Raw genomic sequence first — 221,982 nt, 5'->3', positions numbered from 1 at the left:
ATCCATCTCCAGGTTGGCCACGGCGCATCGCCGCGCCGCAAAGACTAGCGCAGCCGGGCTCAGCCGGTGATGGCGCCGTGCAGTTCGATCACCCCGTCCAGGCGGGCGACGAAGCGATCGCCCGGCACCAGCGCGGCCACGCCGGCGGGCGTGCCCATGAACACCAGGTCGCCGGCCTTCAGCGCGTACAGCAGCGACAGTTCCTGCAGGATGTCCGGCACGTCCCAGATCAGATCCCGCAACGGCCCGTGCTGGCGCACCTGGCCGTTGACCTCCAGCGTCAGCGACAGTCCCTCCAGCGCCGGTACCTGCGTGGCCGGCACCAGCTCGCTGATCGGGGCGGAATGATCGAAGCCCTTGCCGGTATCCCACGGCAGGCCCTTGGCCTTGGCCTGGCCCTGCAGGTCGCGGCGGGTCAGGTCCAGGCCGACGCCGTAGGCGATCACCAGCGCCTGCGCCTGTTCGCGCGCCAGCGGCCCCGGCGGCGCGTCGGCGCCGAGCGCGGCGACCAGTTCGACCTCGTGGTGCAGATCCTGCGTGCCGGGCGGATAGGGCACGTCGGCGTTGCCGGTGACGATGGCGTCGGCCGGCTTGTGGAAGAACACCGGCGTGCCGCGCTCGGCGCGCGAGGCCGGCGCGGCGGCGCCCATCTCGCGGGCATGGTCGGCGAAGTTGCGGCCGACGCAGAAGATGCGGCGCACCGGGAAGGTGCCGCCGCCGCGGACGGGCACGCGCGGCTGCGCGGGAGCAGCGATGATGTCGGTCATGTCATCGGCCGGCCGGGCCGGCGGCGAGGGAAAGAGCCGGCGAGTTTATCGCGACAGCGGCAGCACGGGCTTGCGCACCACGCGGTACTCGCCCTCGACCGCGCCGTCGCGCGCGACCGGCTTGCGGCGCTGGCTGACCAGCTTGTAGACCAGGCCGGCGGCGATCATCGCCGCGCCGACGAACAGGCTGAAGAACACCAGCACGCCCAGCAGCACCAGGCCCAGCAGGCCCAGGGCCAGGCGCAGCAGCGGATGGCGCGGCTTGCGCGGGGCGAAGGCGGCGCGGAAACCGCTGAAGTGGAAACTGCGGGCGGACATCATGGCGAGGGCGTCGTGTCAGAATGTGGCAGGAGCCGATGCGGGCAGTATCGGATGACACAAATGTGACTGTGTGAGGACTTCGTTAAGCCATGTCGCTGATTCGCCTCGATGCCTTGCAGGACGGCGGTTTCGCCGAAGTCGAGGCCAGTCTCGACGGTGACGCCGAATCGCTGATCCTCTACCGCGACGGCGACACGGTGCGCGCCTGGCTCAACGTCTGCCCGCACGCCGGCCGCCGGCTGGACTGGGCGCCGGGGCAGTTCCTCAAGAGCCGCGAGGGCCATCTGGTCTGCGCCGCGCACGGCGCCAGCTTCGAGGTGATCCACGGCCAGTGCGTGGCCGGGCCGTGCCGCGGCGACAACCTGCGCGCGGTGCCGGTGGCCGTGGTCGATGGCGAGGTGCTGCTGGCCTGAGCGCTTGCCGCCTCAACCGGCCCGCCCGCCCCACCAGAACATCAGGTTGACCATCACCACCACCACCAGCGTATAGATCAGCGACAGCGGGCCGCCGACGCGCCAGAGCTGGCGCGAGGTGTAGTTGGCCGGGCCGGTGATCATCGAGATGATCGGGTTGGAGGCGCTCATCAGGTTGTTGGAGGCCGACAGCGCGACGATCAGCGCGAACGCGGTCGGGTTGCCGCCGGCGGCCAGCGCCAGGTTGATCGCCATCGGCACCATCACGATGGTCGCGCCGACGTGGCTGATCACCAGCGAGAACGCGGTGGTCAGCAGCGCCACCGCGATCTCCAGCACCCACACCGGCATGCCTTCGGGCAGGCGGTCGACGGTGTGGCCGGCGACCCACGCCGCCGCGCCGCTGCTGTCCATCGCCCAGCCCAGCGGGATCAGCCCGGCCATCAGGAACACGGTCTTCCAGTTGATCGAGGCGTAGGCCTCGTCCATGCGCAGCACGCCGGTCAGCAGCATGCCGGCCACGCCGGTCATCAGCGTCAGCGACACCGGCAGCCTGGAAGTCAGCGCGATCAGGATGGTGATGGCGAAGATGGCCATCGCGATCTTGAGCTTGTGCGGCCGCTGCTCGCCCTTGGGGTAGTCGGTGACGACGACGAAGTCGCGGCTGCCGGCGGCCTGGTGCAGGTCCTGCCAGATGCTGTGGAACACCAGCATGTCGCCGGCGCGCAGCTGCACGGTGCGCACGTCCTCGCGGATGACCTTCTTGTCGCGGTTGATCGCCAGCAGGCTGATGCCGTTCTGCTTGCGCAGGCGCAGCTCGCGCGCGGTCTTGCCGATGAAGCGCGAGGTCGGCGGGATCACCGCCTCGGAGATGCCGGCGCGGCTGGGGTTGAACAGGTCGCCGAAGTGGCGCAGCCGCGAGGACATGCGCAGGAAGTGGTTCTGCGCGAAGTCGGCCACCGCCTGCCGCGCGCCCATCACGCCGAGCACGCTGCCGACCCAGATGCGCATGTCCGCCGGCGGCGCCAGCCGGGTGTCGTTGCCGGTCTGCAGCGCCAGCATCAGCGGCGCGTCGTGCATCGCCTCGGCCTCGCCCAGCGACATGCCGACCAGCGGGCTTTCGGCGGTGACGACCAGCTCGAACACGTCGCCCTCGATGCCGTAGGTGTGGGCGAAGTAGCTCTCGGTGCGCGCCGGGGTGACCACGCCGTCGTCCTGCTCGGTCTCCTGCCTGAGCTTGCGGTCGCCGTAGTAGCGGAAGTACAGCAGCGAGGCGGCCAGCAGCACCACGCCGATCGGCAGCGGCGCGAACATCCGCAGCGGCTCCAGCGTGGCCAGGCCCGAGGGCAGGTTGTTGTTGGCCGAGATCAGCAGGTCGTTGAGCAGGATCAGCGGCGAGTTGCCGACCATCGTCAGCGCGCCGCCCATCACGATGGCCGCCGCGATCGGCAGCAGCAGCCGCTGCAGCGACAGGCCGCTGCGCGCGGCCAGCCGCGAGGCCACCGGCAGGTACAGCGCCATCACCGACGGGTTCTGCATGATCGACGAGTTGAGGCCGGCGATGGCGGTGGTCATCAGCAGCAGGCGCTGCTCGATGCCGTGGCCGCGGCGCAGCAGCCACGAGGCCAGCCGGTTCAGCGCACCGGTGCGGTCCAGCCCGGCGCCGAGGATCATGGTGGCGATGATGCTCATCACCGCGTTGCCGGAGAAGCCGCCGAAGATCTCCTCCGGCGCGATCAGCCCGGTGATGCCCAGCACCACCAGCACCACCAGCGCGACCAGGTCGGCGCGGATGCGCTCGAACAGGAACATCGCCATCGTGAAGCCGACCAGCCCGAGGACGAGCTTCATGTCGGTGGTCAGCGTCAGCGCGTTGTCCATGGCCGCCGGGAATGGGGAATGGAGAATGGAGAATGGGCAAGGCGGCGATCCATCGCCTGCGCGGCGGATTCAGGGCGCGGCAAGACTCCCGTATGGATGGAAGGAGGCGGCAGGATCATGGCCTGTCCATTCCCTATTCCCGATTCCCCATTCCCGGCTTGTCGTAGAGCAGATCCCACACCCCATGCCCCAGCTTCCGGCCGCGCGTCTCGAAATGCGTCTGCGGCCGCCAGGGCGGGCGCGGCACGTGCCCGCGCGGGCCGGCGCGGTTGCGCAGGCCGGGGGTGGCGTCGAGCACGTCCCACATCTGCTCGGCATAGTCCTGCCAGTCGGTGGCCGCGTGCAAGCGCCCGCCGGGGCGCAGCTTCTCCGCCAGCAACGCGGCGAACGCGGGCTGGATCAGCCGGCGCTTGTTGTGGCGCTTCTTGTGCCAGGGGTCGGGGAAGTAGATGCGCACCTCGTCGAGCGCGCCGTCGGCGATCTCGTTGCGCAGCACCTCGACCGCGTCGTGGTGGTAGAGGCGCACGTGATCGGCGCCGTCCTCGGCCAGCGCGTTGAGCAGGCGGCCCACGCCGGGGGCGTGCACCTCGATGCCGATGTAGTCGCGCGCCGGATCCTGCGCGGCGGCGAAGCGCAGTGCCTCGCCGTTGCCGAAGCCGATTTCCAGCACGCGCGGCGCGCGGCGCCCGAACGCCGTATCGAAATCACGCAACCGGCCGGTGTAGTCGAGGCCGAAGCGCGGCCATAGCGTATCGAACGCGCGCTGCTGCGCCTCGGTGAAGCGGCCCTGGCGCAGCACGAAGCTGCGCACCTCGCGCCGGCCCCCGGTCGGGGCGAAGGGCTTGGGCGGCGCCTTGGCGCCGGGGCTGGTGAACGGGTCGGTCATCAGCCGATGAGGCCGTCGATCGGGCTGGACGCCGAGGCGTTGCGCCGGCGCGGGATGCGCCCGGCCAGGAACGCCTCGCGGCCGGCCTCGACCGCCTTGCGCATCGCGCTGGCCATCAGGACGGGATTCTTCGCGCCGGCGATGGCGGTGTTCATCAGCACGCCGTCGCAGCCCAGTTCCATCGCGATGGCCGCGTCCGAGGCGGTGCCGACGCCGGCGTCGACCAGCACCGGCACCTTGGCGTTCTCGACGATTTCCAGCAGGTTGTACTTGTTCTGCACGCCCAGGCCCGAGCCGATCGGCGCGGCCAGCGGCATCACCGCCACGCAGCCGATCTCCTCCAGCCGGCGCGCCAGGATCGGGTCGTCGCTGGTGTAGACCATCACCTGGAAGCCGTCGGCGACCAGTTGCTCGGCGGCGGCCAGGGTCTGCACCACGTCCGGGTACAGGGTCTTCGGATCGCCCAGCACCTCCAGCTTGACCAGGGTGTGGCCGTCGAGCAGTTCGCGCGCCAGCCGGCAGGTGCGCACCGCGTCGGCGGCGGTGTAGCAGCCGGCGGTGTTGGGCAGGAGGGTGTACCTGTCCGGCGGCAGCACGTCGAGCAGGTTGGGCTCGTTGGGCGACTGGCCCAGGTTGGTGCGGCGGATGGCGACGGTGACGATCTCGGCGCCGGCGGCCTCGGTGGCCAGCCGCGTCTCCTCGAAGTCCTTGAACTTACCGGTGCCGGTAAGCAGGCGGGAACGGTAGGTTTTTCCCGCTATCACCAGCGGGTCGGTGGGGGTGGCGTGCGACATGCGGCGATTATCGCCCAAACCCGCCGGCAAGCGGCATCCGCGGCGGGAAGGGTCGGTGCCGCGCTTCAGCCACCGCCCAGCGCGTGCACGATCTCGACGCGATCGCCATCGCGCAGCGCATGGGTCGGGTGCTGTCCGCGCGGGACGATCTCGCCGTTGACCTCGACCGCCACGCGGCGGCCGGCCAGGCCCTCGTGCATGAGCAGGGTGGCGAGGGTGCAGGGCGTCGGCAGCGAATGCGGCTGGCCGTTGAGCTGGATGTCCATGCCCGCCATTGTCGCCGCTGCCGGCGGCGCTGTCAGGCCCGGATGCCGCAATGCAGCGTGAAGCGCGGCGGGCTTGGTGGAACGATGCGGGCCATCCGCTGGCGTACGGCCCGCGCGACATCCCTGCAGTTCCCTTCAGCCGTGGAGTTTCCATGAAGCCGTTCCCGATGCCCGTCCGTTCGCTGCTGGCCGCCTCGCTGGCGCTGGCGGCGCTGCCCGCCTTCGCGCAGGGCCAGCCGTATTCCAAGACCGTGTTCTTCGGCGACAGCCTGACCGACTCGGGCCATTTCCGTCCGGCGCTGGTGCAGAGCGGCGGTCCTTCCGCGGCCATCCTGGGACGCTTCACCACCAACCCGGGCCTGGTCTGGTCCGAGTTCCTGGCCGACTACTACGGCACCTCGGCCAACAGCGCCAACCAGGGCGGCAGCAACTACGCGGTCGGCGGCGCGCGCACCGGCACCGGCGGCAGCGGCGCGCTCGGGCCGATCCCGTCGATGACCACGCAGCTGTCCAGCTACCTGGCGGCCAACGGCGGCCGCGCCGATCCCAACGCGCTGTACACCGTCTGGGGCGGCGCCAACGATCTGTTCGCGGTGGTCGCCGGCGCGCCGGCGCAGGCCACCATCGCATCGGCGGTCACCTCGCAGGTCGGCATCGTCGGCGCGCTGACCCAGGGCGGCGCGCGCTACATCCTGGTGCCCAACATCCCGGACCTGGGCCAGACCCCGCAGTCGCTGGCGATGGGCCCGGCCGCGGCCGCCGCCGGCACGCAGCTGGCGACCACCTACAACAACGCGCTGTACGGCGGGCTGGCCTCGGCCGGCCTGCGGGTGATTCCGCTGGACACCTTCAGCTTCCTGCGCGAGATCACCGCCTCGCCGGCCGCCTACGGCCTGACCAACGTCACCGGCATGGCCTGCGGAGCGACCAGCTCGGTGCTGTGCAGCCCGGCCAACTATCCCGCCGGCGCGGCGGAGAGCTACCTGTTTGCCGACGGCGTGCACCCGACCACCGGCGCGCACCGCATGCTTGCCCAGTACGCCACCTCGGTGCTGGAGGGGCCGCGCCAGATCGCGGTGCTGCCGCACGTGGCCAGCGCGATCGGCCGCGGCCGCGCCGAGCGCGTGGCCCACCACGTCGAGGGCCGCCCGCAGGCCGACGGCGTGCGCTGGTGGGGCGACCTGCGTGGTGATTTCCTGCGCTACGACCACGGCGACAACTTCGACGGCGCCGCGCCGGCCGGCACCTTCGGCGTGGACTGGTCGCGCGGTTCGATGGTCTATGGCGTGTTCGGCGGCTATGGCCGCAATGCGCAGGACTATGGTCGCCGCGGCGGCAGCTTCGACCAGAGCGACGCCACGCTCGGCGGCTTCGCCGGCTGGTATGGCGAGCATGCCTGGTTCAACGTGCAGGCCAGCTACAGCCAGTTGTCCTACGACATCGATCGCGAAGTGCAGATCGGCCCGGTCACGCGCCGCCACAGCGGTTCGCCGGACGGCAGCAACATCGGCGTCGGCGTGGCCGGCGGCTTCCAGTTCGGCGACGGCGCGCTGCGCCACGGCCCGGTGGCGAGCGTGCTGGCCCAGCGCATCGAGATCGACGGCTACACCGAGAGCAACCCGTCCGCGACCGCGCTGGTGCACGGCGACCAGGAATTCGATTCGCTGCTGGCCAGCGTCGGCTGGCAGTTCGACTACAGCATCCACGACCACCTGCGCCCGTACGCGCGGCTGACCCTGGATCGCGAACTGGAGAAGCTGCCGGAGCAGGCGTTCGCGCAGTTGCAGACGATGCCCGGCGTGGCGCCGTACGCGGTGCCCGGCGTGGAATTCGATCGCAGCTACGGCACCGCGGTGCTGGGCGCGCGCACCTCGCTGTTCGGCCTGCACGCCGACCTCGGCCTCAGCACCACGGTCGGCCAGAAGGGGGGCACCAACGCCGGCGCGTTCCTGACCCTCAGCGGCAGCTTCTGAAAACCCCGCGCGCACCGGCCGCCGCGGCCGGTGCGTTGCGCATCCGCCGCGGCCCGGCATAGACTTCACCATGCCGCGCGGGTGTAGCTCAATGGTAGAGCTGTAGCTTCCCAAGCTACTGACGAGGGTTCGATTCCCTTCACCCGCTCCAGTTTAGGTTCCATGGAAATCCAAGGAGTTCCATAAACCCCTGTCAGCCAAAGGACTTTTTGCTAGGCAGGCGTCCAGTGAGAGCCACCGAAAGCCACCCGAAGCCACGACTTTTAAGTCCAAGCTTAAGTCCAAGTAAGCGGGTTGGTTGAGGTCCGGTTTGTTGCTGGGGCGGAGCGGGCCATGCGAAGAGGATCTGACTCCTGACTCTGTTCAGGAGCAGACATGGCACTCACCGATGCAGTCGTCCGGCACGCCAAGGCGACCGGAAAGGACTACACCCTCCCTGACTTCGACGGCCTCACGCTGTCCGTCTCCGCGGTCGGCACCAAGGCTTGGTACTTCCGCTATTACTGGCTGGGTCGGCAGAAGCGAATGTCCTTGGGGCACTACCCCGAGATCGGCCTGCGCGAGGCGCGCATCGAACGGGACAAGGCGCGCGCCTTGGTCGCCAAGGGCATCAACCCGCAGCGTCAGCGCACGAAGGATCGGCGCTTGGCGACCGATGCCGAGCAGTACACGTTCCAGGCCGTCTACGACAAGTGGTTCGCGTTCCGCCAGCAGAGCCGTCTGAAGAAGACCGGGCGCAACGTCACGCTCGGGACGCTTCCACGCATCTTCAGCAACGACGTCCTCCCATCGCTGCGCAAGCGCTCGATCTACGAGATCAACCGCGCTGACCTACTCGAAATCGTCGGGCGGATCGAGAAGCGCGGTGCCCCGTCGATCGCCGAGAAGGTCCGGACCTGGCTCAACCAGCTCTTCCGGTACGCGCTGGTGATCGTACCCGGGCTGGAACGCAATCCGGCCTCCGACCTGGATGTGGTCGCCATGCCGGCGCCGCCCGTGCGCCACAACCCGTTCCTGCGCATGCCCGAGGCACCCGAGTTCCTGCAGCTGCTGCGCAAGTACCCCGGCCGGCTGCAGACCCAGGTCGGCGTCCGCATGCTGTTTCTGACGGGTGTGCGCACGGGCGAGCTGCGGCTGGCGACCCCGGATCAGTTCCACCTCGATGACGCTCTGTGGATCATCCCGCCGGACGTGGTCAAGCAGCTCGAACTGAAGATGCAGAAGGAGAACCTGCGCACGGAGGATATCCCGCCCTACATCGTGCCGCTGTCGGTGCAGGCGGTCGAGATCGTCCGGCACATGCTCGACCGGTTCAAGAAGTCGCAGAAGTACCTCTTCCCGGGCGCCAAGAGCCTGAAGCAGCGCATCAGCGAGAACACGCTCAACGGCGCGATCAAGCGCCTGGGATACGCAGGTCGGCTCACGGGCCATGGCATCCGCGCCACGATCTCGACGGCGCTCAACGAGCTGGGCTATCCGGACAAGTGGATCGACGCGCAGCTTTCCCACGTCGACCCGAACCCGGTCCGTCGAACCTACAACCATGCCGAGTACGTCGACCAGCGCCGGCACATGATGCAGGACTGGGCCGATCGACTGGACCTGCTCGAACAGGGCGAGGTCGAGGCGGCCTGCAGCCCTCTGAACATTCAACTGGAAGGCTTGCCCGTCCTGGAGGCTGGCATGAGCCTGCCGGCTCCGCCGGCGACCGCGGGAATGCAGAAGCTGGTGCTGTCCACACCCGCTGCCGTTGCCGCTGCGCCGCAGCCCGTCCAGGTGCAGCCCATCTCCGTACGGCGCCTGTCCGCGGTGCGGGTGCCCAAGACGGAGCCGGCCATCTCCAATGTCCAGCGCGAGCGCATGATCCTGCTCGACATCCTGGAATCGCCCCACAACCTCTCCGTTGCCGACTACGCCAAGCTCGCCGGCAAGTCGCGTCGCTGGATCACCTACGAGGTCACGGCCGGGAACCTGTTGTCGATCAGCCTGGGCAATCGCGGGCAGCGCGTGCCGGACTGGCAGCTCGACCCGCTCAAGCGTCGCCTGGTCCAGACCGTCCTGAAGCAGACGGCGCGCGGCGTGGACCCGTGGGAGATCTATCACGCGCTCATGCAACCGTGCGCCGAGTTCGGCGGCGAGTCCGCCGTCGAAGCGGTCACCGCCGAGAATCTCGGGGCAGCGGTCAAGGCGGTTTGCCGCACGCTCGCCATGCAGGTGTTCGATGGCCCTGTTCCGCACCGCGAGGGCTATCGGTCTACGCGACCGTCTGCCCTCGTTTGAAGAAGCGGTCGATCGCTGGAGAGTCGGCGCGCTCGGGCCGGATCAGATGGGTTCCGACCCGGTATGTGCTGTCCGCCAGCGAACGCATGACGACACCCCAGTTCCGCGACCGTTCGAGGAGCGGTCGCGGAGCGATGCCGACCCCATAACCAGCCGCCACCTGTACGGCCATCAGCGCAAACGAGGTCGACCGATAGGGAATAGCTGGCTGCGGGCCGAACAACGCTTCGCAGGCGCGTGGGCAGCACTCGAACAAGGTGTACGGTCGGAGCTTGTCCACTGGAACCGCCGGATAGCTGAGCAGGGGTGATCGCTCTGGTAGGGCGACGGCCAGTTCATCCTGCCAAAGCAGGTCGGCCCGCAGGTGCGGCGCCGGCGTGTCTGCCATGACTATCCCGATGTCGTAGCGGCCATCCGCCAATCCCTCGAAAAGACTGGCCTCGGATGCCTCGTGCACAACGACGGATGTTTCCGGCTCCTCAGCCCGCTGCAGGGCAAGCAATGATGCCAAGCGTGGCGACGACGGCACGCAGGATGTGACGCAGAGCTTAAGCGCAGAAGCTCGACAAAAGGCTTGCATGAAGGCCCGTTAGGTCATGGCTTGAAGCGATTGTCGCAACCGCCATCATAAAATGAGTTAAATTTACCGTGGTTTAACTTAGCGCGCTGAACGACGCTTTTGCCGATGCAGAAGCGCTCCGTCCAGCGAGGCCGCCCGGTCGGCACGACCACCTACGAGCCTGAGCCCGCGTTGGCGTTCGGACAGGCTGTTCGCGCTGCACGCCTGGAGCGAGGGATCGCCCAGGAAGAACTTGCAGCGGTGGCGGAAATCGATCGTTCGCACATCGGCAAGATTGAGAGGGGCGAACATATGCCAACCTTGGCGTTGATCCTCAAAATCTCAAACGCGCTGCGCATGAGTGCGGCTGATTTGATGTCGACGACAGTAGCTAACCTGCAATCGGGCAGAAAAACCTAAGCCCAAGTGTCAACCCGGTTTAACTGTCCGGATGGGCGTGCAGGTACGTGAGGAACTGCTGTAATGCGACGCACGGCTCGTTACCCGCCAGGTGCAGCAGATAGGTTGTGAGCACGGCTGATTCGCTGGCTAGCGGTCGGACCACGATGTCTGGATGTTTGCAGAGCGCCATGCGGGTGGTGCTTGTAAACCCGACGCCGTAACCTGCAGATACCAGCGTGAGCATCATGTCCGACGAGCGTACATGCTCGACGACTTTCAGATCCTGCTCCAGCGTGCGAAGCAGCAGCGTCAGTTCGCGAGAACATCCCTCGTAGGTCTGCGGATCACACATGACCAGCGGATATCGGGCCAGTTCCTCGAGGGGTATCTCCTTGTACGCCAGCAGTGGGTGGTGCGTCGGGATCGCCGCGAGCAGCGTGTCGCGCCAGACGGGCTCGGCGCAGATGCCGTCCCCGACGTTGGCGGTATGCGCAAAGCCTGCCCTGAAGTCCCCCGCGCGAAGCCCCCGCAACTGTTCCTGCAGAGGTACTTCGCAGATACGTATCTCGATCTCTGGCGCATCTTCCCGAAAGCGCGCCAAGATCTCGGACAGGCGGGGGTCGATGGCGCCATCTGAGATGGCGATGCGCAAGCTCCCGCGATATCCGGTCGCGATCGCCCTGACGTTCTCGCCAGCCTGTTCTAGGAGCGCCAACACCCGACGAACTTCGTCGAGGTAGACGGAACCTGCTGCGGTCAGACGGGTGCCCATTCGATTGCGATCAAAGAGCACCACGCCTAGATCTTCTTCCAGCTCCTTGATTGTCCTCGACAAAGGAGATTGCTCGATGTGCAAACGCTCGGCTGCGTGCGTGAAGTTCAGCTCCTCACCTAGAACGACAAAACAGCGAAGGTGTCGCAGTTCCATAGGCCATACTCCGAGTCAACCTCGAAACCTTCCTATGCATGGTTGAGCTTTCATTGCCTGAACCGCTGCATCATTCATGGGTAGTGCCCCGGTTGTGGATCAGTCGCGACGAGTTGGCCAGGATGCCGATATCCGGGATGGATTGAAGCGCCGCCGCGTAGAAGGCCACCGCAGCAGTACGATCAAAGTGCAGTCGATGTTTGGCTATGTCGTGCGTGGGTCGCGATATGCGAGCAACCTGAGCGCATTGAACACCACCAGTAGCGTGGACCCCTCATGGATGGCGACGGCCGGGCCGATGCCCAGGCCGAAGATCGTGGCAGGCACCAGGAATGCGACGATGCCGAGGCTGACGTAGACGTTCTGCCGGATCACGCCGCGGGTATGCCGGCTTAGGCCCACCGCGAATGGTAGGTGGCGCAGGTCGTCGGCCATCAGCGCGACGTCGGCGGTTTCCAGCGCAACGTCGGAACCGGCCGCGCCCATCGAGATGCCAACCGTGGCATTGGCCATCGCCGGCGCGTCGTTGACGCCATCGCCGACCATCGCGACCTTGTCCTGCTCGCGCAGCTTGCGGATGGCCTCGACCTTGTCCTCGGGCATCAGGTCGCCCCAGGCTTCGTCGAGGCCCACTTCCGAGGCGATCGCCTCGGCGACGCGCTGATGGTCGCCGGAGATCATGATCATGCGCGTGATGCCGAGCGCGCGCAGTTCCTTGAGCGCCTCCGGCGCACCTTCGCGCGCGGTGTCGAGCAGGCCGATGGCGCCTAGGTCGCGCGTGCCTTGTCTGACCACCATCGAGGTGCGGCCGGCCTCGCGCAGCTGCGCGATGGCGGCCGTCGCGGACTCGCCCAGCGGCGCCACGCCGTCGGTGCCGAACATCTCGGCCTTGCCGATCCATACCGTCTCGCCGCCGAGCGTGGCCGTGACACCGCGACCGATGAGATTTTCCAGGCCGCCGGCGGCCGGGATCTCGCGCCCGCCGAGCCGTTCCCGACCATCCCGGGCGATGGCGGCGGCCAGCGGATGATCGCTGAGCGACTCGACCGCGACCGCGACGGTAAGCAGTTCCTCCTCCGTGACACCCTCCACCGTGACAACGTCGGTGATGCGAGGCCGGCCTTCGGTCAGGGTGCCGGTCTTGTCGAAGGCCATCGCGTTGAGCGAGCCTAGTTCCTCCAGCGGTGCGCCTCCTTTGATCAGCACGCCACCGCGTGCCGCGCGGGCGATGCCCGAGAGCACGGCGCTGGGTGTGGCGATGGCCAGCGCGCACGGACTGGCCGCCACGAGCACGGCCATCGCGCGGTAGAAGCTGTCGCGGAAGGGCTCGTCGACGACGACCCAGGCGAACAGCAGCAGGAAGGCCAGGACCAGGACCGCGGGCACGAAGATCCGCTCGAACCGGTCGGTGAATCGCTGGGTCGGTGACTTGCGTGTCTCGGCCTCGCTGACCATTTTCACCACGCGCGCCAGCGCCGAATCGCTGGACTTGCGCGTGACCTCTATCTCGATCGCACCGCTGCCATTGATGGTGCCGGCGAACACGCGCGAAGCGGCATCGACGCCGTCGGGCCGCGCCCGCGCCGTCGCGGGGTCGTCCACGGGGCGCTTGTCGACCGGAATGCTTTCGCCGGTCACCGGCGCCTGGTTCACGCTGGAGGTGCCGAGCACGAGGAAGCCGTCGGCCGGCATGCGCTCGTTGGGCTTGACCAGCACGATGTCGCCGACGGCGAGTTCCTCGACCGCGATCTCCTGCACCTGCCCACCGCGACGCACGACGGCCGTGTCGGGCGCCAGTTCGGCCAGCGCCTCGATCGCGCGCTTGGCGCGACCCATCGCGTAGTGCTCGAGCGCGTGTCCGAGGCTGAACAGGAACAGCAGCAGCGCGCCCTCGGCCCATGAACCGAGCGCCGCGGCGCCGGCGGCAGCGACCAGCATCAGCGTATCGATCTCGAACCGCTTCATGCGCAGGTTGTCGATCGCCTCGCGCAGCGTGTAGACGCCGCCGAAGAAGTACGCCGCGACGTAGCAGGCGAGCGGGAGCCAGCCAGGCGCACCGGCGACCAGCTTCTCGATAGCGTACCCGGTGATCAGTAGACCGCCGCAGACCAGAGCGAAGATCAGCTCGGTGTTCGGGCCGAGCAGGCCGCCGTGCGCGTGCCCTTTGTGATCGCCGGCTTCATGATCGTGGTCGTGATCCCCTTCGGCATGGGCATGCTGTTCCTTGGCCGGTTGCCCACGCGGCACCACCTTGAGTTCCGCCAGCGCCTTCCGCAGGTCCTGCTCCGAGGTTCGCTCACGGTCGAACTCGATGGCGACCCGGCCCGCGGCACTGGCCTCGGCTTCCAGGACGCCCGGCAGCGCCCGCAGGCGCTCGCCGACCGTCCGCGCCCGGCGCTGGTGGACGATGCCGTCCACCTCCCAGGAGGCGTGGCCGTAGCGACCGCTGATCTCAGCGCCAGCCCCCTCGACGATCTCGCGGATGCGCGCCAGCGGAAGCATCTCGGCGTCGTAATGGATGCACACCTGCGCCGGCGTTCCATCCTCGCCGTCGCGGACGTGGACCTGCTCGATGCCGTCGCGGCCTTCGAGCTCGCGGATGAGGCGCCCGACGCAGGCATCCGCCTTGTCTGGAACATGAGGGAGCAGGATCTGAAGATCCAGGCGCAGTTTCTCGGTCATGGTGTTCTCCGTGAATCCGTGGGAGATGTAATTCGTTGACGATCAACCCGTTGGCGCAGACGGAGGTGCCGCGGTCCATGGGGGGTATTGGGTGCTTGGAGTCCTAGCCGTCGCAGCTTCATGTCCTGACCTCTTGACGCACGTTGCGCAGGATTTCGACGCCGCCAAGAGATGCGACTACGGCGATCAGCGCACCTGCCACCAAGTCCGGCCAGGGCGAGCCCAGCCACAGCACCAGCGCACCGGCGACGATCACGCCGCCGTTGGAGATGAAGTCGTTGAAGCTGAAAGTCTCCGCGGCCTTCATGTTGACGTCGTCGGACCGCATACGGCGCAACAGGACTAGGCACCACAGGTTGATTACGGCCGCAACCAGCGCCAATCCCATCATCACCGGGCCCAGTGGCTCGGCTCCGTACAGCCAGCGCCTGACCACGTCCGCCATCACCGCGACCGCGAACAGCAGCAGCATCACACCAGAAACAGCCGCCGCCCCGCGTTTCCACGCGGGACGGCGGTCGATGGCGAGGTAGCTCAACAGATAGACGGCCGCGTCCGATCCGTTGTCGACGGCATTGGCGAGCAGGGCGCTGGAGTCGGCCATCCAGCCGGCCACGCCCAGCCCGACGAACAACGCCAGATTCCACAGCAAAACCTGCCGCAGGACGCCTTTCTGCCGGGCTGGATCGAGCATCATGTCGCGTGCCGCCTGGGTCGATGCTTCGCGGTCGCGCGAGCAGCGAAGGTGGGCAGCACGAGCAGCGTCAATACCGTTGCTGTGATCAACCCACCGATGACCACGGTCGCCAGCGGTTTCTGCACCTCGGCGCCGGAGCCGGTGGCGATCGCCATTGGGACGAAGCCGACGATGGCCACCAACGCGGTGGTCAGCACCGCCCGCAGGCGGTTGGCGGCACCGGTCGCCGCCGCTTCCAGAGGCTCGTCCCCCGCGGCTAGGCGTTCACGGATGGCCTGCATCAGCACCAGGCCGTTGAGCGTCGCAACGCCGGAGACCGCGATGAAGCCCACCGCCGCGGACACCGAGAAGGGCATGCCGCGCACTAGCAGCGCCAGTATGCCTCCGACCAGCGCCAGCGGGACGCAGACGAAGACCAGCGCCGCCTCACGGATGGTGCCCAGTGCCATATACAACAGTGCGCCGATCATCAGGAACACGACCGGGATCACCAGCGCCAGCCGCGCCTCGGCACGCTGCAGGTTCTCGAACTGCCCGCCCCAGTCAAGGTAGACGCCGCTGGGCAGAGACACATCGGCCACGGCTGCTTGCGCCTCCCCGACGAAGCCGCCCAGGTCACGGCCACGGACGTTGGCCTGCACCACGATGCGACGGCTGCCGTTGTTGCGGCTGATCTGGTTGGGTCCTTCGCTGACCTCGATGCGCGCGACCGAGGACAGCGGCACCACGGTGCCGTCGGGAGCTACCACGGGCAGTGCAGCGAGCCGGGCTGGATCATTCCGAGCGTCTTCATCGAGCCGAACTACCACGTCGAACCGGCGGTCGCCCTCGAAGATCTTGCCGGCGGCAGTGCCACCAATGCCAGTTGCCAATGCCTCGCTGACGTCCGCTGCGGTCAAGCCATACTGTGCGGCAGCGGCATGGTCGACCCGCACGGTGAGCGTCGGCAGGCCCGACACCTGCTCCACGCGCACGTCCGCCGCGCCGTCGATGCTGCGGAGCTTGAGCGAAATCTGGTCGGCGATCGGCTGCAGGACGTCGAAGTCGTCGCCGAACACCATCACAGCCAGGTCCGTGCGCACGCCGGAGATCAGTTCGTTGAAACGCAGTTCGATCGGCTGGCTGAACTCGAACGCATTGCCGATCTGGTTGCCGACGATGCCCTCAAGTCGGCCGATCAAGTCTTCCTTGCTTAACGACTTGTCTGGCCACTCGGATTTCGGCTTGAGTACGATCACGCTGTCCGAGATGTTGGTCGGCATGGGATCGATGGCCGCCTCCGCCGTACCAGTACGGGAGAAGACCGTCTTCACTTCGGGTTCGCTGGCGAGGGTCTTCTCCAGGGCCAGTTGCATCGCCAGCGACTGCTCCAGCGAGGCGGAAGGGACTCGCAGGGCCTGCATCGCCAGGTTGCCCTCGTCGAGGGTCGGCATGAACTCCCGGCCCAGCGAAACGAATGCCGTGAAGCCGATCGCAAGCATGGCGACCGCGCCGAGCAGGACCGCGCGGGGCCGCGCGACCGCAGCGCGGATGACCGGCTCGGCCTTGCCGCGTACGAAGCGGATGATGCGGGTCTCGTGTTCGCCGTCTTGTCCGCCTTGGTGCCCGCGTTCCTTTTCGTGCGACGGCGCATGTCCGGGCCGGGGCTTGGGATCGCGCACGAACAGGGCGGCCATCGCCGGCACGAAAGTGAAGGAGAAGATGAACGCTCCGACCAGGGCGAGCATGAAGGTCGCGGCCATCGGCTGGAACGTCTTACCCTCGACGCCTTCCAGCGTGAGGATCGGCGCGAACACCAGCAGGATGATGAGCTGGCCGAACGCGGCCGGCCGCACCATCTTGCGCGCCGCCTGGATCGCGACGCCCAGACGCTCCCCGGCGGAGAGCGACCGTCCCAGTTCGGCCTGCTTCTGGCCGAGCATCAGCAGCGTGGCTTCGATCACGATCACCGCACCATCGACGAGGATGCCGAAGTCCAGCGCGCCCAGGCTCATCAGGTTGCCGCTGATCCCGAAGCGGTTCATGCCGATCACCGCGAACAGGAACGACAGCGGGATCACCAGCGCGGTGATCGCCGCGGCGCGGATGTTGCCGAGCAGCAGGAACAGCACCACGATGACGAGCAGCGCGCCCTCGGTGAGGTTCCTGGCGACGGTCTTGATCGTGGAGTTGACCAGCATGCTGCGGTCGAGCACGGGTTCGGCGACGATGCCCGGAGGCAGGGAGCGGTTGACCTCGGCCAGACGCTCCGCCGCTGCCTGCGCCACCGTGCGGCTGTTGCCGCCGGCAATCATCAGTGCCGTCCCGAGCACCGCTTCATGGCCGTCGCGCGTGGCGGCGCCCAGCCGCGGCGCCTGTCCCAGCTCGACACTGGCCACGTCCGAAACGCGGATCACCACGCCGCCGCGATTGGCGACCGGCGACTGTGCGAGGTCGTCGACCGTCTGCGCCAGGGCATCGGCCCGGACGATCAGGCCTTCGCCGGCACGCTGGACGAAGCCTGCGCCGGCCTGGACGTTGGCGCGTTCCAGCGCTTGCACCAGATCGCCCAGGCCAAGACCGTAGGCGGCCAGCCGCTCGGTGTTCGGGCGGACGGCGTATTCCTTGACGTAGCCGCCGATCATGTCAACGCCCGCCAGGCCCGGCGTCGTGCGCATCTGCGGCGCGATGATCCAGTCCTGCACCGTGCGCAGATAGGTGGCGCGTTCTTTCGCCGTCGCGAGCCGGTCGCCCTCCGGCGTGAGATAGACCTCGCCGGCCTGCCATCCGGGCGTGTTCGGCTTGCCGACGTTCTCCGGGTCGAACGGGACGAAGTCCACCGTCCACATCAGCACCTCGCCGAGGCCGGTGGTGACCGGCGACATCATCGGCACCACGTCCTCGGGCAAGTCTTCCTGCACCTCGCGCATGCGCTCGGCCACTTGCTGACGTGCGAAGTAGATGTCGGTCTGGTCGGTGAAGATGGCGGTGACCTGCGAGAACCCGTTGCGCGAGAGCGAACGCGTGCTGGTCAGGCCGGGGATGCCGGCCAGCGCCGTCTCAAGCGGGTACGTGACCTGTCGCTCGATCTGGCCTGGAGCAAGTGCGGGTGCGATGGTATTGATCTGCACCTGCCGATTGGTGATGTCCGGTACCGCGTCGATCGGTAGCTTGCCGAGCTGGAACAGGCCATACGCCGCGATGACCGCGGCGACGAAGACCACCGCCCAGCGGAAGCGCACCGCCGTTTCAATGATGAGTTTGAACATGGCGGGGTCCTCAGTGGCCGTGCTCGGCCTCGCCCTTGGCGAGTTCGGCCTTCAGCAGGAATGCGTTGGTGCCGGCGACGCGCTCGTCGCCCGACAGCCCGTTGAGGATCTCGATGCGCCCGCCCGCGCGGCGACCGGCGAGCACCGGGGTCGCACGGAAGCCCTTGCCGTTGTCGGCCACGAATACGACCGAGCGGCCCTCCACGGTTTGCACGGCGTCGGCAGGCACGGTCAACGTGTCGTCTTTGGCCGCCGCGACCACGACGCCGGACACCGGCGTACCTGCCGGCGGCAGCGGGCCGGATTCCGGGCGCGCACGGATGATCGCCATGCCACCCTGCTCGCGGACATCGGCGGCGGAGCCGATCACGATGGCACTGAAGCTGCCGTTCGTGCCGGTGACTTCGATGCGCGCGCCGGGTTCGACTTGCGCCGCGAGCGCGGGCGGGGCGGAAAACACGAGTTCTGTCTGCGCTGGATCGGCCACGTTGGCCACGATGTCACCCGCGGCGACGAAGCCGCCGGGCGTCACCTGGACCGCGCCGACCACGCCTGGTACCGAGCTGGTAATGGTCACGCGCCCACCTGCGTTCGGCGAGCCGGCCGCGACGACCTGGGCTGCGGCCGCACGGGCCGCCGCTTCGGCCGATAGCGAGCGTGCCCGCGAGGCTTCGAGTTCCTGTTTTGCGACCACGCCCTGAGTTACCAGCGCCTGGTCGCGCTGATACACCAGCCGTGCCGCTTCCGCTTCGGCGCGTGCCGCATCCGCATTCGCACGCATCGTTGCGGCTTCGCCGCTGACAATCACTGCCAGAGGCTGGCCGACGCGAACCCTGGTGCCGGGTGCGACGATGACGCGCTCCACGCGACCACCGATGGAAGCAGCAACGGCGGCACGTGCGCCAATAGCGGGCTCGACACGTCCACTCAGGCGTGTCTCGCTGCCACCACCGCGACCAACGGCAACCACCTGGATACCTGACGCTTCGATCTGCTGCTGGGTCAGGGCAACCAGGCCCTCCTCGCTCTCGGTCGCTTCATCGCCATGGTCGTCATGGCTGTCTTTCTCGTCATGGCCCCCTTCGGCGCCGTGATCTGCATGGCTTTCTTGTGTCTGATCGTCACCGTGCGATCCATGGCCGTCATCATCGGAGTGGGCAGCATGGGACGCTCCGGCATCTTGGCTGCTGGTGAGCCTCGCAAGGCCGAAGCCTGCGACGAGGGCGACCAGGAGTGCGGCGACGTAAATCAGCCGCCTAGTATTTGTTTTCATCGGGATTCTCCGAACGGGGCGCGGCCTTCCAGGAGCGCCAGGTCGATTTCGGCAAGAACGCGCGCGATCCGCGCGTCCACGGCGGCATTGCGCGAGGCGATCAACGCCGAGCGCGTGCTGCGAAGTTCAAGTTGCGAGATTCGGCCAGCCTCGAAACCGACGCGGGACAGGCGATAGGCCTCCTCGGCAGCTGCGACACCGCTATCGGCGGCGCGTGTCCGGCTGTTCGAGGCGGCTAGCGTGGCCTCTGCGGCCAGTCGCTCCGCCCGTACCTCCTGTTTCTGCGCGATCAGCCGGGCCTCGGCGGCCCGCTGCTCGGCATATGCGGCTCGAATGCCACCCCGATTGCGATCGAACAGTGGAATGGTCAATTCGAGGCCGACCGTAAATGCCTCATCGTTGGTTTCCCGGAACCGGGTCCTGCCAACGGCGGCGCTGACATCCGGAAGCGCGCGACGCCGTTCGACCGTCACCAGTCGGCTCGCGGCATCGAGTTCGGCCTGTGCAACCCGGACGGCGAGAGGATCGTCTGCACCGACTCCGGTCGGGTTGGAAGTACGGTCCAACAGGCTTGCACTGATGGCTTGGACGGGTCTTTCGAGCATGGCGATCGCCGACAACCGCGCGAACGCACTGTCGCGGAGGGCCTTGGTTTCATCGAGTGCAGCCCTGGCGGCCTCGACCTCGCTCTGTGCCTGGACACCGCGCAGGGTCGCCTCGCGGCCCTGTTCGACCATGGCCGCGACCCCGCGCGCGTCCTGCTCGGTCAGCGATAGGGCCTCAGCAGCGAGGTCGTAGCGTCGTGCTGCGGCTTCGGCCTCGGCATAGGTCAGTGCCAACTGGCCCGCGACCTGCCAGCGAGTCTGCACGCGCCGAAGGTCCGCTGCGTTGGCCTCGGAACGCGCCGCCTGGATTCGGGCGGAGCGTTGGCCAAACAGTTCAAGGGGCTGGTTGATCGACAGCGTCGTTTCGCCGTTGCCGGTACCGTTGTAGGGGCCGGTGCCGTAGACGTTCTCTCGGCTGTAGGCGATTGAGGGATTGGGAAGGGCGCGGGCCTGCTCCGCACGGGCGGCAGCTGCGTCATAGACGGCATTGGCTTCGAGCGTCGACGGCAGCGCGTCGAGCCGGGCAACTAAATCATCGTAGGACGGGGCGGTCTCGACGACAGTGTCGTTCGCCATTGAAGGCGACGCCAATGCCAAGACAGCCACGGCCAGTCCGACCGCGATGAGCGGCCGTCCAAGCGGCGTAAACATGGGAACTCCGGAAGCAAAAGTTGACGTGGGAACCCGTCAGAACGGGCACTGAACACGTCAGCCTCGCGGAGGCCTCAGGGGTCCTTCGGATATTCCGGATGCGGGAGGATCATCCTGCGATACAGCCTGAACGGCGCGCACGGCGTCGTAGCCCACAGTCGTACTGGATGGGACGTTTGCTGTCGAGTGATGGCAATGGCCGTGGGCGCAGACGCCGTGGGCGTTGCTGGAGTCATCCCCCTTGCCGGCATCGTCGCTTGGCGATGACGCATGGTCATCCAATGCAATCGCCGTATGCGTATCGAGCGATTCGAACGAGCAAGCGAACGCATCGGCGATAGGCAAGATCACCAGCACTGCGACCAGCAGTGCGGCAATGGTGCTTCTCAGCTTGACGAGTGTTCGATGCATCGGCGAAACATACCAGTCAAAGCTCCCCGGACACAATAACAAGCTGCCTTCCCCCTATAGAAATCCAACAGGGCCGCCAGCGCCTTGCTCAGGCCTCCCCAAAACTCTTGCAAAACCGAGGCTTGGCCGGCCTGCCGCACCGACTCGCCCAGCATGCTGGCGTGCTGATCTAAAGGGTAATCTTTGGGGTCTATTCAGCTAGAAACTATGAGCCCTTCTCCGGGGGGGCTGGGGATCGAAGGAATGGCCGGTCGAGAATGTGCTCCTTCCAAAGCCCTCATGGGGCGATCTTCGAGTCGATGCACTCGGAAAAGACGTCTAGGTCAGGGTCATAGACTGAAGACCGGACTTGCATGAGACCAAGTACGGAGTGAAACAGGTTGTCGTGGCTGAGCGAATTGCCCGCCTGACGCTTGACGCAGCGCACATCGATGCCAGCGTTGTCGCGCATTCCCGGAGAAATCCACACCACCATCGGCACCTTGATCTGGGTTTCCGGTGCGATCGCGTAGGGGAAGCCGTGCAGGTAAAGGTTTCCTTCACCTAGGGACTCGCCGTGGTCCGAGAGATAGATCATCGCGGTATCGTGCGATCGATCCTGCGCAAGCATCCGGATGGTCCTTGCCAGAAAGTCATCGGTCTCCAGGATGGCGTTGTCGTAGGCGTTGACGATCTCTTCCCGGCTGCATTTTCCGAGGTCCGGGCTCCTGCAGTCCGGGACGAAACGTCGCAGCGACGGCGGATATCGCTTGAAGTAGCTGGGGCCGTGGTTCCCGAGTTGATGGAGCACGACGACGACATCGCCCGGATTGTCGTCGATGGCATCGTGCAGTCCCTGCAGCATCACGGCGTCGCGGCACGCCTGATCGTCGCAAAGCGGGTCGGCGCGCGGTTCACGGTATGACTCGAACGCCAACCCGGCGCATACGCCCTTGCACCCGGTCTGGTTGTCGCGCCAGAGCGTCCTGATGCCTGCGCGCTCCAGTACATGCAGCAGGGATTCGGATCCACGGATGAGCTGCTGGTCGTAGTTCCGCCTTCCGGTGGCCGAGAACATGCACGGAACCGAGACCTCGGTGTTCGATCCGCAGGCCGTGACATCCGTGAAATTGATGACGTCCAGTGACGACAATTGCGGGGTCGTCTGCCGGCGGTAGCCGCTCAGTCCCCAGTTCTGGGCGCGGACGGTTTCGCCGACCACGATCACCAGCAGGTGGGGCTTGGTTGACGGTCCGTGGCCCACCAGTCGCGCATCGGCCCCGATGACGCGGCGGGGTGCATCCGCCACGCGCGCGTCTTCCCCGAGAACCCGGGGGATCGAGACGAGATAGTTGCCTGGCGCGATCAGGTAGCGCAGGGATTTGTGGTTCCGCATCAGTGACGACAGGTCGTCAAAACACGTCGCCAGCACCAGTCCGGTCAGCGCGATGACGGCGAGCAGGAACACCAGACGGCGAGCCAGACTGCGCTTCCACCCGTACGTCCTGATCTGCGTCCACCAGACGAGCGCCGAGGGCAGAACGCCCAGGGCGAGCACGGACAACGCCAGGCCCGGCGTCAGCAGCTCAAGGGCCTCCGCCGTATCGGTTCGCAGTACGTTCCGGATCATGCTGGGATCGAGATGGACCCCATAGCGATCCGCAAAGTAGGCGGCCGCCGCAGTCGCCATCAGAAGCAGCGTCAGCAGCGGTTTGACCGTCCAGCGGTTCAGTACGAGCCCGAGCAGGATCGCATGCAGGCCCGCGATCGCGAGACCGGCGCTGGCGAGCAGACGCCAGCTGCCGGGCTGATCCAGCACGCCCGTTTCCCTGACGCCCGACCAGAATGCCCCGTTTGCGGTGGCGACGAAGAACACGCTTGCGATGGCGATGAGGCCTTCCACGCTGATCGAGGGCCTGAGCCCCGCAAGCCGTCGATCAGCCGAGGAGTACAGGAGTCCCTGCGTCGCCGCTGAAAGCTCCGGCCTGCTCGGTCCGCGGCCTCCCTTTTGCGTTCTCCACAGTCGATGGCCGGTCACGGCAGAGCACCGTGATCCGGGCCGGAACCGTGTCCGCTGCGCGGGCGCAGATCCAGATAGAGACTGTATGCCGCAGTGAAGGCCGGCAGCAGGTTTTGCAGCACGCCGACCGCATCCTGCTTGTTTGAAAACAGGAAGTAGGCAAGGGCCATGAGGCTTCCAGCCAGGCTCATGTACCAGAACAGGCGGGGAATGACCGGCCTGCCGGCACGCCGGCTCGCCAGGAACTGGACGACCCAGCGGGCACCGAACATCAGCGCGCCGGTCACTCCGATGAGCTTCCAAGGTGTCAGGACGATCCCGATCCAGGCGAGCCAATCGATGGGGTCGTTCATGGCCGGGCCTCCTGGACGGGGCGGCTGCGCGCGCGCACATGGCGTGCGACGAGCCACGACACGCCAAGCAGGTCCCGGATGCCCACGAGCGCCCGTCCGAAGTTGGTGTACTTGGACCTTCCGGCTCCCCGGGGACGGTGGTTCACCGGCACGCTGACCGTGCGCCAGCCCGCCCGCTGCATGAGCGCGGGCAGGTAGCGGTGCATGTGGTTGAATGCGGGCAGCGAAAGGAAGGCTTCCCGCTCGAACAGCTTGATCCCGCAACCCGTATCCGGTGTGCCGTCGTGCAGGAAGCTGCGCCGGATGCGGTTGGCCAGCCGTGACGCAATCCGCTTGGCCGGCCCGTCGTTGCGCGTGACGCGCCAGCCGGCGATCAGCTTCACGTCCGACGGCGATTTCTCTAGGTGAGCGATCAGCTTCGGGATGTCGGCGGGATCATTCTGGCCGTCGCCGTCGAGTGTCGCGATCCATGAGCCGTATGCGTTCTGCACGCCGGTCAGCAGGGCGACGCTCTGTCCATAGCACGCTTCGTGCTGGATTAGTCGCAACTCGGGGATCTCGTTCTTCAGCGCCAGGACCACCTGCGCGGTGCCGTCGCTCGAACCGTCGTCGACGCAGACGATGTCGAATGCAACGCGGCCATGCAGGTGCTGCGACACTTCGCGCACCAGCGACGCGATGTTGTCGCGTTCGTTGAGCACGGGGATGACGACAGAAAACAGATTCATGGGAGGGGTCTCGGTGTTGTGGGTGTAGTGGATCCGCCGTTATGAAGTCCCCTCTTCTCCCTCATCGGCGGGAGAGACGGAGCCGAGCAGCTTCGTTGCGACATCGCCATTTCTAGCGATCCACGCCGAACAGATCGCGGCTGTAGACTTTTTCGGCCACATCAGCCAGGTCTGCGTTCAAGCGGTTGCTGACGATCACTTCGCTGCGGCGCTTGAACTCGGCCAGATCACCGATCACTTCGGAGTTGAAGAACGCAGGCACGTGCAGCAACGGCTCGTGCACGACCACCTCCACGCCTCTGGCCTTGAGCCGCTTCATCACACCCTGCACGCTGCTGGAGCGGAAGTTGTCGCTGCCGGCCTTCATCACCAGCCGGTGGATGCCGACCACGCGCGGCTTGCGGCGCAGGATGTCGTCGGCGATGAAATCCTTGCGCGTGGTGTTGGCATCGACGATGGCGCGGATCAGGTTCTGCGGCACATGGCGGTAGTTGGCCAGCAGTTGCCGGGTGTCCTTGGGAAGGCAGTAGCCGCCGTAGCCGAACGAGGGATTGTTGTAGTGATCGCCGATGCGCGGGTCCAGGCATACACCGTCGATGATCTGGCGCGTGTCCAGCGCATTGATCGCGGCGTAGGTGTCCAGCTCGTTGAAGAAGGCCACGCGCATCGCGAGGAAGGTGTTGGCGAACAGCTTGATCGCCTCGGCCTCGGTGTTGCCAGTCAGCAGTACGGGGGCACCCTGACGCGTGCTGGCGGCCAGCAGCAGGTCGGCCAGTTCGCGTCCGCGTGCCGAGTGTTCGCCCACGACGATGCGCGACGGTTCGAGGCTGTCATGCAGCGCCGAGCCTTCGCGCAGGAACTCGGGCGAGAACACGATGTTGTCCGTGCGCAGTTCCCGTTTGAGCGAATCGGTGAAGCCAACCGGCACGGTGGATTTGATGACGATCAGAGCTTTCGGACACAGCGCCGTGACATCGCGAGCCACGGTTTTCACCGAGTCGGTGTCGAAGCGGTCGGTTTCCGGGTCGTAGTTGGTCGGCGTGGCGACGATCACGTAGTCCACGCCCGCATACGCCTGGCGTGCATCGCTCGTGGCGTGCAGGCGCAGCGGATGGTTGCGCAGGTGCGCTTCGATGCCGGGATCGGCAATCGGTGAGGTGCGGTTGTTGATCGCCGCCACGCGTGCCGTGTCGATGTCCAGCACGGTCACCTCGTGATCGCGTGCCAGCATTACCGCGTTGGCCAGACCAACGTAGCCGCCGCCTGCTATGGCAATGCGCTTCATGCGGCGGCTCCCGCCGGGTGGCCGTAGTAATCGCGGTGCCAGGCGACGAAGCGTTCCAGCCCCTCGGCAAGACTGGTGCGCGGTGCATAGCCCAGATCGCGTGCGGCCAGCGAAATGTCGGCGCGCGTGCTCAACACATCGCCCGGTTGCATCGGCAGCAGGATGCGTTTGGCGGATCGGCCGAGCAGGCGTTCGAGATGGCTCACCATCGCGTCCAGCCGCTCGGGACGGTCATTGCCGAAGTTGTAGACGCGGTGCGGCGCGTCGCCGTCGGTGAGAACCGGCTCGCTTTCCAGCAGGCGCACGATGCCATCCACCACGTCATCGACGAAAGTGAAGTCGCGTTCCATGTCGCCGCCGTTGTAGAGGTCGATGGCCTCGCCGCGCAGGATGGCGTTGGTGAACTTGAAGTACGCCATGTCCGGGCGGCCCCACGGGCCGTAGACGGTGAACAGGCGCAGGCCGGTCATCGGAATCCGGTACAGGTGCGCGTAGGCGTGACCGATCAGCTCGTTGGCCTTCTTGGTGGCGGCGTACAGCGACACCGGAGTGTCGGTGCGGTCCTCCAAGCAGAACGGCTGCTTGACGTTGGCGCCATAGACCGAGGACGAGGAGGCATAGACCAGATGCCGCACGCCGTGGCGGCGTGCGCCTTCGAGCACGGTCAGGAACCCGGTGAGGTTGCTGTCGATGTAGGTGAACGGCGCGTCGAGCGAATAACGCACGCCGGCTTGTGCGCCCAGATGCAGGATCGCGTCGAAGCGGTGGGCATCGAACAGTGCGGCCATCGCTTCGCGGTCGGCCAAGTCGATACGTTGAAACGTGAAGCCGGGCTGGCCTTCAAGCTGCGCAAGACGGTCGTGCTTGAGCGCCACGTCGTAATAGGTGTTGAGATTGTCGATGCCGAGCACGCGATGCCCGTTCGCCAGCAGGCGGCGTGCGCTGTGGAACCCGATGAACCCGGCTGCGCCGGTCAGGAGGATGTTCATGCGATGCGGCCTTCGCTCGCATTCGATGTCCGATGCCTAGCCGGCAGGCACGTCGCAGCCGGAGAGCCAAGCGTTCTTGAGACCGGCAATAGGCAAACGATCTTGCGGGCCTCCTTGCGGGCCTCCTTGCGCGCAGGGGGTACTACCGAGATCGAGTCCGGAGCCACCGATGATGTCGAGCTGGCCTGACAGCTGTCCGTATAGGGGAATGCAGCGTGCTTCATGGCTGACTCTCCATCCTGTCGGCGTCGCTCGCACGTCCGGGTAACAGCCACCACGTCCGCCGGTTGGCGACACCCAGCGCAACCAGCTCGCCGTCGCGAAATCCTTGCGGAATTGCCGAGCCCACGATGAGCAGCCACCTATCCTCTGGTGCCTGTGCCTGCCACGTGAGCGCGCTTTCGAGTTGATCTACCTCCGGCCGGTTGAAACCGAACTCCGTGGTCGGCGATTGACTCATCAGCAGCTGCTGCTCGCGCCATCCCACTAGACCGAGTTGCGCATCCGGGCCGATTTGTCGCGCAACGGTTTCCATAAGTCCGCGAGACGAGCTTGAATCGTTGAGGACAACGGCGCCGCCGATGCCGAATGCGATCCATATTCCCGCCAGACCGACGAGGGTGCCGGCAACGACCCGCTCGCTCATGGCGACGATGGCCCCGAACGCCGCCGGCAGCGCCATGGAGAGCACTAGCCAAGCTGCACCTTCCGAGCCTAGGGACATGCCGCGCGCCAGCAGAAGGCGACTTTCAAAGCCCGGATCGGTGAACAGCATCGCAAGGCCCGCTACAAGGAGCACAAGGGCCAGAACCACAATGAATCCGAGGAGCAGCAGGCGTGGCCCGTCGCGTCTCAGCAGCCCGGGAAGAAGCGGTGCGAACGCCAAGCATGCCAATGGCAGCGCCGGCAGGATGTACATGTCCCGCTTGCCCGAAGGAATCGAGAAGAACAGGACGATCAGCAACCAACCGCCCAGCAGGAGCAGGTAGCGTGGATCGCCCCGGAAGATGCGTCGTTTCCAGGGCGCAAGCGCCCAAGGCATCGCCAGCATCAGCGGCAACCACGCACTCACCATCACGCCCGCGAAGTACAAGGGCGGTTTGATGTGCGTCCAGGACTCCGCATAGCGTTCGACGGTTTGCCTGAACAGGATGTCCCGGGCATAGGCCAGGTGCTCGGCGGAAGGCGCCAGCCGGACGGCTGCCAGCATGGGGCCCAGCCACAGTGAGATGGCTGTCAGTAGCGCGATCGGCCCCAGCCAGAACTTCCAGTCGCGCCACCAAGCACTCGATATGCTGCGTTGCCACCAAGTAGCGGCGATCGCTGGAATCAGCACCAGCAGCGCGATGATGCCGACGCCCTTGGTGATGACGCCTAGCCCCGCGGCGAACCACCCCAGCGTCCACATCTTCCAGTCGGGTCCCTGGAGGATGTGCCGCAGCAGGCCATAGTGCGCAAGCGTGACCCAGGTCACCAGCAGGGGATCGATCTGCGCGCGCTTCATCTGCAGGGTGAACTGCAGGGTGAACAGCAACGCCCAGCCTGCATACAGCCCGATCTGCCGGTTCCACAGGCGGCGGCCGAGATCGTAGGTCAGCGCGATGGTCAGCAGGCCGGCCAGCAGCGACGGCAACAGGAAAGAAACCCGCAGGTTCCCCGTGGCCCAGTACAACGCCGCCTGCATCCACATGAACAGCGGTGGCTTGTCTGAGTAGAGTTCAAGTCCCCGATGTGGGAACAACCAGTCGCCGCTTTCCACCATCTGCCTGGCCACGAGCGCAAAGCGCGGCTCGTCGGCAGGCCAGGGGTCTCGTAGTCCTAGCCCGGCACCGAGCACCGCGAGGGCGGCGAGCAGCAGGATGCCAATGCCTGGCGAACGGAACTGATTGAAGGTCAGGCGAAGAGATGCGGCTGCCGTCATCGCACGCTCCCGCTTCCACCGGCATCACGCCGGCAGGCAGGACGCGCGACAACGCAGCCACCGGTCGCCAGAGGCGACCAGCCGGTACGGTCGTACATGGGGATACCCGTGAGTCTGTCTAGATGGCAGTCAACGCGGCAGAACGCCGCGAAATACTTGCGTTCAGACTCTGGGTGGACGCATCAGCCCATCGGGTAGAAGAGACTTCGGAGAAGGCTTCTCGGGAGTGACGAGAAGGATCTTGTCAATCGTTGCCGAGGAGAGTGGGGCAAATGGCGTGTGTCCCACCGTGTGGTGACAGTGCCCATGCGCACAATCTTCCGCATGATCTCCAGGGGCGGAATCAGGATCAGTAACGTGCGACTGCACCGTGTCCGGTTCGACCATGCAAGCAGCTGCGTCAATCGCCGGCACGACCACGATGATTGCCAAAAGCAACATCATGACCAACCTTCGGCTCTGGACAAGGAACTCTGACATGCAAAGGATTCAAGACGATCTATGAGCCCGGCGATTCAAGACAAGCAACTGACTCTCCACCGCCAGATATTGCGCCCGGGAGAGGGCATCACTTTGCCAGGGGTCCCGGCCTAGCGTCAAGACTCATGTAGAAGAATTCGGTCGAGTTGGGCATCTCCGCCCGGCATCTGCAAAACAGTTGTTAAGTTCTGGTTTGGGCATCGTTAGGACGGTTGTCGTGGGCTGGCATGGTTCGCTTCAATCTTCGACCAGATGCAATAGCGGCCGCCCGACTCGTCAGCGCAGAACTGAGAGATATGGATTGTTCGGAGGTACGTCCTGGAACAACTGAGTCGGATCTTCCAACAGGTATCCATGCAATCGCCGGGACTTGCGAGGCCCGACCACGTCGCAGGTCCAGATGTTCAGGCCGCTGGGTTGCTTGCGATGCAATTGCAGTCGCTCGAATCGCTTCTGCACCCATTGCCAAGGCTGTTGCTGTTCCTGCTTGGCTAGCGGACCGATCAGCGGGTGCTCCTGGGCGTATCTTTGGAAGACGCCGGGGCTCACCAGGTAGGCGGTGTCGCTCACGGTGTGCACCAGTGCCTTGGCATCGTTGATGATGAGTCGACGCGACGCGATGCCGGCCTTCAGCCACGCCATGAAGTGCTCGCCCGAGGGCGTCGGCGGCTCACCGCTCGACTCGACGTGACTGGCCGCAGCCGGTGGCGCCGGGTCGTCGGATCTTCCTGGCGTGGAGAGCAGCTCGAGCAGCGCGTCCACCCCGTCCACGGCCGCCGCTTCGAGCGCGTGCATCGCCGCCGGTGACGCTTCGGCATGCGGCGCCGGCTGCGATGCGGTCGGGCGACCAGGGACGGCGGCAACGGGGGACGTTGGCTCGGCAGCGTCCGTCTCCGGCGTCGCATCCTGATCCACTAGGACCGTGCCGGCGAACGGCGCCGGCCGCTCGTTCGCCTCCCAGATCAATGCGGGAGAGAGCTTGAGCAACGTGAAGCTGTGCGACCAGCCGGCATTGCTCGTGATCGTAGCTTTCCAGATCGCCTTCCCGTCCGGAGTGGGCAGCGCGATGCCATGGTCCTGCAGCACGTTGAACACGGCCGTGTTGTTCGACGGAATGCCTTCGACCCCTTGCGACAGCAGGTGCGCCCGCAACTTGTCCGAGACCGTCTTGCTGACCAGCCACAGCGCCTCCTGCGTCAGCCAGCCGTCCGACGCCTGGGGCTGATTGATCTTGAACTCCTCCTTCAGCAGGTAGCGCAGGCCGTCGAGCAGCTTGCGTTGCAGCGCGTGCCGCGGAGCCGCCAACGCCTTGCTCGGATCGCCTCCCAGCTCCTGCGCAACCGAGGCTTGGTCGGCCTGGCGCACCAGCTCGCCCAGCATGCCGGCATGCTCGTACTGGCCGGCCAGCACGTACAGCAGCGCCGCCCACAGGTCGGGATACGCGCTGAGCCAGTCGAGGATTTCGGCGTCGAGCACCTGGGTGTAGAGCAGCCCGGTGGCGGCGCTGTGCAGCCGGTACTCGCGCTCCTTGCGATAGCGGAAGCGATACGGCCGCTTGATCGGCCCGTGCCACGGGTGCCAGGCCATGCCGTCGGCATGCTCGACGTGCAGGTCGACCGCGACCTTGCCGATGTCGTGCAGCAAGGCCGCATAGGCGGCGCCGGCGGTCCAGGCTTCCGCCTGCGCCGCCTGGACCTCGGGCGGTGCGCCAGCCGGCAGCAGATGGGACTGCCGCAGCTTCAGCGCATAGGCCACGATCTCCAGGCCGTGGTCGAGCATGCCGCCGGGGTATGCGTGGTGGTGGCTCTCCGAGGCGGGGAACTGCTGGACCAGATCGGCGTACCGTTCCAGCGGCGCCAGGTACAGCGAGGCGAACTGCCTGCGTGACAGCGAAGTGCGCTGCCAGATGTGTTCCAGCAGCCGCTGCCGGCGCGGGGTCGCCAGCAGCGACGCGGCCGACGCCGGTCGCGTCAGTCCTTTGGGAGGCTCGGTGGCGGGCGTCGGCGCCGGGCCGGCGGGCGGTGGAGTCCGTTTGCGCTGGAACAGGGAGAGCATGCTGATACCCGGGAGACGGACCGGCGGGAGCGCCTTTTGGCCTTTTCGGGTAGGGCCTTTCCCCTTGATGCCCCATTCCCTTGCCCCTTGCCGGCCCTTTGGCCTTTGACCCTTTGCGTATAGGGCTCGGGCGGGCCGGATGCCTGGATCAAAGCGATACCGGTCAACCCGGCATCCTGGGTCGGCCAAGCGCTCCCGAGCACCTAGATTGACGAGGTAAGGAAAAATCCTTACTATCGGACGCACTGAAGTCAGGAGCCCGACCATGCCGACCGTGCGCGAGCAGGCCACCATCACCTCCAAGGGACAGATCACCCTGCCCAAGCCCATCCGGCAGGCGCTGGGCGTCGATGCTGGCGGCAAGGTGGACTTCGAGCTGCGCGAGGACGGCCAAGTCGTGGTCACCCGCGTTGACGCGGAGCATGAGGATCCCGCCATCGGGGCCTTCCTGGATCTGCTGGCCCGGGACATCGAGGCCGGTCGCCATGTCCGCAACCTGCCCGAGGATCTTGCCCGCGCAATGCTGGAGCAGGCAGGTCGCGGCGCGAACCTGGACGAGGAGATCGACGGCGAAGTGGCGCTCTGATGCAGCGCCACGGCTGGACGCTGCTGTTCCACGCGTGCGTGATCGAGCAACTGCGGAAGCTCCACGCCGCCGTGCAGCGCGCCGAGCGGAGCGATCCGGAAGGCTTCGAGTCGAACGCCAACGTCAAGCTGTTCCGGGCCTTGAGCCAGCTGATGCTGGAGGCCGTGCCCGGCGACCCGGCACGGGACGAGTACCGCCAGGGCAACACCCTGGGACCGGCCCACCGCCACTGGCGGCGGGCCAAGATCGGAAGACGGTTCCGGCTGTTCTTCCGGTACGACTCCAAGGCGAAGGTGATCGTCTACGCCTGGGTCAACGATGAAACGACGCTGCGTTCGTCAGGCAGCAAGTCCGACCCGTATGCACTCTTCGAGAAGATGCTGGGCCGCGGAAATCCGCCCGACGACTGGAACGCATTGGTGGCCGCGAGCCGGCAGGAATGGAGCAAACTGGAATAGTCCTCCTACGCATGTAGCAGGTGACGACGATGGACACGAAGACCCGCATCAGCAATGCAGAGCGCCTCGGCCGCTGGGTCGGCGGGATGTGGCGTGCAGGCGTCCGTCGCGAGCGCCGGCTGGCCGGCTGGCTGGTGGTGCGCGGCCTGCCTGCGGGCGTGGCCGCGGCGCTGCTGTGGGTGGTCAAGCTGGCCGTGCTGGGCGTGCTGCTGTACGCCGCGTTCTGGCTGACGCTGCTCGTCGTCGCCGTCATGGCGGTGGCCTGGGCGACGCAGCGCGGCGACGACGCGCCGGCGGACGACTACTCGTTCACCACGCTCGACGAGCTGCGGAACACGCCCGGCTACGACCCGAACCTCTACAACGACCACTCGCACGAGCGGTACGAGGACAACTGACTGGCTGGCCTGCCTGGCCGGGCGCGCCAACGGCAGGCCATCATGGGCGCTGTCGTTCGAGAGGGCGTGATCGAAATGGCGAAGACATGCATCGTCTGCGGGAACCCCGCAGGCTCCAAGGAACACGTGTTCCCCGCGGCGCTCGGGGGCCGGAGGACGAACTCCGGCATCTACTGCACCACCCACGACAACAGCCACTCCGGCCTGGTCGGGGCGATCGCCGGCCAGATCGACTTCATCAACGCCTACCTGGGCGTCCGCCCGGACCATTCCGACGCGATCAAGACGGTGCACGCCAACGATCCGCTGACGGGCGAACCGATCACCATCTCCGCCGAGGAGATCAAGTTCCAGCAGTCGCGCGTGCTCTCGCAAACGCCGGTGGAAGGGGGAGGCATCGCGATGCAGGTGGCGAGCCCGGATCGGCGGGCCGCCAAGGAATGGACGGCCGAGATGGAGCGCCAGGGCTACACCGTCGCGTTCCAATCCCAACCCACCGAAGATCGCTACATGCTCGGTGCCGTCCACCATCGCCGCGCGTTCGGCGGTACGTGCGGGCTTGGCGCCGTGGCTTACATCGTCCAGACCTTCTTCGCCCAGGAGTTTCCCGACGTCGCCAGGTCGGGAGCACTGTCCGGCTTCATCGCCTACACCCAGGCCGTCGCCAAGGTGGCCATCCTCGGCGGCTGCACGCGCATCGACGGCGAGCGGCCGGAACTGGTCGAGGCCCGAGCGATCCTGGCCGCCGCGCTCGCGGGCACGGGCTGCAGTGCGCCGGCGAACTGGGACTTCACCCGCATGGCCGGCGCAGCCCCCAACGCGTTCGAGTTCGGGCATCGGGTCATCGTCGGCGTCGATGGGTCCGATGGAACTATGTACGGACGCCTGTCGCTGTTCTCCGCCTTCGACTTTGCCGTCTGCCTCGGGACCGCGCCACCCGGCAAGGAGACGCGCGAAGTCACCATCGACATCGACCCGCTGGCCGAGCACCCGCCCCAGGACATCAGGAAGGTCACGGCGCACACCGCATCCAGCCGCGTCGATGCCTCGCAGCTCGGCGGCGATGCCCTCGCGAAAGCGATCGCCGATGGCACACAACAGCAAGTCCTCCACAGTCTGCTGGAGCGTTTGACCGACTACCAGCTCGCCAGGCTCGTGCGCACCATGGTCGCCTCCCTGGCGCCGCTTCCGACCTTGCAGGCGCTGGATCGCCGTGCCTTGATCGCGCAGTCGCTCGATGAGCAGTCGCAGCAGGTCTGGCGCGCGGTAACGTACATGATCGGCGGATTCAAACAGCAGTTGATCGCGGGAGGAGCCGAGCGCGTCGCGCCCGTGCTCGACATGTTGGTCGCGCACGACGTGCGTTCCGCCAGCGGGTTGTCCCGGGAAGCACAGGCGATGCTGTCGCTGGCCAAGGCGGCGCTTGCCGACCAGATGGAACGGGACTTCGCCGCCGGCGCGCTCGACGAGCAGCGGATCGCCGACCTGATGGGGCGCGGGCCCGGGCTGCACATCGTCGGGTCCGCCGTGCTGGAACCGCTGCTGCAGGCGTTCGACCGCAATACCTGATTCGTCCCCGGCGGCTACCGCAGCTTCGGCGAGATCGCGCCCGCCCCCTTGCCGCCCGCCTGCGTCGCGCCCTTGGTGCCCTCCGACATGCCCTGCAGTGCGTAGCCGGCGCGGATGCCGACCCAGCTCAGGCCGGCCAGCCAGAAGCTGGGTAACACCACGAACATCGTCGCCATGACGAAGTTCAGCAGCATGTCCCCGAACGCGTTGTTCAACCCGATCAACGGATCGAAGTTGGTGTGCGGGCGATTCCACCCGAATCCCCAGCCATACAGCGCATCCAGGATCGTGCTGTCGATCCAGCGCGCCAACTGGAACCAGAAGTCGACGAAGAACATGGCGAACTGCACAACGCTCAGCGTGACCAGCGTCTTGAGATCGTAGGTGCCGATCAGTAGCACCAGTGGAATGCAGATCACCAACGCAAGCTTCAGCAGCGCCAGCACCATCGGCAGCGCCTGGCGCATCACGTCCATTGCGGGAAAGTATCCCAGCGACCCCACCGCCAGTCCCACGTCGCTGGCCGCGCGCGTGACGATGTTCGGCAGCGTCATCTCAATCTGCCCGCCGTAGTCGCTGTAGACCGCGCCCTGGTTCAGCTTCTGCTGCCGTGGCGAGGCGATCGCGCGGATCACCGAGTCGTCCACCTGGTCCCGGCTCAGGAACCCGGCCCACCCGGTGATGCGGGTCGTCAGGCTGGGGTCCACCTGCGCCAGCAGCCGCGCACGCAGCCCGTTGGTGTCGGACCACCATTGCCGGCAGGTTGGATAGCCTGCGCCGCTGGGGACCTCAGCCAGGCCCGCATCGCGGCCGCTGTTGTACGGCCAGCCCTCACGTGGCGACTTGGAGCGATAGGTGTCGTAGAAGCCGGGCGTGTCCACGAAGAACCGGGAGCCGATCCAGGTCACATCGTGCATCTGCTCCTCGGTCAGGTCGGGACGGTTCATGAACAGCCGCGCACGCGCCGGCCCGTAGCAATTGTGGGTGAAGTCGGCCACCTCTTGGGCCAGCACCGGGTCGTCGATGCGGGTGTTATCGATGTCCATGCGGATCTGTCGCAGGTCCGTGCCGCACGGGATGGCGGCGACGGAGGCGCCCGTCACCGCGCGCGAGATCGCGTGCATGAAGAACCACCACACCGGCACCTTGGCCGACTGGTTGTTGAGCGTGCTGAAGGACTGCGACCAGCCCGTCTCCGAAGGGGTCGGCACGTTGACCTGGCACTGGGTCGAGCGCGAGCGGTCGAACTGCAGCGTGTTGAAGTCGACGTCGATGAACGGGATGCCGGCGAACATGATGACCACGATCGCCACGAATACACGGTTCTCGATGCGGGCCGCGCTCAGGATGCCCTTGTTGCCTTCGTCTGCCCCCTCGCTGCGCGCCTTGAGCCATTCCTGGATCACGATTGCCAGGAACGGGATCGCGAACACACCGCTGGTGACCAGCACGTTCCAGATGCCGTTGTGGACGATCCACGAGACCAGCGTCAGGTAGTATTCCAGGTAGTCGGTGGTGTAGAGGGTCATGGGAGGCTCCGACTCATCTGGCCTACATGAAGCGGCTGACTTCCAGCGCAACGACCGCCAGCACCGCGGCGATCTCCACGCGCAGCAGGCGCTGGCGCGCACCGCCATCCGGCTCCCGCGCGTGCAGCCGGCGGCGCATCCACAGCCAGCCGTAGACCGTGACGGTGTAGAGCAGCAGCCGCCAAGCCAGGAACCAGCCCGCATGCGCGCGCATCCACTGGTGCCAGCCCTCGATGCTCCCGGCCATGCGGATGCCGACAAGGTTCACCACGGCGGCGGCGATCAGCACCATGACCAGCATCAGCAGCGCCAGCAGCGCGCGAGCACCGTAGCGGCGGACGGCGACCCAGCTCACGGGTTGTTTCCGTTCCGTGGCCGCTGCAGCTCGTCGAGCCGGTTGCGGGTCGGATCGCCTTCGTAGATGCCGCGGGAGCCGGTTGAGCGCGTGCTGTGGCGCTGGATGATGGCCGAGGGGGAGTTGCTCGCAAGCTCGCGGCGCAGTTCGAGTTCCGTCTTGAGGTTGTGGATCTCGCGGTCGAGGATGTCGCTCTCGTGGGTCACGGCCTGCTGTGCCAGCTCGTTCGCCGCCACGTTGGGCTCCTTGCGGCCGGTGAGCAGCGTGCGTTGTAGCAGTAGCGCCTTCTCCAGCACGCTGGACAGCGCCACTTCCGAGGCTAGCCGCCGCGCGAGGATGTCCTGGTCGGGTTCGTCGCGCAGCGCTTCGATCACGCCGCGGGTGATCGGCAGCGAGGCGCTGCTGGCCTCCCGCAGGTTCTCGAAGCTGGTGGGCCGCGTGCCAGCCACCAGTTCCTGCAGCACTTCCAGCTTGTCCTCGTATTCCTCTTGGATCAGCGGGGTCAGCCCCACGCCGGGCGTGGTGGTGGTCTTGGTGCAGGATTCACACGTGCGCTGTTCCTGTTCGCCGAGCACGCGCACGGCCCAGGCGACGGCATCGTCGGGCGAGCGCCAGGTCTCGCAGGCCAGGTTGCCGTTGCAGCTACCGGGATCGATGCTGCCGGTGTCGGTGACGTCGCGGCCGTTCAGGAGGTTGTAGCCCGCGCGGGTAACGTCGCCGACTACGCGAACGGGGCTCTGGCCTTGGCCGCCGGCGTTGTCGCCGCCTACCCAGGGCACGCCGTTGTTGCCGCGGTTGGCTTCGGCTTCGTCGATGGCGGAGACCGCATCGCCGCTCTGCGCGGACTGAGTCAGGGCCATGCCTTCGGCAATTTGGTCCCAGCTGCGTTGGCCGCCCGCCATGTCGGCCATGCGGTTCGCGATCGCGCGGCAGGTCATCTTGCTGCGGTCGAAATCCAGCCTCGCCTGCAGCACGCCGTTGGTGAGCAGGTTATAGAGGCCGGGGTCGGCGCGCTGGATGATCAGCGCGGGCAGCGAGGCGACCGCTGAGGTGGCGTTCTGGATCACCGAGGACATGATGGTCTGGAAGCCGTTGGTGATGCCGTTGAGTTGGTTCTGGATGGTGGCGCTCAGGCTCATGTCGCCGCAGATCAGGTTGCTGTTCCAGCCCACGCCCACGCCGATGGAACGCATGTTGGCCGCGCCGCTCATGGAGACCGCGCGGCCGCCGCCGATGCTGTAGAGCACGTCGTCGCCGATCACGCTGCCCTGGTGCTGCACGCCGTACTCGTTGACGCGGGTCTGCGCGCGGATCTCGGTGCAGGTCAGCAGCAGCGCGAGTATGAGCAATGCGGCGTCGACGCGGCGGGAGTTGCGGGATGGGGTGCTGGCGGTCATGGCGTGCCTCAGTCGAAGTCGATGCTGCCCAGGAAGACCTGGCCCCGCCGCTCGCAGCAGCTGTACGGGCGCCAGAGCGCCCAGGCGTAGTCGCCCTGCTGGGCTTGGACGCGCGTGTCGGTGTGGGGGAAGACGGCGCAGGAGTTGGAGAGCGTGGGCGTCAGCTCCTGCCACTTGCCGGTGCTGGCGTCGGTTTCCATCAGCGCGCCGGCCGGCCAGTAGCCGTCGCGCTCGTCGGCCAGCAGGGGCTGGTAGACGTGCGGCTGGCCGCGGCGGGTGACGATGTCGCCGGCGCGCTGGGCGACGACGGCGCCGGACTTGTAGTCGTCGGTCTGGTGGAGGAAGCCGCCGCGCGGGTAGACGTTCCCCCACATGTTCAGGCCGGTCCGGGTGCCGATCTCGCGCCGGCCCGGGATCAGCGACTCGGGGTAGACCATCTCGGGCACGTTGTAGCGCCAGGCGAGCGTGTCGAGGGTGCTCAGCAGATAGGGCATGAACGCGGTGCCCGCGCCCTCGCAGGCGTAGCCGGAGGCGCTGGCGAACTGGCTGAACACCTGGCCGCCAGGATGGCCGATCACGTCGGCGTTCTTGAACTTGGCGAGGTTGTTCTCGTGGTCCTCGTTCGTGGTGCCGTCGCCGCCGTCCTCGGCGGTCGGGTTGGGCGGGCTCATGAACCGCACTTCGGTCCAGGGGTTCTCGCCGGTATTGCTGTAGCTCGACACCACGGCGTCGGGCACGTAGTGGCGCACCTTCACCGAGGTGCGCACGGTGCAGCCGGTCCAGGTGCAGTAGAGCCAGTAGCAGATGCCGACCACCCGGTATTCAAGGCAGTCAGGCGAGAGCGTGGAGGCGACAATCGTTCCGGTGTTGACGGCGTGCGACGACGCGGCGGCCGCGAGCAGGACGGCGCCCATGCTGGTGCGCAGGCGGCGCGAGGGCTTCATGGCCGGCTCCTGCGGTGCGCGTCGATGCGGGCGACGGCCTTGGCAACGTCCGCTTCGCCGTAGACGACATAGCGCTGGTCCACCACCACCGCAGGGATGGTGGTGATGCCGAGGCTCCAAGCGTCCACGACACCCTGGTAGGCGGTCGCGACGCGGGTCTGAAGCGCGGCGCCGCCGGCCTTAAGGCGCTGTTGGACGAGCGCGGTGCTGCGGGTGGCGTCGGCCGGCAGGTCGGTGGCCAGCTCGGCCTCGATGCGGGCGGCCTGATCCAGCGTGATGACGCGCGCGCCGGCCGGCGCCTGGACGGGATGGCGGCTGTCGGTGACGACGATCAGGGCGTCGTTGGCCTGGGCGGCCGCATGGCCGGCGAACGCGGCGAGCAGCGCGACGGCCAGCAGGCCTCGCCGCAGCATCGGAGAATCGAGGGATGAGGTCGGCATGGTGAACTACCGTCGAGTGGACGATGGCGGTAGTCGACCGCAGTCGATGCGGGGGCACGACAAACAAACGGGCACCGGCGCCCCCCGATTTGCCGGGATGCGCGGAACGGCCTGGGGAAAATGGGAGCCGAAGCCCCTAGCTCAACGAGATCAGGTTCGGCAATGGACGCAATGACGCGACGCGCGCGGCCATTCTGTGTGCAGATCGTCAATGATCAGAGGATGCTGGTGTCTGCCTCGATCCGCGTGCTCGCGCATGTGAGGGTGATCCGGCGAGAGGTCGTGGTGATCGTGGGCGATGTTGGAAGGATCGCTGGCAGGCCAAAGCCTTAGCGCCAATACCACGCCGGCAAGGCCGATCAGCGACATGAGAGTGAAGGTCGGTTGCAGGCCAAAGGCGGCGCCGAAGCGCCCCGCCAACGGATAGCAAACCAGCCAACAGGCATGCGACAGCGCAAACTGCGCGGCGAACATTGCAGGCCGATCCTCGGCATGGGCGGAGCGACGCAACAGCCGGCCAGAAGGCGTTTGCGCCACGCTGTAGCCGAAACCGATCACCACCCAAAGCGGCAGCAACGCGATATAGGACGGAACCAGCGCCCCTATGGCTGTGCCGATGACCAGCACGGCAGCTCCGGTGACCATGACTAGGCGATCCGCCAACCTGTCGAGCAGGCCGGGCAAGACAAACGCAGCGATCATCGAGCCGCCCCCGAACGCCGCCAACGCCCAGGCCACTTCTGCTTCGCCCAAGCCGAAACGGGCTTTCACGAGGACGACCGTGTTCACGATCACCATGGCCCCCGCGGCCGACACGGCAAGGCTGATCGCCAGCAGCCCCCGCAGCCGGGGGGTGGCGAGGTAGAGGCGAATGCCCCGCGTGGTGCGCTCCGAGATGCCACGGCGCGGGCCAGGCATGGATGCGGGCAACGCCACGCTGACCACCAGCGCTGCCGAGACAAGAAAGCCAAGCACTGTCCCGGCAAACAGGTTGTGGAAACTGATGACGGTCAGCAGCGCCGCCGCCAGCACCGGAGAGATCAGGCTTTCCAGGTCGTAGGCCAGCCGGGAGAGCGACAGGGCCTTCGTGTAGTCGGCCTCGTTGGGCAGGATCTCAGGGATCGTCGCCTGAAAGGTTGGCGTGAATCCGGCGGACGCCGCCTGCAACACGAAGATCAGCACATAGATTTGCCAGACCTCGGTGACGAAAGGCAGGCAGAGGGCCACGGCTGCTCGAACCAGGTCCAGGGCGACCAGCAGCGATCTGCGCGGCAGGCGGTCGGAGAACGCCTGGGCGATCGGGGCGATGCCGACATAGGCCACCATCTTGATGGCCAGCGCCGTACCAAGCACCGCCCCGGCATCGGCGCCCGCCAGCTCGTAGGCGAGCAGGCCCAGCGCCACCGTCATCAAGCCGGTGCCCACCAGCGCGATCACTTGGGCGGCGAACAGGTGGCGATAAGCACGATTCTTCAGGACGGCGAGCATCGCATCACCTCAAAGCAGCTTGGCGAGCGCCTTCATTTCAGCCAGGACGGAGGCCGAGCCATGGTCGAGGCAATGGTCGATGTGGTCGTGGATCAGCGCACGCTTTGCCGCCGTCACCGCGCTTTCCACCGCCGCGAGCTGGCGGGCGATGTTGAGGCAGGGCTCCCCCGCGTCGATCATGCCGATGACGTGGCGGAGGTGGCCTTCGGCACGCTTGAGGCGCTTCACCAGATCGGGATGGCTTGAGTGTTTGCGCGATTCCTTCATGGAGGGACTGTATCCCCCCAGGGGGGATATACGCAAGAGCGCGAGGCTTCAACAGAACGCCTTGTCTTAGGCCAGTTTCGCGTCTCAGGGCGCAGCAAAAGGAAAAGCGGGAGCCGAAGCTCCCGCGGTGGATCACGATGGGACGTGCTGCTCGATGGCCTTGCGCGCGGGGACGCGCCAGAACCGGTCTACCAGCCGCCCTTGGAGCACGCGAGCCTGCAGGCGCAGGTTCTTGGCCGTGCAGTAGTTGTCCCAGCTGTGCTCGTAGGAGGCTTCGTCGTACAGGGCACGAGCCTCCTTGATTACCTGTTCCGCTTCCTGGTCGGAGGTGATGGGCAGGCACCAGCGGATGCCAGGCGTTCTCACTTCGCCGGTCAGCACCAGACGCTCGTTGCGATCGACAACGGTGAAGGATTCGGGGCGAAAGCTGAGGGCTTCATCGTCGTCGCTGAGATCAAAGCGATCCGCGGCATAGCATTGCTCGATCAGGGATATGGCCTGTTCGATGAGGCCGCACTGGCCGATCTCGAGCGTGCAGGGTCTCCAGAAGGTCCCGTAGATGGGATCGTCTTCGAGATACTCCACCTCGCCCTGGCAGGTGATGGTGAACTGGCGCCAGAACACGTCCTCGCGGACATAGGTGCCGGCGTGGTAGGGATCGGCGACAAAAGGGACGCCGTCGAAGTGATGGATGGCGGGTTGCATGGTGCGCTCCTTGGAATGGCACATGGGCATACCCGCCCCCATCGGACAGGTGCGCCCGTATGGGGTGGAAGAAGGCCGCCCGGCGAGCGGGCGGCGATGGAACTAGATGAGGCCGTTGAGGGCGAACGAGTACGGCTCGCCCTTGCCGATCACGAAGTGATCGAGCATGCGGACGTCGATCATGTCGAGCGCCTCGCGCAGCCGTTGGGTCAAGACCCGGTCGGCGGTCGATGGCTCGGTACCGCCGGACGGATGCTGGTGCGCCACGATCAGCGCCGCGGCGTTGTGGACGAGCGCTCGCTGCATGATGACGCGGGGGTGTACGTCCGCAGAGTCGATCGTTCCTCTGAACAGGACCTCGAAGGCGATGACCTGGTGCTTGGTGGTCAGGAAGACGACGGCGAACACTTCGCTGGGCTCCTGCATGAGCTGCAGGCGCAGGTAGTCGCGTGCGACATCGGGCCAGGTCAGCGTTGGACCGCTGGCATAGAGCCGGTGCTCCAGTAGCGCGATGGCTTGCGCGACGATCCAGTCGTCGTGTTCGCTGTTGGGGGTGGTGGACGCGGCTCCGATGGCATCTTGGACGGTCAGGGACGAAAGCATGGGTATGGCCTCCATGTTTGAAGTCGGAGGCGCGCCCATGGGAGGGACTGGCCCTCCGGGACGATGGGTGGATACAGCGGGAAGAAGTGGCATCCACCATCGCGGGTGCGATGGCTGTTCGCGTCGAGGGATGCGATGCGAACGGTTCGGTCAGCGCGGTATCACCGCGCCGTAGCCTCGAAGACCGTGGCTACCTGGGCATGTCGCCATCGTCGATGGCGGACAGGTCCGGGGGCTGGGCGGGCGCGGCCGGCAATTCGTTGGACGTGAGCAGGTCCAGCGCGGAGAGCAGCGCGTCGGCCTCGACCGGGCCGGGCAGCAGCAGGGATTGGCCGGTGGCCTCGTCGCGCACGCGCAGGGTTGGCGTGGCGTTGATACCGTCGCGGCTGCCCTCGCGTGCCTGGGCCTGGATGCGCGCCACGGTGCGGTCGCTGTCGAGGCAGGCTTGCAGCGCGGCGGACTGGCCGGGAAAGCGTGCCTCCTCCGGCACGCCCTGGCCGTTGCCGCGGGTGTGCTGGTAGAGCCAGGTCACGGCCTGCCAGAACGCGGCCGGTCCGCCGGTCTCGCCGGCGCACTCGGCCAGGCTGGCGAGCTGGGTGGCCGTCGGCTCGTGCGCCGGCAGCGGCAGGTGGTGCCAGCGCAGGCGCGTGTCCGGGTGCTGGTCGATCCACGCCATCACTTGGGGGACATACGCCTTGCAGTACGGGCACTCCAGGTCGGCGTAGAGGATCAGCGTGAAGCGGGCCTCGGCGGCGCCATGGTGCCACGGCGGGCCGGCCTGCTGGGCCGGCGTGGCGGCCGGGGCGTCATTGCCGGCCGGCAGCGGCGGCAGCGGCGCGTCGGGCGCCGGTGGGCCGGACAGGAACCAGGCCAGCAGCAACAGCAGCACCAGCGCTGCCGCGGAGGCAGGCCAGACAAGGCGGCGCCAGGCGCCGCGGGGGGACGGGGTCGTCGTTCGCATCGCTGTCCCTGTGGTCGAATCCGGGCCGATTGCCGGGGGTCGAGTCCATCACCTGCGCGCGGGCGCAGGGGGCAACAATCCGGCATGGCCGGGTTCCCCTTGTGAGGTGGCATGTGACAAAACCTCTGCTATATTCTCCATGCAGCAGAGGAATCGTCACAGTGGCAAACACCAGCACCCAGCGCGACCAGGCGCTCAAGCTCCTGGGCGCCCGTTCCACGATGCGGCGGAGGGACTTCGCCGCCCGAGGCATCGACCCGGAGACGCTTGCGCGCCTGGTCCGGGAAGGCGTCGTCGTGCGTCCGGCACGGGGGCTGTACCAGCTGGCCGACGGGCCGGCCGACGCTCGCCGGGCGCTGGCCGAAGCCGCGGCGCTTGTGCCCAAGGGCGTCGTCTGCCTGGTGTCGGCGCTGCAATTTCACGAACTCACCCTGCAGATGCCGTCGAGCGTGTGGATGGCGATCGAGCGGACCGCCTGGCGCCCGCGGATCGACTACCCGCCGATCCGGTTCGTGCGCTTCACCGGGTCGGCCATGAACGAGGGGGTCGAACGGCATCGCATCGAGGGCGTGGACGTGGCGATCACCGATCCGGCGCGGACCATCGTCGATTGCTTCCGCTATCGCGAGAAGATCGGGATCGACGTGGCGCTGGAAGGACTGCGCGAGGGCCTGCGGCAGCGCAAGGCGACGAGCGATCAGCTGTGGCGGTACGGGACCAAGGCCCGGGTCTGGTCGACCATGAAACCCTATGTCGAGGCGACGGTGGCCGATGGCGCGTGAACCCCTGAAGAACGTCGGCGCATCGGTGCGGGCTCGCCTGCTGCAGCGCTCCCGTGACGAGCGCACCGACTTCCAGATCCTGCTGACGCGCTATGCGCTGGAGCGGCTGCTGTACCGGCTGAGCGTGTCCGCCCATCGCAACCGCTTCATCCTCAAGGGCGCAATGCTGTTCGTGACCTGGGTGGAAGCGCCGTTCCGTCCGACGCGCGATCTGGACTTGCTCGGCTATGGCGAGAACAGTCCCGAAGCAATTGCCGAAGCGTTTCGCGCGATCCTGGCCCAGCCCGTCGATGACGACGGTGTGGCGTTCGATGTCGATGGGCTCGAAGCCGCGCCGATCCGCGAGGAACTGGAGTACGGCGGCGTGCGGGTTCGCACGCGGGCCACGATTGCCGGCGCTCGCGTTCCGATCCAGGTCGATGTGGGTTTCGGCGATGCGATCACGCCCGGGCCGATCGAGATCGACTACCCGGCGCTGCTCGATGCGCCGGCGCCGCACCTGCGGGCGTATCCCGTCGAGACAGTGGTGGCGGAGAAGTTTCATGCGCTCGCGTCGCGCGGCATCGCCAACAGCCGGCTGAAGGATTTCTACGATCTGTGGGTGATCGCCTCGACGTTCGAGCTGGAGCGGATGCCGCTGGCTGCGGCCGTCCGCCAGACCTTCGAGCGGCGCGACACGGCGCTACCGCAGGAGCGGCCGACCGGGTTCACCGCTGCCTACGCCGAGACCTGGGGCGGACAGTGGCAGGCGTTCCTGACCCGCGAGCGGATGGCGGCAGCGCCGGGGGACCTGGCAATGGTGATCGCGGACCTGGAGCGCTTCCTGATGCCGCTGCTGGAGGACGTGAAAGCATCCTGGCGCTGGAAGCCTGGTCATGGGTGGCACGAGGCAAGGTAAGCGCGTATTCCGCACAGGCACGTTCGCGATTCACCCAATCGCCTGACTGCGCCAGAGCGCGACGTCACCCTAGCGCGGTTAGCAGACCCTCGTCGCCGTGCATCGAAAACGGTTCGATGCCGCGGGCGCGGTCGATCTGCTCGGCGATCTTGTAGGCGGCGTCCAGTTCGCTGATGCCGAATGCCTGCATCATCCGGAAGCGTTCGGCCTTCTCTTCCGGTTCGGTCTGCGCCAGCGCCAGGTGCAGGCTCGGCGGTACCGCGCGGAACAGCAGCTCCATGCTGCGCGAGAGGATCACGCCTTCGCTGAACTTTCCCGCCTCCTTGCGTGCGGACAGCATCAAGGCTTTCTGTGCGGGCGTGAGTTCGCGGAACCTGGCGATCTTCTCGACCTCGTCGGGCGGCATGCTGAGGCAGATCCACCATTCGATCATGTTCAACATGGCCTCTGCCGCCTTGGGCAGGTCGTCCAGGTTCTGCGTGGCAAGCCAGAACCACGCGCCGAGCTTGCGCCACATCTTCGTGATCTTGACGATGTAGGGCGCCAGCAGCGGGTTCTTGGTGATGATGTGGCCCTCGTCGGTGACGTTGACGATCGGCCTGCCGAGGAACTGGTCGCGCTCGGCGATATTGTTGACCGCGTTGATCAGCGACGTGTACGCGACCGAAAGCTGTGCGTTGTATCCCTCCCGCGCGTAGGTCGCGAGGTCGACGATGGTGATGTCCGCCTCGGGCCATGGCGTGCCGGGGCGGTCGAACATCTCGCCGTCCGCGCCCTGGCAGAACATGTCCATGGCGTCGGCCATTTCCAGCAGCCGGGTGCGCCGGGTCTCCGGAAGCGTGGCGTCGCGGCCGCGCTCGCGCAGCGCGTCGCGCACGTCGCGGGTAAGCACGGTGCGCTGCTCGGCAACGCAGCGCTTGGCGGCGTCGAGAATGCACTGCCGGATTAGGCTGCGGTCGGCGCGCGTCATGCGCGCTTCTTCCTTCTCCTCGCCGCCGGTGATCATCAGCCGGGCGGTGATCTCCAGTTCGCCGAGCACGTCGCGCTGCTCGTCGCCGCTGTCCTCCTCGTCCTTCTCCTCGTCCAGCGCGTCGGCATCGAGCGTCTGTACCTGGCTGGGGGTCTCGACCAAGCGATGCGCGTCGGCGAACGGCGCCAGGCTCACGCCGGAGCCGGGCGCGAGCTTCACGCGATTGACGGTCATGCCCAGCCGGGCGGCATGGTCGCCGAGCAGGCCGAACGAGTTGCCGGCTTCCACGATGAACATGCGCGGCCGGTAGATCGCCGCGACCTGGTTGAGGATGTTGTTGAGGGTGGCGCTCTTGCCCGATCCGGTCGGCCCGAAGAAGAACATGTGCGCGTTCATCTGCCGGTCGAGGCGGTTCAGCGGATCGAAGGTGACCAGGCCGCCGCCGCGGTTGAATACGGTGATGCCGGGGTGCCCGGTGCCCTGGCTGCGCCCCCACAGCGGCGCCACGTTGACGGCGTGCTGCACGAACATCAGCTGCGTGTACCACTGACGCTTGTCCTTGGCCGGGTCGTAGACGCAGGGCAGCCAGCGCAGGTAGGTGTTGAGCGGCGCGACCTCGTCGTCTTCGCGCACGGGCTGCAGGCCGGCGTTGAGCAGGACATTGCCCAGCTGCAGGCCGCGCGCGTCGAGTTCGGCCAGGTCGCGTCCGCGCAGGTAGAACGTCAGCGCGCCGCGATAGAGCTTGTGCGCGCTGCCGATCAGCCCGCGCGCCTGCTCCACGTCGTGGCGGGCCTGTTCGGACGCTAAGGTCTCGCCGACGGCTTTGCGCGCCAGGTGGTTCAGGTGCGCTTCGAGCACGTCCTGCGGCGTCGCCACCAGGGTCAGGCAGAGGGTCGTGTCTTCCGGAAGCTGGTCGAACAGCGCATTGATCGCGTCGCCGCCCTTGCGGGTCTCGCCCGTGATGTGGCCGGTGGACGGCGGCATGCGCAGGCGGTCGACGCTAATCGCCCGATGCGGCAGCTCGTCGAAGTACCACAGGCCCTCGGCGACGTCCGAACGCGGCTGACCGAAGAACAGCCGCTGCGCGAAGTCCGTGCCGCTGGCCAGCTCGATCTCGCCAGGCTCGGCTTCGTCGGGATAGCGGGCCAGTGCGTAGAAGCGTTCGCGGTCGGCTTCGCTCGGCCCCAGCAGCGTCGGGTTCGGGTTGAACCAGCGCAGCAGCCAGGCGTGGATGTCTGCCGCGCCGAGGCGCCGCGCGCGCACGCCGGCGTTGGCAAGTCCGCCGACCAGGCGGTCGCAGACGATGTGCAGCGCCTGTTCTGGCGACTGTCCGCGGCGGCTCGGTCCCTGGCCGACGCGGCGATACACCACCATGCGCGTGCGCCGCGACTGGCCGCGCCAGGGCAGGCGCGTGACGGCGGTGTCCTCGAACAGTCCGCCGGCCTTGGCGATCGCGTGCAGGTGATGCCCGAACGATTGCAGGTAGAACTCGCTGAAGGCGGTGCCGCGCGCGCGTGACTGAAGGTAGTTGCGCAGGTCCTCCAGGTAGCGGTCCCAACTGGTCTCGTCCTGCGCGTAGAGCTGGACCACCCACGGGTTCTCGTCGAGTTCATCGAACGAGTCCTGCAGCGCGTTTTCCAGGGTGTCGCGGACCTGGCTCAGCCATTCGGGCTCGCGGCCCTCGGTCCCGATCGGCTGCAGCTCGAAAAAGGCCGCGACCGAAGCACCGTCCTCCAGCAACATGCAGTGGGATTCGGGCAGGTACTCCGCCCACGGCAACAGGTCCGCGAACGACGGCGCGACGTCGTACAGGGCCTGCTCGTCGGCGACCGTGGCCCGGCGGCGGGTCCGCGGGCCGCCTCCGGGTTCGGGGATGCCGTTCGCGCGCAGCTGGGCGGTATGGCGTTCCCAGGCATCAGGCGTTGCCGGAGTCGTGGCCGGCGCGGGCCGCGTCCGGCGCTTGAGCGAGGGCCACGCGATCATCAGTAGTCCTCGGTCCGTTCGCCGGGCAGCGCGTAATGGATCTGCTGATACAAGGGGAATACCGTCGTGTAGCCGGGCACCGGTGCCTGGTCCGTGCCGGCCAGGTGCGGAAACACGTACATCACCAGGTCCGGGTTCGGTAGGCGGTGGAACTGGCGGTAGATCTCGTTCTGCGCGGTGCGCGTGTAACGTGCCTGCACGGCGGGAGCGGCCTGCACATCGGTGGCCGTGAGCGGACGGCGCAGCGACTGCCGGGCATCGAGCAACCGGCGTTCGCTCGGTCCGCCGGCACCACCGCCGGTCTCGGCGTTCCAGATGTCGAGCATGGTCTGGTCCGAGCGCGGCATCAGCTCGTCCTTCGTGGTCGCGCAGCCGGCCAGCACTAGGGCAATCCCCAGCGCGGCCAGCGCGTCAGTCCAGGTCTTGCGCATGGGTGGTGTCTCCGAGTCGGTGATCGACGCGGCGGCCGGCCGGGTCGTAGTCGATGGTCAGGGGTTCTTCGAGATGCACGGCGACCTTGGCGCCGGGTTGCACGTAGACGGCTGCGAACGCCTGGCCGTAGAGCTTGTTGACCCAATCGGCCATGTCGCGGACACCGCCGGCCAAGATGCGGCCCATCGCTTCGTTGCCGGTGATGCCCACCGTGCCGATGGAGCCATCGGTGCCGACGTAGGACATGCGGCCGCTGGCGGTGTCGATCAGGGAGGCCACGCCGGCGCTGGCAGCGGTGATCAGTGCTTGGCTGCCGAGGTACTGCTGCGCGTTGGAGCGGCGGTCGCCGCTGACGCAGGGAATCCCGTGCGGGTCACTGATCCAGCCGAGGCCGTCCTGGGTGGTGTTGCCATCGTTCTGCTGGCGGTTGCTGCCGCGCTCGCGATCTTCGGGAACGGTGCGGATGGTCCCGTCGTTGAACACGAACGTCACCGAGCGGATCTGGCCGCGCACGCACGAGAGCGTCCAGTCGCCCGACGCGGTTCCGCTGACGACGGCACCGGCCACGTCGGGGATATCGATGCCGTTGGCGGTGAGGTTGTCGGGGCCGATCAATACCTTGAACGGGTAAGGATCGTTCACCGTCCCGTCGATCGGCACGCGGCCGATCAGTGCCGTCATGGCGACCGATCCCATCAGCGTGGAGTTCGTCGGGACGGTGTAGACAGGCTTCATGCCCGGCTTGCCGGCTGCGCGGCGACCAGCGTCCACGGCGTCGTCGGTGGCTTGGCTAATGCCTTCGCCGGCCTCGCCAAAGCTCGTGGGAAAGCTGAAGTTGTCCGTGCCGCCTGGGGAACGTCCGCGTCCTTCTTTGCGTGCGTCGTCCGGCTCGACCCAATGGATGGAGTCGCTGCCGGCACCGGTACTGTCGCCCGGTTCCAGGCCCAGGCCCACTGGCAGGTCGGCGTGGCCGTCCCGGCGACCGGTCACGCCGTCTAGGCGTTGCTGTAGCTCCTGCAGCAGGCCCTGGGTCTGCTGCCGTTCGGCGGCGGCCTGCTCCCTGTCCTGTCGAAGCTGGTTGCGCTCGGTTTCGATCGCGCTCTGGATACGGCGATCGACGGCGCCCTCGCGCTGGCGCAGGCGTTCGTTCTCGTCGCGCTGCGCCTTGTTCTCCGTCACTGCTGTCTGCAGTTCGCCGCGCAACTGCCGGACCTGCGCCACGAGCGTGGCGACTGTATCGCGGGGCGTATCGCCCGTGATCCCGAGCGCGGCGGCTTCCTCCGGGGTGAGTTGGTCTGTTGGTCCCTGGTGGGAAGTGTCACCGCCACCGGAAAACAGCTTGAAGCCGACGAAGACCAGCAATAGCACCATCGGGATCATCAGCCACTTGAGCAGGCCGTTACTCTTCATCGCGGCCTCCGTTGCTGTCGCCAGGTGCGGCAGGCACCGGCAGGTTGAGCGCGGCGTCGACGGGAGCAATTGCCGGCAGCAGCGCCTGCGGAAGGCCATGTCCGCGGGTGACGAGGTAGACGACCGTGGTGTCCTCCGGTGAGCCCGCCGGCCCGAGGTCGGGGTGCTGGAACGCCGCGGTCAGGAAGTCGCCCTGGAGGGCGCGGGGGTCGAGATCGAGCCAGTGCTTCGCGATGTTGCGCAGGCGTACGGCGCTTACCCACAGATCACCCAGGCGCCAGGCTGCCAGCGCCTGTGCGTGCACCGGCAGTGTCGGCAGCAGCGAGTGCAGCGGCAGGTCCTGACGCAGATTGGCGCGCGTGATGCCTGGTACCGGCTCGACCGTGCGCAGCGGCGCGTAGAGGTTTTGTGCCGCGTAGCGGGTAAGCACCACCGGCACGGGCGTCGGTGGCGCCAGTCGGTCGGTCGGCGCGGTGCGCGTTGTCGCGTCCTCCCCGGTCGTGCCGCGCTGGCCCGTCGCCGGTGCCGCGGCCACGATGCGGACCGGTTCTAGCGGCGGTTGTCCGTCCTGCGGCGTTTCGGCCGCGATGTCCAGCAGGATCACTGTGCCGCTGTCGGCATCCTGGAGTTGCAGCCGCGTCGGTTCGATCGGCTCGCTGGCGCGCAGGTAGACGGCACCGGCTGCGCTCTGCACACGCAGTCGTGCACCAACCGATGCGGGCACGCCGATGCGCACGTTGCGGTCGATGAAGATCACCCGTTCCTCGCCGACGACGAGCGGCACCGCCAAGGGGAGCCGTTCCCAGCGCAGGATCTCGACGGCATGGACAGGAAGGGACAGCGCCAGCAGCAGCGCGGCACCGAGCGTGGCGAGTGGGCGGTTCATGGTGTGTCTTCCGCGGGAGGGGGCGGCGCGGGAATCGGCGCGGGATCGGCAGGAGTGGCGATGCGCTGCGGCGTGCCGTCGTAGCAGTCGATCGCCAGGCCAAAGGGGTTGCGCTGCGGATCGACGTCCGCACGCACGACCTTCAGCGGGTAGCGCACGAGCGCGCGCTTGACCTGCTCGGCGCCGTAGTACTCGTCGGCGGTGACGTCGAGCGTGACGACCCAATCGCGGTCCGAGACCGTGCGCACGCGCGTGGCGGGGCTGGAGCCGTAGCCGCGCCCCGGAATCTCGTAGATGCCGCGCACGCGCTGGCGCAGCTCGCCGGCATTGCGGCGGTACTCGTAGTCCTGTCGCAGGAACGCCTGGCAAGCCGGCGTGAAATAGGCCGACAGCGCGTGCAGGTTGCGGGGGTAGTCGTCGTCGCCGTTGGTCGGCCAGCGCTGCAGTTGCTGCCAGACGTAGAACGTGAAGGCGTAGACCGACTCGGGCGGCACCTCCCACCATTTGCGCGTGCTGCCCGAGCGCAGGTCCGGGGGCACGTGGATGGTCAGGTCGCGCGGTGCGCTCCACCAGCCGAACCCCATCACCAGCGCCAGTCCGACGACCACGCTAGCCCCGATGCGCAGGGTCTTGATGTGCGCTTCGAGGCGCAGGACCTCGTTCTTGAACCGGCTCATGGTGTCCGGCTCCTACGTGTGGTCCAGTAGCCCGAACGCGTCACCAGGTGACGGCCGCCGACGAACCGGCTTAGTGATGAGTGGCGCGTTGTCACCCGCCATTGCAGTTGCCGGTACAGCCAGGTGTCCGGGCGTCCGCGCTTGAGACGGCGCAGCGCCCCACCGCCTCCGAACACCCCGAGGGCGACGGCCGCGACGATCGCCGTGGGCAGCAGCGCGATCGTCGAGAGCGCCAATGCCAGGGGCACGCCAACGCCGAACCCCATGGCCGCCGACAAGCCTGCGCAGACCCACAACTCGTCGGCGGTCAACCCGCGCACGACGACCGGATGTCGGTTGAGCCGATGCGGGAGGAACGCAACCGTGCCGTCCGGCCGGAAGTCCTGGTCAGCCATGCCGACGGCCTTAGAGGATGCCGGTGGCTTCGGTCAGCAGCCAGATCCCCACGACCAGCAGGATCGCGCCGACGGCGACGGTGAGGCCGAACTGGCCCCATGTGGCGCGGCCGTTGTGGATTTCGGCGTAGCGCGTGTAGGCGTGGTAGCACACGCCGACGAACATCGATGCGACCACCAGCAAGGCGATCAGCATCACGATGTCGTAGCCGTAGTTGCGCAGCGTCTCCATGATGCCGCTGCCCTGGCCGCGCGAGGGGTCTTCGATCGTCGGCAGGCCCTGGGCCTGGGCGAGCGGCGCGAACAGCACGACGGCCGGCAGCGCGGCCAGTTGCGAAAAACGCGGGAAGCGAAAGCGACGGGATACCGGGTTCATGTGGCGACCTTTAGGAGAGCAGGAAGAAGGTCAGCACCAGGTACATCGCGATGAAACGGATCACGACACCTGCGAACTGACGCTGGGAAATCCGCTGCTCGGCCCAGCCGACATAGGCGGTCCGCATCGCCCACACGCCCCACACGAGGAGCACGGCGAATACGGCGCCGACGACGACGACCGAGACGGCGGAAGGGGGAAAGCCGCCGTTGGCCTGGAAGGCGGCGGTCTGGGCGGCGTTCATGGCGTAGCCTCCGGTTCACGGGAGGCGGAGGCCGCGGCCTGGCGGTAGTCGCCGAGCAGCACGGCCGGATCGCGTGGCTGGGCGCGCGATGGCGTCAGGTATTCGCGGATGCCGGTACGGACGCGCTCAAGGTCGGCGCTTAGCCGGGGGTAGTCGAAGTAGTAGCGGGCGCGCTCGTCGCGGGCGCGCGCGGTCTCCTGCGCGATCAGCCGGTCGATCGCGTCGAGCTGGCGAAGTGCGGCGGCCAGGCGCGCGTGCTCGGCAGTGGCGTCGTCGGCATGCGCGCGGGCCGGTAGGCCCAGCGCGATGCACAGCGCCAGCAGCAGGCCCGGCACGCAACGCCAGTCGGCGACAGGAGAAACGGTCATCCGCATTTGCCAATCCGCGAATCACGAGGAATGGCGAAATGCTCTCGATGCGGTCAGATGCGCGCCGCAAACAATGTGGATTGCCGCCGGCCCGATTGATGGCCGGGCGCGTCCGCGCTAGAGGTACTTCTTGAAGGTGCTGGCGGCGATGCCCACCGCCACGCCCAGCAGGATCGCGCCGGGCAGCAGGATCAGCAGCGGATGCACGCTGACCGGCAGCGCCAGATAGACGACCCACGGCAAGACGATCAGGGGCATCAGGGCCGCCTTGGCGCGGTGGTACACGAAGCCGGATTCGCGGCCGGCGCCGAACTTGCGGACGTCGCGTCGTGCCAGTCCATCGACGAAGCCGACGAACGCCGCCATCAGGAACAGCGGCAGCGTCAGGGTCAGCACCAGGAGCCTGACGATGAAGGTGAGCGTGGTGTAGGCCGCGGCGATCAGGTAGCTCTCGGTCCACACGTAGACCTGGCTCACGTAGTAGCGAAAGTCGCGCGTACCGCCTTGGCTGGGCGCGCGCGCCTGCGTCGAGGCGTTGCTCATCCATTCGAGCAGGCCGCTCTTCACGAAGATCCATTCGTAGGAACGCTCGACCAGCCAGTGTGCGGTGCGGCCGGGCTCCTGGACGACGGCGCTGCGGGTGAAGTGCGCGGAAAGCTGGCCGAGTTCGTAGTCGAGCATGCCCTGGGCGTGGCGCCAGCCTTGTTCGGGCCAGAAGAAGTGCATGCCGACGCACTCGATCACGATGGACAGCAGCAGCGCTCCGATCAGCACGCCGAGGAACCGGAACGGCATCGTCACGATGCTTGCCAGCAGTCCCTGTTGGCGGGTCTGCTGGTGCTGGGCGGTGGTGGCTGGATCCTTCATGGCCGCAACTCAACCGGCGCGGCTTCGGTGCCGGCGATGTGGCGGAAGCCTTCAAGCAGATCGTCCGGCAGCGGCGTGTCCTGCAAGCCGGCTGCGGCGTTGCCTTCCCACCAGTCGCCTGCCTCCGCGTAGTGCTGGCGCATGTAGCCGGCGAGCTGCTGCAGGTCGTGCGGCATCACCTCGTCGGGATCGGGGGCCGGCAGCGGCATGCGGATCTTCCACAGGTTGCCGCCCTGCATCAGCGCGAAGGCTTGGCCCTTGGGTAGCCCGACCACGTGGGCCGATTCGATCATCGGGACGCTCGTGCTGGAGATGCGATCCTGCGTGTTGGAGGTGAAGTCGGTCGGGCCGTGGATGTCCGAACTGTCGGTGGCGCCGCTCATCAGGGTTGTGGCGTAGACCTCGACCTTCGGCAACTGCCGGGTCAGCAGTTCCGCGGTCGCCGTCTCGCGAACGCGCAGCATGATCAGGTTGTTGAAGTTGCCGACGACTTGGCCGGCCTTGGCGCGGTTGCCGATGCGCGCTTCGATGTCGCTTAGCGTCTGCGTATAGGCAGTCACTTGCAGGTCGGCGCCGCCGCCCTTGTTTACCAACGGGATGAACTCGTCTCCCATGAGTTCGTTGAACTCGTCCGCGTGGAGGTTGATCGGCACCCTTGTCCTGGTTGCAGTCCCCGGAAGGCCGTCATCGATGCCGAACTTGTAGATGTGCCCGGCGACCGACACGAGATCGCTGAACATGCTGTTGCCGACCGCGGCGGCAACCTCCGCGTCCGACAGCGCATCCAGGCCGACGTAGACGACCGCGCGCTTGCGGATGATCTGCATCCAATCGAAGATCGGGCGCGGATCGGTGAGATCGGAATAGTCAGGCGCCAGCAGCTGCGCGATCTTGCCGGTGGTCAGCTTTTCCAGCAGCGGCAGCAGGCTCGCGACGATCTTGTCGAAGTAGGTTCGGTCGTAACGCACCGCGCTGCGCAGACCGTCGAGCACCGGGTCGTAGACGCGCACCTGCGAGAGGTACTGTTCCAGCGCGACCACCCGCTTCTCGCGGCCGATCATGTTGCGCGGGATGTTCTTCTCGTTGAGCCGTGCTTCCAGCTGGACGATGACCTCCCACGCCTTCGGTTCGGTCCGGGCGAAGAAGTGGGCGGCGTACTCGATGAACAGCGCATCGATGTTGATCACATGCCTTTGGATCAACTGGTAATCCGGGCGCTGTCCCAGCTCCACGAGGGCGCGCGCGATGATGTTCACGAATCTCCACGCGAACTCCCTGAAGGCGGCTGAGTTGCCCTCGCCGGAGAGCTGTCCGGCAATGCGCGTGGCGACTTCCGAGATGCGGCCAAAGCGCCCCACGGCGTTGTAGCGGGAGCTGATTTCGGGCCAGCCCAAATGGAAGATGTAGAACTCGCCCTCGCGGCCGGCGCGCTTGGCCTCGACGTACATCCGCTTCAGGAGATCGGCATCGCCCTTGGGATCGAATACGATGACCACTTCGTGCTCGCCCGCGGCGTTGCGCCGCCGGATGTCCTGCGTGATGAAAAGCTCCGCCAGCCGGGTCTTGCCGACGCGCGTGGTGCCCAGGACCAGGGTGTGGCCTACGCGCTCGGGTAGCGGGAGGGAAACGTCGATTTCGTGCGGTTCGATGCCGTGCAGCCGCGGCATGCCGCCGACCGGCGGCAGCGGACGCGCGGGATTGAGCGGGCTGTCCCAGGCCAGCGCCTTGGCGAGTTTGGAGATGGGAAACGGCGCGAACTCAAGCCGCTCTTCGAGCCGGCGCGCGATCCGGTAGGCGGCTGTCGGCTCGACGTAGCGTCGGAACTCCGGCCGGTAGGTCTGCATCAGCCGGTGCGTGTGCTTCTGTTCCCACCGGAAGCCCCTGCCGATGAAGAGCCGTTGCTGGCTCACCGGCACGTCGCGGCTGGTCATCACGTAGCGCGGCAGCCGGCGGATGTTGCGCCGGTAGCGCAGGATCACGAGCGCATCGCGCAGCCGGATCGCGCCGTAGGTAAGGAAGGCCAAGGCGCTGCCCAGGCCCAGCAGCGGGCTTAGCGCGAGCGACCACGGTGCCGCCACGCACACCAGCGCGGCGCCCGCACACACCGCGACGGTATAAAGCTCCACCGCTGGCCGCAGCAATACCTCGATCGCGTAGCGCTGGGCCATCGCGGGGGCTTCACTGCTCGATGCCCGTGGCCGTCACCAACACCGGGTAGTGGCGCAGCCCCAGGCGCTGGGCCAGCTCGTCGCCGGAGGCCGGCGCCAGCGGCAGCTCGGGGATCAGCGCGCGCAGCGAGGCCAGGGCCTGCGGCGATTCGACCTGGACCACCAGCCCTACGGCACCCAGCTCGTGCAGGGCCGATCCCCGCTGGCGCAGCCAGGCGCGCGAGCGGTCGTCGTCGCCGATCAGGAAGAGCGGCCGCAGTCCCGGCGCCTGGATCACCCGGCGCGCGACGTCGCCGGGCGACAGACGGACCGAGCGCACGGGCAGCATGTCCGCCTCGTCGAAGGCATGGTTGGGTACGCGGGGCAGTTCGATGCGCGGCGGCGGCCGGTCCGCGCGGGGCTGGAGGTTCAGCGCCTCGTAGTACGGCAGCGCGGACGCACCGCCCCGGTCTTCGACGACGACCAGCGGCGGAGACTGCGCCAGCGTCGCGAACGACAGGCACGACAACACCGCCAGCGGGGCGGCGGCACGAAAGGACTTCATGGCAGGTCTCTCCTGGTGGTGGTATCCAGCCGGGGTTCGCCGAGCACGCGCGCGAGGTGCTTGTCGACGCTGCGGCGATAGCGCGCGGCGGGCGCGCCGCCGGCGGGACGGTGGTAGCGACCAATGGCGACGAGCCAGTCCTCGCCGGGGGTGTGCTGCTCGCGCAGGATTTCGGCCGCGATGGCGAGGTTGCGGTAGGGATCGAGCAGATCGCAGGGGTGCGCGTAGCGATGCCGCTGGTAGCCGACGTTGATCTGCCCGAGTCCTGCGTCGATGCGGGTCGGGGGCACCCGGCGCAGCGCGTGCTGCAAGCCGGCGCAGGCGTCGGCACGGGTGCCGTAGCGCTTCGAGGCGCCCGCGACGTTCAGCGTCCACGGCCAGGGGATCAGGCGGCCGTTGAGTCGGGTCCCGCTCTCTTGAAGGGCCACGGCGTACAGCACGGTGGACGGAACGCCGGCACGCTGCGCGGCCAGCTGGTAAGCCGGTGGCGGCACCTCCTGCGCGGCGGCGGTGATCGCGGCCAGGCCACACAACACGCCCAGCGCGATGCGCGCTACTGCTGGCGCTGCCATTGGCCGCCAACCTGCCGCACGACGGCGGGCAGTTCGCCCTGCACACCGAGGGAAAGCCACCGGCCGCCGTCGTGGTTGAGGGTGATGTGGCCGCTGCGTACCTTGGCCGGATCGATGCGGATGCGGCGAGCCCATTCACGGATGCGTGCGTCGTCGCCGCGACTGCCGACGACGTAGATGTCGAAGGACACGCCTTCGGCCTGCATACGCTGGACGGTCTCGTCGCAGCCGGAACAGGCATCCTTGATGAAAACCGCGATGCGTTCGCCCGCTTGCGTCATGCCGGGGGGTGCCGCACCCGCGCCGGGCAGGTTGACGCGCTGCATGCCCGGCGCGAGCCGTTGCCAGGCGGCGTCGTAGGCGCGCTGGTATGCCAGCAGCTTCTCGACGCGCCGCGCTTCGATCTGGACCTGCAGCTCCGCGAACCTGCGCCGCTCCTCGTCCGAGCGGGCCTCGATGCCCAAGGCGGTCAGCGGGTCCAGGTTCGGCGACGACAGGCCCAGCGGTCCCTGCATCAATTCGCGGTAGCGAACCCACTCCTCCGGTCGTAGCCCCCAGTCGCGCGCCTGGTCCTCGTCGCTGCGTGCGATAGGAGCAGGCCGCTCACGGCTGGGGGCCACGTTCGTTGCAGCAGCCTGCGGCTGCTGGGCCAATAGGGACTGCGGCGCGCTAAGCGCGAGCGCGGCAAGCAGGCCAAGGGCGGCGGTGGCGTGCTTCATCGGCGACACCTACCGGGCTGGTACCGTCAGGCGACGGGTCTCGGTGCCGTGCTGGAACACCGCGATGTCGCCCTCGATGGCGGTCAGGCGCCAGCCGGCTTCCTCCTCGCCCGGCCGCAGCAGCCGGGCCTGATCCAGGGCGCTGCTCTCGGCCGGAAGAATCGACAGGAACCGTTCGCCGGCACGAAGCTCAGCGCCCATGACGCGAAACGGCGGCTCGACCGGCTTCGGCGGAGTGGTGGGGGCCGTACCAGGCGCGGTGGCAGGCCGCGGCGCCGGCCGGGCGGTCGGTCGCGCCTCCAACCGTTCGATGCGTGCCTGCATGGTCTGAAGCGCGGCATCCGCGGACCGGTCGCCCAGTGATTGTTCAAGCGCCGAGAGCCGGCGGTCGAGCGCCTGGCGGTCAGCATCGTAGCGAGCCTGCGGCACGGCAGGCGGCCGTGTGCGCGACTGTTCGGAGTCCTGGGATAGCTCGGTCAGGCGCTGCTCCAGCGCCGCGATCTGCGTGTCTGCCGTACTGGCCTCGGCCTCGTCGGCGAGCTTGGTCAGGGTGACGTGGTTGACCACCGCGCCCGTGCTGATCAGCAGCACCCAGGTGACGGCGGCGACGTGCAGCAAGGTCGCCCGCCGCGGGTACGCGGTGCCCGGCATCGTCGGGGTCATGGCTGGTCCTCCACCGCAAGCGGGAAGGTCTGCACCTGGACGTCAGCATCCGGAGCGGTGGTCGGCTGGGGTTCGGTCTCGGTCGGCGCTGAAGCGACGTGGCTGAAGCACACCAGGCGCGTGCCGTCGTCCACGTGGAGATCCCAGGCGGGGCCGGTCAGGGTCAGCAAGGCGTCGCGCAGGACCAGCGGCCCCAGCTGGTAATGGGCCGCCGGCAGCGGCAGCCTGCCGAGGGCCTCGGTGTCCTGGCCGCCGCAGAGCTGGTAGCCCGAACGCCGCAGGACATGGCGCAAGGCGTCGGCGACGGTGGCATGCAGCGTGTCGGGCGTGGACACCTCCACCACCTGCAGCAGCAGGTCCCGCTGCGCGGCGCTGGGCGCCAATTCGATCAAGGTGTAGCGGCCGTACCGGACCACCGGGACGAACTCCGGTGACAGGTCGGGTGCGACGGCGGCCGGTGCCTCGGGCGTCGGCGTCGGCGTGGGCGCCGTCGCGCAGCCGCCGAGCAACGCGGCCCAGAACAAGCCGAGCAGGCCGGACAGCAGGTGGCGTCCGGGATCACGAAACCAAGGATCGGAGGGGCACATAGCGTGGCGTCCTGAAGCGACGAGCCATCACCATCGCCGCGGCGATCCCTTCGGGCAGCAAACAAAGCGAATCCTTCCGCGCCGGATTAACTGGCGCGGGGGATGCGCAAAGAAAGCCGCCTGGGTGCTAGTGTTTGTCCACGACCGGATCCGGCTCTCGGGCAACAGGACAGGAGCATCGGAATGGACAGGAAAATCGCAGTCGAACGGCTGATTCAACAGGTGAAGGACTACGCCAATGGGCGGGCAAAGGACGTAGCGCGAGGCGCAGAGACTCCACGGCTTGCGGCCCTGCTGGTGCAGAAATACGGGCGCGGCGTGGTCGACGCCATTGCAACGGCGTTCGACGATCCGCGCGCCGCTGATCCCATATCGAGGGTCGTGGATGATGAGACGGCAAGGCTCGACCCGCTTTGGCGTGAACACGATCGCGAGCGATGGGCTGGTCATCCGGCTGATGTGATCGTCCACAGCTAGATCCGGATACCAAGAAGAACGGCCCCGAAGGGCCGTCGTAGTGGAGGAAGTGCCTGCGTCAGTCGTCGGCATTGGTGGGAGCTGGACTCTCTTCACCTGGCGCAAGGTTGAAGTGCGAGACAAGTTCGCCTATCGGCAACTGCTCGCTGGTGATCTCGACGTCGGTGTGCTTGAGGAATGCCGCGAACCAGAAATGGCTGTCGGAGACGTTGAGCGTGTCGGCCTCCGTGCTAACGAAACGGTCGTCGCTGCTCGAATCCGTCTGGTCCGAGCCTTCCTCGTCGTCATGCGACAGGTACTGCGCGCGGTAGTCGAACTTCTCGACCTTGTAGAGGCCATGCTCCTTCACCACCGCCGCGAGGCGAAGAATCTTGCGCGCGGTGGAGAGGTCGATCGAGAACTCGACGACGGCCGGCAAATCAGCAAACTCGTCGCTGGAGGACACTTCTGTACGAAACAGCTTGTCGTCTTGCATGATGATTCTCCTGGGAAGGATGAGTGATGAGGTAGGGATACGGAAGAAAGAAAGGCGGCCCTCGAAAGAGCCGCCGGCATGGAGGAACTAGGCGGCGACCAGTTGCCTGGCCAGCGCCACCTCGACGGAATCCCCGTCTTGGTTCAGGACATCGAGTCCCGACTCCGGCACGTCTCCCGACGTGCTCTGCGACACCATGATCTTCTTCGCCATCAACCCCAGGCAGGTCATCTGCGAGGAGTTGGTGTAGCCGAGATAGATCACGCGCACGGACTGCTTCTGCCCGATGCGCCACGAGCGCCGTGCTGCCTGCTGCAACGAGTAGACGTTGTAGCCGCTCTGCATGAAGACGATCGTGGGGAACTCCAACAAATCGAGGCCCGTCTTGACCAACTCCGGGTTCGTGACCAGGACATCGATCCCGCGATCGAGCTGCTCGGCAATCCAGTCTTCCCGGCGGGACGCATCCACGCTTGCGCGCAGCACGGCCACCTTGAAGCCTTCCTGCTCGAGCAACACCTTGAGGCGCGACGTGGTATCGCGCGTGCCGGTGTAGACCGAATAGACCAGGGTCTTGCGCCCTTGCGCTTTCTCCTGCTTGCAGATGTCGATCAGCTCGCGCTCTTTCGGCGTGATCTCGAACTCGGTGAACTGAGCCGGGACGAACGCCAAGGTGCCGCGCGTGCGCGGGTGCACTACGGTTTCAGGCCGGAAACAACAATCCGGCCAGGCCAAGAGCACGTTGAGCACTACGCCCAACAGGGTCGTGTCGCGCTTCGCCAGGGCTTGCTTCAGCGCCTGGGTCAGCCGACCCGACAGATCGCGGTAGGCGGCGGCTTGCTCCGCCTCCATCGCGACTTCGCGGAACTCCTCGTCGTAGGGCGGCAGCACGTTGCCGCCGATGTCCTTCAACTTCAGGAAGACCGTGAACGGCAGGATGCAACGCAGGACGCCCTTGGGACCGAAGCCCGGCGCCTTGACGGTGCGCACCGACACCTTCGAGCCCTTGGCCGTCTTGTGCGCGGTGGCCTTGCTCTCGGAGTAGATGTCCTTCAGGACCCCGTGGTCCCTCATGAACGCCATCGCGGCCGACGTCATGCTGCCGCTCTTGGTCGGCCGGTAGCCGTCTTCGATCATGCGTCCGGGCAGCGCCCGGAACAGCAAGTGGAACAAGTCGTCGCCGTAACCGCCCATCAGGGTGCCGGTGAGCAGCAAGGTCTTGCGCGACTTCGCGGCGAGGACGCCCATGGCTTGGCCCTGGGCGCTTCCGCCGTTCTTGTACTCATGCGCTTCGTCGGCGACCAGCAGGTCGAACGTGCCGTGCGGCAAGTAGCGCTTGATGAACTCGCTGGGCTGATAACCTCCCGTGCCGAATCCGAACTCCATGTTCGCCATGGCGCGTTCCATCCGGTGCGCCTGTCGATCCGAGAAGATCAGCTCGCCACGCTCATCCATGAGGTTGACAAACTCATAGATGTTGTCCCCAAGCATCGATGCCAGGAAGGCATCACCGAACTTCTGCATCAGCTTCTGCGCGGTGACCTGGCCGATCGTCGGAATGCGGGTCAGGGCCTTGAGGACGGCGGAGGACTGGTCGCTGGCGGACAGGCTCCGGGGACGAATCAGGCTCCACAACGCGGAGCCGCAGTGGCTGCACTTGCGGCGCTGCTCCTCGGCTTCGAGGTCGACCGGATTGATCGGCTCGCCGTCGAGGTCGGTGATGACCTGGCCGCAGTCGGGGCACGCGCCCACGTCGCCGTCGAGCGTCCGGTGCCGGGTGAAAACGGGTTTCCAGTGGAACCCCATCCTCATCCTGACGCGCCCAAGGACAAAGAACTCCTGGCCCTGCGCCGGCACGTTCAGCTGCTCGCGCAGCTTCATGAGCTTGACGAGCGTATCCGGGCCATTGAGCACCCAGACGCGCGCACCGGCGACGGTTTCCTGGATCTCCCTCCGCCACTTGTAGACCAGGTGGGGCGGGCTCAAGACGAGCGTGCGGCGGTAGCCTTCGGCGTTGAGCACGGCGGCCGTGGCGATGCCGACGGTGGTCTTGCCGCAGCCCATTTCGCCATTGACGATCGCAGCGCGTTCGCCGCGATCGATCAGCAGCTCGCTGACGGCGTGGACCACGTCGGCCTGGGCCGGGAACAACTGGCGCTTCAGGCTTGCCAGGACCAGTTGGCGATGTGCCCGCGGTTGCCCGGTGTAGACAGGCGGGTTGGCCCGATTGAGGGCTTCCAGCAGGTCATCGCCGCATTCGGCGACGAAGTCCTGAAGGCTCATCGTGAGAGAGGAAGATTCCGCATCGAGCAGTTCGCCCTGCAAGGCAGTGCCTTCCGCGGATGGAACGGTGTCGAGATCGAGAGACATGGTGGTGCTCCAAATGAATGGGGCACGCACCTCCCTTGTGGGGCGATGATGTGCCCCGTGGATGGGAAGAATGGCGACGGCTTGCGCCGTCAAACTGGGATCAGTACTCGCTGGGCAGCAGCAGCGTCGTGACGCTGCGGTCCCACTCGGTGACGATCCAGAGAGTCAGGTCTGGCGCGACCTGGTAGGACGAGAACAAACGATCCTCGCCCGAAGCCAGCGCCAGGTCGTTCTGGCGTCGGTCTTCGTCGGACAGGTCGCCCCAGTCGCCGCTGAGATGGCGGCGCAGGTACGCGCTGGGATTGAGCCGGCCCCGTTGGATCAGGTCGGAAATCCCACGAGTGACGATCATCTGCCCCGGCGAAAATCGCGGTTGGGGCACGAGGCTGATGAAAACGGCTTCTTTTGCCATGGTGGTAGCTCCTTCGTGGAAAGAACGGGGCCACGGCAGCCCATCGGGGCGGCGTGGCCCCATGGGGTGGACAGAAGCTGCGTCGTGCAGCAGGCGATCAGCGAATGGTCAGCACCTCGCCGCGCGTCGGCGAGTCGGGTGTCAGATCCAACGCACGGATGACCGGAACGAACTTGTCGGTCAGGATGCGCGTCTCGGCCACAGAGCCATCGTCGCGCTCGGTGTACTCGGTCTGGAGCGTCTTCTCCTTGTGCGTGTCGCCTTTGACGGCGAGCACGCGCCCGGTCTTGGACGTCACCACGCCGGAGATCGCGCCTGCAGCCAAGGCCAGGGCGGTATGCCATTCCGACAAGGCCCGCGCCGGCGGCCGCAGCGACTGCTGTGCCGGCCCGAGATGGACATCGAGCGCGGGCCAGAGTCCTTGCAGCCGGCCGATTTCGATGCCGAACTGCTCGGGCTCCATCGTCACGCGATAGAAGTGCTCCGGCTCCGCCGGGATGGCGGGAACGACATACGGCTGGAACGGCCACTCGATGGGCAGTTCTTCGGCTTCGGCATCGCCTTGCCCGATCTGCAGCAGCAGGCCGCGCGTGGCTTTTGCCGAGTCCGATGCCTGGTCGCGCTGGCGAATGCGCCGACCGAAGATCACCACCTGCTTGAACTGCGTCTCCACCGCTCGGTAGATGCGCAGGTCCGCGAAGTGGCGCACCAGCCACCCGACCAGTTCGGCGTCGAGGATGTAGTGCGGCACGATGAACACCAGCACCCCGCCATACTGCAGTAGCGGCAGCGAGCGCTGGTAGAACAGCTTCTCCAGTCGGGCACGGCCCTGGCCCTGATAGCCGATGTTGCCGTTCACGTCCTTGGACAGGTCGCCGTAGGGCGGATTGAGCCAGACCAGCCCGAAAGACTGCCTGGAAATGATCGTGTCCATCAGGTCGCCATGGATGCAGTGATCGACCATCTGCCGCGCGTGCCGGGCGCGCTCGCCGTCGTACTCCACGGCGAACGCCCGGACCTGCTCGCGCCCGAGGGCGTGAGCGGCTTCGGCCACGGCGACGCCTTCGCCGGCGCACGGATCAAGGATGCACATCGGCCCGGTAGCGGGCGCCAGTGCAGCGAGCGCTCTTTCGAGCGTGGGTTCATCGGTGGGGAAGTACCCGTTTCGGACGAAGTTGCGGGCGAGTCTTGGAAACATCAGAGCCATCGGAATCTCCTGGTAGCGAAGATGAAAGGAAGCGGACGTACACGTGCACGTCCGGAACGGAAGTCCTCACGCCACTTCTGCAAGCAGTCGTTCGGAGATGGTTCGGATCGCGGATGCGTCCGGGGTAAGTACGTCGTCGCGGATCAGCGCACCCAGTGCCTTGCTCAGCACGGGTACGTTGATGGCGAGCCGGTGGCCTTCCAGCGGCCCAAGGGCGGCAGGAAGGCGGGTCAGCATCGCCTGCGTCTTCAGCAGGTCCAGCACGGTGTCGCGCCAGTGATTGAGCAGCGGCAGCGGGCAGGTGTCTCGCACCAGCGCCCACAACCGTTCGACCCGGTGGTCCGAGTCGCGTGGCAGAAGTGCAAGCGCGCTAGCGTTGGCCTTGTCGGGTTTCACGCAGCGGCGATCGAACAGCCACAGATGGACCATCGACCCGAACAGCGTGCGGCGGTAAGCACGGGTGCTGCGCTTGTCCAGATGTTCGACGTTGCCGACGAACACCGGGATCGAGCCGCCTTGCTCGGTCAGGATGTGGAACTGGTCCAGTCCCTGCTCGTCGCGCCCGAGGGTCAGGCGAGCCAGGAACTCCTGGACGGCCGTATCGCGCGCCCAGACGGAGAGGAAGACCAGGTTGCCCTGTTCGTCGCCGACAAAGCCGTCGGTCATGAGGTCAGGACATTCGTCGATGCGGTACAGTGTGGTGGAAGAAGTGTTTGCGGGCATGGTGGTGTCCTCGGATGAACGGGAACAGCACCGCCCGCTGGGGCAAGTGCTGCCCCAGGGGGTGGAAGAAAACCGTTCAGTCCGGCTCGAACTGCCGGGTGTGCGGGTTGAAGTGAAGCGCCTCGTCCACCGCGGTGATCGGCGTGAAGCCGTCCAGGTAGATGCTGCCGAGGTACTGGTCGCGGTAGGTCAATGCCTGCCGTGCCTGTTCCTCGGTGAGGCCGTTGCTGATGAAGTACTCGAGCATTTCCTCGTCGGAAGAAACTTCGTCGTTGGACAAGCTCCCTTCAACGAGCTTCAACAGCGAGGGCGGGAGCGCAGCCAGGATCGAGTCCATGTCGATTCCTCCTGTGCGGACTAGGAGCCGCAACCGGCCGGGCAGTAGCCCAGTTCGATGCCGTGCGTGCAGAAGCCGTTTTCGGCGAGCCAGTCCTGGGTTTCCTGCCGTTCGGCAGGTGTCGCGTAACCCCATTCCTGGGCCGCGATTTCCAGGGCCTGAGCACGCTGGCTTTCCGGCAATCGACTGACTTTCGCGTCGATCTCCGAACTGAAAAGCGTGACCCAGTGGTCCCAGGACAGGCCGCAGCCGCGCTGGGCGTTTGCTGCGGCCGTCTTGCAGATTTCCCGCCACGCGGGTTCATCCAGCGTTGAACGAGTGGTGTCGTGAGCGATGGTGGACATGATGGAGACCTCCAGAAGAAAGCCAGGGCCTCCCCCGCATGGGGAAGGAACCACAGCGGGTGGATGAAGAACACCGCGGATGCGGCGTGGCGATCAGGCCGCGGCAAGCTCCGCTTCGTGCTGCCACTGTTGCAAGGTGGCATCGAAGCTGTAGCCGAGCTTGCTGAGGCGGGTGCATTGCAGGCGCAACGTGCGGCGGTCGATGGTCGGGTCCAGCTTGACCGTCTCGCCCAGCGGCCACAGCAGGCCGAAAAGTGCGACGTCTTCGGCGTCGGAACTGCCAGCTGCCACAGGGGCTGCGGGCGCTTCCATGCCGAAGGGCCGGGTGTCGATCAGAGGATCGTTCGTGGTCGAGGCCGGTACGGCTGCTGGCGTTGCCGCCATCGCCGTCGGCTGTTCCTCGTCGATCGGATCGACCTCCTGGACGTTGAAGGTGCGGGCGTCCTCCTTGCCCAGCTTGTCGATGCCGGACAGGGTCATGCCGTTGAGGCTGGCGCGCAGTTCGATGCGGACGCCGCCTTGGGACAAGACGGGCTTGTTGAAGATGCGCCGGATGGCGAACTCGCCCTCGTACTTGCCTTCCTTGTACTGCTCGAACTCCGGATCTTTGACAACGAAATCACCCAAGCAGCAGGTGAGCAGGCAGACATTGAACGGTCCGTTGCGGCCCCGGATGGTGCGCAGCTTGAGCTGGCCGGGAACGACGATGGACTCCAGGTGGGCGTGACGTGCAGCGTTCATGTGACGACTCCTTTGATGATAGAAAACAAGGCTCCCGACCGGCCGGATGGACGGGGGATGACCTCATGGGAAAAGGAAGCGGGTGCCGGTCGCGAAGGGCCGGAACCGGGAGGGAGATGACGGACGCGGGATGCGCTAGGACGGATCAGAACCAGTGCGGTGTGACGCACCGCAGCCTCGAAGGTCTAGGCTGCCTGGGCATGCTGCCGGCGACGCCGGCGGACATGGGGGTAAGGTTGCGGCGAGGTTCGACGCCAAGGGGAGCGGCAATGCGATTCCGGTTGCTCCCCTGTTTCTGATCTATGCGGCGTGTTCTTGCGGTGCCGGCGGTCTTCCGCGCAAAGAAAACGGACCACGCCCGATGGGGTGGTCCGTTGGGTACTACGCTTTCAGTTCACGCATGCCTTCGGCCAGCAGCCAAAGAGCGCGATTCAAACGCACGTTCTGGTCGATGCCCTGCACCGGCCGGGTACGTTGCCGGCGGCCGTTGGCCGTGCGGCCGTCCAGTCCGCCCTTGACCAGGTTCTCCTGGACCCGGTTGAACGTGGACCACAGGTCGGATTCCCGGTCATCGAAGCGCCGCGGCCGCAGCAGCTGGCTTTCGGTGATAGGCACCGAGCCCGAGCCCGCGTACTTCAGCGTCAGGGCCGAGTGCGCGAACACTTCTGCTTCGCCTTCGTCCAGCGTGATGGCGCGCATGGTGTCCCGGGAGTGCTCGATCCGCTCGAAGCTGCTGAGGACTTCATAAGCGCCTTCGATGACGTGGCTCGTGACGTCGCCCTTGTGGGGCACGCGCACGTCCAGGGTCGTGTCGCCGCAGACCAGGCCGTTGTGGCAGACGAAGCGGAACATGCCGCCCAGCATCTGATAGCTGCTGGTGCCGTCGTGCGAGTTCAGCAGGATGATCTCGTTGGCCTCGGCTTGGCCATCGATCTGGCTGGCATGCCGCAGCCGCAGCATGTGCTTGGTGAAATCGCGGCGATCCTCCTGCCGCACGCGGGTCTGGCAAACGAAGAACGGCTCGAAGCCTTCCTTGCGCAGCTTCTCCAGCACGGTGGCGGTCGGAATGTAGCTATAGCGCTCCGACCGGCTATCGTGCGCGGCCTCGGCGAAGATGGATGGGGCGACGGTGCGGATCTGATCGTCCGACAGCGGGCGATCCGAACGCAGCACGGGGGATCGCGACCCAAAGCGGGATGCGAGTTGCATGGCAGTCTCCTTGGAGAAAACGCAAGCAGTCCCGCAGGCCAGAGGCCGGCGAGGACCGATTGCAGGGATGAAGAACAGCCCGGAAGGGCCGAGGGAATCCGGGTCGAACCCGGTGCAGCCTCACGCCGCCGACACCGAGGTGCCGGCGGCATGAAGACTGGGAGGAACACGCAGGACCCGGATGGGCCTTGCAGATCAGAACGAAGCCGCCAGGGCGGGCTCCTCTTCAGGCACTTCGACGTTCGCCTCCTGCGGAGCAGGCTGCGCGGGCGTCTGGGTGCCGTTGACGTCCTCGGCTTGGGCGCTCGCCTCGGACGCGGTAGCGTCCTGGGGTGCGTCGGCTTCGGAAGTGGTCGGGTAGACCCGCTGACCGTTGACCTTGATCAGGCCGATGTGGATCAGCTTCGACTCCAGGCTCGCCGCGGCTTCGCCGGCCCGTTCACCCTTGGTGCGGATGTACGGCTCGGCCTTCATGCCGTTCAGACGAAAGGCGATCAGTACCTTCTTCTTCGCCTCGACGGCCTGCATGCAGCGCCGCACCAGGTGCTCCGCGTCGCGGTTGGCAACGATGGTGTCGATGTACCGGTAGTCCGGATCGTCGACCGGTCCGCTGAGCACACCGAGGGTGCACGCAAGGAACGGATCGCTCTCCGCCGGTCTCACCAGCTTGGGACGGTTGAGGTAGCCGATGCCATGGGTGATCAGGTCGTACTGCTCGATCGTCGCCAGTTCGGCGGGATCCAGCGGCTCGGCCTTGAGCAGACGCGCCTTGAGGCTGGCTGCCGGCTCGCCCTTGCGGTCGCCCTTGGGACGGATGAACGGATCGACCCACAGGTCGCCGAGACGGAAGCGCACGAGCGGACGCTGCTCCGGATCGTCGTTGCCGACGTAGCGTTCGACCAGTTTCTTCGCCTCCGCACCGGACACTTTCACGTCGAAGTAGCGGCGCTTCTCGTCGTTGGCGGAACCCACGAGGGCGGCGATGGTGCAGGCCAGAAACGGCTGTGCCTTGCGGCCGCCGGTGGCTTTCACAACGCGGGCGCGCTGGATGTAGCCGATGCCCGAGGTGTGCAGGTCGAAGTAGGACTTCTGATTGAGTGCTGTGGTCATGGTGAATCTCCAGACTTAGGATCAAGAACAGCGGAGACACACCTTTCCCACGGCGGGGAGGTGCGTAACCCCGCGATGGGTTGAGGAACATGGGTGCATCACCACCGGCGAGCCGGCGGTCGTTCGCGCGAGGATGCGATGCGAACTGGTTCAGTCACACGGGTGAGCCGTGCGCAACCTTGAAGACCGAAAGTTGCCTGGTTGACGCTGACAACGTCAGCGGAACGTGATTTGCAGCCTACGCGCGGGGCCTGCCGTCGCGAGCGGAAATGGGTATCCGTCCGAGACCGCATTGGCCGAAGGCGGCCGCCTGAATCTGAAGGGCTTCCCGCCGCGAGGGCGGGAAGCAAGGCCGGGATCAATGCCGGACGGACTTGGGGCCAGACAGGTGCTGGATGCGGATGAAGCGCCAGGTGCCGTCGTCGATCAGGCGTTCCAGAACGCTGCCGAGATCGTCGAAGAACACGTCCTCTACCCGTTCAACCTGCGTGCCGTCCCGGTGCAGCTCGATCACGTACTGGTCGGCAGCGCGGTCGTAGAGCACGGTGACCTGGCCCTCGAACTTCCCGGTTGCAACGGAGAAGCGGATGGCTGGCGGCGTCTTGAGGATATTGGCCGGCGTCGGATCGACCCAGCTGAAGTCTTTGGCGCCCGCATCGACCAGCATGTGGGTGATGCGACGGAAACCATCGGGGGCTGGCAACTGCTCCAGCTGATTGATCAACTCGGCCAGCTCGGGGCAACGCGGCGCCGGTATCGGCAGCTTGGCCGGTGCACTGCCCAGCACGAACGTCTGCACCGTGTAGGGCACACCATCGGCGGTTCGTTCGGTCCGCTCTTCGGGTGTGTCGGCCCGCAGGCCGTCGAAGCGGCGTCTGGCGTAGGGTTCCACGTGAACCTTGGCGCCTTCGGCGGGATCCTCGGTCAAGAGTGCCCGATCGAGCACCGCGAACTCAGCGCGGCCTGTCTTGACGACGATGACCTCGGCGGTCTTGGCGATCACCTTGCCGTCGAACGGCTTCGGGTCGACCTGGAATCCCAGGGCCGAAACCTTGGGCTGGCCGTCGAAGATGTTGAACTTGAAGCTGCGGACATTGGAAGGCACATGGCCGTGAACCAGTGTCGGCATCTGATCGCGAATGGCTTGGGTATCCATGGGAGGCTCCTTGAGGAAAAGTCAAGGGACTCCCGCCCGCAAGGGAGGATCGTCCCTTGTGGGTTGCGTGATGGACGCGAAGCGCGTCCGGGGATGAGGAAACGACCAGCACGGCAAGCCGCGCCGCAGTCCTGAAGGTCTCGACTGCCTGGGCATGCTGCCGGCAACGCCAGCGAACATGCAGACAGCCTGAAGGAGTGCATGCCTGGAATCGCCGGGGAATCGGAACTTCGCCAGTACCGGGTTCCGGAAAAGAAAGAGCCCCGGCATGGGGGCTCAGGGTTCACTCGTCTTCGTACAGCGGCAGGCCGTCCAGCACAGGCGCATCGGCGTCGAACACCAGCATGCGGACGTCGGCCAGCGCGGCCAGATGAAGCACCTCGACGAGGCATTCCGGCATACCCTTCTTCCGATGCTCCTGTCGCAGTCGTTCGGCGGTGGTGCCGTCGACCAGTTGCAGGTTCTCGTCGGTCCAGGGCGTGGCGATCAGCTTTACGCCGATCGCCGGGCTGTAGGGGATGCGGAATGCGACGAACAGGAAGCGGCTCGGGGTCGCAAGATCGGCCAGATCAGCCAGATAGCGGCCTGCCTCCTCGGTGATGTGCGCGAAACTGATTTCCCAGCACCGGCTGTAGTAGCCCGTCTCGAACTTCAGGCGTCGCACGACCTCGCGCGCAGCTTCCTCGGAGTACGTGTCGCCCACGTGCACGGGCTGGCCGTCGAAGTCGTCCGCAGCGACGGCGTAGACCACCGCGCGCACGATGCCCTCGGTCGGACATTGGGATTCCAGCTCTTCAGGCACTTCCTGCCCTTCGGTGATCAGCGCGAAATCCTTGCCGATCAGGCAGGGAAACAGCGCGACCTGATCGTCGGGCAGGTACGCCTGGCTGGCGTGCAAGGGTCGCCAAACCGGCGGGCAGTCCTCCTCATGCGTGATGAGGAGGGTACGAACGATGCGCGGGTTCAGATACCCGCGGGCGAAGGGGTTGTCGATGGTAGACATGGGATTCGCTCCAGCAGAGTATGGCTGGGTCCATCCCCGGCTGGGGATAGATTCCCCAGCGGGTCGATAGAAGTGGCGTCCGGTCAGGCCGGCACAGGTGACGGTGGATCACCGAGCAGTTGCTCGATCACACGCCTGCGCAGGCGTTCGCGAATTGATTCCTCGCTGATGCCTGCAAGCAGCGTCTGCGTCTCTTTGGCGATCCTGGCGGCGGCCTTATCGAGGTCGTCAGCAAGAAGCGCCTGGTGCAGATCCAGCCCCAGGTCCAGTGCCTGGCGGGAACTACTGAACACGTTCAGCTCACGGCTGAGGAAGCAACCCTCGCCGCCGAACTCGAACAGGCGTGGCTTGCTGCAATGCCAGCAGCCCTCGAACTGGATGGCGGCCAGGTTATGGCCGTCGTTGAAGCACGAGGCGATGAGCAGCAATGCGTCCAGGTCCGCGGAATCCTCGAACCGATGATGTTCGATGAGGTTCTGCAGCTCCAGGTTCTGATCTGCGCCGAAGTGCGGGGCCAGCACTTCAAGGATCATTGCCATCGACGGGTCTTCCTCGTCCGGGACCGGAAGATCGAGCACGGTAGCGAGGTCGGTCAGCGCCTCCAGTACGTCGTCCCATTGCGGGTCGTTGGATTCGGATATGCGCGCAATGTAGGTCTGTCCGTTGCCAGGATAGGACGCATCCAGATTGAAACCGTCGAACAGCGCGGTGATGACGGGTGTGACCCTTTCGAGCATCAGGACGCCGGTGGCGTCGTAGTAGTTGTTGGCCATGGTGGCTCCTTGGGATGAAAGCGCGGAGCCACGCCCCTGCGGACGATGGCATCCGCAGGGAGAAGCCCGAGGCCACGAAGGCTCCGGGCGGTGAAAGGCCGGCAAGGATCAGTCGCCGAAGTCCGTGGGATCGCCCAGGGCCTTCAACAGATCGATCAAGCCGCCGTTGGCGAGCTGGTACAGCGCGTTGTAGTCGTCGCCGGTCGGCACCTGCTCCAGGCGGTCGAGCCGGGCATCGAGGTCGAGGATGCTCTGGCGCACTTCACGGGCGAGCACCAGGGCTGGCGAGGGTTTCTCGCCATCGTCGGTCGCGCCCAGCGCCGTGAGTACGGCTTTGGGCGACAGCGCATCCTTGAGGGATTCGTACACTTCCGGCGTTTCGATGCGGCAGACCGCCTCGGTCTGCTCGCTGCCGATGGAGAATTGAGTGATCTCGTCGTCGTCGGCACCTTCGGTGTCGTAGTCGACGATCACGATCCGCGGATGCGGGATCGCACCGGACCAATCCTGGACGATGACGGTTTGGACGAGGCCGCCTTCAAGGACGACGGCGATGGAAGGGATTCGGGACATGGTCGCTCCTGGGAAAAGAAGGAGGGACATGGCCCCGAACGGGGACGCATGTCCCTCGTGGGGTTGGAAAAGAGAAAGCTGCTGGCTTGCCGGATGAGGTTCACCAGCCGGTGTAGTGCAGCGTCAGGTCGGCGATAACCTTGCGTCGCTGCAGATCGAGGCCGCCGAGGTCGGACAGGCCCTCGAAGCCGCAGCGTTTGAGCATCGCTCCGCCTTCGTGGCTGTTGTAGAAGCTCACCATTGCGGCGAGGAACATCCGCTGCCCGCCGCTCAGGACGCCCAGGGCGTCGCTGATCATCAGCAGGTTCGGACGCAGGTCCCACTTGGTGGTGGCTTTTTGCAGGCCCTCGCGCGTGCCGTCGCCGAACCATTCGGCGCCGGCGATCCTGGCGCCACGCTTCCAAGCCTCGAAGAAAGCCTGGGGCGCGTCGGTGAAGTGCTGTTGTTCCAGCACGATCTGATCAAGTACGTCGGACGGAAGAGACGAGTTCATGACGGTACTCCGGAGGGAGAGTTGGAATCAGGGTTCGAGACGCTGCTGCCAACGCCCGGTTGCCAGGGCGCGATCTGCGGCGTGCCGGGAACGGAAGTACTCAGCGGACTCCCGGGAGACGGGACCGTCGTCATCGGCTGTGCCGATGTAGTGACCCGCGGCGCTGTGGCGTATCCGCAGCGGCAGGCGCTTGCCCGTGTAGGCCAGGGCGAGATAGCCGATGGACTCGGCTCGGGCGTTTGCGGCGTTCAGTGACGCCGGTGTGGATCCAAGGGACATGGCTTCTCCTGGTTGAGGACCGGGAGGCCATATCCCGACGGGTATGGAACTCCCGTGGGGTGGAGGTGAAAGCATCGGCGTCGGGGGAAGACGCTCGTCCGCAAAACGATGCGAGGCGGACTGGTTCGGTCGGTGCGGGGAACCGCATCGCAGCCTTGAAGACCGGGGCTGCTGGCGTGGTGCTGACGGACGTCAGCGACACATGTGCGCAGGATTGGCCGCGCGCGTGGGCGCGTCATGCGGAAATCGGCATTCATCGCTCCCCCGATTGCCGGTCGGCGACGCCGCTGTCGTGCGGCGACGTCGGGGCTGGGAAGCGAGGTGGTGTTTGGGGTCTCCTGCTCGGGAGAGCGAAGGCTCGGTGTGCCGGGGCCGTAGCTCAGGAAAGCGGGAAGAAGACGCCGAAGGCGGCTAGCGCCTTCGGCTGCGAAGGAAGAAGCCACCCGTGGGCTGTCGCAGGGATCTGGCCGTCGGTGGAGCCTGTCGCTGCATCAGCAATCACACCCGACCCATGTCGTGGCTGGGGTCGAAATCGTTCGGCACACATCCGTGCACAAACGGAGCCCGTTGTTCCACCGGCGGGCACCGGCATCGATTACCGTCGACCCGAGGGGTCTCCCGAGGACTCGCTGGGCAACGGATGCCGGCAAATCCTCGGGGGACCTCTCGGGAGAGGCGGAAGAACACGGATCAGTGGAATGGCGTCGAACGCGATTCGGGGAGCAAGGGCCTTCTCGTCCCGCGGGCCTTGGGGGCGCGGCGGGACGCGCACACCGTCGCAGAAGGTGACGCGCGCTAGGGATGTCCCGCGGGGTGCGCGGGAAACGGGCCTCGCCGCCGCTGGCGCGGCCGACGTGGCGCAGGGTTCGAGAGCGTCAGGACGCCTTGGGTGAGGTACGCCGTTTGCGCGGCGCGCTGCGCTTGCCGGCCGAGGATTCGACAGCCATCGTGCCCTTGCAGTCCGGATACCAGCTGCAGGACCAGAAGGCGCCGCTCTTGCCGCTGCGCTGGCGCATTGGCGAACCGCACTGCGGACAGGCCGGTGCAGGCGGCAGCTTGATGGGAAGCGTTGCAGCGCGGTACTGCTGCACGAGCTGGGTAACCCAGGCAGATTGCTTGGCGATGAACGTGTCCAGCGTCATCTGCCCGGCTTCGATCACGTCCAGTGCCTGCTCCCACACCGCTGTTGTGCCGGGATCGGCAATCGCTGCGGGCACGGCGTCTATCAGGGTGAAAGCCGCGTCGGACGCGCGGATCGCGCGCCCCTTCTTCAGCAGATAGCCACGGCCCAGCAGGCCGCTGATGATGTTGGCGCGCGTGGCCTCCGTGCCGATGCCGGTCGTATCCTTGAGCTTCTGTGCCAGCCGCGGATCGGTGACCAGCTTGGCGACGGACTTCATGGCCCTGACCAACTCGCCTTGGGTATACGGCTTGGGCGGCAGGGTCTTCAGTGTCTTCAGATCGACGGCGCCGATCGGACAGAACAGGCCGGTGTGCAACGCCGGCAACACCTGGCTGCGCTGCGTGTCCTCATTGTCCGCATCATGCGGTTCCGGCGCCGCCAGCGCCTGATGCCATCCGGGGACGATGATCTGCTTGCCCACCGCCACGAGCGATTGTCCGGCGCAAGTCAGCTGGGCCACGGTGCGGTCGAACTCATGAAACGGCAGGAACTGCGCGAGATAGCGGGCGCGGATGAGCCGGTACAAAGCCAATTCCTTGTCGTTCAGCGCCGACAGGTCGATCGGTTCGAGCGTGGGAATGATTCCGTGGTGCGCGGTGACCTTGGCGTCGTTCCACGCGCGCGAGCGTTGGCTGCGGTCAAGCCGGGCGACCAGCGGGCGAAGGCTCGGATCGGTCTTGACCAGACTGTCGAGCACGGTCGGTACTTCAGCCAGCATGCTCTCGGGCAGGTAGCCGCAGTCCGGCCGTGGATAAGTCGTTGCCTTGTGTACCTCGTAAAGAGATTGCGCGATGTTCAGGGTCTCCTGCACATCGAGCCCCAGCTGTTTGGAACACACTTCCTGGAGTGTGCTCAGATCGAACGGCAGCGGCGGACCTTCGCGCATGCGTTCGGTCCCGACCGACGCCACCCGGGCACTGCCGGCGGCGCGCATGCTGGCGACCGCCTGCTGCGCCACGGGCTGCTGCAGGCAGCGGCCTGCCTCATCGGTGCAGCCCTTCGGCGCCGTCCAGCTTGCCGTGAAAATCTGGCCCGCATGGGTTAGCGAGACGTCGATGGGCCAGAACGGAACGGAGACGAAACGCGCGATCTCGCGGTCGCGATCCACCACCATCTTCAGCGTCGGTGTCTGGACGCGGCCGACCGACAACACGCCGTTGTAGCCAGCTTGTCGACCGAGCACGGTAAACAGCCGGCTGAGATTCATCCCCACCAGCCAGTCCGCCCTGGATCTCGCCAGGGCCGAGTAGTACAGCGGCAATGTCTCGCCGGAAGGCTTCAGCGCGCCGAGTGCCTTGCGGATCGACGCATCGTTGAGCGCTGACAGCCATAGCCGCTGAATCGGCCCCCGGTAGCTGCACAGGTCGATGATCTCGCGGGCGATCATTTCGCCTTCGCGGTCGGCGTCGGTGGCAATCACCAGCTCGGTGGCCTGGCCGATCAGTTGCTTGACGGTCTTGAACTGCGTGGCGGTCGCGGCCTTGGGCTCGACGCGCCAGCGATCGGGGATGATGGGTAGCTGTTCGATGGACCAGCGCTTGTAGCGCTCGTCATAGCCTTCGGGCGGAACGGCCTCGACAAGGTGGCCGATGCACCAGGTGACGACGGTGCCCGCGCCGCTGTAGCAGCCGGTGCCGCGCTGGCTGGCGCCCAGCACGCGGGCGATGTCCTTGCCTTGGGACGGCTTCTCGCACAGAAACAAGCGCATGAAGCCTCCTGGGTGTGCGTGACGGTCATCGAATGGCCCTCAGCATTCCCGGCAGACTCGTTTGTGGCAGCAAACAACGTGGAAACCGCAGACTCCCGCTTTGCGGACGCTGGCGCAGCGCCCGGAAGTCGCGCGCTGGCGCAGGCAGGTTGCCGGCATGGATTGCCGCAATAGCGCGACGGCCTGCGCTGTACCAGGAGCGTCTGCATTGGCGGCGCAGCGCTCCATGGACGTCAGTGGAGCTATCCCCTGGGGATAGCCGGCGGCTGGATGCGGCGAGGAAGCGGAGCAGCGATCGGCGAACGGATCGCCGCTCCACCAGGTTTCATGTGGAGTCCGAGCCCGAATCCGAGTCGGTGCCGGCCGGCTTGGCGCTGAGCTTCACCGACTCCACGCGGAACGGCAGGATGCCGACGCGGCGCGCTTCGATCTTGAACGTGGTGCGCTCGTTCTCCTCGGCGTCTTCCCACTCGTCCTTGACCGTGCGGCCCTCGACCAGCACACGCATCCCCTTCTGGTACAGGGTCCGCCAGTGCTCGGCGTCGCGATGCCACAGCTCGACCGGCGCCCAGTAGCCGCCGCGGTCCTCGTAGCCATCCTTGGTCGGGATCGGATTGTCGAAGTAGACGTTCAGGCGCAGCAGCCTGCGCGGTTCCTCGTTGCCGTTCGGGAACTCCCGGTAGTCAGGCGCAGAACCGATGTTGCCTTCGCCAACGAAATGCGTGCTCATGTTTGGACTCCTTGGGTGGGTGGGATGACCGGCGCTACCGATGGTTGGCGCAGGTCTTGGGGGTGGTGTCGGATCAGGTGCGGGTGGCGCCGTTGGACGCGCTTCGGGCCGTGCTGGCCCCGTTGCGGCGCTGGTAAACCTCGTGCGCCAGATCGAGCTTGCTGGCGCATTCGAGAGCCTGTCGTCCGAGCGTATGCAGCAGGCTGATCTGCATGTTCAGCACGACGCGCTGGACCTCCATCGCGAACAGGTCGTCGATCAAGGTGTCCGGCGTGGCCGGGCTCTCCATCAATTCCTGCCACAGGGCCACGCCCATTGCGGAGCGGTCCTGCCTGCGCCAGCGCAGGAAGACGGTGCCTGCGCCAGTGGTCTGCTGGGCCAGTTGAATGGGCAGCAGGCGGAAGGGATAAGTGCCGGCCTGCGCCAGCACGCGCCGCTGCGCCAGTTCGATCAGCGCATCCCGCATCGCGTGACACCGGCTGGCCCAGTCCTGGAGAGGTCCCTTACCCTTAAAAGGCTGTAAAAGGCCCTTTAGAGAGGCTGCGTGTTCCAGTTGCTGGAAGTCAGTCTGTTCCAGGCTGAAGAAGCGCCGGGGAGCGCTGGCGTCGGTCGCGGGCTTCATGCCGGCTCACCCTCGTCGGCCGCGCTCGGTTCTGCGCTTGGCTGACCGTCGTCGACTTCGTGCGCAGCTTGACCGTCCTCCATCGCCTGGCGGCGGGGCGAGGACGACAAGGGAGAGCGCCGCGCGATGGGCGGGGCGTAGCGCGAGCGCCGCGTGCCTTCGAGCACGTCCTGCGGCAGTTCTCCGTACTTCTCGAGGGCAGCACGCGCCGCGGCGTTCTTGGCGGCGAAGTCGTCGCGGGTGCAGCCCGAGTAGCGGTATTGCTGGGCCAGCGAGAAGAGGCTGCGCAGCGCGTGGGCGCCTTCGTTGAGCCAGCGTTCCAGCGTCGAACGATCGATCAACGCGGTGTGGTGGGCCAGGATCAGCTTCCGGGCCAGGTCGTCGTAGTCCGCCAGCAGATAGACCGCCATGAAGCCCAGTTGCGCGTTCACGAACAGGGGCAGCTTCACCGGCTGCACGTTGAGGTTCTCCCCCAACGACAAGGCGGGCGGCACATCCGATAGCGCTTGGTCGACCTGTTCGCGCAGCGCCTGCAGGCTGGCCTTGGTCTGCGTGAGCTTCTCCTCGATCCGAAGCATCCACCAGTCCGAATACGGGTCGTCCTGCTCGGCGCCGCGCTTCATCTTGTTCATGACCGCGATGTAGCCGTTCAGCCCGACGATGCCCGCCCGTCCTTCCGACGGTGCGCGACCATGCCAGATGCGCGAGGCGTGATGCGTGTGCAGCGTGAGCGACATGGCGCTACGCAGCGATCCGAGATTGAGTTGCAGGGGTTCGTTTGCCATGAGGACGACTCGCGGGTGATGAACGAGCCGCCAGCATCCCGGCGCGCGGGAAGGCCGTCAGTCAACAAATCGAACGAGCACGATGCCGGTTTGGGAAGCCTGCGGAAGGCTTCCTGTCGCAACTATCCCCAGGGGATAGCGCTATGGAAGGCCAAGGAAATCCAGTCGGACAGGGCTCGACGTCAGCGCGTCAACATTGGGCTTGGTTCTGGCAACGGCTGGCGAGAAGGCTTCCTGCTGCAACTATCCCCAGGGGATAGCGCCATGGAGCGCCAAGGACATCCGCTCGATCAGGACTTGTCCAGCATCGAACGCAGGTGCGCAAGGTGGGCGCGAACCACGTCGGGGCTGGCGGCCTTCGGTGGACGCGCGATCGGTTGAGTCGCCGCTGGCGGACTCCTGGTGTCGCCCTGTCCGGCCCAAGCTTTGAACTCACCGCGGATGGCCTTCTGGATGATGCCGAACAGGTAACCGGCGGGGTTGCGCACCGTGCTGCCCCGGCAACGCGCGTTCCACTCATCGAGCACCGACTGGCGCTGTTCGGCATCGACCCGCTGCAGGGCCACCAAGGCTCCGGCCTGTTGCTCATGCTTCATCTGCTGGAATCGTTCCGGGAGGCGAAGGTGCTGCAACGCGCGCGGTACTGTACGTACTTCTTTGATACTGAGTACTTCAGTACGGTCCTGCTTCGGATTCCGAAGGAGGTCGGTTTTGCTGGCTTCCGGGCCTGCTTCGGAATCCGAAGCAAGCTGTGATCGGCTCCGAAGAAGGGCCGCGAAGCCTTCTTCGGATTCGTGGTCGGTGTCGTCCTGTGGATAAGTCTGAGGTTCGCCTTCGACCTGCCGGGACATGCGCTGTGCCAGTACCTGGAGACGGGTCGGCAGCACGTGGCCGTTGATCAGCGGATCGCCGGCCACTTCCCGCAGTGCCTGTTGCCCCACGCGCTGGATCGCCTTGCTCGCATGGGTCAGCGCATGGCTGACCAGTTCCAGGTAGCCCGAATCGAGCTGCATCGCCTCGAACGGGCTCAGTGGTTCGTCGTGGAGCACGTAGAGGTTACCGAGGATGCGGCCGCTCCTGGCGTCGCGGCGGCGTCGCACCAGGCTGAGCCAGCGCGTGAGCCTCAGCACTGTCAGGGCACGTGCGACGGTCTCGTGGGAAGCCTTCGGCGCACAGGGCATTGATGTCAGCCACGGGCGCAACTGCTCGTAGGTCGGCCACGCAGTCAGGCCATCGTCGTTGAGCATCAGGCGGCACACCTGCCAGGCGTTGCGTTCCAGCGGGGTAAGCCGGCGGTCGAAAAACAGGCCCCGCGGCACCGCTTCGTGTCGGTTCCCGCTGAACAGGAAGCCATCTTGCGGCGTGCTCGTGCCGGTTCCGGTGCGTGCCGCTTCCAGGCGCCCCAATGCGCCGTCGAGCAAGGTCGATAGCGATACGGGACCAGTCGTGCTGGATCCAGGCGTCACCATGGACCTACACCAGCCCTTGATCGATCCAGCTCCGTATCGCGGCCCAGATCACGGACATGGGTAATGACAGCGACTCGGCCAGGTCCATGGTCAATGTCAGCATCGTCGTTTCATCGTTCAGGGCGATGCCGCGTTCGTCGAGGGCGGGCTTCCACTGGCGCCACAGCGCTGTTTCCTGTTCTTCGTTCAGGACCGGGTGCCGACCCTTGCGCTTTGGCAGCCCCAGGATTTCACGGCGCAGCGCGACCTCCTGATGGGTAAGACCGAAGAACTTGCTGACCATCTCGGTGCTGGCGCCCAGCCGGAGCATGCGATCGACGGTGTTGATCTCGTGCTCGATGTCGTGCATCTGGCTGACCAGCCGCCATAGCATGTCCGTGTTCACCTTGACCGAGCACCAGGGCACCCGCGCATTGGCGAGCAGCGCGACCAGCGCCGGTTGTTTGAGCACGTCCAGTTCGCGCTCTCCGAACCCCATCGCCAGGCAGCGGCGCAGCTGGCCGTTGCGCAGGTCGTGTAGTGCCTGGGCGACGACAGCTTGGTTCAAGGGATGGGGTGCCGACATGATCGCCTCCGGTCCGCTGCTCAGGTCGTGGAGCCGCTGGTCGTATCGGCGTCCAGGTCCATCAGGCGACGTGCCAACCGGAGCAGGCGAAAGAGCTTGACCAGTCCGGTGTCGCTGAGACGGGGTATGTCCGCCGTGCCGAGCGCGCTTCCTAACAACAGCGCACCGAGTGTCGCTTCCAAGTCCAGCGGCTGAGGCGGCCGTTCGGCGCCCTGGCGCTGGCTCAGGGCATGCAGTAGCGCCAGGACGGTTCGACCGAATGTCGGCAACGAGGAAGGGTCATCGAGGTGACACGTGAAGCCGACGCCCGCGTCGGTTGCCTCAATGCGGTTGGCAAGCTGCGCCTCTCCGGCGATCTCATGGGCGAACTGCGCGATGTGTGTGCGCAGTCCGTCAGGCGTATCCAGCCCCGGTTCGATGTACCAGACGTCAGAGATGGGAAACAGGCCGCCGGCTTGGACGGGAATTGCCCGTAGCACGCTGTCTCGGAAGTCGGGACGATCCTCGCCGGTATGTTCCGCGACCAGTTGCTGGATCGCCTGCAACCGCTCAGTGCTTGCCGCGGGCGAGACGATGTGGCCTTGCAGTCGGTGTTCTTCGTCGCCTTCGGATGGCGCGTGCGTCGAAGGGGCCGCCGATGGAGCCTTGGGTGGCTGGGCCTGCCTGATGGCGGGCTGGGATTGGCTCTCCTTCGTGACGTCGGCCGCCTGATGAGTTCCCGCTAGGGGTTGGAGCCTGAGCGGCGGCGTGGCCGACATGGAGGCAGGCTCCGGCGTCGAAGGTTCAGTAGGCAAGCTCGGCGGACTGGTCACGGCGCGCTGCCGGCTTTCGACATTGACGATATCCAGTTCCAGCGCGTTGTAGTCGATGCCCAGCAGGTCCGACATCTGGCCGATCAGTTCGTCCTGGACGCGTTGGGCGGTGAAGGCGTCGGGCCGGGTATCGAACTGCGCCAGGACTTCATGGAACAGCGTAGTGAAATCGGTCGGCAGCGCCTTGCCCTGTGCCCGCGTCTCCCAAGCCCATTCGGCGGCCTTGCGAAGGACGGCCAGCCGCTCGGCTTGATGTCGGCCGAGCCCACCATAGAGGATGTTGGGGATCGCGGGCAGCAGGTAGCGCACGGTGTCTTGCATGCGACTGATGTGCGATTGCTGGATCGGATAGCCGTCGGCAGCAAGGCGGCGGGCGAGTTCGGACTGCGACAGCGGTTTGCTGTTCTCCTGCTCATACAGCTCGCGTGCTTTTTCGATGCCCAACGCACGTTCGATGAACGTGAGGCCGCCATGTAGTTCGTTCTCGGCCAGGTGACCGGTGAGTGCGATGATTTCGCCGCGTTCGGGCCAGGGGCGGAACAAACAGGAGATGCGGAAGAAGCGCTCGTCCTTCGTCTCCGACCACAGCTCGCGCAGGATCGCCAGCCGCGTGTTGCCACCATTGCGGATGATGTAGTGGTCGGCGTCGGGACGTCGGGTGATCGGTGGCGGCGCGTCCAGGCCACGCTCACGGATCGACGCCTTGATTTCGTCGTACAGCGGATTGCGGGTGATGCGCGGATCCAACTCGTAGGGGCGCAGCTCGTCGAGCGTCACGACCATGGGCGTGTCCGCGATGGGATCGCTCAGTGTCCGTGCGGCGGGGCCTTGCCGTTGGAAGCCCTCGGCCAGCAGCTTCGAGGCCATGTCGGCCGGCGTCAGCTCAGCCATGGCCGTCTCCTGGCTCGCTGGCCTGCCGATCGGCACGCCGCAGCTGGGCTCGCGCGTTGCGCGCGGCCCGGTGGTCGCTGGCCGTGGAGCAGGTATAGATGGGCGGCAGGCCCGGCTTCGTGAACTTCAGGTGGCCGCCGGGCGTGCGTACCACCTCCCAGCCCTCGCGCAGCGCGAAGGCGATCAGGCCGCGAAGCTGCTTGTGCCCGCGCGTCAGGTCATGGGCGCTGGACATGGCCTGTCTCCCGCGGCGCCTTCCCGTCTACCTGGCTGAAGGCCGCCTGCCAATGCGGCAGCAGCTCGCACGCGACCGCGCGGATCGTCTCCAGCGCGCTTGGTGCGCTGCGTCCGGTGGGGCGCCGGTTCTCCACCCGATGCACGGGCAGTCCCTGCGTCGCCGCGCGCGGATAGGCTTCGATCGCCGGAACGGCGGTGTCCAGCACGCGCACGTCGCTGCGCCCGTCGAATATCTGGCGCAATGCCTGCTGGATCACGCGGGCGTTGGCCGACACCGGATGCACGCGGTTGAGCAGCAGGCTCAGATGGGGCGGCTTGATGCCCAGATGCCGGTAAGGCGCGATGTCCTCGATCAGCTGCAGCGTCCCTCGCCGCAACTCTCGGGCCGCGAGGATTTCCGGCGTCACCGGCGACAGCGCCATGTCGGAGGCCAGGACGGCCATCTCCAGGAGCGCGCTGCGCGCTCCCTGCGTGTCGAGCAGCACCAGGTCGTAGCTCGCCTGGAAGGTGGGGAGCAGATGCCGGAGCCGCAGGCGCCCATCGGGCGCATGGAGCAGCAGCGTGTTCAACTGCCCCTTGTCGTCGTTGGAGAGCACCACGTCGAGCCGATCGATGTACGTCCGGGAAACCAACTGTTCCAGGTCGCGCTCGTTGAAGGCCAGCAATTCGTAGATCCCGCTCGGTGCGCGATGCGCGAGCGGGTAATAGCTCGAAAGCGTCGGCTGGACGTCCAGGTCGACCAGCAGGACGCGCAGCCCTGCGTCGGCGGCGAACCCGCCCAGGTTCGCGGTCGTCGTGGTCTTGCCGACGCCGCCCTTGGTGGAAATGATGGAGATGACCAGCATCGTCTGATTCCTCGTCGCGTAGGTGAAGGACGGGGCTAGACGCGCTGGTTGCGGCGTTCAGCGATCCATTGCTCGACTTCGTGCGAGTCCCAACCGACTGCGCGAATCCCGAGACGAATGGCCTGCGGGAACTTGCCGGCCCGCATCAGGTTGTAGATGTGCGCGCGCTTGAATCCGGTCTTTGCCTCAACCTCGTCGCGGCGAAGGATGCGGCGCTCGCCCGCCGGCAGCGGAAGGGATTGGTCCTCCGTCATGGGGATCACTCCTTAGCGCTCAGGAGCGCTTGTTAGGGTGATCCGTAGTTGATTAGTCCTTGCCGGGGATGAACACCGCAAATGCGGTTTCCGCGACCGCAGATACGGGCTTGCGTTTGCGCTAGTGCGCCGCGCGCAACTTGCGGCGTGCCTGGGCGAACTTCGACTGCAAGGTGCGTTCGGTGATACCCATCAGGGATCCATGGTGCGCGATCAGCGCGCTGATCACCGCCTCCTGGCTGGTGAAGCGTGAGTACGGTACGCCGGATGGGGTGCGGCCGAGCATGACATCGAGCATCGCGCCGATGACGTTCAGGTAAGTCGACTCGGACCGATCGCTGAGCGGACAAGGTGCGCAGGACGCAACCGGAGCATCCTGCTTTTTCATCTGTTCCTGCAGCGTCCGCAACTGATGGCGGCACAGGTCAAGTTGTGATTTCAGCACTTCGCGTTCCACCAGCAGGGCACGGCCGGCTTCGATGGTGATGACCGGGTGGGCAATGCGCTCGGAGCGCGAGAAGAGAAAGGGCGGACGCTGCTCGGGATAGGTGTGAAGCATCCACCGCTTCAGGTCGACATGGCGAATGGTGAGGTCGGGGGAGTCCCAAAGCGACTCGTCGTGCATCGTGATGCCGTTCTGGCCGTAGGGCAGCTCGCCGTGGAAGATCGCGTCGTAGATGCGATCGGAGTAAAGGCGCAGCTCGTTGCAATGCGGGCAATCCAGGGTTGCCGGAAGCGTCCGTGATCGCACACCGGCCAGGATGTCCTCCCGAAACCGGAACAGCCCGGCCCATCGGATCGCGGCATCAATAGGCCGGTAGTACACGGCCGAAAGTGAGTTCCGTTGCATGTGGCTGTCTCCGTGCTGCCGCTACCTCATCGAAGGCTCCTCTGCGCCCAGCTCAAGGCTGATGCGTCGATATCCTGAGACCGGCGTGGTCGGGTAACGGGCCACATTGCCGGAGGGTGTTCAGCCGCACGAAGAGAGGGAGTTACCCTTCGACCCCTCTGGGCGTAGCATGTGAACTGCCAACAGCCACGTCCGCCGATGGCGGGCTGGCGGAGGGTGACTGCGCTGGTGGTGACGATGCGGATCGTCACGGCGACAGGCGGCAGGTCACACCACTGTCATGGTCGTGAGCGTCCAGTGAGCCGCCGTGCTTGACAAGTCTCGTTCCGAATACTGTGTGCTACTTGCGATCTATCGAGGGACGAAATCCGGTCCTGTCGTCGCAAGTGATGCCTGGCACCGGGTCGATCTCACCTGTTGCAGACCCGTTGGGTCTGCTGATAGATCGAAATGGAATTGCCAAGCGGGTGGACGCGAGCGTAGCCGACCCCTCCGGCTTGATCGCATGGGGCGCCAGGCGCAGCGATGCCAGGCAGATGCCGGCCACGGCAGCCGAGCTACGGCGCTACGCCGAACAGGCTTTCGGCGGCTGCCGCTATCAGCTTGGCCTGCGGAATGTCCGCGCCGGGCGCTACCAAGTCGAGCCAGGCCTCCAGCCTGGTTTTCGACAGAGTCACGGCATGGACTTCGTGTCGGGCGGTAGGGCTGAGCTGGTGCGCTTGCCGGTGGCGCGCAATCGGCGTGCGGGCGGTGGTGCCAGGGCCAGGTCCTGGAGCTTCCGTCCAACCCTGTCGTCGGCGGCAAGCGCTTGCAGGTCCTCCTCCAGACCGAGCACGGCCAACACCCGGACGTAAGAACCCAGCGTCGCACCCGGGTCGCCGGCTTCCACCTTGTATACGGTGGTCCGTGAGATACCCGCCCGCTGCGCCACGACGGCGTTGCTCAGCTTGCGCCGTAAGCGGGCCAAGCGCAGCCTCTCGCCCAGGTCGGAGAGCAGACGTTGCTCCTGTGGGAAAACGACGGGAGGTTTGCGAGGCATGTTTCTATTTTGGGCAAAACGTATGAAGATTGTCCATAATAGCGTTAACTTCTCCGAGACTGTCGCGGCACCGTCTGCGGCGGTCCGCTTGGCAGCGTGGGAGCCCTGACACTGGCTGTCGGTAGCCGTCGTTGGCCCCCGGTGGAACGTCTGCGTTGCCCAGCTTTGTGAAGCCGGCTAGACTAAGTCCAAGCGTCAGTCCAAGCGCTGCGCGGACTAGCGGGAAAAGCGTTCCAACTCAACCACATAGGAGTTGGATTCGATTCGCATCACCCGCTCAAATCCACTGAAGGCCATGGAGCGCCACTGACGTCCATGGAGTGCTGCGAATCAGAGGCCAATCAGGGGCTTAGGCCCCTTTTTCGTGGCTGCGACGTTCCAGGGACGTCTACCGAAATCCACCGACAGCCAGTCATTTTGAGTCCATTTTTTTGACCTTTTTTCAAGGGCTGAGAGCGATGGACTCGCTTGGGTGTCGCTGGCCGGCAGCGCTAGGATCTTCGTTTCCGACTTGGGTCAGGAACGGGCGCCATGCCGCTCAGGGACATCGCGGTCCGGCAGGCCCGGGCCACCGGCAAGGCCTACACCCTCGGCGATGGCCGCGGGCTGGCGCTGAATGTGGCCGCCAATGGCAGCAAGAGCTGGCATTTCCGATACCCTTGGCTAGGCAAGCAGCGACGCATGTCCTTGGGAACCTACCCGGAGGTCAGCCTCAAGGAGGCACGAACCCGTAGGGAGGCTGCCCGGGCTCTGGTGGCCAGTGGGGTGAATCCCCAGGAGCATCGCAAGCACGAACGACTGGTCCGGCACCTGGCGGAAGAACAGGTCTTCCAGGCTGTCTTCGACATCTGGGTCGAGCATCGTCGCCTCAGCCTGAAACCCAAGCGCCAAGGCAGCCTGGTGCAGATCCAGCGGATCTTCCGGAAAGACATCCTGCCAACGCTCAGGAAGCAGTCGATCTACGACATCAGCCGAAGCGATCTTGTCGCCGTGCTGGCAAAAATTGAAGCTCGCGGTGCACTCACCATTGCCCAGAAGTGCCGGCTCTGGCTCCGGCAGCTCTTCCGGTTTGCCATGGTCAAGTTCCCGGGACTCGAGCGCAATCCCGCGCTGGATCTGGATGCCGTTGCCCTGCCGAGGGTGCCAGTTGTCCACAATCCCTTCCTGCGAGTGGAGGAGTTGCCGCTGCTTCTGCAGGAACTACTTGGCTATCGGGGCCATCAGCAGATTCGACTTGGCTTGCGTCTGCTGCTGCTGACAGGCGTACGCACGGGCGAATTGCGATCCGCGACGCCGGATCAGTTCGATCTGGAGCGAAGGCTCTGGACTGTTCCTGCAGAGCTTGTAAAACAGCTGCAACTGACGATACGCAAGCAAGGCAAGCGGTCGCAGGACGTGCCGCCTTACGTCGTCCCCTTATCGACTCAGGCTCTTGAAGTCGTACGCCAGCTGCTTGGCTTCGTACGACCGGGTCAGCGCCACCTCCTGTCGCAACGCGGCGATGTAAAGAAGCCGATCAGCGAGAACACGCTGAACCAGGCACTCGAATCATTGGGGTTCAAGGGGCGCCTGACCAGTCACGGCATCCGCGCCACCATTGCCACCGCGTTGAACGAATACGGCTACCCCAAGGCCTGGATAGACGCCCAACTGTCGCATGCGGATGCTGAAGGCGGCGGGGCGGCATACAACCACGCCGAGTACATTGAGCAGCGCCGGCGCATGATGCAGGACTGGGCTGATCGTTTGGATCAGATGGAGCAAGGCGCCGCCGCTGTGACGAGTGCGTCGATATTGGGATCTACGGTTGCTTCGCGAGATGCAGAAAAGGAGCAGATCGCCCGGATCCTTTACTTGGAGGGCGGCACGATGGTTATCGTAGTTCCTCCTAGCGCTCCAGATGTGGTGAAGGGATCCGCCATTTCTGTTTCGGGCTCTTCGGCAGTACGGTTGCCGCCATCAGACCGCGATAGGCTGGAGGCTTACGAAGCACCGCACAACCTTCCACTGTCGGCGTACGCCGTGCTTGCAAAGAAGTCTTGCGAACAAATCCTTGGGGATATCAAGGCCAGACGACTGCTTGCGCTTTCCCTGGATGACCGGGGATACCGGATTCCTAGTTGGCAGTTGGATGCAACCAAGTATCTGTTGACTCTTACCGTATTATCCCTTGCGGACGAGATTGATGCTTGGGAAATCTATTGGGCTTTTTCCAGATCAATGAAGCGATTGGGGGCGCGAACGCCCCTGGAGACTGTGATATCGAGCACAATCCTTGAAGTTAGCGAAATCGTGTGTACCAACCTCCGCGAACAAAGATTAGATACCTAGTCTCTGAATAATAATAGTAGCCTGCTCCCGATAGCGGAATAGCGTTTGGGAATGACTATTTCGGGGGCAGATGCCTGAGCTAATGTAAGCCCGTAAATTTCGCTGATAGGTCGAGGAATCCGCCTCAATCTTGTTCGAAAAAATTAGATTCTGCATTGTGCGTAGTGCAGTATCTGCATCCACCATTTTGGATTGAAACTAAGTGGCAAATTCTCACATTCGCGTCGACAGTGTACGAGCGTCCCGGGACGGACATGAATTCCACGAGGCGTGGGTAGCGCGCAAGAGTCTGGGCTTATTGCTTCCTAGGGACGCCTTCGTCGGCATTGCTATCGAAGGCTTTTCGCCCGGTGACAAGGCCGCCAAGGAAGCCACGGAGATCGCGGATGCCGTCCTGTACTACGGCCGCTACGCATCATTCAAGGGAGCGACGCGAGTTGTCGTCGTGCAGGTCAAGTACTCGAAAGCGTCGGAGAATAAGCCTTTCCGTGCCACGGATGCCAAGTACACCATTGCGAAGTTCGCCAAAACCTATCGCGCGCTCAAGCGCGACCATGGCACCGCCAAGGCAAGAAGCCGTTTGCGTTTCGAACTCGTCACCAATCGTCCGATTCATCCGGAACTTACACAGGCGATCCAGGCGGTTAGCAAGGGACTACCCATGCACGGAGTGGTTAAAGCACAGGCCCAGCAGTTGCAAGTGGCGTGCAAGCTGCGGGGCAAGGATCTGGCCGAGTTCGTCTCTCGCCTTCAGATCACCGGTGTTGTCGGTGACCTGACAACGCACAAGCAGCAGCTGGCTATTGCCGTCGCGGATTGGTCTCCAGCTCGAGACTCGTTGGCACGACTGCGGTTGAACTTGCTATGCAACCTCGCCCGCACCAAGGCGAGCTTGATTGCCCAGGACCGCAATGTCATCACGCGGGCTGACATTCTGACGGCGCTGGAAGTCGCGCACGAGGACGATCTATTGCCGTGCCCGGCGAGCTTTCCGGAGGTCGGGGAGATCGTCGAGCGTTTGCAGCTTGCCGACGTCGCCAAAAGCGTTCCTGGCTTGACCCGCCCACTGATCGTCCATGCCGACGCCGGGGTGGGGAAGACCGTGTTTATGCGTTCTTTGGCGAGCCGACTGGCAGCAGATCATGAAGTAGTGCTGTTTGATTGCTTCGGCAGTGGCCAGTATCGGGCGCCGAGCGACGCCCGACACTTGCCGCAGCGAGGGCTCATTCACATAGCAAATCTGCTTGCCTGCCAAGGGTTGTGCGATCCGCTGTTGCCTGGCCCCAATCGCGACGACGAGTTGATTCGGATCTTTTGTTCCCGGCTCGCCCAGGCCGCCGAGACCGGACGCAGGGCGGATCCGGGTCGTCAGCTCGTGCTCCTCGTCGATGCCATCGACAACGCCAGCGAGCACGCAACGTTCCGTGGCGAGACCGCGTTTCCCAAGCTGCTGGTGGAGCAGATTGGTATCGCGGGAGCCATCCCTGGTGTCCAGATCATCGTCAGTTCACGTACTCATCGGCGAGAAAAGGCCACGGGGGCAATTCCATGCGAGGAGGTGGAACTGCGTCCTTTTACCTTGGACGAAACCCGAGGCTATCTGCGCCCGCGCGTTGACGGACTTACCGAGGCCAAGCTGCAGGTCGCGCAATCACGGTCCCGAGGCAATGCGCGCGTGCTCGAACACTTGGCGAAGGACGATCCTGGACTTTTGGCTCCAACCGAGTTTGAGAAGGTTATCGAGCTTGATGACTTGCTTCGCAAGCGAATCGACGATGCCTTAGGGGAAGCACGGAGACAGGGCTACCAAGATTCGGAGGTGAGGTCGTTCCTAGCCGGCTTGGCCACGCTTCCACCGCCGGTTCCCATTCAAGAGTTCTCCGAAGTTAACGGAGTGTCGGAGGGGGCGGTCAACAGCTTTGCGGCCGATCTGGCGCCCTTGCTGGAGCAAACCAAGCACGGATTGATGTTTCGGGATGAGCCGACTGAGACACTGATTCGCGAGACCTACGCCGCGGACAAGGAAACGCTGCGCATGTTGGCCCTAAACCTCAATGGCATGCAGGCAAAGTCGCTTTATGCTGCGACCACGCTCCCTGAGCTGCTGCAACAGTTGGGCGATGGCCAGCAGTTGTTCGATCTTGCATTCGACGACAGGCTCCCGGCGACGCTCACCAGTGCCGCCGGAAAACAGGCCATTCGTCAGGCCAGAATTCGTGCCGCGGTGGCTTACGCCGCACAACACGATGAGATCGAGCACCTAGTTCGATTACTGGTTGAGCTGTCGACCATCACATCCGTCAATCAACGCGGAACCCAATATTTGCTGGACCACCCGGATCTGACGGTCAACGCGGGCGATGTGGATTCGTTGCGGCGCCTGTTCGAGGCGCGGACCGACTGGCCGGGGACGCGCCACGCACGGCTGGCGATTGCACATGTCCTCACTGGAGACCTGGCTGACGCACATCGCCACGCGCAACGCGTTTACGAGTGGCAGCGACACTATTTCGACCAGGACGATGAAGGCCGTGCCCGCAAACATGGACCGACGGCCCTGGACATGGCGTCCCTGCCTCTGTGCCTGTTGGCGCGGGGAGAAGGCGAAGCGGCTGCCCATGAAATGGCGAGCTGGTATGACTGGTTTGGCTACGAGGTCGCCACACACCTGTTTGCCTTCATCAGGGCTGCTCAGGCAAAAGGGCTGATTGCCGCCGCCGCAGTGCGTCAATTCCTGACCTCAAAGGCCATAAAACCAGGAATACTCGCGGCCGCCATTGCACAGGCAGACGGCGATGCGCCGTTGCAGTGCGAACTCGTCGCTGCGCTGGCGAAGACCTGCCACAAGGCCAACTACGGCGAGCAACACTATCGCCCCCATGAGCGTCCGATTATTCGCGGCATGCTGCGGGCCGCAACTGTCGCGATGGTGCTGGGCATGCGCGATGAGTCCATCAAGATCTCAGCAGCCGCCAAGCTGCCGATCCCGGCACTGCACACTTTCATGGACGAGTACTGGACGGGGGATATCTATCCCTACATCGCCATCCAAGTCTTGGGCTGCCTAGCTCAGGGTCTGGTTCCGGAGGAAAGGCATCTTCTGCCCAGGGAATTGGCCGAAATTTCTGCCACCCTCCCGGGAGCATTGAAGGGTAATGACTTCCGAGACGCCCTGAAGAAGGCACTGCAGGACAGCCACCAGAAAGCGAGCAGCGAGCCCGAAGCGACTCGGCGCCTGAGCTATGAGACAAAAAGTTCAGCGGAGCGATCATTGACAGCCGCCTGAGCGCTTGGGAGCGAGTTGCGACAGCCTTCGCGAAAGCCATTGACGCGAGCGGTCGGAGCAACGGGCGATTGGCCCCGTTGATCGCAGTGTGGAGCGAGCTTCGGTGCAAGAACGACTACCACTCGGGAGGTGCCGCGGCCCAGCGCCAACACGATGTGGTCGGGGAGCGCCTGATTACCTTGGTATTGGGTGCCAGCCCCGACATGGATCTTGTGGAGGTGGGCGAATTCGTAGAGCGGGTAAGCAGTCCCGGCGTGGCGCCTCCGTCCAACGTCATCGAGATCATTGACATCCTGGCGAGCCGGGCTCGCTGCCACGTTCTTGCGGGAGCGGCGTCCCTGAGGGTGCGCGATGCCATTGAGCGCGAGGATGAGGTGACTCGAAGGGCCTCGTTGTACGCGAGGCTGTCGAGGGCGATCTCGCCCGCGAGCAAAGACGAAGCAGTGGACTACTTCCGAAGCGGCCTCGAACAGATGGACGCGATCGGTTCGGGCGACTGGGAGTTCGTCAACGAATTGATGCATTTCGCCAGCTCGCTCCGTGGTAGCGTGCTCGCCGATGAAGACAGCCACACACTGTCCAACATCTGTGACCTGAACCTGGGCGAAGAATACAAGTTCAACTGGGCCGGATACGGTTCGGCGCTCGCGCGGGCGGCGGGCGTTAAGGGTCTGGCACGACTTTGTCGTTGGGAAGACCGAGAAAGGATTTCACTGGATTACACCCTGTTGCCCTACATCAAGGCCCTGCTTGATGCAGAAAAGATCGAACCAGAAATCGCGCTGACCATGTTGCGCGTTTGTGATTCTGCAGAACTGTACATCTGTGGCACAGAGCACCTGATCGAAACCTTGGAAGCGTTGTCTCCCGCGCCTTCGCCAGCGATCGTGCACGAATTGATTCGCCAGTACGAACAAAACAATCCATCGTCATTTGGGGCAAAGGCACCTTTGGCCCTAGCGCGCCTTGCAAAGCGATTCTTGGGCGACACTTGTGAGGCCTATCCGCGGCTTACCTTGGCAGCCGAAACCATTGAGTCCACGACGCACGAGTACAATGACCTGAATAATTGGCGCGTTTCCACACCCGCACCCGGCCGGGAGGAAAGGCAGGCGGAAGAGGACGCTCATGTGGCTGCCGCCAAAGCGCGGGCCGAAGCCATTGATCCACAGGATGAGGCCGCGGTTGCCCAAGTGCTTGTGGACTTCGATGGTGCGTCACAATGGCGGCGTCTGGAGCGCGATGTCCTGGACGTTTTGCGGGCGCGGGTTCCGTTTGCAGGATGGGCGCGTTACATCGAAATAATTGCTCGGCAAGAATCCCTCGACCTTTACGACAAGCTCCACGAACTTGGTCAATGCAAGGCCAGCTGGTCTGGGGCATCGACCGCTGTGCCCAAAGCGCTCAAGGCCAGCGCTGAGCTGGTCATCCGGGCCAATGCAGGGGAGTTTGTCTCCGCTGGCAGCCTGTCCGGCTGGCACCTCAAGGAACTAGCAGAACTTACCGGCGCAGATCGACATGCGCTGACGATGGAACTTCTTAGGGAATTTTCCCTACCGAACACGGAAGTGCCAGCCTCGGTTTGGCTGGCCTTCGCCGCGTACTTCAATTCGAAGGCCGAACCAGGCACAGGCCAGAAAGCGCTTCATCGGCTGCTGCGCGGCGGGGCGGCGAAACTGGCCCCCCTAGTTACGGAAGGCGCTTGGGAAGAGGGCCTGTATCCGGAGGAAGATCCTGTGGAAGTGGCCGCCGGACTGATCTGGTTCGGGCTGGGGGCGCCGAAGGCCGATCGCCGCTGGATGGCTGCCCATAGCCTCAGAACGGCGGTACGGTTGGGGCGAGACGACGTCCTCGATGCGGTGGCCAGTCACTTCGACACGAAGGATGCTGGGCCATTCAGCGCCAAGGAACTGCCTTTCTTCTATCTGCACGCCCAACTTTGGCTGTTAATCGCCATGGCGCGCATCGCACTGGACGCGCCCGCGGTTATTGCACGTCATTCCAAATGGCTGTTGCGTATCGCCCTGGGCCGGGATGGCCCGCACGTTCTTAGGCAGCACTTCGCCAAGGCCGCGCTCGTGGCGTGCGAGCGGGCAGGGATCTTGAGCTTGAGGCGGGCCGAATCGAAGGCCTTGCAGGAGGTGAACTGTTCGTTGTTCGCCCCGATCACGTCTCGCGACTACCCGCAATATTCGTTTGCGGAGTCGCGACCTGCTGGCGCGTCGGTCCCCGCCAAGGAACTCCACTTAGAGTACGACTTCGACAAGTACGACGTATCCAATCTGAGTCGGCTGTTCGGTCAGCCCAAGTGGCAGACCCGCGACAGCATCAACCGCTGGGTGCGAGCACACGACACGCAGATCACCCACATGTATGACCTGGCCGGGCGCGCACAAAACCAGCGGCAGGGACGTGGCGAGATTACCGACGAGTACCACACCTACGGTGAGCAACTGTGTTGGCATGGCTTCCTTGCCGTAGCCGGGCAATATCTGGCTGCACACCCGATCGTGCAGACGCCGTATGACGAAGATCAGCCTTTCGAGGCGTGGCTGGATCGCTGGACGCTGACGAGCGAAGACGGCCTGTGGCTTGCCGACGGCACCGATTGGCGGCCTTTGGAAACGCGAATCAACCTGCGTGAGATCGGCCCCGAGGGAGTTGGATTGACGGCCGATTTGGGCAAGTTGTGGGCGGTGCTGGGCATTGGCGAGGCGCTAGGGGAATGGCTGGTTGTCGACGGCGACTGGAGTTCAGTGGATGGCGTCGGGGTGCACGTCCAATCGGCGCTGGTGTCGGCCAAGGCAGCGGACAAGGCCGCTGCGCGCCTGGCGAAATTAGAGCCATTTCAGGCGTTCTTGCCGCACGTGGAAAGTGACGAGGAGGCTGAAGGTCGCTATGGCAGCTCGCATGAACTGTATCGGCCGTGGATTGTCCAGCCTCAAGAATCGTCCGGGATCGACGGAGCGGATGTTCTGGGTGTTACGGGGGCCGCGCATCGGGCAAGGCTATCGAGAGACGCGATCCGCTTCGGGCAGCTCACACCTAGCGATCCGTTCGCTCGAACTTGGGTCGATGCCGCGGGCGTGAATGTCGTCCAAGCCCCGGTTTGGTGCCAAGTCGCCGATCGAGGCGATGTAGGACGAAGCACCGGCGCCAGACTGCTGTGCAATACTGATTTCGTCCGCCGATACCTGACGGCAAAGCAAGCCGACTTGTTGCTTCTGGTAATCCTGCGCCAGACCGATTCCGGCACCAGCAGTCGGTCTACTCAGTACTGGCACACGACTGCGGTGGTGCGCGTGGCCGCCAACGGGTCGATCAGCACTTATCCTGGCGTGGGAAACGAGTTGCACAAGCCCACCTACTGAACCGTCCGCGTTCGACGACCAGACGCCGTAGCAAGTCTATTTGGAGCGGACCTAGCTCGAGGTGATGCGTCCGCTTCTGGCCGATCGTGGTCTAGGTCTAGCCATGTGCAGCTAACACCGTCAGGTACGGGGCCATGGCTTTCCATGCGCCTGCCTGCCCGGCGAGTTGGGCGATCTCAGCAGGCGTGGCCTTACGTTGACGCAGTGTTTCGCGCATTGCTTTGATGACCACTGCTGTCCCGATCACGCGACGGTAGCGGAACAGATCGACGATCGTCTTGATGACACCATAGATCGGGACCGGGGTCTGCCCGATCATGTGATATTCGACGTTGGTCGTCAGCAGTTTGGGCGGGAAGCGGACGATCCGCACGGCGGGATAGGCAATGCGAGGGCGCCAGTCCTTCTTGCTCAGCGCCACCCAGACGTGGGTGGGGAGCTGATCGGTCAGGCCGTGGAAGGCCAGCGCCGAGGTCAGGCAGATGACGCCCCTAGGGATCAGTTTGGCCACCTCCGCCAGCGAGTGCTGCTGGCCGAGTTCCGCGTCGGTGAGCCGGTACAGGCCCCGGGCCAGCCGCGTGATCGCGCCATCCCGTTCCAGCCGTGAGACGGTTGCAGCCGTAATCCCGGCGTCGCCGAACTCGCGCAGACGCATCATCCCGCGGCCTTTCAGCAGCGAGAGGACTCGTTCCCGCTGGGAGACCTGGGGTGCCGACATCTGATAGAAAACCTCGGCCAAAATGAAAAAGTGCATAGGTTTTAACACATGCCTCTCCCGGGGTGTTGCCAGCCGCAGCCGGAACTCCTCCTGGTCCCGGTGGTATCCCTCGTCGCCCTCACAGCCCCGGGTGATTGGTCTCACGATGAGGGTGTAGTGTGGGTCTGCGCGATGTTGCGGAGCGTGACCATGCCGATCATTCATGAACAGGCCACTGTCACTGCGACGGGGCGACTCACCCTTCCGCGAGCGGTTCGGCAGGTGCTGGGGGTGGGGTGCGGTGATGCCGTAGCGTTCGATGTGTACGACGACGGCCGGGTCGTGATCAGTCGTGCGAGGGGCGAACACGAAGATCCGGCCATCCAAGCATTCCTGGGTGTACTGGCCCGGGATATCCGGCATGGCAAGCGCGTCCGGCGGCTTCCGAAAGCGCTGATCCACGCCATGCAAGCGCATGGCGGCAGTGGCGTTGATCCAGATGAGGAGATCGAGGGCGACGTTGCGCTCTGACGTGGACAGGGTTAGGGGCGGCCTGCGGCCGCACGAAACTCCGCATGGGCCGAGAATGATCGCGCTTTGCGTCGGTGTATTGAGCCGCTTGGAGGAGCGCGACCTCGCGCCATGCTGGCTGCAGGCGGACTGGACGCTTACCAGCCGGCTATTCCCAGGAGGTCTGGGGGTCCAGATGGCGCGCCAGTTCCATGGCCTCGTGCAGAACCCGGCCAATGACGATCACGTCGGAGTGCAGGCGGTAGATCAGAAAATGCCGGGGATGCTGCACGATCCCGAGCTCGGTGCGGGCGTGCTCTCGACTCAGGCGCAGGTGCCAGGACCGTACCGCGGTGCCGAGTTCGGGGCGTTCGAGACTGCCAGGACGATCCGGTTGCGTGGCGATATCGCGGAGTGCTGCGACGATCAGGGCTTCGTATCGCCCGCGCGCGACCTCGCCGAACTGCGCTTGCGACCAGGCCAGAATGTCGAGGATGTCGGACTGTGCCGCGGCAGAGAGCCGATACCCGACCATCAACCTGCCGTCTGTACCTGGCGAGCGGCCCGCTGGCCCAATTGCCCGATGAAGTCTTCCAACTGGTCATTGGCGATGTCGGTGTAGCGTCCGGCAGCCACGTCTTCCCAGCCCTGGCGGGCCGCCTGCTGGAGCGCCTTGAGCTTGGCCGCTTCGATGCGTTCGCGTTCCTCGATCAGACGCAGCCCCTCTCGCAGCACTTCGCTGGCATTCTGGTAGCGGCCGGATTGCACCAGCGTTTCAACGAGATCGTGTTGGTGATGGCTGAGCACTACGTTGCGCGTGGGCATGCTCGTTGTTCCGAAGCGGTTGAGGCACGGTCACTATAACGGGAATTGGCATATTATGCCAATGAGGCAGTACGGAGCGAGGGGGATCGAGTCTCCATCAACCAGCCGTTGTGATGAGGCGGCTCCTTGGCTGCGCGGACCAGCTGGTAGCCTTCGCTGACTCGTGCTGGACGATTGCATTGCCGGGGTTTCAGCATGTGGTTTAGACTAGTCCAACCGGGAGTCCAGCTCGCACCTGGACAGTCGGGAAATCGTTCTAACTCAATCACTTAGGGGTTGGATTCGATTCCCTTCACCCGCTCCAGTTCAGTATCCACAGCAGTTCCACGGGACTGCCTTGGAAGATTCAGGGAAAAGGAGCTTCGGCTCCTTTTCTCGTTTCGGCAGGTTCCCTTGGAGACCGACCGGCTGTCTGCCGACAGCCCGTGCTTTCGATGCCATTTCTCCGGCGACTATGGTGCCGGAATGGGGCTGGCGCCATTGATTGGGCGCTGCTTCGGTTCCTTCATCGCACTCACGTGGAAGTGGGTAGACGAATGGCGATTCCTTCCTGCTCGATGGTCTGTGGCGGCAGGTCTTGGGAAAGCCGTTCCCAGCCGGCATCGCGGGCGTGCCGCGCCATGCGGGTGCGGGTGGCTTCGGTTGTTTCGGAATACGCTGTCCCATCCAGCTGCTGGACGTCCATCAGCCAGGGGTGAAAGGCATGCCGACGGATACACCTGTTCCTGATGTGGGCTGCAATCCTGAATCCGCCCTGGTCGATGTCGCTCCAGTGATAGACGGGAGTGGATTCCGGCAGGGAATCGAGGATGTTTGCGTAGGCGCGGCACCAACTGGGAGAAGGCATGCCGCCGGTGAAGAGGATCAGGCCAGCGGCTGCGTCCGGATGCTGGCTGGCCAGATGGAAGGTGGTCAGGTTCTCGATGCTCAGTACCCAGGCCGGCGTTCCCGAATATCCGACGACGTGCCGGTTGGAAACGCCGATGAATGGCCAGGCGATCGGGCAGTCCTGCGATGGGCTCAGTTCCAGCCTGCCTGTACCCGCCACCAGGAACGGCTGGGGCTCCTTGAGCAGTCCCAGCTCGCCGAACACTTCTTCCTGCTGCCTTGCCAGGGAGGAGAGGTGTTCGGCGGTGAGCAGGTCGATGTGGCGCGAAAGCGCTTCGATCCGCTTCGTGTCCTGGAACAGGCGGCGGCTGAGGACGCGGACGATCTGGTCGTCGCCCCCTCCCTGCTTCAATGCTTCCAGTACCTGCAGCGCGTCGGCGAAATCACGGGCGCTGTCCGTGCCGAGCCCGCGCGGCGATTTCAGGCGGGTCCAGGCTTCCAGCAGTTCGGCAACGCGCGGATAGCCGGCCAGCCAGGGATCCAGGATGGCCTGCGCGGCCTGCACCGATTCGGACGCGGTGGCGGTGCCGAGGAAGGTTGCCAGCCTGTCCACGTCGCGCAGGCGGACTTTCTCCAGCGGGCGATCCTCGCCTCCCTGCCTGGACCATTCCAGTCCCACGGCGCCAGCACGCTCGGCCGCGATGAAGCGTACGTGGCAATGCTGGCGCTGCTCGTAGCCCTGCTGCCAATACGCCGAGTCCGTGCCGGTGAAAGCCGTCTGGATGGCGCGATCCGAACCACGAAGCCGGGCCCGCTCGCCGCGTCGGAGCAGGTCGGCCAGGACTTCGTCAACCAGCGGCATGCTCGGTTTCCGCGATCTTGCTCATGGCCTGCTCCACCAGCTCCGGATGCAGCAGGTAGTTGTCGCTCTGCAGCAGTTCGCGGGCTTCGTCGAGGACGATGTTGCGGGTCAGCTGGACGGTGCGCGAGCCGTAGCGGGCCATGTCGTAGTAGATGTTCAGGAACGAGGACATCTTGGCCTGATCGGTTTCGGGACCGGCCATGACCAGTTGCAGGCCGAGCGCGTTGAGGTAGTCGGCGGTGGCGCGTACGTTCTGTGCGTCCATCTTCTCGAACGCCTCGTCCAGCAGCATGATGCCGCCGCCAGCGTGGCCGCCGCGGGTCTTGCCATAGGCCGCCGCCAGCGCGGCGCCGAAGATGACGTACAGCGGCGTGCGGTGCTCGCCACCGGAGCCCGGCCCCAGGCGCTTGCTCAGCAAGCCGATGGATCGGTTCTGGGCGAAGATCTCCACGTCGTAGCTGAAGAAGCGCCGGTGATCGTTGAGCGGGCTGGTTTCATGCAGCAGCCCGGAACTGGCGTCGCCTTCGACCAATGCCTTGAACTCTTCCGGCACCTGGCCCGCGCCGCCGAAAATGTCTTCCTCGGCGTTGCCGTGCTCGCGCACGCGCCTGAGGAAGTCATACAGGGCGCGATGCTGTTCGACCGGGACGTACCTGAAGCGATAGCGCTCGCCGTTGCTGAATTCCGGCGCATGCTTCAACACGTCGTTGAGGCCGCTGATCTGTTCTTCGATGGCCTCGAAGCCTTCCAGCAGGGTTTGCGCCACGTCGGTGCGGAACACCTTGACCGCCGCTTCGTAGGCTTCCTGCGACCTGGCCTCCTGCTCGGCCAGTTCCAGGTCTTCAAGGCGTTGCCTGTCCTCGAGGATGAACTTGTAGGCGCGTTCCCACTGATGGCTGGCGATGTCGATGTTCTGCAGCTGGAAGTCGCGGATGTAGAAGCTGAACTTCTCCCAGGCCTCGCGGTCGTGGTTCTTCGCCGCCTCTTCGGCATTGTGGATGGCGACCTGCAGGGCGCGCAGCAATTCGTTCCAGTTCTCGCCATGACGCTCGTCGTAGCGCCCGCGGTGGCGTTGCACTTCGTTGGCGTTGTACAGCGGATGCTGGCGGGTCCTGGCTTCATCCAGCATGGCCAGGCCTTGTCGCTGGGCAAGGCCGTCGATGCGGCTCCTTGCATTGTCCAGTTCGGTTTCCAGCCTGGACCGGAGGCCAACCAGCTTGTTTTCGGTGGCATCCGCCTCGGCGAGCCGCCTGCTGGCGGCCTCGAAACCGGCATTGAGGCCGGTCAGCCGATCCGACTGGGTGGAAACCAGCGCTTCCTGCAGGTCGGACAGTTCGCGGCCGCCGGCCACCGAAGTGGTGAAGAGGGCTTCCAGTCGCGGATAGGTGGTTTCGATGTCCGCAAACAGGGACAGGCGCTGCTCGATGGGAGCGATGAGCTTGACCTGTGCGTCGGCGCGTTCCAGCGCGGCCTGCGCATCGTCATGGGCGGCCTGGGCCGCATGGCGCTGCGCGTCGCTGTCGCCACGGCCGATCAGCAGTTCGTTGCGGGCGGACAGGCGCAGGCGCTCCACGCCGCCGCCGGAGCTGACCATGCCGTCGCTGGAAATCGCCTTGCCGCCGGCCTGCAGTTGTTCGGCGCTGTTGGCCAGGGACAGCTGGCCCAGTTCGCCTTGCAGATAGCGCACGGCGGCCTTGTCCGCGCCATCGATCAGCTGCGCGGCGAACTTGCCGCCGCCCTTGGCGATCCACGGCCTGCCGCGCGAGGGCAGGGCGAGCTTGACCCGGAAGATGCTGCGGGCTTCCTTGTGTTCCTTGTAGACGCGGATGGCGTCCAGCTCGCGTCCCTCGGGGACGAGCAGGGCGTCGACGTGGATGCCCAGGTAGGCCTCCAATGCCGGTTGCCATTGCGGGTCGGCAATCTTCACCAGGTCGCAGATGGGTTCGGCGCCGATGCCGGCGTCGGCCAGCAGGCGCTGCAGGGCCAGCACTTCGCGGCGCAGCGGGGTGAGGCCGCGCTGCGTCCGCTCCCGTACGGTCTTCGCGTCGCGCAGTTCGTCCCTGGCCTTCTCGGCGTCGCGCTCGGCCGCGGACAGGGCCTTGTTGACCAGGCTGCGCAACTGGACCATCGATTGCATGGCCGACTGGAGGGCGGTCGGTTCGGGAGCGTGCAAGGCATTGGCCTGTTGCTGCAGGCCGAGCAACTGGGTGATGGCGTCCTCGAAGCTGGCCTGGTGGTTGGCCATCGCCGGCAATCTTCCGGCCGAGACGGCGGTGTCCAGCGCCAGTTTCAGCAGTGCGTCCAGTTCCTTGCGCGTGCTGGCGTGCCGGGCTTCCCGTTCTTTCAGGCGTTCGGATTCGCCGGCCTGTTTCAGGTATTCCGGATCTGTGTGCAACAGCCGCAGGGCACGGTCGCGTGCTTCCTGCGCCTGGCTCTTTTCGGTCGCGGCACGACCGAGATCCAGCACGGCCGTTTCCCGTTGCCGGCCCAGCTCGTCGGCCTTGTCCTGTTGCTCGCCCAGTTCTTCGGCGATGCGTTCGGTTTCATAGAGTGCGCGCAGTGCGTTCAGGTTGGCGTGCGCGGTGCGTTCGCGCCTGACCAGGGCGTAACGGTCGGCCACGGCGCTGGCGCGTTCGATGCGATCGACCAGGCGGCGGATCATCTCGCGCACGTCGCGGAACTGCTCCAGGCGCGTGCGGAACCCCTTCACGTTGGTCAGGCGCTGCTCGACAAGATGCTGGCGCAGGGTTTCGTCGAGATCGTCCACGTCCTTGTTGAGCTTGAGCGAGCGGGCGAAGGCCGAGCGGATGGCGCGGGTATTGGGGCGTTCGCCCGGCGAGGCCAGGTGGCCGACGAAGAGCTGGCGCAGGAACTCCTCGCGGTTCTGGGTGAACACCGGCGTGGTGCCGGCCAGCGTGCACAGGTCCTTGGCGATGTGCTGGAACTTGCGCCAGGGCAGGATCGTTTCCCTGTCGGCCTCGGGATCGACGTGGTCGCGGGTGGCCAGCGCCACGCCGGGCAGGATGTAGAGGCTGTTGAACGTGTGGTCCGGGTCGTCGGCACTGGCCGCAAGAGATACGCCGGCGGTGACCGGGATGTCCGTTTCCGGATCGCGGAACACCAGGTCGATATAGGTGTTGGCCGAGGTGCGGCAGCGTTCGGCATCGCTCTGCCCGTACACGCCCAGGCAGTATTCGCGCAGGGTGCGGGCGCGCTTCTTGCCTTCGCCGGAGGCGTTGAAGTGGGTCTTGTTGCTGTCGGCGGCCAGCAGCACGATCTGGAAGGCGTCCAGCAGCGCGGTCTTGCCGGTGCCGTTGGGACCCAGGAAGGCGGTATTGCCGCCGAGCTGCAGATCTTCGCGTTCGTACAGGAAGTACTGGACCATTCCCAGGGCTTCAAGCTGCTTCATCGGCGTCTTCCTCTTCCGGCGTGTCGGCGTGCGCGGCCAGTTGCAGCAGGGCGGTTTCGCCCAGGACATCGACGATGCCCGGGCGGATGGCCACCTGGAGGCGCTGCTCGTCGCGGGTGTCTTCCAGGCGGGCGATGCCGTAGCGCTTCATCGCCTGCAACTGTTCTTCGAGCAGGGTCCTCGCTGGCAGCTCGCGGTTGAGCAGGTCCTTGTAGGCGCGTTCGAGTTCGATCATGTCGACGAAGGCCTCGCCGGCGACGATCTCGGTGGCGTGCATCTTGTCGTCGTACAGGCGGCGCAGCACCAGCGCCAGGCGGGTTTCGGCCAGGCGCATCTTCTCGGCGACGTACTGGCCGGGCGTGGCCACCACGTAGCCCATGTGTGGGTTATGGGTGATGGTCATGCCGATCTGGGCGAGCAGGGTGTCGTATTCCTTGCGATGCCTGACGATCAGCTCGTAGGCGATGCGGCTGCGCGCATCGCTGGCATACAGCACCTGCTCCATGATCAGCCGGTAGCCGGCCTTCTGGTAATCGCTTTCGTCATGGGTCTGGCTTTGGGCGGCCAGTCGTTCCCAGTGGCTCATCGGGCGCGCTCGCGTTGGATGTGGAACCGAGGATGTTCGAGGTAGGGGTTGCGGGTCGTGCCTTCGGGCAGGAACTCGATGCGCACGCCTTTGAGCATCTGCAGCTGCGGGTCGGAGCGGCGCTGCGAGGGCGGGCAGGCGTCGTGCGCGGCGATCAGCAACAGGCGCTGGTAGCAGCACAGGTCGTTGATCGAATCGATGCCCAGTTCGTCGGAAGTGACGGCCGCGCGCTGGCCCAGGTGGCGCGCCACGTAGTTGGCCAGCTTCACCCTGTCCACCAGGCGGTTGTCGGCCATGCGCTTGCGCAACTGCTCCAGGGCCAGTTCCTGCAGGGTCGGCGGGCGTTTCTCCACTGCCGTGGCCACGGCCGGCCTGCCCGCCGTGCGCGGCTTGGCCAGCAGTTCCTGGCCGGCATGCCGGAAGCCGGAAGCAGCGGGCAGCGCCACGTGGCCTTCGTCCAGCCGGTCGGTGGCCTGCAAGGCGCGCGCCAGCAGCTTGTCCAGCTGCCTGGGGGCGCGCATCTTGTATTCGATGAAGGAAATGGCGCGCTGGTTGGCGTCGCGGATTTCTTCGTCCAGCCTCTGCAACTGTCCGTCCACGTCCTTCAGGCGCATCAACAGGCGGGTGTCGCGTTCGTACAGGAACTCGGCGCGGATGCGGTCGCCGCCCGCCTTCTTTTCCTGGTACCAGGCAATCAGGGCTTCGCGCCGCTCCCCATCGTGCTGGAATTGCAGGGTCATGGCCAGGATCTGCGAGCGGTGCTGCAGCGGGTGATCCTTGGTGCGCAGCTCGCTGTAGTCGGCGATGAAGACCTTCTCGACGTATTCCTCGAAGAAGCCGCGGACGAACTCGCGCGCCGAGGTGCGCTTCATCAGTTCGTCCATCAGGTCCTGGACGCGGCAGCCGGTGTTGGCGATGTGGGCCATGCATTGCTTGGCCTGCTTGGCGGCTTCCGCGTACTGGTCGCCGCTGGCCTCGCCACTGGCCACGGCGCGCAGGTTGAAGTAAATCGAGCGAACCTTGCTGCCGAGGAATTCCGGCTCGTGGCGGGCGAATTCGCACAGCACGGTGTAGAACTGGGCGATGACCGGGCGCACGGTGATCATCTCGGCCACGCCCCGGCGGCGCTGGCTCAGCCAGCCCGATTCGGCCAGGATGCGGACGATCTCGTGCGCGCGGATGGTGAGGGGCGTCTCGAGTTCTTCTTCCCAAGGGTCGTCGGCGGCCAGCAGGGTTTCGATCTTGCGCACGACCACCGGCCTGGGAGTTTCCTCGCCCGGCGAACGGCCTCCATCGCCCCACATCTCATCGATCAGGCGGCACAGCAGGATCCAGTAGCGACGGCCGTTGCTGGCGGCCAGCGGGCGGAACAGCTCGGGTGGCAATCGTTCGAACAGCGGCGGGACGTCGTCTTGTCCCGGTGGATCGGATGGAAGCATTGCTGTCCTGGCAATTCCCCTGTTGCCGTGATTCTAAACAGTTCGGTTTCACCGGTTGAGACAAGCCGCGCTGCCCGGCCAGCCTGCACGAGCGGTGGCTGGGCAGGCATGGCGGGTTCTGGAATGGGTGCGTTGCCGGATTTTCGGTGGCTGGTCTAGACTAGCTTGTCCACCCGTCCATGCGCTGCGCGGGTTCTTGGGAAATCCTTCCGACTCAATGGGTTGAGGTTGAAATTCGATTCCCTTCGCCCGCTCCGCCCGGCCGCGATCCTGCGCCAACGGCGTGAACGCCCCCTCATCCCGGCCGGCATGGCGCAGCCTCGCGGCATGTCGGTCTTCGTTCCCCACGCCGCCGCATGAAACTCGCCATCCTCTCGCGCAACAGCTCGCTGTACTCGACCCGACGGCTGGTGGAGGCGGCGCGCGCGCGTGGCCACAGCGTGCGCGTGCTGGATCCGCTGCGCTGCTACATGCGCATCGCCTCGGACGGTTTCACGATGCACTACAAGGGCCGGCCGGTGTCCGGCTATTCGGCGGTGATCCCGCGCATCGGCGCTTCGGTCACCCGCTACGGCACCGCGGTGCTGCGCCAGTTCGAGCTGATGGGCAGCCACAGCCCCAACCCGTCCGACGCCATCCTGCGCGCGCGCGACAAGCTGCGCGCGCACCAGCTGCTGGCCGCGCAGGGCATCGGGCTGCCGGTGACCGTGTTCGGCGACAACCCGGACGACACGGTGGACCTGCTGTCGATGCTCGGTCCGCCGCCGCACGTCATCAAGCTGACCGAGGGCACCCAGGGCGCCGGGGTGATGCTGACCGAGAAACCCTCGGCCTCGCGCGGGGTGGTCGAGGCGCTGCGCGGGCTGTACGCCAACTTCGTGGTGCAGGAATTCATCGCCGAGGCGGAAGGCGCGGACCTGCGCTGCTTCGTGGTCGGCGGGCGGGTGGTGGCGTCGATGCGCCGGCTGGCGCCGGAGGGCGATTTCCGCTCCAACCTGCACCGCGGCGGCACCGCCGAGCCGGCCGAGGCCAGCGCGGAGGAGCAGGCGGTGGCGGTGCGGGCGGCGCAGGTGCTGGGCCTGGGCATCGCCGGGGTGGACCTGATCCGGTCGCGGCGGGGGCCGCTGGTGCTGGAGGTCAATTCGACCCCCGGGCTGGAAGGTATCGAGGCGGTCTGTGGCCGCGACATCGCCGGCGACATCATCGAGCATGCTGCCGGCCTGGCCTGAACAGGGCGCGGCAGGGGCCTTCACCCCTGTTTAACTTTGTCTTTAACGCGCGTTTAATCGCGCCGTGCGTAGCCTTGGCCGGACCGCAGCTTCGCGTCTTTCCTCCTCGGAAAACACGGAATACGGTAAATCGGGGCTTTACTTGGCCCAAGCGGGCGCCAATCCGCTTGGGCTTTTTTGTGCCATCGCCCGCGACCGGCCCGCGCGGCTTGCCGCCGCGTGGGGCGCTGGCTACATTCACCTTCCCCTCTGCCGGCGGTCAATACGCTGGGCATCCCGTACAACATGGAGACCTGGCGCCGATGCGCATCCTCGTCATCGAAGACAACAGCGACATCGCCGCCAACCTGGGCGACTACCTCGAAGAACGCGGGCATACCGTGGATTTCGCCGCCGACGGCGTGACCGGCCTGCACCTGGCGGTGGTGCACGAGTTCGACGCCATCGTGCTGGATCTCAACCTGCCGGGCATGGACGGGCTGGAGGTCTGCCGCAAGCTGCGCAACGAGGCGCGCAAGCAGACCCCGGTGCTGATGCTGACCGCGCGCGACACCCTGGACAACAAGCTGGCCGGCTTCGATTCCGGCGCCGACGACTACCTGATCAAGCCATTCGCGCTGCAGGAGGTCGAGGTGCGCCTGAACGCGCTGGCGCGGCGCGGCAAGGGCGTGCAGACGCGCGTGCTGGAAGTGGCCGACCTGGAGTACAACCTGGACACGCTGGAAGTGCGCCGGCAGGGCAAGCTGCTGCAGCTCAACCCGACCGCGCTGAAGATCCTGCAGGCGCTGATGGAGGCCTCGCCGGCGGTGGTCACCCGGCAGGAGCTGGAGACCCGCGTGTGGGGCGAGGAACTGCCGGACTCCGATTCCCTGCGCGTGCACATCCACGGCCTGCGCGCGGTGGTCGACAAGCCGTTCGACACGCCGTACATCCAGACCCGCCACGGCATCGGCTACCGCATCGCAGCGCCCGATGCCAGCAGCTGAGCCGTCCCGGCGGCCCCATCGCGCGGTGCGCTTCCGCCGCCGCCTGCGCACCCGCATCGTCCTGTCGTTCGTGCTGCTGGGCACGTTCCTGTCCGCATTCATCGCGGCCGCCACCTTCTACGTGCAGAACCGGGTCGAGAACCGCGTGATCTCCGACACGCTGGTCAAGAACAACGACCTGTACGCCGAAGGGTTCTACCGCGATCCGGACGCGCTGGGCGTGGCGTTCGAGAAGATCCAGGGCCGGGTGTTCGGCCCCGACAAGCTGGACCGGGTGCCGCCGGAATGGCGCGATCTGCCCGACGGCGTGCACGAACTGCGCGCGTCCGATGCCGGCGAGGACGAGCGCATCTACAAGCTCGCGGTACGCAAGGACCCGCAGTACTGGTTCTTCCTGGCCTACGACATCGCCGAGGAACGCGAGAGCCAGAACCGCCTGAAGACCGCGCTGGTGGTGCTGGTCATGCTGCTGAGCGGCCTGTCGCTGGTGGTGGGCTGGTGGTCGGCCTCGCGGGTGATGAGCCCGGTGTCCGAGCTGGCCTCGCGCCTGCGCGCCTATCGCGGCAGCAGCAACCCGCGGCCGCTGGCGCCGCATTTCCCCGAGGACGAGGTCGGCGAGCTGGCCAGGGCGCTGGACGACTATGCCGAGCGGCTGACCGAGGTGGTGCAGCGCGACCGCGAGTTCAACGCCGACGTCAGCCACGAACTGCGCACGCCGCTGGCGGTGATCCGCGGCTCGGTCGAACTGATGCTGTCGCGCCCGGACCTGGACGACAAGAGCCGCGCGCGCATCCAGCGCATCCAGCGCGCCGAGCAGCAGTGCACCGATCTCATCAGCGCGCTGCTGATGCTCTCGCGCAACGAGCGCGGGCACGGCAACACCGATGTCGCGCGCGTGGTCGAGCAACTGCTGGACAGCCATCGCGCGCAGATCGGCGGCAAGCCGCTGGAACTGCGGATGGAGGGCGTGGCCGGGCTGAAGGTCGACGCACCGGAGACCGTGCTGTCGGTGGCGCTGGGCAACCTGATCGGCAACGCGGTCAAGTACACGCCGCAGGGCGAGGTGGTGGTGCGGCTGCTGGAAGACGCGGTCGAGGTGATCGACTCCGGCCCGGGCCTGAGTGCGCAGGACGCGGCGCGGCTGTTCGAGCGTGGCTACCGCGGCACCCATGCCGGCCACTCGCAGGGCGGCGGCATCGGCCTGTCGATCGTCAGCCGGCTGTGCATGCTGTACGAATGGCAGGTCGGCGTGCGGCCGGGCGTCGAGCGCGGCGTGGTGGCGACGCTGCGCTTCGCGCCGGCGCGCGAGGATGCCGGCGCCGCCGCCCGCGCCTGAAGGCGGACGTCGGTGCGGCTACAGGGTGATCCAGAAGCAGCCGTAGCTGCGGCGCAGGCCGAGCGTCGTGCTGGCAGGCGTGCTGCCGTTGGCCAGGGTTTGCTCCAGTCGCAGCGCGATCGGCCGCTGCGGCTGCGTGTGCGGGTAGTAGCCGTCGCGGTTGTCGTCGATGACCTGGCCATGTTGATCGAGCACCGGCGGCGGACGGGGCCGCACCGGCACGATGTCCACCAGCGGCCGCGCGACGATCTTCTCCAACTGGTCGAGAATGCGGTTGGCCGAGGCGTTGGACACCCCGTTCCACAGGTAGATGCTGGACAGGCGGTTGACGTCGCCGGCGGCGACCGCGCCGTTGATCTGCGCGACCAGGTCGCTGAGCGTGCGCGAACAGCCGGCGCGGTAGACCGCCCCGGCCTGCACGGCGGCGGCCGAGGGCAATCGGTCGGTCGCGCCGACGTCCTCGCAGCGCTTGTCGGTGTAGATCGCCTCGCCGGTCGCGCTCATGCAGCGGGTGACGCCCTGCGCGGCCGCGGAAAGCGGCCACAGGCAGCACAGCAGGAGGAAAAGCCGGGGCAGGACGGACATCGCCGACGAGCCTAAACGCTGGGCCGTGGATGCGCCATCGGCAGGGCGTGACGGAGGTCGGGTATCGGGTCGCCGGATGCGGCCTCCGTTCAGGCCGGCGGGCTTGTCGGGCGCCTTCGCTTCAGTCGTCCAGGCGGGCGAGCACGGCCTGGGTCGGGCGCGACAGGTTGAGCGTGTAGAAGTGCAGCGCCGGCGCGCCGCCGTCCAGCAGGCGCCGGCACAGCGACGCCACCACGTCGGCGCCGAACTCGCGCACCGATTCGACGTCGTCGCCGTAGGCCTGCATGCGCTTGCCGATCCAGCGCGGGATCTCCGCGCCGCACTGCTCGGAAAAGCGCCGCAGCTGGGTGAAGTTGGAGATCGGCATGATGCCGGGGATGATCGGGATCTCCACCCCCAGCCTGCGCACCGCGTCGACGAAGCTGAAATAGGCGTCGGCGTTGTAGAAGTACTGGGTGATGGCGGCGTCGGCGCCGGCCTCGACCTTGGCCTTGAAGTGACGCAGGTCGATCAGCGCGTCGTCGGCCTGCGGATGCGTCTCCGGGTAGGCGCCGACCTCGATGCGGAAGGTGTCGCCGTGCTCGGCGCGGATGAAGGCGATGAGATCGGAGGCGTAGCGCAGGTCGCCCGGATGGCCCATGCCCGAGGGCAGGTCGCCGCGCAGGGCGACGATGCGGTTGCAGCCGATGGCGCGGTAGAGCCTGAGCAGCTCGCGGATCTCCTCGCGGCTGCCGCCGACGCAGGACAGGTGCGGGGCGGCGTCGAAGCCGTGGTGCTGCTTGAGGTGGCGCACCGTTTCCGAGGTGTAGCTCAGGGTCGAGCCGCCGGCGCCGAAGGTGCAGGACACGTACTCGGGGGCATGCCGCTTCAGCCGCTCGGCGGTGCGGTCCAGCTGCGTGCGCTGCTCGTCGGTCTTAGGCGGGTAGAACTCGAAGCTGATCTTGGACATCGCGGGTGGCTGGCCGGAAAGTGGATGGATAATATCTCTTTATCGCGATGGATGTGAAGTTTAATGCCCCGGCGCCGTCCATCCCCGCCATCGGCCGCTGCCGGGCCGGCGCGGCCGCTCGTCATGTTTTCCGCCCCGCCGGAGCGCAGGGCGGCAATCTGTCGTCATTCCGGTCCAACCCAAGGAGAGACGTGATGGCGATGTCCCGCAAGATCCCGTGTTCGCGCAAGTTCAACCCCGCCGTGATGCTGGCGCTGCTGGTGGCCGCGGTGACCGCGCCTTCCGGCCGCGCCGCCGAGACGTTCGAAGGCATCTCGGTGGAAGTGGTCGGCCAGGGCAGGCCGGTGCTGATGATCCCCGGCCTGAGCAGCGGCGCCGAGGTCTGGCGCGAGACCTGCGCGGCGCTGCAGCCGCAGGTGCAGTGCCACATGGTGCAGCTGCCCGGCTTCGCCGGCCTGCCGCCGGTGAAGGAGGAGCGCTTCCTGGAAGGCATGCGCGATCGCCTGCTGCGCTACGTCCAGGCGCGTGGCCTGCGCCAGCCGGCGGTGATGGGCCACAGCCTGGGCGGCGTGCTGGCCTTGCAGATGGGCATCGCCCGGCCGCAGGCGGTGGGGCCGCTGGTCATCGTCGATTCGCTGCCGTTCCTGCCGGCGGCGCAGAACCCGGCGGCCACCGTCGAGACGGTCAGGCCGATGGTGGAAGGCATGCGCGCGCAGACGCAGGCCGCCGACGAAACTGCCTATCGCGCCCAATCCGACGCGGTCGCGCGCAGCATGGTGCGCACGCCGGAGCGGGTCGGCACCGTCGCCGATTGGAGCGTGGCCAGTAATCGCGCCACCACCGCACAGGCGATGTACGAACTGATGACCACCGATCTGCGCGGCGAGATCGCCGCCATCCGCTCGCCGACCCTGGTGCTGGGCGCATGGGCGGCCTATGCGCCGCACGGCGCCACCCTGGAGTCGACCACAGCCATCTTCCGCACCCAGTACGCCGGGCTGGAAGGCGTGCGCGTCGAGGTCAGCCAGAGCGGCTACCATTTCCTGATGTGGGACGACCCGCAGTGGCTGCAGGCGCAGGTGCGCGAATTCCTCGCGCTGCCGGCGACGCGCTGACGCCCGCGCCCATCCGGGGAGGAACGGGATTGGACACCGACATCGACAGGCAGCAGCGCCGGTTCTGGGCGATCAACACCGCGGTCTGGGCCGTCTACGTCGCCTTCAACCTGTTCCTCGGCGCGACCTTCTTCGGCTGGTACTCGGGCATGGTGGCGATCAGCGTGATGCTGGGCGCGCTGCTGTGCCTGTCCAGCGGCCTGCTGCGGTGGCGCGCGCTGCGCCACGGCTGGTTGCAGCGCGACGGCCTGGCGCTGGCGCTGCGCCTGTGCGGTGGCGTGCTGGCCGGCGCCACCGCCACCCAGCTCCTGCTGGCGCTGCTGCTGGTGCCGATGATCGGGCTGGGCTGGGTCGAACTGCCGGGCGGGCGCGCCGACTACCGGCCTTCCGCCGCGTTCGGCTACTGGGTCAACACCGCGATCGTGCTCGGCCTGTGGGCGGCCGGCTGGGCCGGCTGGCGCTCGCTGCGACGGGCGCGGCAGAGCGAGCTGGCGCGGCTGAAGGCCGAGTCGGAGCGCCATGCGCTGGAACGCGACGCGCTGCGCGCGCGGCTCAACCCGCACTTCGTCTTCAACGCGCTCAACAACCTGCGCGCGCTGATCAACGAGGATCCGGCGCGCGCGCGGGAGATGGTGACCCGGCTGTCCAGCACGCTGCGGCATGCGCTGGAGCACAACGCGCAGGAATGGGTGCCGCTGGCGGACGAGTTGCAGGTGGTGGAGGACTACCTGGCGATCGAGCAGATCCACTACGAGCAGCGCCTGCGCGTGCGCCGCGAATGGGACGACGCGGTGAGGACGGCGTTGATACCGCCGATGGCGCTGCAACTGCTGGTCGAGAACGCGATCAAGCACGGCATCGCGGTCACTCCCGGCGGCGGCGAACTGACCCTGCGCATCGCCCTGGAGGCGCGCACGCTGCGCGTGGAGGTGGGCAACCCGGGGCGCATCGGGCGCGGCGAATCGGCCGGGCACGGCGTCGGCCTGGCCTACCTGCGCGAGCGGCTGGCGCGCAGCGAGCGGCCCGGCCGCTTCGAACTGCGGCAGCAGGGGACGCAGGTGCTGGCATGCCTGGAGATACCGCAATGAACACGCTGCGCGTGCTGATCGTCGACGACGCCCGGCTGGCCCGGCAGGAACTGCGCACGATGCTGGCCGAACTGCCCGCCGTGCAGTGCGTGGGCGAGGCCGACGACGTGCCGGCCGCGCGCGAGGCGATCGCGCGGCTGCATCCGGACCTGGTGCTGCTGGACATCCAGATGCCGTCGGGCAGCGGCTTCGACGTGCTGGAAGGGCTGGAGCGCGCGCCGGCGGTGGTGTTCACCACCGCCTACGACCAGTATGCCGTGCGCGCGTTCGAGGCCAACGCGCTCGACTACCTGGTCAAGCCGGTCGCGCCGGAACGCCTGTGCGCGGCGCTGGAGCGCGCGCGCCAGCGCGTGCAGCAGGACGATGCTGCCGACGCCGCTGCCGGCCAGCCGCCGCCGCGCGGGATGCTGGGGGCCGAGGACCAGGTGTTCCTGCGCGACGGCGAGCGCTGCTGGTTCGTCGCCCTGGCCGAGATCCAGCGCATCGTCGTCGACGGCAACTATGCGCGGGTGTGGTTCCGCGACCAGAGCGCGCTGCTGGCGCGCAGCCTCAGCGCGCTGGAGGCGCGGCTGGATCCGGCGCTGTTCTTCCGCGCCAACCGCAACACGCTGGTCAACCTGCGCATGGTGCGCGGGGTGGAGCCTTCGATCGCCGACGGCTACCTGCTGCGGCTCAAGGACGGCAGCGAAGTGGAGGTCTCGCGCCGGCAGGCGCGCGAACTGCGCGAGCGGCTGGCGTTGTGAAGCGGGGACGCCTGGCCTCCAAGCTCATGGCGCGGGGCGGCGACGCCGTCATCACGGGCTCCGCAAGGGCAAGGCAGGGGTAAGGAAGCGGGGGCCGCGGCCGATAACCGATTCGGGGGAATGGCCCCTGCCGGGGGGTGGCACATGCGGTTGGTGCCCTTGAACAAGTCGGATATCCAGATCGGGAAGGAGATCCCGTGGAACATCTACGACTGCCACGGCGGCAAGCTGCTTTCCAAGGGCGTGGTGGTGGCTTCCGATTCCATCCTGGTGCGCCTGCTCGAGCGCGGCCTGCGCGATGCCGACGAGGGCGGCGAGGCCGCAAGGCATGCCGCCGACATGCAGGAACCGCCGGCGCCGTCGGTCTTCGACCGGGTGGCGGCGTTGTCGATCGAGCTGAACGCGCTGCACGAGAACCTGCTCAACGGCCGCCAGCGCGACGGCGCTGCCGCGGTCCACGCGCTCGCCGGGCGGCTACTGGCCAGCTACCGCCGCGAGCCCGACGGCATGCTGGCCGCCTTCTACCTCGGCTGCGAGGAGGGCAGCCATGCCGAGCGCATGCTGCACGTTTGCGTCCTGTGCGAGCTGATGGCGTCCTGGGTCGAACCGGAGGCGGCGGCGCGCGCGGCGATCAGTGCCGCCGCGCTGACCTACGACATCGGCATGCACGTGTTGAACCCAGTGCTGAACCGGCAGGCCGAGCCGTTGAGCCAGGCGCAGCGGCGCGAACTGCGCGCGCACTCCGCCGGGGCGGTGGACCTGTTGAGGAATGCGGGCGTTACGGACACGGCGTGGCTGGACATCGTCCACTCGCACCACGAGCGCATCGACGGCAGCGGCTATCCGCGCGGGCTGCGCGGCGATGACATCAGCTGGGCGGCGCGCATCCTGGCGGTGGCCGACATCTACTCGGCGATGATCCGGCCGCGCGCGCACCGCGAGGCGCTCAACGCCAAGGATGCCCTGCGCAGGATCTTCCTCGAGCGCGGCCGGCTCGTCGATCCGGAACTGGCCGCCGTCCTGATCAAGGCGGTGGGCGTCTACCCGCCGGGCGGGCTGGTCAGGCTGGCCAACGGCGAGATCGCCGTCGTGGTCCGCCGCAGCGGGCATGCGACGGCACCGAAGATCAAGTCGGTGGTCGGGATGGATGGGGTGGCGCGCACCCGGCCGGTGTCGCGCGATCCGCAGGATCCCCTGCACGCCATCATCGACGCGGTTCCCTTCAGCCAGTGCCGGTTCGCGATGGCGACGGTCAGGCGGCTGTGGGAATAGCGATGCGGGGCGCGACGGGAACCCGCGTGCAGGGGTTCCCGTCGCGGTCGCATCAGTAGCGGTAGTGCTCGGGCTTGTACGGGCCTTCCACCGGCACGCCGAGGTAGTCGGCCTGAGCCGGGGTGAGCTTGGTCAGCCTGACGCCGATCTTCTCCAGGTGCAGCCGCGCCACTTCCTCGTCCAGCTGCTTGGGCAGGCGGTAGACGGTCTTCTCGTAGGCGTCCTTGTTGGCCCACAGGTCGATCTGCGCCAGGGTCTGGTTGGAGAAGCTGTTGGACATCACGAACGATGGGTGGCCGGTCGCGCAGCCCAGGTTGACCAGGCGGCCCTCGGCCAGCAGGAAGATGCTGTTGCCGCCGGCGAAGGTGAACTTGTCCACCTGCGGCTTGATGTTGGTGCGGGTTGCGCCGGAGGCGTACAGCGCATCGACCTGGATCTCGTTGTCGAAGTGGCCGATGTTGCAGACGATGGCCTGGTCCTTCATCGCCTTCATGTGCTCGAGGGTGATGATGTCCTTGTTGCCGGTGGTGGTGACGTAGATGTCGCCGGTGCCCAGGGTGTCCTCGACGGTGGCGACCTCGAAGCCCTCCATCGCCGCCTGCAGCGCGCAGATCGGATCGATCTCGGTGACCACGACGCGGGCGCCGTAGGCGCGCAGCGAGTGCGCCGAGCCCTTGCCGACGTCGCCGTAGCCGCACACCACCGCGACCTTGCCGGCCAGCATCACGTCCATCGCGCGCTTCAGGCCGTCGGCCAGCGATTCGCGGCAGCCGTACAGGTTGTCGAACTTGCTCTTGGTGACCGAGTCGTTGACGTTGATCGCCGGCACCAGCAGCGTGCCGGCCTCGGCGAGCTGGTACAGGCGGTGCACGCCGGTGGTGGTCTCCTCGGACACGCCCTTCCAGTCCTTGACCACGCGGCCCCAGTAGCCCGGGCGCTCGGCCGCCACGCGCTTGAGCAGGTTCTTGATCACCTGCTCCTCGTGGTTGCCCGACGGGGTGTTCACCCAGTCGCTGCCGTTCTCTAGCTCGTAGCCCTTGTGGATCAGCAGGGTCACGTCGCCGCCGTCGTCCACCACCAGCTCCGGGCCGGTCAGGGTGCCGTCGGCCAGGGTGAAGGTCAGCGCGTCGAGCGTGCAGTCCCAGTATTCCTCCAGCGTCTCGCCCTTCCAGGCGAACACCGGCGTGCCGGTGGCGGCGATGGCGGCCGCGGCGTGGTCTTGGGTCGAGAAGATGTTGCACGAGGCCCAGCGCACGTCGGCGCCGATGTCCTTCAGCGTCTCGATCAGCACCGCGGTCTGGATGGTCATGTGCAGCGAGCCGGTCACCCGCACGCCCTTCAGCGGCGCGGTGGCGGCATGCTTGCGGCGGATCGACATCAGGCCGGGCATCTCGTGCTCGGCGATGTCGATTTCCTTGCGGCCCCAGTCGGCCAGCGAGATGTCGGCGACCTTGTAGTCGCCTTCGGTGGAGAAGGTCCTGGGCAATGCGTTCATTCGGGTGCTCCGGTCAATGGCGAGAAATCTCGCGTTCGCCGGGCGCCGTTGTCGCTTGAAGATCGCGCCGAGCCTGGCCGGCCGCAGCGCCTGCCGGCGGATACGGATGGTCGCAGCGCCCCTCGGCGAAACGGCGCGCATTATATCCCTGCTTCGCGATGGAGGGATGAATGGGCAGGCCCGCACCGGTGACGCTATCCTGCCGGCTTCGTTCCGAAAGGGGAGTTGTCCGGGATGCGCAAGCACCTGTTGTCGTGGCCGTTGTTGTTCTCGTTGTTGCTGGCGCCGGTCGCCTGGAGCCGGACCCCGGCGCCGCCGCCCGCGCCGGCCGCTGCTGCCGATGCCGGCTACCGGTTGCCGCCACCGGAGCTGCAGGCGCTGGTCGATGCGCCGCGCCCGCCGCAGATCTCGCTCAGCCCGCGCCGGGACCTGATCGTGCTGACCCAGACGCCGGTGCTGCCGGGCATCGACATCGTCGCCCAGCCCGAGCTCAAGCTGGCCGGCCTGCGCATCCACCCGCGCACCCGCTCGCAGAGCCGTTTCTCGTTCGGCACCGGCCTGTCGCTGATGGACGTCGCCAGTGGCAAGGAGCACGCCATCGCCGGTCTGCCCGAGCCGCTGGCGGTCGCCGGCGGGCGCTGGTCGCCGGATCAGCGCCACTATGCCTTCAACCACATCGACACCCGCAGCGGGCGCAACGAGCTGTGGATCATGGACGTGGCCACGCGGCAGGCGCGCCTGCTGCTGGAGCGCCAGCTCAACACGGTCGCCGGCAGCGGTTTCGGCTGGATGCCCGACAGCCGCCAGCTGCTGGTGCAGTTGCAGCCCGAGGACGCGGCGAACCCGCCCGCGCCGAACCTGGTGCCGTCCGGGCCGAACATCCAGCAGACCGCTGCCAGCGGCGTGGTCAGGCAGTTGCGCACCTACCAGGATCTGCTGCGCAACGAGGACGATGCGCGCTTGTTCGAGCACTACCTGAAATCGCAGCCCGCGCTGGTCGATCTGGCCGGCAACGTCACCGCGCTGGGAACGCCGGTGCTGTCGCTGGGGCTGGATGCCTCGCCCGACGGCCGCTACATCCTGCTCCAGCGCATCGAGCGCCCGTTCTCGTACCTGGTGCCGATGGGCAGCTTCCCGCGCCGCATCGAGGTGATCGACACGCAGGGCAGGCTGGTGCACGAGGTGGCGAAGATCCCGCTGATCGAGGGCCTGCCCACCGGCAACGACGCGGTGCGCACCGGCGTGCGCGCGATCGAGTGGCGCAGCGATGCACCGGCCACGCTGGTCTGGGCCGAGGCGCAGGACGGCGGCGATCCGGCGCGCGAGGCGGCGATCCGCGACGCGGTGTTCATGCAGGCCGCGCCGTTCGAGCGGCCGCCGGTGACGCTGGCGCAGCTGGGCATGCGCTACGGCGGCATCTACTGGGGCCGCGGCGATCTGGCGCTGCTGACCGAGTACTGGTGGAAGACCCGGCAGGTGCGCGAATGGCGCATCGCGCCCGACGACCTGGCGCGCGCGCCGCAGAAGATCCGCGAGGGTTCCTTCGAGGATCGCTACGCCGATCCGGGCTCGCCGGTCACCCGGCTCGACGAGCGCGGGCAGTCGCGGCTGCTGATCGCCGGCGAGGACAGCGTGTTCCGCGTCGGCGCCGGCGCCTCGCCGGAGGGCGATCGCCCCTTCCTCGACAAGGTGAGCCTGTCCGACGGCAAGCGCGAGCGGCTGTTCCATTCGCAGGCGCCGTACTACGAATCGCCCTCGATGCTCGACACCGAGGGCCGACGCCTGCTGGTGTCGCGCGAGTCGCCCGACGAACCGCGCAACTTCCATGTGCGCGAAGGCGACGGCGAGCTGCGCGCGCTGACCCGCTTCCCGCACCCGACCCCGCAGCTCAAGGGCGTCAGCAAGGAGCAGATCCGCTACAAGCGCAGCGACGGCGTCGAGCTGACCGCCACGCTGCTGCTGCCGCCGGGCTATGACGCCAAGCGCGACGGCCCGCTGCCGCTGCTGATGTGGGCCTACCCGGGCGAGTTCAAGTCGGCCGACGCCGCCAGCCAGGTCACCGATTCGCCGTACCGCTTCAATTCGGTCGGCTACTGGGGACCGGAGGCGTTCCTGGCGCGCGGCTACGCCGTGCTCAACGATCCGTCGATGCCGATCGTCGGCGAGGGCGATGCCGAGCCCAACGACACCTACGTGACCCAACTGGTCGCCAGCGCGCAGGCGGCGGTGGACGAGGTGGTGCGCCGCGGCGTGGCCGATCGCGATCGCATCGCCGTCGGCGGGCATTCCTACGGCGCGTTCATGACCGCCAACCTGCTCGCGCACACGCGCCTGTTCAAGGCCGGCATCGCGCGCAGCGGCGCCTACAACCGCACGCTGACGCCGTTCGGCTTCCAGGCCGAGGAGCGCAACTACTGGCAGGCCGCCGACACCTACCGGCAGATGTCGCCGTTCGACCACGCCGATCGCATCAAGGACGCGCTGCTGCTGATCCACGGCGAGGAGGACAACAACTCCGGCACCTTCCCGGTCCAGAGCGAGCGCATGTTCGCCGCGATCAAGGGCCTGGGCGGCAACGCGCGGCTGGTGATGCTGCCGAAGGAAAGCCACGGCTACCGCGCGCGCGAATCGATCCTGCACATGCTGGCCGAGACCGACGCCTGGCTGCAGCAGCACCTCGGCCCCGGCCGCGCGGCGCCGGCAAAACCGGCGGCGAAATCCGCGGCGAAATAAGGCCAATCGCAGACCACGGCAGCCGCTGCGGCGCTGTCGTGGCCTGTCTCCGCGACATCCGCCATCGCCTCGATGGCGCAGTGCAACAATACGCGCCGCGGTTCGGTTAGGCTTGGGATTCCCGCCTTCCGGACCGTTGCGCGCCGATGAACCAGTACCGCAGCACCCTCGAATTCGCCGCGCCTGATCTGCCGCTGCGCGACGACGTGCGCCGGCTCGGCGCGCTGGTCGGCGACATGCTGGCCGAGCAGGTTTCGCCGGAGTTCCTCGACGAGGTCGAGAAGGTGCGCATGGCCGCGATCGCGCGCCGGCAGAACGACGAACCGCTGCACACGCTGGCCTCGCTGCTCGACGGCCTGGCGCCGGCGCGCGCTGAGGCGCTGATCCGCGCCTTCAGCACCTACTTCCAGGTGGTCAACATCGCCGAGCGCGTGCACCGCATCCGCCGCCGCCGCGACTACCAGCGCGCCGGCAGCGGCAAGCCGCAGCCGGAAGGGCTGGAGGACACGCTGCGCAGGCTCGAGGCGCAGGGCGTGACCCTCGACGAACTGGCCGCGTGGCTGCCGCGGGTGGACATCGAGCCGGTGTTCACCGCGCATCCGACCGAGGCGGTGCGGCGCGCGCTGCTGGAGAAGGAGCAACTGATGGTCGCCAGCCTGATCAGCGACCTGGACGGCCAGCGCACGCCGGGCGAACGCGCCTCGGACATCGCGCGCTTCCGCATGGCGCTGACCTCGACCTGGCAGACCGCCGACTCCTCGCCGGTGCGCCCCGGCGTGGAGGACGAGCGCGAGCACGTCGGCTTCTACCTCATCGAAGTGCTGTACCGGGTGATGCCGGTGCTGTACGAGACGCTGGAAAGCGCGATCACCGCCACTTGGGGCGACGCGCCGCAGGTCACCTCGCACCTGCCGCGGCTGCTGCGCTTCGGCACCTGGGTCGGCGGCGACATGGACGGCAATCCCAACGTCGACGCCGCCACCGTCGCCGCCACGCTCGCCGCGCAGCGCGACGCGATCCTGGCGCGCTACCTGAAGGAACTGCGGCAGCTCACCACGCTGCTGAGCCAGACCGTGCCGATGGTCGGCGTCTCGCCGCAGGTGCTGGCGCGGGTGGAGGAATACCGCGCGCTGCTGCCGCGTGCCGCCGCGCAGTCGCGGCCGCGCCACGGCGACATGCCGTACCGCCTGCTCAACGACCTGATGCGCGCGCGCCTGCACGCCACGCTGGAGAACCGGCCGGAAGGCTACGCCGGGCCGGAGGAATTCGCCCACGACGTCGACCTGATCCTGCACAGCCTGGCGGCGAACCGCGGCGTGCATGCCGGTTGGTTCGCGGTGCGCCGGCTGGCCTGGCGCGTGCGCAGCTTCGGCTTCCACCTGGCGCGGTTGGACGTGCGCCAAGAGTCGGGCGTGCACGCGCGCGCGCTGGCCGAGGCGCTGGGCGACGCGCGCTGGGAAACGCGCGAGGCGGCCGAGCGCGCCGCGCTGCTGGCGCCCTACGCCTCCGGCGAACGCGCGTTGCCGGAGGCCGCGGACGAGGGCAACCGGCGCCTCGACGCGGTGTTCGCCGCCTTGGCCGATGCGCTCCGCCGCCACGGCGCCGATGCGCTCGGCGCCTACATCGTCAGCATGGCGCACGACCGCGCCGACGTGCTGACCGTACTGGCGCTGGCGCGCCGCGGCGGGCTGGTGGACGGGGACGGCCAGGTGCCGCTGGACATCGCGCCGCTGTTCGAGACCATCGACGACCTGCGCCACGGCCCGGACACGCTGCGCGACCTGGCCACCGATCCGGTCTACCGCCGCCACCTTGCCGCGCGCGGCGGCGTGCAGATGGTGATGCTGGGCTATTCGGACAGCGGCAAGGACGGCGGCATCGCCGCCTCGCGCTGGGGCCTGCAACGCGGCCAGTTCGAGCTGATGCAGGCCGCGCAGGAGCTGGGCATCAAGCTGACCTTCTTCCACGGCCGCGGCGGATCGATCATCCGCGGCGGCACCAAGACCACGCGCGCGATCGACGCCGCGCCGCGCGGCAGCGTCGACGGCCGCCTGCGGGTGACCGAGCAGGGCGAGGTGATCCACCGCAAGTACGGCATCCGCGCGCTGGCGCTGCGATCGCTGGAGCAGACCACCGGCGCGGTGCTGCTGTCGAGCCTGCGCCCGCGCCCGCCGGAACCGCGCGAACCGCAGTGGCGCGAGGTGATGGAGCAGGTGGCCGGCGACAGCACGCGCGCCTATCGCGCCTTCGTCGAGGCCGAGGGCTTCATGGACTACTTCCGCCAGGCCACGCCGATCGACGTGATCGAGCGGATGACGCTGGGCTCGCGGCCGTCGCGCCTGCTGGGCCAGGACGCGGCGCTGTCCAACCTGCGCGCGATCCCGTGGGTGTTCGCCTGGAGCCAGGCGCGCGCGGTCATCCCCGGCTGGTACGGCGTCGGCAGCGGCCTGCAGGCGGCGGTGGACGCCGGCCACGCGGCGGCGCTGCACGAGATGGCGCGCGACTGGCCGTTCTTCAGGACCTTCCTCGACGACGTGGCGATGGTGCTGTCCAAGGGCGACCTCAACATCGCCGAGATGTTCTCGCGCCTGGCCGGGCCGCTGCACGAGGCGTTCTTCCCGCGCATCCAGCGCGAGCTGGCGCTGACCCGGCACTGGCTGCTGGCGCTGAACGACCAGCAATCGCTGCTCCAGCACGACCCGCGGCTGTCGCTGTCGATCCGCCTGCGCAACCCCTACGTCGATCCGATCAGCGTGATCCAGGTGGACCTGCTGCGGCGCTGGCGCGAGTCCGGCCGCGAGGACGAGGCGCTGTTGCGCGCACTGGTGGCCAGCATCAACGGCGTCTCGCAGGGCGTGCAGAACACCGGTTGAGGCCACTCCCTTCTACCGTCGTCCCCGCGCAGGCGGGGACCCGGCGACTTCAAGCCTTCAAGGGCAAAGACACTGGATCCCCCCCTGCGCGGGGATGACGGTATTTGCCCATTGCCCCGCCACTGTGGGAGCGACGTCAGTCGCGACGGGGCCTTGCCGATGACCCGTCGCGACTGACGTCGCTCCCACGGCGGGTCCTTCAGCCGTCGAGCTCGGCCCAGCGCGCATAGGCGGCGTCGAGCGTCGCCTGCGCGGCGGCCAGCGCCTCGTTGGCGGCGACGATGGCCGCGCCGTCCTGCTGGTAGAAGCCGGGATCGTTCATCGCCTGCGTGCGCGCGGCGACCTCGGCCTCCAGCGACTCGATGCGCGCGGGCAACTGCTCCAGTTCGCGCGCGTCCTTGTAGCTGAGCTTGCGCTTCGGTTCGCCGCCGCCGGCCGTCGTCGCGGCAGGCGCAGGGGCGGCTGCGGAGACGGCGACGGATTTGGAAGCCGGTTCCGGCTCGGTCGCGAACAGCGCCGCCGGGCGCTGCCGCACCCAGTCGCTGTAGCCGCCGACGTAGTCGGCCAGCCGGCCGCCGCCTTCCAGCACCAGCGTGCTGGTCACCACGTTGTCGAGGAACTCGCGGTCGTGGCTGACCAGCAGCAGCGTGCCCTTGTAGTCGGCCAGCAGTTCCTCCAGCAGTTCCAGCGTCTCCACGTCGAGATCGTTGGTCGGTTCGTCCATCACCAGCAGGTTGGACGGCTGCGCGAACAGCTTGGCCAGCAGCAGGCGGTTGCGCTCGCCGCCGGACAGGCGGGTGATCGGCGCGCGCGCGCGCTCGGGCGAGAACAGGAAATCCTGCAGGTAGCCGACGATGTGCTTGCGGGTGCCGTTGATCTCGACGAAGTCGCTGCCTTCGCCGACGTTCTCCAGCGCGCTCAGCGATTCGTCCAGCCGGCTGCGGTGCTGGTCGAAGTAGGCGATCTGCAGGCCGGTGCCCAGCGTCACCTCGCCCTTTTGCGGCTGCATCTCGCCGAGCAGGATCTTCAGCAGCGTCGACTTGCCGGCGCCGTTGGGACCGATGATGCCGACCCGGTCGCCGCGCATGAGGGTGGTCGATACGTCATCCAGCAGCACGCGGCCATCGTAGGCCTGGGTCACGCCGCGGGCCTCGATGACCTTCCTGCCGGAGTTCTGCGCGCTGGCCGCCTCCATCTTCACGTTGCCGGAAAGTTCACGCCGCTGCGCGCGCTCGCGGCGCATCGCCTTCAGCGCGGTGACGCGGCCCTCGTTGCGGGTGCGGCGGGCCTTGATGCCCTGGCGGATCCACACTTCCTCCTGCGCCAGCAGCTTGTCGAAGCGCGCGTTCTCCTGCGCCTCGGCGTGCAGGCGCTCCTCGCGCCGGCGCAGGTAGTTGTCGTAGTCGCCGGGCCAACTGGTGACCCGGCCGCGATCGATCTCGACGATGCGGGTGGCCAGCGCCTTGAGGAAGCTGCGGTCGTGGGTGACGAACACGATGCTGCCGTCGAACTGCTTGAGGAATCCTTCCAGCCAGGCGATCGCGTCGATGTCCAGGTGGTTGGTCGGCTCGTCCAGCAGCAGGATGTCGGGCTTGCGCACCAGCGCCTGCGCCAGCAGCACGCGCCGCTTCATGCCGCCGGACAGCGCGGCGAAATCGGCGTCCTCGGGCAGTTCCAGCCGGCTCAGCACCTGCTGCACGCGGCGATCCAGATCCCAGCCGTGCCGAGCCTCGATCTGCGCCTGCGCCGCGCCCATCGCCTCCATGTCGCCGTCGTGCAGCGCGTGGTGGTAGCGCGCCAGCAGCGCGCCCAGGTCGCCCAGGCCCCGCGCGACCACGTCGAACACGCTGCCATGCGTGTCCTGCGGCACTTCCTGCGCCATCCGCGCGACCACCACGCCGTCCTGCACGCGCAGTTCGCCGTCGTCGGGCTTCAGCTCGCCGGCCAGCAGCCGCATCAGGGTGGACTTGCCCGCGCCGTTGCGGCCGACGATGCAGATGCGTTCGCCGGATTCGATGGAGAGATCGACGCGCTCGAGGAGCAGCGGCCCGCCGACGCTGAAGTCGACGCGCTGGAGTTGGAGGAGGGACATGCGCGCATTGTACCGGGGCGGCTGGCCTGGCCGCCGTGCGCGGGCGCGGCGGGCCGGAAAACAGGACGGGCCGCTCGCGCGGCCCGTCGTGCTTGCGATGCGGCGGTCGCCGGTCGCTTACTTCAGCCTGGCATCCGCGCGCAGCGCCTCGGCCTTGTCGGTCTTCTCCCACGAGAAGGCGGTGGCGGTCTGCTTCTTGCCGGCGCCGTCGGTGTAGGTGACCTGCTGCGGCTTGCGGCCGAAGTGGCCGTAGGCGGCGGTGGCCTGGTACACCGGGTGGATCAGGTCGAGCATCTTGACGATGCCGTAGGGGCGCAGATCGAAGTGCTTGCGGATCAGCCTCTCGATCACGTCGTCGCCGACCTTGCCGGTGCCGAAGGTGGTGACCGAGATCGAGGTCGGCTCGGCCACGCCGATGGCGTAGGACACCTGCACCTCGCAACGGTCGGCCAGGCCGGCGGCGACGATGTTCTTGGCCACGTAGCGGGCGGCGTAGGCGGCCGAGCGGTCGACCTTGGACGGATCCTTGCCCGAGAACGCGCCGCCGCCGTGGCGGGCCATGCCGCCGTAGCTGTCGACGATGATCTTGCGGCCGGTCAGGCCGCAGTCGCCGACCGGGCCGCCGATCACGAAGATGCCGGTCGGGTTGATGTGCACCTTCTTCTTCGGCAGCGATTCCAGCCACTTCTTCGGCAGCACCGGCTTGAGGATGTGCTCGTACACGCCCTCGACCAGGTCCTTCTGCTTGATGCCCGGGTCGTGCTGGGTGGACAGCACGACCGCGTCCAGGCCGACCACCTTGTGATCGTTGTCATAGCGCAGGGTGACCTGCGACTTGGCGTCCGGGCGCAGCCACGGCAGCGGCGAGTTCTTCTTCTTGCGCACCCTGGCCTGCTGCTCGACCAGGCGGTGGCTGTAGTAGATCGGCGCCGGCATGAATTCCGGGGCCTCGTTGCAGGCGTAGCCGAACATCAGGCCCTGGTCGCCCGCGCCCTGTTCCTCCGGCTTCTTGCGGTCCACGCCGGCGGCGATGTCCGGCGACTGCTTGCCGAGCATGTTGATGATCGCGCAGGTATGGCCGTCGAAGCCGACGTCGGAGTTGTCGTAGCCGATGCTGTTGATCACCGAGCGCGCCAGCGCCTCGATGTCCACCCACGCGGTGGTGGTGACCTCGCCGGCGACGATGGCCGCGCCGGTCTTCACCAGCGTCTCGCAGGCCACGCGGGCGCGCTTGTCCTGGGCCAGGATGGCGTCGAGCACCGCGTCGGAGATCTGGTCGGCAATCTTGTCCGGATGGCCTTCGGAGACCGACTCGGAGGTGAACAGATAGCTGGACATCAGGCTTATATCCCTGCATTCGGATGAAAAGATGGGCGCGCATGATACACGTGCGGGCCGGTCGGCGCATTCTGGGCCATTCAGGATGTGCCGGATGTTAAGCCATCGACGGCGGCGGCCGCGCGGCGACGCCTGCCAGCCCTGGGCACGCCGGCCGGAGCGGCTTGCCGTGAACCGGGGCGAGGCACGGCGGCACGGGACGCTCTAACATCGGCACATGGATTCGATCACCCAGATACTGCTCGGCGGCGCGGTCGCCGCCGCGATCGCGCCGGCCGCCCACCGCCGTGCCGCGCTGCTGGCCGGCGCCGCGCTCGGCACCCTGCCTGACCTCGACTCGCTGCCGCTGGCGCTGCTGGCCGACGATCCGGTCGCGCTGATGACGATGCACCGCGGCGCCAGCCATTCGCTGTTCGTGCTGCCGCTGGTGGCCGCGCTGATCTGGTGGCTGTTCCTGCGCTACGGCAGGGGCAGGGTGGCCGAATCGCCACGACACTGGTTCTGGGCGATGCAACTGGCGCTGATCACCCATCCGCTGCTCGATGCCTTCACCGTCTACGGCACCCAGCTGTGGTGGCCGCTGGCGCCGCCCCCGGCGATGTGGTCCAGCGTCTTCATCATCGATCCGATGTACACGGTCTGGCTGCTGCTGGCCTGGGCGGTGGCGTGGATCCGCCCGCACAACCGACTTGCGCAGCGCGCGCTGGCCGCCGGGCTGGCGCTCAGCAGCGTCTACCTGGGCTGGTCGCTGCTGGCCAAGCACCTGGTCGATCGCGAGGCCGACCGCGCGCTGGCGGCGATGGGGCTGGCCGACGCGCCGCGCTTCTCGGTGCCGATGCCGCTGAACACCTTGCTGTGGCGGGTGGTGGCGATGACGCCGTCGGGCTACGTCGAGGCCGAGCGCTCGCTGATCGCCGATCGCGGTCCGATGGTCTTCCACGGCTATCCCTCCCAAGTGCAGGCGCTGGCCGAGGCGCGCGCGGCCGGCATCCCGGTGGTGCGCCGGCTGGACTGGTTCAACCGCGGCTTCATGCGCGCGCAGGTGCAGGGCGACAGGCTGGTGCTGTCGGACCTGCGGATGGGGCTGGAGCCGGACTACAACTTCCGCTTCGAGGTCGCGCGGCGGCAGGACGGCCGCTGGCAGGCCATCGTGCCGGTGCAGCAGGACTGGGCGCTGCCCGGCGCGGGCGACGAAGGCGCCGGCGAACTGCTCGGCGCGATGTGGCAGCGCATCTGGCACAGCTCGGGGCGGCCGTTCCGGCATGCGGTCGGCGGGGCTGCGGAAACCGGGCGCGATGGCGGTACCGGCCAGCGCTGAATCAGTACAAGGGCAGGTGGAACGCCGCGCCCGCAGTGTTCCGCCTGGGGCTTCTCAGGCCGCCGCCGGCAGGTCCGGCGTAACCCCGGCGATCAGCGCGTCGAAGTAGTCGCGGGTCAGCCGCAGCTGCTGTTCCGGCGACTCGGCGCGCACCACCGCCGCGCGGAACGCGCCGCTCTCGGGGTGATCCCTGGCATACCAGCCCAGGTGCTTGCGGGCGATGCGCACGCCCTGCGGCTGGCCGTAGAACGCGTGCAGCGCCTGCAGGTGATCGAGCAGGGTGTCGCGGACGAAATCCAGCGGCGGTTCCGGCAATTCCTCGCCGGTGGCCAGGTAGTGCGCGATCCGGCCGAGCAGCCACGGCCGTCCCTGCGCGGCGCGGCCGATCATCACCGCGTCGCAGCCGGTATGCGCCAGCACCTGCGCGGCCTTGCGCGGGGAGTCGATGTCGCCGTTGGCGATCACCGGGATCGAAAGGCCGGCCTTGATCGCGGCGAGGGTGTCGTACTCGGCGCTGCCGGTGTAATGCTGGTCGCGGGTGCGTCCGTGCACGGCCAGCGCCTGGATGCCGCAGTCCTGGGCGATGCGCGCGATGGCCGGGCCGTTGCGGTGCTCGCGATCCCAGCCGGTGCGAATCTTCAGCGTCACCGGCACCGGCACCGCCGCGACCACCGCTTCGAGGATGCGCGCCACCAGCGCCGGCTCGCGCATCAGCGCCGAGCCGGCCCAGGCGTTGCAGACCTTCTTGGCCGGGCAGCCCATGTTGATGTCGACGATCTGCGCGCCGTGATCGACGTTGTAGCGCGCCGCCTCGGCCAGCATGCGCGGGTCGGTGCCGGCGATCTGCACGCTGATCGGATCCGGCTCGCCGGCATGGTCCATCCGCCGCAGTGACTTGGACGTGTTCCAGAAGCGCGGGTCGCTGATGGTCATCTCCGACACCGCCAGCCCCGCGCCCAGCCGCTTGCACAGCTGCCGGAACGGCTTGTCGGTGACCCCGGCCATCGGGGCCAGGATCACGTTGGGGGCGATGTGGTGGGGACCGATGCGCATGGCGGGGATTCTAGCGGGGCGCGCGCAGCTCAGGATCGGCGGTCAGCCGGCTTGCGGCTTCATCCTCGGCATCGCCGACGCCGCGCCGGCCCGTTCGGTCGAGGCGGCGGCGTAGCGGTTGGCGAAGCGCACGTGCTCGCCGAACGCCGCCCGCAGCGACTGCGCCAGCGAGGCCGCCAGCGCGCCGTTGAAGGCGTCGCCGGCGCCGGTGGTGTCGATCGCCTGCGCCGGTTCGGCGGCGATGCGGTAGTAAGGCTGGGCGTCGCCGCGCAGCGCGTCGTCGGCGTGCGAGACGAACGCGCCGACCGAGCCCAGCGTGATCACCACCGTGCCGCGCGGCAGCAGCTTGCGGCACAGCGCGTGCAGGGTGGCGCCATCGGTGGCGGCGACGTCGTCGGCCTCGATGCGCTCGCCGACGTGGCGCGCCAGCAGCGCGGCGAACTCGGTCTCGTTGGGCGTCAGCACGTCGGCGTGCGCGAGCAGCGCGTTGGTCGAGGCGGCGTTGGCCGGCGCCGGGTTGAGCACGGTGACCGCGCCGGCCTCGCGCGCCAGCGCCAGCGCCAGTTCGACGGTGTCGGCGGGCGATTCCAGTTGCGCCAGCAGCACGCCGGCGCGGGCGATGCCCGGCTGCTGCCGCTGCACGAAGGCCGGCTCCAGCGCGCCGTTGGCGCCGGCGCCGATCACGATGGTGTTGCGGCCATGCGCATCGACGTAGATGCCGGCGGTGCCGGTCGGCTCGGTGCTGGCGTCGGCCAGCAGTTCGATGCCGTCGGCGGAAGCCAGCCCGCGCGCCAGCGCGCCGCCGGCGTCATCGCCCAGCGCGCACACGAACGAGGTCGCCGCGCCGGCGCGCGCCGCGGCCACCGCCTGGTTGAAGCCCTTGCCGCCGGGACCGGTCGCGTACTGCCCCGACAGGGTCGCGCCGGGCGCGGGCAGCGCCTGGCAGCGCCAGACGTGATCGACATTGAAGGAACCGACGACGACGACAGGACTCATCTTGCTTGCACTCTTGCGGGGAGGGCGGCCGGCGCGCGGCTCAGCCGAAATGCGACAGCACGCCGGCGATGGTGGCGGTCATCAGCGTGGCGATGGTGCCGCCGAGCACCGCGCGCAGGCCGAAGCGCGCCAGGTCCGAGCGCCGCTCCGGCGCCAGCCCGCCGATGCCGCCGATCTGGATGGCGATCGAGCTGAAGTTGGCGAAGCCGCACAGTGCGTAGGTCGCGATCAGGCGGCCCTCGTCGGTCAGCGTCACGCCCTCGACCTGGCCGTTGACGATGCCGGCCAGCTGCAGGTAGGCGACGAACTCGTTGATGACCACCTTCTGCCCGATCAGCGAGCCGACCGTGTTCGCGTCCTGCCACGGCACGCCGATCACCCAGGCGACCGGCGCCAGCAGGTAGCCGAAGATCGTCGCCAGGTCGGTCGGCTTGCCGAGCGCGGCCTGCAGGCCGGTGACCTCGCCCAGCCAGGTCAGCGGCGCGTTGATCAGCGCGATCAGCGCGATGAACGCCAGCAGCATCGCGCCGATGTTCAGCGCCAGCTTCAGGCCGTCGGCGGCGCCGGCGGCGGCCGCGTCGATGAGGTTGCTGGAGGTCTTCTCCACCTCCATCTTGACCGTGCCGCGGGTGAGCGGCGCGCCGGTCTCGGGGATCAGCAGCTTGGCCACCACCAGCGTCGCCGGCGCGGCCATGATGCTGGCCGCCAGCAGGTGCTTGGCGTAGAACGCCTGCTGCGCCGGATCGCCGCCACCGAGCATGCCGACGTAGGCGGCCAGCACGCCGCCGGCGATGTGCGCCATGCCGCCGATCATCATCGTGATCAGCTCCGACTCGGTCATCCGCGCGATGTACGGGCGCACCGTCAGCGGCGCCTCGGTCTGGCCGATGAACACGCTGGCGCAGACGCTGGTGGTCTCGGCGCCGGACACCCGCATCACCTTGGTGATCGCCCACGCCATCGCCTTGACCACTGCCTGCATCGCACCCAGGTGGTACAGCACGCCCATCAGCGCGGCGAAGAAGATGATGGTCGGCAGCACCTGGAAGGCGAAGATGAAGCCGAAGCGTTCGGTGTCCATCAGGCTGCCGAAGATGAAGCCGGAGCCGGCGTTGACGAAGCCGAGGATCTTCACGAAGCCGTGGCCGAGCCAGTCGAACACCTCGCGCCCGCCCGGCACCAGCAGCACCAGCGCGGCGAAGCCGATCTGCAGCACGATGCCGGTGGCGACCAGTTTCCAGTCCACCGCGCGCTTGTTGTTGGAGAACAGCCAGACGATGCCGACCAGCACCGCCAGGCCGAACAGGCCGAACCCGATCCGCCCCAACGCTTCCAACATGGAATCCCCCGTACCGCTTCTATTTATATGAAGGGCGGAAGTCTAGCAGGCCATTCCGGCCCGCCCGCGGGCGTTCAGCCCACGCCGTGCCAGGCCACCCACAGCGCCAGCAGCAGGAACGCCAGCGCCGCCAGCGTGCGCGCCAGCCGCAGCGGCAGCCGGTCGGCGAAGCGGTGGCCCAGCCAGACCACCGGCAGGTTGGCGATCAGCATGCCCAGCGTGGTGCCGGCGATGACCTGCCACAGCGGCTCGTAGCGAGCGGCCATCAGCACCGTGGCGACCTGCGTCTTGTCGCCGATCTCGGCCAGGAAGAACGCCACCGTGGTGGCGATGAAGGCGCCGCGCGCGGGCAGGGCGGTCCTGTCCTCGTCCAGCGCGTCGGGCTTGAGCGTCCACAGCGCCACCGCCAGGAAGCTGCCGGCGACCAGCCAGCGCAGCAGGGCGGGCGAGAGCCAGCGCGCGATTTCCGCGCCCAGCCACGCCGACAGCGCGTGGTTGACCAGGGTGGCGACCAGGATGCCCCAGGCGATCGGCCAGGGCCTGCGGTAGCGGGCGGCCAGCAGCAGGGCGAGCAACTGCGTCTTGTCGCCGATTTCGGCGAGGGTGACGGCGCCGGTGGACACCAGCAGGGCTTGCAGGGACGACATCGAGGACTCCGGGGCCGGGCATTCGCGCGGGACGCGAAGGCAAACGCCGCGCGGCCCGGCCCGGGTCGCGCAACGCCTGCCTTCGGTCTTGCCCGGCCTGGTTCCAGGGCGCGTCGAAGTACACGACACGCCCCAGGCCCCGCGCACCACGGCATTTCGCCAAGTGTGTTGATGCGCGGAATCCGCACGCGGCGGACGGGCTACTCCCCGGAAGGAAGAGGCGCGCATTGTACGGGATGCGAATCCGGCATGGCTGCCGTTGCCGGCCGGGCCGTCGTCCCGAGGCCGCGCCTTTCGTCGGCATGGATAACCCGGGTGTTGACCTGCTAATGAGAATCATTATCATCGGTAGCGTTCCCAATGGAGCTTCCCGATGACCGCCTTGGTATCCCACCTGCCTACCGCCGAAAACCCGTTGCTGCGCGAGCGCAATGCCGCTCCCCGCGTCGTGCCCGCCGAGGAATCGCTGGACAGTGCGGCCCTGCTGAAGGGCCGGCGCGAAGTGCTGATCCGGCATGGCGACCGCGTCTACCGGCTGCGCCATACCAGCAACGACAAGTTGATCCTCACCAAATAGTCCTGCGTCGAAGGCCGCCACCGCGGCGACGTGGCGCCCTGGCCGAAGGCGGGCAGGGCGGCGCGCGCAACCGGCAGCCTTTCATTCGGTGCGCGACCATCGTCATCGCCGCGCCGGGCATTTCCTCTCTCTTCCTCCTGGGCGCCAGCCACGGTTCCATCCGGCCGCCAGCTCACCGGGCCTGTTGCAAACCCAACGAGTCCAAGCAGCCGACATGCGACCCTCCCTCCTGGCGACCGCCCTGTGGCTGGCCGTCGCCGCCAGCGCCCACGCCGGCGCCCCCGATGAATCCACTTTTGCGCCCGATGGCCCGAACGACGCCGGCGTGCGCGAATTCGACCGCGTGCAGGTCACCGCCACCCGCACCGAGCGCGCCATCGTCGACGTGCCCAACACCGTCGACGTCATCGATCGCGAGCAACTGGACGATCGCCTGATCCGCGACATCAAGCACCTGGTCCGCTACGAGCCGGGCGTGTCGGTCGGCTATACCGGCGGGCGCTTCGGCGCGCTGGGCAGCTTCCGCATCCGCGGCCTGGAGGCCAACCGCGTGCTGATCCAGACCGATGGCATCAACGTCTCGGACAGCTTCAGCTTCGGCAGCTACCTCGACGCCAACCGCAACTTCGTCGACCTCGAGACGCTCAAGCGCGTGGAAATCGTGCGCGGCCCGGCCAGCGCGCTGTACGGCTCCGACGCGCTGGGCGGCGTGGTCGCCTTCGTCACCAAGGATCCTTCGGATTATCTGGAGGAGGGCAAGGACGCCTACTTTGGCCTGAAGCTGGGTTTCGAGAGCGAGTGGGACGGCCTGTTCGGCGGCGTCACCACCGCCTTCGGCGGCGAGCGCTGGAGCGGCATGGCCGCGCTCAGCCACCGCCAGGGCAAGGAAACCGAGAACCAGGGCGAGGACCACAGCACCGATCCGGTGCTGGTCGACGGCGTGGCGACCCACCTGCGCACTGCACCCAACCCGCAGCGCCGCGACGGCCGCAGCCTGCTGAGCAAGCTGGTCTACGCGCCCGACGCCAACCAGCGCTTCCGCCTCACCCTCGACGCCAACGAGGACTACAGCCGCATCGAGGCCTATTCGGCGCGCACGCTGCCGTCTGCTTTCGCCGCCGGCATCCTCGACATGGACGGACGCGACCACCAGACCCGCGCGCGGCTGTCGCTGGAGCACGAGGTCGACGCGATCGGCGCCGGCTGGGCTGACGCGCTGACCTGGAAGATCTACCGCCAGGACAGCGAAAGCACGCAGCGCACCGGGGAACTGCGCAGCAACAACACCCGCCGCGAGATGGAGCACAACTTCGACCAGCGCGTATACGGCGTGCAGGCCAACGTGTTCAAGGCCTTCGATGCCGGCGCCGCCTCGCACGCGCTGACCTGGGGCCTGGACGCGTCGTGGACGCGGACGCGCGAGAAGCGCGACGGCGTCTCCATCAACCTGGCCAGCGGCGCGGTCACCCGCCAGGTCGGCCAGGACAACTTCCCGGTGCGCGACTTCCCGATCAGCGAGACCACCCGCGTCGGCCTCTACGCGCAGGACGAGATCGGCCTGGCCGGCGGGCGGCTGACGCTGGTGCCGGCGTTGCGCGTGGACTATTACGAACTCGATTCCACGCTGGACGACATCTACGCCGGCGACAACCCGGGCATGGCGGTGGCGGGCATGAGCGAGACCAGCGTATCGCCCAAGTTCGGTGCGGTGTGGCGCTTCGACGAGCGCTGGTCGGTGTTCGCCAACTACGCGCACGGCTTCCGCGCCCCGCCCTATGGCGACGTCAACGCCGGCTTCGTCAACCTGCAGAGCCGGTATACGGTCATCCCCAACCCGGACCTGAAGCCGGAGACCAGCGACGGCTACGAACTGGGCCTGCGCTTCGCCGGCGACGCTTTCCATGCCGGGCTGACCGGCTACTACAACGACTACGAGGATTTCATCGAGTCGTTCGTGCTGGTCAGCGCGCCGCCGCAGACGCCGCTGATGGTGTTCCAGTCGCAGAACGTGTCCGAGGCGCGCATCTACGGCGCCGAGATCAGGTTCGGCCTGGACATCGGCGCCTTGAACGCGAACCTGCGGGGCTGGTCGTTGCAGGGCGCGGCGGCGTACTCGCGCGGCGACGACCAGACCGACGACGTGCCGCTCAACAGCGTCGATCCGCTGCGCGGCACGCTCGGCCTGGCCTACGACGGCGCGCGCTGGGGCGCCGAACTGGTGGGCACCTTCGCCGAACGCAAGCTGCGTCCCGCGCAGGAAAGCCAGTACAGGCCCGCCGGCTACGGCGCGCTGGACCTGCTGGCGCACTGGCGCTTCGCCGGCAACGCCAAGGTCAACGTCGGCGTCTTCAACCTGACCGACAGGAAGTACACCGACTGGGCCGACGTCAACGGCGTGGCGGCCAGCAGCCGCGTGCTGGATCGCTACACCCGTCCCGGCCGCACGCTGTCGGCCAGCCTGACCCTGGCGTGGTAGCCGCCGCCATGAGCCACCGCCTGCCGCTGCAGCCGCGCAACGCACCGTCGCCGACGACGGCGGCGCTGCCCCCGCCGCAGCGGCTGGCGGAACTGGGCACGGTGCTGTGCCTGTATCGCCCGCAGCTCGGTGGCGAACTGGGCGGCTGGGCGCAGGCGGTGCGGGTGGAGGCGCGCGCCGGCGTGGACAGCGATGGTTTGCGCGAGAGCCTGCTGTTCTTCGACCGCGACGGCCGCTGCTGCTGGCGGCTGTACCTGCTGCCCGACAGCGATTTCCTGGCCTGGGACCGGCTGCTGTCGGAACTGCCGGCGAGCGGCGAGGCCGACAGCGCCGCCGGCGTGGCCGAGCGGTTGTGGCGGCGGCTGGCCGGCCGGCTGGGTGGCGAGCGTTGGAGCGCCAGTCCCGTGCAACTGCATCTGGTCCGCGCACGGGGCCGTGCGCCGCGACTGGCCGCGCTGCCCACCGAAGTGTCGCCGCTGGGCGCGGCCACCGCGCGGCGCATCCTCCAGGCCGAGGGCGCGGAAGGCGGACAGCGCATCCATGACTGCTGCTGCGCAGCCTCGGCGCCCGCGCCGAGGGCGGCGGGAGGCGCGGAGTCCGCTCCCATCCTTTTTCGTACAAGAGCCATCTGATGAACATCAAGACAGCCTTTCCCTTCGTCCTCGGCCTCTGCGCATTCGCGGACGCCGCCCACGCGCAGGACCCGGCGAGCGATCGCCAGTCCATCCTGGCCATGCAGGGCGACTACAGCGTCGATTTCGCCTTCGACGAGACCGTGCTGCTGCAACCCGGCTACGAGCGCCACCCCGCCATGCGCAGCGGCGGCGAGGAGACGGTGATCGTGGTCGAGGACACGCCCGCCCGCATCGTGCTGCAGCACATCCTGGTCGACGCCAAGAGCGGCCACGTCACCAAGCACTGGCGGCAGGACTGGATCTACGAGGCGCCGCAGCGCTTCGAGTTCACCGCCGATCAGACCTGGACGGTGCATGCCCTGCCGGCGGAACAGACGCGCGGGGCGTGGACGCAGTGCGTCTACGAGGTCAGCGACGCGCCGCGCTACTGCGGCACCGGGCGCTGGGAATACCGCAACGGCACCGCGACCTGGACCAGCGACCTGAGCTGGCGTCCGCTGCCGCGCCGCGAGTACGTCCAGCGCAGCGACTACAACGCGCTGGCGGTGATCAACCGCCATACGCTGACGCCGGAAGGCTGGACGCACGAGCAGTTCAACACCAAGGTGCTGCGCAAGCCGGACGGCGCGCAGGTGGAACTGGCGCGCGAGTTCGGCTTCAACGACTACCGCAGGACCGGCGACGTCGATTTCGCCCCGGCCAGGGACTACTGGAAGGCCACCGCCGCCTATTGGGCCAAGGTGCGCGCGCACTGGGACCGCTACCTGTCGGTCGCGCCGGGCCTGCGCCTGAAGACCAGGATCGACGGCATGTCGCTGATCATCCCGCTGTTCACCCAGGCCGGCGACGTGCAGGAAGGCAGGCCGGTGGCCGACGCCGAGATCGCCAAGGTGTTCGCGCAGTGGGTGGAGCCGGCATCGAGCCGGCAAAGGTGAGACGACTGTAGCGCCGGGCTTGCTCGGCGGATGGGTGCCGAGGAGCGGAGCAAGCTCCGCTCTACAAGAGGAGGGACGGCCGTAGAGCGGAGCTTGCTCCGCTGCTCTCGGCTCCGGAGCCAGCATGGTCGAGCAAGCTCGACTCTACGGAAGTGCGTAGCGCCCGGTTTTCCGGCTGGCTAAAAAAGACCCCGGCGAAAGCCGGGGCAGGGGATTCATGCAATCTCGTTGTTGTCATGACGCAACGACCGGCCGCGGTCTTGCGCATCCGCGTCGCCGCCAGGCGAGGAGGCATCATCGCCTCGCGTTCTCATGCGCGCCGCTGGTTCGGCAAAGGCCGCGCACGGGAAGCGGAATATCGGGAACCTCACGCGCGCCCGTCTCAATCACGCCGGGCCGGTGGCGGTGGCGGCGCCGGAGGAGCGACCGGCGCCAGTGGCGCGGACAGCTCCGAATCCGATTCCTCCGTGTACACGTGGCCATCGCGATCCACGGTGACGATGCGGGCGATGGTGTGGGTGGTGGCCTTGGGCGCCGGTGGCGCGGCGGGTGCGCGGGGAGTCGCCGCGGTGGGGGGAGCAGGAGGGGCGGGCGGCGCTGGCGGCAGCGGGATGCGCAGCGGCGTGGACTTCGGCAGGGTCAGGTTCAACTGCTGGCCGCGCTTGTCGCGCAGGTAGTCGATGGCGACCTGGCTGCCGACCGGATGCCCGCGCAGGATCGCCATCGCCTCGCGCGGCGTATCGACCTCCTTGCCGCCGATGCGCTGGATGACGTCGCCGGCTTCCAGGCCCTTCAGATCGTCGCTGGTGGACAGCACCAGCACGCCGCGGGTGGCGCCGAAGTAGCGGCCCAGCCGCGCATCGACCGCGGCCAGGTTCAGCCCGTTCCAGCGGAACGCGTCGGCCAGCACCGCCAGCCTGCACGCGCCGCCGTCCTGGCAGTCGTCGCTGCCGAGCCGGCGCAGCTCGCGCTGCACTTCCGGCGCGATCAACGTCGGCATCTCGACCCGCAACCGCGCCAGCTTCTCCTGCAGTTCGGCGTCGATGGCCGGTCGCGGCGCGTTTTCAAGCATCAGCGCCAGGGCGCGGGTCTGCTGCGGCGTCACCGAGGTGGTGTGCGTGCGCCCGTCGCGCTGGTAGCGCAGTTCGATGGCCCGTTCCGGTTGCAGCCTGGCCAGCGCCTTGCGCGCCGATTCCAGCCGGTGCGCGCCGCTGTCGCCGGCGATCGCCTTGCCTTCGACCGCGAGCAGGCGATCCCCGGCCTTGAGGCCGGCCTTGGCCGCGCCGCCGCCGGGGGTGACGCCGCTGATGCGCACGCCGGCCTCGTCGTCGGGCGCCAGCAGCACGCCGACCAGTACCCGCTGCTCGATGTCGATGCGCCGGTTCCCGGCCTCGGCGGCCGCCAGTTCGGCGACGCGGCGCGCGGCGCGCGCCATTTCGGCGCGTGCATCGGCCAGTTCCTGCTGGCGCGCGGCTTCGTGGCGTGCGGTTTCATGCGGTGGTTCGGCGGCCGTCGCCGGCAGGGCGAACACCAGGCCGGCCAGCAGCGGGGAGGACAGGAGTCGTTTCATCGCAACCTCGGTTGTATGTGGATCCGTTGGAATCAATGGACGCTGGAGATGAAGCCGCTGCCGCCTTCGGTGGCCAGCCAGCGCTGCGTGCTCTCGACGCCGGCCAGCTGGCGCAGCGTCTCCACCCGCTGCGTCCACAGCGCGCGGCGGTCGTCGCCGTCCAGCGCGGGCGCCGACAGCGCCGCGTCGATGTCGGCCAGATGCCCCTGCAAGGCGTCGCTCACCACCATCGCCGGGCCGCTGGCCATCGGCGAAGGCTGCGCTTGCACCAGCAGTTCCTCCAGCAGGGCCGATTCGGCGTAGAGCGCTTCCAGCGCGGGCGTGGAGGCGGGCCGGGCGACCGCGCTGGCGATGGCCGCATGTGGGGAATTGCGGCGCGTCGTGGCCATGCGCGGGGATAGTGTGGGTGGCGTCGGCAGCGACGCGATGGCCAATGGCGGATCCGCCTGCTTCCGCTCCTGCGTGGCGGCGGGCGCGGAAGATTCCGGCGCATCGCCATGCCGCGCTGTGCGTTCGGCTGCCGCAGGCGCCGATTGCGATGCCAGCGCCGGCATCTCCGGATCGGTGGCCGGCCGCTTCCACGCCAGCCAGGGCAGCGCCATCGCCGCCAGCAGCGCGGCCGCCGCGCTCCAGCGCCGCCAGCGCGGCGGAGATTGCGGCCGGGAGCGCGGCAGTCGCGGCGACAAGCGCTCCCAGCCGCCGTCCGGCGGCGTTTCCAGCGGCAATGCCGACAGCGCCTGTTCCCAGTCGGCGGGGGCGCGTTCGCGGGCGTTGGCGTCAGGCATGGACGGGTTCCTCCATCTGCAACAGCGCGCGCAGGCGGCGGGTGCCGCGGGCGAGCTGCGATTTCGAAAAACTGGCAGTGCGCTGCATCAGCGCGGCGATCTCGTCGTGGGTATAGCCCTCGGCGTGGTACAGCCACAGCACGCTGCGGGTGGTGGCCGGCAACGACGCCAGCGCGCGCTGTAGCGCGCTGGCGTCGGCGGCGGCGGCCGGCAGCGGGCCGGCGTCGGCGGGCAGGTCGTCCTCGTCGATGCCGATCTCGGCGACCAGGCGGCGGCTGCGCCGCAGCCGCATCAGCGCCTCGTTGACCGCGATCTGGCGCAGCCAGCCCCAGAACGGGCCGCCTCCCCGGTAGTCGTCGAGGTGGTGGTACAGCTTGAGCATGGTGTCCTGCAGCACGTCGGCGGCGGCCTCGCGGTCGCCGCAGATGCGCAGCGCCAGCGTGAACACCGGCCGCTCGAACCGCCGGTAGATCTGCTCGAACGCGTCCTGCCGGCCGGCGCGCGCGTGGGCGAGCAGGCTGTCCGGCACGTCGATGGCGAATTGCGAAAGGGCGGGCATGTACCGGTACCAGATGCGCCGGGCGGGAAAAGCGTCGCACCCTCCCGGTCCGGCGGGCGGCGCGCGTCATATACTCGGGATCACGCAAAGACTAGGGAAAGGGGAGCAAGTCATGTTCGAAACCGGTTTTCTGGCGATCGTGGTCCTCATCGCCGGCATCGTCGTGCTGTTCAAGACCGTGCGGATGGTGCCGCAGGGCTACGAATGGACGGTCGAGCGCTTCGGCAAGTACACCCATACGATGACGCCCGGCCTGCACTTCCTGATCCCGGTGGTCTACGGCGTGGGCCGCAAGGTCAACGTGATGGAGCAGGTGCTCGACGTGCCCAGCCAGGAGGTCATCACCAAGGACAACGCGGTGGTCAAGGTCGACGGCGTGGTGTTCTTCCAGGTGCTGGACGCGGCCAAGGCGGCCTACGAGGTCTCCAACCTGGAAGTGGCCACCATCGCGCTGGTGCAGACCAACATCCGCACCGTGATCGGCTCGATGGACCTGGACGAGTCGCTGTCCAACCGCGAGTCGATCAACGCGCAACTGCTCAACGTGGTCGATCACGCCACCCACCCGTGGGGCATCAAGGTCACCCGCATCGAGATCCGCGACATCCAGCCGCCGCGCGACCTGGTCGATTCGATGGCCCGGCAGATGAAGGCCGAGCGCGACCGCCGCGCGGTGATCCTGGAGGCCGAGGGCCACCGCCAGGCCGAGATCCTGCGCGCCGAGGGCGACAAGCAGGCCGCCATCCTGCAGGCCGAGGGCCAGAAGGAAGCCGCCTACCGCGAAGCCGAGGCGCGCGAGCGCCTGGCCGAGGCCGAGGCCAAGGCGACGCAGATGGTGTCCGAGGCGATCGCGCAGGGCGACGTGCAGGCGATCAACTACTTCGTCGCGCAGAAATACGTCGAGGCGTTCAAGGAACTGGCCACCGCGCCCAACCAGAAGTTCGTGCTGATGCCGATGGAATCCAGCGGCATCATCGGCTCGATCGCCGGCATCGCCGAACTGGCCAGGGAAGCGATGGGCAGGCAGCAGGCCGCGCCGCCGCGCATGCCGCCGCGGACGGGGGGCTGAGCCATGCGCTGGGATGTCACGGGTTGGGCGGCGGTGATGCTGCTGCTGTTCGCCGCCGAGGCGCTGGCGCCGGGGGCCTTCATGCTGTGGATGGGATTCGCGGCGGCGGCGGTGTTCGTGGGCGTGCTGCTGGTGCCGGGCATCCCGCTGCTGGCGCAGGTGGTCGCCTTCGTCGTGCTGAGCTTCGTGTCGATCCAGATCTACCGCAAGTGGTTCCGCCGGCACGCGCGGCAGAGCGATCGCCCGCTGCTCAACCGCCGCGCCGAGCAGTTGATCGGCTGGGTGGCGCCGCTGGATCAGGCCATCGTCGGCGGCCGCGGCCGGGTCAAGATCGGCGATGCCTTCTGGGTGGTGCAGGGCCCGGACCTGCCGGCCGGCACGCAGGTGCGCGTGATCGCCGTGGACGGCATGACGCTGAAGGTGCAGGAAGCAGCCTGAGCCGGCTGCGTCGCCGTCTTCCATACCGCGCCGCATCTTCCAGGATGCGGCGTTTTCGTTTCCGGCCGTGGTCGCGCCGCCGTGCCCGGGCGGCGATAATGGCGTTCTTTGCGCACGGAGCCGCCATGACCCGCAAGACCATCCTCAACGACACCCATCGCGCGCTCGGCGCCAAGATGGTCGACTTCGGCGGCTGGGACATGCCGATCAACTACGGCTCGCAGATCGACGAGCACCACCAGGTGCGCCGCGACGCCGGCATGTTCGACGTCAGCCACATGACCGTGGTGGACCTGCACGGCGCGCGCGCGCGCGAGTTCCTGCGCCGGCTGGTGGCCAACTCGGTGGACAAGCTGAAGAAGCCCGGCAAGGCGCTGTACACCTGCATGCTCAACGGCGACGGCGGCATCATCGACGACCTCATCGTCTACTACCTGGGCGAGGATTTCTTCCGCCTGGTGGTCAACGCCGCCACCCGCGACAAGGACCTGGCGTGGATCGCCGCGCAGGCGCAGGCCTTCGGGGTCGAGGTCCGCGAGCGCCCCGAGTTCGCGATGATCGCCGTGCAGGGGCCGCAGGCGCGCGGCAAGGTGCTGTCGCTGCTGCGCGAGGAGGACCGCGCAGCCGTCGACAAGCTGGCCCGCTTCGCCGCCACCGAGGCGCGCACGCAGGGCGGCGTGGCGCTGTTCGTCGCCCGCACCGGCTACACCGGCGAGGACGGTTTCGAGATCGTGCTGGACGAGGGCGAGGCGGTGGCGTTCTGGAACGCGCTGCTGGCCGCCGGCGTCAAGCCGGCCGGCCTGGGCGCGCGCGACACCCTGCGGCTGGAGGCCGGCATGAACCTGTACGGCCAGGACATGGACGAGGCCACCACCCCGTACGAGGCCGCGCTGGCGTGGACGGTGGCGCTGGACGAGGGCCGCGACTTCGTCGGCCGCGCCGCGCTGGAGAAGCAGCTCGCCGCCGGCGCGCCGCGCCAGCTCATCGGCCTGGTGATGGACGAGAAGGGCGTGCTGCGCCACGGCCAGAAGGTGCTGACCGCGCACGGCGAGGGCGAGATCCTCTCCGGCACGTTCTCGCCGACGCTGGGCAAGAGCATCGCCTTCGCGCGCGTGCCGGCCGGCGAGCCGGCGCAGCTGCGCGTGGACATCCGCGGGCGCGAGGTGCCGGTGCGCGCGGTGAAGTTCCCGTTCGTGCGCGACGGCCAACCGCAACCGGGCGTGCTGGAATGACGCGCGCCCGGCGCGGCCGGCCGGCCCGCTTCCCCCGCGCCGGCACTTCGCTAAACTATCGCCCCGTTCCCCCTACCGCCCAACCTTCCGGAGTGCCGACATGAGCGAGATTCCTGGTGATCTCAAGTTCCTCAAATCCCATGAGTGGGCCCGCGTCGAGGGCGGCGGCCGCGTGACGGTCGGCATCTCCGATCACGCGCAGGGCCTGCTGGGCGATCTGGTCTACGTGGAACTGCCCAACGTCGGCGACCGCATCGAGGCCGGCAACGCCAGCGCCGTGGTCGAATCGGTCAAGGCCGCCTCCGACGTCTACTGCCCGGTCACCGGCACCGTCGTCGAGGTCAACAACGCGCTGTCCGACAAGCCGGAGACCATCAACGAGGACGCCTACGGCGAAGGCTGGATCTACGTCGTCCAGGCCGAGGAGCCGGAGCAGCTCAACGACCTGCTGTCTCCCGACGACTACGCCGAACTGCTCGAGGACGAAGGCTGAGCCCTCTCCGCCGCCGGTTCGCAGAAGGCCGCCTCCGGGCGGCCTTCTTCTTTCGGGAATCCGGATTCGGATGCGGGACCGGAGGGCGGGACGGTCTGCGAATCCTTCTCGCCTGCGAAAGAAGGTGTCCCGAAGGGACGGATGATGGCGCTTCCTTGCCGTTGTCCTTCCGCCTTCGCGGGAGCCAGGATCTTCCCCGCGCCAGCTCGGGAAGCAGGATCGTCCCCGCACCGGAATCCGGCCATCCTCTCTTTCCGGAAGCGGCGGCGCACGCGACGGCCTTCGACCATCGTCCATTCTTCACCTCTCGATCACGCGCCGGCCTCGCGGCGCGCGTTCGATGCGCGCGAAACCTGCCGGAAAGTTTGCGCAAATCCGCGCAAACGAGCTTGTGCGACGCCGAAACCAGGGCGCGCCGGCAAAAAAATTTTGTCTCCCGTCGCCGGTCCGCGGACGGGCGGCGCGGCATCGTCGCGGCGACCGCGGCGCGATCGCCGAAACGCTCCGGCGCGAAGCGTCGCGAAAAAAACACCTAGTTTTTGCGCGTATTTTTTTCGCATGCCGCGCACGCGCGCGATGCGGGGGTGACGCCGTCGCGGTCGACGCGCTGCCCGGGACGCGCGATCGATCACCGGCGACGCCGACCGGCGGCAAAAATTTTTTTGCAAAAGTGTTGACACCCAGAAAAACCGTGATTAGGTTTCGCCCAGCAGAAGATGCCTGCGAATGCGAGTGAGTCGGATCAACACGACAGCGCGAGAGAAAAACCAGTCGATCGTCCAGGCCGGGATCACGGCGGACGCAGGGCTCGCTTCCCCCGAAAAAAAGCATCGCCTCTTCCAACAGACACCCGCGCCGTCCCGCGTCGCGGGTGTTTTCGTATTTGTAGGGAGCCACGCGATGCGTGGCCCCTTGCGTATCCGCTCCGGCGCGACCGCGCCGGCGGCTGCCTGCGGGTCCGACTCCCGCGGCGCTTTTGGCAACTGGGCCTGCCTACGGGCAGAACTGCTGCAAGCAGACGTAAATCCATAGTTCACTGACGAGGAGCCATCTCATGGCAACGAAGAAAGCTGCGAAGAAACCGGCCAAGAAGGCCGCGAAGAAGGCCACCAAGAAATCTGCGGCCAAGAAGGTCGCCAAGAAGGCCACCAAGAAGACCGCGAAGAAGGCGGTGAAGAAGGTCGCCAAGAAGGCCGCCAAGAAGGTAGCCCGCAAGCCGGCCGCCAAGAAGGCCGCCAAGAAGACCGCGAAGAAGGCCACCCGCAAGGTCGCCAAGAAGACCGCGAAGAAGGCCGCCAAGAAGGTAGCCCGCAAGGCGCCCGCCAAGAAGACCGCCAAGAAGGCGACCAAGAAGGTAGCGAAGAAGGCCGCCAAGAAGCCCGCCAAGAAGGCTGCCGCCAAGAAGCCCGCTGCCAAGAAGCCCGCCAAGCGCTCGAAGAAGCGCGCGGCTCCGGTCGCGCTGCCGGCAACCCCGGCTCCGCTGATCTAAGCAAGTCCCGACAAGCCGTAAGACCATGAACCCCCTTCCCGTGCCCAGCGGGGAGGGGGTTTTTTCATGCCTGAAGGTGTAGCCTGCGCGCCTCCAGGTCGAAGGCGGAAGGACGCGAACCGAATGAAACTGCTCAAACCGGCGTTGGCGATCGCGCTGCTGCTGGGGACGCTGCTGCTCGGCGGCAGCCTGCTGTTGCCGCCGACGACCCGGGTCGAGCGCGTGGTGGTGATCGACCGTCCCCAGGCCGAGGTCTTTGCGCGGCTCGACTCGCTGCGGGAGTTCCCGCGATGGTCGCCGTGGGCGCAGGACGATCCGGACATCCGCTACACCTTCAGCGGGCCGGCCAGCGGCGTCGGCGCGAAGATGGAATGGTCGGGCAATCCCGCGGTCGGCAGCGGCCACCAGATCATCCGCCGCAGCGAGCCCTACCGCCTGGTCGCGGTGGAGCAGGCGTTCGGCGGCCGGGTGTCGCTGGCGACCTACACGCTGTCGCCCGGCAATGGCGGCACCGAGGTGATCTGGAGCATCGAGATGGCGCACGGGCTCAACCCGCTGTCGCGCTGGGTGGGATGGATGGCCGCGCCGATGATCGGTGGCGATTTTGAACGCGGACTGGCGCGCCTGAAGGCGATGCTGGAGGCGCAGGACTGAACCGGTTTCATCCGGGTGGTGCGTAGGGCGGAGCTCGCTCCGCTGCCCTTGGTTCCGGAACCCGCAGGAAAGGCAGCCGGGCAAGCCCGGCTCTACGCACCGTCGGTGCCTGAATCGAGGTTCGGATACCGCCGCGTCGCGTCATGCGGTGCCGATGCAGGACGCGCCGGGTTCAGTGCGGCGAAGCGGTCGAGCGGCTGGAGGAACTGCCGCTGTTGTCGCGGTGGCCCGCATTCTCCGCCGGCGCCTGGCGGCTGGATTCGGCCAGCAGCAGATCGTCCATCGCCGGGGTGTCCAGCCACGGCTGCGGCGGCAGCCCGAGCGCGCGGTCCAGCATCGTCGGCAGCAGGCCGGAAGGCAGGCTGCTGTCGCTGTTCCACAGGATCGCCACGCCGAAGTCGCGTTCCGGCAGCAGCGCGACCAGGCCGCGATAGCCCTGCACCGCGCCGGCATGGAACACCACCTTCTGCCCGGCGTAGTCGAACACCCGCCAGCCCAGCGCATAGCTGGCCGCCTGCAGGCGCTCGCGCCGCCAGCCGCTGCGCATCTCGCCCGGGGTGAAGATCAGCGGCGCGTGCAGCGTGGCCAGCAGCGGCGCCGGCAGCACGTCCGGACGATGCCCGGTCTGCGCCAGCAGCCATTGCGCCATGTCGCTCGCGCTGGCGTTGACGCCCGCCGCCGGCGGCAGGCGGTAATAGGTGGGCTTGGGACTGACCGATACCCAGCCGTTGCGGCTGCGCACGTGCGGACGCGCCCAGCGCGCGCTGGCGTGGATGCCGTCCAGCCCGAGGCTGGCGTCGGCCATGCCCAGCGGCTTGAACAGGCGGCGCTCGACCTCCTGCTCGTAGGCATCGCCGCTGGCCGCGTGCACCACGTCGCCGATCAGGCTGAAGGCGACGTTCTGGTAGGCGTAGCACTGCCCGGGCAGGCAGGTCAGCGGCGCGTCGGCGAGCTTGCGCGCGACCTGCCGGTATTCGGCATTGGCCTCGATGTCGCGATCGTAGGCGTTGTGCGCCTTCAGCCCGGCGCGGTGGCTGAGCAGATCGGCCACGGTCACGCGCCCGGTCGAGTGCGCGTCGTTGAGCTGGAAGTCCGGCACGTAGTCGCTGACCTTGCTGTCCCAGCGCAGCGTGCCGTCGTTGACCAGCAGTCCGGTCATCGTGCCGGCGAAGGCCTTGGACAGCGACGCCAGCCGGAACACCGTGCGCTCGTCGATCTGCTGTGGCGCGGCGACGTCGGTGACGCCGTAGCCGCGCGCGCTCAGCACGCGGCCCTCGTGCACGATCGCCATCGCCAGGCCGGGCACGCGCTGGCCGTAGGTCAGTTCCTGCGCCATCGTCTCGAACATGCGCACGTCGAAGCCGGCCGGCAGCGGCGTCGTGGCGGTCTTCGACAACGCTGCCTGGTACAGGCGCGGCTGCGCCGCAGACACGGCGGTCACGGAGTCGAAGTCATGCTGCGCCAAGGTGGGCGTCTGCGCCGTGGTCGGCAGCGTCGAGGGCAGCAGCAGGCCGATCAGGGCGATGCGCAGGCCGCGCGCGCGGCGTGAGGGACGTTCATCTTTCATCATGCGCGTGGCCTGCGTAAGCTGTGGCTGTCGGGATGATAGCGTCCTTTTCTGATTGCACAAACGGGGAGAAGTTCCATGTCCATGTTGTTCATCTTGTTGATGATTGTGGGGCTAGCCGTCGTCGTCGTGTTGTGGGGCGTGGGCATCTATAACGGACTTGTGACCGCGCGCAACGCATTCAGGAATGCATTCGCGCAGATCGACGTGCAACTGCAGCGCCGCTTCGATCTGATCCCCAACCTGGTGGAGACCGCCAAGGCCTACATGAGCCACGAGCGGCAGACGCTGGAGGCGGTGGTGGCCGCGCGCTCGGCGGCGCAATCCGGGCTGGCGGCGGCCAAGGCCAACCCGGGCGATCCCGAGGCGATGGCGCAACTGGCCGCGGCGCAGGGCCAGCTGAACGCGGGGCTGGGACGGCTGCTGGCCATCGCCGAGGCGTATCCGGACCTCAAGGCCAACCAGAACATGATGCAGCTCACAGAAGAGCTGACCAGCACCGAGAACAAGGTCGCCTTCGCGCGGCAGGCCTACAACGACGCGGTGATGGCCTACAACAACAAGCGCGAGATGTTCCCCTCCAGCGTGGTGGCCGGCGCGTTCAACTTCGCCCCCGCCGCGCTGCTCGACATCCCCGCCGACAGGGCCGAGGTGCGCGAGGCGCCGAAGGTGCAGTTCTGAGCGGCCGGGATTGGGGATTTGGGATTCGGATGACCAGACATTCGTCTGTTAAAAACCGCAAAAGCCCGAAGTCCTCCTCGGGCTGTCATCAAGCCCTGGACCATCACCCAGCTTGCGTTGGGATGACGAGCAATGGCGCATGCTGTCCCTAATCCCTAATCCCTAATCCCTAATCCCTAGCCCCTAGCCCCTAGCCCCTAACCCCTAACCCCTAACCCCTAACCCCTAACCCCTAACCCCTAGCCCCCAATCCCCGCTCCCATGAACTTCTTCGAGCACCAGGCGGCCGCGCGCCGCAGTTCGACGCGGATGGTGGTGCTGTTCGCGCTGGCAGTGTTCGGCATCGTCGTCGCGGTGGATCTGGCGGTGCTGCTGTTGTTCGGCGGCGGCGACGGGGCCGGCATCGTCGGGCTGCTGGCGTTCAGCACGCTGGCGACGCTGGCGGTGATTGGGCTGGGGTCGCTGTATCGCCTCGCGACGCTGCGCGGCGGCGGCGAGGCGGTGGCCTTGCAGATGGGCGGCAGCGAGGTGCCGGAGGACACGCGCGACCCGCAGCTGCGCCGGCTGCGCAACGTGGTCGAGGAGATCGCCATCGCCTCCGGCGTGCCGGTGCCCAAGCTGTACGTGCTCGAGCACGAGGCCGGCATCAACGCATTCGCCGCCGGCTACGCGCCGTCAGACGCGGCGGTGGCGGTGACCCGCGGCGCGCTGCACAAGCTCAACCGCGACGAGCTGCAGGGCGTGATCGCGCACGAGTTCAGCCACATCCTCAACGGCGACATGCGGTTGAACATTCGCCTGATGGGCGTGCTGTTCGGCATCATGATGCTGAGCATCATCGGCCAGCGCGTGCTGCTGTACGGGCGCGGCGGGCGCGGGCGCGACGGCAGCGCGATCCTGATCATCGCGCTGGTGGCGATGGTGGTCGGCGGCATCGGCCTGTTCTTCGGCCGCATGATCAAGGCCGGGGTCAGCCGCCAGCGCGAGTTGCTGGCCGATGCCTCGGCCGTGCAGTTCACCCGCCAGACCGCCGGGCTGGCCGGCGCGCTGAAGAAGATCGGCGGCCTGCAGGAAGGCTCGCAGCTGGCCGACAAGGGCAAGGCCGAGGAAGTCAGCCACATGCTGTTCGGCGAGGGCATGGCGTTCTCGCGGATGTTCGCCACCCACCCGCCGCTGGTCGAGCGCATCCGCAAGCTGGATCCGCTGTTCGACCCGCGACAGCTGCAGGAACTGTCGCGGCGCTGGCTGGCCGCACCGCCCGACGGCCTGCAGGAGGACATCGCGCTGGGACTGGCCGACGGCGTCGCCCGCGCCGCGCCGCCGCCGCTGCCGGGCGCGACGCAGGATCTGGACGTGACCCCGCCGCAGGTCGCCGCGCAGGTTGCCCTGCCTGCGCAGGACGACTACCAGCGCGCTCACGCCATCGTCGAGACGCTGCCGCAGGAATTGCGCGCGCTGGCCGGACGCCGCGACCAGGCGATGCCGCTGCTGCTGGGCCTGCTGCTGGACGGCGACGAGGCCGTCGCCGGGCGCCAGCGCTACGAGATCGCCGCGCGCATGGGCGAGCCGATGGCGCGGCAGGCGGACGAATTGCGCCGCACGCACCTGCACGGGCTGCACCCGATGCTGCGGCTGCCGCTGGCGGCGCTGATCTTCCCGGTGCTGCGGATGCGCCCGCGGCCGGAACTGGAGACCTTCCTCGACACCGTCGATGCGGCCGTGCACGCCGACGGCCAGGTGTCGCTGTTCGAGTACTGCCTGGCGCGGCTGCTGCAGGTGCAGGTGCGCGAGGCGCTGGATCCGGGCCGCCATGCGCGCTTCGGCCGGCGCAAGCCCGGCAACGTCAAGCAGGAGTTCGCCACCCTGCTGGCGGTGGTCGCGCAGGCCGGCCATGCCGATCCCGCGCAGGCGCGGCGCGCCTACCTGGCAGGTTTGCAACGGGTGCTGCCGCGGGATCACCTGCCGTACGCGCCGCCGGCGGCGGGCGTGCAGGCGCTGGACGCGGTATGGGAACCGCTGGACGCGCTGGATCCGCTGGCCAAGCAGGTGATGGTCGAGGCGATCACCGCCGCCGCCAGCCACGACGGGCGCGTCAGCGTGGCCGAGGCCGAACTGCTGCGCACGATCTGCGGCGTGCTGCACTGCCCGCTGCCGCCGGTGCTGGAACGCGCATGAGCGCGCGCCGGATCCTGTGCCTGCTGGCGGCATGGGGATTCGGCATCGCGGGCGCGCACGCGGTCACCTGGGGCGAAAGCGCATCGGACCGGGGCAGGCGTTCAGGCCACGGCCCGGCCGCGGATCAGATCCGCCGCACGCTCGGCGATCATGACGGTCGGCGCGTTGGTGTTGCCGCCGGGCAGCGTCGGCATCACCGAGGCGTCGACCACGCGCAGTCCGGCCACGCCATGCACGCGCAGTTGCGCATCGACCACGGCCTCGGCATCGCCGCCCATCCGGCAGGTGCCGACCGGGTGGTAGATGGACTCCGCCTTGGCGCGCACGAAGTCGGCCAGTTCCGCATCCGGGAGATCGTCGCGCGGCGGCGCCAGCGGCCCGCCGCGATGGCGGTCGAACGCGGGTTGGGCGAGCAGGTCGCGCGACAGCCGCGCGCATTCGACCATCATGCGCAGATCGAAGCCTTCCGCATCGCCCAGGTAGTTGGCGTGGATGCGGGCCGGCGCGCGCGGGTCGGCGCTGCGCAGCTGGATGCGGCCGCGGCTGCGCGGGCGCAGGAAGCAGGCGTGCACGGTGTAGCCGTCGCCGGGCAGGCGGTTGCGGCCGTGGTCGTCGAGCATGGCCGGGACGAAGTGCAGCTGGATGTCGGCGCGCGCGTCTTCGGCCAGCGGCGAGCGCACGAACGCGCCGGCCTCGGCGATGTTGCTGGTGCCGGCGCCGCGGCGGCCGCGCAGGTAGTAGTCGAAGGCCAGCCGCAGCTCGCTGGCGCGGTCGTAGCTGATGCGCGAGGTGCAGCGCTGCAGCGTGCAGATGTCCAGGTGATCCTGCAGGTTGCCGCCCACCCCGGGCAGGTCCTGCGCGACCGCGATGCCGTGCGCGCGCAGGTGGTCGGCCGGGCCGATGCCGGAGAGCATTAGCAGCTGCGGCGAGTTGATCGTGCCGGCGCCGAGCAGCACTTCGCGCGTGGCCTCGGCGCGGTGGCGGCGGCCGCCGCGTAAATACTCGACCGCCACCGCGCGCCCGCCGCGCAGCACGATGCGCTCGGCCAGCACGCCGGTCCGTACCTCCAGGTTGGCGCGCGCCCGCGCCGGGCGCAGGTAGGCCGCGGCGCTGGAGCAGCGCGCGCCGTCGCGCTGGGTGACCTGGTAGAAGCCGACGCCTTCCTGCGCCGGGCCGTTGAAGTCTTCGTTGCGCGGCAGGCCCAGCTGCATGCCCGCCTCGACGAAGGCCTGTGACAGCGGATTGCGGTGGCGCAGGTCGGACACGTGCAGCGGGCCGTCGCCGCCGTGCAGGTCGTCGGCGCCGCGCGCGTTGCGTTCGGCGCGGCGGAAGTACGGCAGCACGCCGCGCCAGTCCCAGCCCGCGGCGCCGCGCGCGGCCCAGTCGTCGTAGTCGGCCGGCGTGCCGCGCACGTAGCACATCGCGTTGATCGAACTGGAGCCGCCCAGCACCTTGCCGCGCGGCCACCACAGCCGGCGGTTGCCCAGGTTCGGCTCCGGCTCGGTGTCGTAGCTCCAGTTGATGCGGGTATTGCCGACCAGCCGCGCCAGCCCGGCCGGCATGTGGATGAAGGGATGCCAGTCGCGCGGGCCGGCTTCCAGCAGCAGCACGCGGCAGTGCGGATCCTCGCTGAGGCGATGGGCGAGCACGCAGCCGGCCGAGCCGGCGCCGATGATGATGTAGTCGTACACGCACGCTCCCCGCGGCGAAGATCGCAGCGACGCTAGCGGCGCCGGCTAGAGCATGTGCTCGGCCGGATGCTCCCGCCCGGCGGCGGGCGTTCCGAACAGACGGGCCGGCATGCTGGTGATGTTGCGGTGCATCGTATACCTTGCGCGCGTGGCGACGCCCCCGTCCGGGACGGTCGCTGGAACCCAGCAACCGCAGGCCGTCCCGATCCCGATGAACGACACTCCCCGCCAGACGTCGCCGCTCGGCCGTTTCCGCGCCGCGCTGGGCGATTCACCGCCGCTGCTGTGGTCGTTCCTGTATTTCTTCTGCCTGCTCAGCGGCTACTACGTGCTGCGCCCGGTGCGCGAGGCGATGGCCGCCTCCAGCGACATCGAGGCGGTGTTCCCGCCGGCGATGATCGGCTTCTTCGCCGAGCGCGGCGTGGCCCTGGGCGAGTTCACCCTGCAGGTCATCTTCACCGCGGTGTTCGTGATCATGCTGCTGCTGCAGCCGGTGTACGGCTGGCTGGTCAGCCGGTTCGCGCGGCGGGTGTTCCTGCCGGTGATCTACGGCTTCTTCATCGCCACGCTGCTGCTGTTCCACGCGATGTTCGACAGCGGCGTGGCCGGGCGCGGCCTGGCCTTCATCCTGTGGCTCACCGTGTTCAACCTGTTCGCGGTGGCGGTGTTCTGGAGCTTCATGGCCGACGTGTACAGCAACGCCGAGGCGCGCAGGTACTACGGCTACATCGGCGCGGCCGGCACCCTCGGCGCGTTCCTCGGGCCGATGCTGACCCGCACGCTGGTCCAGCAGATCGGCATCCCCAACATGATGCTGGTCTCGTGCGCGCTGCTGGCGATCTGCGTGGTCTGCATCCTGCGGCTGCGGCGCTACGCCGTCGTGCGCGAACGCGAGCGCAGGCAGGCCAGCGGCGAGAAGCCGATGGGCGGCGAGGTGCTGGCCGGCCTGAAGCTGGTGGCGAAGGAACCGCTGCTGCGCTGGATGGCGCTGATGGTGGTGCTGGGCGTGGGCGTGGGCACGCTGCTCTACAACGAGCAGAACCGCATCGCGCGGACGATGTTCGCCACCGCCGACGAGCGCGCGGCCTATTTCGCCATGCTCGACCTGGCGGTCAACTCGCTGACCCTGGTCGCGCAGCTGCTGATCACGCGCGCGCTGATGTCGCGCTTCGGCATCGCGCCGGCGCTGCTAATCCCGGGGGCGGCGGTCATCGTCGGCTTCTCGATCCTGTCGGCCTCGCCGCTGCCGGTGATGGTGGCGATCGTGCAGGTGGCCACCCGCGCCAGCGAGTTCTCGCTGGCCAAGCCGGCGCGCGAGACCATCTACACCCGCGTCGGCCGCGAATGGCGCTACAAGGCCGGCGCGGCGATCGACACGGTGATCTACCGCGGCGGCGACCTCGCCTTCGTCTGGCTGCACAAGCTGCTGTCCGCGTTCGGCTCCAGCGCGGTGTTCGGCGCGGGCGTGCTGATCGCGTCGGCGATGACGTTCAGCATGTGGCGGCTGCTGCGCGAGGAGGCGAAGCTGCCGCCGGAGCGCACGCAGCGCCCGGCCGGGACGGGCGATGCCGCCATGCCCAGTGCCGGTTGACCGTGGCCGGCTGAGGGCAGATCGCGCAGCCAGCCGCGCGGACTTCGGCGAAACCCGCATCGTGGTGCGGGCGTGGAATACCGCCTCGCCGCCGTGTTCGAGGCATCACGATGCCCGCTCCTCCCCCGCGATCGGGGGAGGGCGCATGGCGCTTCAGGCCGCTTCGCGCGGCTGGCGCTTGTGCTGCGGCAGGTCGTAGTAGCTGGCCGCGCGCAGCTCGTGGGTGTCGAAATCGTCGACGGTGATCGTCTCCAGCGTGATTGCGCGCAGTTCTTCCAGCTGCTTGCGCTCCTCGGCGGTGATCCAGCCCTCGCGCACGCCCTCGTCCAGCTGCGAGGCGTAGTCCAGCGCCTCGATGCCCTTGGTCTTGAGCGCCTTGAGCAGCTTGCGCTCGACCGGCTCGGCGGCGATGGCCTTGGCCAGGTAGCTGGCGATGCGGCCGCCGGGGTTGTTCTCGCACGGGGTCAGGAACACGCCGTGCGCCAGCCGGTCGCGCGCCTCGTTCTGGGTCATCAGCAGCGAGGCCACGCGATGGCCCAGGCGATCGCCCGGCGCCTCGGCGCGGCGGCCGAGCGGGAAGATCAGCGCCCACATCAGCCAGCCGATCGGGCGGATCGGGAAGTTGCGCAGCGCCGCCGACAGCGCGTTCTCGATCCTGTGCACGCTGTCATGGAAGGCCCAGGCCAGCAGCGGCTGGTCGGCCTGCGGCGCGCCCTCGTCGTGGTAGCGCTTGAGCATCGCGCTGGTCATGTAGATGTGGCTGAGCACGTCGCCCAGGCGGCCGGACAGCGACTCCTTGAACTTCAGCTTGCCGCCCAGCGTCATCATCGACACGTCGGCCATCAGCGCCAGGTTGGCCGAATAGCGGTCCAGCTTGCGGAAGTAGCGGCGGGTGTAGGCGTCGCCCGGCGCCGCGCCGATCTTCGCGCCGGTGATGCCGAACCAGAACGAGCGCACCGCGTTGGAGATGCCGTAGCGGATGTGGCCGAACAGGCTTTCATCGAACACTTCCAGGCCGGCGGCGTGATCCGGATCCTGCGCGGCCTGCATCTCCTTCATCACCCACGGATGGCACAGGATCGCGCCCTGGCCGAAGATCAGCAGGCTGCGGGTCATGATGTTGGCGCCTTCCACCGTGATGGCGATCGGCGCGGCCTGCCAGTTGCGGCCGGCGAAGTTGCGCGGGCCCAGGATGATGCCCTTGCCGCCGATGATGTCCATCGCGTCGCTGACCACCTCGCGGCTCATGCTGGTGCAGTGGTACTTGGCGATCGCCGACGGCACCGAAGGCACGTCGCCGCGATCCACCGCCGCGGCGGTGGCCTGCGACAGCGCGCTGATCGCGTAGGCCTTGGCGCCGATGCGCGCCAGCGCCTCCTCCACGCCCTCGAAGCGGCCGATCGACAGGCCGAACTGCTTGCGGATGCGCGCGTAGGCGCCGACCACCACCGCGCCGGCCTTGGCGCCGCCGCTGGCGGTCGAGGGCAGGGTGATCGAGCGGCCCACCGCCAGGCATTCGTTGAGCATGTTCCAGCCCAGGCCGGCCTTCTCGGCGCCGCCGATCAGCTGGCTCAGCGGGATGAACACGTCCTTGCCGCGCACCGGGCCGTTCTGGAACGGCGAGTTGAGCGGGAAGTGGCGGCGGCCGACTTCAACGCCCTCGGTGTCGCGCGGCAGCAGCGCCAGGGTGATGCCGATGTCGCGGGTGTCGCCGAGCAGGCCGTCCGGGTCGTACATGCGGAAGGCCAGGCCGATGATCGTGGAGACCGGCGCCAGGGTGATGTAGCGCTTGTCGAAGGTCAGCCGGATGCCGAGCACGTTGGCGCCGTTCCACTCACCCTTGCAGACGATGCCGTAGTCGGGGATCGAGGTCGCATCCGAACCGGCGAACGGGCCGGTCAGGCCGAAGCAGGGCACTTCCAGCCCCTGCGCCAGCCGCGGCAGGTAGTAGTCCTTCTGCTCCTGCGTGCCGTAGTGCACCAGCAGCTCGCCCGGGCCCAGCGAATTGGGCACGCCGACGGTGGAGCTGACCACGCTGGAGATCGAGGCGATCTTCTGGATCACCTTGTGGTGCGCCAGCGCGGAGAAACCCAGGCCGCCGTACTGCTTGGGGATGATCATGCCGAAGAACCTGTTCTTCTTGATGAAGTCCCAAAGTTCCGGTGGCAGGTCGGCGTGGACGTGGGTGATTTCCCAGTCGTTGACCATCCGGCACAGCTCCTCGACCGGGCCGTCCAGGAACGCCTGCTCCTCGGCGGTGAGCTGCGGCTTGGGGTAGTCGAGCAGCTTCTGCCAGTCCGGGTCGCCGGTGAACAGCTCGCCCTCGAAGCCCACCGATCCGGTCTCCAGCGCGATGCGCTCGGTCTTGGACAGCGGCGGCAGCACCTTGCGGAAGACCTTCAGCATCGGCGCGGTGATCAGCGGCTTGCGCAGGAACGGCAGCAGCACCGGCAAGGTGGCGATGGCCAGCAGGATCGCCGCGATCGCGGTGGCGGTGGCATGCGCGCCGAGCAGCCAGCAGGCCACCAGCGCCGCCGCGCCGATGGCGGTGAAGACGACCAGCCGCAGCCGGTGGTAGGCGGCGAACGCGCCCGCCAGCAGCAGGACGAGGAAGGGGACGACGATGCTCATGGGCGTACTCCGGACACGGATGCGATGACGGCTTCGGGAAGATCGGCTGCGGCGGCTGGCGCGGGGAGCCCGGCCAGGTATTCCAGCACGGTGGCGGTAAATGCGTCGTTGTCGTCGCCGGCCACCATGTGCGTGGCCTGCGGCAGATGCACATGATGCGCGTGCGGGACCAGGTCGAGGAACTCGCCCACGGTGCGCTCGGACACCAGGTCGCTGCGCCCGCCGCTGATCAGCAGGATCGGGCACTGCAGCTTGCGCGCGGCCTCGGCGATGCCGTCCTGGTGCTGCTCGCTGTCGCGCGCCAGCTCGTCGATCAGGCGCGGGTCCCAGTGCCAGCGCCAGCGGCCGTCCCCGGCCGGGCGCAGCAGCTCGCGCAGGTCGTCCGCGCTCTTGCGCGAACGGCGGTGCGGCAGGTAGGCGGCGATGATCTCGGCGGCGTGCTCGGGCGAGTCGAAGCCCTCGGGGAAGGCGGTCATGAAGCCGAGGATGCGCTGCATGCCGGCCATTTCCCAGCGCGGAGTGATGTCGACCAGCACCATCGCGCGGAACAGGCCCGGCCAGCGCGACTCGGCGACCATGCCGAACAGCCCGCCCATCGACGCACCGACCAGCACCGGCGCCTGCGACTGCTCGCCGGCCACGATGATCAGGTCGTCGGCGAACTGGTCGCCGGCATACGGCTCGGCTTCGGCGTTGCGCCCGGACTGGCCGTGCCCGCGCGCGTCATAGGCCAGGCCGCCATGCCCGCGGGCGGCCAGCGCCTGCGCGGTGCGCCGCCAGGCTCCGCGCGTCTGGCCGAAGCCGTGCGCGTAGATCAGCCGGCTTTCGCCCTGCAGCGGTTCGGCCGAGGTGAATGTGGACGCCGCCAGCGTCAGGCCGCCGGCGCCGCGGATGCGGACCGGAGGCGTGTCGCCGTCTGCGGGACCGGCAGGAGAGGAATGAAGGACCATACGGATAAGTATGGGCATCCGGAATTAGAGTAGTCAATCGGTTTTGCGGAAGCGGAAGGCGCAAGCCCTTGATTGCAGGATGGATACGCCGCAATGCAGCAAACATACCGCCGCAAACCGCGCCGTATGGTTAAATGCAAACATGAACACACCCGACGAACAGCCCGCTCCCGCTTCCCGCAACAGCCGCCTGAGCGCGGACGACTGGGCGCAGGCCGCGCTCGATCTGATCGCCGAGCAGGGCGTTTCCGCGGTGGCGGTCGAACCGCTGGCGCGCAGGCTCGGCGTCACCAAGGGCAGCTTCTACTGGCATTTCCCCTCGCGCGACGCGCTGTTGCAGGCGGCGCTTGAGCGCTGGGAATCGGTCGAGCAGGAAAGCGTGTTCGGCCAGCTGGAAACCGTGCCGGATCCGCGCGAGCGCCTGCGCGCGCTGTTCCAGCTGGTCGGCCACGAGGTCAAGTCGCACGTCATCTACAGCGGACTGCTCAAGGCGCTGGATCATCCCGCCGTGCAGCCGGTGATCGACCGCGTCTCGCAGCGCCGCCTGGAGTACCTGGTGGCCTCGTTCCGCCAGGCCGGGCTGGGCCGCACCGATGCCCACCACCGCGCGCGCCTGACCTACGCGGCCTACGTCGGCTTCCTGCAGCTGTCGCTGCAGTTGCAGCAGCCGCGGATGACGCACGAGGAATTCGAGGCCTACCTGGAGCACGTGATCTCCACGCTGATCCCGGCGTAGCCACCGGCGGCCTGCCCGCGAGCGTCCCGGCGGCCGGGCGCCCTGCCGCATCGGCCCATCGCTCCCGCCTGCCTGCGCGGCACGGGCCGGACCTGTCCACCGCCTGCGTCGCCTGTCCCTTGACCGTCCTGCCGATGGTTCAGCGTTGTCCTCGTCATTGGCGCGCGCCATTGGTATCATTTTGGTCTCATTCTTAGAGGGCAGGGCATGAACGCAGCGGTCGATCTCTTCAAGACGGCGGATTCCCAGGGTAGCCAACTGCAGGCGCTCAACGCCTGGGTGGCCGAAGTCGCCGCGCTGACCCAGCCGGATCGCATCCACTGGTGCGATGGCAGCGATGCCGAGAACGCCGCGCTGATCGCGCAGATGCAGGCTGACGGCACGCTGCTGCCGCTCAACCCCGACACCCATCCCGGCAGCTGGCTGCACCGTTCCAGTCCCAGCGACGTGGCGCGCGTGGAGCACCTGACCTTCGTCTGCACGCCCGAGCGCGAGGACGCGGGTCCCAACAACCACTGGATGGCGCCGGCCGAAGCGCACGCGAAGATGGACGCGCTGTTCGCCGGCTGCATGCGCGGGCGCACGCTGTACGTGGTGCCGTACTGCATGGGGCCGATCGACTCGCCGCTGGCGCGCTGCGGCGTCGAGATCACCGACTCGCCGTACGTGGTCGCCAACATGCGCATCATGACCCGCATGGGCGCCGCGGCGCTGGCGCGCATCGAGCGCGAGGGGACCTTCGTCAAGGGCCTGCATTCGACCGGCGAGCTGGATCCGGATCGCCGCTTCATCATGCATTTCCCGGAAGAGCTGGCCATCAAGAGCTACGGCTCCGGCTACGGCGGCAACGCGCTGCTGGGCAAGAAGTGCCACGCGCTGCGCATCGCCTCGCACCAGGCGCGCAGCGAGGGCTGGCTGGCCGAGCACATGCTGATCGTCGGCATCGAGAACCCGCAGGGCGAGACCCACTACGTCGCCGCGGCGTTCCCCTCGGCCTGCGGCAAGACCAACCTGGCGATGCTGATCCCGCCGCAGGGCTATCGCGAGGCCGGCTGGAAGGTGTGGACGGTCGGCGACGACATCTGCTGGATGCGCCCGGGCGCCGACGGCCGCCTGTACGCGATCAACCCGGAAGCCGGCTTCTTCGGCGTCGCCCCCGGCACCTCGGAAAAATCCAATCCCAACGCGCTGGCCAGCATCGCCCGCGACACCATCTTCACCAACGTCGCCGTCACCGACGACAACCAGCCGTGGTGGGAAGGGCTGGACAAGCGAACCCCGGCGCTGGACTGGCAGGGCCGTCCCTACGACCCGGCCAACGGCCCGGCCGCGCATCCCAACTCGCGCTTCACCGTCAGCGCCCGGCAGTGCCCGAGCTGGTCGCCGCGCGCCGAGGACGCGCAGGGCGTGCCGATCTCGGCGATCGTGTTCGGCGGCCGCCGCGCCTCGCTGGTGCCGCTGGTGTTCGAGGCGCGCGACTGGACCCACGGCGTGCTGGTCGGTGCGGCGATGGGCTCGGAGACCACCGCCGCCGCGACCGGCGCGGTCGGCGTGATGCGCCGCGACCCGATGGCGATGAAGCCGTTCTGCGGCTACAACTTCGCCGACTACTTCGGCCACTGGCTGTCGTTCGACAAGCCGGGCGCGAAGCTGCCGAAGATCTTCCACGTCAACTGGTTCCGCAAGGGCGAGGACGGCGCGTTCCTGTGGCCGGGCTTCGGCGACAACCTGCGCGTGCTGGAATGGATGATCAAGCGCGTCGAAGGCCAGGCCGAGGCGGTCGAGACGCCGATCGGCTACCTGCCCGACGCCGACGCGCTGAACCTGCACGGCCTGTCGCTGAGCGACGAGGCGCGGGTCAAGCTGTTCTGGTTCGATCGCGACGGCTGGCGGGACGAGTTCGAGGGCATCGGCCAGTTCCTGGGCGAGTTCGGCCCGCGCACGCCGGCCGCGCTGACGGAAGAGCAGCAGCGCATCGCCGCCCTGCTGGCGGAATAGTCGCGACGCGGTCCCCAGGGAGGCAAGCGGAGCAAGCTCGGCTCTACGAGCGTGCGCGAACCTGTAGAGCCGAGCTTGCTCGGCTCGGCTTCTGGACCACGCATTGCCCCGCCGGGATCGGGAAACATGCGAAACCCTCTCTAAACCCTCCCGGCGGAACCCGCATCCCACCCGGTATGCTGACCCCCGTCGTGAGCGACCTGATGACAGACACCGGCCCAGGCGCGGCCGAGCAGACCGATGCGGCCCTGGCGCGGGCGGCCGCGCGAGGCGAGGTACCGGCGTTCGAGGCGCTGTATCGCCGCCATGCCGGCCGCGTGCACGGTGTGATCGTGCGCCTGGTCGGCGGGCATGGCGCACGCGCCGAGGATCTGACCCAGGAGGCGTTCGTCCGCGCCTGGCAGGCGCTGCCCGGCTTCCGCTTCGAAAGCGCATTCTCGACCTGGCTGCACCGGCTGGCGGTCACCACCGCGCTGATGGAGCTGCGCGCCCGCCGCAGCCAGCCGCGCTTCGACGACGACGAGGCACTGGACGAGGTGCCGCAGCCGGATTCGGCCGGACACGTGACCGCGCTGTCGCAGGATTTGGAGCGCGCCGTGGCCACGCTGCCGCCGCGGGCGCGCGCCGTGCTGGTGCTGTACGACGTGGAAGGCTGGAAACACGAGGAAATCGCCGAACAGCTCGGCATGGCCGTCGGCAGTTCCAAGGCGCAGCTGCACCGCGCCCGCCAGTTGCTGCGGCAACGCCTGGAGGCATGAGCATGAACACCGATACCGACTCCAACGACCGCCTGCGCTGGCGACTGCGCGCGATGCAGCGCGAACTGCCGCCGTCGCGCGACCTGTGGCCGGGCATCGCCACGCGCATCGCGGCGACGCCGCAGTCGCCGCCGCGGCCGGCCGAGCCTCGCCGCAGCGCCTGGCGACGCTTCACGCCCTGGGCCAGCGCCGCCTCGGTGCTGCTGCTGGCCGGCCTGCTGTGGCGCACCGGCGCGCTGGAAGCGCCGCGCGAGGCGCCGCTGCTCCCGCGCGAGGCCGCTGCCATGACCCGCGACTACCAGGGCGCGCTGGCGCAACTGCCGCCCGCGCCGACCTCGCCCGAGGTCGCCGGCGCGCTGGAAGACCTCGATCGCAGCGCGCAGCAGATCCGCAGCGCGCTCGACGCCCATCCCGATGCGCGCTTCCTGCTGGACAAGCTGCGCCGCACCTACGCCCGGCGCCTGGCCCTGACCCAGCGCCTCGCCATGACCTGACCGAAGGAACCCCTGCCATGAAACGCACGATCACGACACTGTTGCTGCTGGCCGCCGCGCTGGCCCCGGCCGCCTGGGCGCAGAGCGCCATCGACCAGACCCGTCCGCTGGACGCGCGCGGCAAGCTGGAGATCGAGAACCTCAAGGGCCGCATCGAGGTGCGCGCCTGGGACCGCGACGAAGTCCACATCACCGGCACCCTCGGCAAGGGCGCCGAGAAGCTGGTCGTCGAAGGCGATGCGCGGCGGCTGACCGTGCGCGTCCAGTACCCGCGCACCAGCGGCCTGATCGGCGGCCGCTCCGAACCCAGCGACCTGCGCCTGACCGTGCCGCTGCGCGCCGACCTGGACATCGAATCGGTCGCGGCCGACATCGACGTGTCCGGCGTGGCACCCGCGCACCTGTCCATCGAGAGCGTCAGCGGCAACATCGTCGCCGCCGGCGCCCCGCGCAAGGCCGAGATCGAATCGGTCAGCGGCAACCTCACCCTGACCCTCAACAGCGCCGACGTCGAGGCCGAGTCGGTCAGCGGCAACGTGCTGCTGCGCGGCCGCCTCAACGGTGAGGTCGGCGTGGAGACCGTCTCCGGGCGCATCCAGGTGCAGGTCAACGGCGAACAGGTGCGGGAACTGACCGCCAACACCGTCAGCGGCGACGCCGACGTCCGCACCGCGCTGGCCGGCGGCGGCGAGATCAAGCTCGAGTCGGTCAGCGGCGACCTCAGCCTGCTCCTGCCGAAGGAAACCTCGGCGCAGGTCAGCGGCGAAACCTTCAGCGGCACCCTCAAGGCCACCGGCGTCACCATCGAAAAGCGCCGCGGCCCCGGCGCCAGCTTCACCACCCGCTACGGCAACGGCGACGGCAGGATCAGCCTGACCACGTTCTCGGGCAATGCGGAAGTGCAGGTGGAGTGATCGCCGAATCGATCGGCGTCATGTAGCCCGGCTACAGGCTGGTGGGTGGCTTGGGGGGAGGAACCCCATCCATCCTGAAGCGTGTGTTGAAGGCGACCGTGATGCGCAGGCCGGCATCCTTGGGCTCGAAAGTGCTGACTTCATGCAGCAGCCACGAGGGGAACAGCACCAGTTGCCCGGGTTTGAGGCGGGTGGGGATGTTGCCCAGCTGGAACGGCGGCTTCATCCCGTGCGAGGCCATGTCCACGTACATGGTATTGGCCAGGTAGGGACTGATGAAGGTCAGGCGGCCACTGTCGGGATCATGCTCGTCGCCTTCCTGGCATACGCAATAGACGCCCGACCAGGAGTGCATGGGGTGGTTGTGCACGCCGAAATACCCGCCCCTGCGGGTGATGTGGAACCATGATTCGTAGGCGATGTGCAGGCGCTGCAGGGTCGCGTTGTCGAAGCCGTTCAACTGGCCGATGTGCTGGTACAGCTGCGACAGGCAGAAGTCGCGCATCTTCGCCACTGCCGGATGCGGCCAGTCGAACAGCGTGAACGCGCTTTCAAACATGGCATGGTTGCGGTGGGTATAGGGATCGGGATTGGCGTACTTGTCGCCCTGCGACTCGCATTTCAGGAACAGTTCGCGCAGTTCCGCATTGAGCGTGGCGCAGTCATCCAGTTGCGCGGTGACGATGGGAACCGCGAAGGCGGTGATGATGGTGGACATGGCAGGGCCGGCAATGTGTTGGTGGAAAGTCTAAACCACCACCGGTTCCCCGGTGGCCGGGCCTGCCGGCGTTGCTGACTGGATGCGGGTATCTACAGGCCGGGAGAGGCGCAGTTCTTGCCCGCCTCCAGGCATGGGGTGTACCTCTGCTGCCTGAGCAGGTGCTCCTTGTTGGCCTCCCGGCGACGCTCGCGCTCGGCGACGGTAAGACAGGTCTGCTGCTTGCGGTGGCTGCCGGTGACCTGCTCGCGCGTACAGATCACGCGGCTGTCGGCGCGCGCGCCGGTGAGGATGGTGTTGATGTGTTCCTGGGTATTGAACAGCTCCACCCTGGCCTGCATGGAGAGTTCGTCGACGCTGCCGACGCCGGCCAACTGCGATTCCATGTGGCGCAGCAGTCCCAGCACGTTGTCGCGATCGTTCTGCTTGATTTCCGAATACTTGTTACCTCCGGACAGATCGGCGCGGATGCGGGCGGCCTGTTCCTGGAAGGGAGCGGCCTGCACGTTCAAGTCGGCATCCGCTTCCCGGGATGCCAGGCTCCCGGCAGGAATCGCTGCCAGGGCGATGCCGGCCGTGAGCAGGATGAGGAACTTCATGGTCATGCTGGCTGCCTCGCCGTGACATCGGGGGGCCAGATTTATCACTGCCAAAATGGCTTTTCAAGCAAGGGTGGCCAGTGCGGTGCTATCCCGGTGATCGGGACAAAAAGGAAAGGGACCCCGAAGGGTCCCTTTCTGGTGTTGCGAACAAGCGTGGATCAGAAGCGCTGGGTGTAGCGGATGTAGGGCACGCGGCCCCACGGATCGTACAGGTAGTAGTCGTAGCTGCTGCCACCCAAGGACTGGTCGTACACCGGATCCTTGTTGGCCACGTTGTTCACACCCAAGGTGATGGTGGCGTTCCAGGGCGCCTTGTAGTTGACCTGGAGATCGTGGGTGATGGCCGACGGCAGGCGATCCGGGTAGCTGTCGTAGAACGCCATGTTGCTGTTCTGCGTAGCCGTGCGGTTCGACGTGCGCACAAGCGCCAGCCAGGAACGGTAGGCCGCCGACTGGGTGCCGTGGATGTAGTTGATGTTCCAGTTGAAGTTCCAGTCACCCACCGACCAGACGTTGGTCAGCACGCCACGCAGGCGCGGATAACTCGGGGTGCCCACGACGCTGGAGTTGCCGTTGCTGCTGTAGTTACCCACATAGCCCAGGATCAACTGGTTGCGCAGCCTGCCGGCATTGCCCATGTCGAAGTTGGTGCGCAAGGTCAGGTCGTAGCCCTCGGTCTCGATCCAGCCGATGTTGGCCGAACCGGTCTGGGCGTTGACGATGCCGTTGGTGACGATACCGCCGTCGAACGTGGCGCCCAGACCCAGCGACTCGTTCGGCACCTGGGTGCCGACCGGGAACTGGGAGATGCCGGTCGGGCAGATCTGGATGGTGCCACGCAGGCAGCCGACGATGGTGCCCATCGACACGGCCTGGATCGAATCGGTGATCTCGATGTTGTAGTAGTCCAGGGTGACGTTCAGCCAGTCGGTGGCATCCCACACCGCGCCCAGGCCCCACTGCTTGGACTGCTCGGAGCCCAGGTTGGGGTTGGAGATGGAGTAGGTGGTCACCTGGGTCTGGCAGCCGGGGTTGCCGGTCAGCAGGATGCAGGTCGCCGGATCGCTGGTGGCGGTGGCGCTGAACGAGGTCTTCTGGGTCAGCAGGTTCAGCGGCGGCGCGCGGAAGCCCTCGCCATAGGTGGCGCGCAGGGTCAGCGTATCCATCGGCTGCCAGCGGAACGAGATCTTCGGCGCGAAGTCATTGCCGTAGTCGCTGTAGTTCTCGTAGCGGCCCGCCAGGTTGATCTCGAACTTGTCGAACACCGGGAACAGGGCTTCCACGTAGCCGGCGTAGACGTCACGGCCACCGGAAGCGGAGTTGCCGGCCGAGCCGACGATCTGGCCCGATTCGGACAGCGGATCGTAGTTGTCCTGGTAGAACTCCTCGCGGTACTCGCCACCGACCACGGCGGCGGCGGTGCCACCCGGCAGGTCGAACAGGTCGAAGGAGGCGCTGCCGTAGACTTCCTTGTTGGTGGTCTTCATGTCGCGCGAGATGGTCGCGGTCATGCCCAGCCCCTTGGGATTGCCGGCATAGGGGTTGTAGATGTTGTAGTTGCCGTTGTCGATCTGGACCTGTGCCAGGCCACCGACCACGTAGTTGGTGCCGATGTTGGTGGCACGCGATTCCACGTAACGGGCGCCGAACTCCACGTCCACCTTGTCGGCGATGTTGCCTTCGAAGCCGAGGTTGTAGTTGTAGGTGGTGTTCTCGAGCCTGTTGTCACGTTCGCCCAGCGCGGCGAAGCGGTGGAACAGGTACAGGGTCTGGTTTGCGACGCTCTGGTAGTATGGATCGCTGGCATTGGGGTTGTTGCCGCCGAGGGTGCCCGGATGATTGCGGGTACCCGGACGCAGGATGATCGCGCCGCCCGGCCACGGGCTGGACGGGACCGCGGCGAAACGGCCAAAGGCTTCGCTGCGGCTGACGGTGGCGTTGAAATACATCATCCAGTCGTCATTGATCTGGTAGTCGCCACGGCCGAACACCGCGGTGTTCTCGAGGCTGGTCAGGTTGGCCGAGGTGGCGCTGTGGTTGAACTGGCAGACGCGGTTGGTGTCCTGCCAGAACAGGTCGCTGTCATCGCCGTTGGTGCACAGGCCGGGCACCGAGGTGCCGAACACCGGATGGTTCAGGCGGGCCGATGCGGCAGTGGACGTGGACGTCGCGAAGTTGTTCGAGTAGACCGAAGCACCCGGCGAGCTGTACCAGTAGTCGCGATCGCGGGTGAAGATGACGTCGCGATTGGAGTAGGAGGCACCAGCCAGCACGCGGCCACGCTCGCCGGAAGCACCGATGATGAAGCTCATTTCCTCGGTATCGCCACCGGCCTGGGTCGGGCGGCCGATGCCGTAGGTCATCTCGGCGCCTTCGAAGTCCTTGCGGGTGATGATGTTGACCACGCCGCCCAGGGCGTCGGAGCCATAGATCGCCGAGGCGCCGTCGGACAGCACTTCGATGCGCTCGATGGCCGCCATCGGGATGGAGTTCAGGTCCTGCGAGTTGCCCACCATCGGTGCGGTCGGGGCGCGACGGCCGTCGATGAGGACCAGCGTGCGCGAGGTGCCGAGGCCGCGCAGGCTGACGCCGGAGAAGCCGCCCCACGAACTGCCGGAGGTCGACTGGTAGGAGCCGAACGAGTTCAGGCTGGTGTTGCGCAGGTAGTCGGCAACCGAAATATCACCGCTGGCCTCGAGCTGGGCGCGGTCGATGACCACCACCGGCAGGGCGCCTTCGACGTCGGCGCGCTTGATGCGCGAGCCGGTGACCGTGATCTTGTCGAGCTGGGTGGTTTCGCTGGAGCCCGCGGAACTTTCGGAGCTTTGCGCGAACGCTACGCCGGTGGTGGCAAAGCTCGCGACGCCCGCAATGAGCGCGAGATTGATTGCATCGCGGAGCCTGGTGGTTTTCAAAGTCATTACTCTCTCTCCAAGGTTTGGCTTGGGTTATCCCCATGGGAGCCCTGCCGATGGAGTCAAGAAAGACGCCAAGATCGGCAAAGCTGTGGCCGATACTAGCCAGCTTTGGAGAGAAATTAAAGTGTTGTTAAGAAAAACTTTGAAACGGGAAAATCGACCGGTTTTGGTCAGAGTTCCTGCTCGTACCTGACGTACGGTACCGTACCCTCGTCGGCGCTTTCGCCGGTCAGGGCAAACGGATTCTTGCCGCGGGTGACCACGTTCTCGGCGCCGACGGTGAGCTGGCCGCTCCACGGCGTGCGCCAGGTCAGGCCCAGGCCCAGGCCTTCCCACTTGCCGGGCTGGCCGGGAACGTCGACGACGCGGCCGATGATGTTGGCGCTGAACGGGCCGTAGCCGCCGCCCACGCTCAGGCTCTTGCTGTTCCAGTTGTCGGTCAGCGCGGGGACTTCGGAAGGCGCGACGAGGCGGGCGCGGGCGATGGTGCCGCCGATCGAGACGAAGCCCTCGCTGCCGATGTTCTTCTGGCCGAACACGGCCAGGTCGCTCTGCTCGATGCGGCTGCCGGCGTTCTTGCCGCCCGACAGCCAGGCCGGGAGGATGTCGCGGCCGCTGCCGGCCGACAGGCCGAGCTTGCCGCCGGGACGCGACAGCGAGGCGCTGGCGGAGACCCGCTGGCTGAGCGCGGCATCGTCGCCGTCGTCGCCCAGCGAGGCGAGCATGCAGTGGCTGGCGAGGTTGCCGATGCTGCCGACGACGCCGCTGCGGCGGTTGCAGACCAGGCCCAGCTCGTCACCGGCGTCGAGGCCGAAGGCGGCGTTGAGGGTGTTGGCGCCGAAGCGCCAGCGGGCGCCGGCGGTGGTTTCGCCGGTGGGTTCGAGCAGCAGCACCGCTTCGACCTTGCCGCTGTGGTTCAGTACCGGCAATGCGGTCGGCGCGCGATCGGTGGCGAGGCGGACCGGCGGCTTGTTCTGCGCATGCGCGCCCGCCGCTACGCCGAAGGCGAGCAGAAGGGCGATGGGCAGGTGCAGGCGACGCAGGTTCATGGCTCGCTTCAGACTCCGTGAAACCCTCGGAGTTCCCCTCCGGAAGGGGAACCGATGCTAGGCCGTTTATGTTTATTTAACAAGTCCCCGGTGCGCCGACGGTTCATTGCAACCGGTCCGGCGCGTCCATTCTGACCGCAGTCCCAGTGAAAAGTTCGTCGATCTGGTCACGGTCGAACCGGTAGTCCTGCCCGCAGAATTCGCAACGGACCTCGGCCAGGCCGTCGGCCAGCGCGGCGGTGGCCTCGGCCTGGCCCAGCGACTGCAGCATGCCAGCCACCCGTTCGCGCGAGCACGAGCAGGCGAAACGGACCGGGCGTTCGGCCAGCAGCTGCGGCTCTTCCTCGTGGAACAGCCGGTGCAGCAGCAGGTCGGCGGGCGTGGCCAGCAGTTCGGCCTCGCCGAGCGTGTCGAACAGCGCCCCGGCGCGGGTCCAGCCATCGGCGTCGCCCTCGTCGCCGGGCAGCTTTTGCAGCATCAGGCCGGCGGCGCCGTGGGCGTCGCTGGCCAGCAGCAGCCGGGTCGGCAATTGTTCGGACTGGCGGAAATAGTCCTCGAAGGCCTCGGCCAGCCGGCCGGCCTGCAGGGCGACCAGGCTCTGGTAGCGCTGCGGTTCGCGCGGATCCAGGCCGGGATTCTCGATGGTGATGGCCAGCAGGGCGTCCTCGCCCAGGGTGCGCAGGTCACGTGGCGCGTCCTCGCCGTCGGCCAACTGGGCGATGCCGCGCAGCGTGCCGGCGGCGGTGCATTCGGCGAACAGGGTGCGCAGCGGGCCGGGGCTGCGCAGCTGCACCGACAGCCGGCCATCGATCTTGGTGTGGCCGGTGAACAGCGCCGCGGCGGCGCAGGCCTCGCCCAGCAGTTCGGCGGCCGCGGGCGGGTAGTCGGCGCGCTGGCCGATGGCCTGCCAGGTGTCGCGCAGGCGGATGGCGACGCCGCGCACGCCGGCGCGGGGCAGCAGGAAGCGGGTCAGCACGTCGTGGGAGGCGTCGGTCGGGTTCAAGGGCGTTTCGGGCATCGTGGGGGACGGGCGCGGCATCGCATAATGGCGCCTGTATCGAAAGGATGGATGCGGATGAAGATGGGGGCGTGCAAGCGTGCCGCAAGGGGGAACCGCCGTGGGCTCGCCTGAGCGGCGACGCCCGCGCCGCAGGCGGTGGCTGCGCTGGCTGCTGGCGCTGCCGCTGCTGCTGGCCGCGGCCAGTGCGCTGCAGGTGGCGGTGCTGCGCTTCGTCGATCCGCCGTTCAGCGCGTTCATGGTCGCGCGGCAGTTCGAGGCCTGGGGGCAGGGCCAGTGGCGGTTCCGCATCGCCTACGACTGGCGCGACCTGGACAGGATCGCGCCGAGCCTGCCCTTGTCCATGATCGCGGCCGAGGACCAGAACTTCAGCAGCCACCGCGGCTTCGACCTGCGCGCGATCGAGAAGGCGCGCGAGCACAACGCCAAGGGACGGCGCGTGCGCGGCGCCAGCACCATCAGCCAGCAGGTGGCCAAGAACCTGTTCCTGTGGCAGGGTCAGGGCCGCGCCTCGCGCTGGGTGCGTAAAGGGCTGGAGGCCTGGTACACGCTGCTGATCGAGCTGATGTGGCCCAAGCAGCGCATCCTGGAGGTGTACGTCAACGTGGCCGAACTGGGCGACGGCATCTACGGCGCGCAGGCCGCCGCGCGCGAGTACTGGCGCAAGGACGCCGCGCGCCTGACCCCGGCCGAGAGCGCGCGCCTGGCCGCGGTGCTGCCGGCGCCGCGCCGCTACGACGCCAGGAATCCCGGCCCCTACGTCCAGCGCCGCAGCCAGTGGATCCAGCGGCAGGTGCGGCAGATGGGTGGCGCCGGCTACCTGCAGGCGATGGAATGAGGCGCGCATGAGCAAGCAACGCCTGACGGTGGTGATCGCCGCCCACAACGAGGTCGAGGCATTGCCGGCGCTGCATCCGCGCATCGCCGCGGTGCTGGCGGGGCTGGACGGCATCGACGGGCGCGTGCTGTACGTCGACGACGGCAGCCGCGATGGCACCTGGGAACTGCTCCGGCGCATCGCCGCCGCGGACCCGACGGTCGGCCTGCTCAGGCTGTCGCGCAACTTCGGCAAGGAGGCGGCGCTGACCGCCGGGCTGGACCTGGTCGACGAGGGCGCGGCGATGATCCTCGACGCCGACGGCCAGGATCCGCCCGAGCTGATCCCGCAGTTCGTCGCGCGCTGGCGCGAGGGCTACGACGACGTGCACGGCACCCGCATCGAGCGCGAGGGCGAGGGCTGGCTCAAGCGCGCGACCGCGCATGGCTTCTACCGCGTCATCGCGCGGCTGTCGAAGACCCCGATCCCGGCCGACACCGGCGACTACCGCCTGCTGTCGCCGCGCGCGCTGGCGGCGCTGCGGCAGCTGCGCGAGCGCCACCGCTTCATGAAGGGGCTGTTCGGCTGGATCGGCTTCAACCAGGTCGCGGTGCCGTACCGGCGCGAGGCCCGGCTGGCCGGGCACAGCAAGTTCGGCTTGTGGAAGCTGTGGAACTTCGCGCTGGAGGGCATCACCAGCTTCTCCACCGCGCCGCTGCGCGCGGCGACCTACCTGGGCGTGCTGACCGCGCTGCTGGCGTTCCTGTTCGCGCTGTGGATCGTGGTCAAGGCGGCGCTGTGGGGCGACCCGGTGGCCGGCTGGCCGACGATGATGAGCGTGATCCTGATGCTGGGCGGCGTGCAGCTGATCGCGCTGGGCCTGATCGGCGAGTACCTGGGCCGGTTGTACGAGGAATCCAAGCAGCGCCCGCTGTACCTGGTGGACGTGTGGCAACCGGCGGGCGAAGGAGTATCCTCGCAGCAGCCACACCACCAGGAGCCCGACGATGCGCACGGTACGTCAGTTGCTGGGGGACAAGTCCCCTGAGATTTTCACGGTATCGCCCGATGACTCGGTGCTGGTGGCGATCAACGAGATGGCCGCCCGCGCCATCGGCGCCTTGCTGGTGATGCAGGACGGCGTGCTCGAAGGCATCGTTTCCGAGCGCGACTACGCGCGCAAGATCATCCTGCACGGCCGCTCGTCGGCCGGGACGCAGGTGCGCGAGATCATGACCGCGGACGTCATCACCGTCGGTCCCGACGACACCGTGGACCGCTGCATGCAGGTGGTCACCGGGCACCGCATCCGCCACCTGCCGGTGGTCGATGCCGGCACGGTGATCGGGGTGATCTCGATCGGCGACCTGGTCAAGGCGGTGATCGAGGACCAGCAGGTCGAGCTGGACCAATTGCAGCGCTACATCGCCAGCTGACGGCTCATTTGGCGTAGCTGCCGCCGCAGTTGCTGTCCTCGCCCGGGCCGGTCTCGAAGGTCGCCAGCAGCGCCGCCGGCGGGGTGATGCTGCCCAGCGCCAGCGCGACCGCGCCGCGCAGGCCCAGCCGGGCGAAGTCCGGGCGGAACGAGGGATTGTCGAAGGTGCCGCCGATCACCAGCGGCGAGCGCAGGGTGAGGATGCTGCGGTCCTTCGGGCGCGGGCGCAGCAGCAGGTCCATCGATTCGTCCTTCAGGTTGATGCTGCCCTCGCCGACGACGATGGTGTCGGTCGAGTCGAACGCCAGGCTGCGCGCCTCCATCAGGCCGTCGGTGACCTTGAAATCGCCGAACGCGCAGCGGATCGGGATGGTCTTGTCCCTGGTGACCAGGAACTTCAGCGCCTCGGCGATATCCAGCCCGGCCAGTTCCATCAGCAGGTTGCTGATCTGGCCGCGGCCCATGCCCACCGCGATGTCGCCGCTGGCGGTGCCGAGGATGCCGGCGATCGAATTGCCCTGGCCCGAGAAGGCCAGATCGCCGCCGATGCGGCCGACGGCGTCGCGGGTGATCCCGGCGTCGGGGAACAGTTGGTTGAGGTTGAGGCCGCGCACGGCCGCCTGCAAGCGGGTGTCGATTGCCTCGCGTCGCGCGTCCATGCGGATGGTGGAGCGGATGTTGCCGCCGGCGACGCCGAAGTTGAGCGGTTCCAGCCGGAGCAGGCCGGCGTCGAGCTTCAGGTGCGCGTCCATGTCGTCCAGCGGCCAGCCCGGCGCCAGGATGCTCTGCGCGCGCAGGCGCACGTCGGCGTCCATCGCCCGCAGCTTGGCCAGGTCGTAGGGCGTGTTCGGCAGGACGCGGCCGTCGGCGGCATTGCGCGCGGCCTGCGCGCGCAGTTCCGGGTTGGTCGATTCGCCGTCGCCGGCCTGCGGCGCGGCGCCGACGAAGCCGGCCAGGTCATCGAAGTCAAGCTTCTTCGAGACCAGTTCCGCCTGCAGTCGCGGGCGCTCGCCGCCGACGGTCACCGCCGCGGTGCCGCCGAGATCGCTGTCGCCGACCACGCCGTTGAATCCCTCGTAGCGCCAGGTGTTCTCGTCGCGGCGGAAACGGCCGTCGAAGCGGTAGGGCGGCGTCGGCGGCAGGGCGATGCCGAGCAGCGGGTACAGGTCTTCCAGGTTCTTGCCGGACAGCGCCATGCGCAGGTCGAAATCGCGCAGCCGCAGCGGATCGATCAGCGTGCCGCGCGCGTGCGCGTGGGTCGCGCCGGCGCTGGCGCGCAGGTCGACCCGGTAGGGGCCGACGTCGTCCTGCAGGTCCAGCGGCGATTGCGCGGTGCCGGACAGGGTGAAGGCGTTCTTCGCCCACCGCCCGCCGCCCTTGAGCGCGATCGACGGCGACTCGGACGCGGTGCGGGTGGGCAGGCTGGCCACGTCCAGGCGGATGTCGGTGCCGCCGCGCGCGTCGAGGAAGCGGAACTTGCCGTCGTCGACCCAGATGCGGTTGAACTGCGGCGGCTTGCCGCCGCCCTGCGGGCCGAACACCCAGTTGCCCTTGCCCTCCGGTCCGGTTTCCAGGTGCAGGCGCGGCTGGGCCAGGCGGATCTCGGGGATGCGGAACTGGCGCCTGAAGATCAGCGGCCACAGCGCGACGTCCAGCTCGGCGCGCTGCGCCGCGGCCATCACCGGTTCCTTCGACCACGGCGCGTTGCCCAGGTGCAGGCGCTCGGCGCTGATGGTGGTGATGCGGCCGAGATCGACGTCGAGGTCGCCGTCGATGCGGAACTCGCGCTGGGTGCGTGCGCTGACCTGGCGCTCCAGCGGGCCCTTGAACCAGTTCCAGTCGAACAGGATCCACAGCGCGACCAGTGCGGCGACGATCGCGCTGGCGACGAGGATCGCGCGGGACGAGGGCGGCCGGCGCGCGAAGCGCCATCGGGCGGGGCGGTTGGCATCCATGCCCGCACTATCGGCGAGCGCGGATTCAGCAACCGCGAAGGCCATGTCAACGCGGCGTGCAGGCCGCGGCCGCGGTTCAGCCGGGGGAAGGGCGGATCAGCCGCCGCGCAGCCGCGGCATCAGCACCTGCTCGGTCACCGCGATGTAGTGGCAGACGCTGCCGGCGATCACGAACAGGTGCCAGATCGCGTGCGAGTAGCGGATCGATTCGCGGTGGTAGAAGAACGTGCCCAGCGTGTAGGCCACGCCGCCACCGAGCAGCCAGCCCAGCGTCCAGCCGTCCAGCGAGGTCAGCAGCGGCTTGATCGCCACGATCACCAGCCAGCCCATCGCGATGTAGATGATCGTCGACAGCAGCTTGAAGCGGCCGGTGTAGAACAGCTTGAACACCACCCCGGCCAGCGCCAGCGTCCAGATCGCGGTGAACAGCCCCCAGCCCCACGGCCCGCGCAGGCCGATCAGGGTGAACGGCGTGTAGGTGCCGGCGATCAGCAGGTAGATCGCGCAGTGGTCGAACACCTTCAGCCGTCCCTTCGCCACCGGGTGCTGGATGGCGTGGTACAGGGTGGAGGCGGTGTAGAGCAGCAGCAGGGTGACGCCGAAGACGATGGAGGCGCCGAGCTGCCAGGCATCGCCGTGGATGGCCGCCAGGGTGATCAGCACCGCGCCGCCGGCCAGCGCCGCGGCCGCGCCGAGGCCGTGGGTCAGCGCGCTGGCGATCTCGTCGCGCAGGTCGATCAGGTGGTCGGCGCGCTTGCGCGCGCGCAGGATGCGGAAGGGGGTGGGGTCGCTGTCCATAGGACGCTGAAATTACCGCAACGCAGCAACCTGCGCACCTGTCCGGCGTTCAGCAAGCCCACGGGCCCACGGCCTATGCGAGCACGCTGTGCGCGTGCTCGCGGGTAGCGAGGAATTCCACGTCCGGCGCGCGCTCCTGCGCCAGTTGCAGGTTGACCCGGGTGGGGGCCAGGTAAACCAGCTCGCCGGCCGCGTCCAGCGCCAGGTTCATCGCGTTCTTGTCGCGGAACTCCTCGAACTTCTTCGCATTGCCGCAGCGCACCCAGCGCGCGGTGACCACGCCGACCGGCTCGAATGAGGCATCGACGCCGTATTCGTCCTTCAGCCGGTAGGCGACCACGTCGAACTGCAGCACGCCGACCGCGCCGAGGATCAGGTCGTTGCTCATCAGCGGGCGGAAGAACTGGGTGGCGCCTTCCTCGGATAGCTGCGCCAGGCCCTTCTGCAACTGCTTGAGCTTGAGCGGATCGCGCAGGCGCGCGCGGCGGAACAGTTCCGGGGCGAAGTTGGGGATGCCGGTGAACGACAGCGCCTCGCCTTCGGTGAAGGTGTCGCCGATGGAGATGGTGCCGTGGTTGTGGATGCCGATGACGTCGCCCGGCCAGGCCTCGGCGGCGATCTCGCGATCGCTGGCCATGAAGGTCAGCGCGTTGGCCAGCTTGACCTCCTTGCCGCTGCGCACGTGCAAGGCCTTCATGCCGGCGCTGAACCTGCCCGAGCACACCCGCATGAACGCCACCCGGTCGCGGTGCTGCGGGTCCATGTTGGCCTGGATCTTGAAGACGAAGCCGGCCAGCTTCTCCTCGGCCGGCTGCACCGTGCGGGTGGTGGTGGCGCGCGGCTGCGGCGGCGGCGCGTGCGCGACGAAGAAGTCCAGCAGCGGCTGCACGCCGAAGTTGTTGACCGCCGAGCCGAAGAACACCGGGGTCTGCCGGCCGCGCAGGTAGGCGTCCTGGTCGAACGGGTGGCTGGCGCCCTGCACCAGTTCCAGTTCCTCGCGCAGGTTGGCCAGCATCCCGGCGCCGATGCGCGCCTCCAGCTGCGGATCGTCCAGCGAGGCGAAGATGGTCGAGTCCTGGCGGGTGAAGTTGCGGCCCGGCTCGTACAGGTGCACCTCGCCGCTGATCAGGTGGACCACGCCCTTCAGCCGCGAGCCCATGCCGATCGGCCAGGTCACCGGCGCGCACTGGATGCCGAGCACGCGCTCGACCTCGTCCAGCAGCTCGATCGGATCGCGGCCCTCGCGGTCCAGCTTGTTGATGAAGGTCATGATCGGCGTGTCGCGCAGCCGGCACACCTCCATCAGCTTGATGGTGCGCTCCTCCACGCCCTTGGCCACGTCGATGACCATCAGCGCCGAGTCCACCGCGGTCAGCACGCGGTAGGTGTCCTCGCCGAAGTCGGCGTGGCCCGGCGTGTCGAGCAGGTTGACGATCCTGCCCTCGTAGGGGAACTGCATCACCGACGAGGTCACCGAGATGCCGCGCTCCTTCTCCAGCGCCATCCAGTCCGAGGTGGCGTGGCGCGCGGCCTTGCGGCCCTTGACCGAGCCGGCCATCTGGATCGCCCCGCCGAACAGCAGCAGCTTCTCGGTCAGCGTGGTCTTGCCGGCGTCGGGGTGCGAGATGATGGCGAAGGTGCGCCGGCGCGCGGCTTCGAGGGAAACTTCGGACATGGACAGGGCGCCCGGGCGGGCGCGGACGAGGCGGGAAAGGGGCGGATTATACCGCCCCCCGCCGCCCGCTCAGCGCGCCAGGAACGGATGCGGCAGCCGCTTCAGCGCCGCCAACTCCAAGCCGCGCAGCAGCGCCAGCACGGCGCAGGCGCCGCACCAGGTCGGCATCAGCCATGCCGGCGCCCGATCGCCGGTGACCGCCGACATCGTTGCCAGCGCCGCCACGCCGGCGCCCACGATCAGCAGCGGCCCGGCGACGCCGATGGAGGCCTGGCGCGCGCGGCGCAGCGCCAGCCAGGCCGCCAGCATCATGCTGGTGGCGCCGATCCACAACAACGCCCAGTAGTACGGCGCCGGCGCCCCGAGCAGCCAGCCGTAGGCGGACATCAGCGCCAGCGAGGCCAGCAGCGACATCAGCTGCCGGCGCGTCAGCGCGCGCGCCAGCGCGTCGGCGTGTCCGCCGGGCCGGGCCAGCCCCGGCAGCAGCGCCAGTTCGTGCAGGCCCAGCGCGGGACGGTGGTAGAGCGTCCACAGCCGCAGTGCCGGCATGGCGGCCGAAAACGCGACCATCAGCGCGGGGAAGGCCAGCGCGACGAGGTTGCCGCCGCGCAGTTCCTCGCCCGAATAGAGCAGCAGCCACGACAGCGCCACGCCCAGCAGCCAGGCGTTCTCGAGCAGCAGCGCGCGCCAGCCCGCGCCGAAGCCGGGACCCAGCGCCAGCGCCAGCGCGGTGTCCGGCTCGCGCGCCAGACCGGCGGGAATCCGCGTGCCCTGCAATAGGTGCATCAGCCCGGCCTGCTGCTGGCGCGCCTGCTGGTCGGCCGGGCTTTCGCCCAGTGCGGCCTGCAGCGACAGTGCGATCGGCACCGACCACGCGCGGGCGGGCATGCCGTGCCGGAACAGCCGTGCCCACAGCAGCGCCGAGATCGTCGCCAGCGCGGCGCCGGCGAGGGCCATGCCGGCGGTCGGCGAGGGCGGCTGCAGCGCCAGCGCCGGCACCGGCAGCACCCGCGCCAGCAGGCCGGCGCCGAGCAGCGCGAACACCAGCCAGGGCGGCATCACCGCGAAGAACAGGCCCATGCCGGCGGCCAGTGCCAGCGCCGCCAGCGAAAGCGGCAGGTCGCTGCCCAGCGCCGCCCACAGCAGCGCCGGCAGCGGCACGCTGAGCATGACGCCGATCAGCAGGGTCGAGGGCAGGTGCGCCAGCGGACGCGGGATGCGCAGCTGGCGCGCATGGAAGGCGAAGCCGAGCACGCGGCTGCCGGTCAGCATCCACCAGAACAGCACGGCGATGCCGGTGAGCAGCAGCTGCAGGGTCTGGCGTTTCGCGGACGCGATATCGAACAGCGACAGCACCAGCGCGGCGGCGACCAGCGCGGCGAGCGCGATCCGGACGGCGCGCTGGCCGCCGAGCAGCAGACGCGGGGCGAGCAGGACGGTCGTGTTCATCCGGCGACCTCCACGAACAGATCCTCCAGGCCGAGCCGATCCACGCGCACGCCCTCGATCAGCAGCAGGTCCTGCCAGGCGCGCGGATCGCCGGACAGCACCAGCACCGCCGCACCATCGGGCAGTTGCAGGCGCGACAGCTCGCCGGGCAGCCGCGCCGGCAGGCCCGGCGTCGCCGCGGCCGGCAGCCACACGCGCGCCACGGTGTCCTTCACCTCGTCCAGCGCGCTGTCCAGCAGCAGCCGTCCCTCGTGCAGGAACGCCACCCGCGAGGCCACCCGCTCCAGGTCGGAGACGATATGGCTGGAGAACAGCACCGTGGTGCCGCTGTCGCCGGCCTGCACCACCAGTTCGCGCAGCAGTTCGCGCCGCGCCACCGGGTCCAGCGCGGCGGCCGGCTCGTCCAGCACCAGCAGGTCCGGCCGCGGCGCCAGTGCGCGCACCAGCGCCAGCCGCTGCGCCTCGCCCGGCGACAGCTTGCCGATCACCCGGCCGGGATCGAGCTGCCAGCGTTGCAGCAGCGCCTGCGCATGCGCGCGGTCCCAGCGCGGGTACAACTGCGGCAGGTAGTCGAACAACTGCCCGACCTTCAGCCACTGGAACGCCTGCGGCTGCTGCGGGACGTAGCCCAGCCGGGACTTGCGTGCGTCGTCCAGGCGCAGCGCCGGCGCGCCCATCAACAGCGCCTGGCCGGCGTCCGGCCGCAGCAGGCCGAGCAGGGCGCCGATCAGCGTGCTCTTGCCGGCGCCGTTGCGGCCGATCAGGCCCAGCACCTCGCCACGGAACAGATCGAGATCGACGCCGCGCAGCACCTGCCGCTTGCCGTAGGCCAGGTGCAGGCCGCGCGCCGAAAGCGGCATTTCCAGGTCCAGCCCAGCGGCCTGGGGCGCAAGATCGATTGCCATTGCGTTCATGGGTTCTCCTCGTCGATGAGTTGGCGCAACCGCGTCAGCACGCGGTCGCTGGGCAGTTCCAGTTCCCGGCTGTGGCGCGCGACTTCGCGCAGGGCCGGGTCGAGCAATCGCAGGCGCGCCGCTTCGCTGGCCTCGCCGGTCCGGCGCGAGGCCACCGCCATGCCCTTGCCGCGCAGGCGTTCGAGCAGGCCCTCGGCCTCCAGCTGGCTGTAGGCGCGCGACACGGTCATCGGGTTGATGGCGTGGGCGGCGGCGACCTCGCGCACCGACGGCAGCGCGTCGCCGGCGCGCAGCTGGCCGGCGCTGATCAGCCGGCGCAGCTGCTCGACGATCTGGCGGTAGATCGGCTCGGGCAGGGCGGGGTTCACGTGCAGCAGTTGCGCATCCATGTGTATCAATACATCAATACACTCGGGTTTTGTCAAGCCCCGGTGGCGAAAAAGTCGCGGGAATCAGGGAGCGGCGCTGCCGGCCGCGGCGTCCTGGCGGGGGAACTTCAGCTCGCCGAGCGGCCCGAACATCCGGAACGGCACCGACTCCAGCCGCATGCCGCGGTTGACCTGCAGCACGAAGTGCAGGTGCGGGGCGGTGGAGAAGCCGGTGTTGCCGGACAGGCCGATGCGCTGGCCCTTGCGCACGTACTGGCCGGTGCGCACCTGCACGCCTTCCGGCTGCAGGTGCGCGTACAGCGCCATCGTGCCGTCGCCGTGCAGGATGCGGATGAAGTTGGCGCGGCCGCCGAACTTCTCGCGGTTGAGCCCGGCCTGGTCGAAGTCCGATTCGACCTGCATCACCACGCCTTCGCGCACCGCCAGGATCGGCGTGCCCTCGGGCACGGCGAAGTCGATCGCGTGCAGGTTCTGCGCGTCGTTGTGGCTGAACGCGCCGCCCGGCCCCTGGTCCACCCGCACCCGCCCGTACTCGAACGGCAGCCGGTAGTCGTAGTCCTGCGGGTGCGCGCCCGGATCCCCGGGCAGCGCGTCCATCCGCAGTTCGAAATCGCCGCCGCGCAGCGGATCGGGCAGGGTGATGTTGGCCACCAGCACGCTGCTGCGCGCCGGCACCGGCGCGCGCGCCGGCAGTCTCGGCGAGGCGACGGCGTTGCGGTTGCGCAGGAAGCCCAGTTGCACCTCGACCGGGCCGTGCATCAGGTTGTCGGCCCAGGCCTGGTAGCGCAGGCCCTGCTTTTCCAGCCGCAGCCGCACCAGCGCGCTGGGCGGGTTGCGGAAGCGGATGACGTCCACGTCCTGCGCCAGCGCGTCGGCCTCGGGCGGGCGGTCGCCGTAATGGGTATAGCCCTGCTTGTCCTTCCAGCGGTACAGCCGCGCCGCCTCGGCCCGCGTCGCCGCGGCGAGCAGCGCCGTGGCCAGCAACGCCGCCGCGATGCGCGCCGCCGCCGTCACTGCAGGCAGTCTTGCCGCAGGGCCAGCGCGCGGGCCACGTCGCGCAGATCGAAGGCGGCCAGCGAACGGTCGTCGTGCAGGGCGAACAGCGCGCCGGCCGGGAAGCGCGCGGTCGGCGCGGCGTACAGCGTCTGCCCGTCGGTGTTGGCGACCTGCTCGCCGCGGAAGATGCCCACCGGCTGCAGCGTGCGCCGGTCGTAGACGCGGAACAGCGTCGGCGCGACCTGGTCCACGGCGATCCAGTAGCCGTCCTCGGCGCTGCACGCCCACAGCGAGATGCCCTCGGCGTCGGCGTCGAAGACCGGCAGGCTGGAGCCCTGGTAGCGGCCATCGAAGCCGTACTCGCGCAGGGTCGATCCGACGCGGCGATCCTCGTCGGCGATCAGCAGGCGGTCGTGGGCGGGATCGCCGGCGATGGACTCGACCATCCGCAGCGCGCCGTCCGGGCCGGTGTCGCCGAAGGCGCCGAGGTAGCGCGCGCGCAGGCGGCCGTCGTCGCCGCGATCCACCCGGTAGCGGCGCACCCGCTGGTCCAGCTGCGACAGCGCCGGCAGCACGCGCTTCTCGACGTCCTCCATGAAGCTGTCGGTGACCAGCACCTCCAGTTCGCCCGGGCCGATCTCGTGCAGCCACAGCCCGTACGGGAAGCGCAGTTCCCCGGCGCCGAAGGCGGCCAGCGGGGTGAAGTCCGGCAGCTCGAACACCTGCACGCGGTGGTTGTCGCGCTCGGTCACGAACAGCAGGTCGCCGAACACGGCGATGCCGTTGGGACGCTCGAACTGCCCCGGCCCGTGGCCGCGGCCGCCGACCTGGCGCAGCGGCCGGCCGCTGTCGCCGTCGTAGACGAGCAGGCGATGGCTGGACTTGGCGGTGGCGATCAGCCACAGCGCCCCGTCCTCGCTGGGCCAGGCCGCGACCGAGTCCAGCTCGTCGCCCTCCGCCGGCTCGGAGATCCAGCTTTCGCGGATCACCTGGTCGGCGGGGGTGACCGGGGCGGGCGCGGTCGGGCGGGAAGTGTGCGGCGGCGCGGAGGCGCAGCCGGCCAGCAGGGCGACGCAGAGCGCGCCAATCGAAAGGTATTTCGTCATCGCGGCCATTATGCGCCATGCCCGGCGCGGGCCGCGAGCGCGACCATCGGACCAGCCATCGCTCAATCCGGATAAAGAGATTGACAAGGCGGAAAGCCGCTGGCATCCTGCCCGCACCATCGAGACCGGCGGAGGGACAGGCCCTTTGATGCCGGGGCAGCCCGCGGAAGCGCAAGCGACCGCGTAGGTGCCAAATCCTGCGGGGATTCGCGTTCTTCGGAACGGCGTCCGCCGAAAGATGGTTCGTGACGTGCCTTCGCACGACGAACGCGAGCTCCGCGAAGCTCGATGGCCGTAGTCCCTTTCCCGGATACCGCCATGAGCTACGCAACCGCATCTCCGCTTTACGCCTGTACCGCCGCGCCGGCCTCGGATGCGGCGTCCGCCGCAGGCGATACCCGCCCCGATGCCGTGCGCGGCGAACTCACCCTGCCGCTGACGCTGCGCCACGCCGGCCCGCGCGTGGTCACCGTGCGCTACGAACTGCTCGGCCCGCAGGGCGCGCCGCTGACGCTGGTGGCCGGCGGTATTTCCGCCCACCGCCACCTGCGCGCGGGCGAGAGCTTTCCCGAGCCGGGCTGGCTCAACACGCTGATCGCGCCCGGCCGCACGCTGGATCCCACGCGCCGGCGCCTGCTGGCCATCGACTACCTGGGCGCCGACGGCCGCCTCGACGCGCCGCTGGACACCGCCGACCAGGCCGACGCCATCGCCCAGCTGCTCGACGTGCGGGAACTGGGCCCGCTGCATGCCTTCGTCGGCTATTCCTACGGTGCCCTGGTCGGCCTGCAACTGGCCGTGCGCCATCCGCACGCGCTGCGCCGGCTGGTCGCGGTCAGCGGCGCGCACCGCCCGCATCCCTACGCCTCGGCCTGGCGCGCCCTGCAGCGCCGCGCGGTGACCCTGGGCCAGCTGCAATGCGCCGATGCGCAGGGGCTGTCGCTGGCGCGCCAGTTCGCCATGCTCAGCTACCGCACGCCGGAGGAATTCGGCGAGCGCTTCGACGCCGCGCCGGAAGTGGTCAACGGCCGCGTGCGCGTGGCTGCCGAGGACTACCTCGACGCCGCCGGCGCGCAGTACGTCGCGCGCACCCCGGTCACCGCCTACGTGCGCCTGTCCGAATCCATCGACCTGCACCGCGTCGACCCGGCCGCGGTGGCGGTGCCGACCGTGGTCGTCGCCGTCGAGGGCGACCGGCTGGTGCCGCTGTCGGATTCGGTCGCGCTGGTCGAAGGGCTGGGCACGCGCGGCCAGCTGCGCGTGCTGCGCTCGCCCTACGGACACGACGCCTTCCTCAAGGAAACCGATCGCATCGACGCGATCCTCGCCAGCGCGCTGCGCATCGGAGAAAACGCATGAGCCAGATCACCCCCGACTCCCCGCGCGCCTGCGCCTCTGCCACCGCCGCCGTGCGCGCCGGCATCGACCGCGACACCGCCTACGGCGCGGTGACCCCGCCGATCGTGCTGTCGTCCAACTTCAGCTTCGACGGCTTCGGCAACAAGCGCGAGTACGACTACACCCGCAGCGGCAACCCTACCCGCGACCTGCTGGGCGAGGCGCTGGCCGAGCTGGAAGGCGGCGCCGGCGCGGTGATCACCGCCACCGGCATGGGCGCGATCACCCTGGTGCTCAACGCGCTGTTGCAGCCGGGCGACAGGCTGGTGGTGCCGCACGACGCCTACGGCGGCAGCTGGCGGCTGTTCAACGCGCTGGCGGGCAAGGGCCACTTCGAGCTGATCACCGCCGACCTGACCGACCCGCGCTCGCTGGCCGACGCGCTGGCGCAGTCGCCGGCGCTGGTGCTGATCGAAACGCCGTCCAACCCGCTGCTGCGCGTCACCGACCTGCGCTTCGTGATCGAGGCCGCGCACAAGGCCGGCGCGCGCGCGGTGGTGGACAACACCTTCCTGTCGCCGGCGCTGCAGAAGCCGATCGCGTTCGGCGCCGACCTGGTCATCCATTCGACCACCAAGTACGTCAACGGCCACAGCGACGTGGTCGGCGGCGCGGTGGTCGCGCGCGAGGCCGAGCTGCACCAGCAGCTGGTGTGGTGGGCCAACGCGCTGGGCCTGACCGGCTCGCCGTTCGACAGCTTCCTGACCCTGCGCGGCCTGCGCACGCTGGACGCGCGGCTGCGCGTGCACCAGGAGAACGCCAACGCCATCGCCGCGCTGCTGGACGGCCACCCGGCGGTGTCGAAGGTGTACTTCCCCGGCCTGGCCTCGCACCCGGGTCACGCACTGGCCGCGCGCCAGCAGCAGGGCTTCGGCGCGATGCTCAGCGTCGATCTGCACGGCGGCGAGGCGGCGGTGCGCGCGTTCGTCGAAGGGCTGCGCTGGTTCACCCTGGCCGAGTCGCTGGGCGGTGTGGAGAGCCTGATCGCGCATCCGGCCACGATGACGCACGCGGCGATGACGGCGGAGGCGCGCGCCAAGGCGGGCATATCCGACGGCCTGCTGCGGCTGTCGATCGGCATCGAGGCCGGCGAGGACCTGCTGGCCGACCTGACGCTGGCGCTGGCGCGCGCGGAAGCGGCCGCATCCGCGTGCAAACGCGCGCTCGCCGACGCATGAGCGCCGTCGTCCCGCTGGCCGGCGCGCGCCGGCACAAACCGCGCCTGGCGCTGCTCGGCACCGGCGGCGTCGGCAGCGCCTTCGTCGATCGCTACCGCCGCCTGCTGGCCAAGGGATTGCCGCTGCCCGAGTTCGGCTGGCTGGCCAATTCGCGCGCGCTGCACGACTGCGGCGAGGATGCCGAACGGGCATTGCAACGGGCGCGGCGGTCGTCGCCGCGGCGCGACGCGCTGCCGCCGTGGGCGGAGAACGAGAGCCTGCGCGCCGGCGATCTGATCGTCGACGCCACCGCCAGCGAGATCGTCGCCGACTGGCACGCCGAATGGCTGGCGCGCGGCGTGCACGTGGTCACCGCCAACAAGCTCGGCAACGGCGCCAGCGAGCTGCGCGCGCAAGCCATCGCGCAGGCGATCCGCCATTCGGGCGCGCGCTACGGCGACGCCGCCACCGTCGGCGCCGGCCTGCCGCTGCTGCGCAGCCTGCGCGCGCTGGTCGCCGGCGGCGATCGCATCCACCGCATCGAGGGCGTGCTGTCCGGATCGCTGGCCTGGCTGTTCAACCAGTACGACGGCGCGCTGCCGTTCTCGCATTGGGTGCGGCAGGCGCAGGCGGCCGGCTATACCGAGCCGGACCCGCGCATCGATCTTTCCGGCGAGGACGTGCGCCGCAAGCTGCTGATCCTGGCGCGCGCCTCCGGGCTGATGCTGCGCGGCGAGGACGTGCAGGTGCAGTCGCTGGTGCCGGTGGATCTGGCCGCGCTGCCGCTGGAGGAAGTCGACGCGGCGCTGGAACGGCTGGACGAACCGCTGTACGCGCACTGGCGCGCCGCCCGCGACGCGGGTGCGCGCCTGCGCTTCGTCGGCCGCTTCGACGGCTACGGCGACAGCGCCGAGGTCGGCCTGCAGGCGCTGGACGCCGACCATCCGCTGTGCGGCGGCGCCGGCACCGACAACCGGGTGGCGATCTTCAGCGATCGCTATGCGACGCGGCCGCTGCTGATCCAGGGGCCGGGCGCCGGCACCGAGGTCACCGCGGCGGCGCTGCTGGACGACGTGCTGGCCATCGCCGCGGGTTAGCGGGACAGGCGCGCGGCCTGCGCGTGCGTCCGCCGCCGCTCAGCGCGGCGGCGCGCAGGGATGGTGCGGCCCGGTCAGCTGCAGGCAGCCGCGCCGGATCAGTTCGCCGGGGTCGAGCCGGTGCGCGCCGCCTTCCCCGGCCGATGGCCGCAGCGAGGTGGGGCGGTAGGCGGCCCAGCCGTTGCGGCCGTGCTGCTTGACCTGGTAGAGCGCGCGGTCGGCCAGCGAGACCAGTTGCTCCCAGCTCAGCAGATCCGGCTGGTTGGGGAACAGCGGATACTCGATCAGCCCCAGCGACGCGGTGATCTGCAGGTCGGCGCCGCCGATGTCGAAGCGGTGCGCCGCCACCGCCATGCACAGGCGCTGGCCCAGCGCGGCCAGGTCGGCGCGCGGCATCGGCCGGAACACCATCAGGAATTCCTCGCCGCCCCAGCGCACCACGTATTCGCCCTGGCGGGTCATGTCGCGCAGCAGTCCGGCGATCTGCTGCAGCACCTGGTCGCCGGCCTGGTGGCCGTGGTTGTCGTTGATCGACTTGAACTGGTCCACGTCCAGCAGCGCGAAGATGATCGCCTCGTCGCCGGCGGCGAAAGCCGGGTCGCGCTGGTGGTAGGCCAGGTCGATCGGGATCTGTTGCGCCATGTAGCGGCGGTTGTGCAGGCCGGTCAGCGGATCGGTCAGGCTGATCGCCTCCAGCCGCTGGTTGGCCAGGCGCAGGTCGCGGGTGCGCTGCTCGACCAGTTCCTCCAGCGCGCTGCGCTGGCGCAGGTGGCGGCGCAGCAGCCAGCGGTTGGACAGCAGCAGCAGCGACAGCAGGCCGACGGCCAGCGCCACGTAGAACCACGGGCTCTCGTAGAAGTACGGCGCGATGCTGAAGGGCAGGCGCGCGACGGTGCGGCTGGACAGGCCGCTGTTGTTGGTGCCGATCACCTCGAACACGTAGCGGCCCGCGGGCAGGTTGGTGTAGGTGGCGCTGCGCTGGTTGGGATCCTCCAGCAGGCGCCAGTCGGCGTCGTAGCCGGCCAGGCGGTAGCGGATGTCGATGTGATCGGAGGCCTGGAAGCTGAGCGTGGTGAACTCGAAGCGCAGGTCGCGCGCCTGGCGCGGCAGCAACCAGTCCGCATTGGGATCGGCCGGCCGCCATTGCGGGCCGACCTGCACCCGTTCGATCACCGATTCGGGGATGTAGCGGTTGCCGATGATCCCCTCCATGTCCATGACCACCACGCCGTCGCGGGAGGGCAGCCACAGCGCGCCCTGGTGGACGAAGCCGCGGCTGTTGCCGGCGCCGTTGCAGCAGTCGCCCTTCTGGCCGCCGTGGCGGTCGCCGCGCTCGTTGAGCAGGGTTTGCGCGCGCACCGGATGGGTGGGGTTGCCGGTGGCCGCCAGCAGGTCGGCGATCGGGACGCGGTAGATGCCGCGCAGGCCGCCGACCCAGAGGAAGCCGCGGGCGTCGTCGGCCATGAAGAACGGCGCGTTGACCGGGATGCCGCGCGACTTGTCCAGCCGGGTCCAGCGATCGCCGTCGCGGACGAGCAGTTCCTCCTCCGACAACACCCCGACCAGCCATTGCCCGCCGGGCAGTTCGTGCAGCGCGGTGACGTGCGGGCTGTCCAGGCCGGTGCCGGTCAGGGCGATGGCGTGCAGGCGGCCGTCGCGCCATTCGTACAGCCCGCTCTGGGTGCCGGCGAGCAGGCGGCCGTCGCGGGTCTGGTGCAGCACGCGCACGCGCGGGTCGGCCAGCCCGGCCGATTGCCCGTAGTGGGCCAGCGCGCCGTCCTCGTCCAGCCGGTACAGGCCCAGGCTGGTGGCGAACCACAGCCGCTGCTGGCGATCGCGCAGGATGCCGTTGATCTGCGCCGCATCCATCGCCTTCAGCGCCGGCAGCGGTTGCAGGCGGCCGCCGCGGTACAGGGCCACGCCCGAGCGCGTGCCGATCCAGGTGCCGTCGCGCTCCGGCAGCAGGCTGTAGGCGCTGGCGTGCGGCAGGTCGCGTCCCGCCACGACCTGCCGGAAGTGGCCGTCGGCCAGCACGCTGACGCCGTCGTCGCCGCCGACCCAGACGCGTCCGTCCGGGCCGATCGCGGTGGTCCACAGCAGCGGGGTTTCCAGGCCCTCGGTGCGGCTGTAGCGCCGGGTCCAGCCGTTCCAGACCCGGCTGACGCCCTCGACGCCGCTGCCCAGCCAGAGGTTGGCCTCGCGGTCCTCGTACATCGCGCGGATCGACTGCAGCGCTCCCTCCGCCCCGGCGCGCTCGACCACGCGCCCGCCGTGCAGCCGGTACAGCGTGTGCGCGGTCGCCGCCCACAGGTTGCCGTCGCGGTCGCGGTACAGCGACTCGATCGCCGTGTCGCCCAGCTCCGGGTCCTCGTGGCGGCGCCATTGCCGGCCGTCGAACCCGAACAGGCCCTGGCTGCTGCCGGCCCAGATCCGGCCAGCGTCCTCGGCCAACTGCCGGACCAGCGCGGTGGCAGCCTCGGCCGGCAGCGGTTGCCGGCGCGGTTCGCCGTCGCGCACCGCATAGGCTGCGCCGCGGCTGCCGATCCACAGCGCGCCGTCGCTGGCCGGCAGCAGCGCCAGCGCCCCTTCCGGCAGCGGGTGGCGGCGGACCAGGCGGCCGTCGGCCACCGCCAGCACGCCGCCGCTGGAGGCCACCAGCACGGTGCCCTTGTCGTCGATGTCGAGATCGTTGACGTCCACGACCGCGGCCGGCTCGCCCTCGGCCAGCGGCACGCCGCTGAAGCCCTTGCCGGCCTCGTGCACGGCTAGGCCCTGCGGCGTGCCGATCCACAGGCGGCCCTGCAGGTCGGTCTGCAGGGCCTGGATCCAGGTGCTGGGCAGGGCGGGGGTGTTGTCGCGATCGAAGTTGACGAAGCGCGCGCCGTCGAAGCGGCTCAACCCGGCCTGGGTGCCGAACCAGAGGTAGCCGGGCTTGTCCTGCGCGATGGCGATCACGCTCAGCTGCGGCAGGCCCTCGGCGAGGCTCCAGCTGTTGCGCACGTAGTGGTGGAACGACTTGTCCGGATCCAGCGCGGCCGCGGGCGGGCACAGCAGCGCCAGGCCCGCGATGCAGGACAGGCCCCACGCCAGTCGGCGCGCGCCAGGGGGCGCGGCGCCGCCGGATTTGTCGGGACGAGCGAACAGACGGACCCCCTACGGCCGAATGCCTACTGCCGGAGTATCGGCAAAGCGGGCCGGGACTGCAGCGGGGAAAAATGAACAGGCCGGGCGCATGCTCCCGCGATACCTGCGCGCGGCCATGTCGAGCGACCATCGGCGCGCTCCAGTCGTGCAGAATGGCTCCTCCGGCCCCCGCAACAAGATGATGAAGATCGATCCCGCCATCGTCCGCCGCCTCCGCGAACAGCGCGCCTGGTCGCAGGAGCAACTGGCCGAAATCGCCGGCGTCAGCGTACGCACGGTGCAGCGGGTCGAAACCGGCGGCAGTGGATCGCTGGATACGCGCATGGCGCTGGCGGCCGCGCTGGAGGTGGCGCCCGCCGCACTATGTGCCCCCGGCACCGGGGACGACGGAGCGCTGCCGACCCTTCCGGCTGACGGATTGGACGAGCGGATATTCCGCCGCTACGTCGTCGCCATCGGGTTCGCCATCGTCTTCGCCCTGTCGCTGCTGGTCGGCTACCTGGTGTCGCGCGATTTCGCAGCGAAGGAAAACCGCAGGGATTGCATCGCGGCCGGGCGCAGCGACTGCCGCTGAACGACCGCGCAGCATGCCGGGGTTTGGCAGGGCGGCCGGCAAGATCGACTGCCGTGCGCCAACTCGTTGATTCCAAATGGTTGTCGGGTGACTGTCGGGCCGGTGGCGTGGCGGCCAGGCGAGTGTCCGGCGTCAATGCCCGTCCCATCCACAGCCAGAGTGAACCCCATGCAATCCGACATCCACATCAATGCCGCACAGCTCGACCGCCTGCTGGAGGATCGCGGCTGGACGCGGCAGGATCTGGCCACGCGCGCAGGCATTCCGCTGCAGCGACTGCAAGAGGCCACCGATCGCGGCACCGGTCCGCTGCAATTGGGTTGGGCGCTGGCGACCGCGCTCGGCGTGTCGCCGGCGTTGCTGGACGCCGATTCGGCACAGGGGCGAGACTGGATCGAACACAGGAAAGCCAAGGCCGCCTTCCTGCTCGTACTGCTGTTCCTGGTTTCGGCGTTCCTCGGTTACCAGGTTGGCAGCGATTACGCCGCGCGTGCCAATCGAGCCGACTGCGCGGCGGCCGGTGGCACGGACTGCGGCATCAGCACTCGATGACGTTGACCGCCAGCCCGCCGCGCGAGGTTTCCTTGTACTTGTCCTGCATGTCGCGGCCGGTGTCGCGCATGGTCTTGATCACCTTGTCCAGGCTGACCTTGTGCTTGCCGTCGCCGCGCAGGGCCATGCGCGAGGCGTTGATCGCCTTCACCGCGCCCATCGCGTTGCGCTCGATGCACGGGATCTGCACCAGCCCGCCGATCGGATCGCAGGTCAGGCCGAGGTTGTGCTCCATGCCGATCTCGGCGGCGTTCTCGACCTGCGCGGGGGTGCCGCCGAGCGCGGCGACCAGGCCGCCGGCGGCCATCGAGCAGGCCACGCCGACCTCGCCCTGGCAGCCGACCTCGGCGCCGGAGATGCTGGCGTTCTCCTTGTAGAGGATGCCGATGGCCGCGGCGGTGAGCAGGAAGTCGAAGATGCGCTGCTCGCCGCCGCCACCGCCGCCGCAGAAGCGATCGTAGTAGTGCAGCACCGCCGGGATGATGCCGGCCGCGCCGTTGGTCGGCGCGGTGACCACGCGGCCGCCGGCGGCGTTCTCCTCGTTGACCGCCAGCGCGTACAGGTTGACCCAGTCCAGCACGGTCAGCGGATCGCGCATGGCCGCCTCCGGCTTGCTGGACAGCTCGCGGTGCAGCGCCGGCGCGCGCCGCGAGACGTGCAGGCCGCCGGGCAGGGTACCTTCCTGGCGGGTGCCGCGCGCCATGCACGACTGCATCGCGTCCCAGATCTCGCGCAGGCCGCTGCGGATCTCTTCTTCGCCGCGCCAGCACTTCTCGTTCTCGAACATCAGCTGGGCGATGCTCAGCCCGCTGCGCTGGCACTGCGCCAGCAGTTCGTCGCCGCTCCTGAACGGGTACGGCAGCGGCGTCTCGTCGGCGACGATGCGATCCGAGGCGGCGTCGTCCTGGTTGACCACGAAGCCGCCGCCGACCGAGTAGTAGTCGCGCGTGGCGATCACCTCTTCGTTGCCGTCGTAGGCGGTGAAGCGCATGCCATTGGTGTGGTAGGGCAGCTTCTGCCGCTTGTTCAGCAGCAGGTCGCGCTTCTCGTCGAAGGCGATGGCGTGGCTGCCGCCGAGCAGGATCCTCTTCTCGCCGCGGATGCGTTCCAGCGCCGGCGGGATGATGTCCGGATCGATCTCGTTGGGATAGTGGCCTTCCAGCCCCATCAGCACCGCCTTGTCGGTGCCGTGGCCGCGGCCGGTCAGCGCCAGCGAGCCGAACACCTCGGCGCGGATGCGCGCCACGTCCTGCAGGCGGCCGGGCTCGGCCAGCCAGCGCGCGACGAAGCGCGCCGCCGCGCGCATCGGCCCGACGGTATGCGAGGAACTCGGGCCGATGCCGATCTTGAACAGGTCGAAGGTGCTGACGGCCATGCCGGATATCCTTGGGTAGGCGGTGCAGGCACGCGGGCCTGCAAGCCGACCATTCTAGGACCAGCACCGTTGCGCCGATAGTTGCCACTGCTTCGCCGGCAGCCCCTACACTTGCGTATGGATTTGATCCTCTACCAACGCGACGACTGCCATCTGTGCGATCTCGCCCTGGCGGTGCTGGCGGACGCGCGCGCGCCCGAGTTCGACAGCGTGTTCATCGACGACGACCAGGCGCTGGAAACGCGCTACGGCGCGCGCGTGCCGGTGCTGCGCGACGCCGCGCGCGATCGCGAACTGGACTGGCCCTTCGACGCCGCCGCCCTGCGCGCATGGCTGGACTGAAGCCGGCCGGCGCGCGGGCCGGCCTCAGCCGGCCGGCTTGAGCACGACCCGGGTGCTGATCGCCACTTCGTCGGGGATGGTGGCGGTGTCGGCCCATTCGCCGCCGCCGACGCCGAAGTCCAGCCGCTTGACCGTGGCCTTGCCGTTGAGGACCGGCTGCGCGCCCGGCGTCCAGGTGAAGGTCAGCGTGACCGGCTTGCTGACCCCGCGCAGCGTCAGCGTGCCGTCGGCGGCGTACTGGTTGCCGCCCAGCGCGCGGAAGCTGCCCGCGCTGTAGCGCGCCTGCGCGAACCTGCCGATGTCGAAGAAATCGCCGCCGGTCAGCGTGCTGTCGCGATCGTCGTTGCCGGTGCGGGTGCCGGCCAGCTGGATGGTGACGTCGAGCCGGCTGGTTTCCAGCTTCTGCGGATCGAAGCTCAGCCGGGTGTCGAAGCCGCCGAAACGGCCGGTGAACACTTCGCCCTGGTAGTTGCTGGCGAAGATCAGCGTCGAGCCGGGCGCCTGCACGTAGTCGGCGGCGAAGGCGGGCGCGGCGGCGGCCAGCAGCCACGCGGCCAGCGCCAGGCGCGGGGAAAGCGTGCGCGTCATGGAGAACTCTCTTGCGGGGGAGGAAGGGAAGGCTTGCGTCGCCAGGCCGGCAGCATGCGGCGCAGGGTGTCGTCGTTCCTGAACAGGTGGTGGTACAGCGCCGCGCCCACGTGCGCCAGGACCAGCAGCGCCAGCAGCCAGAACATCAGCGCGTGCGCCTGTTCGGCCATTGCCTGCAGCTCGCGATCGCGGCCGGTGAGGGCGGGCAGGTTGAACAGCTTGAACCATTGCAGCGGATAGCCGGCGGCCGAGTTCAGCACCCAGCCGGACAGCGGGATGGCCAGCATCAGCAGGTACAGCGCGGCATGGGTGATCGCGGCCACGCGCTGCTGCCACGGCGGCGTGCCGTCGACCGCGCGCGGCGCGCCGGCGTACAGCCGCCAGGCCAGCCGCAGCGCGACCAGCGCCAGGATGGTCAGGCCGATAGCCTTGTGCAGCGCGTAGACGTTGATCTTGCGCGGCCCGTTGGGCAGGTCGCCCATGCTCAGGCCGATCCCGGCGACCACCAGCAGCAGCGCCACGATGATCCAGTGGAACAGCTTGCTGACGGCGCCCCAGCGTTCGGTGGTGTTCTTCAGGGTCATGGCTCGGGTTCCGGCTCGGCGGGAGAAGGATCGACGGGGAGTGTGGCATCGTCCTGCGCGTCTTGGCGGCGGCGCACCGCCTCGGCCTCGATGCGCAGCTGCACCTCGTCGCCGATGAGGTTCTTCCAGGCGTCGATGCCGAACTCGGAGCGCAGGATCGTCGCGGTCGCCGAGAAGCCGGCGGTGCGGCGGAACGGCGGCAGCGGATGGCGCCTGATCGCATTGAGGCGCACGTCGAGGGCGATCTCGCGGGCCACCCCGCGCAGCGTCAGCACGCCGTGCACGCGCGCGCGGTCCGCGGCCAGCGGTTCGACGGCGGTGGAGACGAAGGTCGCGTGCGGGTGGCGCTCGCCGTCGAGCAGGTTGCGCGCCAGCGTGGCCTGGTTCCACTTCGCATCGCCCAGATCCAGCCGCTGCAGTGGCACGCTGACCTCGATGCGCGCGCTGTTCCAGTCCTGCGGGTCGAACAGCAGCTCGCCGGTGCTGCCCGAGACCGCGCCCAGCGCCTGCGAGAAACCGGCGTGATCGACGGCGAACAGCACCCGCGTGTGCACCGGATCCAGTTCGTAGCGCTCGGGCGCGGCCAGCGCCTGCGGGATGCCGGCAACGGCGAGGCCGATCATCGCCGGCAGCGCGGCACGCACGAAGGGAAGGGTCGATCGCATCATCGGCGGCCATTCTAGTGACCGGAAGGGCGATGAGGGCGCGCTTGCGCCTGCAACGGTCCGTTGCGACCATGCCGGGCGTCGCAACGGGGAAGCCGGCACGAATGGACGCTTGCAAGGATCTGCCGCCGAGGCAGGACGGCGTGTCGCGGTGGAAAGCGGTATCCGCCAGCGCGAACGCGTGGCCGCGTGCCGGCCTCGCGCGCGCGGCGCAGGCGCTCGCGTCCGCCGCGCTGGCGGCGTGGCTGCTGGCCCTGTGCATGGCCGCGCCCGCGCACGCCGGCCTGCCGGAAACGCCGCGGTTGCGCCAGCTCACCGTCGCCGACGGCCTGCCTTCCAACGTGGTCTACGACATCGCCGAGGACGCCGAGGGCTATCTGTGGCTGGCCACCATCGACGGGCTGGCGCGCTACGACAGCATCGGCTTCCGCGTCTGGCGGCTGGGCGAGGGGCTGCAGGACAACACGATTTCCTCGGTCCACGTCGATGCGCGCAACCGCGTCTGGGCCGGCACCGCCGCGGCCGGGCTGATGATGCTGGAAGCCGATCGCCAGCGCTTCCACTACTACCGCCGCGGCGATCATCCGGAGATCGGCAGCGACACGGTGTGGAGCGTGGTCTCCACGCCGGACGGCGCGATCTGGTTCGGCACCCACGACGCCGGCCTGCACCGCATGGACGAGGAGGGGCGCATCCGCCGCTTCATGCCGGTCGCCGGCGACGATCGCAGCCTGCCCGGGGTGGCGGTGACCGATCTGGAAGTCGATGGCGAAGGCCGCCTGTGGGTGGCCACCGAACGCGGCGTGGCGCGCTGGACCGGGCGCGATTTCGAGCGCGTGCCGGCCGCCGCGCACGCCAGCCTCTCGGTGTCGGGCATCGTCGTCGATCGCGCCGGCGACGTCTGGATCGGCACCCCGCTCGGCGCCAGCGTGTACCGCCGCGACGGCAGCTGGTCGCTCGATCCCTGGGACATGCGCGGCGGCATGCCGATCTACGGCCTGCTGCTGCAGGACCGCAACGGCATCGCCTGGCTGGACACGCTCGACGGCATGCGCCGCGGCGAGGAAGGACAGACCTTCGCGGTGCCGCTGTACAGCAACCTCACCCGCGGCCGCGTGCGCCCGCAATGGAACCGGGCGCTGGAGGATCGCGAGGGCGGGCTGTGGTTCTCCAGCATCGATGCCGGCCTGTGGTACCTGCCGTCCAACTGGCGGCAGTTCTCGGTGCTGGCCAAGGACGAGGGCGACCCCGGATCGCTGGGCAATGCGCAGACCTACGGCATCGCGCCCTCGACCAGCGGGCACCTCTGGCTGGTGGGATCGTCCGGTACGCTGGACCAGCTCGATCCGGAGACCGGCGAGGTGCGCCACGTGCTGGAGGACATCGGCGACGGCGCGGTGGCCAACGCGGTCATCGAGACGCGTGACGGCGTGGTGTGGGTTGGCTACCCCGACGGCCTGCTGCGCTACGACCCGGCCACCGGCGCGCAGCGCCGCTGGGGCGCCGGCGACGCCACCGACGCCGCGCCGCAGGGCGACGTGAACCTGCTGCACGAGGACGCGCAGGGCCGGCTGTGGGTCGGCGCCGGCTACTGGGGGCTGCAGGCGCGCGATGCGCAGGGCCGGGTCGGCGCGCAGTACCGCTTCGACGGCCGGCACGGGCTCGCGCCCGGCGAGGGCATCCTGCACGTCGCGGGCGGGCGCGACGGCGCGCCGTGGATCGCCGGCTCGGCCGGCCTGCAGCGCTGGAACCCGGGGAAGTCGCGTTTCGAGCACGTGCCGGGCGTGGCGGAAGAAGTCACCGAGTCCTTCGCCTGGGACGAGCAGGGCGTGCTGTGGGTGGCCGGGCTCGGCACGCTGCGCGCCTACCGCCTGGAGGACGGGCGCTACCTGCCAGGGCGGCATTTCGATCGCCGCCACGGGCTGCCGCAGGTGGTGTTCACCGGCCTCATCGTGGACCGGCGCGGCATCGTCTGGGCGGCCAGCCCGCGCGGCCTGGTGCGCATCGATCCCGGCAGCGGGCTGGTGCGCGTCTACGGCATCCACGACGGCCTGCCCGGGCAGGAAATCATCGCCGCGCCAAGCCGGCGGCCGCAGGACGGGCGCCTGCTGATCAGCGCCTCGCACGGCATCATCATCTTCGACCCGGCGGTGATGCGGCCCTCGCCGCGGCCGCCGCGGCTGGTGATCGACGCGGTGTCGTTCCGGCAGGGAACCGGCCGCGTCCACGCGCCCGACGCGCGCGCGGCTTTCGAGCTTGGCCACGGCGATCGCGATCTGCGCGTGGTGGCGCGGCTGCTCTCCTACGCCAACGCGCGCGCGCACCGCTACCGCTTCCGGCTGTCGGACTACGACGCGGGCTGGGTGGAGGTGGGCGCCGACGGCGAGCGCACCTTCTCGCAACTGCCGGCCGGCCGCTACCGGCTGGAAGTGGCCGGCAGGACCGCCGACAACGTCTGGTCGGACACGCAGGTGCTGGTCTTCGAGGTGATGCCGCCGTGGTGGCTGCGCGGCTGGGCGATCGCCTCGTGGGCGGCGCTGGCGCTGGGCGCGCTGCTGCTGCTGGCGCTGTCCTACCGCCGGCGCCTGGCCCGCCGCAGCGAATGGCAGCTGGCGCTGCACAAGCGGCAACTGGCCGAGCAGGCGTCCGAGGCCAAGTCGCGCTTCCTCGCCACCCTGGGCCACGAGGTGCGCACGCCGATGACCGGCGTGCTGGGCATGAGCGAACTGCTGCTGGCCACGCCGCTGGACGAGCGCCAGCGCGGCTACACCCAGTCGATCCAGCGCGCCGGCACGCACCTGCTGCGGCTGGTCAACGACGCGCTGGACCTGGCTCGGATCGAATCGGGCAAGCTGGAGATGCAGGCGATCGATTTCGATCTGCACGCGCTGCTGCACGACGTGGTGGCGCTGATGGCGCCGGTGGCGCGCAAGCGCGGGCTGGCCTTCGAGGACGACATCTCGCCGGCGCTGCCGCGCTGGGTGCAGGGCGATCCGCTGCGCCTGCGGCAGATCCTGCTCAACCTGCTGGGCAACGCGACCAAGTTCACCCCGCAGGGCACGGTGTCGCTGCGCGCCCTGCCCGGCGCCGGCGGCACGCGGATGCGGCTGGAAGTGGCCGACACCGGCCCGGGCATCAATCCCGAACAGCAGGCCCGGTTGTTCCGCCGCTTCGAGCAGGCCGAGGGCGCGCGCACGACCGCGCGCTACGGCGGCAGCGGGCTGGGCCTGGCGATCTGCCAGGAGCTGGCGGTGGCGATGGGCGGCTGGATCGGCGTGGACAGCGCGCCGGGGCGCGGCGCGCGCTTCTTCGTCGAACTGCCGCTGGTCGCGGCGCAGTCCGCGCCGGCGCCGCGCCGGCCGCAGCCGGCCGCGCAACGCGCGCTGGACGTGCTGCTGGTCGAGGACGACATGACCGTCGCCGAGGTCATCGCCGGCCTGCTGCGCGCGCGCGGGCACGCGGTGGTCCATGCCACGCACGGGCTGGACGCGCTGAGCACGTACGCCGGCAGGCGCTTCGACGTGGCCCTGCTGGACCTCGACCTGCCCGGCATCGACGGACTGGTGCTGGCCGAACAGCTGAAGCTGCGCGGCTTCGGCGCGCCGCTGCTGGCGATCACCGCGCGCGCCGACGCGCAGGCCGAGCCGCAGGCGCGCGCGGCCGGCTTCGACGGCTTCCTGCGCAAGCCGGTGACCGGCGACATGCTCGCCGAGGCCATCGCGCACCTGCTGCCGCAGCAGCCGGAGCCGGCCGCCGGCGAGGGGCTTCGCTAGCGCGCCTCAGTCCGCCCACGCCTCGGCGTAGACGGTGCGGCGCGGGTCGTCGGGATCGGCGTGGACCCAGATGCCGCTGATCTCGTTGATCTCCAGGTACAGGCTGTCGGGGTTGACGGTCATGCGGCAGTCCTGCGCGGGGCCGGATTCCTCGCGCAGCCGGCGCTGCAGGCAGCGCGTCTCGATCAGCCGGCGCAGGTCGTCGGCCACCGCCGCGTAGGCGGCCTCCAGCACGTACTGGTGATCGCCCCACAGTTCCGAATCCATCAGCCGCACCTCGGCCACCGGATGGCCGGCCATCGTCGCCGCGCCGGGCTTGAGGTAGGCGGTGCCGGCCAGGGCGATCATCGCCACGCCGGCGCTGTCCTCGTCCAGCGTATGGCAGTCCAGGTGCAGCCGCTCGACGGCCTTGCGCCAGGGCAGCGCGATCTCGTCGATGCGGCGCGCGCGCACGCCCAGGCAACCGCCCTGGTCGCCGCCGCTGCCGTCGACCACCGGCTGCAGGATCACCGGGAAGTCGTCGCCGGAGAGTTCCAGCGGCGGCGCGCCCGTCCTCGCGGCCTGCGCCGGCAGCGCCAGCAGGGCCGCAACCAGCAACGGCGCGGATTTCATCGCTACCGGGGAAGCCCGCATGCGCATGTCACAGGCCATCGACGATGGCGGCGCGCCGCCGCCGGTATTCGTCCTGCTCGATCAGGCCCTTGGCGTGCAGGTCCGCTAGCGCGCGCAGGCGCGCCTCGGCCGGTGTGCCCGTGCGCCGCCCGCCTCGCATCGCATGCGCCAGCAGCGCGATCAGCGCCGCCACCCCGCCGGCGGCCAGCGCCAGCGCGCCCAGCACGATCAGCCAGTGCCAGATGCTCAATCCACCCATCTCCGTCTCCCTGTCCTTGGCGGGCCGCGATTATCGCCCGTGGCGCGGAAGATGCGGTCAACGCAACCGCTGTGCTTCCGTCACGCCGAACGCGGGATCGTAGTAGAACCAGCCACCGGCATGGCCGGCCAGCCAGTCGATGCCGGCACGGGCGTCGTCGGGCACGTGGCACAGCAGCGACGCGCCGGCCGGGAGCCGGCCGCGGGCGCGTCGCCGAGGAATTCCAGCAGCGTCGGCGGCGGCGGGTCACCCCAGTTGAGGCAGCGCGCTTCGGCCGCGGTGGCGGGGTTCCAGTCCATCTTCTTCCAGAACGCCGCGCGCCCGGCCGCGTCCAGCACCCATGCCTGCGCGTGGCTGCCGTCGGCCGCCAGGGTCACGCGGTAGCCGTCGTCGTCGCGGGCGACGATCCACACCGGCTCGCCGGGTTGGCCGGTATGGCCGTGCCCGTAGCGGCCGGCGAAAGCGTCGTCGCCGGCCGGTGCGCCGGCGGCGCAAGCCAGCGCGAACGTCGCCGCGGCGGCGACGGATGTCCTGCGCATCACCTCAGCGCGCGCTGAGGCGATGGACCGCGTCGACCAGCGCGGCGACGTGATCGGGGTTCATGTCCGGCGACATGCCGTGGCCGAGGTTGAACACGTGGCCTTCGCGGCTGCCGCCGTTGCCTTCGGCGTAGCTGTCCAGGACCGCGCGCGCCTGCGCCTCGATCGCGGCCGGCGAGCCGTACAGCACCGCCGGATCCAGGTTGCCCTGCAGCGCGACCTTGCCGCCGGTGCGGCGCGCGGCCTCGCCCAGTTCGACCAGCCAGTCCACGCCGACCGCCTCGGCGCCGCTGGCGGCCAGCGCTTCCAGGTGCGCGGCGTTGCCCTTGCCGAACAGGATCAGTGGCGTGCGTTCCTCGCCTTCGCCACGTTCCAGCTCGCGCGCAATGCGCTGCAGGTAGGGCAGCGAGAACTCGCGGTACATCGCCGGGCTCAGCACGCCGCCCCAGGTGTCGAACACCTGCAGGGCCTGCGCGCCGGCCGCGCGCTGCGCCGCCAGGTAGGCGATCACCGCGTCGGTGTTGACCGACAGCAGCCGGTGCAGGGTGGCCGGATCGTTCAGCGCCATCGCCTTGATGCGGGCGAAGTCCTTGCTGCCGCCGCCTTCGACCATGTAGCAGGCCAGCGTCCACGGGCTGCCGGAGAAGCCGATCAGCGGCACCTTGCCGTCCAACTCGCGGCGGATCACCCGCACCGCGTCCATCACGTAGCGCAGCTCGGTCTCCATGTCCGGCACGCCCAGCCGATCGACGTCGGCGGCGCTGCGCACGGTGCGCTTGAACTTCGGGCCTTCGCCCTCGACGAAGTGCAGGCCCAGGCCCATCGCGTCGGGGATGGTCAGGATGTCGGAGAACAGGATCGCCGCATCCAGGTCGAACCGGCGCAGCGGCTGCAGGGTGACCTCGCAGGCGATCTCCGGATGCTTGGCCATGCCCAGGAAGCTGCCGGCCTGCGCGCGGGTGGCGCGGTACTCGGGCAGGTAACGGCCGGCCTGGCGCATCAGCCAGACCGGCGTGCGATCGACGGGTTGGCGCTTGAGCGCGCGCAGCAGGCGGTCGTTCTTGAGGAGGGAAGCCAAAACGGGACTCCTTGGGCGGTCTATCCGGCGGCCGCGTCGGCGATGCCGGGGTGGGGAGGGAAGGCGGGCACCGTCAGCATCCGGCCCGTGGGGCGACGACGGGCCTCATGGCTGCTGCGCACCGCGCGCGAACATCACCTGGAAGCCGCGCTTGAGGTGGCTGTCGCGCGCCTTCTCGAACGCGGCGATGGCCTCGTCCTGCAGCAGGTACTGCTCGCGCCGCAGCTGGGCGCGGCCGCCAATCTGGCCGGTCTCGCGCAGCAGTTCCCAGCCGCCGAACAGGTCCGGTTGCAGGGTGAGCTGGACGTAGCGCGGGGCTTCGCCCGCGACCGGGCGCTGCTGGAGGAGGAGACGCATGGCGCGATTGTAGCCTGCCGCGCCGGCGGGCCGGGCGCCGGTTCAGCCGGCGCGCAGCACCGCTAGCACCGCGGCCTCGTCCACGTCCGGCACCACCTCGGCACGGCCGATGCCGCGCCACAGCACCAGCCGCAGGCGGCCGGCGAGGTTCTTCTTGTCCAGCCGCATCCGCGCCAGCAGCGCCTCCGGCGCCAGCCCGGCGGGAATCTCCGTGGGCAGGCCGTAGTCGCGCAGCAGCGCGCGCAGGGTTTCGGCGTCGTCCTCGCCGGCCATGCCCAGCGCCGCCGACAGCCGCGCGGCCAGCACCATGCCCACCGCCACCGCCTCGCCGTGGTTGAGGTTGTCGTTGTCGGGGCTCCCATAGCCCTGCTCGGTCTCGATGGCGTGGCCGAAGGTGTGGCCGAGGTTGAGCAGCGCGCGCTCGCCCTGCTCCAGCGGATCGCGCTCGACGATCTCGGCCTTGTGCTCGCAGCTGGCGGCGATGGCCAGCGCCAGCGCCTCGTCGTCGCCGGCCAGCAGGGACTCGCGCTCCTGCCGCAGCCATTGCAGGAAGCGCGCATCGCGGATCGCGCCGTACTTGATCACCTCGGCCAGGCCGGCGCGCAGCTCGCGCGCCGGCAGCGTGCGCAGCGTCGCGGTGTCGGCGAAGACCGCGCGCGGCGGGTGGAACGCGCCGACCAGGTTCTTGCCCTGCGCGATGTCCACCGCGGTCTTGCCGCCGACCGACGAATCGACCATCGCCAGCAGCGTGGTCGGCAGCTGCACGCAATCGACCCCGCGCATCCAGCACGCCGCGGCGAACCCGGCCAGGTCGCCGACCACGCCGCCGCCGAGGGCGAACACGCAGGCATCGCGGCTCGCGCCGAGCGCGGCCAGCGCCTCGATCGCGTGGCCGAACTGCGCCAGCGTCTTCGACGCCTCGCCGGCCGGCAGCACGAAGGTGCCGATGGACAGGTCGGCGCGCGCGCGGTGCAGCGCCTCGCGCACCTGCGCCGCGTACAGCGGGGCGACGTTGGCGTCGCTGACCAGCAGCGCGTGGCGGCCGCGCACCTGCGCGGCCAGCGCACCGGCGTCGTGCAGCAGGCCGGGCGCGATGGTGATGGCGTAAGGATGTTCGCCGCCGACGGCGACGGTGCGGGGGGCGGGATTCATGCGGGGGACTCGCAGCGCTGCCAGTGCCGGGCCAGCAGGCGGATCAGGCGGGCGGTGGCCTCCGCCGGCGCCAGGCCGTCGGTGGGCAAGGCCAGGTCGGCGGTTTCGGCGTACAGCGGGTTGCGCACGCGCGCCATCTCGCGCAGCACCGGGTCGCGATCCGGCTGTTGCAGCAGCGGGCGGTTGGCGCAGCGGGCCAGCCGGTCGATCTGCGCCTCGACGCCGACCTGCAGGTGGACCACGAAGGCGCGCTCGCGCATCAGCGCGCGGTTGCCGGCATCGAGGATCGCGCCGGCGCCGGTGGAAACCAGTTGCCCGTCCCCGGCCAGCGCATCGCGCAGCGCCGCCGATTCGTGCTGGCGGAAGCCGGCCTCGCCGGCATGCTCGAAGATCGCCTTGACGCTGGCGCCGGCGCGCTCGGCGATGGCCTGATCCAGATCCACGAACGCCAGGCCGAAGCGCTCGGCCGCGCGCCTGCCGAGCGAGGTCTTGCCGGCGCCGGTCGGGCCGATCAGCACGAGGTTGGGGGCGGGATTCATCGCACGCGATGCTAACACTTCGTGGCGGGTCTCTTAACGCCGCAACGCCTACGGTCGCAGGTTCCCGGCGCATCGCGCCCATCGCAAGGAACCGGCCATGTCCGTCGCCAAGATCATCGAAATCAACGCGTCCTCTCCAACCAGCGTCGAGGACGCGGTCAGGTCCGGCCTGGCCAAGACCGCCGAGACGCTCAACGGCATCCAGGGCGCCTGGATCAACGAGATCAAGGTCGTCACCGACGCCAGCGGCAACATCAGCGAATGGCGGGTCAACCTGCGGGTGACGTTCGTGGTCGAGTGAGTGCGGCTGTCGACAGCCTTGTTTGCGCGTATGCGGCTCAGCCTGACGTGCGCCGCAACGCATCCAACACCACCGTGCGGTCGGCGATGGCCGGTAGCGTGCGCAGCGCCTGCCGGCTGATGCGTTCGTAGAACTGCACGAACCGCGCCACCTGCTCGCGGGTCATGCCCGCGCGTCCTGGCTGCGCGGCCTGCAAGGCCTGCTCCTGCTGCCAGCGCCATTCCGGCACCACCCCGAAGCCGGGGCCTTGCAGGAACCACAGCCTGTGCACCTGCGCCCACAGCGGCGGATAGTCGCGCGCCAGCGTGGCGTTGCAGTGGCGGCGCCAGCGGCCGTCGGCGTCCTCGTCGCGCTCCAGCGCGTTCAGCGGCGCTTCCAGCGCGGCCTCGTCCTCGGCCGGCACGCCCAGGCACCAGCCCTCGAACACCAGCAGGTCCAGCGGCCGCTCGATGCGCGTCCATCGCGAGGCCGGCAGGCGATCGTCGGCCAGCTTGTCGAAGCGCGGCAGCGCCACCGGCCGGCCATGCGCGATCGCGTCGAGCGTGTCCAGCGCCAGCGGCAGATCGTGGGTGCCGGGCGGGCCGCGCGTGCGCAGCAGCGGGTGGACTTCGCGCGCCAGCCGGAGGCGCGCGTCGGCGGTGAGGTAGAAATCGTCCAGCGACAGCGCGGCCGCGCGCAGTCCGCAGGCCTCGGCGGCGGCGACCACCTGTGCGGCCAAGGTGGACTTGCCGCAGCCCTGCAGGCCGGCGATTCCCAGCACCGGCGTCGCCCGTCCGGTGCCGCGAGCATCGGCCAGCGCCTGCCGCACCAGCGCCGGCGCGAAGCCGTTGATCGAGGTCATGTGCGAACCGGCTGACATGCGGCGACAATAGCGCAACGATTCCACCGACCGGGCCCCGCCATGACCGACCTGTACGCCGAAGCCCTCTCCACCTTCGCCGCGCTCTTCGACGAGGCGCAGGCCAGTGGCGGAGATACCGAACCCAACGCGATGACCGTGGCCACCGCCACGCTCGATGGCCGCCCGTCCGCGCGCACAGTGCTGCTGAAGGCGTTCGACGCGCGCGGCTTCGTGTTCTACACCCACATCGGCAGCCACAAGGGCCACGAGTTGCAGGACAACCCGCGCGCGGCGCTGCTGTTCCTGTGGCGCGGCCTGCGCGAGGCCGGCGTGCAGGTGCGCATCGAGGGCGGCGTGCAACTGGTCAGCGACGACGAGGCCGACGCCTACTTCGCCACCCGCCCGCGCATGAGCCAGATCGGCGCATGGGCCTCGGCGCAGTCGCAGACGCTGGCCTCGCGCGAGGAGTTCGACGCGCGCATCGCCGCGGTCGAGGCCGAGTTCGAAGGCCGCGAAGTGCCGCGCCCGGCCGGCTGGAGCGGCTTCCGGGTGGTGCCGCAGGCGATCGAGTTCTGGTATGGCGCGACCTTCCGCCTGCACGAACGCTGGCGCTACGAGAGCGATGCGGCCGGCGTGTGGGGCAAGCGGATGTTGTTTCCGTGAGCGTACGGGAATCGGGAATGGGGAATGGGGAATCGTCCGCAGCACCTGGTGCGGGTGCCTCCGATTCCCCATTCTCCATTCCCCATTCCCGGCTCCAGAGAGGACCGCAACGCATCGTCTGCCTGACCGAGGAGCCGACCGAGACGCTGTACGCGCTCGGCGAGCAGGATCGCATCGTCGGCATCAGCGGCTTCACCGTGCGCCCGCCGCAGGCGCGGCGAGAGAAGCCCAAGGTCAGCGCGTTCACCAGCGCCAAAGTCGACGAGATCCTCAAGCTCAAGCCGGATCTTGCGATCGGCTTTTCCGACATCCAGGCCGACATCGCCGCCGAACTGGTGCGCCGCGGCGTCGAGGTGTGGATCGCCAACCATCGCAGCGTCGAGGGCATCGTCGACTACGTGCGCCGGCTCGGCGCGCTGGTCGGCGCGGCCGCGCGGGCCAACGCCTATGCCGACGAACTGCGGCGCGGGCTGGACGACGTCGAAGCGGCCGCCGCGCGGCTGCCGGCGCGGCCGCGGGTGTACTTCGAGGAATGGGACGAACCGATCATCACCGGCATCCAGTGGGTGGCCGAACTGGTGCGCATCGCCGGCGGCGACGACGTGTTCCCCGAACTGTCGGCCGAGCCGCTGGCGAAGGCGCGCATCCTCGCCGACGGCGATCCGGTGATCGCGCGCGAGCCGGACATCATCCTCGGCTCGTGGTGCGGCAAGAAGTTCCGTCCCGAGCGGGTGGCCGCGCGTCCCGGCTGGCACGCCATCCCGGCCGTGCGCGACGGCGAATTGCACGAGATCAAGTCGCCGCTGATCCTGCAGCCCGGCCCGGCGGCGCTGACCGACGGCGTCAAGGCCATCCATGCCGTCGTGCGCGCCTGGGCCTTTCGGGAAATGTGAAGGGCCTTCATCGACAAGCGCAGGCCCGTATGGCATACCTACGCCGTTCACCCACCCGGAGCCCCGCCATGTTCCTCAGGTTCGTCCTTGCGCCCCTGCTCGCCGTCGCCCTCGTTTCCGGCACCTGCACCCAGGCCTACGCCGGCGTCATCACCACCCAGCAGGCGCTGTCGGCGGAAGTCCGCTCGGCCACCGAGCAGGAAGTGCGCACCGCGCTGGCGCGCGACGACGTCCGCCAGGCGATGCAGCAGCTCGGCGTCAATCCGCTCGACGTGGACGCGCGCATCGCCTCGCTCAGCGACGCCGAACTGATGCAGTTGCAGGGCGAGATCGATCAGCTGCAGGCCGGCGGCATCCTGGCGGTGATCGGCGTGGTGTTCGTCGTGCTGCTGATCCTCGAACTGGTCGGCGTCACCAATATCTTCAGCAAGGTGTGATGAAGCGCGTCGCCTATCGCCTGGCGGCGCTGCTGGCCGCCGGGGCGGTGAGCGGCTGCGCCATCAATCCCCCACTGCGCGTTCCGCCGCTGGCGCCTGCCGGCGGCATCGACCTGCAGCAGCAGGTGCCCTTCCACCCGCAGACCGAGTACCAGTGCGGCCCCGCCGCGCTGGCCACCGTGCTGGGCGCCAGCGGCGCGGCGGTCACGCCCGAGGCGCTGGCGCCGCAGGTCTACCTGCCGGGTCGGCGCGGCAGCCTGCAAGTCGAGCTGATCGCCGCGACCCGCCGCGCCGGCCGCATCCCGTATCCCATCGCGCGCGACCCCGAGGCGCTGTTCGCCGAACTGCAGGCCGGCCGCCCGGTGCTGGTGTTGCAGAACCTGTGGGTGCGCACCGTGCCGCGCTGGCACTACGCGGTGGTGGTCGGGGCCGACGCGGCGCGCAACCGGGTGGTGCTGAACAGCGGCGACAGGCGCGGCCTGCGCATGCGCGCGCCCACCTTCCTGCGCACCTGGGACTGGGGCGGGCGCTGGGGACTGGTGACGCTGCGCCCGGGCGAACTGCCGGCGCGCGCCGACGCCACGACCTACCTGTCGGCGGTGGCCGATTTCGAGGCGGTGGCCGGCGCCGAGGCAGCGCGCCCCGCCTACGCCGCCGCGCGCCAGCGCTGGCCGCAGGATGCGCGCGTGCCGATGGCGCTGGGCAACCAGGCCCATGCGGCCGGCGATCGGGCGGGTGCGGCGACGCACTACCGCGATGGACTGGCGCTGGCCCCGGCCGATCCGGTGCTGGCCAACAACTACGCCAGCACGATGGGCGAACTGGGCTGCCGCGAGCAGGCGCTGGCCGCGCTGGACGCGATCGGCGAGCCACCCTCGCGCTGGCGCGAGCAGTTGCGCCGCACCCGCGAGGAAGTGATGGCGATGCAGCCGGGGCGCACCGTCGCGTGTGAAACGCTGGCGCTGCCGCTGCGGTAGCGAAAAATAAGAGCCGCAGGCCCGTTTGTGGCGGCTGCCGCGCGCTCTGAAGGAATCAGAAGTTGCGCTGGAACTTCACCGTCTCGCGGCGCTCGCCCGCCTTGATGCGCGCCTCGAAGCGATAGCTGTCGTGCGCGGAAACGCGCACCACGCCGATGTGATCGGTGTAGTCGCCGCTGCGCACCGCGCGCAGCGCGACCTGCTGGCGCGCGCCGGCCAGGTCCACGGCGTGCAGTTCCACCTCGCCATCGGCGCTGCTTTCCTCGCCGTCGCGCAGCTGGCGCAGCGCCACCACCACCAGCGCGTTGCGCGCGTCGCGCTTGACGCCGTACTGGTCGGCCACCGCCTGGTTCAGCGCCAGCGTCGGCAGCGCGTTGTAGCGCACGCGCAGATCGCCGAAGTCGCTTTCGGCCAGCGCCGGCGGCACGAACGCGGCCGCGCGTGGCCGGTCGCCGCCGGAGCAGGCGGCCAGCGAGAGCAGGAGCAGGGCGGGCGAAAGGAAACGTTGCATCGGCAGGGATCTCAATCGTTGGCGGCCGACAACTGCCGGCCGCGTTCGGTGGCGGCGGCGATGGCGCGATCGACCAGCGCCTCGAAGCCGCCGGCCTGGAAGGTCTCGATGGCGGCCTGGGTGGTGCCGTTCGGCGAGGTCACCCGGCGGCGCAGTTCGGCCGGGGCTTCGCCGCCTTCGATCAGCATGCGCGCCGCGCCCAGCAGCGTCTGCCGGACCAGCGTGCGCGCCGCTTCGGCCGGCAGGCCCTGGGCGATGCCGGCCGCTTCCATCGCCTCGGCCAGCAGGAACACGTAGGCCGGGCCGCTGCCGGAAACCGCGGTCACCGCGTCGATCAGCGCCTCCTCGTCCACCCAGACGGTCGGGCCGGCCGCCGACAGCAGCGCCTCGGCGCGCTCGCGCCCGCGCGCATCGACCTGCGCGGCCGCGTACAGGCCGGTGACGCCGGCACCGAGCAGCGCCGGGGTGTTGGGCATCGCGCGCACCACCGGCAACGCGCCGCCCAGCCAGCGCTGCAACTGCGCCGAGGTGATGCCGGCGGCGATCGACACCACCAGCGGCGGCTGCCGCGCGGCGGTTTCCGCCAGCGACGCGCAGACCTCGCGCATCACCTGCGGCTTGACCGCCAGCATCCACAGCTCGGCGCCGTCGGCGGCCTGCGCGGCTTCGGCGAACACCTGCACGCCGAAGTCCTGCGCCAGCGCCTCGCGCAGCGCCTGCACCGGCTCGGCCACGCGGATGCGTGACGCCTCGACGCCGCGCCCGACCAGCCCGCCGATCAGGCTGCGCGCCATGTTGCCGCCGCCGATGAAGGCGATCGACGCATCGGGCAAGGGAAACGGGGAACGGGAAGCGGGCATGGGCGGACGGACGCGGGGAAAAGTCGTGGAATGGTATTACGGTTTGGCGAACTCCCGCCCGAGCCGAGCAAGCCCGGCTCTACAAACCCCCCTGTAGAGCGGAGCTTGCTCCGCTGCTCCCGACTCCGGAACCGACGTAGCCGATCAAGCCCGGCTCTACAAACGCTCCCTCTTGTAGAGCGGAGGTTGCTCCGCTGCTCTCGGCTCCGGAACCGGCGCAGCCGAGCAAGCTCGGCTCTACGACAAGCTAAGGAGACATGCCCGAGGCTCGCGGCCCGAACAGCGCGGTTCCCACCCGCACCATCGTCGCCCCTTCGGCCACCGCCAGCGCATGATCCTCGCTCATGCCCATCGACAGCGTGTCGATGCCGGCATGGCGCGCGGCCAGGTCCTCGTACAGCGCGCGCATGCGCCGGAACGCATCGCGGCGCAGCGCCATGTCCTCGTGCGGCGCGGGGATGGCCATCAGTCCGCGCAACGCCAGCCGCGGCTGCGCGGCGACCAGGGCGGCCAGCGCCGGCACGTCCTCCGGGCGGCAGCCGTGCTTGCTGCCCTCGTCGTCGATGTTGACCTGGATCAGCACGTTCAGCGGCGCGCGCGCCGGATCGCGGTGGCGCGCCAGCGCCTCGACCAGCTTGGGCCGGTCCACCGTCTGCACCCAGTCGAACAGCTGCGCCGCCTGCGCCGCCTTGTTGGATTGCAGGTGGCCGATCAGGTGCCATTCCAGCGAAAGCGCGACCAGGTCACGGACCTTGCCGGCCGCTTCCTGCACATAATTCTCGCCGAAGGCGCGCTGCCCGGCCGCCGCCAATCCGGCGACGGCGCCGGCTGGATGGGTCTTGGACACGGCCAGCAGCCGCGGCGCTGGCCGCCCGGCGGCGACGGCGGCGTTCTCAAGACGTTGCAGGGTCTGGCTGAGGTTCTCGGCGAGCATCCGGTGCGGCCGTTGGCGGTGGCGGCGGGATGGCTATACTGCCTTTCGGGGATGTATCGTTCCAGTTTCGCAGCACTTAGGGGAAGCAGCGTCATGGATATCGCCGAACTTCTGGCGTTCTCGGTCAAGAACAAAGCCTCGGACCTGCACCTGTCGGCCGGCCTGCCGCCGATGATCCGGGTGGACGGCGACGTGCGCCGCATCAACATCCCGGCGCTGGACCACAAGCAGGTCCATGCGCTGGTCTACGACATCATGTCGGACAAGCAGCGGCGCGACTACGAGGAGTTCCTCGAGGTCGACTTCTCGTTCGAGATCCCGTCGCTGGCGCGCTTCCGCGTCAACGCCTTCAACCAGAACCGTGGCGCCGGCGCGGTGTTCCGCACCATTCCCTCCGAGGTGCTGACCCTGGAGGACCTGGGTTGCCCGCCGCTGTTCCGCGAACTCATCGCACAGCCGCAGGGCCTGATCCTGGTCACCGGCCCGACCGGCTCGGGCAAGTCGACCACGCTGGCGGCGATGATCGACCACATCAACAAGAACGAATACGGCCACATCCTCAGCGTCGAGGATCCGATCGAGTTCGTGCACACTTCGCAGAAGTGCCTGATCAACCAGCGCGAGGTCCACCGCGACACTCACGGCTTCAACGAGGCGCTGCGCTCGGCGCTGCGCGAGGATCCGGACTACATCCTGGTTGGCGAGCTGCGCGACCTGGAGACCATCCGCCTGGCGCTGACCGCCGCCGAGACCGGCCACCTGGTGTTCGCCACCCTGCATACCAGCTCGGCGGCCAAGACCATCGACCGCGTGATCGACGTGTTCCCGGCCGGCGAGAAGCCGATGGTGCGCTCGATGCTGTCCGAATCGCTGCGCGCGGTGATCTCGCAGGCCCTGCTGAAGAAGATCGGCGGCGGCCGCACCGCGGCCTGGGAAATCATGGTCGGCACCCCGGCCATCCGCAACCTGATCCGCGAGGACAAGGTCGCGCAGATGTACTCGGCCATCCAGACCGGCCAGCAGAACGGCATGATGACCCTGGACCAGCACCTGCAGGACCTGGTCAAGCGCGCCCTGGTCACCCGCCAGCAGGCCAAGGAATACGCCAAGGACAAGCGGTTGTTCGAGTGAAGCCGGGAATCGGGAATGGGGAATCGGGAATGGTTGAGGCCATGACGATTGCCATCCTTTCCGAAGCCGGCTTTTGACGATTCCCCATTCACGATTCCCCATTCTCGGCTCCGAAGGAGCACACCATGAGCACCATAGATTTCACCTCCTTCCTCAAGCTGATGGCGCACCAGAAGGCGTCGGACCTGTTCATCACCGCCGGCATGCCGCCGTCGATCAAGGTGCACGGCAAGATCTCGCCGATCACGCAGACGCCGTTGACCTCGCAGCAGTCGCGCGACCTGGTGCTCAACGTGATGACGCCGGCGCAGCGCGAGGAGTTCGAGAAGACCCATGAGTGCAACTTCGCCATCGGCGTGGCCGGGGTGGGCCGCTTCCGCGTGTCGTGCTTCTACCAGCGCAACCAGGTCGGCATGGTCCTGCGCCGCATCGAGACGCGCATCCCGACCATCGAGGAGCTGAACCTGCCGCCGGTGATCAAGACGCTGGCGATGACCAAGCGCGGCATCATCATCTTCGTCGGCGCCACCGGCACCGGCAAGTCCACCTCGCTGGCGGCGATGATCGGCTACCGCAACCAGAACTCGACCGGCCACATCATCACCATCGAGGACCCGATCGAGTTCGTGCACAAGCACGAGGGCTGCATCATCACCCAGCGCGAGGTCGGCATCGACACCGACACCTGGGAGAACGCGCTGAAGAACACCCTGCGCCAGGCCCCCGACGTCATCATGATCGGCGAGGTGCGCACCCGCGAGGGCATGGACCACGCCATCGCCTTCGCCGAGACCGGCCACCTGGTGCTGTGCACCCTGCACGCCAACAACGCCAACCAGGCGATGGACCGCATCATCAACTTCTTCCCCGAGGACCGCCGCAGCCAGCTGCTGATGGACCTCTCGCTCAACCTCAAGGGCGTGGTCGCCCAGCAGCTGATCCCCACCCCGGACGGCAAGGGCCGCCGCGTGGCGATGGAAATCATGCTCGGCACCCCGCTGATCCAGGACTACATCCGCGAGGGCGAGATCCACAAGCTGAAGGAAGTGATGAAGGAATCCACCAACCTCGGCATGAAGACCTTCGACCAGAGCCTGTTCGAGCTGTACCAGGCCGGCGAGATCTCCTACGAGGACGCCCTGCGCTACGCCGACTCCCAGAACGAGGTGCGCCTGCGCATCAAGCTCGCCCAGGGCGGCAACGCCAGCACGCTGGCGCAGGGGCTGGATGGGGTGGAAGTGGCCGAGGTGCGCTGAGGCGCGTCATCGTCGTTCCAGTGCGGCGCATCCGCGCATGGGTGAAGGGTCCCGTATCCGTATCGTGGTACGGGGCGTGAACGGGGTGGCTCGGGGCATGGCCGCGGTGGCGACGCATGCCGCCCGGCCCGCGCCGCCGCGATAGAATGCCGCCATGTCCAATCTCGCCCTGCCCCTGGCCAACCAGCTGATCATCGCGCTGCCCGCGCTGGATGATCCCAATTTCGCCCGCACCGTGGCGCTGATCTGCCAGCACGACGAGGACGGGGCGATGGGCGTGGTCATCAACCGGCCGTCCGAGTACACGCTGGGCGAGGTGCTCTCGCAGATGCAGCTGGACACCGACGACGAGGCGCTGCGCGAGCGCGTGGTGCTGGCCGGCGGGCCGGTGCATCCGGAGCGCGGCTTCGTGCTGCACGACGACGGGCGCGAATGGGACTCGCGGCTGGAAGTGGCGCAGGGCCTGTACCTGACCACCTCGCGCGACATCCTCGAGGCGATGGCACGCGGCGAAGGCCCGGACAACGCCATCGTCGCGCTCGGCTGCGCCGGCTGGGGCGCCGGGCAACTGGAATTCGAGCTGGCCGAGAACAGCTGGCTGACCGTGCCGGCCGATGCCGAACTGATCTTCGACGTCCCGCTGCCCGAGCGCTGGCACGCCGCCGGCAGTCGCATCGGCGTGGACATGAACCGGCTCACCGACTACAGCGGCCACGCATGACCGCTCGCGCGCCGACGCCGTCCAGCGGGAACCGCGGCCGCGGCGCGACGCCAGCGATGCCTGCGCCACGGCAGGGAGGCGGAGGATGAAGCTTGACGGTACCGTGCTGGGTTTCGACGTGGGCGCGCGCCGCATCGGCGTGGCGGTGGGCAGCGCGTTCGGCGTCGGCGCGCGCGCGCTGGCGGTGATCGACGTGCACGCGCAAGGCCCGGACTGGGCGGCCATCGACCGCCTGCACGCCGAGTGGAAGCCCGACGGCATCGTCGTCGGCGATCCGATGACGCTGGACGGCGGCGATCAGCCGATCCGCAAGCGCGCCCACGCCTTCGCCCGCGAGCTGCACCTGCGCTACAAGCTGCCGGTGGTGCTTGTGGACGAGCGCGCCAGCTCGATCGAGGCGGCGCAGCGCTTCGCGCTGGATCGCGCCGAGGGGCGCAAGCGCCGCCGCGACGCCGCCGCGCTGGACGCGGTCGCCGCCGCGGTCATCATCGAGCGCTGGCTGGCCGCGCCGCAGGACGCCACCGCGGTGGTGGCGTGATGCGCGCGGCTCCTTCCGAACCTACTTCCCCGATGCCTGACCGCCCATGACCGAGCAACTCGATTCCGACGGACGCCTGCGCCACCTGCTGACCCTGGAGAACCTGCCGCGCGAGATCATCTGCCGGCTGCTCGACCGCGCCGGGCAGATCCGCGACACCGCGCTGGGGCGCACCCAGCGCCGCAACTCGCTCGACGGCACCACGATCTGCACGCTGTTCTTCGAGCCGTCCACGCGCACGCGCAGTTCCTTCCAGATCGCCGCGCAACGCCTGTGCGCTGACGTGCTGAACTTCGACGCCTCCACCTCGTCCACGCGCAAGGGCGAGACCGCGCGCGACACGCTGAAGAACCTGGAGGCGATGGGCGTGCGCGGCTTCGTCGTGCGCCATTCCGACGACGGCGCGGTGGCCGCGCTGGCCGAGGCGGCGGGCGAGGGCACGGCGCTGGTCAACGCCGGCGACGGGCGCAGCGCGCATCCCACCCAGGGCCTGCTGGACATGCTGACGCTGCGCCAGGCCAAGGGCGCGGACTTCTCCCGGCTGAAGGTGCTGATGGTCGGCGACGTGGCGCACTCGCGGGTGGCGCGCACCGACCTGCACGCGCTGCGCACGCTGGGCGCCGGCGAGATCCGCGTCTGCGGCCCGCGCAGCCTGCTGCCGGACGACGCCACGCTGGACGGCTGCGTGGTCGGCGAGGATTTCGACGCGCTGCTGGAAGGCGTGGACGCGGTGATGATGCTGCGCCTGCAGCGCGAGCGGATGGAAGAGGGACTGGTGTCTTCGCTGGACGACTACCACCGCGACTATGGCCTGACCGCGCAGCGGCTGGCGCGCGCCGCCGCCGATGCGGTGGTGCTGCATCCCGGCCCGATCAACCGCGGCGTGGAGATCACCGACGAGGTCGCCGACGGCCCGCAGTCGCTGGTGCTGCGCCAGGTCAGCAACGGCGTGGCCATCCGGATGGCGGTGCTGGAGGCGTTGCTGGGGTAAGCGCTTCGATCGGGCCTTTCGCCGGGTTGCGGCAAGGGGACGGTGCGAGCGCTGGAATGACGGCTTGGGAATCCATCAAGCATCGTCATCCTGCGCAGGCGGGAACCCAGCGACTTCGCCCTGTTGAAAGCCCGGGACACGGATTTCCCGCCTGCGCCCCCGGCAAACCGGTTCTGCCGGTGGGAGCGACGTCAGTCGCGACGGGCCATCGGTAAAGCCTCGTCGCGACTGACGTCGCTCCCACAGATACGGGGTTTTCGCTACCGGAATGCCGGCACAGGCTCCCACTCGCTTTCCGCGCAGATCACTCCAACGCCGCGACGATGCGGTTCTTGCCGGCGCTCTTGGCCTGGTACATCGCCTTGTCGGCCCGTTCGATCAGCGCGTCCTGCGGTTCGCCCGGGCGCCAGCAGGCGACGCCGGCGCTGAAGGTGATCGAGATGCGCTGGCCTTCGTGCAGGAACGGGCGTTGCGAGATGCGCTGCAGCAGCCGCGTGGCGGTGGCCTGCGCCTCGCGGAACGGTGCATCCGGCATCAGGATGACGAATTCCTCGCCGCCGAAGCGCGCCACCGCGTCGCTGCCGCGCAGGGTGGCCTGGACGGTGTTGACCAGGTGGCACAGCGCGGCGTCGCCGCCGAGGTGGCCGTGGCGGGCGTTGATCTCGCGGAAGTCGTCCACGTCCAGCAGCAGCAGGCACAACGGCTGGCCGGTGCGCAGCGCGCGGGTGGACTCGCGCTTGAACAGTTCGTCGAAGCCGCGCCGGTTGAGCGCGCCGGTGAGCTGATCCACGCGCACCAGGCTGGTCACGTCCTGCAATTCCTGCTCCAGCCGCTGGATGCGCTGCTCGGCCAGCTCGACCTGCTGGCGCGCTTCCAGCAGGTTGTTGCGCGCGTTCAGCGCCTGCTCCTGCACCTGGGTGGTGTCCAGCAGGATCTCGTCCATGCGCCGGCCCAGTTCGGCCACGCTGCGCGCATTGCGGATGGCCTGCGCGTGGTAGGTGATGCGATCGTGGTAGATGCCGGTGCTGGCGGCCATGCCGTCGAGGCGATCGACGAAGGTCACCATCATCTCCTTCATCGCCTCCTTGGATTCGGCGATGCCGTGCTTGAGCAGGCCCTGCTTGTAGATGACCTCGCGCAGGCCGGCGCGGGTCTGCTCCAGGCAGGCGCGGTCCAGCGGGCCGGCCAGCAGGTCGCGCACCGCGGCGATCTGGCCCTGCAGCCAGTTGCCGTCCTCCAGCAGCTCGCCGACGTTCTCCAGCAGCAGATCGAACAGGCTGCGCATCAGGTCGTGGGCGTCGCTGGCCTCGCGCGCGCGCTGGCCGATGGCGTGCGACAGCTCCTTGAGCTGCTGCGCCAGCGGCGCCAGCGGCTGGTTCGGCTGCCACTGCTTGATCGACTGCGCCATCGCGTGCGACTGCTCGGCCATCGGCGGGTCGTCCTGCAGCAGCGCTTCCAGCGCCACCGCCACGGTGTGGTGCAGCAGGTCGCGCAGCTGCTCGGCCTCGCCGGCCGGCGGCGTGGCACCCGGCAGCGGCGTCTCGTCGGGGATGGTGCGCAGGTACTTGTCGATCAGGTGGCGTGCGGCGCGTCCGTATTCCTCCCAGTCGGCGGCCGCGCAGGCGGTCTGCAGGCGCCGGCCCATGTCGCCGACTTCGCCCGGCAACCCGGCCACGCCGGCGGCGAAGGCGGCTGCCAGGGTCGCCGGCTCGCGCGCCTGGGCGAACAGGGCGAACAGTTCGGCGGCGCTGATGGGCGGTGCGGAAGCCGGCACCAGGGTCTTGCCGTTGGAGGTCGCCGGGCGCACCACCGCCAGCGGGGTGGATTCGACAACGGCGGGCGCGGCCGGCGTGCTGCGCGCGCGCGACCACAAGCGGCGCAGGCCGCCGGGGGAGGTACCGGAGATCTCTTTGGGGGTATCGGCCATCGCGGGATTCCTGGAGCCTCCCCGGACACGACCGGGGCTCCGGGCGTCGACAGGGGCGGTGACAGGTTATCGGCCGGCCGCGCGGCGAGTTGAGGCACGGGGCCGCTTCAGCGCGGCGGCAGGCGCTGGGCCAGCAGCCAGGACCACAGTTCCGGCTCGGCGTAGGCCGCGTCCCAGGCGTTGTGGCCGGCTTCCGGGTATTCGGTGTAGCGCACCTCGCCCGCGCCCGTGGCCTGGAACGCCTGGTACAGGCGACGCGACTGCGCCGGCGGGACGACCTCGTCGCGCGCGCCGTGGAACAGCCAGATCGGCAGGTGCGACAACCGCGTCGCCGCCGCAAAGTAGGGGTCGATCGCCTCGCGCGCCAGGCTTTCCACCCGCAGCGTGGCCAGTTCCGGTCGTCCTGGCGGGGTGATGCCGCCGCAGATCGGCACCAGCGCGGCGAAGCGGTGCGGTTGCAGCAGCGCCAGTTCGAACACGCCGTAGCCGCCGCGCGACAGGCCGGTGAGGTAGGTGCGGGCCGGGTCGCCGCCGAACTCCGCGCTGGCCGCTTCCAGCGCCGCCATCGCCATCGTTGCGACCTCGCCGTCCCACGAGCGTCCCTCGGGCGATTGCGGGAACACCGCCAGCGCCGGGAAGCTGCCAGCATGGGTGCGCAGGTATGGCCCCAGCCCGGACTGCGTCTGCCGCACCCCGTCGCTGCCGCGCTCGCCCGAGCCGTGCAGGAAAAGCACGACCGGCAACGCGCCACCGCGAAAGCGGCGCGCCGGCACGAACACCTGGTAGCGGTAGGTCATACCCGCATGGACCAGTTCGCGCTGGACGAAGCGGCCGCCGTCGTCGCCGGGCCGGGTCATGCGGCAGCCCGCCGGCAGCAGCGCGAGGAATGCGGCCAGCAGCAGCGCCAGGCGCGCCGCGCGGCGGACAGGGGTTCGGGACGACGGAGTGGCGTCATTCATCGGGGCTCCCCGGAGCTTGGCGTCATGCGCGAATGTCGCACAAGCCGCGGACGTTTGCCTCGCCCGCAGGGAACTGCCGCATGCGGATGCGGCCGGGACGATGGCGTATGATGCCCCCGCTTTTTTTGTCCCTGTCCATGCCGTGGGCCATGTTGGCTCCGGAATCAGGGACATATCTTCGCCTTGGCAGACATCGGACAACAAAAGGGGAATCGAACGACATGAAGGAGACCAAGACCGCCTGCGCCTGCGCCATCGTGCTCATGGCGATGGGCTGGATGCAGGATGCGCACGCGCAGCGCTCGCCCTGGTGGGAACGACAGAAGGCGGCACAGACGGCAACTGGGGCCGGCACCAGCGATCACACCACGCAAAATGGTGCCGCGCCGCCGCCGCCCGTGCAGCAATACTCGCCGTATGCGCCCCCCGCAAGCCGGGAAAAGGTCGAGGAACCGTCCTATACCTATATCGAAGCCGGTGCTGCCCGCGTGGATGTGGATCTGTACGAGCTCGACGAAAGCAGCAATGGCGGTTACGTGCGCGGCTCGCTGGCCGTCACCGACAACCTCTATGTGTTTGGCGGTTATGACCGGGTTTCGGAAAGCTGGAGCGCCGATGCCGAACAACTGAAGGTCACCATCGACCAGGCCGAAATCGGTCTGGGAACGAGCATCTCCCTTTCCTCCCGCACCGACTTCATCAGCGAACTGTCGCTGCTGAGGCTGGGAGCCGAGCTGGACTACGAGGACAGGGAGTATCCCCAGGACAACCTGAGCATCGGCGACCATCTTTATGCCGGCAAGCTGATGCTGGGTGTTCGTGCCAGGCCCCTGTCCAGCCTGGAGTTGTGGGCCAAGGCCGGCTACCTGCGGTTGGACGACAACTTGCTGATCGACGATTCCGGAGTCGGCAACGTCGGTTTCCAGTACCGGTTCAACCCGGTCTGGGGACTGGTTGGCGAGGCGGAGTTCTACGAGGACGTGCGCTTCTACCGTCTGGGCATCCGCGCCAACTTCTGATCGGGATGCCCGCGGGCATATCGGGCCGGAATCCTTCGAGGATTCCGGCTTTTTTTGGGTTCTTCTTCCGGCGCAGGGGAGTCTTCCCGCACGCGGTCGGCCAGCGAACGCAGCCGAGCAAGCTCGGCTCTACACGCGAACTTTGTAGAGCGGAGCTTGCTCCGCTGCTTCTCTGTTGCTCAGCGCAGCAGGATCAGCGTGGCCAGGCCGAGGAAGCAGAAAAAGCCCATCACGTCGGTCACCGCGGTCACCACCACCGTGCCGGCGACGGCCGGATCGATGTTCATGCGCTTGAGCGTCAACGGCAGCAGCACGCCGGCGCTGGCGGCGGCGCAGAAGTTGATGATCAGCGCGCCGGCGATCACCAGCGACAGCGGCCAGTCGCGGAACCAGAGGAAGGAGACCACGCCGACGATGCCGCCGATCAGCAGGCCGTTGATCAGCGCCACCCGCAGTTCCTTCCACAGCAGGATGCGCGCGTTGCTGGCGCCGACCTGGCCCAGCGCCAGGCCGCGCACCATCAGCGTCAGCACCTGCACCGCGGCGTTGCCGCCGATGCCGGCCACGATCGGCATCAGCACGGCCAAGGCGACGATCTTCTCCAGGGTGGCCTCGAACTGGCCGATCACGCCGGCGGCCAGGAACGCGGTGAACAGGTTGATGCCCAGCCACACCACGCGGCCGCGCACCGCGCGCCGGACCGGCGAGAACAGGTCCTCGTCCTCGTCCAGGCCGGCCGCGCCCAGGGCCTGGTGCTCGGCCTGCTCGCGGATGATGTCGACCACGTCGTCGATGGTGATGCGGCCGAGCAGGATGTTGTTCTCGTCCACCACCGGCGCCGACACCCAGTCGTGGTCGGAGAACCGCCGCGCCACTTCCTCGGCGCTTTCGCCGACGTCGATGGCCGGCTGTTCGTCGTCGACCAGGCGGTTGATCGGCGTGCCGTCGTCGTGGGTGACCAGCGCGGCCAGCGACACCCGGCCCAGGTACTGGTGGCGGCGGCTGACCACGTACAGGTGGTCGGTGTGGTCGGGCAGTTCGCCGCGCAGGCGCAGGTAGCGCAGCACCACGTCGACGTTGACGTCGGCGCGCACGGTGACCACGTCCGGGTTCATCAGGCGGCCGGCGGTGTCCTCCGGATACGACAGCACCTGCTCCAGGCGCTCGCGGTTCTCGCGGTCCATCGACTTGAGCACTTCGTCGATGACGGTGTCGGGCAGGTCCTCGACCAGGTCGGCGAGGTCGTCGATGTCGAGATCCTCGACCGCGGCGACGATCTCGTCCGGATCCATGTCGGCCAGCAGGCTCTCGCGCACCTCGTCGCCGACGTGCACCAGCACCTCGCCGTCGTCCTCCGGATCGACCAGGCCCCAGACGACCTCGCGCTTGCCCGGCGGCAGCGATTCGAGCAGGTTGCCGATCTCCGCCGGCGCCAGCGTATTGACCAGCCGGCGCACCGGGCCGAGCCGGCCGCTGTCCAGCGCATCGGACAGCAGGCGCAACTGGCGCGCGGTCTTGTCGTGGCGGACGGCTTCGGCCATGCGCGTCTCCGGTGGCGGTGTGGCGGACCGCGTCGGCGCGACGCGGCAGGTCAGGTGTTCATGCGCGCATTATCGCCCGACCGTGGTCCGATGGACACCCCGCGGACGGAGGGGAAGCCGGGTGGGAGCGACGTGAGTCGCGACGGGGTATCGGTAAAGCGCTGTCGCGACTCACGTCGCTCCCACGGGGGAAGCGGCCTTCAGCCAGCGTTCGATGCCGGCGCGGTCGCGCGCCTGCAGCAGCTTCTTCGCGCGTTCGCGCAGCCGCGACAGATCGCTGTCGCGGATCGCCTTGCGCACCTCCAGCAGGGTGGCCGGATGCAGGCTGAACTCGGTCAGCCCCAGCGCCAGCAGCAGCGGCGCCATCCGCGCGTCGCCGGCGATTTCGCCGCAGACGGCCACCGGCACGCCGTGCCGCTCGCCCAGCGCGATCACCTGGCGCATCAGTTGCAGCACGCCCGGGTGCAGCGGCGAATACAGATCGCCGAGGGCGTCGTTGTTGCGATCGGCGGCCAGCAGGTACTGGACCAAGTCGTTGGTGCCGAGCGAGAGGAAATCGACGTCGCCGATGAAGCCCGCCAGCGCCAGCGCCGCCGCCGGCACCTCGATCATCGCGCCCAGCGCGATCGTCTCGGCGACCTCGTGGCCCTGCGCGCGCAGCTGGCGGACGATCGTCCCGAGCCGGCGGCGCACGGTGACGATTTCCTCGCGCGCGCTGACCATCGGCACCAGGATGCGGATCGGCCCGTAGGCCGAGGCGCGCGCGATGGCGCGCAACTGGGTGTCGAACACGTCGCGCCGCGCCAGCGACAGGCGTATGCCGCGCAGGCCCAGCGCCGGATTGTCCTCGCCGCGCACGGACAGGCCGATGCGATCGGCCTTGTCCGCGCCCAGGTCCAGCGTGCGGATGGTCACCGGCCGCCCGCTCATGCCCAGCACCGCGTCGCGGTAGATCTGGAACTGCTCGTCCTCCGACGGCAGCGCGTTGTGCTGCAGGAACAGGAACTCGGTGCGGTACAGCCCCAGCCCGGCCGCGCCCAGCGCATGCGCGCGCGCCACGTCCTCGCGCGATTCGGCGTTGGCGTACAGCGCGACGTCGACGCCGTCGCGGGTGCGGGTGGGCTTGCTGCGCAGGCGGCCGAGCTCGCGCTGCTCGCGCGCGGCGTCCTTCAGGCGCTGGCGGTAGCGGCGCAGGTCCGCCGCCTCGGGATTGACGATCACCTCGCCGCTGCCGCCGTCGACGATCAGCACGTCGCCGTCGTTGATGCGCTGCCAGGCCTTGGCGATGCCGACCACCAGCGGCAGGTGCAGGCTGCGCGCGAGGATCGCGCTGTGCGAGAGCGGGCTGCCGGCGGCGGTGACCACCGCGACCACGCCGTCGGCCTGCAGCTGCGCCAGTTCCGACGGCGCGATGTTGTCGCCGACCAGGATCTCGCCGGCCACGCCCTGGGTCTCGATGGCGCGCTTGTGCAGGTGCGCGTGGATGCGGCCGATGACGTGATCCAGATCGTCCATGCGGCTCTTGAGGTAGGGATCGTCCATGCCCTCGAACACCGCCGCCAGCCGGTCGCGCTGCAGCCGCAGCGCGTAGTCGGCCGAATAGCGGCCGGCGTGGATCAGTTCGTCCAGGCCCTTCAGCAGTTCCGGGTCGTCCAGCAGCAGCGCGTGCAGGTCGAGGAACTCGCCGACCTCGCGGGCGAGCGCGCCGTGCAGGCGCTCGCGCATGCGGTGCATCTCCTCGCGGGTGGCGGCGATGGCCTGGCGCAGGCGCTCACGCTCGCCGGCGACCTCGCCGACGCCGATGCGCCGCTCGACCACGTCCAGCGCATGCGGCAGGCGGATGCGGGCGCGGCCCAGCGCGCTGCCGCGCGATGCCGCATGGCCGGGCAGCAGCATCCTCATCGGGAACTGCCGGCAACCGCGGGAGCGGGCATGTCAGCCGGCGCGGCCTTGCAGGCAGGCGCGGGCGCGACGATCCGGCGGGCACGGGACGGGGGCACTGCCTGGTCGTGTATCGGCATATCCTCTCCTGCCTGTCCCGCGGCCCCCGCACGCGGGCTCCTGCCTGTCGGGGCTCAGCTGTCCTCGTCGAACTTGCGCTCGAACAGCGACACCAGCGCGTCCATCGCCGTCGCCTCGTCCTCGCCGTCGACGCGCACGGTCACCGGCGTGCCCTGGCCGGCGGCCAGCAGCATGACGCCCATGATGCTCTTGGCGTTGACCTCGCGGCCCTTGGCCGACAGCGTCACGTTGCAGCGGAACGGCGCCAGCACCTGCACCAGCTTGGCGGTGGCGCGGGCGTGCAGGCCGAGGCGGTTGGCGACGGTGAGTTCGCGTTCAAGCATCTTCGTGGATGACTCCGTTGCGTGCGCCGGCCGCCGCGGTGGCAGGCAGTTGGTCCAGTCCCTGTTCCGGGTAGTTCATCACCCGCAGCAGCATCGGCAGGCTCAAGGCGGACACCCTTCTGACCGGCGTGCCCAGCCGCGCCAGCAGGCCGGCCAGGTTGCTCGGGCTGGCGCCGTACAGGTCGGTCAGCACCAGCACGCCGTCGCCGTCGTCCACCCGCCGCAGCGCGGCCGAAGCCAGCGGCAGCGCGGCGTCCAGATCGGCGTCGAACGGTACCTCGAAAGCCTCCGCCCGCAGCGGCAGCGTCCGCAGCAAGGTGGTGGCGACCGCCAGCAGGGACGCGCCGATGCCCGGATGCGTGATGAGAAGAATGCCACAAGCCATTCCGGAACGTTAACAGACCGGGATGACAGTCAGGAAGCATCGCCTTCGCACTGCACCATGCCGCGCGCCGGGACAATCGGGGACATCGCCTGCCAGCCGCCGGCCGGGCGACGGCGGGGCCTACTCCAGTTCGCGGTGGAAGGTGGCCACCTGCTCCCAGCCCTGGTCGCGCGCGTGCTGGGCCAGCGTCTCGGCCAGGAACACCGAGCGGTGCTTGCCGCCGGTGCAGCCGAAGGCGATGGTCACGTAGCTGCGGGTCTCGCCGCGCAGGCGCGGCAGCCAGGTGCCGAGGAACTGGCTGACCTGGTCGACGTACTGGCCGACTACCGCCTGCCCCTGCAGGTATTCGCGCACCGGCGCGTCGCGGCCGGAGAACGGCCGCAGCGCCGGATCCCAGTGCGGGTTGGGCAGCACGCGGGCGTCGAACACGAAGTCGGCGTCGGTCGGCACGCCGCGCTTGTAGGCGAAGGACTGGAACAGCAGCGACAGCGCCGCGCCCTTCTCCGGGGCGAACTGCGCGATCAGGCGCCGGCGCATCTGGTGGACGTTGAGGTCGCTGCTGTCGATGACGATGTCGGCCTCGGCCAGCAGCGGGGCGACGATCTCGCGCTCGCGGGCGATGGCCTCGGGCAGCGACAGCCCGGTGTGGCTGAGCGGGTGGCGGCGGCGGGTGTCGGAATAGCGGCGCAGCAGCACCTCGTCGCGCGCGTCGAAGAACACCAGGCTGCCTTCCAGCCCCAGCTGCGCCAGCGCCGCGCGCCACTGCGCCAGCCGCGACAGGTCGCTGTGGCGGTTGCGCACGTCGATGCCGACGGCGATCTTCTGCGGCAGCACGTCGTCGCGCATCAGGCTGCGCACGAACGAGGGCAGCAGCTCGACCGGCAGGTTGTCGACGCAGTAGTAGTCCAGGTCCTCGAAGGTGCGCAGCGCGACCGACTTGCCCGAGCCGGACAGGCCGCTGACGATGACCACCTTCGGCGCCGCTCTGGCGCCGGCGCCGTTTTCGTCCTCGCAGGTGATGGGCAGGTCGCCGGTGTTCATGGCGTGCTGCGCTCCAGCAGGTTGCTGTGGCGGGCGATGAACATCGCCGCCGGGTCGATGCCCTTGGTGCGCAGGATGTGCAGCCGCGTGGCCGCCTCGGTCAGCACCGCCAGGTTGCGGCCGGGCATCACCGGCAGGGTGATCAGCGGCACGTCCAGGTCCAGCACGTGGCGGGTGCCGGAATCGCCGGTCAGGCGCTCGTAGCCGTGCGGGTTGGGCTCGGTCATCGGCTTGGTCAGGTGCACGATCAGGCGCAGGTACTTGTTCTTCTTCACCGCGGTGTCGCCGAACATCTCGCGCACGTTGAGCACGCCCAGGCCGCGCACCTCCAGCAGGTCCTGCAGCAGTTCCGGGCAGGTGCCGTCGAGCACGTCGGGGGCGATCTGGGTGAACTCGGGCGCGTCGTCGGCGACCAGCCGGTGGCCGCGGCTGAGCAGTTCCAGCGCCAGCTCGCTCTTGCCGGACCCGGCCTCGCCGGTGATCAGCACGCCGATGGAATAGATCTCCATGAACACGCCGTGCAGGGTGACCCGCGGCGCCAGCGTGCGGGCGAGGTGGTAGGAGAGGTGGTTGAGCAGTTCGTGGCCGCGCTTGGGCGAGACCCACAGCGGCGTGTCCGACTCGTTGGCCGCCTCGCGCAGGTCTTCGGGGCAGGACTGGTTCTTGCTGATCACCAGCGCCAGCGGGCGGAACTGGATGATCTTCTCGATGGTCTCCCAGCGCAGGCGCGAATCCAGCGAGTCCAGCCAGGCCAGTTCCTCGCTGCCGAGGATCTGCACCTTGTTGGGATAGACCGCGTTGAGGTAGCCGGCCAGCGAGGGCCGCCGCGCCACCGTGTCGACCGATTCCAGCACGCGCCTGTCGCCCTTCTGCCCGGCCACCCAGCGCAGCGCGAGCTTCTCCTTCTGCTGGTCGAAAAGCTCGCGGGCGGTGATGCTGGTGTTCATCATGTCGTCGCGTCCTGGAGCGCGCATCGTCGGCGGCGCGCAGCGCGCCATCGTGGCGAGTTTAATGCCGAGCCGGGCGGGGCGCGAATCGGCCCGCCGCATGTGCAGACGGGAAGGCCGCTGGCCTTCCCGTCGTACGCGAACCGGTTGGGTGCAGGCGCCGTCGCCTGCCTGCGCTCAGCCGGCCAGTTCCCCGCGCGCGGCACGATGCTGCTGATCTTCCTTCTTTTCCTTGTGCTTGATCACCAGCCGGTCGAGCTTGTCCGCGAGCACATCGATGGCCGCGTACATGGTCGGCGCGCTGGCGTCGGCATGCAGGGTACGGCCGGGGATGTTGATCGTGGCCTCGACCAGGTAGTCGGGCTTGCGGGTGGCCAGTTGCGTGCGGACCTCCAGGGGTTGTTCGAAGTGCCGCCCGAGCTTTTGCAGCTTGGTCTCGACGTACTCGCGCAGGGCGGGGGTGACTTCGACTTCGTGGCCATAGGTCTCGATACGCATCTTTGTCTCCTTCGGTCTTGGGGCCGCACCGGCGGTGCGGGCAGTGCGTCGTCTTCGACAACGCGGACGGTTTGGGGTTCCGTAATCTCCAGTTCCGCAACGGCGGTGAGGGGCCTGATCCAAAGATGGACCCGAATGCGGCCGGGATCAACCGTCCCCGCACGTAATTCTCGAGAGAGTTTTCCTATCGCCCGCACCGGCCTTGCCGCGGGCCGCGCAAGGCGCATCCGCCCAGGATGCGTTTAGCCGATGCGCACCCGCTCGTGCGAGGACAGGATGTGCATAGCCTCGCGGTACTTGGCCACGGTGCGGCGCGCGACCGGCACGCCGGAGGCCTTGAGCAGATCCGCCAGCTTGGCGTCGGACAGCGGCTTGCGCGGGTTCTCGGCGTCGATCAGGCGGCGGATCATCGCCTGGATGGCGGTGCTGGAGGCCTCGCCGCCGCCGTCGGTGTCGATGCCGGAGGCGAAGAAAGCCTTCAGCGGCAGGGTGCCGCGCGGCGTGCGCACGTACTTGCGCGCGATCGCGCGCGAGACGGTGGATTCGTGCAGGCCGACCTCGACGGCGACCTCGCGCAGGGTCAGCGGGCGCAGCGCCTGCTCGCCGAATTCGAGGAAGGCCGCCTGCTGGCGCAGCAGGCAGCGGGTGACCTTGAGCAGGGTCTCGCCGCGCGCCTCCAGGCTCTTGAGCAGCCAGCGCGCCTCCTGCAGGTGGTTGCGCAGGTAGCCGGCGTCCTGTTCGCCGCACTGGCGGATCATCTGCTCGTAGCCGCGGTGGATGGTCACCTTCGGCAGGGTGTTGCCGGCCAGCGCGGCGCGCCAGACGCCGCGCTGGCGCCAGACCACGCAGTCGGGGACCACGTAGGTGTCGTGGCCGATCTCGCCCAGCTGCGCGCCGGGCTTGGGATCCAGGCCGCGCAGCAGCGCGATCGCGGCCTCGACCTCGGCCAGCGGCCGCTTCAGCTCGCCGGCCAGGCCGGCCGCGCCGCTGCGCGGCAGCCGTTCCAGCGCGCTGTCGGCGATGCGCAGCGCCACCGCCTTGCCGGGGGTGTCGTCGCTGAGCGTCTCCAGTTGCAGGCGCAGGCATTCCTGCAGCGTGCGCGCGCACACGCCGACCGGGTCGAAGCGCTGCAACTGGTGCAGCACGACCAGGATCTCGTCCTCGCTGGCGACCAGTTCCGGCAGCAGCGCCTGGGCGATGGCCGACAGCGGCTCGCGCAGGTAGCCGTCGTCCTCCAGCGCGTCGATCAGCGCCGCGCCGATGCTGCGGTCGCGCGGCGACAGGTGCGACAGGTGCAGCTGCCAGAGCAGGTGATCGTGCAGGGTGTCGGCCTCGGCGATGCGCTCGGCGGCGCTGCCGGAATCGTCGTCGTCGAAGGAGCCGCCGCTACCGGCCTGCCAGGGGCCTTCCTCTTCCGGCGACCAGTCCTCGCCGGCGGCCGGGTCATCGTGCGCGGTCGCTTCCTGGCCGGAACCGGGTTCGGCGGAAGGCTCGGGCGGGGCGGCGCCCTCGTCGGCCCAGTCCAGCAGGGGGTTGGTTTCCACCGCCTCGATCAGTTCGGCCTCGAGCTCGGGGGTGGACATCTGCAGCAGGCGGATGGCCTGACGCAACTGCGGCGTCATGACCAACTGCTGTCCCAGCGATGTCTGCAACCTCGGTTTCATGGACGATCCGTCAAGGGGCGGGATGCCGGCCGCGGCCGGCCGCCGCGCTCAGAGACGGAAAGCGTCTCCCAGATAGACACGGCGGACGTCCGGATTGGCCAGCAACGCATCGGGCGCCCCCTGCGCCAGCACGCTACCGGCATTGAGGATATACGCCCGGTCGCAGATTCCCAAGGTTTCGCGCACGTTGTGATCGGTGATGAGCACGCCGATGCCGCGGTTCTTGAGGTGCTTGACGATGCGCTGGATCTCGCCGACCGAGATCGGGTCCACGCCGGCGAAGGGCTCGTCCAGCAGCATCAGCCGCGGCCGCGCGGCCAGCGCGCGGGCGATTTCGCAGCGGCGGCGCTCGCCGCCTGACAGGCTGGCGCCGAGCTGGTCGGCGACGTGGCCGATCTGCAGTTCGTCGAGCAGGCCGTCCAGCTCGCGGTCGCGCCCCTGCGCGTCCAGGTCCTCGCGCAGTTCCAGCACCAGGCGGATGTTGTCGGCCACCGACAGCTTGCGGAACACCGACGGTTCCTGCGGCAGGTAGCCCACGCCCAGCTTGGCGCGGCGGTACATCGGCTCGGCGGTGATGTCGCGGCCGTCCAGCGCGATGCGGCCGGCGTCGGCGGCGACCAGGCCGACGATCATGTAGAAGCAGGTGGTCTTGCCGGCGCCGTTGGGACCGAGCAGGCCGACCACCTCGCCGGCGTCCAGGGTCAGGCCGAAGTCGGCGACGACCTCGCGCTGCTTGTACTTCTTGCGCAGGCCCTGGGCGATGAGCATCAGTTCTTGCCCTGCGGCGCCGCCGACTTGGGCTGGATCACGGTGCGCACGCGGCTGCCGTCGCCGCCGCTCTGCATGCCGCCGGTGGTGGTGTTGTAGACCATGCGCTGGCCGCTGTTGGAGCCGCGCGGCGAGGAGATGGTGTAGTTGCCGATGAAGACCACGGTCTCCTTCAGCAGGTCGTACTCGATGCGGTCGGCGGCCGCGTCCATCCAGCTTCCATCGTCCAGCTGCTGGCGCATCTTGACCTGCTTGCCGGTGAAGATGGCCTTGGACAATTCGCCGTTGCTGCGGATGATCTCGCCGCGCGCGGCGTTGATCGACAGCGTGCCCTGGGTCAGCACGACGTTGCCCGACAGCACGGTGGTGCCGTCGCCGGTGACCACGCCGCTCTGCGAGTCGGACTCGATGTCCATCGGCTGGTTGCGATCGGTCGACTTGGCCAGCGCCAGCGGCGACGCCAGCAGGAGCGCGAGTGCGAGGATGCTAGCGTTGGCGCGGTTCATAGCGTGACTTGACCTGGGATTTGAAGAGGTATTCCTTGGTTTCGAGATTGGCTTCGAAACCGCGACCGCTGAGTATAGAACCGGGCTGGGTGAGGGTCACGACGTCGTCGGTGACGGCCAAGTCGGTGTTCGGGAAAACGTTCAGGCGGCCGGTGCGCAGGGTGGTCGGCCGCTCGGTGCCCTCGGGGCTGTCGCCGCGCACGTCGTCGCGCAGGCGCAACTCGTCGCCCTTGGGACTCAGCCAGCCGGTGTCGGCGCGCATCCGCCAGTGCCGCCCTTCGGCGTCGGGCATCAGGAACAGCGGGGTGGCGATGTCGAAGCTCTGGTCGGCCGGATTGCGGTGCATCTGCGGCGAGCGCACGGTCAGCGACTCGCGGCCCCGGCTGTCCAGGGCGATCAGCTCGAAATCGCGCATCACGTAGTCGGAGCGGTCGGTGAGCGGCCCGGTCGGCGCCGGCTTCTCGCGCTGTTTCCAGGCCGACCAGCCGCTGACCAGCGCGGCCACCAGCAGCACGCCGCCGAGGATGCGGCGCCAGTTCACGCCGGATCCCCGAGGATGGCCGGCAGGTGGCCGTGCGCGCCCAGCAGCAGGTCGCACAGTTCGCGCGCCGCGCCTTCGCCGCCGCGCGCCCGGGTATGCCAGTGCGCGTGGCGCGCGGTCCAGGCGTGCGCGTTGGCCGGCGCCACCGCCAGTCCCACCGCCTTGAACGCTTCCAGGTCGGCCAGGTCGTCGCCCATGAAGGACACCTCGTCCAGCCCGATGCCCATTTCGGCGCACAGCCGCCCGACCGCCGTGCGCTTGTCCTTGACCCCGCTCTGGATGGCCACGTCCAGTTCCTGCGCGCGCAACTCGGCGGCGCGGCCGCTGCGCGCGGTGATCAGCACCACCCGGATGCCGTGGCGGCGCAGCAGCACCAGCCCCTGGCCGTCGAGGATGTTGAACGCCTTGATCTCGCGGCCTTCCGAATCGAGGTAGATGCGCCCGTCGGTCAGCGTGCCGTCGACGTCGAAGCAGGCCAGCCGCACGCGCGCAGCGCGCCGGAGCAGGTCGTCATCGAGGTCGTGCAGGTGGGAGAGGGGCATGGGGGCGAGGGATTAGGGGCTAGAGGCGAGAGGCTAGGGTTGGGACAGAGGAGACGTGGACCTGTGGACTGGAGGAGGATGCGGATGGCAAATCTCGACGACATCCCGCTTTCACCAATCCCTAGCCTCTCGCCCCTAGCCCCTGCCTTTTACACCACGCGCGCACGCAACAGGTCATGAATATTGAGCGCCCCGACCGGCCGCTGTTCGCCGTCCACGACGATCAGGCCGCTGATCTTGTGCGTCTCCATCATCCGCGCCGCCTCCACCGCCAGTTGATCGGCGGCGATGGTCTTGGGCGCGCGGGTCATCACGTCGGCGATGTTCGCGCTGCGCACGTCGATGTCGGCGTTGTCCAGGGTGCGGCGCAGGTCGCCGTCGGTGAACAGGCCGACCAGCGCGCCCCGCGCATCGACCACCGCGGTCATGCCCAGCCGCTTGCGGCTCATCTCCACCAGCGCCTGGCTCAGCGAGGCGTCGTCGCGCACGCGCGGCACCTCGTCGCCGGCGTGCATGACGTCGGTGATGTGCAGCAGCAGGCGCCGGCCCAGGCTGCCGGCCGGGTGCGAGCGGGCGAAGTCGTCGGCGGTGAAGCCGCGCGCCTCCAGCAGCGCCACCGCCAGCGCGTCGCCCATCGCCAGGGTGGCGGTGGTGCTGCTGGTCGGCGCCAGGTCCAGCGGGCAGGCCTCGGCCGGCACGCTGACGTCCAGGTGCACGTCGGCCTCGCGGGCCAGCGTCGAGGCGGGCTTGCCGGTCATGGCGATCAGCGCGTTGCCCTGGCGCTTAAGCACCGGCAGCAGCATCAGCACCTCGTCCGACTCGCCGGAGTAGGAGATGGCCAGCACCACGTCGGCGTCGGTGATCATGCCCAGGTCGCCGTGGCCGGCCTCGCCCGGATGGACGAAGAACGCCGGGGTGCCGGTGGAGGCGAGGGTGGCGGCGATCTTGCGGGCGATATGGCCCGACTTGCCCATGCCGGTGGCGACCACGCGGCCGCGGCAGGCCAGGATGCGCCGGCAGGCGGCCGGGAAGGCGCCATTGGAGCCGGCCCCGCCGATGCGCGCGGCCAGCACGTCCAGCGCCCGGGACTCGATTTCGACCACCCGGCGGCCACTGCCGGCCAGGCTGGCATCGGTCACGGCATCGGGGGCGGGCAGGGACTGGGACATGCGGACGGCGGCCCGGAAGGTAGAATGGCCGGCCATTTTATTAGGAAAGCGCTGTGGACGCCGAAACCATCCGTGAACTCATCGAGGCCGGCCTGCCCGGCGCGCGCGCGCAGGTGCAGGGTGACGACGGCGTGCACTTCGAGGCCACGGTGGTGTCCGAGGCGTTCCGCGGCAAGCTGCCGCTGGCCCGCCACCGGCTGGTCTACGCCACCCTGGGCGAGCGCATGGGCGGCGAGATCCACGCCCTGGCGCTGAAGACGCTGACCCCGGACGAGGCCTAGGGCCTGTCCCCATGGCGTGGGCAGGCCCTAGAGTGCACGCCGGCAGTTGCCTGTGCGGCGGCGTGAGCTACCGCATCGACGGCCCGCTGGGCGATCTGGTGCTGTGCCACTGCTCGCGCTGCCGCAAGGCCAACGGCTCGGCGTTCCAGGCGGTCTCGCCGATCGCCACGGCCGACTTCGTGCTGCTGTCCGGTGCCGATCTGCTGTCCGAATACAGTTCCTCGCCCGGTGTGCACCGGGTCTACTGCCGGGTCTGCCACGCGCCGCTCTACAGTCGCCGCGACGCCGCGCCGGATATGCTGCGCCTGCGCGTCGGCACGCTGGACACGCCGGTGGACGCGCCCGTGCGGATGCACATCTTCACCGCGTCCCGGGCGGAGTGGTACGAGATCCGCGACCCTGCCCCGCAACACCCCGACCGTCCCGGCGAGTGATCGCCGGCGACCCGCTCCTTCCACTTCCCATCGACAACGACATGCAGAAAATCATCGTCACCGGCGGCAACGCCCTCCACGGCGAGGTCGGCATCTCCGGCGCCAAGAACGCGGTGCTGCCCATCCTGTGCGCGACGCTGCTGGCCGACGCGCCGGTGGAGATCACCAACGTGCCGCACCTGCACGACGTGATCACCACGGTGAAGCTGCTCAGCGAACTCGGCGCGGGCATCGCCATCGACGAAGGCACGCTGGCCAGGGGCCGCAGCATCGTCGTCGATCCGCGCAGCGTGAACCAGCACGTGGCGCCTTACGAACTGGTCCGTACCATGCGCGCCTCGATCCTGGTGCTGGGACCGCTGCTGGCCCGGCACGGCGCGGCCGAGGTGTCGCTGCCCGGCGGCTGCGCGATCGGTTCGCGCCCGGTCGACCTGCACATCAAGGGCCTGCAGGCGCTGGGCGCGGAGATCACCGTCGAGAACGGCTTCATCAAGGCGCGCGCGGACCGGCTGAAGGGCGCGCGCTACGTGTTCGACATGGTCACCGTG

At 68.3% G+C, this 221,982-nt stretch carries 210 protein-coding genes, 1 tRNA gene and 2 riboswitches (1 of these 213 only partly in view); of the genes, 68 read left to right on the top strand and 143 right to left on the bottom strand.

Annotation, left to right across the window (positions count from 1 at the left end; genetic code table 11):
* Nucleotides 1–59: 59 nt before the first annotated feature.
* On the bottom strand, nt 60–767 hold the full coding sequence (locus tag AAG688_RS14690) for a fumarylacetoacetate hydrolase family protein (RefSeq protein ID WP_411832934.1): 708 nt from the start codon (nt 765–767) through the stop codon (nt 60–62).
* A 45-nt stretch (nt 768–812) separates the two neighbouring features.
* Nucleotides 813–1,085: a hypothetical protein gene (locus AAG688_RS14685; RefSeq protein WP_411832933.1), complete on the bottom strand. Its 273-nt coding sequence runs from the start codon at nt 1,083–1,085 to the stop codon at nt 813–815.
* Between the two features lie 92 nt (nt 1,086–1,177).
* On the opposite strand from AAG688_RS14685, the gene AAG688_RS14680 reads away from it, so the two are divergent.
* A complete protein-coding gene (locus AAG688_RS14680; RefSeq protein WP_411832932.1) occupies nt 1,178–1,501 on the top strand; it encodes a Rieske (2Fe-2S) protein in 324 nt (107 codons plus the stop codon).
* A 12-nt stretch (nt 1,502–1,513) separates the two neighbouring features.
* Here AAG688_RS14680 and AAG688_RS14675 read toward each other — a convergent pair whose 3' ends face one another.
* The 4 genes from AAG688_RS14675 to thiS all read right to left on the bottom strand — a co-directional run bounded on the left by AAG688_RS14675 (nt 1,514) and on the right by thiS (nt 5,328).
* Nucleotides 1,514–3,382 carry an SLC13 family permease gene (locus AAG688_RS14675; RefSeq protein ID WP_411832931.1) on the bottom strand — a complete coding sequence of 623 codons (1,869 nt, stop codon included), beginning with the start codon at nt 3,380–3,382 and terminating at the stop codon, nt 1,514–1,516.
* 133 nt (nt 3,383–3,515) lie between these two features.
* The gene (gene trmB, locus AAG688_RS14670; RefSeq protein WP_411832930.1) at nt 3,516–4,268 is read right to left on the bottom strand and encodes a tRNA (guanosine(46)-N7)-methyltransferase TrmB; all 753 of its coding nucleotides are present in this window, start codon (nt 4,266–4,268) and stop codon (nt 3,516–3,518) included.
* Entirely contained in the window at nt 4,268–5,062 is a 795-nt protein-coding gene (locus AAG688_RS14665) for a thiazole synthase (RefSeq protein ID WP_411832929.1), read from the bottom strand. Before AAG688_RS14665 ends, trmB begins: the two co-directional genes overlap by 1 nt.
* Nucleotides 5,063–5,127: 65 nt before the next feature.
* A complete protein-coding gene (gene thiS, locus AAG688_RS14660; RefSeq protein ID WP_411832928.1) occupies nt 5,128–5,328 on the bottom strand; it encodes a sulfur carrier protein ThiS in 201 nt (66 codons plus the stop codon).
* Nucleotides 5,329–5,480: 152 nt separating this feature from the next.
* Here thiS and AAG688_RS14655 point away from each other — a divergent pair, with 152 nt between their 5' ends.
* From AAG688_RS14655 to AAG688_RS14645, 3 genes are all read left to right on the top strand, one after another.
* Nucleotides 5,481–7,301 carry an autotransporter domain-containing protein gene (locus AAG688_RS14655; RefSeq protein ID WP_411832927.1) on the top strand — a complete coding sequence of 607 codons (1,821 nt, stop codon included), beginning with the start codon at nt 5,481–5,483 and terminating at the stop codon, nt 7,299–7,301.
* Between the two features lie 77 nt (nt 7,302–7,378).
* Nucleotides 7,379–7,452, top strand: a tRNA-Gly gene (locus AAG688_RS14650).
* A gap of 224 nt (nt 7,453–7,676) precedes the next feature.
* Complete coding sequence (locus AAG688_RS14645) at nt 7,677–9,581, top strand: tyrosine-type recombinase/integrase (RefSeq protein ID WP_024889481.1); 1,905 nt, start codon at nt 7,677–7,679, stop codon at nt 9,579–9,581.
* On the opposite strand, the gene AAG688_RS14640 is transcribed toward AAG688_RS14645, so the two are convergent.
* Nucleotides 9,556–10,083, bottom strand: coding sequence for a LysR family substrate-binding domain-containing protein (locus tag AAG688_RS14640; protein ID WP_236621744.1), 528 nt, complete (start codon nt 10,081–10,083; stop codon nt 9,556–9,558). The two genes, AAG688_RS14645 and AAG688_RS14640, sit on opposite strands and share 26 nt — an antisense overlap.
* A gap of 183 nt (nt 10,084–10,266) precedes the next feature.
* Between AAG688_RS14640 and AAG688_RS14635 the strand changes: the two genes are divergently transcribed.
* The gene (locus tag AAG688_RS14635) at nt 10,267–10,560 is read left to right on the top strand and encodes a helix-turn-helix domain-containing protein (RefSeq protein ID WP_081770063.1); all 294 of its coding nucleotides are present in this window, start codon (nt 10,267–10,269) and stop codon (nt 10,558–10,560) included.
* Nucleotides 10,561–10,579: 19 nt separating this feature from the next.
* Here AAG688_RS14635 and AAG688_RS14630 read toward each other — a convergent pair whose 3' ends face one another.
* The 14 genes from AAG688_RS14630 to mobH all read right to left on the bottom strand — a co-directional run bounded on the left by AAG688_RS14630 (nt 10,580) and on the right by mobH (nt 30,847).
* The gene (locus tag AAG688_RS14630) at nt 10,580–11,470 is read right to left on the bottom strand and encodes a LysR family transcriptional regulator (protein WP_411832926.1); all 891 of its coding nucleotides are present in this window, start codon (nt 11,468–11,470) and stop codon (nt 10,580–10,582) included.
* Nucleotides 11,471–11,674: 204 nt separating this feature from the next.
* Nucleotides 11,675–14,152 carry a heavy metal translocating P-type ATPase gene (locus AAG688_RS14625; RefSeq protein WP_411832925.1) on the bottom strand — a complete coding sequence of 826 codons (2,478 nt, stop codon included), beginning with the start codon at nt 14,150–14,152 and terminating at the stop codon, nt 11,675–11,677.
* Between the two features lie 118 nt (nt 14,153–14,270).
* Nucleotides 14,271–14,849, bottom strand: coding sequence for a cation transporter (locus AAG688_RS14620; RefSeq protein WP_286586775.1), 579 nt, complete (start codon nt 14,847–14,849; stop codon nt 14,271–14,273).
* On the bottom strand, nt 14,846–18,097 hold the full coding sequence (locus tag AAG688_RS14615; RefSeq protein WP_411832924.1) for an efflux RND transporter permease subunit: 3,252 nt from the start codon (nt 18,095–18,097) through the stop codon (nt 14,846–14,848). Before AAG688_RS14615 ends, AAG688_RS14620 begins: the two co-directional genes overlap by 4 nt.
* Nucleotides 18,098–18,107: 10 nt before the next feature.
* The gene (locus AAG688_RS14610) at nt 18,108–19,370 is read right to left on the bottom strand and encodes an efflux RND transporter periplasmic adaptor subunit (protein WP_286586771.1); all 1,263 of its coding nucleotides are present in this window, start codon (nt 19,368–19,370) and stop codon (nt 18,108–18,110) included.
* The gene (locus tag AAG688_RS14605) at nt 19,367–20,626 is read right to left on the bottom strand and encodes a TolC family protein (RefSeq protein WP_286586770.1); all 1,260 of its coding nucleotides are present in this window, start codon (nt 20,624–20,626) and stop codon (nt 19,367–19,369) included. The genes AAG688_RS14610 and AAG688_RS14605 overlap by 4 nt, the downstream gene beginning before the upstream one ends.
* 57 nt (nt 20,627–20,683) lie before the next feature.
* Nucleotides 20,684–21,037: a hypothetical protein gene (locus AAG688_RS14600; RefSeq protein WP_347942777.1), complete on the bottom strand. Its 354-nt coding sequence runs from the start codon at nt 21,035–21,037 to the stop codon at nt 20,684–20,686.
* Between the two features lie 277 nt (nt 21,038–21,314).
* Entirely contained in the window at nt 21,315–22,919 is a 1,605-nt protein-coding gene (locus AAG688_RS14595; RefSeq protein WP_411832923.1) for a phosphoethanolamine transferase, read from the bottom strand.
* Nucleotides 22,920–23,050: 131 nt separating this feature from the next.
* Complete coding sequence (locus tag AAG688_RS14590; RefSeq protein WP_286586766.1) at nt 23,051–23,389, bottom strand: lipid-A-disaccharide synthase N-terminal domain-containing protein; 339 nt, start codon at nt 23,387–23,389, stop codon at nt 23,051–23,053.
* Nucleotides 23,386–24,117: a glycosyltransferase family 2 protein gene (locus tag AAG688_RS14585; RefSeq protein WP_286586765.1), complete on the bottom strand. Its 732-nt coding sequence runs from the start codon at nt 24,115–24,117 to the stop codon at nt 23,386–23,388. The genes AAG688_RS14590 and AAG688_RS14585 overlap by 4 nt, the downstream gene beginning before the upstream one ends.
* Before the next feature lie 112 nt (nt 24,118–24,229).
* The gene (locus AAG688_RS14580; RefSeq protein WP_286586764.1) at nt 24,230–25,402 is read right to left on the bottom strand and encodes a nucleotide sugar dehydrogenase; all 1,173 of its coding nucleotides are present in this window, start codon (nt 25,400–25,402) and stop codon (nt 24,230–24,232) included.
* Nucleotides 25,399–26,391, bottom strand: coding sequence for an NAD-dependent epimerase/dehydratase family protein (locus AAG688_RS14575; protein WP_411832922.1), 993 nt, complete (start codon nt 26,389–26,391; stop codon nt 25,399–25,401). The genes AAG688_RS14580 and AAG688_RS14575 overlap by 4 nt, the downstream gene beginning before the upstream one ends.
* A gap of 220 nt (nt 26,392–26,611) precedes the next feature.
* A complete protein-coding gene (locus AAG688_RS14570; protein ID WP_286586761.1) occupies nt 26,612–28,312 on the bottom strand; it encodes an ArnT family glycosyltransferase in 1,701 nt (566 codons plus the stop codon).
* Nucleotides 28,313–29,068: 756 nt separating this feature from the next.
* On the bottom strand, nt 29,069–30,847 hold the full coding sequence (gene mobH, locus AAG688_RS14565) for a MobH family relaxase (RefSeq protein ID WP_024889495.1): 1,779 nt from the start codon (nt 30,845–30,847) through the stop codon (nt 29,069–29,071).
* 265 nt (nt 30,848–31,112) lie between these two features.
* Here mobH and AAG688_RS14560 point away from each other — a divergent pair, with 265 nt between their 5' ends.
* Genes AAG688_RS14560 through AAG688_RS14545 form a run of 4 tightly spaced genes read left to right on the top strand, consistent with a single transcriptional unit; the run spans nt 31,113 to nt 33,858 of the window.
* The gene (locus tag AAG688_RS14560; RefSeq protein WP_024889496.1) at nt 31,113–31,433 is read left to right on the top strand and encodes a type II toxin-antitoxin system PrlF family antitoxin; all 321 of its coding nucleotides are present in this window, start codon (nt 31,113–31,115) and stop codon (nt 31,431–31,433) included.
* Entirely contained in the window at nt 31,433–31,891 is a 459-nt protein-coding gene (locus AAG688_RS14555) for a type II toxin-antitoxin system YhaV family toxin (protein ID WP_024889497.1), read from the top strand. Before AAG688_RS14560 ends, AAG688_RS14555 begins: the two co-directional genes overlap by 1 nt.
* A gap of 29 nt (nt 31,892–31,920) precedes the next feature.
* Nucleotides 31,921–32,289 carry a DUF3742 family protein gene (locus AAG688_RS14550; RefSeq protein ID WP_024889498.1) on the top strand — a complete coding sequence of 123 codons (369 nt, stop codon included), beginning with the start codon at nt 31,921–31,923 and terminating at the stop codon, nt 32,287–32,289.
* Between the two features lie 42 nt (nt 32,290–32,331).
* On the top strand, nt 32,332–33,858 hold the full coding sequence (locus tag AAG688_RS14545) for a hypothetical protein (protein ID WP_411832921.1): 1,527 nt from the start codon (nt 32,332–32,334) through the stop codon (nt 33,856–33,858).
* Between the two features lie 14 nt (nt 33,859–33,872).
* Here the strand turns inward: AAG688_RS14545 and AAG688_RS14540 are convergent, their stop codons facing one another.
* The 10 genes from AAG688_RS14540 to AAG688_RS14495 form a co-directional block, all read right to left on the bottom strand.
* Nucleotides 33,873–35,387 carry a conjugal transfer protein TraG N-terminal domain-containing protein gene (locus AAG688_RS14540; protein ID WP_024889500.1) on the bottom strand — a complete coding sequence of 505 codons (1,515 nt, stop codon included), beginning with the start codon at nt 35,385–35,387 and terminating at the stop codon, nt 33,873–33,875.
* A gap of 22 nt (nt 35,388–35,409) precedes the next feature.
* On the bottom strand, nt 35,410–35,688 hold the full coding sequence (locus AAG688_RS14535; protein WP_236621754.1) for a hypothetical protein: 279 nt from the start codon (nt 35,686–35,688) through the stop codon (nt 35,410–35,412).
* Between the two features lie 50 nt (nt 35,689–35,738).
* Nucleotides 35,739–37,139: an integrating conjugative element protein gene (locus tag AAG688_RS14530; RefSeq protein WP_411832920.1), complete on the bottom strand. Its 1,401-nt coding sequence runs from the start codon at nt 37,137–37,139 to the stop codon at nt 35,739–35,741.
* An 8-nt stretch (nt 37,140–37,147) separates the two neighbouring features.
* Nucleotides 37,148–38,053 (bottom strand): TIGR03756 family integrating conjugative element protein, encoded by a 906-nt coding sequence (locus tag AAG688_RS14525; protein WP_411835026.1) that lies wholly within the window; start codon nt 38,051–38,053, stop codon nt 37,148–37,150.
* 26 nt (nt 38,054–38,079) lie between these two features.
* Nucleotides 38,080–38,523 (bottom strand): TIGR03757 family integrating conjugative element protein, encoded by a 444-nt coding sequence (locus AAG688_RS14520; RefSeq protein WP_411832919.1) that lies wholly within the window; start codon nt 38,521–38,523, stop codon nt 38,080–38,082.
* 150 nt (nt 38,524–38,673) lie between these two features.
* Entirely contained in the window at nt 38,674–40,011 is a 1,338-nt protein-coding gene (locus AAG688_RS14515) for an MFS transporter (RefSeq protein ID WP_411832918.1), read from the bottom strand.
* A 9-nt stretch (nt 40,012–40,020) separates the two neighbouring features.
* Complete coding sequence (locus AAG688_RS14510) at nt 40,021–40,278, bottom strand: metal-sensing transcriptional repressor (RefSeq protein WP_411832917.1); 258 nt, start codon at nt 40,276–40,278, stop codon at nt 40,021–40,023.
* Between the two features lie 132 nt (nt 40,279–40,410).
* Entirely contained in the window at nt 40,411–40,983 is a 573-nt protein-coding gene (locus tag AAG688_RS14505; protein ID WP_411832916.1) for a hypothetical protein, read from the bottom strand.
* Nucleotides 40,984–41,085: 102 nt separating this feature from the next.
* Nucleotides 41,086–41,586 (bottom strand): RadC family protein, encoded by a 501-nt coding sequence (radC, locus tag AAG688_RS14500; RefSeq protein WP_024889507.1) that lies wholly within the window; start codon nt 41,584–41,586, stop codon nt 41,086–41,088.
* 190 nt (nt 41,587–41,776) lie between these two features.
* The gene (locus AAG688_RS14495) at nt 41,777–42,547 is read right to left on the bottom strand and encodes a DsbA family protein (protein WP_411832915.1); all 771 of its coding nucleotides are present in this window, start codon (nt 42,545–42,547) and stop codon (nt 41,777–41,779) included.
* A 161-nt stretch (nt 42,548–42,708) separates the two neighbouring features.
* Between AAG688_RS14495 and AAG688_RS14490 the strand changes: the two genes are divergently transcribed.
* Nucleotides 42,709–43,329 carry a type IV toxin-antitoxin system AbiEi family antitoxin domain-containing protein gene (locus AAG688_RS14490; protein ID WP_411832914.1) on the top strand — a complete coding sequence of 207 codons (621 nt, stop codon included), beginning with the start codon at nt 42,709–42,711 and terminating at the stop codon, nt 43,327–43,329.
* Entirely contained in the window at nt 43,319–44,227 is a 909-nt protein-coding gene (locus AAG688_RS14485) for a nucleotidyl transferase AbiEii/AbiGii toxin family protein (RefSeq protein ID WP_411832913.1), read from the top strand. Before AAG688_RS14490 ends, AAG688_RS14485 begins: the two co-directional genes overlap by 11 nt.
* Nucleotides 44,228–44,291: 64 nt before the next feature.
* On the opposite strand, the gene AAG688_RS14480 is transcribed toward AAG688_RS14485, so the two are convergent.
* The 16 genes from AAG688_RS14480 to AAG688_RS14405 form a co-directional block, all read right to left on the bottom strand.
* Nucleotides 44,292–47,177, bottom strand: coding sequence for a conjugative transfer ATPase (locus AAG688_RS14480; protein WP_411835025.1), 2,886 nt, complete (start codon nt 47,175–47,177; stop codon nt 44,292–44,294).
* Nucleotides 47,178–47,179: 2 nt separating this feature from the next.
* Entirely contained in the window at nt 47,180–47,611 is a 432-nt protein-coding gene (locus AAG688_RS14475) for a TIGR03751 family conjugal transfer lipoprotein (protein WP_411832912.1), read from the bottom strand.
* Nucleotides 47,592–49,022: a TIGR03752 family integrating conjugative element protein gene (locus tag AAG688_RS14470; protein WP_411832911.1), complete on the bottom strand. Its 1,431-nt coding sequence runs from the start codon at nt 49,020–49,022 to the stop codon at nt 47,592–47,594. Before AAG688_RS14470 ends, AAG688_RS14475 begins: the two co-directional genes overlap by 20 nt.
* A complete protein-coding gene (locus AAG688_RS14465) occupies nt 49,012–49,908 on the bottom strand; it encodes a TIGR03749 family integrating conjugative element protein (protein WP_411832910.1) in 897 nt (298 codons plus the stop codon). Before AAG688_RS14465 ends, AAG688_RS14470 begins: the two co-directional genes overlap by 11 nt.
* Nucleotides 49,905–50,585: a PFL_4703 family integrating conjugative element protein gene (locus tag AAG688_RS14460; RefSeq protein WP_024889515.1), complete on the bottom strand. Its 681-nt coding sequence runs from the start codon at nt 50,583–50,585 to the stop codon at nt 49,905–49,907. Before AAG688_RS14460 ends, AAG688_RS14465 begins: the two co-directional genes overlap by 4 nt.
* Nucleotides 50,582–50,980: a TIGR03750 family conjugal transfer protein gene (locus AAG688_RS14455; protein WP_024889516.1), complete on the bottom strand. Its 399-nt coding sequence runs from the start codon at nt 50,978–50,980 to the stop codon at nt 50,582–50,584. Before AAG688_RS14455 ends, AAG688_RS14460 begins: the two co-directional genes overlap by 4 nt.
* Nucleotides 50,981–50,990: 10 nt before the next feature.
* Nucleotides 50,991–51,356: a TIGR03745 family integrating conjugative element membrane protein gene (locus tag AAG688_RS14450; RefSeq protein ID WP_411832909.1), complete on the bottom strand. Its 366-nt coding sequence runs from the start codon at nt 51,354–51,356 to the stop codon at nt 50,991–50,993.
* A 10-nt stretch (nt 51,357–51,366) separates the two neighbouring features.
* Entirely contained in the window at nt 51,367–51,600 is a 234-nt protein-coding gene (locus AAG688_RS14445) for a TIGR03758 family integrating conjugative element protein (RefSeq protein WP_411832908.1), read from the bottom strand.
* Nucleotides 51,597–51,968 (bottom strand): RAQPRD family integrative conjugative element protein, encoded by a 372-nt coding sequence (locus tag AAG688_RS14440; protein WP_411832907.1) that lies wholly within the window; start codon nt 51,966–51,968, stop codon nt 51,597–51,599. Before AAG688_RS14440 ends, AAG688_RS14445 begins: the two co-directional genes overlap by 4 nt.
* Nucleotides 51,969–52,085: 117 nt before the next feature.
* Complete coding sequence (locus AAG688_RS14435; RefSeq protein ID WP_411832906.1) at nt 52,086–52,835, bottom strand: TIGR03747 family integrating conjugative element membrane protein; 750 nt, start codon at nt 52,833–52,835, stop codon at nt 52,086–52,088.
* Nucleotides 52,832–55,003, bottom strand: a complete 2,172-nt coding sequence (gene traD / locus AAG688_RS14430) for a type IV conjugative transfer system coupling protein TraD (RefSeq protein WP_411832905.1) — start codon at nt 55,001–55,003, stop codon at nt 52,832–52,834. Before traD ends, AAG688_RS14435 begins: the two co-directional genes overlap by 4 nt.
* A gap of 10 nt (nt 55,004–55,013) precedes the next feature.
* Nucleotides 55,014–55,547 (bottom strand): integrating conjugative element protein, encoded by a 534-nt coding sequence (locus AAG688_RS14425; protein ID WP_411832904.1) that lies wholly within the window; start codon nt 55,545–55,547, stop codon nt 55,014–55,016.
* Complete coding sequence (locus tag AAG688_RS14420) at nt 55,544–56,119, bottom strand: transglycosylase SLT domain-containing protein (protein WP_411832903.1); 576 nt, start codon at nt 56,117–56,119, stop codon at nt 55,544–55,546. The genes AAG688_RS14425 and AAG688_RS14420 overlap by 4 nt, the downstream gene beginning before the upstream one ends.
* Entirely contained in the window at nt 56,101–56,838 is a 738-nt protein-coding gene (locus AAG688_RS14415; protein WP_411832902.1) for a TIGR03759 family integrating conjugative element protein, read from the bottom strand. The genes AAG688_RS14420 and AAG688_RS14415 overlap by 19 nt, the downstream gene beginning before the upstream one ends.
* Before the next feature lie 9 nt (nt 56,839–56,847).
* A complete protein-coding gene (locus tag AAG688_RS14410; protein WP_411832901.1) occupies nt 56,848–57,501 on the bottom strand; it encodes a hypothetical protein in 654 nt (217 codons plus the stop codon).
* A complete protein-coding gene (locus AAG688_RS14405; protein WP_411832900.1) occupies nt 57,498–58,088 on the bottom strand; it encodes a PilL N-terminal domain-containing protein in 591 nt (196 codons plus the stop codon). The genes AAG688_RS14410 and AAG688_RS14405 overlap by 4 nt, the downstream gene beginning before the upstream one ends.
* Nucleotides 58,089–58,271: 183 nt before the next feature.
* On the opposite strand from AAG688_RS14405, the gene AAG688_RS14400 reads away from it, so the two are divergent.
* Entirely contained in the window at nt 58,272–58,565 is a 294-nt protein-coding gene (locus tag AAG688_RS14400; RefSeq protein WP_081770064.1) for a hypothetical protein, read from the top strand.
* Between the two features lie 58 nt (nt 58,566–58,623).
* On the opposite strand, the gene AAG688_RS14395 is transcribed toward AAG688_RS14400, so the two are convergent.
* The 28 genes from AAG688_RS14395 to AAG688_RS14260 all read right to left on the bottom strand — a co-directional run bounded on the left by AAG688_RS14395 (nt 58,624) and on the right by AAG688_RS14260 (nt 83,760).
* Complete coding sequence (locus tag AAG688_RS14395) at nt 58,624–59,040, bottom strand: hypothetical protein (RefSeq protein ID WP_024889527.1); 417 nt, start codon at nt 59,038–59,040, stop codon at nt 58,624–58,626.
* Nucleotides 59,041–59,127: 87 nt separating this feature from the next.
* Nucleotides 59,128–61,410 (bottom strand): helicase-related protein, encoded by a 2,283-nt coding sequence (locus AAG688_RS14390; protein WP_024889528.1) that lies wholly within the window; start codon nt 61,408–61,410, stop codon nt 59,128–59,130.
* 100 nt (nt 61,411–61,510) lie between these two features.
* Entirely contained in the window at nt 61,511–61,822 is a 312-nt protein-coding gene (locus tag AAG688_RS14385) for a hypothetical protein (protein WP_024889529.1), read from the bottom strand.
* 97 nt (nt 61,823–61,919) lie between these two features.
* The gene (locus AAG688_RS14380) at nt 61,920–63,029 is read right to left on the bottom strand and encodes a DUF6094 domain-containing protein (protein WP_411832899.1); all 1,110 of its coding nucleotides are present in this window, start codon (nt 63,027–63,029) and stop codon (nt 61,920–61,922) included.
* Between the two features lie 66 nt (nt 63,030–63,095).
* On the bottom strand, nt 63,096–63,752 hold the full coding sequence (locus AAG688_RS14375) for a hypothetical protein (RefSeq protein ID WP_024889531.1): 657 nt from the start codon (nt 63,750–63,752) through the stop codon (nt 63,096–63,098).
* A 76-nt stretch (nt 63,753–63,828) separates the two neighbouring features.
* The gene (locus tag AAG688_RS14370) at nt 63,829–64,089 is read right to left on the bottom strand and encodes a hypothetical protein (protein ID WP_024889532.1); all 261 of its coding nucleotides are present in this window, start codon (nt 64,087–64,089) and stop codon (nt 63,829–63,831) included.
* Between the two features lie 20 nt (nt 64,090–64,109).
* Entirely contained in the window at nt 64,110–64,433 is a 324-nt protein-coding gene (locus AAG688_RS14365) for a conserved plasmid protein (protein ID WP_081770065.1), read from the bottom strand.
* A gap of 93 nt (nt 64,434–64,526) precedes the next feature.
* The gene (locus AAG688_RS14360) at nt 64,527–65,174 is read right to left on the bottom strand and encodes a DUF3275 family protein (RefSeq protein WP_024889533.1); all 648 of its coding nucleotides are present in this window, start codon (nt 65,172–65,174) and stop codon (nt 64,527–64,529) included.
* Between the two features lie 381 nt (nt 65,175–65,555).
* Complete coding sequence (locus AAG688_RS14355) at nt 65,556–66,383, bottom strand: DUF932 domain-containing protein (protein ID WP_043689355.1); 828 nt, start codon at nt 66,381–66,383, stop codon at nt 65,556–65,558.
* A 195-nt stretch (nt 66,384–66,578) separates the two neighbouring features.
* Nucleotides 66,579–67,493, bottom strand: a complete 915-nt coding sequence (locus AAG688_RS14350; RefSeq protein ID WP_024889535.1) for a DUF3577 domain-containing protein — start codon at nt 67,491–67,493, stop codon at nt 66,579–66,581.
* Between the two features lie 358 nt (nt 67,494–67,851).
* The gene (locus AAG688_RS14345; protein WP_024889536.1) at nt 67,852–68,649 is read right to left on the bottom strand and encodes a hypothetical protein; all 798 of its coding nucleotides are present in this window, start codon (nt 68,647–68,649) and stop codon (nt 67,852–67,854) included.
* A 283-nt stretch (nt 68,650–68,932) separates the two neighbouring features.
* Entirely contained in the window at nt 68,933–69,652 is a 720-nt protein-coding gene (locus AAG688_RS14340; protein ID WP_286586733.1) for an ABC transporter substrate-binding protein, read from the bottom strand.
* Between the two features lie 83 nt (nt 69,653–69,735).
* The gene (locus tag AAG688_RS14335; protein ID WP_024889538.1) at nt 69,736–70,425 is read right to left on the bottom strand and encodes a hypothetical protein; all 690 of its coding nucleotides are present in this window, start codon (nt 70,423–70,425) and stop codon (nt 69,736–69,738) included.
* Between the two features lie 108 nt (nt 70,426–70,533).
* A complete protein-coding gene (locus AAG688_RS14330) occupies nt 70,534–70,998 on the bottom strand; it encodes a hypothetical protein (protein WP_024889539.1) in 465 nt (154 codons plus the stop codon).
* Between the two features lie 100 nt (nt 70,999–71,098).
* Nucleotides 71,099–71,491 carry a hypothetical protein gene (locus tag AAG688_RS14325; protein WP_024889540.1) on the bottom strand — a complete coding sequence of 131 codons (393 nt, stop codon included), beginning with the start codon at nt 71,489–71,491 and terminating at the stop codon, nt 71,099–71,101.
* Between the two features lie 27 nt (nt 71,492–71,518).
* Complete coding sequence (locus AAG688_RS14320; protein ID WP_081770066.1) at nt 71,519–71,770, bottom strand: hypothetical protein; 252 nt, start codon at nt 71,768–71,770, stop codon at nt 71,519–71,521.
* Nucleotides 71,771–72,645: 875 nt separating this feature from the next.
* Nucleotides 72,646–74,661, bottom strand: a complete 2,016-nt coding sequence (locus AAG688_RS14315) for a DNA topoisomerase III (RefSeq protein ID WP_024889541.1) — start codon at nt 74,659–74,661, stop codon at nt 72,646–72,648.
* Nucleotides 74,662–74,986: 325 nt separating this feature from the next.
* Nucleotides 74,987–75,391: a single-stranded DNA-binding protein gene (locus tag AAG688_RS14310; RefSeq protein ID WP_024889542.1), complete on the bottom strand. Its 405-nt coding sequence runs from the start codon at nt 75,389–75,391 to the stop codon at nt 74,987–74,989.
* A 73-nt stretch (nt 75,392–75,464) separates the two neighbouring features.
* Nucleotides 75,465–76,013, bottom strand: coding sequence for a DUF3158 family protein (locus AAG688_RS14305; protein ID WP_024889543.1), 549 nt, complete (start codon nt 76,011–76,013; stop codon nt 75,465–75,467).
* Nucleotides 76,010–76,798: a PFL_4669 family integrating conjugative element protein gene (locus AAG688_RS14300; protein ID WP_024889544.1), complete on the bottom strand. Its 789-nt coding sequence runs from the start codon at nt 76,796–76,798 to the stop codon at nt 76,010–76,012. Before AAG688_RS14300 ends, AAG688_RS14305 begins: the two co-directional genes overlap by 4 nt.
* Nucleotides 76,799–77,088: 290 nt before the next feature.
* Nucleotides 77,089–78,267: an STY4528 family pathogenicity island replication protein gene (locus AAG688_RS14295; RefSeq protein ID WP_411832898.1), complete on the bottom strand. Its 1,179-nt coding sequence runs from the start codon at nt 78,265–78,267 to the stop codon at nt 77,089–77,091.
* Between the two features lie 4 nt (nt 78,268–78,271).
* Nucleotides 78,272–78,832, bottom strand: a complete 561-nt coding sequence (locus AAG688_RS14290; RefSeq protein WP_024889546.1) for a DUF2857 domain-containing protein — start codon at nt 78,830–78,832, stop codon at nt 78,272–78,274.
* 20 nt (nt 78,833–78,852) lie between these two features.
* On the bottom strand, nt 78,853–80,535 hold the full coding sequence (locus AAG688_RS14285; RefSeq protein WP_024889547.1) for a ParB family protein: 1,683 nt from the start codon (nt 80,533–80,535) through the stop codon (nt 78,853–78,855).
* Entirely contained in the window at nt 80,528–80,770 is a 243-nt protein-coding gene (locus tag AAG688_RS14280) for a type II toxin-antitoxin system HicA family toxin (protein WP_024889548.1), read from the bottom strand. Before AAG688_RS14280 ends, AAG688_RS14285 begins: the two co-directional genes overlap by 8 nt.
* Complete coding sequence (locus AAG688_RS14275) at nt 80,754–81,617, bottom strand: ParA family protein (protein WP_024889549.1); 864 nt, start codon at nt 81,615–81,617, stop codon at nt 80,754–80,756. The genes AAG688_RS14280 and AAG688_RS14275 overlap by 17 nt, the downstream gene beginning before the upstream one ends.
* Nucleotides 81,618–81,652: 35 nt before the next feature.
* Nucleotides 81,653–81,871, bottom strand: coding sequence for an AlpA family transcriptional regulator (locus tag AAG688_RS14270; protein WP_024889550.1), 219 nt, complete (start codon nt 81,869–81,871; stop codon nt 81,653–81,655).
* A gap of 121 nt (nt 81,872–81,992) precedes the next feature.
* On the bottom strand, nt 81,993–82,721 hold the full coding sequence (locus AAG688_RS14265; protein WP_024889551.1) for a hypothetical protein: 729 nt from the start codon (nt 82,719–82,721) through the stop codon (nt 81,993–81,995).
* Nucleotides 82,722–83,394: 673 nt separating this feature from the next.
* Nucleotides 83,395–83,760 carry a helix-turn-helix domain-containing protein gene (locus AAG688_RS14260; protein WP_024889552.1) on the bottom strand — a complete coding sequence of 122 codons (366 nt, stop codon included), beginning with the start codon at nt 83,758–83,760 and terminating at the stop codon, nt 83,395–83,397.
* Between the two features lie 531 nt (nt 83,761–84,291).
* Here AAG688_RS14260 and AAG688_RS14255 point away from each other — a divergent pair.
* From AAG688_RS14255 to AAG688_RS14245, 3 genes are all read left to right on the top strand, one after another.
* On the top strand, nt 84,292–86,091 hold the full coding sequence (locus AAG688_RS14255; protein ID WP_411832897.1) for a tyrosine-type recombinase/integrase: 1,800 nt from the start codon (nt 84,292–84,294) through the stop codon (nt 86,089–86,091).
* Nucleotides 86,092–86,293: 202 nt separating this feature from the next.
* Nucleotides 86,294–89,377: an NACHT domain-containing protein gene (locus tag AAG688_RS14250; protein WP_411832896.1), complete on the top strand. Its 3,084-nt coding sequence runs from the start codon at nt 86,294–86,296 to the stop codon at nt 89,375–89,377.
* Nucleotides 89,378–89,445: 68 nt separating this feature from the next.
* Nucleotides 89,446–92,748: a hypothetical protein gene (locus AAG688_RS14245; RefSeq protein WP_411832895.1), complete on the top strand. Its 3,303-nt coding sequence runs from the start codon at nt 89,446–89,448 to the stop codon at nt 92,746–92,748.
* Between the two features lie 97 nt (nt 92,749–92,845).
* Here the strand turns inward: AAG688_RS14245 and AAG688_RS14240 are convergent, their stop codons facing one another.
* On the bottom strand, nt 92,846–93,610 hold the full coding sequence (locus AAG688_RS14240; RefSeq protein ID WP_411832894.1) for a type IV toxin-antitoxin system AbiEi family antitoxin domain-containing protein: 765 nt from the start codon (nt 93,608–93,610) through the stop codon (nt 92,846–92,848).
* A gap of 45 nt (nt 93,611–93,655) precedes the next feature.
* Here AAG688_RS14240 and AAG688_RS14235 point away from each other — a divergent pair, with 45 nt between their 5' ends.
* Entirely contained in the window at nt 93,656–93,976 is a 321-nt protein-coding gene (locus AAG688_RS14235) for a type II toxin-antitoxin system PrlF family antitoxin (protein WP_411832893.1), read from the top strand.
* A gap of 148 nt (nt 93,977–94,124) precedes the next feature.
* Here AAG688_RS14235 and AAG688_RS14230 read toward each other — a convergent pair whose 3' ends face one another.
* The 6 genes from AAG688_RS14230 to AAG688_RS14205 form a co-directional block, all read right to left on the bottom strand.
* Nucleotides 94,125–94,493, bottom strand: coding sequence for a type II toxin-antitoxin system RelE/ParE family toxin (locus AAG688_RS14230; RefSeq protein WP_411832892.1), 369 nt, complete (start codon nt 94,491–94,493; stop codon nt 94,125–94,127).
* On the bottom strand, nt 94,490–94,780 hold the full coding sequence (locus tag AAG688_RS14225; RefSeq protein WP_411832891.1) for a type II toxin-antitoxin system ParD family antitoxin: 291 nt from the start codon (nt 94,778–94,780) through the stop codon (nt 94,490–94,492). The genes AAG688_RS14230 and AAG688_RS14225 overlap by 4 nt, the downstream gene beginning before the upstream one ends.
* Before the next feature lie 514 nt (nt 94,781–95,294).
* On the bottom strand, nt 95,295–96,470 hold the full coding sequence (locus AAG688_RS14220; protein WP_411832890.1) for a Wadjet anti-phage system protein JetD domain-containing protein: 1,176 nt from the start codon (nt 96,468–96,470) through the stop codon (nt 95,295–95,297).
* The gene (locus tag AAG688_RS14215; RefSeq protein WP_411832889.1) at nt 96,457–99,879 is read right to left on the bottom strand and encodes an SbcC/MukB-like Walker B domain-containing protein; all 3,423 of its coding nucleotides are present in this window, start codon (nt 99,877–99,879) and stop codon (nt 96,457–96,459) included. Before AAG688_RS14215 ends, AAG688_RS14220 begins: the two co-directional genes overlap by 14 nt.
* Entirely contained in the window at nt 99,866–100,465 is a 600-nt protein-coding gene (locus AAG688_RS14210) for a DUF4194 domain-containing protein (protein WP_411832888.1), read from the bottom strand. The genes AAG688_RS14215 and AAG688_RS14210 overlap by 14 nt, the downstream gene beginning before the upstream one ends.
* Nucleotides 100,462–101,904, bottom strand: coding sequence for a Wadjet anti-phage system protein JetA family protein (locus AAG688_RS14205; RefSeq protein ID WP_411832887.1), 1,443 nt, complete (start codon nt 101,902–101,904; stop codon nt 100,462–100,464). Before AAG688_RS14205 ends, AAG688_RS14210 begins: the two co-directional genes overlap by 4 nt.
* Nucleotides 101,905–102,260: 356 nt before the next feature.
* Between AAG688_RS14205 and rimK the strand changes: the two genes are divergently transcribed.
* From rimK to AAG688_RS14190, 3 genes are all read left to right on the top strand, one after another.
* The gene (gene rimK / locus AAG688_RS14200) at nt 102,261–103,133 is read left to right on the top strand and encodes a 30S ribosomal protein S6--L-glutamate ligase (RefSeq protein ID WP_411832886.1); all 873 of its coding nucleotides are present in this window, start codon (nt 102,261–102,263) and stop codon (nt 103,131–103,133) included.
* Between the two features lie 302 nt (nt 103,134–103,435).
* Complete coding sequence (locus AAG688_RS14195) at nt 103,436–104,119, top strand: response regulator transcription factor (RefSeq protein WP_411832885.1); 684 nt, start codon at nt 103,436–103,438, stop codon at nt 104,117–104,119.
* A complete protein-coding gene (locus tag AAG688_RS14190) occupies nt 104,106–105,455 on the top strand; it encodes a sensor histidine kinase (RefSeq protein ID WP_411832884.1) in 1,350 nt (449 codons plus the stop codon). The genes AAG688_RS14195 and AAG688_RS14190 overlap by 14 nt, the downstream gene beginning before the upstream one ends.
* Nucleotides 105,456–105,473: 18 nt before the next feature.
* On the opposite strand, the gene AAG688_RS14185 is transcribed toward AAG688_RS14190, so the two are convergent.
* On the bottom strand, nt 105,474–106,040 hold the full coding sequence (locus AAG688_RS14185) for a hypothetical protein (RefSeq protein WP_411832883.1): 567 nt from the start codon (nt 106,038–106,040) through the stop codon (nt 105,474–105,476).
* A gap of 121 nt (nt 106,041–106,161) precedes the next feature.
* Nucleotides 106,162–106,989 carry a methylenetetrahydrofolate reductase [NAD(P)H] gene (gene metF, locus AAG688_RS14180; protein WP_411832882.1) on the bottom strand — a complete coding sequence of 276 codons (828 nt, stop codon included), beginning with the start codon at nt 106,987–106,989 and terminating at the stop codon, nt 106,162–106,164.
* Between the two features lie 200 nt (nt 106,990–107,189).
* On the opposite strand from metF, the gene AAG688_RS14175 reads away from it, so the two are divergent.
* From AAG688_RS14175 to AAG688_RS14160, 4 genes are all read left to right on the top strand, one after another.
* Nucleotides 107,190–108,104 (top strand): alpha/beta fold hydrolase, encoded by a 915-nt coding sequence (locus AAG688_RS14175; RefSeq protein ID WP_411832881.1) that lies wholly within the window; start codon nt 107,190–107,192, stop codon nt 108,102–108,104.
* 29 nt (nt 108,105–108,133) lie between these two features.
* Nucleotides 108,134–109,192: a sensor histidine kinase gene (locus AAG688_RS14170; protein WP_411832880.1), complete on the top strand. Its 1,059-nt coding sequence runs from the start codon at nt 108,134–108,136 to the stop codon at nt 109,190–109,192.
* Nucleotides 109,189–109,935 (top strand): LytR/AlgR family response regulator transcription factor, encoded by a 747-nt coding sequence (locus tag AAG688_RS14165; protein ID WP_411832879.1) that lies wholly within the window; start codon nt 109,189–109,191, stop codon nt 109,933–109,935. Before AAG688_RS14170 ends, AAG688_RS14165 begins: the two co-directional genes overlap by 4 nt.
* A gap of 159 nt (nt 109,936–110,094) precedes the next feature.
* Nucleotides 110,095–111,207, top strand: a complete 1,113-nt coding sequence (locus AAG688_RS14160) for an HD-GYP domain-containing protein (RefSeq protein ID WP_411832878.1) — start codon at nt 110,095–110,097, stop codon at nt 111,205–111,207.
* A gap of 52 nt (nt 111,208–111,259) precedes the next feature.
* On the opposite strand, the gene ahcY is transcribed toward AAG688_RS14160, so the two are convergent.
* Nucleotides 111,260–112,702 (bottom strand): adenosylhomocysteinase, encoded by a 1,443-nt coding sequence (gene ahcY / locus AAG688_RS14155; RefSeq protein ID WP_411832877.1) that lies wholly within the window; start codon nt 112,700–112,702, stop codon nt 111,260–111,262.
* A gap of 33 nt (nt 112,703–112,735) precedes the next feature.
* A riboswitch (S-adenosyl-L-homocysteine riboswitch) is annotated at nt 112,736–112,832 on the bottom strand.
* A 104-nt stretch (nt 112,833–112,936) separates the two neighbouring features.
* Between ahcY and AAG688_RS14150 the strand changes: the two genes are divergently transcribed.
* On the top strand, nt 112,937–115,435 hold the full coding sequence (locus AAG688_RS14150) for a prolyl oligopeptidase family serine peptidase (RefSeq protein ID WP_411832876.1): 2,499 nt from the start codon (nt 112,937–112,939) through the stop codon (nt 115,433–115,435).
* A 146-nt stretch (nt 115,436–115,581) separates the two neighbouring features.
* Entirely contained in the window at nt 115,582–118,308 is a 2,727-nt protein-coding gene (ppc, locus tag AAG688_RS14145) for a phosphoenolpyruvate carboxylase (RefSeq protein ID WP_411832875.1), read from the top strand.
* Nucleotides 118,309–118,507: 199 nt separating this feature from the next.
* On the opposite strand, the gene AAG688_RS14140 is transcribed toward ppc, so the two are convergent.
* Both AAG688_RS14140 and metK read right to left on the bottom strand, forming a co-directional pair.
* The gene (locus AAG688_RS14140; RefSeq protein ID WP_411832874.1) at nt 118,508–120,400 is read right to left on the bottom strand and encodes an ATP-binding cassette domain-containing protein; all 1,893 of its coding nucleotides are present in this window, start codon (nt 120,398–120,400) and stop codon (nt 118,508–118,510) included.
* A gap of 117 nt (nt 120,401–120,517) precedes the next feature.
* Nucleotides 120,518–121,738 carry a methionine adenosyltransferase gene (metK, locus tag AAG688_RS14135; protein ID WP_411832873.1) on the bottom strand — a complete coding sequence of 407 codons (1,221 nt, stop codon included), beginning with the start codon at nt 121,736–121,738 and terminating at the stop codon, nt 120,518–120,520.
* Between the two features lie 217 nt (nt 121,739–121,955).
* Between metK and AAG688_RS14130 the strand changes: the two genes are divergently transcribed.
* Nucleotides 121,956–123,056, top strand: a complete 1,101-nt coding sequence (locus AAG688_RS14130; protein WP_411832872.1) for a metal-dependent hydrolase — start codon at nt 121,956–121,958, stop codon at nt 123,054–123,056.
* Between the two features lie 54 nt (nt 123,057–123,110).
* Here AAG688_RS14130 and dusB read toward each other — a convergent pair whose 3' ends face one another.
* The 4 genes from dusB to AAG688_RS14110 all read right to left on the bottom strand — a co-directional run bounded on the left by dusB (nt 123,111) and on the right by AAG688_RS14110 (nt 127,091).
* On the bottom strand, nt 123,111–124,109 hold the full coding sequence (gene dusB / locus AAG688_RS14125) for a tRNA dihydrouridine synthase DusB (protein ID WP_411832871.1): 999 nt from the start codon (nt 124,107–124,109) through the stop codon (nt 123,111–123,113).
* Nucleotides 124,110–124,151: 42 nt separating this feature from the next.
* Nucleotides 124,152–125,105 (bottom strand): ribokinase, encoded by a 954-nt coding sequence (locus tag AAG688_RS14120; RefSeq protein WP_411832870.1) that lies wholly within the window; start codon nt 125,103–125,105, stop codon nt 124,152–124,154.
* Nucleotides 125,106–125,145: 40 nt separating this feature from the next.
* Entirely contained in the window at nt 125,146–126,444 is a 1,299-nt protein-coding gene (locus tag AAG688_RS14115) for a NupC/NupG family nucleoside CNT transporter (protein ID WP_411832869.1), read from the bottom strand.
* 74 nt (nt 126,445–126,518) lie between these two features.
* Nucleotides 126,519–127,091 carry a TMEM165/GDT1 family protein gene (locus AAG688_RS14110; RefSeq protein WP_411832868.1) on the bottom strand — a complete coding sequence of 191 codons (573 nt, stop codon included), beginning with the start codon at nt 127,089–127,091 and terminating at the stop codon, nt 126,519–126,521.
* 373 nt (nt 127,092–127,464) lie between these two features.
* Here AAG688_RS14110 and hemP point away from each other — a divergent pair, with 373 nt between their 5' ends.
* From hemP to AAG688_RS14090, 4 genes are all read left to right on the top strand, one after another.
* A complete protein-coding gene (gene hemP, locus AAG688_RS14105) occupies nt 127,465–127,668 on the top strand; it encodes a hemin uptake protein HemP (protein ID WP_411832867.1) in 204 nt (67 codons plus the stop codon).
* A 214-nt stretch (nt 127,669–127,882) separates the two neighbouring features.
* Nucleotides 127,883–130,144 carry a TonB-dependent hemoglobin/transferrin/lactoferrin family receptor gene (locus AAG688_RS14100; RefSeq protein ID WP_411832866.1) on the top strand — a complete coding sequence of 754 codons (2,262 nt, stop codon included), beginning with the start codon at nt 127,883–127,885 and terminating at the stop codon, nt 130,142–130,144.
* An 8-nt stretch (nt 130,145–130,152) separates the two neighbouring features.
* Nucleotides 130,153–130,776, top strand: coding sequence for a Hemin transport protein (locus tag AAG688_RS14095; RefSeq protein WP_411832865.1), 624 nt, complete (start codon nt 130,153–130,155; stop codon nt 130,774–130,776).
* On the top strand, nt 130,776–131,714 hold the full coding sequence (locus tag AAG688_RS14090; RefSeq protein WP_411832864.1) for a DUF6607 family protein: 939 nt from the start codon (nt 130,776–130,778) through the stop codon (nt 131,712–131,714). The genes AAG688_RS14095 and AAG688_RS14090 overlap by 1 nt, the downstream gene beginning before the upstream one ends.
* 382 nt (nt 131,715–132,096) lie before the next feature.
* On the opposite strand, the gene AAG688_RS14085 is transcribed toward AAG688_RS14090, so the two are convergent.
* From AAG688_RS14085 to AAG688_RS14075, 3 genes are read right to left on the bottom strand one after another with little or no spacing between them, the layout of a single operon-like run.
* Nucleotides 132,097–133,284, bottom strand: a complete 1,188-nt coding sequence (locus AAG688_RS14085; RefSeq protein ID WP_411832863.1) for a PDZ domain-containing protein — start codon at nt 133,282–133,284, stop codon at nt 132,097–132,099.
* 32 nt (nt 133,285–133,316) lie between these two features.
* On the bottom strand, nt 133,317–134,069 hold the full coding sequence (locus AAG688_RS14080; RefSeq protein ID WP_411832862.1) for a hypothetical protein: 753 nt from the start codon (nt 134,067–134,069) through the stop codon (nt 133,317–133,319).
* Entirely contained in the window at nt 134,062–134,628 is a 567-nt protein-coding gene (locus AAG688_RS14075; RefSeq protein WP_411832861.1) for an RNA polymerase sigma factor, read from the bottom strand. The genes AAG688_RS14080 and AAG688_RS14075 overlap by 8 nt, the downstream gene beginning before the upstream one ends.
* 112 nt (nt 134,629–134,740) lie before the next feature.
* Here AAG688_RS14075 and AAG688_RS14070 point away from each other — a divergent pair, with 112 nt between their 5' ends.
* From AAG688_RS14070 to gcvH, 4 genes are all read left to right on the top strand, one after another.
* A complete protein-coding gene (locus tag AAG688_RS14070) occupies nt 134,741–135,697 on the top strand; it encodes an SPFH domain-containing protein (protein ID WP_411832860.1) in 957 nt (318 codons plus the stop codon).
* Between the two features lie 3 nt (nt 135,698–135,700).
* Nucleotides 135,701–136,135 carry an NfeD family protein gene (locus tag AAG688_RS14065; RefSeq protein WP_411832859.1) on the top strand — a complete coding sequence of 145 codons (435 nt, stop codon included), beginning with the start codon at nt 135,701–135,703 and terminating at the stop codon, nt 136,133–136,135.
* Between the two features lie 125 nt (nt 136,136–136,260).
* A complete protein-coding gene (gene gcvT / locus AAG688_RS14060) occupies nt 136,261–137,367 on the top strand; it encodes a glycine cleavage system aminomethyltransferase GcvT (RefSeq protein WP_411832858.1) in 1,107 nt (368 codons plus the stop codon).
* A 100-nt stretch (nt 137,368–137,467) separates the two neighbouring features.
* On the top strand, nt 137,468–137,860 hold the full coding sequence (gene gcvH, locus AAG688_RS14055; RefSeq protein WP_411832857.1) for a glycine cleavage system protein GcvH: 393 nt from the start codon (nt 137,468–137,470) through the stop codon (nt 137,858–137,860).
* Nucleotides 137,861–138,171: 311 nt separating this feature from the next.
* Here gcvH and AAG688_RS14050 read toward each other — a convergent pair whose 3' ends face one another.
* Entirely contained in the window at nt 138,172–138,420 is a 249-nt protein-coding gene (locus AAG688_RS14050; protein ID WP_411832856.1) for a hypothetical protein, read from the bottom strand.
* A 494-nt stretch (nt 138,421–138,914) separates the two neighbouring features.
* On the opposite strand from AAG688_RS14050, the gene AAG688_RS14045 reads away from it, so the two are divergent.
* Nucleotides 138,915–139,349 carry a hypothetical protein gene (locus AAG688_RS14045; RefSeq protein WP_411832855.1) on the top strand — a complete coding sequence of 145 codons (435 nt, stop codon included), beginning with the start codon at nt 138,915–138,917 and terminating at the stop codon, nt 139,347–139,349.
* Nucleotides 139,350–139,472: 123 nt separating this feature from the next.
* Nucleotides 139,473–140,003: an SRPBCC family protein gene (locus AAG688_RS14040; RefSeq protein ID WP_411832854.1), complete on the top strand. Its 531-nt coding sequence runs from the start codon at nt 139,473–139,475 to the stop codon at nt 140,001–140,003.
* 172 nt (nt 140,004–140,175) lie between these two features.
* On the opposite strand, the gene AAG688_RS14035 is transcribed toward AAG688_RS14040, so the two are convergent.
* Nucleotides 140,176–141,570, bottom strand: coding sequence for a serine hydrolase domain-containing protein (locus AAG688_RS14035; protein WP_411832853.1), 1,395 nt, complete (start codon nt 141,568–141,570; stop codon nt 140,176–140,178).
* A 78-nt stretch (nt 141,571–141,648) separates the two neighbouring features.
* On the opposite strand from AAG688_RS14035, the gene AAG688_RS14030 reads away from it, so the two are divergent.
* Both AAG688_RS14030 and AAG688_RS14025 read left to right on the top strand, forming a co-directional pair.
* Nucleotides 141,649–142,251 (top strand): LemA family protein, encoded by a 603-nt coding sequence (locus tag AAG688_RS14030; RefSeq protein WP_411832851.1) that lies wholly within the window; start codon nt 141,649–141,651, stop codon nt 142,249–142,251.
* Nucleotides 142,252–142,512: 261 nt separating this feature from the next.
* Entirely contained in the window at nt 142,513–144,426 is a 1,914-nt protein-coding gene (locus AAG688_RS14025; RefSeq protein ID WP_411832850.1) for a M48 family metallopeptidase, read from the top strand.
* A 101-nt stretch (nt 144,427–144,527) separates the two neighbouring features.
* Here the strand turns inward: AAG688_RS14025 and AAG688_RS14020 are convergent, their stop codons facing one another.
* Nucleotides 144,528–146,117 (bottom strand): GMC family oxidoreductase, encoded by a 1,590-nt coding sequence (locus AAG688_RS14020; protein WP_411832849.1) that lies wholly within the window; start codon nt 146,115–146,117, stop codon nt 144,528–144,530.
* A gap of 211 nt (nt 146,118–146,328) precedes the next feature.
* Here AAG688_RS14020 and AAG688_RS14015 point away from each other — a divergent pair, with 211 nt between their 5' ends.
* Nucleotides 146,329–147,708, top strand: a complete 1,380-nt coding sequence (locus AAG688_RS14015) for an NTP/NDP exchange transporter (protein WP_411832848.1) — start codon at nt 146,329–146,331, stop codon at nt 147,706–147,708.
* 153 nt (nt 147,709–147,861) lie between these two features.
* Here the strand turns inward: AAG688_RS14015 and AAG688_RS14010 are convergent, their stop codons facing one another.
* Both AAG688_RS14010 and AAG688_RS14005 read right to left on the bottom strand, forming a co-directional pair.
* Entirely contained in the window at nt 147,862–150,339 is a 2,478-nt protein-coding gene (locus AAG688_RS14010; protein ID WP_411832847.1) for an acyl-CoA dehydrogenase, read from the bottom strand.
* Nucleotides 150,336–151,289, bottom strand: a complete 954-nt coding sequence (locus AAG688_RS14005) for an alpha/beta fold hydrolase (protein WP_411832846.1) — start codon at nt 151,287–151,289, stop codon at nt 150,336–150,338. The genes AAG688_RS14010 and AAG688_RS14005 overlap by 4 nt, the downstream gene beginning before the upstream one ends.
* Before the next feature lie 142 nt (nt 151,290–151,431).
* On the opposite strand from AAG688_RS14005, the gene AAG688_RS14000 reads away from it, so the two are divergent.
* From AAG688_RS14000 to AAG688_RS13980, 5 genes are all read left to right on the top strand, one after another.
* Nucleotides 151,432–152,025, top strand: coding sequence for a TetR/AcrR family transcriptional regulator (locus tag AAG688_RS14000; RefSeq protein ID WP_411832845.1), 594 nt, complete (start codon nt 151,432–151,434; stop codon nt 152,023–152,025).
* 207 nt (nt 152,026–152,232) lie between these two features.
* Nucleotides 152,233–154,023: a phosphoenolpyruvate carboxykinase (GTP) gene (locus AAG688_RS13995; protein WP_411832844.1), complete on the top strand. Its 1,791-nt coding sequence runs from the start codon at nt 152,233–152,235 to the stop codon at nt 154,021–154,023.
* A gap of 203 nt (nt 154,024–154,226) precedes the next feature.
* Nucleotides 154,227–154,781: an RNA polymerase sigma factor gene (locus AAG688_RS13990; RefSeq protein ID WP_411832843.1), complete on the top strand. Its 555-nt coding sequence runs from the start codon at nt 154,227–154,229 to the stop codon at nt 154,779–154,781.
* A gap of 2 nt (nt 154,782–154,783) precedes the next feature.
* Nucleotides 154,784–155,275, top strand: a complete 492-nt coding sequence (locus tag AAG688_RS13985; protein ID WP_411832842.1) for a hypothetical protein — start codon at nt 154,784–154,786, stop codon at nt 155,273–155,275.
* A gap of 17 nt (nt 155,276–155,292) precedes the next feature.
* Entirely contained in the window at nt 155,293–156,189 is an 897-nt protein-coding gene (locus AAG688_RS13980) for a DUF4097 family beta strand repeat-containing protein (protein ID WP_411832841.1), read from the top strand.
* A gap of 31 nt (nt 156,190–156,220) precedes the next feature.
* Here AAG688_RS13980 and AAG688_RS13975 read toward each other — a convergent pair whose 3' ends face one another.
* The 5 genes from AAG688_RS13975 to AAG688_RS13955 all read right to left on the bottom strand — a co-directional run bounded on the left by AAG688_RS13975 (nt 156,221) and on the right by AAG688_RS13955 (nt 162,494).
* Entirely contained in the window at nt 156,221–156,907 is a 687-nt protein-coding gene (locus tag AAG688_RS13975) for a putative 2OG-Fe(II) oxygenase (protein WP_411832840.1), read from the bottom strand.
* Nucleotides 156,908–156,999: 92 nt separating this feature from the next.
* Nucleotides 157,000–157,506 (bottom strand): hypothetical protein, encoded by a 507-nt coding sequence (locus tag AAG688_RS13970; RefSeq protein WP_411832839.1) that lies wholly within the window; start codon nt 157,504–157,506, stop codon nt 157,000–157,002.
* Between the two features lie 161 nt (nt 157,507–157,667).
* Nucleotides 157,668–160,430: a TonB-dependent receptor gene (locus AAG688_RS13965; protein WP_411832838.1), complete on the bottom strand. Its 2,763-nt coding sequence runs from the start codon at nt 160,428–160,430 to the stop codon at nt 157,668–157,670.
* Between the two features lie 167 nt (nt 160,431–160,597).
* Entirely contained in the window at nt 160,598–161,440 is an 843-nt protein-coding gene (locus tag AAG688_RS13960) for a hypothetical protein (protein ID WP_411835024.1), read from the bottom strand.
* A 139-nt stretch (nt 161,441–161,579) separates the two neighbouring features.
* Entirely contained in the window at nt 161,580–162,494 is a 915-nt protein-coding gene (locus tag AAG688_RS13955) for an Hsp33 family molecular chaperone HslO (RefSeq protein ID WP_411832837.1), read from the bottom strand.
* A 100-nt stretch (nt 162,495–162,594) separates the two neighbouring features.
* Between AAG688_RS13955 and mtgA the strand changes: the two genes are divergently transcribed.
* From mtgA to AAG688_RS13940, 3 genes are read left to right on the top strand one after another with little or no spacing between them, the layout of a single operon-like run.
* Nucleotides 162,595–163,332 (top strand): monofunctional biosynthetic peptidoglycan transglycosylase, encoded by a 738-nt coding sequence (gene mtgA / locus AAG688_RS13950; RefSeq protein ID WP_411832836.1) that lies wholly within the window; start codon nt 162,595–162,597, stop codon nt 163,330–163,332.
* Between the two features lie 7 nt (nt 163,333–163,339).
* Nucleotides 163,340–164,359, top strand: coding sequence for a glycosyltransferase family 2 protein (locus AAG688_RS13945; RefSeq protein WP_411832835.1), 1,020 nt, complete (start codon nt 163,340–163,342; stop codon nt 164,357–164,359).
* Entirely contained in the window at nt 164,319–164,747 is a 429-nt protein-coding gene (locus AAG688_RS13940; protein WP_411832834.1) for a CBS domain-containing protein, read from the top strand. Before AAG688_RS13945 ends, AAG688_RS13940 begins: the two co-directional genes overlap by 41 nt.
* 4 nt (nt 164,748–164,751) lie before the next feature.
* Here the strand turns inward: AAG688_RS13940 and AAG688_RS13935 are convergent, their stop codons facing one another.
* The 8 genes from AAG688_RS13935 to AAG688_RS13900 all read right to left on the bottom strand — a co-directional run bounded on the left by AAG688_RS13935 (nt 164,752) and on the right by AAG688_RS13900 (nt 174,037).
* Nucleotides 164,752–166,701, bottom strand: a complete 1,950-nt coding sequence (locus AAG688_RS13935) for an AsmA family protein (RefSeq protein ID WP_411832833.1) — start codon at nt 166,699–166,701, stop codon at nt 164,752–164,754.
* Nucleotides 166,702–166,797: 96 nt separating this feature from the next.
* The gene (gene trhA, locus AAG688_RS13930; RefSeq protein WP_411832832.1) at nt 166,798–167,499 is read right to left on the bottom strand and encodes a PAQR family membrane homeostasis protein TrhA; all 702 of its coding nucleotides are present in this window, start codon (nt 167,497–167,499) and stop codon (nt 166,798–166,800) included.
* 73 nt (nt 167,500–167,572) lie between these two features.
* Nucleotides 167,573–169,174: a peptide chain release factor 3 gene (locus AAG688_RS13925; protein ID WP_411832831.1), complete on the bottom strand. Its 1,602-nt coding sequence runs from the start codon at nt 169,172–169,174 to the stop codon at nt 167,573–167,575.
* Nucleotides 169,175–169,243: 69 nt separating this feature from the next.
* Nucleotides 169,244–170,623, bottom strand: a complete 1,380-nt coding sequence (locus AAG688_RS13920) for a hypothetical protein (RefSeq protein WP_411832830.1) — start codon at nt 170,621–170,623, stop codon at nt 169,244–169,246.
* Nucleotides 170,620–171,537, bottom strand: a complete 918-nt coding sequence (locus tag AAG688_RS13915; RefSeq protein WP_411832829.1) for an ABC transporter ATP-binding protein — start codon at nt 171,535–171,537, stop codon at nt 170,620–170,622. Before AAG688_RS13915 ends, AAG688_RS13920 begins: the two co-directional genes overlap by 4 nt.
* The gene (locus AAG688_RS13910) at nt 171,534–171,926 is read right to left on the bottom strand and encodes a GntR family transcriptional regulator (protein WP_411832828.1); all 393 of its coding nucleotides are present in this window, start codon (nt 171,924–171,926) and stop codon (nt 171,534–171,536) included. The genes AAG688_RS13915 and AAG688_RS13910 overlap by 4 nt, the downstream gene beginning before the upstream one ends.
* A 63-nt stretch (nt 171,927–171,989) precedes the next feature.
* Nucleotides 171,990–172,940, bottom strand: a complete 951-nt coding sequence (locus AAG688_RS13905) for a peptidoglycan DD-metalloendopeptidase family protein (RefSeq protein ID WP_411832827.1) — start codon at nt 172,938–172,940, stop codon at nt 171,990–171,992.
* Nucleotides 172,937–174,037: a phytase gene (locus AAG688_RS13900; protein WP_411832825.1), complete on the bottom strand. Its 1,101-nt coding sequence runs from the start codon at nt 174,035–174,037 to the stop codon at nt 172,937–172,939. The genes AAG688_RS13905 and AAG688_RS13900 overlap by 4 nt, the downstream gene beginning before the upstream one ends.
* A 104-nt stretch (nt 174,038–174,141) precedes the next feature.
* Nucleotides 174,142–174,273: riboswitch (SAM riboswitch) on the top strand.
* Nucleotides 174,274–174,346: 73 nt separating this feature from the next.
* Between AAG688_RS13900 and metX the strand changes: the two genes are divergently transcribed.
* From metX to AAG688_RS13885, 3 genes are read left to right on the top strand one after another with little or no spacing between them, the layout of a single operon-like run.
* Nucleotides 174,347–175,387, top strand: coding sequence for a homoserine O-succinyltransferase MetX (gene metX, locus AAG688_RS13895; RefSeq protein ID WP_411832824.1), 1,041 nt, complete (start codon nt 174,347–174,349; stop codon nt 175,385–175,387).
* Nucleotides 175,384–176,604 carry an O-succinylhomoserine (thiol)-lyase gene (locus AAG688_RS13890; RefSeq protein WP_411832823.1) on the top strand — a complete coding sequence of 407 codons (1,221 nt, stop codon included), beginning with the start codon at nt 175,384–175,386 and terminating at the stop codon, nt 176,602–176,604. The genes metX and AAG688_RS13890 overlap by 4 nt, the downstream gene beginning before the upstream one ends.
* The gene (locus tag AAG688_RS13885) at nt 176,601–177,680 is read left to right on the top strand and encodes a homoserine dehydrogenase (protein ID WP_411832822.1); all 1,080 of its coding nucleotides are present in this window, start codon (nt 176,601–176,603) and stop codon (nt 177,678–177,680) included. Before AAG688_RS13890 ends, AAG688_RS13885 begins: the two co-directional genes overlap by 4 nt.
* Before the next feature lie 39 nt (nt 177,681–177,719).
* Here the strand turns inward: AAG688_RS13885 and AAG688_RS13880 are convergent, their stop codons facing one another.
* The gene (locus AAG688_RS13880) at nt 177,720–180,680 is read right to left on the bottom strand and encodes a diguanylate cyclase domain-containing protein (protein WP_411832821.1); all 2,961 of its coding nucleotides are present in this window, start codon (nt 180,678–180,680) and stop codon (nt 177,720–177,722) included.
* A 325-nt stretch (nt 180,681–181,005) separates the two neighbouring features.
* Between AAG688_RS13880 and AAG688_RS13875 the strand changes: the two genes are divergently transcribed.
* Both AAG688_RS13875 and AAG688_RS13870 read left to right on the top strand, forming a co-directional pair.
* Nucleotides 181,006–181,398 (top strand): helix-turn-helix domain-containing protein, encoded by a 393-nt coding sequence (locus AAG688_RS13875; protein WP_411832820.1) that lies wholly within the window; start codon nt 181,006–181,008, stop codon nt 181,396–181,398.
* Nucleotides 181,399–181,566: 168 nt separating this feature from the next.
* Entirely contained in the window at nt 181,567–181,950 is a 384-nt protein-coding gene (locus AAG688_RS13870; RefSeq protein ID WP_411832819.1) for a hypothetical protein, read from the top strand.
* Here AAG688_RS13870 and AAG688_RS13865 read toward each other — a convergent pair.
* Nucleotides 181,937–183,325 carry an L-serine ammonia-lyase gene (locus AAG688_RS13865; protein ID WP_411832818.1) on the bottom strand — a complete coding sequence of 463 codons (1,389 nt, stop codon included), beginning with the start codon at nt 183,323–183,325 and terminating at the stop codon, nt 181,937–181,939. The genes AAG688_RS13870 and AAG688_RS13865 overlap by 14 nt on opposite strands.
* Nucleotides 183,326–183,442: 117 nt before the next feature.
* Here AAG688_RS13865 and AAG688_RS13860 point away from each other — a divergent pair, with 117 nt between their 5' ends.
* On the top strand, nt 183,443–183,667 hold the full coding sequence (locus tag AAG688_RS13860) for a glutaredoxin family protein (RefSeq protein ID WP_411832817.1): 225 nt from the start codon (nt 183,443–183,445) through the stop codon (nt 183,665–183,667).
* Between the two features lie 24 nt (nt 183,668–183,691).
* Here AAG688_RS13860 and AAG688_RS13855 read toward each other — a convergent pair whose 3' ends face one another.
* Genes AAG688_RS13855 through AAG688_RS13845 form a run of 3 tightly spaced genes read right to left on the bottom strand, consistent with a single transcriptional unit; the run spans nt 183,692 to nt 185,462 of the window.
* Nucleotides 183,692–184,255: a YceI family protein gene (locus AAG688_RS13855; RefSeq protein WP_411832816.1), complete on the bottom strand. Its 564-nt coding sequence runs from the start codon at nt 184,253–184,255 to the stop codon at nt 183,692–183,694.
* Nucleotides 184,252–184,839 carry a cytochrome b gene (locus AAG688_RS13850; RefSeq protein ID WP_411832815.1) on the bottom strand — a complete coding sequence of 196 codons (588 nt, stop codon included), beginning with the start codon at nt 184,837–184,839 and terminating at the stop codon, nt 184,252–184,254. Before AAG688_RS13850 ends, AAG688_RS13855 begins: the two co-directional genes overlap by 4 nt.
* Complete coding sequence (locus AAG688_RS13845; RefSeq protein WP_411835023.1) at nt 184,836–185,462, bottom strand: YceI family protein; 627 nt, start codon at nt 185,460–185,462, stop codon at nt 184,836–184,838. The genes AAG688_RS13850 and AAG688_RS13845 overlap by 4 nt, the downstream gene beginning before the upstream one ends.
* Before the next feature lie 302 nt (nt 185,463–185,764).
* Here AAG688_RS13845 and AAG688_RS13840 point away from each other — a divergent pair, with 302 nt between their 5' ends.
* Nucleotides 185,765–189,277, top strand: coding sequence for a two-component regulator propeller domain-containing protein (locus AAG688_RS13840; protein ID WP_411835022.1), 3,513 nt, complete (start codon nt 185,765–185,767; stop codon nt 189,275–189,277).
* Nucleotides 189,278–189,283: 6 nt separating this feature from the next.
* Here the strand turns inward: AAG688_RS13840 and AAG688_RS13835 are convergent, their stop codons facing one another.
* The 7 genes from AAG688_RS13835 to AAG688_RS13805 form a co-directional block, all read right to left on the bottom strand.
* Complete coding sequence (locus AAG688_RS13835; RefSeq protein WP_411832814.1) at nt 189,284–189,889, bottom strand: hypothetical protein; 606 nt, start codon at nt 189,887–189,889, stop codon at nt 189,284–189,286.
* A 28-nt stretch (nt 189,890–189,917) separates the two neighbouring features.
* Nucleotides 189,918–190,148, bottom strand: coding sequence for an SHOCT domain-containing protein (locus tag AAG688_RS13830; RefSeq protein ID WP_411832813.1), 231 nt, complete (start codon nt 190,146–190,148; stop codon nt 189,918–189,920).
* Between the two features lie 80 nt (nt 190,149–190,228).
* Nucleotides 190,229–190,687, bottom strand: a complete 459-nt coding sequence (locus AAG688_RS13825; RefSeq protein WP_411832812.1) for a hypothetical protein — start codon at nt 190,685–190,687, stop codon at nt 190,229–190,231.
* A 4-nt stretch (nt 190,688–190,691) separates the two neighbouring features.
* Nucleotides 190,692–191,765, bottom strand: coding sequence for a uroporphyrinogen decarboxylase (gene hemE, locus AAG688_RS13820; RefSeq protein ID WP_411832811.1), 1,074 nt, complete (start codon nt 191,763–191,765; stop codon nt 190,692–190,694).
* 105 nt (nt 191,766–191,870) lie between these two features.
* Entirely contained in the window at nt 191,871–192,122 is a 252-nt protein-coding gene (locus AAG688_RS13815; RefSeq protein ID WP_411832810.1) for a WGR domain-containing protein, read from the bottom strand.
* 42 nt (nt 192,123–192,164) lie between these two features.
* The gene (aroB, locus tag AAG688_RS13810) at nt 192,165–193,274 is read right to left on the bottom strand and encodes a 3-dehydroquinate synthase (RefSeq protein ID WP_411832809.1); all 1,110 of its coding nucleotides are present in this window, start codon (nt 193,272–193,274) and stop codon (nt 192,165–192,167) included.
* Nucleotides 193,271–193,813 (bottom strand): shikimate kinase, encoded by a 543-nt coding sequence (locus tag AAG688_RS13805; RefSeq protein ID WP_411832808.1) that lies wholly within the window; start codon nt 193,811–193,813, stop codon nt 193,271–193,273. Before AAG688_RS13805 ends, aroB begins: the two co-directional genes overlap by 4 nt.
* Nucleotides 193,814–193,910: 97 nt before the next feature.
* On the opposite strand from AAG688_RS13805, the gene AAG688_RS13800 reads away from it, so the two are divergent.
* Nucleotides 193,911–194,114 carry a dodecin family protein gene (locus tag AAG688_RS13800; RefSeq protein ID WP_411832807.1) on the top strand — a complete coding sequence of 68 codons (204 nt, stop codon included), beginning with the start codon at nt 193,911–193,913 and terminating at the stop codon, nt 194,112–194,114.
* Between the two features lie 37 nt (nt 194,115–194,151).
* On the opposite strand, the gene AAG688_RS13795 is transcribed toward AAG688_RS13800, so the two are convergent.
* Nucleotides 194,152–194,973, bottom strand: coding sequence for a kinase (locus AAG688_RS13795; protein WP_411832806.1), 822 nt, complete (start codon nt 194,971–194,973; stop codon nt 194,152–194,154).
* A 42-nt stretch (nt 194,974–195,015) separates the two neighbouring features.
* On the opposite strand from AAG688_RS13795, the gene pdxH reads away from it, so the two are divergent.
* The 4 genes from pdxH (at nt 195,016) to AAG688_RS13775 (ending at nt 197,925) form a co-directional block, all read left to right on the top strand.
* Nucleotides 195,016–195,618, top strand: coding sequence for a pyridoxamine 5'-phosphate oxidase (gene pdxH, locus AAG688_RS13790; protein ID WP_411832805.1), 603 nt, complete (start codon nt 195,016–195,018; stop codon nt 195,616–195,618).
* A gap of 17 nt (nt 195,619–195,635) precedes the next feature.
* A complete protein-coding gene (locus AAG688_RS13785) occupies nt 195,636–196,511 on the top strand; it encodes an ABC transporter substrate-binding protein (protein ID WP_411832804.1) in 876 nt (291 codons plus the stop codon).
* Nucleotides 196,512–196,579: 68 nt separating this feature from the next.
* Nucleotides 196,580–196,948: a PA2779 family protein gene (locus AAG688_RS13780; RefSeq protein ID WP_411832803.1), complete on the top strand. Its 369-nt coding sequence runs from the start codon at nt 196,580–196,582 to the stop codon at nt 196,946–196,948.
* The gene (locus tag AAG688_RS13775) at nt 196,948–197,925 is read left to right on the top strand and encodes a PA2778 family cysteine peptidase (protein ID WP_411832802.1); all 978 of its coding nucleotides are present in this window, start codon (nt 196,948–196,950) and stop codon (nt 197,923–197,925) included. Before AAG688_RS13780 ends, AAG688_RS13775 begins: the two co-directional genes overlap by 1 nt.
* 55 nt (nt 197,926–197,980) lie before the next feature.
* On the opposite strand, the gene AAG688_RS13770 is transcribed toward AAG688_RS13775, so the two are convergent.
* The 3 genes from AAG688_RS13770 to AAG688_RS13760 form a co-directional block, all read right to left on the bottom strand.
* A complete protein-coding gene (locus AAG688_RS13770; protein WP_411832801.1) occupies nt 197,981–198,436 on the bottom strand; it encodes a DUF4426 domain-containing protein in 456 nt (151 codons plus the stop codon).
* Nucleotides 198,437–198,447: 11 nt separating this feature from the next.
* Nucleotides 198,448–199,296 (bottom strand): pyrroline-5-carboxylate reductase, encoded by an 849-nt coding sequence (gene proC, locus AAG688_RS13765; protein WP_411832800.1) that lies wholly within the window; start codon nt 199,294–199,296, stop codon nt 198,448–198,450.
* 247 nt (nt 199,297–199,543) lie between these two features.
* Complete coding sequence (locus tag AAG688_RS13760; protein WP_411832799.1) at nt 199,544–200,230, bottom strand: YggS family pyridoxal phosphate-dependent enzyme; 687 nt, start codon at nt 200,228–200,230, stop codon at nt 199,544–199,546.
* A gap of 93 nt (nt 200,231–200,323) precedes the next feature.
* On the opposite strand from AAG688_RS13760, the gene AAG688_RS13755 reads away from it, so the two are divergent.
* From AAG688_RS13755 to AAG688_RS13735, 5 genes are all read left to right on the top strand, one after another.
* Nucleotides 200,324–201,361, top strand: coding sequence for a type IV pilus twitching motility protein PilT (locus AAG688_RS13755; protein ID WP_411832798.1), 1,038 nt, complete (start codon nt 200,324–200,326; stop codon nt 201,359–201,361).
* 125 nt (nt 201,362–201,486) lie between these two features.
* The gene (locus tag AAG688_RS13750) at nt 201,487–202,617 is read left to right on the top strand and encodes a PilT/PilU family type 4a pilus ATPase (RefSeq protein WP_411832797.1); all 1,131 of its coding nucleotides are present in this window, start codon (nt 201,487–201,489) and stop codon (nt 202,615–202,617) included.
* Nucleotides 202,618–202,771: 154 nt separating this feature from the next.
* Entirely contained in the window at nt 202,772–203,338 is a 567-nt protein-coding gene (locus tag AAG688_RS13745; RefSeq protein WP_411832795.1) for a YqgE/AlgH family protein, read from the top strand.
* 85 nt (nt 203,339–203,423) lie between these two features.
* Complete coding sequence (gene ruvX / locus AAG688_RS13740; RefSeq protein WP_411832794.1) at nt 203,424–203,876, top strand: Holliday junction resolvase RuvX; 453 nt, start codon at nt 203,424–203,426, stop codon at nt 203,874–203,876.
* A 46-nt stretch (nt 203,877–203,922) separates the two neighbouring features.
* Entirely contained in the window at nt 203,923–204,867 is a 945-nt protein-coding gene (locus AAG688_RS13735; RefSeq protein ID WP_411832793.1) for an aspartate carbamoyltransferase catalytic subunit, read from the top strand.
* A 304-nt stretch (nt 204,868–205,171) separates the two neighbouring features.
* Here AAG688_RS13735 and AAG688_RS13730 read toward each other — a convergent pair whose 3' ends face one another.
* Together AAG688_RS13730 and AAG688_RS13725 are read right to left on the bottom strand one after the other, a co-directional pair.
* Complete coding sequence (locus AAG688_RS13730) at nt 205,172–206,794, bottom strand: GGDEF domain-containing protein (protein ID WP_411832792.1); 1,623 nt, start codon at nt 206,792–206,794, stop codon at nt 205,172–205,174.
* 107 nt (nt 206,795–206,901) lie between these two features.
* Nucleotides 206,902–207,753, bottom strand: coding sequence for a prolyl oligopeptidase family serine peptidase (locus AAG688_RS13725; protein ID WP_411832791.1), 852 nt, complete (start codon nt 207,751–207,753; stop codon nt 206,902–206,904).
* Nucleotides 207,754–207,974: 221 nt separating this feature from the next.
* On the opposite strand from AAG688_RS13725, the gene AAG688_RS13720 reads away from it, so the two are divergent.
* Nucleotides 207,975–208,772: a hypothetical protein gene (locus AAG688_RS13720; RefSeq protein ID WP_411832789.1), complete on the top strand. Its 798-nt coding sequence runs from the start codon at nt 207,975–207,977 to the stop codon at nt 208,770–208,772.
* A 179-nt stretch (nt 208,773–208,951) separates the two neighbouring features.
* Here AAG688_RS13720 and mgtE read toward each other — a convergent pair whose 3' ends face one another.
* The 13 genes from mgtE to AAG688_RS13655 all read right to left on the bottom strand — a co-directional run bounded on the left by mgtE (nt 208,952) and on the right by AAG688_RS13655 (nt 220,719).
* The gene (gene mgtE / locus AAG688_RS13715; RefSeq protein ID WP_411832788.1) at nt 208,952–210,313 is read right to left on the bottom strand and encodes a magnesium transporter; all 1,362 of its coding nucleotides are present in this window, start codon (nt 210,311–210,313) and stop codon (nt 208,952–208,954) included.
* Between the two features lie 171 nt (nt 210,314–210,484).
* On the bottom strand, nt 210,485–212,215 hold the full coding sequence (gene ptsP / locus AAG688_RS13710) for a phosphoenolpyruvate--protein phosphotransferase (RefSeq protein WP_411832787.1): 1,731 nt from the start codon (nt 212,213–212,215) through the stop codon (nt 210,485–210,487).
* Between the two features lie 173 nt (nt 212,216–212,388).
* A complete protein-coding gene (locus AAG688_RS13705; RefSeq protein ID WP_411832786.1) occupies nt 212,389–212,658 on the bottom strand; it encodes an HPr family phosphocarrier protein in 270 nt (89 codons plus the stop codon).
* The gene (locus AAG688_RS13700; protein WP_411832785.1) at nt 212,651–213,043 is read right to left on the bottom strand and encodes a PTS sugar transporter subunit IIA; all 393 of its coding nucleotides are present in this window, start codon (nt 213,041–213,043) and stop codon (nt 212,651–212,653) included. Before AAG688_RS13700 ends, AAG688_RS13705 begins: the two co-directional genes overlap by 8 nt.
* A gap of 120 nt (nt 213,044–213,163) precedes the next feature.
* Nucleotides 213,164–214,084, bottom strand: a complete 921-nt coding sequence (rapZ, locus tag AAG688_RS13695) for an RNase adapter RapZ (RefSeq protein ID WP_411832784.1) — start codon at nt 214,082–214,084, stop codon at nt 213,164–213,166.
* Entirely contained in the window at nt 214,081–215,031 is a 951-nt protein-coding gene (hprK, locus tag AAG688_RS13690) for an HPr(Ser) kinase/phosphatase (protein WP_411835021.1), read from the bottom strand. Before hprK ends, rapZ begins: the two co-directional genes overlap by 4 nt.
* Nucleotides 215,032–215,208: 177 nt before the next feature.
* Nucleotides 215,209–215,529 (bottom strand): ribosome hibernation-promoting factor, HPF/YfiA family, encoded by a 321-nt coding sequence (gene hpf, locus AAG688_RS13685; protein ID WP_411832782.1) that lies wholly within the window; start codon nt 215,527–215,529, stop codon nt 215,209–215,211.
* Nucleotides 215,530–215,771: 242 nt separating this feature from the next.
* Nucleotides 215,772–217,193 carry an RNA polymerase factor sigma-54 gene (locus AAG688_RS13680; RefSeq protein ID WP_411832781.1) on the bottom strand — a complete coding sequence of 474 codons (1,422 nt, stop codon included), beginning with the start codon at nt 217,191–217,193 and terminating at the stop codon, nt 215,772–215,774.
* Between the two features lie 48 nt (nt 217,194–217,241).
* Nucleotides 217,242–217,961, bottom strand: a complete 720-nt coding sequence (gene lptB, locus AAG688_RS13675; RefSeq protein WP_411832780.1) for an LPS export ABC transporter ATP-binding protein — start codon at nt 217,959–217,961, stop codon at nt 217,242–217,244.
* Nucleotides 217,961–218,467, bottom strand: coding sequence for a lipopolysaccharide transport periplasmic protein LptA (gene lptA, locus AAG688_RS13670; RefSeq protein ID WP_411832779.1), 507 nt, complete (start codon nt 218,465–218,467; stop codon nt 217,961–217,963). Before lptA ends, lptB begins: the two co-directional genes overlap by 1 nt.
* Nucleotides 218,448–219,008, bottom strand: a complete 561-nt coding sequence (gene lptC / locus AAG688_RS13665) for an LPS export ABC transporter periplasmic protein LptC (protein ID WP_411832778.1) — start codon at nt 219,006–219,008, stop codon at nt 218,448–218,450. Before lptC ends, lptA begins: the two co-directional genes overlap by 20 nt.
* Nucleotides 219,005–219,550, bottom strand: coding sequence for a KdsC family phosphatase (locus AAG688_RS13660; protein ID WP_411832777.1), 546 nt, complete (start codon nt 219,548–219,550; stop codon nt 219,005–219,007). The genes lptC and AAG688_RS13660 overlap by 4 nt, the downstream gene beginning before the upstream one ends.
* Before the next feature lie 149 nt (nt 219,551–219,699).
* Nucleotides 219,700–220,719 carry a KpsF/GutQ family sugar-phosphate isomerase gene (locus tag AAG688_RS13655; protein ID WP_411832776.1) on the bottom strand — a complete coding sequence of 340 codons (1,020 nt, stop codon included), beginning with the start codon at nt 220,717–220,719 and terminating at the stop codon, nt 219,700–219,702.
* 53 nt (nt 220,720–220,772) lie between these two features.
* On the opposite strand from AAG688_RS13655, the gene AAG688_RS13650 reads away from it, so the two are divergent.
* The 3 genes in view from AAG688_RS13650 to murA are tightly spaced (at most 41 nt apart) and all read left to right on the top strand, a layout consistent with a single transcriptional unit that may run on beyond the window.
* Nucleotides 220,773–221,000: a BolA family protein gene (locus tag AAG688_RS13650; protein WP_411832775.1), complete on the top strand. Its 228-nt coding sequence runs from the start codon at nt 220,773–220,775 to the stop codon at nt 220,998–221,000.
* Nucleotides 221,001–221,032: 32 nt separating this feature from the next.
* Complete coding sequence (locus AAG688_RS13645; protein ID WP_411832774.1) at nt 221,033–221,434, top strand: GFA family protein; 402 nt, start codon at nt 221,033–221,035, stop codon at nt 221,432–221,434.
* Nucleotides 221,435–221,475: 41 nt separating this feature from the next.
* Nucleotides 221,476–221,982, top strand: partial view of a UDP-N-acetylglucosamine 1-carboxyvinyltransferase gene (murA, locus tag AAG688_RS13640; protein ID WP_411832773.1) — the 5' end (the start) only. 765 nt of this gene lie beyond the right edge of the window; only the first 507 of its 1,272 coding nucleotides appear in the window; it begins with the start codon at nt 221,476–221,478; the stop codon falls past the right edge of the window.

This window comes from Pseudoxanthomonas mexicana, from assembly GCF_046736355.1.
GTDB lineage: Bacteria > Pseudomonadota > Gammaproteobacteria > Xanthomonadales > Xanthomonadaceae > Pseudoxanthomonas_A > Pseudoxanthomonas_A mexicana_B.
This window is presented reverse-complemented; position numbering and strand designations above follow the sequence as displayed.

Excerpts from the sequence above, each read along its gene's own strand:
- AAG688_RS14690 (WP_411832934.1), bottom strand. The coding sequence starts at position 767 with ATGACCGACATCATCGCTGCTCCCGCGCAGCCGCGCGTGCCCGTCCGC.
- AAG688_RS14685 (WP_411832933.1), bottom strand. The coding sequence starts at position 1,085 with ATGTCCGCCCGCAGTTTCCACTTCAGCGGTTTCCGCGCCGCCTTCGCC.
- AAG688_RS14680 (WP_411832932.1), top strand. The coding sequence starts at position 1,178 with ATGTCGCTGATTCGCCTCGATGCCTTGCAGGACGGCGGTTTCGCCGAA.
- AAG688_RS14675 (WP_411832931.1), bottom strand. The coding sequence starts at position 3,382 with ATGGACAACGCGCTGACGCTGACCACCGACATGAAGCTCGTCCTCGGG.
- trmB (WP_411832930.1), bottom strand. The coding sequence starts at position 4,268 with ATGACCGACCCGTTCACCAGCCCCGGCGCCAAGGCGCCGCCCAAGCCC.
- AAG688_RS14665 (WP_411832929.1), bottom strand. The coding sequence starts at position 5,062 with ATGTCGCACGCCACCCCCACCGACCCGCTGGTGATAGCGGGAAAAACC.
- thiS (WP_411832928.1), bottom strand. The coding sequence starts at position 5,328 with ATGGACATCCAGCTCAACGGCCAGCCGCATTCGCTGCCGACGCCCTGC.
- AAG688_RS14655 (WP_411832927.1), top strand. The coding sequence starts at position 5,481 with ATGAAGCCGTTCCCGATGCCCGTCCGTTCGCTGCTGGCCGCCTCGCTG.
- AAG688_RS14645 (WP_024889481.1), top strand. The coding sequence starts at position 7,677 with ATGGCACTCACCGATGCAGTCGTCCGGCACGCCAAGGCGACCGGAAAG.
- AAG688_RS14635 (WP_081770063.1), top strand. The coding sequence starts at position 10,267 with ATGCAGAAGCGCTCCGTCCAGCGAGGCCGCCCGGTCGGCACGACCACC.
- AAG688_RS14630 (WP_411832926.1), bottom strand. The coding sequence starts at position 11,470 with ATGGAACTGCGACACCTTCGCTGTTTTGTCGTTCTAGGTGAGGAGCTG.
- AAG688_RS14625 (WP_411832925.1), bottom strand. The coding sequence starts at position 14,152 with ATGACCGAGAAACTGCGCCTGGATCTTCAGATCCTGCTCCCTCATGTT.
- AAG688_RS14620 (WP_286586775.1), bottom strand. The coding sequence starts at position 14,849 with ATGATGCTCGATCCAGCCCGGCAGAAAGGCGTCCTGCGGCAGGTTTTG.
- AAG688_RS14615 (WP_411832924.1), bottom strand. The coding sequence starts at position 18,097 with ATGTTCAAACTCATCATTGAAACGGCGGTGCGCTTCCGCTGGGCGGTG.
- AAG688_RS14610 (WP_286586771.1), bottom strand. The coding sequence starts at position 19,370 with ATGAAAACAAATACTAGGCGGCTGATTTACGTCGCCGCACTCCTGGTC.
- AAG688_RS14605 (WP_286586770.1), bottom strand. The coding sequence starts at position 20,626 with ATGTTTACGCCGCTTGGACGGCCGCTCATCGCGGTCGGACTGGCCGTG.
- AAG688_RS14600 (WP_347942777.1), bottom strand. The coding sequence starts at position 21,037 with ATGCATCGAACACTCGTCAAGCTGAGAAGCACCATTGCCGCACTGCTG.
- AAG688_RS14590 (WP_286586766.1), bottom strand. The coding sequence starts at position 23,389 with ATGAACGACCCCATCGATTGGCTCGCCTGGATCGGGATCGTCCTGACA.
- AAG688_RS14585 (WP_286586765.1), bottom strand. The coding sequence starts at position 24,117 with ATGAATCTGTTTTCTGTCGTCATCCCCGTGCTCAACGAACGCGACAAC.
- AAG688_RS14580 (WP_286586764.1), bottom strand. The coding sequence starts at position 25,402 with ATGAAGCGCATTGCCATAGCAGGCGGCGGCTACGTTGGTCTGGCCAAC.
- AAG688_RS14575 (WP_411832922.1), bottom strand. The coding sequence starts at position 26,391 with ATGAACATCCTCCTGACCGGCGCAGCCGGGTTCATCGGGTTCCACAGC.
- AAG688_RS14570 (WP_286586761.1), bottom strand. The coding sequence starts at position 28,312 with ATGACGGCAGCCGCATCTCTTCGCCTGACCTTCAATCAGTTCCGTTCG.
- mobH (WP_024889495.1), bottom strand. The coding sequence starts at position 30,847 with ATGCTCTCCCTGTTCCAGCGCAAACGGACTCCACCGCCCGCCGGCCCG.
- AAG688_RS14560 (WP_024889496.1), top strand. The coding sequence starts at position 31,113 with ATGCCGACCGTGCGCGAGCAGGCCACCATCACCTCCAAGGGACAGATC.
- AAG688_RS14555 (WP_024889497.1), top strand. The coding sequence starts at position 31,433 with ATGCAGCGCCACGGCTGGACGCTGCTGTTCCACGCGTGCGTGATCGAG.
- AAG688_RS14550 (WP_024889498.1), top strand. The coding sequence starts at position 31,921 with ATGGACACGAAGACCCGCATCAGCAATGCAGAGCGCCTCGGCCGCTGG.
- AAG688_RS14545 (WP_411832921.1), top strand. The coding sequence starts at position 32,332 with ATGGGCGCTGTCGTTCGAGAGGGCGTGATCGAAATGGCGAAGACATGC.
- AAG688_RS14540 (WP_024889500.1), bottom strand. The coding sequence starts at position 35,387 with ATGACCCTCTACACCACCGACTACCTGGAATACTACCTGACGCTGGTC.
- AAG688_RS14535 (WP_236621754.1), bottom strand. The coding sequence starts at position 35,688 with ATGCTGGTCATGGTGCTGATCGCCGCCGCCGTGGTGAACCTTGTCGGC.
- AAG688_RS14530 (WP_411832920.1), bottom strand. The coding sequence starts at position 37,139 with ATGACCGCCAGCACCCCATCCCGCAACTCCCGCCGCGTCGACGCCGCA.
- AAG688_RS14525 (WP_411835026.1), bottom strand. The coding sequence starts at position 38,053 with ATGGGCGCCGTCCTGCTCGCGGCCGCCGCGTCGTCGCACGCCGTCAAC.
- AAG688_RS14520 (WP_411832919.1), bottom strand. The coding sequence starts at position 38,523 with ATGCCGACCTCATCCCTCGATTCTCCGATGCTGCGGCGAGGCCTGCTG.
- AAG688_RS14515 (WP_411832918.1), bottom strand. The coding sequence starts at position 40,011 with ATGCTCGCCGTCCTGAAGAATCGTGCTTATCGCCACCTGTTCGCCGCC.
- AAG688_RS14510 (WP_411832917.1), bottom strand. The coding sequence starts at position 40,278 with ATGAAGGAATCGCGCAAACACTCAAGCCATCCCGATCTGGTGAAGCGC.
- AAG688_RS14505 (WP_411832916.1), bottom strand. The coding sequence starts at position 40,983 with ATGCAACCCGCCATCCATCACTTCGACGGCGTCCCTTTTGTCGCCGAT.
- radC (WP_024889507.1), bottom strand. The coding sequence starts at position 41,586 with ATGCTTTCGTCCCTGACCGTCCAAGATGCCATCGGAGCCGCGTCCACC.
- AAG688_RS14495 (WP_411832915.1), bottom strand. The coding sequence starts at position 42,547 with ATGCGAACGACGACCCCGTCCCCCCGCGGCGCCTGGCGCCGCCTTGTC.
- AAG688_RS14485 (WP_411832913.1), top strand. The coding sequence starts at position 43,319 with ATGGCGCGTGAACCCCTGAAGAACGTCGGCGCATCGGTGCGGGCTCGC.
- AAG688_RS14475 (WP_411832912.1), bottom strand. The coding sequence starts at position 47,611 with ATGCGCAAGACCTGGACTGACGCGCTGGCCGCGCTGGGGATTGCCCTA.
- AAG688_RS14470 (WP_411832911.1), bottom strand. The coding sequence starts at position 49,022 with ATGAAGAGTAACGGCCTGCTCAAGTGGCTGATGATCCCGATGGTGCTA.
- AAG688_RS14465 (WP_411832910.1), bottom strand. The coding sequence starts at position 49,908 with ATGAACCGCCCACTCGCCACGCTCGGTGCCGCGCTGCTGCTGGCGCTG.
- AAG688_RS14460 (WP_024889515.1), bottom strand. The coding sequence starts at position 50,585 with ATGAGCCGGTTCAAGAACGAGGTCCTGCGCCTCGAAGCGCACATCAAG.
- AAG688_RS14455 (WP_024889516.1), bottom strand. The coding sequence starts at position 50,980 with ATGGCTGACCAGGACTTCCGGCCGGACGGCACGGTTGCGTTCCTCCCG.
- AAG688_RS14450 (WP_411832909.1), bottom strand. The coding sequence starts at position 51,356 with ATGAACCCGGTATCCCGTCGCTTTCGCTTCCCGCGTTTTTCGCAACTG.
- AAG688_RS14445 (WP_411832908.1), bottom strand. The coding sequence starts at position 51,600 with ATGAACGCCGCCCAGACCGCCGCCTTCCAGGCCAACGGCGGCTTTCCC.
- AAG688_RS14440 (WP_411832907.1), bottom strand. The coding sequence starts at position 51,968 with ATGACCGTTTCTCCTGTCGCCGACTGGCGTTGCGTGCCGGGCCTGCTG.
- AAG688_RS14435 (WP_411832906.1), bottom strand. The coding sequence starts at position 52,835 with ATGAAGGATCCAGCCACCACCGCCCAGCACCAGCAGACCCGCCAACAG.
- traD (WP_411832905.1), bottom strand. The coding sequence starts at position 55,003 with ATGGCCCAGCGCTACGCGATCGAGGTATTGCTGCGGCCAGCGGTGGAG.
- AAG688_RS14425 (WP_411832904.1), bottom strand. The coding sequence starts at position 55,547 with ATGAAGTCCTTTCGTGCCGCCGCCCCGCTGGCGGTGTTGTCGTGCCTG.
- AAG688_RS14420 (WP_411832903.1), bottom strand. The coding sequence starts at position 56,119 with ATGGCAGCGCCAGCAGTAGCGCGCATCGCGCTGGGCGTGTTGTGTGGC.
- AAG688_RS14415 (WP_411832902.1), bottom strand. The coding sequence starts at position 56,838 with ATGAAGCACGCCACCGCCGCCCTTGGCCTGCTTGCCGCGCTCGCGCTT.
- AAG688_RS14410 (WP_411832901.1), bottom strand. The coding sequence starts at position 57,501 with ATGACCCCGACGATGCCGGGCACCGCGTACCCGCGGCGGGCGACCTTG.
- AAG688_RS14405 (WP_411832900.1), bottom strand. The coding sequence starts at position 58,088 with ATGTGCCCCTCCGATCCTTGGTTTCGTGATCCCGGACGCCACCTGCTG.
- AAG688_RS14400 (WP_081770064.1), top strand. The coding sequence starts at position 58,272 with ATGGACAGGAAAATCGCAGTCGAACGGCTGATTCAACAGGTGAAGGAC.
- AAG688_RS14395 (WP_024889527.1), bottom strand. The coding sequence starts at position 59,040 with ATGCAAGACGACAAGCTGTTTCGTACAGAAGTGTCCTCCAGCGACGAG.
- AAG688_RS14390 (WP_024889528.1), bottom strand. The coding sequence starts at position 61,410 with ATGTCTCTCGATCTCGACACCGTTCCATCCGCGGAAGGCACTGCCTTG.
- AAG688_RS14385 (WP_024889529.1), bottom strand. The coding sequence starts at position 61,822 with ATGGCAAAAGAAGCCGTTTTCATCAGCCTCGTGCCCCAACCGCGATTT.
- AAG688_RS14380 (WP_411832899.1), bottom strand. The coding sequence starts at position 63,029 with ATGGCTCTGATGTTTCCAAGACTCGCCCGCAACTTCGTCCGAAACGGG.
- AAG688_RS14375 (WP_024889531.1), bottom strand. The coding sequence starts at position 63,752 with ATGCCCGCAAACACTTCTTCCACCACACTGTACCGCATCGACGAATGT.
- AAG688_RS14370 (WP_024889532.1), bottom strand. The coding sequence starts at position 64,089 with ATGGACTCGATCCTGGCTGCGCTCCCGCCCTCGCTGTTGAAGCTCGTT.
- AAG688_RS14365 (WP_081770065.1), bottom strand. The coding sequence starts at position 64,433 with ATGTCCACCATCGCTCACGACACCACTCGTTCAACGCTGGATGAACCC.
- AAG688_RS14360 (WP_024889533.1), bottom strand. The coding sequence starts at position 65,174 with ATGAACGCTGCACGTCACGCCCACCTGGAGTCCATCGTCGTTCCCGGC.
- AAG688_RS14355 (WP_043689355.1), bottom strand. The coding sequence starts at position 66,383 with ATGCAACTCGCATCCCGCTTTGGGTCGCGATCCCCCGTGCTGCGTTCG.
- AAG688_RS14350 (WP_024889535.1), bottom strand. The coding sequence starts at position 67,493 with ATGACCACAGCACTCAATCAGAAGTCCTACTTCGACCTGCACACCTCG.
- AAG688_RS14345 (WP_024889536.1), bottom strand. The coding sequence starts at position 68,649 with ATGGATACCCAAGCCATTCGCGATCAGATGCCGACACTGGTTCACGGC.
- AAG688_RS14340 (WP_286586733.1), bottom strand. The coding sequence starts at position 69,652 with ATGTCTACCATCGACAACCCCTTCGCCCGCGGGTATCTGAACCCGCGC.
- AAG688_RS14335 (WP_024889538.1), bottom strand. The coding sequence starts at position 70,425 with ATGGCCAACAACTACTACGACGCCACCGGCGTCCTGATGCTCGAAAGG.
- AAG688_RS14330 (WP_024889539.1), bottom strand. The coding sequence starts at position 70,998 with ATGTCCCGAATCCCTTCCATCGCCGTCGTCCTTGAAGGCGGCCTCGTC.
- AAG688_RS14325 (WP_024889540.1), bottom strand. The coding sequence starts at position 71,491 with ATGAACTCGTCTCTTCCGTCCGACGTACTTGATCAGATCGTGCTGGAA.
- AAG688_RS14320 (WP_081770066.1), bottom strand. The coding sequence starts at position 71,770 with ATGTCCCTTGGATCCACACCGGCGTCACTGAACGCCGCAAACGCCCGA.
- AAG688_RS14315 (WP_024889541.1), bottom strand. The coding sequence starts at position 74,661 with ATGCGCTTGTTTCTGTGCGAGAAGCCGTCCCAAGGCAAGGACATCGCC.
- AAG688_RS14310 (WP_024889542.1), bottom strand. The coding sequence starts at position 75,391 with ATGAGCACGCATTTCGTTGGCGAAGGCAACATCGGTTCTGCGCCTGAC.
- AAG688_RS14305 (WP_024889543.1), bottom strand. The coding sequence starts at position 76,013 with ATGAAGCCCGCGACCGACGCCAGCGCTCCCCGGCGCTTCTTCAGCCTG.
- AAG688_RS14300 (WP_024889544.1), bottom strand. The coding sequence starts at position 76,798 with ATGGCAAACGAACCCCTGCAACTCAATCTCGGATCGCTGCGTAGCGCC.
- AAG688_RS14295 (WP_411832898.1), bottom strand. The coding sequence starts at position 78,267 with ATGGTGACGCCTGGATCCAGCACGACTGGTCCCGTATCGCTATCGACC.
- AAG688_RS14290 (WP_024889546.1), bottom strand. The coding sequence starts at position 78,832 with ATGTCGGCACCCCATCCCTTGAACCAAGCTGTCGTCGCCCAGGCACTA.
- AAG688_RS14285 (WP_024889547.1), bottom strand. The coding sequence starts at position 80,535 with ATGGCTGAGCTGACGCCGGCCGACATGGCCTCGAAGCTGCTGGCCGAG.
- AAG688_RS14280 (WP_024889548.1), bottom strand. The coding sequence starts at position 80,770 with ATGTCCAGCGCCCATGACCTGACGCGCGGGCACAAGCAGCTTCGCGGC.
- AAG688_RS14275 (WP_024889549.1), bottom strand. The coding sequence starts at position 81,617 with ATGCTGGTCATCTCCATCATTTCCACCAAGGGCGGCGTCGGCAAGACC.
- AAG688_RS14270 (WP_024889550.1), bottom strand. The coding sequence starts at position 81,871 with ATGACGGAGGACCAATCCCTTCCGCTGCCGGCGGGCGAGCGCCGCATC.
- AAG688_RS14265 (WP_024889551.1), bottom strand. The coding sequence starts at position 82,721 with ATGCAACGGAACTCACTTTCGGCCGTGTACTACCGGCCTATTGATGCC.
- AAG688_RS14260 (WP_024889552.1), bottom strand. The coding sequence starts at position 83,760 with ATGCCTCGCAAACCTCCCGTCGTTTTCCCACAGGAGCAACGTCTGCTC.
- AAG688_RS14255 (WP_411832897.1), top strand. The coding sequence starts at position 84,292 with ATGCCGCTCAGGGACATCGCGGTCCGGCAGGCCCGGGCCACCGGCAAG.
- AAG688_RS14235 (WP_411832893.1), top strand. The coding sequence starts at position 93,656 with ATGCCGATCATTCATGAACAGGCCACTGTCACTGCGACGGGGCGACTC.
- AAG688_RS14225 (WP_411832891.1), bottom strand. The coding sequence starts at position 94,780 with ATGCCCACGCGCAACGTAGTGCTCAGCCATCACCAACACGATCTCGTT.
- AAG688_RS14220 (WP_411832890.1), bottom strand. The coding sequence starts at position 96,470 with ATGCCGCTGGTTGACGAAGTCCTGGCCGACCTGCTCCGACGCGGCGAG.
- AAG688_RS14215 (WP_411832889.1), bottom strand. The coding sequence starts at position 99,879 with ATGAAGCAGCTTGAAGCCCTGGGAATGGTCCAGTACTTCCTGTACGAA.
- AAG688_RS14210 (WP_411832888.1), bottom strand. The coding sequence starts at position 100,465 with ATGAGCCACTGGGAACGACTGGCCGCCCAAAGCCAGACCCATGACGAA.
- AAG688_RS14205 (WP_411832887.1), bottom strand. The coding sequence starts at position 101,904 with ATGCTTCCATCCGATCCACCGGGACAAGACGACGTCCCGCCGCTGTTC.
- rimK (WP_411832886.1), top strand. The coding sequence starts at position 102,261 with ATGAAACTCGCCATCCTCTCGCGCAACAGCTCGCTGTACTCGACCCGA.
- AAG688_RS14195 (WP_411832885.1), top strand. The coding sequence starts at position 103,436 with ATGCGCATCCTCGTCATCGAAGACAACAGCGACATCGCCGCCAACCTG.
- AAG688_RS14190 (WP_411832884.1), top strand. The coding sequence starts at position 104,106 with ATGCCAGCAGCTGAGCCGTCCCGGCGGCCCCATCGCGCGGTGCGCTTC.
- AAG688_RS14185 (WP_411832883.1), bottom strand. The coding sequence starts at position 106,040 with ATGTCCGTCCTGCCCCGGCTTTTCCTCCTGCTGTGCTGCCTGTGGCCG.
- metF (WP_411832882.1), bottom strand. The coding sequence starts at position 106,989 with ATGTCCAAGATCAGCTTCGAGTTCTACCCGCCTAAGACCGACGAGCAG.
- AAG688_RS14175 (WP_411832881.1), top strand. The coding sequence starts at position 107,190 with ATGTCCCGCAAGATCCCGTGTTCGCGCAAGTTCAACCCCGCCGTGATG.
- AAG688_RS14165 (WP_411832879.1), top strand. The coding sequence starts at position 109,189 with ATGAACACGCTGCGCGTGCTGATCGTCGACGACGCCCGGCTGGCCCGG.
- ahcY (WP_411832877.1), bottom strand. The coding sequence starts at position 112,702 with ATGAACGCATTGCCCAGGACCTTCTCCACCGAAGGCGACTACAAGGTC.
- AAG688_RS14150 (WP_411832876.1), top strand. The coding sequence starts at position 112,937 with ATGCGCAAGCACCTGTTGTCGTGGCCGTTGTTGTTCTCGTTGTTGCTG.
- ppc (WP_411832875.1), top strand. The coding sequence starts at position 115,582 with ATGAACCAGTACCGCAGCACCCTCGAATTCGCCGCGCCTGATCTGCCG.
- AAG688_RS14140 (WP_411832874.1), bottom strand. The coding sequence starts at position 120,400 with ATGTCCCTCCTCCAACTCCAGCGCGTCGACTTCAGCGTCGGCGGGCCG.
- metK (WP_411832873.1), bottom strand. The coding sequence starts at position 121,738 with ATGTCCAGCTATCTGTTCACCTCCGAGTCGGTCTCCGAAGGCCATCCG.
- AAG688_RS14130 (WP_411832872.1), top strand. The coding sequence starts at position 121,956 with ATGGATTCGATCACCCAGATACTGCTCGGCGGCGCGGTCGCCGCCGCG.
- dusB (WP_411832871.1), bottom strand. The coding sequence starts at position 124,109 with ATGCGCATCGGTCCCCACCACATCGCCCCCAACGTGATCCTGGCCCCG.
- AAG688_RS14120 (WP_411832870.1), bottom strand. The coding sequence starts at position 125,105 with ATGAGTCCTGTCGTCGTCGTCGGTTCCTTCAATGTCGATCACGTCTGG.
- AAG688_RS14115 (WP_411832869.1), bottom strand. The coding sequence starts at position 126,444 with ATGTTGGAAGCGTTGGGGCGGATCGGGTTCGGCCTGTTCGGCCTGGCG.
- AAG688_RS14110 (WP_411832868.1), bottom strand. The coding sequence starts at position 127,091 with ATGTCGTCCCTGCAAGCCCTGCTGGTGTCCACCGGCGCCGTCACCCTC.
- hemP (WP_411832867.1), top strand. The coding sequence starts at position 127,465 with ATGACCGCCTTGGTATCCCACCTGCCTACCGCCGAAAACCCGTTGCTG.
- AAG688_RS14100 (WP_411832866.1), top strand. The coding sequence starts at position 127,883 with ATGCGACCCTCCCTCCTGGCGACCGCCCTGTGGCTGGCCGTCGCCGCC.
- AAG688_RS14095 (WP_411832865.1), top strand. The coding sequence starts at position 130,153 with ATGAGCCACCGCCTGCCGCTGCAGCCGCGCAACGCACCGTCGCCGACG.
- AAG688_RS14090 (WP_411832864.1), top strand. The coding sequence starts at position 130,776 with ATGAACATCAAGACAGCCTTTCCCTTCGTCCTCGGCCTCTGCGCATTC.
- AAG688_RS14085 (WP_411832863.1), bottom strand. The coding sequence starts at position 133,284 with ATGAAACGACTCCTGTCCTCCCCGCTGCTGGCCGGCCTGGTGTTCGCC.
- AAG688_RS14080 (WP_411832862.1), bottom strand. The coding sequence starts at position 134,069 with ATGCCTGACGCCAACGCCCGCGAACGCGCCCCCGCCGACTGGGAACAG.
- AAG688_RS14075 (WP_411832861.1), bottom strand. The coding sequence starts at position 134,628 with ATGCCCGCCCTTTCGCAATTCGCCATCGACGTGCCGGACAGCCTGCTC.
- AAG688_RS14070 (WP_411832860.1), top strand. The coding sequence starts at position 134,741 with ATGTTCGAAACCGGTTTTCTGGCGATCGTGGTCCTCATCGCCGGCATC.
- AAG688_RS14065 (WP_411832859.1), top strand. The coding sequence starts at position 135,701 with ATGCGCTGGGATGTCACGGGTTGGGCGGCGGTGATGCTGCTGCTGTTC.
- gcvT (WP_411832858.1), top strand. The coding sequence starts at position 136,261 with ATGACCCGCAAGACCATCCTCAACGACACCCATCGCGCGCTCGGCGCC.
- gcvH (WP_411832857.1), top strand. The coding sequence starts at position 137,468 with ATGAGCGAGATTCCTGGTGATCTCAAGTTCCTCAAATCCCATGAGTGG.
- AAG688_RS14050 (WP_411832856.1), bottom strand. The coding sequence starts at position 138,420 with ATGCGAAAAAAATACGCGCAAAAACTAGGTGTTTTTTTCGCGACGCTT.
- AAG688_RS14045 (WP_411832855.1), top strand. The coding sequence starts at position 138,915 with ATGGCAACGAAGAAAGCTGCGAAGAAACCGGCCAAGAAGGCCGCGAAG.
- AAG688_RS14040 (WP_411832854.1), top strand. The coding sequence starts at position 139,473 with ATGAAACTGCTCAAACCGGCGTTGGCGATCGCGCTGCTGCTGGGGACG.
- AAG688_RS14035 (WP_411832853.1), bottom strand. The coding sequence starts at position 141,570 with ATGAAAGATGAACGTCCCTCACGCCGCGCGCGCGGCCTGCGCATCGCC.
- AAG688_RS14030 (WP_411832851.1), top strand. The coding sequence starts at position 141,649 with ATGTCCATGTTGTTCATCTTGTTGATGATTGTGGGGCTAGCCGTCGTC.
- AAG688_RS14025 (WP_411832850.1), top strand. The coding sequence starts at position 142,513 with ATGAACTTCTTCGAGCACCAGGCGGCCGCGCGCCGCAGTTCGACGCGG.
- AAG688_RS14015 (WP_411832848.1), top strand. The coding sequence starts at position 146,329 with ATGAACGACACTCCCCGCCAGACGTCGCCGCTCGGCCGTTTCCGCGCC.
- AAG688_RS14010 (WP_411832847.1), bottom strand. The coding sequence starts at position 150,339 with ATGAGCATCGTCGTCCCCTTCCTCGTCCTGCTGCTGGCGGGCGCGTTC.
- AAG688_RS14005 (WP_411832846.1), bottom strand. The coding sequence starts at position 151,289 with ATGGTCCTTCATTCCTCTCCTGCCGGTCCCGCAGACGGCGACACGCCT.
- AAG688_RS14000 (WP_411832845.1), top strand. The coding sequence starts at position 151,432 with ATGAACACACCCGACGAACAGCCCGCTCCCGCTTCCCGCAACAGCCGC.
- AAG688_RS13995 (WP_411832844.1), top strand. The coding sequence starts at position 152,233 with ATGAACGCAGCGGTCGATCTCTTCAAGACGGCGGATTCCCAGGGTAGC.
- AAG688_RS13990 (WP_411832843.1), top strand. The coding sequence starts at position 154,227 with ATGACAGACACCGGCCCAGGCGCGGCCGAGCAGACCGATGCGGCCCTG.
- AAG688_RS13985 (WP_411832842.1), top strand. The coding sequence starts at position 154,784 with ATGAACACCGATACCGACTCCAACGACCGCCTGCGCTGGCGACTGCGC.
- AAG688_RS13980 (WP_411832841.1), top strand. The coding sequence starts at position 155,293 with ATGAAACGCACGATCACGACACTGTTGCTGCTGGCCGCCGCGCTGGCC.
- AAG688_RS13975 (WP_411832840.1), bottom strand. The coding sequence starts at position 156,907 with ATGTCCACCATCATCACCGCCTTCGCGGTTCCCATCGTCACCGCGCAA.
- AAG688_RS13970 (WP_411832839.1), bottom strand. The coding sequence starts at position 157,506 with ATGAAGTTCCTCATCCTGCTCACGGCCGGCATCGCCCTGGCAGCGATT.
- AAG688_RS13965 (WP_411832838.1), bottom strand. The coding sequence starts at position 160,430 with ATGACTTTGAAAACCACCAGGCTCCGCGATGCAATCAATCTCGCGCTC.
- AAG688_RS13955 (WP_411832837.1), bottom strand. The coding sequence starts at position 162,494 with ATGCCCGAAACGCCCTTGAACCCGACCGACGCCTCCCACGACGTGCTG.
- AAG688_RS13945 (WP_411832835.1), top strand. The coding sequence starts at position 163,340 with ATGAGCAAGCAACGCCTGACGGTGGTGATCGCCGCCCACAACGAGGTC.
- AAG688_RS13940 (WP_411832834.1), top strand. The coding sequence starts at position 164,319 with ATGCGCACGGTACGTCAGTTGCTGGGGGACAAGTCCCCTGAGATTTTC.
- AAG688_RS13935 (WP_411832833.1), bottom strand. The coding sequence starts at position 166,701 with ATGGATGCCAACCGCCCCGCCCGATGGCGCTTCGCGCGCCGGCCGCCC.
- trhA (WP_411832832.1), bottom strand. The coding sequence starts at position 167,499 with ATGGACAGCGACCCCACCCCCTTCCGCATCCTGCGCGCGCGCAAGCGC.
- AAG688_RS13925 (WP_411832831.1), bottom strand. The coding sequence starts at position 169,174 with ATGTCCGAAGTTTCCCTCGAAGCCGCGCGCCGGCGCACCTTCGCCATC.
- AAG688_RS13920 (WP_411832830.1), bottom strand. The coding sequence starts at position 170,623 with ATGAACACGACCGTCCTGCTCGCCCCGCGTCTGCTGCTCGGCGGCCAG.
- AAG688_RS13915 (WP_411832829.1), bottom strand. The coding sequence starts at position 171,537 with ATGAACGCAATGGCAATCGATCTTGCGCCCCAGGCCGCTGGGCTGGAC.
- AAG688_RS13910 (WP_411832828.1), bottom strand. The coding sequence starts at position 171,926 with ATGGATGCGCAACTGCTGCACGTGAACCCCGCCCTGCCCGAGCCGATC.
- AAG688_RS13900 (WP_411832825.1), bottom strand. The coding sequence starts at position 174,037 with ATGGCCGCGATGACGAAATACCTTTCGATTGGCGCGCTCTGCGTCGCC.
- metX (WP_411832824.1), top strand. The coding sequence starts at position 174,347 with ATGAGCTACGCAACCGCATCTCCGCTTTACGCCTGTACCGCCGCGCCG.
- AAG688_RS13890 (WP_411832823.1), top strand. The coding sequence starts at position 175,384 with ATGAGCCAGATCACCCCCGACTCCCCGCGCGCCTGCGCCTCTGCCACC.
- AAG688_RS13885 (WP_411832822.1), top strand. The coding sequence starts at position 176,601 with ATGAGCGCCGTCGTCCCGCTGGCCGGCGCGCGCCGGCACAAACCGCGC.
- AAG688_RS13875 (WP_411832820.1), top strand. The coding sequence starts at position 181,006 with ATGAAGATCGATCCCGCCATCGTCCGCCGCCTCCGCGAACAGCGCGCC.
- AAG688_RS13870 (WP_411832819.1), top strand. The coding sequence starts at position 181,567 with ATGCAATCCGACATCCACATCAATGCCGCACAGCTCGACCGCCTGCTG.
- AAG688_RS13865 (WP_411832818.1), bottom strand. The coding sequence starts at position 183,325 with ATGGCCGTCAGCACCTTCGACCTGTTCAAGATCGGCATCGGCCCGAGT.
- AAG688_RS13860 (WP_411832817.1), top strand. The coding sequence starts at position 183,443 with ATGGATTTGATCCTCTACCAACGCGACGACTGCCATCTGTGCGATCTC.
- AAG688_RS13855 (WP_411832816.1), bottom strand. The coding sequence starts at position 184,255 with ATGACGCGCACGCTTTCCCCGCGCCTGGCGCTGGCCGCGTGGCTGCTG.
- AAG688_RS13850 (WP_411832815.1), bottom strand. The coding sequence starts at position 184,839 with ATGACCCTGAAGAACACCACCGAACGCTGGGGCGCCGTCAGCAAGCTG.
- AAG688_RS13845 (WP_411835023.1), bottom strand. The coding sequence starts at position 185,462 with ATGATCGGCCTCGCCGTTGCCGGCATCCCGCAGGCGCTGGCCGCGCCC.
- AAG688_RS13840 (WP_411835022.1), top strand. The coding sequence starts at position 185,765 with ATGGCCGCGCCCGCGCACGCCGGCCTGCCGGAAACGCCGCGGTTGCGC.
- AAG688_RS13835 (WP_411832814.1), bottom strand. The coding sequence starts at position 189,889 with ATGAAATCCGCGCCGTTGCTGGTTGCGGCCCTGCTGGCGCTGCCGGCG.
- AAG688_RS13830 (WP_411832813.1), bottom strand. The coding sequence starts at position 190,148 with ATGGGTGGATTGAGCATCTGGCACTGGCTGATCGTGCTGGGCGCGCTG.
- AAG688_RS13825 (WP_411832812.1), bottom strand. The coding sequence starts at position 190,687 with ATGCGCAGGACATCCGTCGCCGCCGCGGCGACGTTCGCGCTGGCTTGC.
- AAG688_RS13815 (WP_411832810.1), bottom strand. The coding sequence starts at position 192,122 with ATGCGTCTCCTCCTCCAGCAGCGCCCGGTCGCGGGCGAAGCCCCGCGC.
- aroB (WP_411832809.1), bottom strand. The coding sequence starts at position 193,274 with ATGAATCCCGCCCCCCGCACCGTCGCCGTCGGCGGCGAACATCCTTAC.
- AAG688_RS13805 (WP_411832808.1), bottom strand. The coding sequence starts at position 193,813 with ATGAATCCCGCCCCCAACCTCGTGCTGATCGGCCCGACCGGCGCCGGC.
- AAG688_RS13800 (WP_411832807.1), top strand. The coding sequence starts at position 193,911 with ATGTCCGTCGCCAAGATCATCGAAATCAACGCGTCCTCTCCAACCAGC.
- AAG688_RS13795 (WP_411832806.1), bottom strand. The coding sequence starts at position 194,973 with ATGTCAGCCGGTTCGCACATGACCTCGATCAACGGCTTCGCGCCGGCG.
- pdxH (WP_411832805.1), top strand. The coding sequence starts at position 195,016 with ATGACCGACCTGTACGCCGAAGCCCTCTCCACCTTCGCCGCGCTCTTC.
- AAG688_RS13785 (WP_411832804.1), top strand. The coding sequence starts at position 195,636 with ATGGGGAATGGGGAATCGTCCGCAGCACCTGGTGCGGGTGCCTCCGAT.
- AAG688_RS13780 (WP_411832803.1), top strand. The coding sequence starts at position 196,580 with ATGTTCCTCAGGTTCGTCCTTGCGCCCCTGCTCGCCGTCGCCCTCGTT.
- AAG688_RS13775 (WP_411832802.1), top strand. The coding sequence starts at position 196,948 with ATGAAGCGCGTCGCCTATCGCCTGGCGGCGCTGCTGGCCGCCGGGGCG.
- AAG688_RS13770 (WP_411832801.1), bottom strand. The coding sequence starts at position 198,436 with ATGCAACGTTTCCTTTCGCCCGCCCTGCTCCTGCTCTCGCTGGCCGCC.
- proC (WP_411832800.1), bottom strand. The coding sequence starts at position 199,296 with ATGCCCGCTTCCCGTTCCCCGTTTCCCTTGCCCGATGCGTCGATCGCC.
- AAG688_RS13760 (WP_411832799.1), bottom strand. The coding sequence starts at position 200,230 with ATGCTCGCCGAGAACCTCAGCCAGACCCTGCAACGTCTTGAGAACGCC.
- AAG688_RS13755 (WP_411832798.1), top strand. The coding sequence starts at position 200,324 with ATGGATATCGCCGAACTTCTGGCGTTCTCGGTCAAGAACAAAGCCTCG.
- AAG688_RS13750 (WP_411832797.1), top strand. The coding sequence starts at position 201,487 with ATGAGCACCATAGATTTCACCTCCTTCCTCAAGCTGATGGCGCACCAG.
- AAG688_RS13745 (WP_411832795.1), top strand. The coding sequence starts at position 202,772 with ATGTCCAATCTCGCCCTGCCCCTGGCCAACCAGCTGATCATCGCGCTG.
- ruvX (WP_411832794.1), top strand. The coding sequence starts at position 203,424 with ATGAAGCTTGACGGTACCGTGCTGGGTTTCGACGTGGGCGCGCGCCGC.
- AAG688_RS13735 (WP_411832793.1), top strand. The coding sequence starts at position 203,923 with ATGACCGAGCAACTCGATTCCGACGGACGCCTGCGCCACCTGCTGACC.
- AAG688_RS13730 (WP_411832792.1), bottom strand. The coding sequence starts at position 206,794 with ATGGCCGATACCCCCAAAGAGATCTCCGGTACCTCCCCCGGCGGCCTG.
- AAG688_RS13725 (WP_411832791.1), bottom strand. The coding sequence starts at position 207,753 with ATGAATGACGCCACTCCGTCGTCCCGAACCCCTGTCCGCCGCGCGGCG.
- AAG688_RS13720 (WP_411832789.1), top strand. The coding sequence starts at position 207,975 with ATGAAGGAGACCAAGACCGCCTGCGCCTGCGCCATCGTGCTCATGGCG.
- mgtE (WP_411832788.1), bottom strand. The coding sequence starts at position 210,313 with ATGGCCGAAGCCGTCCGCCACGACAAGACCGCGCGCCAGTTGCGCCTG.
- ptsP (WP_411832787.1), bottom strand. The coding sequence starts at position 212,215 with ATGAGGATGCTGCTGCCCGGCCATGCGGCATCGCGCGGCAGCGCGCTG.
- AAG688_RS13705 (WP_411832786.1), bottom strand. The coding sequence starts at position 212,658 with ATGCTTGAACGCGAACTCACCGTCGCCAACCGCCTCGGCCTGCACGCC.
- AAG688_RS13700 (WP_411832785.1), bottom strand. The coding sequence starts at position 213,043 with ATGGCTTGTGGCATTCTTCTCATCACGCATCCGGGCATCGGCGCGTCC.
- rapZ (WP_411832784.1), bottom strand. The coding sequence starts at position 214,084 with ATGAACACCGGCGACCTGCCCATCACCTGCGAGGACGAAAACGGCGCC.
- hprK (WP_411835021.1), bottom strand. The coding sequence starts at position 215,031 with ATGAACACCAGCATCACCGCCCGCGAGCTTTTCGACCAGCAGAAGGAG.
- hpf (WP_411832782.1), bottom strand. The coding sequence starts at position 215,529 with ATGCGTATCGAGACCTATGGCCACGAAGTCGAAGTCACCCCCGCCCTG.
- AAG688_RS13680 (WP_411832781.1), bottom strand. The coding sequence starts at position 217,193 with ATGAAACCGAGGTTGCAGACATCGCTGGGACAGCAGTTGGTCATGACG.
- lptB (WP_411832780.1), bottom strand. The coding sequence starts at position 217,961 with ATGCTCATCGCCCAGGGCCTGCGCAAGAAGTACAAGCAGCGCGAGGTC.
- lptA (WP_411832779.1), bottom strand. The coding sequence starts at position 218,467 with ATGAACCGCGCCAACGCTAGCATCCTCGCACTCGCGCTCCTGCTGGCG.
- AAG688_RS13660 (WP_411832777.1), bottom strand. The coding sequence starts at position 219,550 with ATGCCCCTCTCCCACCTGCACGACCTCGATGACGACCTGCTCCGGCGC.
- AAG688_RS13655 (WP_411832776.1), bottom strand. The coding sequence starts at position 220,719 with ATGTCCCAGTCCCTGCCCGCCCCCGATGCCGTGACCGATGCCAGCCTG.